Annotated in this window: 169 protein-coding genes, 10 tRNA genes, 1 other RNA gene and 1 pseudogene (1 of these 181 cut by a window edge); 32 read left to right on the top strand and 149 right to left on the bottom strand. The window is 42.2% G+C overall.

Annotated elements, in window-relative coordinates; all coding sequences use genetic code 11:
• Window positions 1–242 precede the first annotated feature (242 nt).
• From EUBREC_RS06905 to EUBREC_RS06870, 9 genes are all read right to left on the bottom strand, one after another.
• Window positions 243–314: transfer RNA gene (locus tag EUBREC_RS06905), tRNA-Gln, on the bottom strand.
• A gap of 8 nt (window positions 315–322) precedes the next feature.
• Window positions 323–408: transfer RNA gene (locus tag EUBREC_RS06900), tRNA-Ser, on the bottom strand.
• 5 nt (window positions 409–413) lie between these two features.
• Window positions 414–484: transfer RNA gene (locus EUBREC_RS06895), tRNA-Gly, on the bottom strand.
• 19 nt (window positions 485–503) lie between these two features.
• Window positions 504–578, bottom strand: a tRNA-Pro gene (locus tag EUBREC_RS06890).
• Between the two features lie 359 nt (window positions 579–937).
• Window positions 938–1,278, bottom strand: a transfer-messenger RNA (tmRNA) gene (gene ssrA, locus EUBREC_RS16965).
• Between the two features lie 14 nt (window positions 1,279–1,292).
• Complete coding sequence (gene smpB, locus EUBREC_RS06885; RefSeq protein ID WP_012742392.1) at window positions 1,293–1,760, bottom strand: SsrA-binding protein SmpB; 468 nt, start codon at window positions 1,758–1,760, stop codon at window positions 1,293–1,295.
• Between the two features lie 231 nt (window positions 1,761–1,991).
• The gene (rnr, locus tag EUBREC_RS06880; protein WP_041254006.1) at window positions 1,992–4,118 is read right to left on the bottom strand and encodes a ribonuclease R; all 2,127 of its coding nucleotides are present in this window, start codon (window positions 4,116–4,118) and stop codon (window positions 1,992–1,994) included.
• A gap of 188 nt (window positions 4,119–4,306) precedes the next feature.
• Window positions 4,307–4,546, bottom strand: a complete 240-nt coding sequence (gene secG, locus EUBREC_RS06875; protein WP_041254004.1) for a preprotein translocase subunit SecG — start codon at window positions 4,544–4,546, stop codon at window positions 4,307–4,309.
• Between the two features lie 101 nt (window positions 4,547–4,647).
• The gene (locus tag EUBREC_RS06870) at window positions 4,648–4,878 is read right to left on the bottom strand and encodes an MscL family protein (RefSeq protein WP_012742389.1); all 231 of its coding nucleotides are present in this window, start codon (window positions 4,876–4,878) and stop codon (window positions 4,648–4,650) included.
• 77 nt (window positions 4,879–4,955) lie between these two features.
• Between EUBREC_RS06870 and EUBREC_RS06865 the strand changes: the two genes are divergently transcribed.
• From EUBREC_RS06865 to EUBREC_RS06835, 7 genes are all read left to right on the top strand, one after another.
• Window positions 4,956–5,894, top strand: coding sequence for a transglutaminase-like domain-containing protein (locus EUBREC_RS06865; RefSeq protein WP_012742388.1), 939 nt, complete (start codon window positions 4,956–4,958; stop codon window positions 5,892–5,894).
• 10 nt (window positions 5,895–5,904) lie between these two features.
• On the top strand, window positions 5,905–6,930 hold the full coding sequence (locus EUBREC_RS06860; protein ID WP_012742387.1) for a type II secretion system F family protein: 1,026 nt from the start codon (window positions 5,905–5,907) through the stop codon (window positions 6,928–6,930).
• A 16-nt stretch (window positions 6,931–6,946) separates the two neighbouring features.
• The gene (locus tag EUBREC_RS06855; protein WP_012742386.1) at window positions 6,947–7,267 is read left to right on the top strand and encodes a hypothetical protein; all 321 of its coding nucleotides are present in this window, start codon (window positions 6,947–6,949) and stop codon (window positions 7,265–7,267) included.
• A gap of 3 nt (window positions 7,268–7,270) precedes the next feature.
• Window positions 7,271–7,753, top strand: a complete 483-nt coding sequence (locus EUBREC_RS06850; protein WP_012742385.1) for a DUF4860 domain-containing protein — start codon at window positions 7,271–7,273, stop codon at window positions 7,751–7,753.
• A gap of 95 nt (window positions 7,754–7,848) precedes the next feature.
• Window positions 7,849–8,316 carry a hypothetical protein gene (locus EUBREC_RS06845; protein ID WP_012742384.1) on the top strand — a complete coding sequence of 156 codons (468 nt, stop codon included), beginning with the start codon at window positions 7,849–7,851 and terminating at the stop codon, window positions 8,314–8,316.
• Complete coding sequence (locus EUBREC_RS06840; RefSeq protein WP_012742383.1) at window positions 8,313–8,825, top strand: hypothetical protein; 513 nt, start codon at window positions 8,313–8,315, stop codon at window positions 8,823–8,825. The genes EUBREC_RS06845 and EUBREC_RS06840 overlap by 4 nt, the downstream gene beginning before the upstream one ends.
• Window position 8,826: 1 nt before the next feature.
• The gene (locus EUBREC_RS06835; protein ID WP_015516115.1) at window positions 8,827–9,888 is read left to right on the top strand and encodes a type IV pilus twitching motility protein PilT; all 1,062 of its coding nucleotides are present in this window, start codon (window positions 8,827–8,829) and stop codon (window positions 9,886–9,888) included.
• A 123-nt stretch (window positions 9,889–10,011) separates the two neighbouring features.
• On the opposite strand, the gene purB is transcribed toward EUBREC_RS06835, so the two are convergent.
• The 7 genes from purB to gap all read right to left on the bottom strand — a co-directional run bounded on the left by purB (window position 10,012) and on the right by gap (window position 19,166).
• Complete coding sequence (gene purB / locus EUBREC_RS06830; RefSeq protein WP_012742381.1) at window positions 10,012–11,463, bottom strand: adenylosuccinate lyase; 1,452 nt, start codon at window positions 11,461–11,463, stop codon at window positions 10,012–10,014.
• Between the two features lie 13 nt (window positions 11,464–11,476).
• Complete coding sequence (gene purF / locus EUBREC_RS06825; RefSeq protein ID WP_408629362.1) at window positions 11,477–12,892, bottom strand: amidophosphoribosyltransferase; 1,416 nt, start codon at window positions 12,890–12,892, stop codon at window positions 11,477–11,479.
• 196 nt (window positions 12,893–13,088) lie between these two features.
• Window positions 13,089–13,964: a phosphoribosylaminoimidazolesuccinocarboxamide synthase gene (locus EUBREC_RS06820; RefSeq protein ID WP_012742379.1), complete on the bottom strand. Its 876-nt coding sequence runs from the start codon at window positions 13,962–13,964 to the stop codon at window positions 13,089–13,091.
• Between the two features lie 222 nt (window positions 13,965–14,186).
• A complete protein-coding gene (gpmI, locus tag EUBREC_RS06815) occupies window positions 14,187–15,728 on the bottom strand; it encodes a 2,3-bisphosphoglycerate-independent phosphoglycerate mutase (protein WP_012742378.1) in 1,542 nt (513 codons plus the stop codon).
• A gap of 177 nt (window positions 15,729–15,905) precedes the next feature.
• Window positions 15,906–16,655, bottom strand: a complete 750-nt coding sequence (gene tpiA / locus EUBREC_RS06810; RefSeq protein ID WP_012742377.1) for a triose-phosphate isomerase — start codon at window positions 16,653–16,655, stop codon at window positions 15,906–15,908.
• A 70-nt stretch (window positions 16,656–16,725) separates the two neighbouring features.
• Complete coding sequence (locus tag EUBREC_RS06805; RefSeq protein WP_012742376.1) at window positions 16,726–17,958, bottom strand: phosphoglycerate kinase; 1,233 nt, start codon at window positions 17,956–17,958, stop codon at window positions 16,726–16,728.
• Between the two features lie 191 nt (window positions 17,959–18,149).
• On the bottom strand, window positions 18,150–19,166 hold the full coding sequence (gene gap, locus EUBREC_RS06800) for a type I glyceraldehyde-3-phosphate dehydrogenase (RefSeq protein WP_015516118.1): 1,017 nt from the start codon (window positions 19,164–19,166) through the stop codon (window positions 18,150–18,152).
• A gap of 316 nt (window positions 19,167–19,482) precedes the next feature.
• On the opposite strand from gap, the gene EUBREC_RS06795 reads away from it, so the two are divergent.
• Window positions 19,483–20,289, top strand: a complete 807-nt coding sequence (locus EUBREC_RS06795) for a histidinol-phosphatase HisJ family protein (RefSeq protein WP_012742373.1) — start codon at window positions 19,483–19,485, stop codon at window positions 20,287–20,289.
• Window positions 20,290–20,993: 704 nt separating this feature from the next.
• Here EUBREC_RS06795 and pncB read toward each other — a convergent pair.
• Together pncB and EUBREC_RS06785 are read right to left on the bottom strand one after the other, a co-directional pair.
• Window positions 20,994–22,205: a nicotinate phosphoribosyltransferase gene (pncB, locus tag EUBREC_RS06790; RefSeq protein ID WP_015516120.1), complete on the bottom strand. Its 1,212-nt coding sequence runs from the start codon at window positions 22,203–22,205 to the stop codon at window positions 20,994–20,996.
• A gap of 264 nt (window positions 22,206–22,469) precedes the next feature.
• Window positions 22,470–26,273: a phosphoribosylformylglycinamidine synthase gene (locus EUBREC_RS06785; RefSeq protein ID WP_012742371.1), complete on the bottom strand. Its 3,804-nt coding sequence runs from the start codon at window positions 26,271–26,273 to the stop codon at window positions 22,470–22,472.
• A gap of 254 nt (window positions 26,274–26,527) precedes the next feature.
• On the opposite strand from EUBREC_RS06785, the gene EUBREC_RS06780 reads away from it, so the two are divergent.
• Window positions 26,528–27,418, top strand: a complete 891-nt coding sequence (locus EUBREC_RS06780) for a LysR family transcriptional regulator (RefSeq protein WP_012742370.1) — start codon at window positions 26,528–26,530, stop codon at window positions 27,416–27,418.
• Here the strand turns inward: EUBREC_RS06780 and EUBREC_RS06775 are convergent.
• The 23 genes and pseudogenes from EUBREC_RS06775 to EUBREC_RS06665 form a co-directional block, all read right to left on the bottom strand.
• On the bottom strand, window positions 27,389–29,857 hold the full coding sequence (locus EUBREC_RS06775; RefSeq protein ID WP_012742369.1) for an ATP-dependent DNA helicase: 2,469 nt from the start codon (window positions 29,855–29,857) through the stop codon (window positions 27,389–27,391). The genes EUBREC_RS06780 and EUBREC_RS06775 overlap by 30 nt on opposite strands.
• A 54-nt stretch (window positions 29,858–29,911) precedes the next feature.
• The gene (locus tag EUBREC_RS06770) at window positions 29,912–30,145 is read right to left on the bottom strand and encodes an HPr family phosphocarrier protein (RefSeq protein ID WP_012742368.1); all 234 of its coding nucleotides are present in this window, start codon (window positions 30,143–30,145) and stop codon (window positions 29,912–29,914) included.
• 276 nt (window positions 30,146–30,421) lie between these two features.
• The gene (locus EUBREC_RS06765) at window positions 30,422–31,327 is read right to left on the bottom strand and encodes a LysR family transcriptional regulator (RefSeq protein ID WP_012742367.1); all 906 of its coding nucleotides are present in this window, start codon (window positions 31,325–31,327) and stop codon (window positions 30,422–30,424) included.
• 92 nt (window positions 31,328–31,419) lie between these two features.
• Complete coding sequence (locus tag EUBREC_RS06760) at window positions 31,420–32,181, bottom strand: ribonuclease HII (protein ID WP_012742366.1); 762 nt, start codon at window positions 32,179–32,181, stop codon at window positions 31,420–31,422.
• Between the two features lie 37 nt (window positions 32,182–32,218).
• Window positions 32,219–33,064, bottom strand: coding sequence for a ribosome biogenesis GTPase YlqF (gene ylqF / locus EUBREC_RS06755; protein ID WP_012742365.1), 846 nt, complete (start codon window positions 33,062–33,064; stop codon window positions 32,219–32,221).
• Between the two features lie 39 nt (window positions 33,065–33,103).
• On the bottom strand, window positions 33,104–33,688 hold the full coding sequence (gene lepB / locus EUBREC_RS06750; protein WP_012742364.1) for a signal peptidase I: 585 nt from the start codon (window positions 33,686–33,688) through the stop codon (window positions 33,104–33,106).
• A 145-nt stretch (window positions 33,689–33,833) separates the two neighbouring features.
• On the bottom strand, window positions 33,834–34,187 hold the full coding sequence (gene rplS, locus EUBREC_RS06745; protein ID WP_012742363.1) for a 50S ribosomal protein L19: 354 nt from the start codon (window positions 34,185–34,187) through the stop codon (window positions 33,834–33,836).
• A gap of 977 nt (window positions 34,188–35,164) precedes the next feature.
• A pseudogene (gene trmD / locus EUBREC_RS18380) lies at window positions 35,165–35,945 on the bottom strand (tRNA (guanosine(37)-N1)-methyltransferase TrmD); the annotation flags it as partial.
• Window positions 35,946–36,051: 106 nt separating this feature from the next.
• Window positions 36,052–36,558, bottom strand: coding sequence for a ribosome maturation factor RimM (gene rimM / locus EUBREC_RS06735; protein WP_015516128.1), 507 nt, complete (start codon window positions 36,556–36,558; stop codon window positions 36,052–36,054).
• 132 nt (window positions 36,559–36,690) lie between these two features.
• Entirely contained in the window at window positions 36,691–36,921 is a 231-nt protein-coding gene (locus EUBREC_RS06730; RefSeq protein WP_012742360.1) for a KH domain-containing protein, read from the bottom strand.
• 17 nt (window positions 36,922–36,938) lie between these two features.
• A complete protein-coding gene (rpsP, locus tag EUBREC_RS06725) occupies window positions 36,939–37,184 on the bottom strand; it encodes a 30S ribosomal protein S16 (protein WP_012742359.1) in 246 nt (81 codons plus the stop codon).
• Window positions 37,185–37,294: 110 nt separating this feature from the next.
• On the bottom strand, window positions 37,295–38,671 hold the full coding sequence (ffh, locus tag EUBREC_RS06720; RefSeq protein ID WP_012742358.1) for a signal recognition particle protein: 1,377 nt from the start codon (window positions 38,669–38,671) through the stop codon (window positions 37,295–37,297).
• A gap of 1 nt (window position 38,672) precedes the next feature.
• A complete protein-coding gene (ylxM, locus tag EUBREC_RS06715) occupies window positions 38,673–39,017 on the bottom strand; it encodes a YlxM family DNA-binding protein (protein WP_012742357.1) in 345 nt (114 codons plus the stop codon).
• An 88-nt stretch (window positions 39,018–39,105) separates the two neighbouring features.
• Window positions 39,106–40,317, bottom strand: coding sequence for a threonine ammonia-lyase (gene ilvA, locus EUBREC_RS06710; protein ID WP_015568683.1), 1,212 nt, complete (start codon window positions 40,315–40,317; stop codon window positions 39,106–39,108).
• Between the two features lie 197 nt (window positions 40,318–40,514).
• Entirely contained in the window at window positions 40,515–41,456 is a 942-nt protein-coding gene (ftsY, locus tag EUBREC_RS06705) for a signal recognition particle-docking protein FtsY (RefSeq protein WP_012742355.1), read from the bottom strand.
• A 23-nt stretch (window positions 41,457–41,479) separates the two neighbouring features.
• Complete coding sequence (gene smc, locus EUBREC_RS06700; protein ID WP_012742354.1) at window positions 41,480–45,040, bottom strand: chromosome segregation protein SMC; 3,561 nt, start codon at window positions 45,038–45,040, stop codon at window positions 41,480–41,482.
• A 9-nt stretch (window positions 45,041–45,049) separates the two neighbouring features.
• A complete protein-coding gene (rnc, locus tag EUBREC_RS06695) occupies window positions 45,050–45,733 on the bottom strand; it encodes a ribonuclease III (protein WP_015516132.1) in 684 nt (227 codons plus the stop codon).
• 95 nt (window positions 45,734–45,828) lie between these two features.
• Window positions 45,829–46,065, bottom strand: a complete 237-nt coding sequence (gene acpP / locus EUBREC_RS06690) for an acyl carrier protein (RefSeq protein WP_012742352.1) — start codon at window positions 46,063–46,065, stop codon at window positions 45,829–45,831.
• Between the two features lie 55 nt (window positions 46,066–46,120).
• Window positions 46,121–47,137 (bottom strand): phosphate acyltransferase PlsX, encoded by a 1,017-nt coding sequence (plsX, locus tag EUBREC_RS06685; protein WP_012742351.1) that lies wholly within the window; start codon window positions 47,135–47,137, stop codon window positions 46,121–46,123.
• Between the two features lie 109 nt (window positions 47,138–47,246).
• Window positions 47,247–47,474 carry a Lar family restriction alleviation protein gene (locus EUBREC_RS06680; RefSeq protein ID WP_015516135.1) on the bottom strand — a complete coding sequence of 76 codons (228 nt, stop codon included), beginning with the start codon at window positions 47,472–47,474 and terminating at the stop codon, window positions 47,247–47,249.
• 179 nt (window positions 47,475–47,653) lie between these two features.
• Window positions 47,654–47,833 carry a 50S ribosomal protein L32 gene (gene rpmF, locus EUBREC_RS06675; protein WP_012742349.1) on the bottom strand — a complete coding sequence of 60 codons (180 nt, stop codon included), beginning with the start codon at window positions 47,831–47,833 and terminating at the stop codon, window positions 47,654–47,656.
• Between the two features lie 4 nt (window positions 47,834–47,837).
• Entirely contained in the window at window positions 47,838–48,359 is a 522-nt protein-coding gene (locus tag EUBREC_RS06670; RefSeq protein WP_012742348.1) for a YceD family protein, read from the bottom strand.
• A gap of 93 nt (window positions 48,360–48,452) precedes the next feature.
• Window positions 48,453–49,646 carry an acetate kinase gene (locus EUBREC_RS06665; RefSeq protein WP_012742347.1) on the bottom strand — a complete coding sequence of 398 codons (1,194 nt, stop codon included), beginning with the start codon at window positions 49,644–49,646 and terminating at the stop codon, window positions 48,453–48,455.
• A 136-nt stretch (window positions 49,647–49,782) separates the two neighbouring features.
• On the opposite strand from EUBREC_RS06665, the gene EUBREC_RS06660 reads away from it, so the two are divergent.
• Complete coding sequence (locus EUBREC_RS06660; RefSeq protein ID WP_012742346.1) at window positions 49,783–51,033, top strand: tRNA(Met) cytidine acetate ligase; 1,251 nt, start codon at window positions 49,783–49,785, stop codon at window positions 51,031–51,033.
• 1 nt (window position 51,034) lies between these two features.
• Here the strand turns inward: EUBREC_RS06660 and aroB are convergent, their stop codons facing one another.
• The 9 genes from aroB to rho all read right to left on the bottom strand — a co-directional run bounded on the left by aroB (window position 51,035) and on the right by rho (window position 59,862).
• A complete protein-coding gene (gene aroB / locus EUBREC_RS06655) occupies window positions 51,035–52,147 on the bottom strand; it encodes a 3-dehydroquinate synthase (RefSeq protein WP_012742345.1) in 1,113 nt (370 codons plus the stop codon).
• Window positions 52,148–52,195: 48 nt separating this feature from the next.
• The gene (locus EUBREC_RS06650; protein WP_012742344.1) at window positions 52,196–52,816 is read right to left on the bottom strand and encodes a ribonuclease H1 domain-containing protein; all 621 of its coding nucleotides are present in this window, start codon (window positions 52,814–52,816) and stop codon (window positions 52,196–52,198) included.
• A gap of 12 nt (window positions 52,817–52,828) precedes the next feature.
• Entirely contained in the window at window positions 52,829–53,569 is a 741-nt protein-coding gene (locus EUBREC_RS06645; RefSeq protein WP_012742343.1) for an amino acid ABC transporter ATP-binding protein, read from the bottom strand.
• Window positions 53,559–55,073, bottom strand: a complete 1,515-nt coding sequence (locus tag EUBREC_RS06640; protein WP_041253999.1) for an ABC transporter substrate-binding protein/permease — start codon at window positions 55,071–55,073, stop codon at window positions 53,559–53,561. The genes EUBREC_RS06645 and EUBREC_RS06640 overlap by 11 nt, the downstream gene beginning before the upstream one ends.
• Before the next feature lie 100 nt (window positions 55,074–55,173).
• Complete coding sequence (prfA, locus tag EUBREC_RS06635; RefSeq protein WP_012742341.1) at window positions 55,174–56,250, bottom strand: peptide chain release factor 1; 1,077 nt, start codon at window positions 56,248–56,250, stop codon at window positions 55,174–55,176.
• Window positions 56,243–57,094: a peptide chain release factor N(5)-glutamine methyltransferase gene (gene prmC / locus EUBREC_RS06630; protein WP_012742340.1), complete on the bottom strand. Its 852-nt coding sequence runs from the start codon at window positions 57,092–57,094 to the stop codon at window positions 56,243–56,245. Before prmC ends, prfA begins: the two co-directional genes overlap by 8 nt.
• Before the next feature lie 20 nt (window positions 57,095–57,114).
• Window positions 57,115–58,089: a DUF1385 domain-containing protein gene (locus EUBREC_RS06625; RefSeq protein ID WP_012742339.1), complete on the bottom strand. Its 975-nt coding sequence runs from the start codon at window positions 58,087–58,089 to the stop codon at window positions 57,115–57,117.
• A 70-nt stretch (window positions 58,090–58,159) separates the two neighbouring features.
• Entirely contained in the window at window positions 58,160–58,360 is a 201-nt protein-coding gene (rpmE, locus tag EUBREC_RS06620; protein ID WP_015516145.1) for a 50S ribosomal protein L31, read from the bottom strand.
• 170 nt (window positions 58,361–58,530) lie between these two features.
• Window positions 58,531–59,862, bottom strand: coding sequence for a transcription termination factor Rho (gene rho, locus EUBREC_RS06615; protein WP_041254554.1), 1,332 nt, complete (start codon window positions 59,860–59,862; stop codon window positions 58,531–58,533).
• Window positions 59,863–60,141: 279 nt separating this feature from the next.
• Here rho and EUBREC_RS06610 point away from each other — a divergent pair, with 279 nt between their 5' ends.
• Genes EUBREC_RS06610 through EUBREC_RS06600 form a run of 3 tightly spaced genes read left to right on the top strand, consistent with a single transcriptional unit; the run spans window position 60,142 to window position 62,727 of the window.
• A complete protein-coding gene (locus EUBREC_RS06610) occupies window positions 60,142–61,290 on the top strand; it encodes an NAD(P)-dependent malic enzyme (protein ID WP_012742336.1) in 1,149 nt (382 codons plus the stop codon).
• A 1-nt stretch (window position 61,291) separates the two neighbouring features.
• Complete coding sequence (gene mnmL, locus EUBREC_RS06605; protein ID WP_012742335.1) at window positions 61,292–62,200, top strand: tRNA modification radical SAM protein MnmL/YtqA; 909 nt, start codon at window positions 61,292–61,294, stop codon at window positions 62,198–62,200.
• Window positions 62,201–62,211: 11 nt separating this feature from the next.
• On the top strand, window positions 62,212–62,727 hold the full coding sequence (locus EUBREC_RS06600) for a DUF4364 family protein (protein ID WP_012742334.1): 516 nt from the start codon (window positions 62,212–62,214) through the stop codon (window positions 62,725–62,727).
• A 1-nt stretch (window position 62,728) separates the two neighbouring features.
• On the opposite strand, the gene EUBREC_RS06595 is transcribed toward EUBREC_RS06600, so the two are convergent.
• From EUBREC_RS06595 to dapF, 4 genes are all read right to left on the bottom strand, one after another.
• A complete protein-coding gene (locus tag EUBREC_RS06595; RefSeq protein ID WP_012742333.1) occupies window positions 62,729–63,298 on the bottom strand; it encodes a flavin reductase family protein in 570 nt (189 codons plus the stop codon).
• Window positions 63,299–63,344: 46 nt separating this feature from the next.
• Window positions 63,345–64,229 (bottom strand): 4-hydroxy-tetrahydrodipicolinate synthase, encoded by an 885-nt coding sequence (gene dapA, locus EUBREC_RS06590; protein WP_012742332.1) that lies wholly within the window; start codon window positions 64,227–64,229, stop codon window positions 63,345–63,347.
• Between the two features lie 68 nt (window positions 64,230–64,297).
• Complete coding sequence (locus tag EUBREC_RS06585) at window positions 64,298–65,770, bottom strand: UDP-N-acetylmuramoyl-L-alanyl-D-glutamate--2,6-diaminopimelate ligase (RefSeq protein WP_041253998.1); 1,473 nt, start codon at window positions 65,768–65,770, stop codon at window positions 64,298–64,300.
• 117 nt (window positions 65,771–65,887) lie between these two features.
• A complete protein-coding gene (dapF, locus tag EUBREC_RS06580; RefSeq protein WP_012742330.1) occupies window positions 65,888–66,745 on the bottom strand; it encodes a diaminopimelate epimerase in 858 nt (285 codons plus the stop codon).
• Window positions 66,746–66,895: 150 nt separating this feature from the next.
• On the opposite strand from dapF, the gene EUBREC_RS06575 reads away from it, so the two are divergent.
• On the top strand, window positions 66,896–67,732 hold the full coding sequence (locus EUBREC_RS06575) for an AraC family transcriptional regulator (protein ID WP_012742329.1): 837 nt from the start codon (window positions 66,896–66,898) through the stop codon (window positions 67,730–67,732).
• A gap of 49 nt (window positions 67,733–67,781) precedes the next feature.
• On the opposite strand, the gene EUBREC_RS06570 is transcribed toward EUBREC_RS06575, so the two are convergent.
• From EUBREC_RS06570 to nifJ, 3 genes are all read right to left on the bottom strand, one after another.
• Window positions 67,782–69,431, bottom strand: coding sequence for a putative manganese-dependent inorganic diphosphatase (locus EUBREC_RS06570; RefSeq protein WP_012742328.1), 1,650 nt, complete (start codon window positions 69,429–69,431; stop codon window positions 67,782–67,784).
• Window positions 69,432–69,522: 91 nt separating this feature from the next.
• A complete protein-coding gene (locus tag EUBREC_RS06565; RefSeq protein WP_012742327.1) occupies window positions 69,523–70,485 on the bottom strand; it encodes a hypothetical protein in 963 nt (320 codons plus the stop codon).
• Between the two features lie 170 nt (window positions 70,486–70,655).
• Complete coding sequence (gene nifJ / locus EUBREC_RS06560; protein ID WP_012742325.1) at window positions 70,656–74,213, bottom strand: pyruvate:ferredoxin (flavodoxin) oxidoreductase; 3,558 nt, start codon at window positions 74,211–74,213, stop codon at window positions 70,656–70,658.
• Window positions 74,214–74,497: 284 nt separating this feature from the next.
• Between nifJ and EUBREC_RS06555 the strand changes: the two genes are divergently transcribed.
• Window positions 74,498–76,138 (top strand): ABC-F family ATP-binding cassette domain-containing protein, encoded by a 1,641-nt coding sequence (locus EUBREC_RS06555; protein ID WP_012742324.1) that lies wholly within the window; start codon window positions 74,498–74,500, stop codon window positions 76,136–76,138.
• 91 nt (window positions 76,139–76,229) lie between these two features.
• Here EUBREC_RS06555 and fliD read toward each other — a convergent pair whose 3' ends face one another.
• The 12 genes from fliD to EUBREC_RS06495 form a co-directional block, all read right to left on the bottom strand.
• Window positions 76,230–76,949 carry a flagellar filament capping protein FliD gene (gene fliD / locus EUBREC_RS06550; protein WP_080515336.1) on the bottom strand — a complete coding sequence of 240 codons (720 nt, stop codon included), beginning with the start codon at window positions 76,947–76,949 and terminating at the stop codon, window positions 76,230–76,232.
• A gap of 142 nt (window positions 76,950–77,091) precedes the next feature.
• A complete protein-coding gene (locus EUBREC_RS06545; RefSeq protein ID WP_012742322.1) occupies window positions 77,092–77,769 on the bottom strand; it encodes a uracil-DNA glycosylase in 678 nt (225 codons plus the stop codon).
• Window positions 77,770–77,785: 16 nt separating this feature from the next.
• Window positions 77,786–78,547: an imidazole glycerol phosphate synthase subunit HisF gene (hisF, locus tag EUBREC_RS06540; RefSeq protein ID WP_012742321.1), complete on the bottom strand. Its 762-nt coding sequence runs from the start codon at window positions 78,545–78,547 to the stop codon at window positions 77,786–77,788.
• A gap of 1 nt (window position 78,548) precedes the next feature.
• Window positions 78,549–79,163 (bottom strand): imidazole glycerol phosphate synthase subunit HisH, encoded by a 615-nt coding sequence (hisH, locus tag EUBREC_RS06535; protein ID WP_012742320.1) that lies wholly within the window; start codon window positions 79,161–79,163, stop codon window positions 78,549–78,551.
• A gap of 1 nt (window position 79,164) precedes the next feature.
• A complete protein-coding gene (locus EUBREC_RS06530) occupies window positions 79,165–80,700 on the bottom strand; it encodes a hypothetical protein (protein WP_118332440.1) in 1,536 nt (511 codons plus the stop codon).
• 69 nt (window positions 80,701–80,769) lie between these two features.
• Window positions 80,770–81,669 (bottom strand): chemotaxis protein, encoded by a 900-nt coding sequence (locus EUBREC_RS06525; protein ID WP_015516160.1) that lies wholly within the window; start codon window positions 81,667–81,669, stop codon window positions 80,770–80,772.
• 43 nt (window positions 81,670–81,712) lie between these two features.
• Window positions 81,713–82,429 carry a DUF4352 domain-containing protein gene (locus EUBREC_RS06520; protein WP_306719135.1) on the bottom strand — a complete coding sequence of 239 codons (717 nt, stop codon included), beginning with the start codon at window positions 82,427–82,429 and terminating at the stop codon, window positions 81,713–81,715.
• 80 nt (window positions 82,430–82,509) lie between these two features.
• The gene (locus EUBREC_RS06515) at window positions 82,510–83,985 is read right to left on the bottom strand and encodes a sensor histidine kinase (RefSeq protein WP_012742316.1); all 1,476 of its coding nucleotides are present in this window, start codon (window positions 83,983–83,985) and stop codon (window positions 82,510–82,512) included.
• Between the two features lie 44 nt (window positions 83,986–84,029).
• Window positions 84,030–84,710 carry a response regulator transcription factor gene (locus EUBREC_RS06510; RefSeq protein ID WP_012742315.1) on the bottom strand — a complete coding sequence of 227 codons (681 nt, stop codon included), beginning with the start codon at window positions 84,708–84,710 and terminating at the stop codon, window positions 84,030–84,032.
• Window positions 84,698–85,240, bottom strand: coding sequence for a hypothetical protein (locus EUBREC_RS06505; RefSeq protein WP_012742314.1), 543 nt, complete (start codon window positions 85,238–85,240; stop codon window positions 84,698–84,700). The genes EUBREC_RS06510 and EUBREC_RS06505 overlap by 13 nt, the downstream gene beginning before the upstream one ends.
• 11 nt (window positions 85,241–85,251) lie before the next feature.
• Window positions 85,252–87,225: a fructose-bisphosphatase class III gene (locus EUBREC_RS06500; RefSeq protein ID WP_012742313.1), complete on the bottom strand. Its 1,974-nt coding sequence runs from the start codon at window positions 87,223–87,225 to the stop codon at window positions 85,252–85,254.
• A 6-nt stretch (window positions 87,226–87,231) separates the two neighbouring features.
• Window positions 87,232–87,507 carry a hypothetical protein gene (locus tag EUBREC_RS06495; protein WP_012742312.1) on the bottom strand — a complete coding sequence of 92 codons (276 nt, stop codon included), beginning with the start codon at window positions 87,505–87,507 and terminating at the stop codon, window positions 87,232–87,234.
• A 340-nt stretch (window positions 87,508–87,847) separates the two neighbouring features.
• On the opposite strand from EUBREC_RS06495, the gene EUBREC_RS06490 reads away from it, so the two are divergent.
• On the top strand, window positions 87,848–88,585 hold the full coding sequence (locus EUBREC_RS06490) for a helix-turn-helix domain-containing protein (protein WP_012742311.1): 738 nt from the start codon (window positions 87,848–87,850) through the stop codon (window positions 88,583–88,585).
• A gap of 4 nt (window positions 88,586–88,589) precedes the next feature.
• On the opposite strand, the gene EUBREC_RS06485 is transcribed toward EUBREC_RS06490, so the two are convergent.
• On the bottom strand, window positions 88,590–89,858 hold the full coding sequence (locus tag EUBREC_RS06485; RefSeq protein ID WP_012742310.1) for a diaminopimelate decarboxylase: 1,269 nt from the start codon (window positions 89,856–89,858) through the stop codon (window positions 88,590–88,592).
• A gap of 189 nt (window positions 89,859–90,047) precedes the next feature.
• On the opposite strand from EUBREC_RS06485, the gene EUBREC_RS06480 reads away from it, so the two are divergent.
• Both EUBREC_RS06480 and EUBREC_RS06475 read left to right on the top strand, forming a co-directional pair.
• Window positions 90,048–90,860, top strand: coding sequence for a lytic transglycosylase domain-containing protein (locus EUBREC_RS06480; protein ID WP_012742309.1), 813 nt, complete (start codon window positions 90,048–90,050; stop codon window positions 90,858–90,860).
• Between the two features lie 93 nt (window positions 90,861–90,953).
• A tRNA-Thr gene (locus EUBREC_RS06475) sits at window positions 90,954–91,025 on the top strand.
• A 277-nt stretch (window positions 91,026–91,302) separates the two neighbouring features.
• Here the strand turns inward: EUBREC_RS06475 and EUBREC_RS06470 are convergent.
• Together EUBREC_RS06470 and EUBREC_RS06465 are read right to left on the bottom strand one after the other, a co-directional pair.
• Window positions 91,303–91,893 (bottom strand): metallophosphoesterase family protein, encoded by a 591-nt coding sequence (locus EUBREC_RS06470; protein ID WP_012742308.1) that lies wholly within the window; start codon window positions 91,891–91,893, stop codon window positions 91,303–91,305.
• On the bottom strand, window positions 91,893–93,800 hold the full coding sequence (locus EUBREC_RS06465; RefSeq protein WP_012742307.1) for a BMP family ABC transporter substrate-binding protein: 1,908 nt from the start codon (window positions 93,798–93,800) through the stop codon (window positions 91,893–91,895). Before EUBREC_RS06465 ends, EUBREC_RS06470 begins: the two co-directional genes overlap by 1 nt.
• A 130-nt stretch (window positions 93,801–93,930) precedes the next feature.
• On the opposite strand from EUBREC_RS06465, the gene EUBREC_RS06460 reads away from it, so the two are divergent.
• Window positions 93,931–94,509, top strand: coding sequence for a chemotaxis protein CheC (locus tag EUBREC_RS06460; RefSeq protein ID WP_015568707.1), 579 nt, complete (start codon window positions 93,931–93,933; stop codon window positions 94,507–94,509).
• A 4-nt stretch (window positions 94,510–94,513) separates the two neighbouring features.
• Complete coding sequence (locus EUBREC_RS06455; RefSeq protein WP_012742305.1) at window positions 94,514–94,873, top strand: response regulator; 360 nt, start codon at window positions 94,514–94,516, stop codon at window positions 94,871–94,873.
• Window positions 94,874–94,951: 78 nt separating this feature from the next.
• On the opposite strand, the gene EUBREC_RS06450 is transcribed toward EUBREC_RS06455, so the two are convergent.
• From EUBREC_RS06450 to EUBREC_RS06385, 14 genes are all read right to left on the bottom strand, one after another.
• Complete coding sequence (locus tag EUBREC_RS06450; protein WP_015516168.1) at window positions 94,952–95,608, bottom strand: adaptor protein MecA; 657 nt, start codon at window positions 95,606–95,608, stop codon at window positions 94,952–94,954.
• 12 nt (window positions 95,609–95,620) lie between these two features.
• Entirely contained in the window at window positions 95,621–96,226 is a 606-nt protein-coding gene (locus EUBREC_RS06445; protein WP_012742303.1) for a sigma-70 family RNA polymerase sigma factor, read from the bottom strand.
• Between the two features lie 63 nt (window positions 96,227–96,289).
• Window positions 96,290–97,057 carry a 23S rRNA (guanosine(2251)-2'-O)-methyltransferase RlmB gene (rlmB, locus tag EUBREC_RS06440; RefSeq protein ID WP_012742302.1) on the bottom strand — a complete coding sequence of 256 codons (768 nt, stop codon included), beginning with the start codon at window positions 97,055–97,057 and terminating at the stop codon, window positions 96,290–96,292.
• Window positions 97,058–97,076: 19 nt separating this feature from the next.
• Window positions 97,077–97,505 (bottom strand): Mini-ribonuclease 3, encoded by a 429-nt coding sequence (locus tag EUBREC_RS06435; protein ID WP_012742301.1) that lies wholly within the window; start codon window positions 97,503–97,505, stop codon window positions 97,077–97,079.
• 1 nt (window position 97,506) lies between these two features.
• Window positions 97,507–98,934 (bottom strand): cysteine--tRNA ligase, encoded by a 1,428-nt coding sequence (gene cysS / locus EUBREC_RS06430; protein ID WP_012742300.1) that lies wholly within the window; start codon window positions 98,932–98,934, stop codon window positions 97,507–97,509.
• A gap of 70 nt (window positions 98,935–99,004) precedes the next feature.
• Complete coding sequence (gene ispF / locus EUBREC_RS06425) at window positions 99,005–99,538, bottom strand: 2-C-methyl-D-erythritol 2,4-cyclodiphosphate synthase (RefSeq protein WP_012742299.1); 534 nt, start codon at window positions 99,536–99,538, stop codon at window positions 99,005–99,007.
• 199 nt (window positions 99,539–99,737) lie between these two features.
• Window positions 99,738–100,721, bottom strand: a complete 984-nt coding sequence (gene pta, locus EUBREC_RS06420; protein ID WP_012742297.1) for a phosphate acetyltransferase — start codon at window positions 100,719–100,721, stop codon at window positions 99,738–99,740.
• Window positions 100,722–100,965: 244 nt separating this feature from the next.
• A complete protein-coding gene (locus EUBREC_RS06415) occupies window positions 100,966–102,276 on the bottom strand; it encodes an O-acetylhomoserine aminocarboxypropyltransferase/cysteine synthase family protein (protein WP_012742296.1) in 1,311 nt (436 codons plus the stop codon).
• A gap of 146 nt (window positions 102,277–102,422) precedes the next feature.
• Window positions 102,423–103,490: a 5' nucleotidase, NT5C type gene (locus EUBREC_RS06410; RefSeq protein ID WP_012742295.1), complete on the bottom strand. Its 1,068-nt coding sequence runs from the start codon at window positions 103,488–103,490 to the stop codon at window positions 102,423–102,425.
• A gap of 68 nt (window positions 103,491–103,558) precedes the next feature.
• Window positions 103,559–103,632 (bottom strand) — tRNA-Met (locus EUBREC_RS06405).
• Window positions 103,633–103,658: 26 nt separating this feature from the next.
• Window positions 103,659–103,731 (bottom strand) — tRNA-Val (locus EUBREC_RS06400).
• Between the two features lie 23 nt (window positions 103,732–103,754).
• Window positions 103,755–103,828, bottom strand: a tRNA-Met gene (locus EUBREC_RS06395).
• Between the two features lie 26 nt (window positions 103,829–103,854).
• Window positions 103,855–103,927: transfer RNA gene (locus tag EUBREC_RS06390), tRNA-Val, on the bottom strand.
• Between the two features lie 80 nt (window positions 103,928–104,007).
• The gene (locus EUBREC_RS06385; RefSeq protein WP_012742294.1) at window positions 104,008–106,458 is read right to left on the bottom strand and encodes a homocysteine S-methyltransferase family protein; all 2,451 of its coding nucleotides are present in this window, start codon (window positions 106,456–106,458) and stop codon (window positions 104,008–104,010) included.
• A gap of 199 nt (window positions 106,459–106,657) precedes the next feature.
• On the opposite strand from EUBREC_RS06385, the gene EUBREC_RS06380 reads away from it, so the two are divergent.
• Together EUBREC_RS06380 and EUBREC_RS06375 are read left to right on the top strand one after the other, a co-directional pair.
• Entirely contained in the window at window positions 106,658–107,488 is an 831-nt protein-coding gene (locus EUBREC_RS06380) for a Cof-type HAD-IIB family hydrolase (RefSeq protein ID WP_012742293.1), read from the top strand.
• 151 nt (window positions 107,489–107,639) lie between these two features.
• Window positions 107,640–108,947, top strand: coding sequence for an oligosaccharide flippase family protein (locus tag EUBREC_RS06375; protein ID WP_306719122.1), 1,308 nt, complete (start codon window positions 107,640–107,642; stop codon window positions 108,945–108,947).
• A 59-nt stretch (window positions 108,948–109,006) separates the two neighbouring features.
• On the opposite strand, the gene efp is transcribed toward EUBREC_RS06375, so the two are convergent.
• The 16 genes from efp to EUBREC_RS06295 form a co-directional block, all read right to left on the bottom strand.
• On the bottom strand, window positions 109,007–109,564 hold the full coding sequence (gene efp, locus EUBREC_RS06370) for an elongation factor P (RefSeq protein WP_012742291.1): 558 nt from the start codon (window positions 109,562–109,564) through the stop codon (window positions 109,007–109,009).
• A 118-nt stretch (window positions 109,565–109,682) separates the two neighbouring features.
• Window positions 109,683–110,126 carry a ribose 5-phosphate isomerase B gene (rpiB, locus tag EUBREC_RS06365; protein WP_012742290.1) on the bottom strand — a complete coding sequence of 148 codons (444 nt, stop codon included), beginning with the start codon at window positions 110,124–110,126 and terminating at the stop codon, window positions 109,683–109,685.
• 39 nt (window positions 110,127–110,165) lie between these two features.
• A complete protein-coding gene (locus EUBREC_RS06360) occupies window positions 110,166–110,672 on the bottom strand; it encodes a YqeG family HAD IIIA-type phosphatase (protein WP_012742289.1) in 507 nt (168 codons plus the stop codon).
• Entirely contained in the window at window positions 110,669–111,076 is a 408-nt protein-coding gene (locus EUBREC_RS06355) for a hypothetical protein (RefSeq protein ID WP_012742288.1), read from the bottom strand. The genes EUBREC_RS06360 and EUBREC_RS06355 overlap by 4 nt, the downstream gene beginning before the upstream one ends.
• Before the next feature lie 45 nt (window positions 111,077–111,121).
• Complete coding sequence (gene nrdR / locus EUBREC_RS06350) at window positions 111,122–111,577, bottom strand: transcriptional regulator NrdR (protein ID WP_012742287.1); 456 nt, start codon at window positions 111,575–111,577, stop codon at window positions 111,122–111,124.
• Between the two features lie 189 nt (window positions 111,578–111,766).
• Complete coding sequence (locus tag EUBREC_RS06345) at window positions 111,767–112,024, bottom strand: YlmC/YmxH family sporulation protein (protein ID WP_012742286.1); 258 nt, start codon at window positions 112,022–112,024, stop codon at window positions 111,767–111,769.
• A gap of 75 nt (window positions 112,025–112,099) precedes the next feature.
• On the bottom strand, window positions 112,100–113,200 hold the full coding sequence (ychF, locus tag EUBREC_RS06340; protein WP_012742285.1) for a redox-regulated ATPase YchF: 1,101 nt from the start codon (window positions 113,198–113,200) through the stop codon (window positions 112,100–112,102).
• 133 nt (window positions 113,201–113,333) lie between these two features.
• On the bottom strand, window positions 113,334–113,648 hold the full coding sequence (locus tag EUBREC_RS06335) for a PRD domain-containing protein (protein ID WP_306719115.1): 315 nt from the start codon (window positions 113,646–113,648) through the stop codon (window positions 113,334–113,336).
• Window positions 113,649–113,692: 44 nt separating this feature from the next.
• Window positions 113,693–115,945, bottom strand: a complete 2,253-nt coding sequence (locus EUBREC_RS06330) for a PTS sugar transporter subunit IIABC (RefSeq protein WP_012742283.1) — start codon at window positions 115,943–115,945, stop codon at window positions 113,693–113,695.
• A gap of 201 nt (window positions 115,946–116,146) precedes the next feature.
• Entirely contained in the window at window positions 116,147–118,774 is a 2,628-nt protein-coding gene (locus EUBREC_RS06325; protein WP_012742282.1) for a transglutaminase-like domain-containing protein, read from the bottom strand.
• Window positions 118,749–119,786, bottom strand: a complete 1,038-nt coding sequence (locus tag EUBREC_RS06320) for a DUF58 domain-containing protein (protein ID WP_012742281.1) — start codon at window positions 119,784–119,786, stop codon at window positions 118,749–118,751. Before EUBREC_RS06320 ends, EUBREC_RS06325 begins: the two co-directional genes overlap by 26 nt.
• Entirely contained in the window at window positions 119,779–120,732 is a 954-nt protein-coding gene (locus EUBREC_RS06315) for an AAA family ATPase (RefSeq protein ID WP_041253991.1), read from the bottom strand. The genes EUBREC_RS06320 and EUBREC_RS06315 overlap by 8 nt, the downstream gene beginning before the upstream one ends.
• Window positions 120,733–120,885: 153 nt before the next feature.
• Window positions 120,886–121,737, bottom strand: coding sequence for a COG1361 family protein (locus EUBREC_RS06310; RefSeq protein ID WP_012742279.1), 852 nt, complete (start codon window positions 121,735–121,737; stop codon window positions 120,886–120,888).
• 68 nt (window positions 121,738–121,805) lie between these two features.
• Window positions 121,806–122,711, bottom strand: coding sequence for an RNA polymerase sigma factor RpoD (locus EUBREC_RS06305; RefSeq protein WP_012742278.1), 906 nt, complete (start codon window positions 122,709–122,711; stop codon window positions 121,806–121,808).
• A gap of 39 nt (window positions 122,712–122,750) precedes the next feature.
• Window positions 122,751–124,106 (bottom strand): sodium-dependent transporter, encoded by a 1,356-nt coding sequence (locus EUBREC_RS06300; protein WP_012742277.1) that lies wholly within the window; start codon window positions 124,104–124,106, stop codon window positions 122,751–122,753.
• A gap of 19 nt (window positions 124,107–124,125) precedes the next feature.
• The gene (locus EUBREC_RS06295) at window positions 124,126–125,559 is read right to left on the bottom strand and encodes an alanine/glycine:cation symporter family protein (protein WP_022293077.1); all 1,434 of its coding nucleotides are present in this window, start codon (window positions 125,557–125,559) and stop codon (window positions 124,126–124,128) included.
• A 216-nt stretch (window positions 125,560–125,775) separates the two neighbouring features.
• Between EUBREC_RS06295 and EUBREC_RS06290 the strand changes: the two genes are divergently transcribed.
• On the top strand, window positions 125,776–126,570 hold the full coding sequence (locus EUBREC_RS06290) for a Cof-type HAD-IIB family hydrolase (RefSeq protein WP_012742275.1): 795 nt from the start codon (window positions 125,776–125,778) through the stop codon (window positions 126,568–126,570).
• Window positions 126,571–126,665: 95 nt separating this feature from the next.
• Window positions 126,666–126,738: transfer RNA gene (locus tag EUBREC_RS06285), tRNA-Lys, on the top strand.
• Between the two features lie 95 nt (window positions 126,739–126,833).
• On the opposite strand, the gene pap is transcribed toward EUBREC_RS06285, so the two are convergent.
• The 17 genes from pap to EUBREC_RS06205 all read right to left on the bottom strand — a co-directional run bounded on the left by pap (window position 126,834) and on the right by EUBREC_RS06205 (window position 146,829).
• A complete protein-coding gene (gene pap, locus EUBREC_RS06280; RefSeq protein ID WP_041253989.1) occupies window positions 126,834–128,321 on the bottom strand; it encodes a polyphosphate:AMP phosphotransferase in 1,488 nt (495 codons plus the stop codon).
• Window positions 128,322–128,435: 114 nt separating this feature from the next.
• The gene (locus tag EUBREC_RS06275; RefSeq protein ID WP_012742273.1) at window positions 128,436–129,305 is read right to left on the bottom strand and encodes a YitT family protein; all 870 of its coding nucleotides are present in this window, start codon (window positions 129,303–129,305) and stop codon (window positions 128,436–128,438) included.
• A gap of 255 nt (window positions 129,306–129,560) precedes the next feature.
• Entirely contained in the window at window positions 129,561–130,523 is a 963-nt protein-coding gene (locus EUBREC_RS06270; RefSeq protein WP_012742272.1) for a carbohydrate kinase family protein, read from the bottom strand.
• Window positions 130,507–131,871, bottom strand: a complete 1,365-nt coding sequence (locus EUBREC_RS06265) for an MFS transporter (RefSeq protein ID WP_012742271.1) — start codon at window positions 131,869–131,871, stop codon at window positions 130,507–130,509. The genes EUBREC_RS06270 and EUBREC_RS06265 overlap by 17 nt, the downstream gene beginning before the upstream one ends.
• An 18-nt stretch (window positions 131,872–131,889) precedes the next feature.
• The gene (locus EUBREC_RS06260) at window positions 131,890–132,282 is read right to left on the bottom strand and encodes a VOC family protein (RefSeq protein WP_012742270.1); all 393 of its coding nucleotides are present in this window, start codon (window positions 132,280–132,282) and stop codon (window positions 131,890–131,892) included.
• Window positions 132,283–132,291: 9 nt separating this feature from the next.
• Window positions 132,292–133,320 (bottom strand): zinc-dependent alcohol dehydrogenase, encoded by a 1,029-nt coding sequence (locus EUBREC_RS06255; protein ID WP_012742269.1) that lies wholly within the window; start codon window positions 133,318–133,320, stop codon window positions 132,292–132,294.
• 247 nt (window positions 133,321–133,567) lie between these two features.
• Window positions 133,568–134,620 (bottom strand): ROK family transcriptional regulator, encoded by a 1,053-nt coding sequence (locus EUBREC_RS06250; RefSeq protein WP_012742267.1) that lies wholly within the window; start codon window positions 134,618–134,620, stop codon window positions 133,568–133,570.
• A 210-nt stretch (window positions 134,621–134,830) separates the two neighbouring features.
• Entirely contained in the window at window positions 134,831–135,955 is a 1,125-nt protein-coding gene (locus EUBREC_RS06245; RefSeq protein ID WP_012742266.1) for an ABC transporter permease, read from the bottom strand.
• Between the two features lie 97 nt (window positions 135,956–136,052).
• A complete protein-coding gene (locus tag EUBREC_RS06240) occupies window positions 136,053–136,928 on the bottom strand; it encodes a GIY-YIG nuclease family protein (protein ID WP_012742265.1) in 876 nt (291 codons plus the stop codon).
• A 3-nt stretch (window positions 136,929–136,931) separates the two neighbouring features.
• Window positions 136,932–140,078 (bottom strand): type I restriction endonuclease subunit R, encoded by a 3,147-nt coding sequence (locus EUBREC_RS06235; RefSeq protein WP_012742264.1) that lies wholly within the window; start codon window positions 140,076–140,078, stop codon window positions 136,932–136,934.
• Window positions 140,079–140,217: 139 nt separating this feature from the next.
• Window positions 140,218–140,523: a hypothetical protein gene (locus tag EUBREC_RS06230; protein ID WP_012742263.1), complete on the bottom strand. Its 306-nt coding sequence runs from the start codon at window positions 140,521–140,523 to the stop codon at window positions 140,218–140,220.
• Window positions 140,520–141,065 carry a restriction endonuclease subunit S gene (locus tag EUBREC_RS06225; RefSeq protein WP_049757228.1) on the bottom strand — a complete coding sequence of 182 codons (546 nt, stop codon included), beginning with the start codon at window positions 141,063–141,065 and terminating at the stop codon, window positions 140,520–140,522. Before EUBREC_RS06225 ends, EUBREC_RS06230 begins: the two co-directional genes overlap by 4 nt.
• A gap of 2 nt (window positions 141,066–141,067) precedes the next feature.
• Window positions 141,068–142,336: a restriction endonuclease subunit S gene (locus tag EUBREC_RS06220; protein WP_049757227.1), complete on the bottom strand. Its 1,269-nt coding sequence runs from the start codon at window positions 142,334–142,336 to the stop codon at window positions 141,068–141,070.
• On the bottom strand, window positions 142,329–142,661 hold the full coding sequence (locus tag EUBREC_RS06215) for a DUF4357 domain-containing protein (RefSeq protein WP_012742260.1): 333 nt from the start codon (window positions 142,659–142,661) through the stop codon (window positions 142,329–142,331). Before EUBREC_RS06215 ends, EUBREC_RS06220 begins: the two co-directional genes overlap by 8 nt.
• A 2-nt stretch (window positions 142,662–142,663) precedes the next feature.
• Window positions 142,664–144,232, bottom strand: coding sequence for a type I restriction-modification system subunit M (locus EUBREC_RS06210; protein ID WP_041253984.1), 1,569 nt, complete (start codon window positions 144,230–144,232; stop codon window positions 142,664–142,666).
• Window positions 144,216–144,350 (bottom strand): MerR family transcriptional regulator, encoded by a 135-nt coding sequence (locus EUBREC_RS17955; RefSeq protein ID WP_306719332.1) that lies wholly within the window; start codon window positions 144,348–144,350, stop codon window positions 144,216–144,218. The genes EUBREC_RS06210 and EUBREC_RS17955 overlap by 17 nt, the downstream gene beginning before the upstream one ends.
• Before the next feature lie 124 nt (window positions 144,351–144,474).
• Window positions 144,475–146,829: an NACHT domain-containing protein gene (locus tag EUBREC_RS06205; protein ID WP_012742258.1), complete on the bottom strand. Its 2,355-nt coding sequence runs from the start codon at window positions 146,827–146,829 to the stop codon at window positions 144,475–144,477.
• A 370-nt stretch (window positions 146,830–147,199) separates the two neighbouring features.
• Here EUBREC_RS06205 and EUBREC_RS06200 point away from each other — a divergent pair, with 370 nt between their 5' ends.
• Window positions 147,200–147,910, top strand: a complete 711-nt coding sequence (locus tag EUBREC_RS06200; RefSeq protein WP_012742257.1) for a hypothetical protein — start codon at window positions 147,200–147,202, stop codon at window positions 147,908–147,910.
• Window positions 147,911–148,147: 237 nt separating this feature from the next.
• On the opposite strand, the gene rlmD is transcribed toward EUBREC_RS06200, so the two are convergent.
• The 3 genes from rlmD to pcrA form a co-directional block, all read right to left on the bottom strand.
• On the bottom strand, window positions 148,148–149,560 hold the full coding sequence (gene rlmD, locus EUBREC_RS06195) for a 23S rRNA (uracil(1939)-C(5))-methyltransferase RlmD (RefSeq protein WP_012742256.1): 1,413 nt from the start codon (window positions 149,558–149,560) through the stop codon (window positions 148,148–148,150).
• A gap of 118 nt (window positions 149,561–149,678) precedes the next feature.
• Entirely contained in the window at window positions 149,679–149,993 is a 315-nt protein-coding gene (locus EUBREC_RS06190; protein WP_012742255.1) for a hypothetical protein, read from the bottom strand.
• 100 nt (window positions 149,994–150,093) lie between these two features.
• On the bottom strand, window positions 150,094–152,385 hold the full coding sequence (gene pcrA, locus EUBREC_RS06185) for a DNA helicase PcrA (RefSeq protein WP_012742254.1): 2,292 nt from the start codon (window positions 152,383–152,385) through the stop codon (window positions 150,094–150,096).
• Window positions 152,386–152,559: 174 nt separating this feature from the next.
• On the opposite strand from pcrA, the gene EUBREC_RS06180 reads away from it, so the two are divergent.
• Complete coding sequence (locus EUBREC_RS06180) at window positions 152,560–153,213, top strand: DUF1836 domain-containing protein (protein ID WP_012742253.1); 654 nt, start codon at window positions 152,560–152,562, stop codon at window positions 153,211–153,213.
• 28 nt (window positions 153,214–153,241) lie between these two features.
• Here EUBREC_RS06180 and EUBREC_RS06175 read toward each other — a convergent pair whose 3' ends face one another.
• Complete coding sequence (locus EUBREC_RS06175) at window positions 153,242–153,547, bottom strand: YerC/YecD family TrpR-related protein (protein ID WP_015517093.1); 306 nt, start codon at window positions 153,545–153,547, stop codon at window positions 153,242–153,244.
• A gap of 144 nt (window positions 153,548–153,691) precedes the next feature.
• Between EUBREC_RS06175 and EUBREC_RS06170 the strand changes: the two genes are divergently transcribed.
• Window positions 153,692–154,546, top strand: a complete 855-nt coding sequence (locus EUBREC_RS06170) for a type II CAAX endopeptidase family protein (protein WP_041253982.1) — start codon at window positions 153,692–153,694, stop codon at window positions 154,544–154,546.
• Here the strand turns inward: EUBREC_RS06170 and EUBREC_RS06165 are convergent.
• Both EUBREC_RS06165 and hisC read right to left on the bottom strand, forming a co-directional pair.
• Window positions 154,533–155,000, bottom strand: a complete 468-nt coding sequence (locus tag EUBREC_RS06165; protein ID WP_012742250.1) for a COG2426 family protein — start codon at window positions 154,998–155,000, stop codon at window positions 154,533–154,535. The two genes, EUBREC_RS06170 and EUBREC_RS06165, sit on opposite strands and share 14 nt — an antisense overlap.
• Window positions 154,994–156,052, bottom strand: a complete 1,059-nt coding sequence (hisC, locus tag EUBREC_RS06160; protein WP_012742249.1) for a histidinol-phosphate transaminase — start codon at window positions 156,050–156,052, stop codon at window positions 154,994–154,996. The genes EUBREC_RS06165 and hisC overlap by 7 nt, the downstream gene beginning before the upstream one ends.
• A gap of 247 nt (window positions 156,053–156,299) precedes the next feature.
• Here hisC and EUBREC_RS06155 point away from each other — a divergent pair, with 247 nt between their 5' ends.
• The gene (locus EUBREC_RS06155; RefSeq protein ID WP_012742248.1) at window positions 156,300–157,667 is read left to right on the top strand and encodes an MATE family efflux transporter; all 1,368 of its coding nucleotides are present in this window, start codon (window positions 156,300–156,302) and stop codon (window positions 157,665–157,667) included.
• Between the two features lie 329 nt (window positions 157,668–157,996).
• Here EUBREC_RS06155 and galT read toward each other — a convergent pair whose 3' ends face one another.
• The 10 genes from galT to EUBREC_RS06105 form a co-directional block, all read right to left on the bottom strand.
• Window positions 157,997–159,532, bottom strand: coding sequence for a UDP-glucose--hexose-1-phosphate uridylyltransferase (gene galT / locus EUBREC_RS06150; protein WP_041253980.1), 1,536 nt, complete (start codon window positions 159,530–159,532; stop codon window positions 157,997–157,999).
• Between the two features lie 67 nt (window positions 159,533–159,599).
• The gene (locus tag EUBREC_RS06145) at window positions 159,600–160,769 is read right to left on the bottom strand and encodes a galactokinase (protein WP_012742246.1); all 1,170 of its coding nucleotides are present in this window, start codon (window positions 160,767–160,769) and stop codon (window positions 159,600–159,602) included.
• A gap of 167 nt (window positions 160,770–160,936) precedes the next feature.
• Entirely contained in the window at window positions 160,937–162,046 is a 1,110-nt protein-coding gene (locus EUBREC_RS06140) for a glycoside hydrolase family 53 protein (RefSeq protein ID WP_012742245.1), read from the bottom strand.
• A gap of 122 nt (window positions 162,047–162,168) precedes the next feature.
• Window positions 162,169–165,252 (bottom strand): beta-galactosidase, LacZ type, encoded by a 3,084-nt coding sequence (gene lacZ, locus EUBREC_RS06135; RefSeq protein ID WP_012742244.1) that lies wholly within the window; start codon window positions 165,250–165,252, stop codon window positions 162,169–162,171.
• A 131-nt stretch (window positions 165,253–165,383) separates the two neighbouring features.
• On the bottom strand, window positions 165,384–166,214 hold the full coding sequence (locus EUBREC_RS06130; protein ID WP_012742243.1) for a carbohydrate ABC transporter permease: 831 nt from the start codon (window positions 166,212–166,214) through the stop codon (window positions 165,384–165,386).
• Window positions 166,207–167,088 (bottom strand): carbohydrate ABC transporter permease, encoded by an 882-nt coding sequence (locus EUBREC_RS06125; RefSeq protein ID WP_408629361.1) that lies wholly within the window; start codon window positions 167,086–167,088, stop codon window positions 166,207–166,209. Before EUBREC_RS06125 ends, EUBREC_RS06130 begins: the two co-directional genes overlap by 8 nt.
• Before the next feature lie 107 nt (window positions 167,089–167,195).
• Window positions 167,196–168,545, bottom strand: a complete 1,350-nt coding sequence (locus tag EUBREC_RS06120; protein ID WP_012742241.1) for an ABC transporter substrate-binding protein — start codon at window positions 168,543–168,545, stop codon at window positions 167,196–167,198.
• A gap of 221 nt (window positions 168,546–168,766) precedes the next feature.
• Window positions 168,767–169,705 (bottom strand): AraC family transcriptional regulator, encoded by a 939-nt coding sequence (locus EUBREC_RS06115; RefSeq protein WP_012742240.1) that lies wholly within the window; start codon window positions 169,703–169,705, stop codon window positions 168,767–168,769.
• Window positions 169,706–169,776: 71 nt separating this feature from the next.
• On the bottom strand, window positions 169,777–169,995 hold the full coding sequence (locus EUBREC_RS06110; protein ID WP_041253978.1) for a hypothetical protein: 219 nt from the start codon (window positions 169,993–169,995) through the stop codon (window positions 169,777–169,779).
• On the bottom strand, window positions 169,968–171,827 hold the full coding sequence (locus EUBREC_RS06105; RefSeq protein ID WP_012742238.1) for a hypothetical protein: 1,860 nt from the start codon (window positions 171,825–171,827) through the stop codon (window positions 169,968–169,970). The genes EUBREC_RS06110 and EUBREC_RS06105 overlap by 28 nt, the downstream gene beginning before the upstream one ends.
• Before the next feature lie 587 nt (window positions 171,828–172,414).
• Between EUBREC_RS06105 and EUBREC_RS06100 the strand changes: the two genes are divergently transcribed.
• From EUBREC_RS06100 to EUBREC_RS06090, 3 genes are all read left to right on the top strand, one after another.
• Entirely contained in the window at window positions 172,415–172,669 is a 255-nt protein-coding gene (locus EUBREC_RS06100; RefSeq protein ID WP_012742236.1) for a UPF0175 family protein, read from the top strand.
• Between the two features lie 158 nt (window positions 172,670–172,827).
• Complete coding sequence (locus EUBREC_RS06095; protein WP_012742235.1) at window positions 172,828–173,601, top strand: Cof-type HAD-IIB family hydrolase; 774 nt, start codon at window positions 172,828–172,830, stop codon at window positions 173,599–173,601.
• A gap of 12 nt (window positions 173,602–173,613) precedes the next feature.
• The gene (locus EUBREC_RS06090; protein WP_012742234.1) at window positions 173,614–174,327 is read left to right on the top strand and encodes a hypothetical protein; all 714 of its coding nucleotides are present in this window, start codon (window positions 173,614–173,616) and stop codon (window positions 174,325–174,327) included.
• A 79-nt stretch (window positions 174,328–174,406) separates the two neighbouring features.
• Here the strand turns inward: EUBREC_RS06090 and EUBREC_RS06085 are convergent, their stop codons facing one another.
• The 14 genes from EUBREC_RS06085 to EUBREC_RS06020 all read right to left on the bottom strand — a co-directional run bounded on the left by EUBREC_RS06085 (window position 174,407) and on the right by EUBREC_RS06020 (window position 191,082).
• Entirely contained in the window at window positions 174,407–174,655 is a 249-nt protein-coding gene (locus EUBREC_RS06085; RefSeq protein ID WP_012742233.1) for a PadR family transcriptional regulator, read from the bottom strand.
• Window positions 174,656–175,462, bottom strand: a complete 807-nt coding sequence (locus EUBREC_RS06080) for a DUF1700 domain-containing protein (protein WP_012742232.1) — start codon at window positions 175,460–175,462, stop codon at window positions 174,656–174,658. It abuts the gene before it with no gap.
• A gap of 186 nt (window positions 175,463–175,648) precedes the next feature.
• Complete coding sequence (locus EUBREC_RS06075) at window positions 175,649–176,530, bottom strand: aldose 1-epimerase family protein (protein ID WP_012742231.1); 882 nt, start codon at window positions 176,528–176,530, stop codon at window positions 175,649–175,651.
• Between the two features lie 129 nt (window positions 176,531–176,659).
• Window positions 176,660–178,999 (bottom strand): ferrous iron transport protein B, encoded by a 2,340-nt coding sequence (gene feoB, locus EUBREC_RS06070; RefSeq protein ID WP_012742230.1) that lies wholly within the window; start codon window positions 178,997–178,999, stop codon window positions 176,660–176,662.
• A 44-nt stretch (window positions 179,000–179,043) separates the two neighbouring features.
• Window positions 179,044–180,318, bottom strand: a complete 1,275-nt coding sequence (locus EUBREC_RS06065; RefSeq protein ID WP_012742229.1) for a sensor histidine kinase — start codon at window positions 180,316–180,318, stop codon at window positions 179,044–179,046.
• Between the two features lie 38 nt (window positions 180,319–180,356).
• Window positions 180,357–181,028, bottom strand: coding sequence for a response regulator transcription factor (locus EUBREC_RS06060; RefSeq protein WP_012742228.1), 672 nt, complete (start codon window positions 181,026–181,028; stop codon window positions 180,357–180,359).
• A 17-nt stretch (window positions 181,029–181,045) separates the two neighbouring features.
• Window positions 181,046–183,844, bottom strand: coding sequence for an ABC transporter permease (locus EUBREC_RS06055; RefSeq protein ID WP_012742227.1), 2,799 nt, complete (start codon window positions 183,842–183,844; stop codon window positions 181,046–181,048).
• A complete protein-coding gene (locus tag EUBREC_RS06050; RefSeq protein ID WP_012742226.1) occupies window positions 183,841–184,503 on the bottom strand; it encodes an ABC transporter ATP-binding protein in 663 nt (220 codons plus the stop codon). Before EUBREC_RS06050 ends, EUBREC_RS06055 begins: the two co-directional genes overlap by 4 nt.
• A gap of 241 nt (window positions 184,504–184,744) precedes the next feature.
• Window positions 184,745–185,962 (bottom strand): aminotransferase class I/II-fold pyridoxal phosphate-dependent enzyme, encoded by a 1,218-nt coding sequence (locus EUBREC_RS06045; RefSeq protein ID WP_012742225.1) that lies wholly within the window; start codon window positions 185,960–185,962, stop codon window positions 184,745–184,747.
• A 55-nt stretch (window positions 185,963–186,017) separates the two neighbouring features.
• Entirely contained in the window at window positions 186,018–187,502 is a 1,485-nt protein-coding gene (locus EUBREC_RS06040) for an AAA family ATPase (RefSeq protein ID WP_041254538.1), read from the bottom strand.
• Between the two features lie 34 nt (window positions 187,503–187,536).
• On the bottom strand, window positions 187,537–188,298 hold the full coding sequence (locus EUBREC_RS06035) for a tRNA threonylcarbamoyladenosine dehydratase (RefSeq protein ID WP_012742223.1): 762 nt from the start codon (window positions 188,296–188,298) through the stop codon (window positions 187,537–187,539).
• Complete coding sequence (locus EUBREC_RS06030) at window positions 188,299–189,477, bottom strand: Mbeg1-like protein (RefSeq protein WP_012742222.1); 1,179 nt, start codon at window positions 189,475–189,477, stop codon at window positions 188,299–188,301.
• Between the two features lie 27 nt (window positions 189,478–189,504).
• Window positions 189,505–190,638 carry a PP-loop family protein gene (locus tag EUBREC_RS06025; protein ID WP_012742221.1) on the bottom strand — a complete coding sequence of 378 codons (1,134 nt, stop codon included), beginning with the start codon at window positions 190,636–190,638 and terminating at the stop codon, window positions 189,505–189,507.
• A gap of 15 nt (window positions 190,639–190,653) precedes the next feature.
• Complete coding sequence (locus EUBREC_RS06020; protein WP_012742220.1) at window positions 190,654–191,082, bottom strand: hypothetical protein; 429 nt, start codon at window positions 191,080–191,082, stop codon at window positions 190,654–190,656.
• 183 nt (window positions 191,083–191,265) lie between these two features.
• Between EUBREC_RS06020 and asnA the strand changes: the two genes are divergently transcribed.
• Window positions 191,266–192,254, top strand: partial view of an aspartate--ammonia ligase gene (asnA, locus tag EUBREC_RS06015; RefSeq protein WP_012742219.1) — the 5' portion only. 22 nt of this gene lie beyond the right edge of the window; the window shows 989 of its 1,011 coding nt (coding positions 1–989); the start codon lies at window positions 191,266–191,268; the stop codon falls past the right edge of the window.

Here is a 192,254-nt window from a genome sequence, read left to right as displayed (position 1 = left end):
TCCGTAGCTCCTCAAACAATTCTGCAAGCAGATTGTTTTCATCGCTTTCGCACAAATTCTGAATTTACTGTTTTAAAGGTCTTCAATTTTCATTGAAGCGTTCTGATTGATTCTCAAAATCTTTCAAGGTTTCTCACTGTTCAGTTATCAATGTTCTTTAGTTCATTGCCTCGCGACAACGATTGATATGATATCAAACTTTCAAGTGTTTGTCAACAACTTTTTTAAGTTTTTTTATCAAGCAGGGCTACAAGGATTCGAACCTTGAAATGACGGAGTCAGAGTCCGTTGCCTTACCATTTGGCGATAGCCCTATATGAAGCGCAGGGGGTGGGATTCGAACCCACGCGCCCTTGCGGACAAACGGTTTTCAAGACCGCCTCGTTATGACCACTTCGATACCCCTGCACGAGAGCGGGTGATGGGAATCGAACCCACGTATCCAGCTTGGAAGGCTGGTGTTCTACCATTGAACTACACCCGCATATTTAATTGTTCACAAGTCGGGGTGACAGGATTCGAACCTGCGACCTCCTGGTCCCAAACCAGGCGCTCTAGCCAAGCTGAGCCACACCCCGATATGCTGTTTTGCTGTTTCGTTTTTGTTGCCTCACCGAAGCGACTTCGATATAATATCACCCTATTCTATACTTGTCAACACTTTTTTACATTTTTTTGAAATTAATTTTTCAAATACGACACATCCCGCGTTTTTACAATGTTTTCGATAACCTGAAATAACAGTTTTACTGACTCCTTAAATGATTTATTAACCTCACTTTCTGCTGCATGAAATCGGAACAGACAGCTATGTCATGACCGCCGGCGGCCGGAAGACCGACCACGTGCTCAAGTCTGTATACAGGCATGCTCAAAAGGACAAGAAAGAGGTGCGGTTTTGCAAGAAAAAAAGGCGGTTTTATCACAAACCGCCTTTTAGTGGACTAGACGGGAGTCGAACCCGTGTCCGAAATACAATTCCCTGTCCTTCTACGAGTGTAGTTTATTATTTAACATTCCCTCTGCCACACGATAACAAACAACCTTGTGGTTTCAGTAGCTTCATGATACGCCCGATGGCTCAAAGCTTTGCCAACGTCGTTTCTCACATAGTCGAAGCCTGGGTCCTAAAGTGTGAGTGCTCTAGGTCAGACTGCTGCCATTAGGCAGCGTATGCTAAATTATCTTCAGCGTTTAATTTTAATTTGGCCATTTAACGCATCGCCATACGACTCGCTTCTCCAGCTGCATGTACCCCGTCGAAACCTTTACTAGCCCATATTCATTTTTTGCTAACCAAGATTTCTGATTTTGAAATCTCTCTGTGCCTCTCGCTTTTGGTCCTTCTTGGCTATGTCTGCTCTCTTATCATAAAGCTTCTTACCTTTGGCAAGTGCTATCTCTACTTTGACCAGACTCCCCTTAAAGTATACCTCCACCGGCACAATTGTGAAACCCTTTTCCTTCATCTTTGATGAAAGCTTCTCGATTTCCTTCTTGTGGAGCAAAAGCTTTTTAGGTCTGAGTGGATCCTTGTTGAAGATATTTCCCTTCTCATATGGTGTGATATGCATGCCATACAGGATAATCTCACCGTTCTCAATACGGATGAATGACTCCTTTATGCTGCCCTTTCCCATTCGAAGTGACTTCACCTCAGTTCCTGCAAGTGAAATACCGGCTTCGTATTTCTCAAGCAAAAAGTAATCGTGATAGACCTTTTTGTTGTTGGCTATTAATTTCTTTGGTTCCTTAGCCATGTCGGTATCTCCTTTCCTCAAACTGCTTTACAATACTAACACATTTTTTTACAATTGCCAATATCTAAAACGTAAATTATTGTAAACCGCTGGTTCACATTTCTTTTTATTTACACTATATAATATATTATGACATCTTTTTCAATAAATCTATCGCACAACGACCGACAAATAACAGATAATCAAATAAGTATTTTTAAATCATAAAAAAATTTCGTCATTATTGTCATATTATTCCGCCGGTTTAAAATCAATTGTACGCATAATTTTGTCAGCACTGTCCACAACAACCTTAATTTTTTGTCCAAGCTTGTATCTCTTATTGGTGGCTGTACCGGCTAGCTCATAGGTATCCTCGTAAAACTCATAGAAATCATCTGTCAGGTCTGTCACGCGCACAAGACCCTCAACTGTATTTGGAAGCTCCACGAAAAAGCCCCACTCCGTGACACCTGATATAACTCCTTCAAAGCATTCACCAATATGATTTGACATGTATTCACATTTTTTAAGCTTGACTGTTTCACGCTCTGCCTCTTCTGCACGTCGTTCGGTCTCACTTGCCTGCTTTGCAACAGCATCGAGTATAGACTCATAGTGCTCCCTACGGTTATCATTCATCCTGCCGCGGATATTTTCCTTGATGATACGGTGTATCTGCAAATCAGGATATCTGCGGATTGGTGATGTAAAGTGACAATAATAATTCGCTGCCAGTCCAAAATGTCCTGTACATGCTGTTGTATATCGTGCCTGTTTCATAGAGCGCAGTGTCAGTCTGCTTATCAGCGATTCCTCGTCTGTGCCGTCCACCTTCATCAAAAGCTTCTGAAGCTCCTTTGGGTGTACCTCATCAGCTCCAATATGAAGCGTATAGCCAAAATTATTGATAAATGTGGAAAGCTTTGCGATTTTTTCTGAGTCTGGCTTGTCATGTGTTCTGTATACAAAAGGTATTTCCTGCCAGAAATAATCCTCAGCCACAGTTTCATTTGCTATAAGCATAAAATCCTCAATGAGCTTTGTTGCCACATTTCTGTCATACGGCTTTATATCTATCGGATGACCATCTTCATCGAGCACGACTTTAGTCTCCGGAAAGTCAAAGTCTATAGAACCCCGTTTCATTCTCTTTTTGCGTAGAATTGCTGCAAGCTCTGCCATTTTTTCAAACATAGGCACAAGCTCCTTATATTCTTCAATCACAGCGGCATCCTTATCTGCAAGAATCTTTTTTACATTTGTGTACGTCATCCTGCGGTTTGTCTTTATGACTGTCTCTGCAATCTTATGATCGATAACTTCACCCTTTTTATTTATTGTCATAATGCATGAAAGAGCCAGCCTGTCACATCCCTCATTCAAGGAGCATATGCCATTTGAAAGCTCTCTTGGAAGCATAGGAATTACTCTGTCTACAAGATAAACCGATGTTCCTCTCTTAAGAGCCTCCACATCAAGGGCACTGTGCTCCTGCACATAATTCGACACATCTGCTATGTGTACTCCAAGTACATAATTATCGCCATCCATGTATAAAGACACGGCATCATCAAGATCCTTTGCATCCTCTCCGTCTATCGTGACCATCATCCAGTCGCGTAAATCCATCCTGCCGGCCATATCCGCAGGTGTCACATCCTTTGCCACATTCTGCACCTGATGCATGATTTTCTCCGAAAAATCCACCGGCAGATCATAAGCCTTTACTATAGAAAGAATATCTGTACCCGGGTCATCTATATGTCCGATTATTTCAACAACCTTGCCCTCCGGCTTTTTGCCCTTTTTACCATAGCTTGTGATTTCAACCACTACCTTATGGCCCGACATAGCACCCTTTGAGCGTTCCTTTGGTATGAAAATATCTGTGCCAAATCTGGTATTGTCAGGCACTGCAAAACCAAAATTATCACTTGCCTCATAGGTGCAGACTACCTGCTTCATGCCTCGCTCTATGACGGAAACAACCTTTCCCTCCTTGCGGCGTCCTGTTGTGACAGGTGAGATTGTAATCTCAACAGTATCCATGTGCATCGCACCATTTACATACTCTGCCGGGATAAAAATATCATCAGGCTCTCCCTCCACAGTGACAAAGCCAAATCCCCTTTGATGCGCTGTGAATACGCCGACTGTCTTTTTGATTTCCGACTTTGAATATTTCCCGCGCTTTGAGAGTGTTATCCTTCCCTCTGCCTGCAAATCCAAAAGAATCTGTTCAAGCTGAGGTCTGTCCTCTTTTTTTACTCCTAGTACTATGCAAAGTTCCTTGATTTTCATCGGAACATACATGTCATCACACATGAAGTCATAGACCATCTTTTTTCGTGTTTCATATTTATCTATATTACTCATTATCTCTCCTTTTCGTTGCCCCATCTGATTTCAAATGCACAGACTTTAAATAAAATTTCCTCCATTGACATTTTCATCCTATGAATGTTGATTTTATATCACATCAACCTGCAACGAAAACCTCGAATTTCATCATCTGGATGTTGATGCGATAAAAAAGACTGCCGATTTCTCGACAGTCTAAGTATTTACCATATTCCCATATTTAAAGCAATTGAAATAATAAAGAAAAGAACAACACATACAATGGTCGCCTTAACCAGACGTCCTTCCTTTGAACGTCCCTTGTTCTTGCCCCAATATGTATCAGCAACTCCGGCGATAGTGCCAAGTCCTGCTGACTTACCCTCCTGGAAAAGAATAACTATAGTAATTACTACACTGACGATTATAAATAATACCGATAAAACAATTTTTAAAGTTGCCACGATAAGACCTCCTAATTTCAATTCTAAATAACAGAACTAATATACTACGTTTTTATTGCACAGTCAAGAGTTTTATACTGTATGTAACAGATTTTCACACTTTATGCAATGGCTATCTTGCTCTTACAGTATGGACATTCCTTTGTGTCAGGCTCTTTTTCCTCTTTGTGTCCAAATCTCTCTCCTGCTGCATTCATAGCCTTTACTATGCAAAATACGATGAGTGCCATGATAAGGAAATTGACTACTGCGGTAAGAAACTTTTCATCACTAGTATCCTTTCTTTTTGCTCTCTTCTTTTGATAATCTAAACCATTTTTAATATTATACATTTTTCCATTTTATTTTACAAGAAAATACATTATAATATAATTAAAAAAAGAAACAACTTTATATTTAGGAGATTTTTATGAAGTGCATACTGTATAAAAAAGCACTTCCACTCATATTATTATCATGCCTTTTGCTTGGTGCATGCGGTAATTCCAAAAATGACAGTGTATCTAAGGAGCCTCTTTCCCATACTTCTACCGAAAAGGGCACCTGGGACTCTGCTCCAAAGGTGCTTACTCCAACTGCCGACGGCACACAAACCTATACATGTGATGTAGCCAGTATCGATGCTTCAAACAGCGGCAGCGGCTATATCATAGTGAATTATCACGGTTCTAATCAAAAGGTCAAGCTTCAGATAACCGGGCCTGACAGTGTCACGTACACCTTTGATCTGCATGGAGGAAATGAAGTGTTTCCTCTGGTTGCTTCAAGTGGTTCGTATACTGTAACCGTGTTTGAAAATGTTGAGGGGACACAATATGCCACCGTGCTGTCGCAGGTGATTTCTGTCTCCATCACCGATGAATTCGGACCGTATCTGTACCCTAACCAGTATGTAAATTTCACTGCCGATTCTCCGGCTGTGAAGGAAGGCAGCTCACTGGCGTACTACTGCAGCAGCGATACTGAGGTCGTGGAAAGTGTATACAATTATATCATTTCAAACTTCAAATACGACTATGACAAGGCTAAAAATGTCAAAAGCGGCTATCTGCCTGATGTGGACAAGGTCTTTACCGAAAATACCGGTATATGCTTTGACTATGCGGCAGTCATGGCCACTATGCTAAGGACTCAGGCTATTCCCACACGTTTAGAGGTAGGATATGCCGGTGAAGAATATCATGCCTGGATCAGTACTTATATAAAGGACAAGGGCTGGATAAACGGCATCATCGAGTTTGATGGTACCTCATGGAACATGCTGGATCCAACATTTGCATCTACCAGTGATTCGCCAAAGAAGTTCATAGCACAAAAAAGTGATTACATTACCAAATACGTCTATTAGGAGGACATAAATGTCTAGAAAATCCAAGATTTTAAGCAATGCAGAGCTTTCTGCCTTCTGTCAGCAGATTTCTCTTATCATAGCAGCCGGGCTTCCTACATACTATGGTGTTTCCATATTATGTGATGAAGCACCTGATAAGCAGACACGTGATCTACTTGAGCAGATATATAAGCCAATGGAGCTTGGTGCAACGCTTCACAGTGCACTTAAAGATACAGGATACTTTCCAAAATATATGATAAATATGATACAGCTGGGTGAAGAAACCGGCCGTCTTGAAGAGGTCTTAAACTCACTCTCAAAGTACTATGACCGCGAAGACGAAATAGCTTCAGGCATCAAAAGTGCCGTTGCCTATCCTCTCGTGCTTTCTGCCGTGATGATTGCCGTTATTGTCGTAATGATTGCCAAGGTTTTACCTGTATTTTCACAGATATATGCAGAGCTTGGAAGTGAGCTTACCGGCACTGCTGCCGTGCTCATGAAGCTCAGTGAATACATCAATAGATATTTGCTTGTCATTATAGCTTTCATGCTCTTTGCCGCACTGGTTCTTTTTATATTTTTTAAGACACTCTTCGGAAAAAAGTTTCTTATGAAAACTGCTCTTTCCATGTCAATCGCATCCAGCCGCTTTGCAAACTGCATGTTTTTAGCACTCTCAAGCGGACTCGACACAGACCGTGGTCTTGATCTGGCACAGGCTCTTGTAAACAATCCTGTCCTTGATTCTAAAATAAATGACTGCCGTAAAAATATATCTAACGGCGAGACATTTTCGGAGGCACTGCTGCACTCCAATATTTTTTCAAAGATGTACTCAAGCTGGATTGCAATCGGCAGCAAAACCGGGTCTATGGACGAGGTCATGCAGCATATATGTACATCCTGTGAGGATGACACAGATGCAAGGCTGTCACGATTCATATCAGTGATTGAACCTGCCATGGTTATCCTGCTTTGTATATTCATTGGCTTCATACTAGTATCATTTTTACTCCCACTGCTTGGAATTATATCAAGCATAGGATAGCTTACGGAGGCACAGTATGCTGTTTTTTGTTCAGAAAAAGAAATCAACCATATGGAAATTCATACCAATTGTGCTTTTAGCCGCATGTACTGTTTTGTTTGGTGCTTTCTCTTCAAAGCTGTCAGATGACAATACCAAAAGAAGCAAGAGCACGCTGGAACGCGCCCTCACACGAAGTATCACACAGTGCTATGCTCTTGAGGGAACATACCCTCCGGACATAAATTATCTAACAGACCACTATGGTCTCACCTACGACAGCGACTATTATTACATAGACTATCAATACATCGGCTCCAATCTGCGTCCCGATGTGACAATAATAGAGAGGAAATAACCCATGTTCAAGCTAAAATCAAGATCACATCAGGCTGACAGTTTTTTTGTGATGCTGCTGTTTTTTCTTTTTGCGCTGACTGCTTTTATCCTCGTGCTGATTGGCGTAAAGCAATACAAGTCCACTGCCAATGCCATGAATTACAACTACGAGGTACGCACTGTCACATCTTATCTGCGCGAAAAAGTCAGACAGAATGATTCTGACGCTGCAATCAGTGTAGAAACAATAAATGGCACGAAGGCTCTATGTCTGAAAAACACAATAAATGACATCGTGTATAATACCTTCATATACTATTATGGCGGTTCTCTAAGAGAGCTCTATGTACAGGATGGTTCCTCATACAGTCTGGACAGTGGACAAAGGATTGTCGAAATCGGGGGACTTGACATGGCAGAAACCACCGACAAAATGATTACCGTAACTATCACCGATACATCCGGTGGCACTACCGATACCTACTGCTCCGTCAATTCCGACTAATCATCGTCCGACAATAAATGCAGCAATATCACGTACACCGCTCCCCGATATGCCACTCGATGCCACACAAACTTACATACCACAAGGAATAAACCATGATTTCAACAAAGCTTAAACAATCGAAAAACAGAATATTCCTGCTTGAGATTACCATTAATCTGCTGCTTTTTTCAGCTCTTTTGATTGTGGGACTGCTTTTCTTCATAAAGACCCACAAGCTGACAGAAGAAACTCAGGTGCTGCATGAGGCTGTTAATGCATGCAGCAATGCAGCAAGCGCATACGAACAGGAGCATGGCGATTTAAACGCCGTATCATCGCTCTTTGACGGCTCCATCTGTGCAGATGAAAAGCTATTCATTTATCTTGACAAAAGCTATCATCCATGTGATAAGGATGATGCCGCATACAAGGTTATTGTAAGCAGGCTTGGGCAGGATGCCTACGGAGTACAAAAGGCTGACATAGAGTTTATAGCAGCAGACAGCCACTGTGTATACAGCATTACTGCATGCAGCTATACTGCACTTTCCTCTGATGGAAGGACGGTGAGCACCCCATGAAAAAAAGAAGAGAATTTTCAAATTTCGGTTTTTCGACCATCCTGCTTACTTTTTCCATGATATGCATTGTCACGTTCTCGGCACTCGCCTTTGTCACAGCAAACTCCGACTATAAGCTGAGCAAACGCGTTGCTGATAACAACAGCTCGTATTACCGTGCATGCGAAAAGGTATGGGATGAGATATCACAGATTGATGCCATTCTTGCATCCGCCTACGAGGGCAATCCTGATAAAGCAGCATACTATGAGGCCATAAAGACTGCTCTATCAGACAACGATACTGCAATAAATAAAAACCTCGCTGAAAATGAATCAAACGGCAAGGTTACCGGTCTGACCTATACTATCACCTGTACTGTAAGCGATACGCAGACTCTCACTGTAAAGCTTGATATCAACTATCCTGTCCACAGGCAGGATGCTTTTTATAAAATAAAACAATGGAAGCTCAATACCGACACAGCTTTCGAGGAAAATGATACACTAAACTTAATTGGAGGAAACTAAAATGGATGTTAAAAAGATATTAAAAGAAGCGACTGACAACGGAGCATCGGATATTTTCATAGTGGCCGGCCGCCCTCTCACATACAAATCAAAGGGAGTAATGGAGTGCCTCAATGAAATCAGAATGATTCCAAAAGAAACCTTTGAATTTGTCACATCAATCTATGCTCTTGCCGAGAGAGATATTTCAAAATTCGAGGAAACCGGAGATGATGACTTTTCCTTCGCTATACCGGGAGTATCGCGTTACAGAGTGAGCACTTTCAAACAGCGTGGCTCTTACTCTGCTGTCATCCGTGTTATCTCATTCACACTGCCAAAGCCAAGCGATTTACATATACCGGACTCTGTTATGGAGCTTGCGGAAACAAACAACGGCATGGTGCTGGTTACCGGCCCAGCCGGAAGCGGTAAATCTACCACACTAGCATGTATTATTGATCAGATCAACCATGAGAAGGAAGAGCATATTATCACTCTTGAGGATCCGCTTGAGTTTTTACATCGTCATGACAAATGTATTGTGTCACAGCGTGAAATCAACACAGATACAGAAAGCTATCTCACTGCACTTCGCGCCGCACTCCGCCAGAGTCCTGACGTCATATTGCTTGGAGAGATGCGAGACTATGAGACCATCAATACAGCTGTCACAGCAGCTGAAACCGGTCATCTCATATTTTCATCACTCCACACAATTGGTGCCGCAAATACCATTGACCGAATAATCGATGCTTTTCCTGCTTCCCAGCAGCACCAGATAGCCATCCAGCTTGCATCTGTACTGCAGGCTGTTGTCTGCCAGAAGCTTTTACCTGCCACAAACGGTGAGATGGTACCTGCTTTTGAAATCATGGTACTCACGCCTGCAATAAGGAACTTAATCCGTGAAGGCAAGGTCCATCAGATTGACGGTATCATCTACACCTCTGCAGCTGAGAATATGATTGCAATGGATACAAGCATCTTCAATCTGTACAAGGCCGGTGTAATCAGCAAGCATGTGGCAATCAGCGAGGCCACCAATCCTGAAATGATGTCAAAGAGAATTAATTTAAACTAACTTCATACTTGACGGATATATAAAACCCCGGCATATAAACCATGAAACAGGTTTATATGCCGGGGTTTTTCATTTAGATAAATATGTTAAAACAAGCAAATTACCGTTATCTATACTTCGATATTATACGTTAATCTCTGCTTTTACTCCACTCTCGTCCTTATGTGCTTCAAGCACCGGATTAACTACATCACGCAGATATACCTCTACCTGGCGTGGTGCACGTCCCACATAAAGCTCAGGCTTAAGGTTCTTTTCGATATCAGCCTTTGTCAGTCCGAATGCAGGATCTGCAGCGATTAAGTCTACGAGGTTATTTTCTTTTCCCTCTTCCTTGACTGTCTTTCCGGCCTGCATTGAGAGCTGTCTGATCTTCTCATGGAGCTCCTGACGATTTCCGCCGTTCTTTACAGCATCCATCATGATGTTCTCTGTTGCCATGAATGGTATCTCTGCCATAAAGTGCTTTTCAATAACCTTTGGATATACTACCAATCCATCCACCACATTGAGGCAGAGGTCAAGGATTCCGTCTATTGCAAGGAAGCCCTCAGGTATTGAAAGACGCTTGTTTGCTGAATCGTCAAGTGTTCTCTCAAACCATTGTGTAGCTGAAGTAATTGCAGGATTCATTACATCTGCAAGAACATATCTTGAAAGAGATGCAATTCTCTCACTTCTCATAGGATTTCTCTTGTATGCCATGGCTGATGAACCTATCTGATTCTTCTCAAACGGCTCCTCTACTTCCTTAAGATGCTGGAGCAGTCTGATATCGTTTGACATCTTTGTAGCCGATGCAGCAATGCCTGCGAGCACATTTACCACTCTTGTATCTACCTTACGGGAATATGTCTGGCCTGACACCGGATAACAATCCTTAAAGCCCATCTTCTTTGCGATCATCGGATCAATCTTGTCTATTGTCTCATCGTCTCCGTTGAAGAGCTCAAGGAAGCTGGCCTGTGTTCCTGTAGTGCCCTTTGAGCCAAGGAGCTTTAATGTGCCTTGCACATACTCTAAATCCTCGAGATCCAGCATAAACTCATTTAGCCACAGTGTGGCACGCTTTCCAACTGTTGTCGGCTGTGCCGGCTGGAAATGTGTAAATGCAAGAGTTGGCTGATTCTTATACTTATCAGCAAAGTTTGCAAGCTCTGCAATAACACTTATAAGCTTTTTGTGAACGAGCTTTAATGCTTCATTCATGATGATGATATCCGTATTGTCACCTACATAGCATGAGGTTGCTCCAAGATGTATAATTCCTGCTGCCTTAGGGCACTGCTGTCCATATGCATAGACATGGCTCATTACATCGTGACGCACAAGCTTCTCACGCTCCTTTGCCACATCATAATTGATGTCATCCACATGTGCCTTTAATTCATCAATCTGTTCCTGTGTGATAACCGGCTTGCCATCCTGTGAAAGCCCAAGCTCCATCTCAGTCTCTGCAAGAGCAATCCAGAGCTTTCTCCAAGTGGTAAATTTCATATCCTGCGAAAAAATATACTGCATCTCTTTGCTGGCATAGCGCTCAGAAAGAGGACTTGTGTATCTGTCTGTACTCATATTCTCTCCTTTATTAGCGATTAAGCATTTTTCTCTCGAGGTCTATTTCTTTATCAAAATACTCGCCTCTGATATCATCCTTCGGTGGCTCCATCGGATATTTTCCTGTGAAACAGCCCATGCAGATTGGCAATCCCTCTACCATCTCATGAAGTCTGTCAATTCCAAGGTAGCCTAAAGAATCTGCACCTATAATCTGTCTGATATCCTCAATAGTCCTGTTGTAAGCGATAAGCTGCTCTCTTGCAGGAATATCTGTACCGAAATAGCAAGGCCATAAGAATGGCGGTGAACTGATGCGCACATGCACCTCTGTGGCACCCGCCTCTCTTAACATACGCACTATTCTGTCTGAGGTTGTTCCTCGCACAATTGAATCATCAATCATAACAACTCTCTTGCCCTTAACAGCCTCCTTTAATACATTGAGCTTTATCTGCACGCTTGATTCACGGCTTGACTGCTTAGGCTTGATAAATGTCCTGCCGACATAACCGTTCTTGACAAATGCTGTGCCATATGGAATGCCCGACTCAAGTGAATAACCAAGAGCAGCGGCATTTCCTGACTCCGGTACTCCTGTCACGATATCAGCCTCAACCGGTGAATCCATTGCAAGGAATCTGCCAGCCTTGATACGGCTGCTATACACGCTTACTCCGTCAATATGGCTGTCAGGTCTTGCGAAATAAATGTATTCAAACACGCATCTGGCCTGTTTTTCAGGGGCAAGTGCCATAGTCATATCAGACTCAATGCCCTTTTCAGGAGTGATGGTGATAACCTCTCCCGGCTCTATATCCCTGACAAACTCTGCACCGATTGTATCAAGCGCACAGGTCTCAGATGTAACGATATATGCATTGTCTCTCTTTCCAATGCAAAGAGGCTTAAAACCAAATGGGTCTCTGGCTGCAATAAGCTTTCTCGGGCTCTCAACCACAAGTGCATAGGCTCCCTTAAGCTTCTGGCAGGCACGTCTGACCGCCTCCTCCGCTGTTTTTGAGTTAAGACGCTCTCTGGCGATATGATAAGCTATAACCTCAGAGTCGATTGTGGTCTGGAAAATTGCTCCTGTATACTCAAGCTCCTTGCGAAGCTCCTTTGCGTTAATGAGGTTTCCGTTGTGTGCCATGGCAAGTGTGCCCTTGACATAATTTAATACGAGAGGCTGTGCATTCTCACGTGTTGATGAGCCTGCTGTTGAATAGCGCACATGTCCCACTCCGATATCACCCTTCATAGGCTCTAAAATATCAGGAGTAAATACCTCATTTACAAGGCCCATACCCTTGTGTGTGGTCACCTTTCCCTTTGGTCCGTGTGTATCACTCACTGCAATACCACAGCTTTCCTGTCCTCTGTGCTGAAGCGCAAAAAGGCCATAATAGATAGTGGATGCGACATTTCCTCCATCAAAATCATACATGCCGAACACACCACACTCCTCATGAAGCTCATCAAATACATGGTTATGCTCGTCAATATCAGAACACCTTTTTAATTTTGTACCGGTATGACTTTTTGTATCTATACTAGTATTTATATACTGATTTATGTTATTGTCCTGGTTCATAATATCTCCGTTTATAATTGCGAAATAGTAACGCGGAATAAATAATATATTAGCGGCTGAATTTGCTTCCTGTAAGAAGCTCAAATGCCTCTTTATATTTCTCTACAGTCTTCACAACAACCTCATCAGGTAAAAGAAGGTCATTGTCAGGATTTGCCTTGAGCCAGTCTCTTACATACTGCTTGTCAAATGAAGGCTGTCCCTGTCCAGGCTTATATCCATCAAGTGGCCAGAAGCGTGAGCTGTCAGGTGTGAGCATCTCATCGGCAAGCACTACCTCACCCTGCTCATTTAAGCCAAACTCAAACTTGGTATCTGCGATGATGATACCCTTTGTAAGAGCATACTCTGCACATTTCTTGTAGAGAGCAATTGTATAATCGCGAATCTTCTCTGCGTACTCTCTGCCCTTCTCAGGATAAATCTTCTCTAATACTTCTACTGATTTTTCGAATGAGATATTCTCATCATGATCTCCAAGATCAGCCTTGGTAGATGGTGTATAAATAGGTTCAGGGAGCTTATCAGACTCAACAAGTCCCTCCGGAAGTCTGATTCCGCAGACTGTACCGTTCTCCTGGTAGCTTGCCCAGCCGCTTCCTGTGATATATCCACGAACTATACACTCGATTGGAAGCATCTCAAGCTTCTTACAGAGCATACTGTTTCCGTTGAACCTGTCCTGACCGAAGAACTCCGGCATATCCTTTGCGTCTACTGAAATCATATGGTTAGGAACAACATCCTTTGTGAATTCAAACCAGAACTTAGACATCTGTGTGAGGATGGCTCCCTTGTCTGTAATCTTATTCTTTAAAATATGGTCAAAAGCGGAAATACGATCTGTTGCGACCATAATAAGGCTGTCCCCGTTATCATATACTTCTCTTACTTTTCCTTCTTTGAATGGTTTAAATTCCTGCATGATTGTCCTCCATCTTATGTGTAATTTATTTTACAAATCAAATGCTACTTTTAAATTATATACCAGCTCAATTTGTAAAGTCAACGTATATTATAAGTTTTTTTAAATAATTTTACGTCATTTATAAGCAATTCTTATATTTATTATTATATCTTTAATATATCAAAACAAAAGCTCCGGTTCAAACCCTTTGTCTGCGCCGGAGCCTATATAATACAAATTTTATTTAACGATAAGTGACTTTCCTGTCATCTCTTTTGGCTGTGGAAGTCCCATAATCTCAAGCAGTGTTGGAGCGATATCTGCAAGACATCCGCCCTCACGAAGCTTGTAAGAAGGGTCAGCGTTTACAAGAATGAAAGGAACAGGATTGGTTGTATGAGCTGTATGAGGTTTTCCTGTCTCATAATCAATCATCTTCTCTGCGTTTCCGTGGTCAGCACAGATGAATAATACTCCATCCACATCCTTGATTGCCTGAACTGCATCACCTACGAGTGAATCAACTCTCTCAACAGCCTTTACAGCAGCCGGAATCACACCTGTATGTCCAACCATGTCAGGGTTAGCAAAGTTGATGATAATAACATCATACTTATCTGACTTGATAGCCTCAACAAGATCCATTCCAACCTCAGGAGCGCTCATCTCAGGCTTTAAGTCATATGTTGCAACATCCTTAGGACTGTTTACAAGAAGACGTGCCTCATCGATATTCGGCTCCTCTACTCCACCGTTGAAGAAGAAGGTTACGTGTGCATACTTCTCTGTCTCTGCGAGACGAAGCTGTTTCTTGCCATTTGCTGCAAGATACTCACCAAATGTATTCTTGATTTCTTCCTTCTCAAAAGCGATAAGCTTGTTAGGAATTGACTCGTCATAATCCTTGAAGCATACAAATGTTGTCTTAAGGAATGGGCGCTCAAAGCCAGTAAACTTATCATCGCAAAATGCTCTTGTCATCTCACGAGCACGGTCCGGACGGAAGTTGAAGAAGATAACAGAATCATTGTCCTTTACAACAGATACCGGTGTGCCATCCTCGTTTGTGATAACTGTAGGAAGCACGAACTCATCTGTAACGTCATTTGCGTATGACTCCTCCATAGCCTTTACAGGGCATGTAGCTTTTACGCCTTCACCCTTAGTGAGTGAATCATAAGCCTTCTGCACACGGTCCCAGTTGTTATCTCTGTCCATTGCATAGTAACGTCCTGAAAGAGATGCAATCTTTCCTACACCAATTTCCTTCATCTTGGCGAGAAGCTGCTCGATATAGTCCTTGCCTGATGCAGGAGGTGTATCACGACCATCAAGGAATGCGTGTACATATACTCTGTCAAAATTTTCTTTCTTGCAAAGCTCAAGAAGTCCGTAAAGATGCTCGATATGGCTGTGAACTCCACCATCTGAAAGAAGTCCCCAAAGATGCAGATCGGAGTCATTCTTCTTGCAGTTTTCGATTGCAGAAATTAATACCTTGTTCTTGAAGAAATCACCATCAGCAATTGCCTTTGTGATTCTTGTAAGATCCTGATATATGATACGGCCTGCGCCGATATTCATATGTCCTACCTCAGAGTTTCCCATCTGTCCGTCAGGAAGTCCAACTGCAAGACCTGAAGCTGCGCCCTTTACAAAAGGACACTCTGCCATCAATTTATCCATAACAGGGGTATTTGCCATAGCTATGGCATTTCCCTCTTTGTGGTCACTTAAGCCGTAACCATCAAGTACCATTAATACTACCGGTTTCTTACTCATTTATATTTCCTCTATTCTTCATATGAGGCTTGCAAAATGCTCTATTACAGCGACATATGCAAGCTCACAAAAAATTTCATTACATAATAAATGCCACTAAATGCAGCTAAGCTGGTGAATTTAGTGACATTTAGTTATTGTGATTGTCAAATCAAATATTAAATTATGATTTAATAATTACTTGTAGTTTACGATCTTTCCAAAATCAGCCTTGAGTGAAGCGCCACCAACTAATCCACCGTCGATGTCAGGCTTTGCAAAAAGCTCTGCTGCATTTCCTGCATTTACAGATCCGCCGTACTGGATACGAACTGAATCTGCTGTAGCCTGATCATAGATCTCTGCTACACACTCACGGATTGCACCGCAGACCTCCTGAGCCTGGTCAGAAGTAGCTGTCTTTCCTGTTCCGATTGCCCAGATTGGCTCGTAAGCGATAACCATGTTTGCAACATCTGATGCAGCAACACCTGCGAGATCTGACTTAATCTGAAGTCTGATCCAGTCAAGTGTAACACCGCTCTCTCTCTGCTCAAGTGTCTCACCACAGCAAAGGATTGGTGTAAGTCCAGCCTCGATAGCCTTCTTTACCTTCTTGTTGAGAAGTGCGTCATCCTCTTTGAAGTAATCTCTTCTCTCTGAATGTCCGATGATAACATACTTAACACCTGCATCAAGAAGCATCTCTGCTGAGATTTCTCCTGTGTAAGCACCCTTCTCCTCGAAGTACATATTCTCTGCTCCAACAGCAACATTTGTACCCTTTAATGCTTCTACAACAGGTACGATGTCGATTGCAGGTACACAGTAAACAACTTCAACATCATCTGAAACTACGAGTGGTTTTAACTCTTCTACTAATTTAACAGCCTGGCTTGGAGTCATGTTCATCTTCCAGTTGCCGGCTACAATTTTCTTTCTTGCCATTTTATATCTCCTTGTATTTATATACAAATATTTTTTGCCTGCGGCTTGATTTCATTAAGCTGCTTTCGGCTTATTTATCATCAGCACAAGCTACGCCAGGAAGCTCCTTGCCCTCAAGGAACTCAAGGGAAGCACCGCCACCTGTTGAGATGTGGCTCATCTTGTCGCCAAGTCCCATCTGGTTAACTGCTGCAGCTGAATCTCCACCACCGATGATTGTGATAGCATCTGATTTAGCAAGTGCCTCTGCTACTGCAAGTGTACCTGCTGCAAGTGTTGGGTTCTCAAATACACCCATTGGTCCGTTCCATACAACAGTTTTAGCTGATGCAACAGCGTCAGCGAAAAGCTCACGTGTCTTAGGTCCGATATCACAGCCCTCACGGTCTGCAGGCATCTTGTCATAATCATATGTCTCTGTCTCTACAGGAGCATCGATTGGATTTGGGAAATCCTTGATTGTAACTGCATCAACAGGAAGAAGAATCTTCTTTCCAAGTTTCTCTGCTTTTGCAAGCATCTCTTTACAGTAATCAATCTTTGTCTCATCAAGCATTGAGATACCAATCTCATAGCCCTGTGCTTTAAGGAATGTGTATGCCATTCCACCACCGATGATAAGTGTATCAGCCTTCTCGAGGAGATTGTCGATAACATTGAGCTTGTCAGCTACTTTAGCTCCACCAAGAATAGCTACGAAAGGACGTACAGGATTCTCTACTGCCTTGCCAAGGAAGTCAATTTCCTTCTGCATAAGGTATCCAACAACATTCTCTCCACCCTTAGCTGTGATGAACTTTGTAACACCTGCTACAGAAGCATGTGCTCTATGAGCAGAACCGAAAGCGTCACATACATATACATCAGCAAGGTCAGCAAGCTCTTTTGCGAATGCATCTCCGGCTTCCTGTGGCTTTGTCTCCTCTTTGCCTCTGAAACGTGTATTCTGAAGAAGAACTACATCTCCCTCTTTCATCTCTGAAACAGCCTTTGTTGCAGCCTCTCCTGTTACGTTGTAGTCAGCTACAAATGTAACCTTCTGTCCAAGCTTAGCCTCAAGAGCTGCAGCTACAGGAGCAAGTGACTCACCCTCGTTTGGTCCGTTTTTAACTTTTCCAAGGTGTGAGCAAAGGATAACCTTTCCACCGTCCTTGATTAATTTCTGGATTGTTGGAAGAGCTCCGTTGATACGGTTCTCATCTGTGATTTTTCCGTCCTTAAGTGGCACGTTGAAGTCACATCTAACGAGAACTCTCTTGCCTTTTACGTTGATATCATCAATTGATTTCTTGTTTAATGACATAATATGTCCTCCCTTATTTCAAGGCATAAGCCATGTGGCCACGCCATATTGTGCATATTAAAAAATATAATTAATTCTACAATTCACAGATATTCAAAAGAAATAGCCATGCTTTAAAAAAGAGGCGCGGTTCAATTAAGACCGCGCCCCTTGAGTAGTCTTGAGATATACTGTTCTTGTGGGTACAAGAATTAAGCTAACTCTGAGAAGTACTTGATTGTACGAACCATCTGAGATGTGTAGCTGTTCTCGTTATCATACCAAGAAACAACCTGTACCTCGTACAGATCGTCAGAAACCTGGTTAACCATTGTCTGTGTTGCATCGAATAATGAACCAAATCTCATTCCAACGATATCTGAAGATACGATCTCATCCTCGTTGTAACCGAATGACTCGTTAGCTGCTGCCTTCATAGCTGCGTTGATATCCTCTTTTGTAACGCCTGCTTTCTTAACAACTGCTGTAAGGATTGTTGTAGATCCTGTTGGTGTAGGAACACGCTGTGCAGATCCGATTAACTTTCCGTTTAACTCTGGGATAACAAGGCCGATTGCCTTAGCTGCTCCTGTTGAGTTAGGAACGATATTAACTGCTGCTGCACGTGAACGACGAAGGTCTCCCTTTCTCTGTGGTCCGTCAAGAGTCATCTGATCTCCTGTGTAAGCATGGATTGTTACCATGATACCAGACTGGATTGGAGCGTACTTGTTAAGTGCATCTGCCATTGGTGCTAAGCAGTTTGTTGTACAAGAAGCTGCTGAGATGATTGTATCAGAAGCCTTAAGTGTCTCATGGTTTGTATTGTAAACGATTGTAGGAAGGTCATTTCCTGCTGGTGCAGAGATAACTACCTTACGAGCTCCAGCATTGATATGAGCCTGAGCCTTCTCTTTTGATGTATAGAATCCAGAGCACTCAAGTACAACGTCAACCTTTAACTCTCCCCATGGGCAATTGTTTGCATCTGGGAATGCGTAAATTTTGATTTCCTTACCACAAACTGTGATAGAATCATCGCTTGCAGAAACCTCATCTGCATGCTCGTATTTACCCTGTGATGAATCATACTTTAATAAGTGTGCTAACATTTTTGGGCTTGTTAAGTCGTTGATAGCTACTACCTCGTATCCCTCAGCTCCAAACATCTGTCTGAAAGCAAGACGTCCGATACGACCAAATCCGTTGATTGCTACTCTTACTGCCATTTTAATTCCTCCTAGAATTGTAAAAAGTATTTTTAGGGACATGCCCTAAGATGCTTTTATTATAGCGAATAATTCTCAAAGGTTCAAGTACTTTATTTGCGTTTGTTAAAATTTTCACTAAATATTTTCATTTACACACATTTTTTATCATTCTTCACAATTTTTATTTTTAGATATTGCACTTTATTATAATCTCGGCTACACTTAATTAATTGCTGTAATTCGCACTTTCCGGCAGCCAGCAGCAGACAATTATAAATCATGTAACTTATAAAGTTTTTTAACAACAATACATCAGTTTTACGGAGGTATTTATATGTGGGATCAGCACATGCACTGCATGTTTTCGGGTGACAGCGATGCCGACCCGGTATTGATGATAAACTCAGCAATCAACAAAGGGCTGGACGGCATCTGCTTTACAGACCATCTGGACTATGACTATAAAGAGGAGCCTGGGCTTTTCGACCTTGATATAGCAGCATATGAAAAGCGCATCAAAAGACTTGCAATTGTTCTTAAAGAAAAGGGCTGCCCGATAAATATCCACTGGGGCATTGAAATCGGTTTACAGCCTCATATTACAGACAAAAATAATGAGGTCGCCAAAAAATATCCGTTTGACCTCGTGATCGGCTCAAGCCATGTAGTAAACGGCATTGACCCATACTATCCTGCATTTTACAAAGGTAAGACAGAGCACGAAGCCTACACCGAATACTTTGAATCGATACTTGACAATCTGCACTCCGGCGCGGATTTTGATGTGTACGGTCACATCGACTACGTGGTCAGATACGGTCCTGACAAAAATAAATACTATTCATATGAACGGTATGCCGACATAATTGATGCTATATTAAAGGAAATTATCTCACAGGGAAAAGGCATCGAGCTCAATACCGCCGGCTTTAAATACGGGCTTGGCCACTCAAATCCGACCGAAGATGTGCTAAAGCGCTATCATGAGCTTGGTGGAGAAATAATCACAGTCGGAGCAGATGCCCACAAGCCGGAGCATGTGGCATATGATTTTGACAAGGTTTCAAATATCCTCAAGGATGCCGGGTTTATGTACTATACAGTATTTGAAAACCGCGTTCCTGCTTTCATCAAATTATAGCCCAGCCTTAAAGGCTTACGTTGCCATTCTATCTAACTATTAAACCTCACATGCATTCGCAAATGTCAAAAAATAGGAGCCACCTGATCTACATTTTACATCAAGTGGCTCCTAAAGCATTGGTTCCGTAAGCTTCACTGTATAACCTCCAAGTTCCGCTTTCGCTATATGAATTTGTTTTGGCATTTCCATATTGCTTTGCTATAAATATGATTCTGTTTATGACAGGATTCTTATTCTTTTAGCTTAGCTATGGACCTCTACCCTTCTTCATAAAATCACTCCTTTTGGTTACATTATCTATGTAAACTCTTATGAGAGATTCTATCTTTCACTTTTAATCTACAAGAACTTTTTCAACGATATTATTTATTTGCTAATATATCTGTGCGATTACTGCTCTTCGGCTCGCCCTACAGATTTAAATATTCCGTTCAATCATCCTTATAGTACTTTGACTTAAATTATGTAATCCCCATTGGACTGTACCTCCTGTGTTTTATTTTTGTTCCTTTCGTATCTCTTTTTGTTGATTTAAGATTACACCAATTTCACCTATTTGTCAATATATTTTTTGATAATTTTCATTTTTATTTTAAATTGTCTGATATTTTATATATTTTTTGTTTTGTTTACACATTTCTTGCAATTCAATCACATAATTAAAGGGGCAAAATATCTTTGCCCCCTCATGCCATCATTTATCATTTATCATTCTTCATCCTGTAATCAATACACCTGTTCAGGTAATCGACATAATCCGGATTCTTGCACATACCCTTGCCTGCCACGTCGGAAATCTTTGCCACATCCATGCCATTACACTTGGTGGTCTTCATAACTATGTTGAGTGCTTCCTCATCAGTGTCGTTACTGATAAAGGTTCCTATACCGAATGCAACCTTTGCCTTATCCTTGAAATAATCATACAATGCAGTCGCACGCTCGAAATCCAGGCTGTCGCTGAACAAAAGTGTCTTTGTCCTTGGATTAATTCCCAGACTGTTGTAGTGGGCTATCATCTTGTCTCCCCACTCGTACGGATCTCCGCTATCATGACGCACTCCCGAAAAAAGTGTCGCATAGGTGAGCTGAAAATCACGCAGGAAGCAGTCTGTTGTTATGGTGTCAGTAAGCGCAATACCGTTTAATATACCATACTCCTTAACCCATGCATCGAGTGCGTACCAGTTTGAATATGCCGGATTATGCTTGTGATTGCCCTGTCCTGTACACATAATCCACTCATGAGCCATTGTTCCAACCGGCTTTAAATTGAATTTCTTCGCAAGATATACGTTTGATGTACCAATAAAGTGTGAATCTGCTGGCAGCTCAACCTCTGCGATTGCCTTTACAGCCATCTCCTGCGCCTCAGCAGACAGACGGCGTCTTAGTCCAAATTCACTGAAATCGCTAAGCCTGTAGGTATCCTCCTCGAGCAGACGCACCTTCTCATCAAGCCTGCGCTTAAACTGCTTAAGCAGCACATCATAATCATATGCCATACGGAAGTACACTTCATTTACAATAGCAAGCACCGGAATCTCATACATCGAAGTATTGAGCCACGTGCCGGCTGCATCGATTGCCAGCCCACACGGTGCATCTGTTGTGATGGTAAACTCCTCATATCTCGGCTGCCAGAGTCTTAAAAAATCAACATATGTACCTTTTATCCAGGTGATGTTATCAAGATATTCAAGCTCTTCCTCCGTAAAACGAAGCTGACAGAAGGCCTGCACCTGTTCCTTTATCTCCTCGACCATCTCATCTGTAAAATGCACGTCTTTATTTCGGCACTTGAAGGTCCATGTCGTTTTATAGCTTGTGAACTGATGGAAAATCGTCTGTCCCATGCTGAATTTATACATATCAGTCTCAAGAAGGCTGTTTATTATTTGTGGCAATCTCATCTGTTTTATGTCCTCTTTTCTTTCAAACCATTTGCTACCGGTAATTTTAGTCTTGATTTTACCACTGCGACTATCAAATATCAAGCAGACACACGTGTTTAATTACCTTCAATTTATTTTTTTTCCGTCAGCATATTCACTGGTTCCAAAATAAAAACTCCCATGAAAGCCACTAACCGTGACCTCCATGGAAGCTTAATTGTTTATATTGCAGAGATAATAACCCAATGAATATATAAGATATTGTAATTATTCAGTTATGAATTATTTAAAGTATTTCACACCGCTCTCGAATATCTTCATATCCTGCTCTCCGTAGATATTGATTGCTACAGACTCGCCGCGACGCTCTGAATGAGCCATCTTGCCAAGGATTCTTCCGTCAGGAGATGTGATACCCTCGATAGACATGTATGAGCCGTTTACGTTCCACTCCTCATCCATTGATACATTTCCGTCCAGATCAACATACTGTGTGGCAACCTGTCCGTTTTCAAAGAGCTTATCAAGCCACTCTTTCGGTGCTACGAAACGTCCCTCGCCATGTGATGCCGGATTGCAGTAGGTCTGACCAAGCTTAGCCTGTGCAAGCCATGGGCTCTTGTTTGAAACAACCTTTGTATATACCATCTTTGAGATGTGGCGGTTGATTGTATTGTATGTGAGTGTAGGTGACTGTGCATCCTGCTGTCTGATCTCTCCATATGGTACAAGTCCAAGCTTGATAAGTGCCTGGAAACCGTTACAGATACCAAGTGCAAGTCCGTCCCTCTCATTGATGAGCTTTTCAACAGCCTCTGTCATCTTTGCATTTCTAAATGCTGTTGCAAAGAATTTAGCTGATCCCTCAGGCTCATCTCCTGCTGAGAATCCACCAGGGAACATGATAATCTGTGATTTGTCGATTGCCTTTACAAACTCATCAACCGAATCACGGATATCCTCTGCTGTGAGGTTCTTGAATACCTTTACGATTGTGTCAGCGCCTGCTCTTTCAAATGCCTTAGCACTATCGTACTCACAGTTTGTTCCAGGGAATACCGGAATAAATACTGTAGGCTTAGCAACTTTATTCTTGCATACATAGATATTCTTTGCATCGTAAAGACCGCTATTTACCTTGCTTGTATCGTCTGTTGCCTTTGTATGGAAAACGCCCTCAAGCTTTGCTGTCCATACATTGACAGCCTCCTCAACAGGAAGCACCATATCGTCACACTCGATAGTCTGCTTATCGTTTACATAGCCGACTACAGAGGCTGCATCTGAAATACCTGCTGCATCAATTACTTCTCTGACCTTTGAAAGTGCATCAACAGGAACCTCAGCTACGATATTACCAAAGCCAGGTGCAAAGAGTGTATCGCTTGTCACCTCATCCTCGATTGTTACACCAAGCTTGTTACCAAATGCCATCTTTGATACTGCTGCTGCGAGTCCTTTTCCGTCAAGTGCATATGCTGAAACAATTGCGCCATCCTGGATAAGATTTCTGATTGCTGTATAAAGTGTCATAACCTGATCATATTTTGGAAGATCAAACTCATCCTTATCTATTGTAAATAGAACAAGCTGGTTGCCCTCTTTCTTGAGCTCAGGTGTGATGATATCCTTTTCCTTTGCCACATCCACTGCAAATGATACGAGTGTAGGCGGTACATCAATATCATTGAAGGTACCTGACATAGAATCCTTTCCACCGATTGAAGGAAGTCCGAAGCCAATCTGAGCATCATATGCTCCGAGGAGTGCTGCAAACGGCTGGCTCCAGCGCTTTGGATCCTCATTCATTCTGCGGAAGTACTCCTGATATGTCATACGGATTTTGCTGTAATCTCCGCCTGCTGCAACGATCCTTGAGATAGACTCAAGCACTGCATATATAGATCCGTGGTATGGGCTCCATGATGAAAGATATGGGTCAAAGCCGTAAGCCATCATTGTTACTGTATCGCATTTGCCCTTTAATACAGGAAGCTTTGCAACCATTGACTGTGTCTCTGTGAGCTGGTAACGTCCACCATATGGCATATATACACTGCCTGCTCCGATAGAGCTGTCGAACATCTCAACAAGTCCCTTCTGTGAGCATACGTTAAGATCTTCAAGCTCTGCCTCCCAGGCACCCTTCATATCTCCTGCCTCAACCATCCTGGCTACAGCAGGTGTGCTGATTTTGTCCAGATAATTGTCACTCTCGCAAGGCATCTCAACCTCAACATCTGTCTCCTGATGAGCTCCGTTTGTATCAAGGAATGCACGAGAGATATTTACTACCTCTTTGCCTTTCCACTCAAGCACAAGTCTTGGATCCTCTGTAACTACCGCAACCTCTGTTGCCTCGAGGTTTTCCTCCTTTGCGTATGCAAGGAACTGCTCAACATCAGAAGGCGCAACTACAACTGCCATACGCTCCTGTGACTCTGAGATAGCAATCTCTGTTCCGTCAAGACCTGCATATTTCTTTGGTACCTTGTCAAGCTCTATGCGAAGTCCGTCAGCAAGCTCTCCGATAGCAACCGAAACTCCGCCGGCACCGAAATCGTTACATTTCTTGATGATATGGCTGACCTCTTCTCTTCTGAAAAGTCTCTGAAGCTTTCTCTCTGTAGGTGCATTACCCTTTTGTACCTCAGCTCCGCATACTGATGTAGACTTTGTATTGTGTGCCTTTGATGAACCTGTAGCACCACCGATTCCGTCACGTCCTGTGCGTCCTCCGAGAAGAATGATTTTATCTCCCGGATCTGAGTTAAGTCTCTGGACAGCACGTCTTGGAGCCGCACCCATAACTGCACCGATCTCCATACGCTTTGCAACATAATTTGGATGGTAAACCTCCTTGACATAGCCTGTTGCAAGTCCGATCTGGTTTCCATATGAGCTGTATCCGTGAGCTGCTTCTCTGACAAGCTTCTTCTGTGGAAGTTTTCCTTCAATTGTCTGTGAAACCGGTACTGTAGGATCTGCTGCACCTGTTACACGCATTGCCTGATATACATATGTACGTCCTGAGAGAGGATCTCTGATTGCTCCGCCAAGGCATGTAGCAGCGCCACCAAAAGGCTCAATCTCTGTAGGATGGTTGTGTGTCTCGTTCTTGAAGTTTACAAGCCACTCCTCTGTCTTTCCGTCCACCTCAACAGGTACCACGATAGAGCATGCGTTGATCTCATCAGACTCTTCCTGATCATCAAGCTTGCCCTCTGCCTTTAATCTCTTCATGGCAAGAAGTGCAAGATCCATCAGGCAGACAAATTTGTCATTTCTGTCCTTGTAGATATTTGAAAATGTATTGAGATAATCCTTGTAGGTATTTTCAATCGGTGTGCGGTAGAAGCCATCGTCAAACTTGACATTCTTAAGCTCTGTAGAGAATGTTGTATGACGGCAGTGATCTGACCAGTATGTATCGAGCACACGGATTTCTGTCATTGAAGGATCACGCTTTTCCTCATTCTTAAAATAATTCTGGATATGAAGAAAATCCTTAAAGGTCATGGCAAGGTTCAATGATAAATAAAGCTCCTTCAGCTTGTCCTCTGCCATATCCTTGAAGCCGTCAAATATGATGACATCAGCAGGATCATCAAACTCCTGCACAAGTGTCTTAGGCTTTTCCATGCCAATAGCACGCGAATCAACAGGGTTGATGCAGTGCTTCTTAATAGCAGCAAACTGCTCATCTGTGATAGCACCCTCAATCACATATGTGATAGCACTTCTGATAATCGGCTCCTCATTCTCATTGAGAAGCTTCACACACTGCTCGGCTGAATCTGCTCTCTGGTCAAACTGTCCCGGTAAAAACTCTACTGTAAATACTTTTGCATCACCATAGTCAAATGTCTCCTCGTAGATATCATCTACAGGCGGCTCTGAGAAAACTGTATACAAGGCTTTCTTGTATGTCTCCTCTGATATATTTTCCACATCATATCTGATTAATACACGTACTGCCTCCACAGTTGTGATTCCCAGATAATGCTTAATCTCATGCTTTAATTCCTTTGCCTTCACCGCAAAGTCAGGTTTTTTCTCTACATATACACGACGTACGTTACTCATATGTTCTCCTTTCAATTCGAGAGTATGTAACCCATTATTCGTTACCGTCCGGCTTTTTGCACAATCGGACTTTAAAACTATGGTTGTAGTATAACACTTTAGTTATGATAAGTATAATTAATATATTTAATTTGTTTTATAAGTTGCGTTAATTATAGTTTTCTTATATAATGATATAAGGGTCAAAAGGTATTTTGCCCCTCATTGATAAAAACAGATGCAAATAACCATATATTTATACGGAGGATAACAAAATGGATATAAATTATGAGCTTTACAAGGTCTTTTACTACGTGGCAACGTCCCTAAGCTTCTCTGAAGCCAGCAAGAAGCTGTTTATTTCACAGTCCGCGGTAAGCCAGTCTATTAAGACTCTCGAAAAGAAGCTGGGACAGACTCTTTTCATCAGAAGCACAAAGAAGGTACAGCTCACCGCAGCCGGCGCCCTGCTTTTAAAGCACATTGAGCCTGCCATGAATCTTATTGCCCGCGGTGAAAGCCAGCTTTTAGACTCAGGCACACTTGGACTTGGCCAGCTTCACATCGGCGCAAGCGATACCATATGCCGTTATCTGCTGGTTCCTTACTTAAAGCAGTTCCATCAGAGGTTCCCGAATGTGCCTATCAAAGTCACAAATGCCACATCTATCCAGTGTGTGGAGCTTTTGGAGCAAAGGAAGGTTGACCTGATTGTCACGAATTTTCCAAACTCGCACCTCAATCACTCATACAGACAGAAAACCATATGCAACTTTTCCGATGTTTTTGTGGCAAATCCCAATTATTTCAAGCTTCGCAAGCAGGAGATAGCTTTTTCCGAGCTCAATAAATATCCTATCATGATGCTTGACCGAAACAGCACCACCAGTGAATTCCTGCATAATCTGTTTTTACAGCACCAGCTTGACCTGATCCCGGAAATTGAGCTAAGCAGTAACGATCTGCTCATAGACCTGGCCAAAATCGGACTGGGTATAGCATTCGTGCCTGACTACTGCATCAACCATGAGAATAAGGAGCTTTTCGTGCTGAAGACAAAAGAAAAGATGCCTCCACGCCAGATTGTTGTGTCTGTAAACACTACAATGCCCGTGTCAGCATCCACTGAGGAATTTTTAAATCTGCTCCCAGAAGTCGGCAACTAGTTTTCCGACATTTGCTATATTGCATGGCTTTCTGTCACTCCACTCGCGTGGATAGAGCAAATCATATTCTCTCTGCCAGAATCTCTCATCTAATAGCAAAATGACACCTGTGTCCTCCGTCGTCCTGATTACTCTTCCGGCCGCCTGGAGGACTTTATTTATGCCCGGATACCTGAAAGCATAGTCAAAGCCACAGCCGTTTTCGGCATCGTAATAATCCTTTAATATAGTTCTCTCATTGCTGATCTGCGGAAGCCCCGTTCCGACAACAATAGCACCTATCAGTCTGTCGTTTTTCAAATCAATGCCCTCACCGAATATGCCTCCCATGATACCAAATGCCACAAGTGTTCTGTCCGATTCCTCACTAAACCTGTCCAGAAATTCCTCCCTCTCAGCCTCTGACATATTATTTTTCTGCAGCATAAGCTCTGTTTCGTCTGCATATTTTTCACAGTAAATATCTGCCACATCATTCATCATCTTATATGACGGAAAGAAAACCATATAATTTCCAGTCTTTTGCGTGACAACAGCATTAATATATCCTGCAATCCGCTCATACTCACTCCTTGAGCGCCTCGTGTACCTCGTGCTCACATCGGTTGCCATCGCAAGCAGCCTCTTTTTGCTGTCAAACGTACTGTCAGCATATATGGCATAGTTGTCTTTTTTTGTGCTTAGCAGGCTCTTGTAATAGTTTACAGGCAAAAATGTCGCCGAAAAAAACACAGCTGACTTGCCCTTATCCAGCCTCTTTTGTATATTAAGCGACGGGTCCACGCAAAAAAGCTTTAGCATGAACCTGCCATCAGCCTCAAGCTCGGAATACATCACGTAGTGCTCATCCACCAGATCATAAATGTTCAGGAAATTGCGAAGCTCAAAATAAAAATCCATAACATCCTTTTTCCCCGGAAACTCATTAGCCTTCTGCAAAAACTCATCCAGAAGTGTCATAAGCCTCATAAAGGAAAATACCATATTGCCAAATGTATCATATACCGTGTAATTCTCACACTCCCGCTTCATCCCAAGCAGTATCTTATTGCACTTTTCAAGCGCTTTCTCAATAGAGCGGCTGTGCTCCTTCATAATGCGCTTCACAGTAAGGAAATCCTCCTTATAAATCTGAGCGCTATACATCTGCCTGCTTCTTTCGACCATATTGTGAGCCTCATCAATGAGAAAAATATAATCTCCCTTTATCCCCTCCTGAAAAAATCTCTTAAGATAAACATTCGGGTCAAACACATAGTTGTAATCGCAGATGACATTATCACACCAGCTAGCCGTATCAAGACAAAGCTCAAACGGACAAACGGTATACCTATCCGCCTGTGATAAAATATCATCCCTCTCAATCATTTCACATCTGTGAAGCAGGTCAAAAACCGCATCATTTACTCTGTCAAAATGCCCCTTTGCATACGGACAGGTTACCGGATTGCATTCCATCTCATCACACGGACATAGCTTTTCCTTGGCCGTTATCTGAATAGTTTTTGCCCTGTAACCATTTTTTTCAAGCAGCGCAAACGTTTCCTTTGCAACTGTTGCGGTGATGGTCTTCGCTGTCAGGTAAAAGATTCTGTCTGCCAGCTCCTCACCAACCGCCTTCACTGCCGGGAAAATAGTAGAGATAGTCTTTCCCACACCGGTCGGAGCCTGCATAAAAAGAAGCTTCTGACGCATAATTGTCCTGTAGACATCCGAAACAAGCTTTTTCTGCCCCGGTCTGTACTCATATGGAAAATCGAGTTCTTTGATTGAAGCCTGTCTTTGATTTTTCATTTCACACTGAAACGTTGCCCATTTGCCATACTCTTCCATCAGGTCATCAAACCATTTTTTTATCTCTTCAAATGAGAACTCCTCGCGAAAATACTTAGTCTGCTCCGTTTCCAGATTGCAGTAGGTCATCTGAATGCCTATCGTTTCCATATTATTTTGCAGAGCAAAAATATATGCATAGCACATAGCCTGCGCACGGTGCACAAAAACCGGCTTTTCAAACAGCTCAACCTTTCTGTACATTCCCTTAATCTCATCGACAAAACACTTGCCATCCTCCGTAAAGATGCCATCTGCCCTGCCCTCGACAGTCAGCTCATACAAATCACCTTCAACAACAAGTGAAAGCGGCACCTCCGCCTGATACTCCTTCCCCATGCTGCCCTGGATTTTCCTGTGAATGCGTGTTCCCTCCATCATGGCATCAGCACTCATAGCTCTGGATGACCGGTTGTCTATGTCACCCTCCCTGAAAATAAATTCCACAAGGTTTCTGACCGAAATATGTAATTGTGTTTTCTTTTCACTATAGTTATTTCCAGCTTCTGTCATGTACTCTCCCTGCATATTCCGGATTATGTTACCGGTTTTGTGTTCCGGCAATATTTTCAGTCTAACTCCAAACATTTTTAATACACTGAACATAAAAAAGGGAGAGCTCCAAGAAGAAACTCTCCCAAAGGACCTTATTCAATTGTATTACGCTACAGTGAATTTATCAACCACATTATCAAATGCCTGGTCATCGCCCATATAGCAGACCTTAAAGTCATTGTTTGTACCAATTCCAATCACTCCAAGAAGTGATTTCGCATCAATAAGAATCTGTCTATATTTGAGATCAATGTCAAAATCGCACTTAGAAGCAGCCCCAACAAATTCCTGAACATCATCCAATGTGTTAAGTCTGATTACTGTTTCCTTATTGTACATAGTTAACACCACCTTTATAATCTAAAACATAGTGCTTTCGCACATGCCAATCAATTGTTGCGCCTATTATAACATTTGATATTCATTTGTCAAAAAAATCATAATCCGTCATTTTCCGTCAATTCATGTCATTTATTTTAATAAATAACTTTTGCGTAACCGATTTTTCACTATATTTTCATGCATGTTTTTTCAAAAAAACAATATAACTGTGAAATTCTTACAAAAATGGTACGATATTTAATTAATTTAAATTCATTTTTTACAATTTTTCATTTATAAAACTTTATTCTCGTAATTCTTTAACGCATCTATATATATTTCACCGAGCTTGCTAAGCTTCGTGCCCTTGTGCTTGATATAGCCTATATGCATTTTTTCACTTTCCTTAAGTGGAATTGCCGCATAGTCATCACCGTTTAAATCCTCAGAAATAATACCTGAGCACAGTGTAAATCCGTTGAGCCCCACCATGAGATTGAGCATTGTGGCTCTGTCATCAGCCTTTATGACACGCTTGTACTCATATGTGCTCATCATCTCCTCAGCATAATAAAAGGAATTGTTCACACCCTGTTCAAAGGTCAGACATGGGTACTCCTGCAAATCATCAAGTGTAATCTCTTTTTGGCCGGCAAGCGGATGTTTTTTCCAGAGATACACATATGTATTGCATGTAAAGAGCTCTTTAAACTCGATGTCACATTCCTTAAAAAGCTTTCTTAAAACCTTTTCATTGAAATCACTTAAATAAAGAACTCCAATCTCACTCTTTAAGTTCTTTACGTTGTCTATTACCTCTTTCGTCTTTGTCTCGTGGACAGCAAACTCGTACTCATCCATGCCCACCTCTTTAGCAAGCTGTACAAAGGCCTTTACTGCAAATGAATAGTGCTGCATGGAAACCGAGAATTTCTTTTTGGACTCCACATTCAGATACCGGTTCTCAAGCAGATGATACTGCTCCACAACCTGTTTGGCGTATCCTAAAAACTCCTCGCCCTCCGCTGTGACTGTAATTCCACGGTTATTTCTCATGAATACCGTGATTCCAAGCTCCTCCTCCACCTCTCGTACTGTGGCGGACAGATTTGGCTGTGAAACAAAAAGCTTCTTTGCCGCCTCATTCATGGAATTGGATTCTGCAATTGTAAGTACCTGTCTGAGTTGTTGAAGTGTCATTTTCTCTCCTATTGTGAACTGACGGTTTTTAGCAGAATGTGTAACTATTCAGCGCCCAGGCACCTTCGTAAAAACCGCACAATTGTATTATATTAGATAAAATTGTGTATAAACGATGCCCTGTGTATCGGTGATGGTCCTATCTTCTTTAGTGCCTTGATATGCTCTGCCGAGCCATAGCCCTTGTTTGATGCAAATCCATAGCCGGGATATATGTTATCATACTCAACCATCATCCGATCCCTTGTGACCTTAGCCACAATGCTGGCTGCCCCTATTGATATGCTTTTGGCATCTCCCTTTATAATCGGGACCTGCTTTATATCCACCCCCGGGATGGTGACTGCATCGTTAAGTGTCAAATCCGGTGCCGGATCAAGCTTTCCGATTGCCTGTCTCATCGCCTCATATGTAGCCTGCAATATATTTATCTCATCTATCCGCTCGTGCGATGCCATACCTATTCCTACAGAAACCGCCTTTTCCATTATGACATCGTAAAGCTCATCGCGCTTTGCAGCCGTAAGCTTCTTTGAATCATTGATATATAAAATATCACAGTCCTTTGGCAGAATAACCGCACATGCCACAACCGGACCTGCAAGCGGTCCGCGTCCCACCTCATCTATGCCGCAAATATGAGCATATGATGCGTACTCACGCTCATATTTCTTGAGACCTTCTGTGCGGATAAGCTCCTTCTCATACTTGTCCAGACGCTTTTTTGCACTGTCTACAAGCTTAATCACTCCGCCCCTTTCATCTGAGCCGTATGCCTCAATGAACTGTGCAAGCTGTGAATCTGTGATACTTTTCAGTTGTTCCTTAATATCGCCTATTTTTTCTGCTGACATATCCTTGTCCTATCGTCTATTTTTCGTAACTATTCTTCTATATCTCCGGTCTCTCCAAAGTGATATGACCTAATTTACCACTTCTGAAATCATCTATGATGAGTGCAGCCGCCTTGCTGTAATCAGGCTCCCCTCCCTTTGAAAGGCATTTTCTGTTGACAGCGACAGCTCTTATAAGCTCTATGATATCATTTTCCTCGCTCACCTCGTATCTTTGTGCCAAAAGCCCCGGATACTCTGCTTTTAGGAACTTTACAAGTTCCACGGCAAGCTCATCAACATTTAAAATCTCATCCTTTATCGAACCGATGAGCGCAAGTCTAAGTCCCACTGTCTGATCCTCAAATTTCGGCCACAGTATGCCCGGGGTATCGAGCAGCTCAACACTTTTATTGAGCCTGATCCACTGCTTGCCCTTTGTCACGCCCGGCTTGTTTCCTGTCTTGGCACAGGCTTTTCCGGCGTATGAGTTGATAAATGTGGACTTTCCGACGTTTGGAATACCAACCACCATAGCTCTTACCGGTCTGTTTTTGATACCACGCTTTCGGTCTCTTTCAATCTTTTCCTTGCAGGCCTCCATCACGATATCTGTGATGCTCTTCATGCCTGACTTGCTTCTAGCATCAAGACTGACTACAAAAAAGCCCTTTTCCTTGAAAAATGCACTCCACTCCCTGGTACGCTCCTTGTCGGCCAGATCCGCCTTGTTCATCAGAATAAGCCTGTATTTGTTTTTTCCAAGCTCATCAATGTCCGGATTACGGCTGGATAGTGGAATTCTTGCATCCACAAGCTCTATAACCAGATCTATTAATTTAATGTCCTCCTGCATCTGACGCTTTGCCTTGGTCATATGCCCAGGGTACCACTGAAAATTCATAATTCACCTGTCCTTTATCTATATATGTTATAACTATTGCTACTTGATTGTTCCAAAGCTTCCAAGGCCTGAAAATCTAAACCATGCCTTGCCGATAATATAGTCTCTCTTTACATTGCCAATATTGGCATAGCGGCTGTCCTCACTGTTGTTTCGATTGTCTCCAAGTACAAAATACTCGTCCTTTTCAAGCTCTATAGGATCTGAGGCAAGCCCTGCATCCTCCATTGAGGCAACGTCTGTTGATTCCTTGTACAGCTCATCATTCACGTACAGTGCGCCGTCTTTTATCTGAACAGTATCTCCCGGCACCGCTACCACTCTCCTGACATAATAATGAGACTTATTATTTCCGTTTGGCAGAAATACTATCACGTCTCCTGCCTTTGGCTTTGACATGATATATGCAAACCTGTTCACAAGAATATTATCATCGTTCTCCAATGTCTGCTCCATAGCCTGGCCCACCACATTTGTACGTATACCGAAAAATGACACCAGCACATATGCCAGGCCTATCACTACAATCAGCTCCACTACCCACGAAACAATTTCCTTGAACAATGGCAGATTAAATTTTCTTCTTTGCCTTCTAAAGCTAAGTCCTGCTCGTCTTCTGGACATCTTACACCTCTTGCTAACTAATATTTTATTGCGTAATCCTAATTATATATTGTTTTCATGTTTGTTGCAAGCTGTAACCCTGAAAACTAAAAAGACCATTCTCATACGATTGCTCGCAGAAAATGGTCTCTTTCGCGTAAAAATATTATTTTACAAGCTCTTTAACCTTAGCAGCTTTTCCGATACGGTCTCTTAAGTAGTAAAGCTTAGCACGACGTACTTTACCTTTACGTACAATCTCAACCTTCTCTACGTTTGGTGAGTGGAGTGGCCATGTCTTCTCAACACCTACACCGTTAGAAAGCTTTCTAACTGTGAATGTTGTACGGTTTGATCCGTTCTGCTTTTTGATTACTGTTCCCTCGAATACCTGGATACGCTCACGGTTACCCTCTTTGATTTTTCCGTATACCTTTACAGTATCTCCTACAGAAAACTCAGGTACCTCGGCCTTTAACTGCTCGTTCTCGATGCTCTTAATAATTTCACTTGCGTTCATTTTGTGACCTCCTAATTATTTTGACGTTCTTAATGCTACTACTATTTTCACAACAGAGGACCATCTCTTTTATTCACAACATTGGTACTTTACCACAGATTCATGGGATTTGCAAGTATTTTTTACTATCTTTTGCCTACCTTATGCATTATTTTTAGTCATCCAGTATACGGATGATTTTGAAAAATGCAATCCCATACTCTCCTGCAACTTCATAGATGCCTCATTGCCCACGATTATCTGTCCATATGGTATCCATCCGTTCTCCAGTGCCCTGTTGAAAGCATATGTTTCAAGTGCTGTGGCAAGCTTTTGATGCCTGTACTGCAGCTTTACATAGAGCATGCCTATGCTGCCCTCCTCATGGATTCCGATAATTCCCGCGAGGGTATTAATGGTACCATCAGCAGTATTATCACTCAAAAAAGCTCCGTAGACAGCACCTGCCTCTATCCTGTCTACGATATAATCCGGATTATCAAAGCCCGGGTACATTGGCGCAGCCTCCTGTATATCAGCTGCATCCAGCTTTCTTATAGTTAAGCCATTTGGCATCGGCTTTCCATCCGGTCTGTACAGTCCGCTGACAGATAGCTTTTCTTTGTTTGTATACACAGCCTGCCTGCACTCTACAGTCTCATTAAAGCCATTTGCTGTAAAGAGCTCAACATATCTTTGCTGGTGAAGCACTATGCCATTTACAATCTGATCTGTAACGTTTTTTGAAATACGCTGACTGCTGTATTTATCAACAGACTTTGTGACATTTTCCTGCACCAAATCAATAAGCTTCGACTCGCCCTCATCCGGTCTTGTATGAAAGCATACCTTTGAGACCATGTCCCGAAGCAGATATTCGCCATCTGCCTCAAACAGTATCTCGGCGCAGCCCCTGTTTATGAGCTCTATCATATCAATATGAAGCAGTTTATTTTTCATCAGAAACTCTCTGCATTTATCAAGTCTTTTAAACCCGGCATACAAATCCGGCCTGCGCTCCTTTGTGCGCTCAATAGACTTTTCAAGGCGCCATGCATCTATCTTTTTCTGATTGCCTGACATGAGTACCTCAGGCACCTTTTTGTCATGCCACTCAACAGGACGTGAATACTGAGGGTATTCGAGCAGATTGCCATGAAACGACTCTGTCTCTGCCGAAATATCATTGTGCAGCACCCCAGGAACCAGACGTGAAATCGCATCTATCATTACCATCGACGGCAGTTCTCCGCCCGTTAGAACATAGTCACCGATAGAAACATAATCTGTTACCGTCTCCTCCAGCACGCGCTCGTCAATACCTTCATAGTGTCCACATAGAAAAATGAGGTCATCACACTTTGCAAATTCTGCTGCCATCTGCTGGTTGAACACGCGGCCCTGTGGAGTAACATAAATCATACGCGCATTGTGATTTTTTATTTCTTCTGCTGTATTTTTATATGATGTATTTTCATATAATATATTTTCATCGGCGATATTTTTCTCTGAATTATCACCTGAATGGACCTGATTACATTTATTGATCTGACTCACCACACTGCGCACAGCCTGATACACCGGCTCTGCCTGCATAAGCATCCCCGCACCGCCACCATATGTGTAATCATCAACCTTATTGTGCTTATTGTGCGCAAAATCCCTGATATTTACCGTATTGAGTGATATAATATTCTGTTTTAAAGCTCTGCCTGTGATACTCTCTGACAGTCCCTGTTCTATCATCTGTGGGAATAAGGTCAGCACATGAAATCTCATTTCCTATATCTCCTATATCATCCTGTTTTACAGTTTTACGATTTAAAATGTATGATTTTGTTCAATTTTATATCTCATTTTACGGTTTTTGCAGTTTGAGATGTAGCTATCTCAAACCTGCCAGCAGATGCACCTTCATCGTGCCATTTTCCACATCAACGTCCAGTATACAATCCTTTATTGCCGGAATCAGCAGATCATTTGCACCGGCTTTCTTAACAACATACACATCGTTGGCACCGGTCTGGAGCACATCATCTATAACTCCAAGCTCCTCTCCTTCGTCTGATGTGACGGAAAGCCCGATAAGATCAGCTATAAAGTACTCATTTTCCTCAAGTGGCACCGCATTTTCCCTTGTCACAAAAAGAGGTGCCTTTTTATATTTTTCTACATCATTTATGTCATCTATGCCCTTAAATTTCAAGATAACCTGGTTCTTGAAAAATTTGACAGAAGTTATTTCCAAATCCCTGCGCTCTTTGCCATTATCCAGAATGACATTTTTAAGCTTTTTAAAACGGGCAGCATCGTCAGTGGTTGGGAACACCTTTACCTCACCGCGAATGCCGTGTGTGCTCGTAATTACACCTACCTGTAGTAAATCTTCCATTCTCTGTCTCCTGATATTAATATAAATCATAACTATTCAGCCCACGCACATTCTCAAAACCATACAATACCGGTTCTGAATAGTTACTATAAATTATAAAAAAACAGGCATCTCATAAGAGATGCCTTTATGTTACTGTACTATCTCAACAATAACCTTTTTGTCTTCTTTAGAGGCTGCGGCCTTAACAACTGAACGAATAGCCTTAGCAATACGTCCCTGCTTGCCGATCACTTTGCCCATGTCAGACTGTGCAACACGTAATTCCAAAACAATTGCTTTCTCGTTTTCGGTCTCAGTTACATTAACCTCATCCGGATAATCAACTAAAGATTTTGCAATTACTTCAACTAATTCTTTCATTACGCCACCTCTTTATCCTATTTCTCGATACCAGCACTCTTGAAGATTCTAGCTACTGTCTCAGTTGGCTGTGCGCCGTTTGATAACCATTTCTTAGCTAATTCCTCATTTACATGATACTCGCTAGGATCCTTAGTTGGATCGTATGTTCCGATCTCCTCGATGCATCTTCCATCTCTTGGTGATCTAGAGTCTGCAACTACGATTCTATAGAAAGGAGCTTTCTTCTGTCCCATTCTTCTTAATCTGATCTTTACTGCCATTTTGTTTCACCTCCTCATAGGTTTATTGAATAATATATATCAAAAGTAAAATAAATACTTTTGTTAACAAAACATGAAATTCTTTAATGAAATTCCTTTAATGAAATCCATTAAAACGGAAGTCCTTTGAATAAGCCTCCAAGACCACCGCCTCCACGGCGTCCCTTCTTGCCGCCCATCATACCGGGCATCTGCTTCATGAACTTCTTTGTCTGCTCAAACTGCTTTACAAGTCTGTTGACCTCTGATACATCCACGCCTGCTCCTCTTGCAATACGAGCCTTGCGGCTTGGATTAAGAAGCTTTGGATTTCGTCTTTCCTCAGGTGTCATGGAATAGATGATTGCCTCTGTGCGGGCCATGCCCTTTTCAGCTTCATCTGTATCAATATCCGGCATCTTGCCTCCACCGATACCCATGCCCGGCATCATGCCCATCACGCTTGAAAGACCGCCCATCTTCTTCATCTGACTCATCGAATCAAGGTACATCTCAAAATCAAACTCATTTTTGCGCATCTTCTGCTCAAGCTTCTTGGCCTGTTCCTCATCAATGTTCTCCTGCGCCTTCTCAATCATGGAAAGCACATCGCCCATGCCGAGGATTCTTGAAGCCATACGCTCCGGATAGAACTGCTCAAGGTCTGAAAGCTTCTCGCCCATACCTGCGTATAGTATCGGCTTTCCTGTAACGGCTCTGATTGAAAGTGCCGCTCCACCTCTGGTGTCACCATCAAGCTTTGTGATGACAACTCCGTCAATTCCTATCTTTTCATCAAAGGTACCTGCTACATTTACCGCATCCTGACCTGTCATGGCATCTACCACGAGGATGGTCTGGAAAACATCAGTAGCTTCTTTTATCTCAATAAGCTCTGCCATCATATCCTCATCAATATGAAGACGTCCGGCAGTATCGATGATAACAACATTGAAATCGTTTTTCTTAGCGTGCTCCACAGCAGCCTTTGCGATGTCGGCAGGCTTGTTTTTGTCACCCATTGAGAAAACCTCAACGCCCTGCTTCTCACCATTTATCTTTAACTGCTCAATCGCAGCCGGACGATATACATCACAGGCTACAAGCAGTGATTTCTTGCCCTTGCTCTTAAGCTTTCCGGCAATTTTTGCTGTGGTGGTTGTCTTACCGGCTCCCTGAAGACCTACCATCATGATAACGGTAAGCTCCTTGCCCGGCCTGAAAGCAATCTCTGTTGTCTCAGAGCCCATAAGCTTAATCATCTCTTCGTTTACGATTTTGATGACCATCTGGCCGGGATTGAGACCATTCATGACATCCTGTCCGATTGCTCTCTCCTGAACACTCTTTGTGAACTGCTTAACAACCTTGAAGTTAACATCGGCCTCAAGGAGTGCCATCTTAACCTCTTTAAGAGCAGCCTTTACATCATCCTCAGTAAGCTTTCCCTTGCTGCGGAGATTCTTAAAAACGTTCTGCAGTTTTTCTGATAAACTGTCAAATGCCATATTACAGCTCCTCTAGTATCTGATTCGAAATAGCTTCGATTTCATTCATTAATAGCTCATTATGTGATTTCTTAAAATCATTTGTCAGCTCATGAATCCTTCGTATGTCACTCTTTATGGACATGAACTTTTCAACAAGATGCAACTTTGCCTCATAGTCAAGCAGCTTCTTATTGCATCTCTTAATCAGATCGGCAACACCCTGACGGGAAATCCCCTCCTCGGATGCAATCTCACCGAGTGACAAATCATTGAAGACAAAATCCTCATATACCTGACGCTGATGCTCATTCAAAAGCTCACCGTAGAAATCATATAAATATGCCTGTTCAAGTTTTTCTTCCATATCAAGTATCCTCTTTTTCCCTCGAACCTATGGTAGAATAACACATAGTTTGCCCGGTGTCAAGTAAAAATACTTGATACTTTTATTTTTATATCATAGTGCGTACAATTCTTGGCTTATAGCCCTTCTTCTCGAGCGCAGCAATAATCTGCTCCTTGTGCTCTGTACCAAAACACTCAAGCGTGATGCGAAGCTCGACAGCCGCACTTCTGTTTGTAGTGACAAACTGGTTATGCTCCAGCTTGATTACATTGCCCTGTACATCGGCAAGAGTCTGTGAAACCTTGGCAAGCTCGCCCGGCTTATCCGGCAGAAGCACTGAAACAGTAAAGATTCTGTCTCTGAAAATAAGCCCCTGCTGTACAACTGATGACATGGTAATAACATCCATGTTGCCGCCACTTAGGATAGAAACCACTCTCTTGTCCTTTACTCCGAGATGCTTAAGCGCAGCTACAGTCAGAAGACCTGAGTTTTCGACTATCATCTTGTGATTCTCAACCATGTCAAGGAAGGCCACGATAAGCTCGTCATCCTCCACTGTGATAATATCATCAAGATTTTTCTTTATGTATGGGAAAATATTTGAGCCCGGTGTCTTTACCGCTGTTCCGTCTGCAATAGTATTTACACTTGGTAAAGTGGTCACCTTGCCGTTCTTAAATGACTCCTGCATACAATTGGCACCGGCCGGCTCCACTCCGATAACCTTAATCTTTGGGTTTAAGAGCTTTGCAAGTGTGGATACACCTGTTGCCAGCCCGCCGCCGCCGATTGGAACGAGGATGTACTCAACAAGAGGAAGCTCCTTAAATATCTCCATAGCAATAGTTCCCTGTCCTGTTGCGACAGCTAAATCATCAAACGGATGGATAAATGTGTAGCCCTCTTTCTCTGCAAGCTCATATGCCTTGGCACATGCCTCATCATACACATCTCCATAAAGCACTACCTCAGCGCCGTAGCTCTTTGTACGGTTTACCTTGATAAGAGGTGTGGTGGTAGGCATTACGATGACAGCCTTGCAGCCATAGCACTTTGCAGCATACGCAACACCCTGCGCATGGTTTCCTGCAGATGCTGTGATGAGTCCCTTTGCCCTCTCCTCATCGGTGAGTGTGCTTATCTTGTAGTACGCACCTCTGACCTTGTAAGCTCCGGTAAACTGCATATTTTCAGGCTTCAGATATACCTTATTGCCTGTCTGGTCACTTAAAAAGTCACTGTAAATGAGCTTTGTCTCAAGGGTGACCTCCTTGACCTTCTCACTTGCTTCTTCAAATTTATCTAATGTCAGCATATTTGTTCTCCCTTTCATTTCTTCGGTATAACTATTCATACCCACCCACACATTATTCGCAAAAATGCATTGTTCTCAGTGGTTCTGAATAGTTATTTTTCATTATATTATACCAAAAATTCCATACAGATATATATAAACTGATATATCAGATTATTATAAACAATATAACTTATACGCTCAAAGATATTCTCAAATTATTCCGTTTTAGTATCAAACAATGCATTCACGAACTCGTCCGAATCAAATTTCTGCAAATCATCGATAGTCTCACCGACTCCGATATACTTGACCGGCACTGAAAGCTCCGACTGTATCGCTACAGCGATACCGCCCTTTGCCGTACCATCCATCTTAGTAAGCACGATGCCCGAAATCTTTGCCACATCAGAAAACTCTCTCGCCTGAACCAGTGCATTCTGGCCTGTGGTCGCATCAAGCACGACGAGCGTCTCTCTGTACGCATCCGGATACTCACTCTCCAGGATTTTATTAATCTTTCCGAGCTCATTCATCAGATTCTTTTTGTTGTGGAGTCTTCCGGCTGTATCCACGAGAAGCACATCTGCGTTTCTGGCCTTAGAAGCTGCAACTGCATCATATACAACAGCTCCCGGGTCAGCACCCTCGGCACCGCCAATCATATCAACTCCGGCGCGGTTTGCCCATTCCTTCAGCTGGTCGCCTGCTGCCGCCCTGAAGGTATCAGCACCTGCAATAACTACCTTCTTGCCCTGTTCCTTAAGCTTTCCTGCAAGCTTTCCGACAGTGGTAGTCTTTCCTACTCCGTTGACACCGATTACAAGCACAACAGATTTTTCATTTTCAAATCTGTAGGCTGTCTCCTCCACCTTCATCTGCTCCTTGATGCTCTCAATCAAGAGTTCCTTACACTCTGCCGGCTCCTTGATGTGCTGCTCCTTCACCTTCCTCTGCAGATCCTCGATGATACTCTCTGTAGCTCTCACCCCGAGATCTCCCATGATGAGAATTTCCTCAAGCTCCTCATAAAAATCATCATCTATATGTGAAAATCCACTGAAAAGTGAATCTATGCCTGAAACAATATTGTCTCTGGTCTTTGTCAGTCCTGAAACGAGCCTCTTAAAAAAGCCCGGCTTCTTTTCTTTTTCTTCCATTTCAACTCTCCATAAATAAAATTTTACTGTGTCAGATCATTCTCTATTAGATTCACTGAAACGAGTGTGGAAACACCCTTTTCCTGCATCGTGATACCATATAGTCTGTCCGCAGCCGCCATTGTACCACGTCTGTGTGTGATAACGATAAACTGTGTGTTCTTTGTAAGCTTGTTCAGATAATTTGCATAGCGCGAAACGTTTGAATCATCAAGCGCCGCCTCAATCTCATCAAGCAGACAAAACGGTGATGGCTTAAGTGCCTGAATGGCAAACAAAAGTGCAATAGCGGTGAGCGCCTTTTCTCCACCGGACATCTGCATCATATTCTGAAGCTTCTTTCCGGGCGGCTGTGCGACGATTCTTATGCCGCACTCAAGTATATCCTCATCCTCCACAAGCTCCAGGGAACCATGTCCACCACCAAAAAGCTGCTTAAAGGACTTGTCAAACTCTCTCTGAATCTCGGCAAACTTCTCTGTAAACTGCTTTCTCATACCACTGTCAAGCTCATCAATGATGCCAACCAGAGTCTTTTCAGCCTCGATAAGGTCATCATGCTGTCCCTTTAAGAACTCATAACGCGTTGAAATCTCCCTGTATTCCTCGATAGCATTGACATTTACATCGCCGAGACGTCTGATTTCGTCCTTTATGCCTGCAATCAGCTTCTTTAATGAAGGCAGATCATCGTATGCATCATTTCTAAGCTCTGCTGCCGCATGCGGAGTAAGCTCATACTCATCCCACATGTAGTTAGTCTGCGTCTCTGAAGCCTCCTTAAGCTTCTCTCTCTGGCTGTTCAGTCTGAAAAGCTCCTTATCCAGATCAGCCTGTTTCTTTGAAACTTCCTCCTGCTTTGCAAAAAAGCCTCTGTAATCCTCAGACATCTTTTCCTTTTTTGTAAGGCTCTCCCTAAGCTCCTCGTCAAGCTTAGAATTGTTGTCCTTTGATGCCAGAATGGTCTGTGTGATTGCATCAATATCAGCCTGCTTCTTTTTAATATCATCCTTTGCAGCAGCTGCCCCTTCCACAAGACTTTCCTTCTGCTCATCAAATTTCTCTATCTCTGAATTGATACGATTGATATTTTCTATAGCAAACTCTGCCGTCTTTGTAATATTTGCAAGCTCAAGTGAAATGGCAGCGGCCTTGTGTGAAGCCTCCTGCTCAAGTACTCCCTGCTTTTCAAGTATCTCACTGTATGAGCTGTTTTCCTTCTCAAGCTGCTCCTCACGCTGCTTTGATGCCTCAAGCTGCGCTGCAATATCCTTCTTGCCCTGATCTATCTCTTCGAGCTGTTTTTCAATCTCGGCATTTTCTGTGCGCAGATCCTCGTAGACATTCGCACTCTCCTTCTTTTGCTGGTCTGCCCTGTCAACAGAAATCTGTGCTGTGTTCTGCTCAATATACTTCTCCTGCAGCAAGGTCTTTGTGGCTGCTATATCCTCCTCGCCAAGCGCAATAGCAGTCGCAATATCATCCTTTCTGGCTCTAAGCTCTTTAAGCTTTGTCTTAGTCTGATCAACTCTCTTTTCAAGCTCCTCAATCTCACGATTTCTCGCAAGCAGATTGGATGAATTTTTAAACGCACCACCGGACATAGAGCCTCCCGGTGCCAGATACTCGCCCTCGACAGTCACGATATGGAGTGAATAGTGATTTTTCTTTGCAAGCGCAATGGCATTGTCAATTGTGTCCACCACAATCACTCTGCCAAGCAGGTATGCAACAACCTCATCAAACTTCGGATCACACTTCACCAGCTTATTTGCAATGCCAAGCACACCCTTTTCGCCGAGTGCCGCCTCATTTTTAGTATTTCTGTTTGCACGCACACTTGTAAGAGGTAAAAACGTAGCCCGACCAAAATGATTGGCCTTCAAAAAGCCAATCATCTTTTTGGCTGTAGCCTCATCCTCAGTGACGATATTCTGGATATTGCCGCTTAAGGCTGTCTCTATCGCTATCTCATAGCGCTTATCCACCTGGATAAGATCTGAAACTACTCCGAGAAGGCCCGGATTTTTAGCCTTCTGCTCCATAACACGCTTGATGCTGTTACCATAGCCATCATAGCGCTCGGCAATGTTTTTAAGTGACTCAAGCCTGGAAACAGACTTATGATACTCTGTGGAAGCATCCTCCATCAGGCGGGCATTCTCTCTAGACTTATCTCTCCACTCCCTGGCCTTTGCCAAAAGAGCCGACTCCTTTTCCTTTAAACCGGCTATCTCTTCATTGACAGCATTAAGCTTCTTATTAGCCTCATCCAATATATCATCAAGCCCTGCTTCCCTTGTCTTTCTATCTAAAAGACGCTTGGTAAGCTCTGCCTTTCTGATATTAATCTGCTCAAGCATAGTGGCAAAACGCTGCTGCCTTGACTGGATACTGCCTCGCTCCTGAAGCAGGGCGATAAGCTCATTCTTGCCCTTTTCCAGTCCGTCATTGCAACGGTTGACCTCTGCAAGTACAGCCTCATGCTCGTTTACCGCAAGAAGCTCGTTCTGCTTCATCTGCTCTATATCAGCTTCCAGTGCAGCCTTTTTGTCATCATACTCTTTCCTGCTTTTAAGACGCTGCGCCTTTTCCTTTTCGATAGCTAAAAGCCGCGACTGCAAATGCTCATCCGTCATTTCGGCCGTGTGAATCTGCTCCTTTAAAAGCTCTATCTGATTCTCAAGCTTCTGTCTGGTGGATGAAGTGCTTGTGATGCTCTCACGAAGAGACTCGATACGCTCATCCATCTGCTGCATATCGTTCCCAAGCCTCTCATACTCTGCCTTGATGCTCTCGTATGTGGCGTTGGTCTCCTTTAGCTCGTCATCAGCAATAGTGTATTTCTCATCAGCTGACTTAAGCTCGGTCTCAATGCGCGCTGATTCAAGCAAAAACATGTTGACATCGTAGTTCTTCAGTTCTTCTCTCTTTTTAAGATATGTATGAGCCTTCTCGGACTGTCTCTGTAACGGACCTACCTGTCTCTCAAGCTCTGTCAGGATATCATTGACACGCACAAGGTTCTCTCGCTCATTATCGAGCTTCTTTTGTGCTGTAAGCTTTCTCTTTTTAAACTTCACAATGCCGGCAGCCTCATCAAACAGCTCTCGCCTCTCCTCCGGCTTTCCACTTAAAATCCTGTCAATCTGGCCCTGTCCAATGATGGAATAGCCCTCTTTACCGATACCGGTATCATAGAAAAGCTCCGAAACCTCCTTGAGTCTGCACGGATTGCCATTGATTAGATACTCACTCTCCCCTGAGCGGTAAACACGTCTGGCAACCGTAACCTCATTGAAATCAATCGCAAGCGAATGATCTGAATTGTCAAGTGTGATTGCAACATACGCGTATCCAAGCGGCTTCCTGTTCTCTGTACCTGCAAAAATAACATCCTGCATGCTGGCACCACGAAGCTGCTTTGCGCTCTGCTCACCGAGCACCCATCTGACCGCATCGGCGACATTACTCTTTCCACTGCCGTTTGGCCCTACAATACCTGTGATGCCGTTGTGGAACTCAAAAACAATTTTGTTGGCAAAGGACTTAAAGCCCTGTACTTCCAAACTCTTTAAATACATTAAAAACTCCTATTCCCTGTTTCTGTACAAAAGAAGTGCCTGATATGCAGCCTGCTGCTCCGCCGCCTTCTTTGTGTGGCCTTCTCCCTCGCTGACACGCTCGCCGTCCACAAGCACCGCAACTGTAAACTGCTTGTCATGGTCCGGACCGCTCTCATCAATAAGTTCATAAGAAAGCTGCTCGTGTCTGCCCTGTATAAGCTCCTGAAGGATAGTCTTGCTATCATAAAAGAGCTGCTTATTCTCAATATCAGTCATGATAAACCTAAGCACAAACTCCTTTGCATTAGTAAAACCACCATCTAAATAAATTGCTCCAATCACTGCCTCAAGTGCATCAGAAAGAATCGATTTTCTCTTTCTTCCTCCTGTATGATCCTCGCCCCTGCCAAGACGTAAGTACTTTCCAAGGTCAAGTGGCTTTGTACAAAGTGCAAGAGTCGGCTCACAAACAATGCTTGCGCGCAGCTTGGTAAGCTCACCCTCAGGCTTTTGCGGATAATTGATAAACAAAAACTCACTTGAAACTATTTCCAAAACAGCATCGCCCAAAAACTCCAGACGTTCGTTATCAGAATGCTTTTTCATGTGCTTTTCATTGGCATACGAGCTGTGTGTCAGCGCCTGCTCAAGCAGATGTCGGTTCTTGAACGTATAGCCTATTTTGCTTTGAAATTCATTTAAATCTGCCATAATTTTTCCTCTATTTCTATATCTATCCATTTTACATGTTCTGTGAGTATAACGAAAAGCCCTCATAATAAAGGGCTTTTCATTAGTTAAACATACTACTGCTCGCTTACAGCTTTTTTAATCTGCTCAACAGCATCGCCTACAGTGACGATTTTCTCTGCTTCCTCATTAGGAATCTCGATATCGAACTCTTCCTCGATACCCATGATAATCTGGAATACATCCAGAGAGTCAGCGCCAAGATCATCAATGAAGGTTGACTCCATAGTAACCTCGGTCTCGTCCACATTAAGTACCTCGACAATAATGTCTCTAAGCTTCTCAAATTCCATTTTTAATACCTCTCATTTCTGTTTATAGTGACCAATCATACAGCAGTACTGCTATCTAATCAGCCGGCTTATTAATAATATATTCTTTAATTTTATCATTAATCTCTTTTTCCTTAAATGTAACACATTGGAAAACAGAGTTAGTGATTTCCTTTGCCTTGGAGCTGCCGTGGGTCTTTACCACAAGACCATTCAATCCTAAAAGCGGTGCTCCGCCGTACTCGGTCGCATCAAATGACTTTAGCGTATTCTTAAGAGCCGGAAGTGCAAGTGCAGCTCCTATCTTGCTCTTTAGTGTGCTCATGAGACCCTTCTTTATGACTCCGATAAGTGTGGAGCTAAGGCCCTCGTAGAGCTTTAATATGACATTGCCTGTGAAAGCCTCGCAGACTATAACATCGGCATCTCCCTTTGGAATATCCCTTGCCTCAATGCTTCCGACAAAATTGATATCTGTGCACTCTCGAAGAAGCGGCATGGTCTCCTTTACCAGGGCATTACCTTTCTCCTCCTCTGCACCGATATTGACCAGTGCAACCTTTGGATTCTTCACGCCGACAACATGCTCCATATAGATAGAGCCCATCTTGGCAAACTGTACCAGATGCTCAGCTCTGGCATCCACATTGGCTCCACAGTCTATGAGCAGAGATACGCCCCTCTCAGTCGGAATAAGCGGTGCCAAAGGCGGCCTTTGTATGCCCTTTATCCTGCCAACTATGACCTGTCCTCCGACAAGTACAGCACCTGAGCTTCCTGCCGAAACAAATGCATCAGCCTCTTTATTCTTGACCATATTCATGCCAACAACGATTGATGACTGCTTCTTTCGTCTGATTGCCATAACCGGTGGCTCTGCCATCTCTATAACCTCAGGCGCATCTACTATCTCTATCTGCTCCTTAGGATATGTATACAAAGAAAGCTCCCTCTCTACCGGTACCTTCTGTCCTACAAGAAATATCTTTATATCATTTCTTTTGTTAACCGCATCTACCGCACCCTTTACTACCTCTGCGGGTGCATTGTCGCCACCCATTGCATCGAGTGCGACCCTTGTTGTACTTTGCATTGTGACCTCCCTGTGCCTGCTAAAAATCAAACTACTAATTGATTAAATAAAATATACTATAATCATAGGTATAAATCAATAACCAATTCACTACTCTATATGGCTTCCATCATTCTCCCGGACTCATTGAAATAACCTTGCCACAGTTCCATAAATCAGCAGTGCGCTTTGCTGCATCAAGTCTGTCATCGTCTGACTTGAAATCAATATTTACTGAGTGGCATCCGCACTCAAGGCATGTCACATAATATGAGCTGCCGCAGTCCTCCTCGAGAATCCCGGCACCGCCACAGAGCGGGCACTCATAGATTTCAACTAAATCGTCTATATTATTCATGATAGTTTGCTTCCTTCTTTCTTTAATATCTAAATATCCTCTCAGTATAATAACATCCCTGCAAGCTATATACAAGCAAAAAGTACCTTCATTTTATTATGGGATAAAAAAGGGATAAAATCAATCAAAAAAGGATTGAACGATATCGTTCAATCCTTAATTTTACTGGTTTTCTACTATTAGTCCTGAGGAATGATTTCTTTTTTGTTGTATGATCCGCAGTTCTTGCAAACTCTGTGTGGCATCATAAGCTCTCCACATTTGCTGCATTTTACTAAAGTAGGAGCAGACATTTTCCAGTTTGCTCTTCTCTTATCTCTTCTTCCCTTAGAAGATTTATTCTTTGGACAAATTGACATTTGTTTACACCTCCTTAAACTTGTTAAATATATCCTGGAACGCTGCCATTCTTGGATCCGGTACAAAACTATCGCAACTGCAGGTGCCTTTATTCAAGTTCATCCCGCAGACTTTACAAATACCTTTGCAATCGTCTTTGCACAGAACTCTCATTGGCCAGTTCACCAGAATTTCGGCGTAGACAAGTTTATCTACATCGAGTTCAAACCCAATCAGGTAGTCAGTTTCCTCCATCTCTTCATCGACTAATGCTCCGTCTGTGATTTTCAGAGTCTTGTCAATGTCAAAATGCATGTTTGTTGGAACTTCTTCCAAGCATCGGCTGCACGGTATCGCTATGTCTATATCTACTGTTCCCGTGATGTGCACTGCTGCATTCTCCACGTTTGAGATATGAAGTGATATCGGCTGCTTTTTCAGAATAGGATAATCTCCTAAACGCGACTCAAATGATGTGAGCGTAAGCTCTGTCTCAATTGTTGTCTCTTTATTGATAGATTTTACAATGGTTGATATATCAATCATAGTTCTCTCCTATTCACACCTAACCAATTATACATATTGGAGTGGTGTTTGTCAACAAAATTTTATAATTTATCCACAACTTTTTGCTTTTTATTAGCCAACAAGCTTTACTGTCTCGCGGCAGATTGCAAGCTCCTCGTTTGTAGGGATGACGCATACCTTTACGCTTGAGTCTGCTGTTGAGATAAGTGCCTCCACGCCGCGTGTCTTGTCGTTTGTTACACGGTCGATCTTTATGCCCAGGTAACCTAAATATGCCATGATTTTTTCTCTTACAAAGCTTGTGTTCTCACCGATTCCTGCTGTGAATGCGATAGCATCTACTCCGTTCATTGCTGCTGCATATGCTCCGATGTATTTTGCTACCCTGTAGCTGAATACTTCTACTGCTGCAATAGCACGCTCGTTGCCCTCATTGTAGGCTGCCTCAAGATCTCTGAAGTCGCTTGATACTCCTGACATGCCGGCTACTCCTGACTTCTTGTTGAGCACATTCATCACACCATCGATGTCAAGGTTTTCTTTCTTTGCAATGAACTCCATGATTGATGGGTCGATATCACCTGAACGTGTTCCCATTACGAGTCCCTCAAGTGGTGTAAGTCCCATTGATGTATCTACGCATTTACCGTTTAATACTGCGCTGACTGAAGCTCCGTTTCCAAGGTGTGCTACGATAATCTTTGAGTTGTTTAAGTCCATTCCAAGGTAGCTTGCTGCCTCCTTTGATACGAAGCTGTGGCTTGTGCCGTGGAAGCCGTATCTTCTTACCTTGTACTTCTCATAGTACTCATATGGAAGGCCGTAGAGATATGCTTTCTCAGGCATTGTCTGATGGAAGGCTGTATCAAATACTCCTACCATTGGTACATTTGGCATAAGTGCCTGGCATGCTCTGATTCCGATAATATTTGCAGGGTTGTGAAGAGGTGCAAGGTCGTTGCACTCCTCTACCTGTGCGATTACTTCCTCTGTGATGACTACTGAGTCTGAGAATTTTTCTCCGCCGTGCACTACACGATGTCCTACTGCATCGATCTCTGCAAGTGATTTTACTGCGCCTGTCTTTGGATTTACAAGTGCATCGAGTACCATCTGGATGGCCTCTTTATGTGTTGGCATAGGTGCCTCTGTGATTTCCTTATCAAGACCCTCTTTCTGATATACGAGTCTGCCATCGATTCCGATTCTCTCGCAGAGTCCTTTTGCAAGTACCTCCTCTGAATCTGAATTGATGAGCTGGTATTTCAGTGATGAACTACCGCAATTAATTACTAATACATTCATTGTTTTGTCTCCTTTGGTTTAAAATTACAATACTATTGTTAGTATAAACTTATTTTTCAAATGCGACAAGGGTGTTTTTGTGGTATTATGGTTTTGAACTCTAAAAAAAACATTATTGATTAAAGGAGCAGCAAACATGAAGGTTGCAGGTGTGATTACCGAATACAATCCATTCCACAATGGGCACAAATATCAGCTGGAGCAGATTAAAAGGCAGACATCTGCTGATTATATCGTCGTAGTAATGAGCGGTGATTTCGTGCAAAGAGGTGAGCCTGCCATCATTGACAAATACGAGCGCACACGCATGGCTCTTTTGAGCGGTGCCGACCTGGTGCTTGAACTTCCATCGGTCTTTGCCACTGCTTCTGCCGAGTTTTTTGCCGGTGGCGGAGTCAGTGTACTCAAAAACACAGGTGTGGTGGACATGCTGTGCTATGGTGTGGAGTCTGTGGACCATGAGCTTACAAAGCTTGTTGCTGGCGTGCTTAAGAATCCGCCTTCTGAGTATTCCGCCTCTCTTGCCAGGCTGATTCAGGGCGGGATGAGCTTTCCTGCGGCCAGGAGCAGAGCGCTATGTGAATATTTTCGAGATACCTATGACAGCGCTTCCGAGAAATTAGATGCTTTCATAGCTTCACCCAATAATATTCTGGCCATTGAGTATGAGAAGGCTTTGATGGACTGTGATATTACAGGATTTCCTATTCAGCGCGTCGGTGAAGGATATCACAGCACTGATTCGACAAGTGAGTTTTCTTCCGCTACAGCTGTGCGCGGGGTGATTTCGACCTTAATTGATATAGACAAACACAACACTATTACTAATATGCAGCTTGATAATTCATGGATTTCCACAAAGTTCAGTCAGCTAATACCATCAGCCTGCGCCGATATTCTTGTCAATTGTATTTTAGGCGGTCATATTGTATTTCCGGATGATATTTCTGAAATGCTTTACTATCGCCTGCTGACCGGGAAGGATAAAGGCTTTGCGCAGTATGCAGACTGTACAAAGGAGCTTTCTGCAAAGATAGTTAAAAATATTTATAAATATGAAGGTTTTACGCAGTTTTGTAACTTACTGAAGAGTAAAAATCTGACTTATACGCGTATTTCGAGGGTCCTCACGCATATTTTACTTGGTATTGAGAATAATGATTTTAACATATGTATGAATAATCCTTATCTGCGCATACTCGGTTTCAAAAAATCATCAGGAGAGCTTATGCATCTCCTCAAAAAAAGAGCATCAGTGCCTATTATTACAAAAGTCGCTGATGCTCCGTACGAGCTTATTTCCAAGGATATTTTTGCTGCTGATTTGTATGGCAGGCTGTGTCATTCACAGCAAAATGAGTTTACACATGGGGTTGTAATTATTTAATCTACAGCTCCATTATAATTTCTCGTGCCAGACTTTCCTCTATAGGCTTTGCATACACTCCCGGTGCAAACTCAACAGTGGCTCCTATGCCCTTTTGGAGCACGAAGCGCAGCTTGCCGTCTCTCACCTTTTTATCGGTGTAGAGTTTCTTTACAAGCTCTTCCCTGTCTATATAGTCAGGTATACGTGTCGGAAGACCGGCTCTCTCATAGAGCTTTATCACGCGCTCTGCCTGCTCCTCCGACATATAGCCAAGCCGTGCTGACATAAGTGCCTGTGCTGCCATTCCAATCGACAGTGCCTCTCCATGCAACAGCTTGTAGTCGCTGACTGTCTCGATTGCCCGGCCTACTGTATGGCCCAGATTTAAGGTTTCGCGAAGTCCCGCCTCTCGCTCATCCTTCATAACCACATTGTACTTGATACGACAGTTATTTTCTGCGATATACTCACATGCAAATTTCTTGAATGAATATATATCATCCAGATTTTCCTCTATAAATTCAAACATATCCTCGCTGCCTAAGCATGCATGCTTGATAGTCTCTGCCATGCCGCTTGCCATCTGGCGCTGTGGCAGTGTTTTCCAGGCAGCTATGTCTATATATACCTTTTGGGGCTGATTGAACAGACCTATGGTGTTGGTAGCAAGAGGTGTATCAATTGCTGTTTTTCCACCTACCGATGCATCTGCCGCCGCTAGAAGGGTGGTTGCATAGTTGATAAACGGTACTCCTCTGCCGTAGGTTCCTGCAATAAAGCCCGATAAGTCGGTTACCACACCTCCACCGACTGCAATAATACAGCAGTCTCTTCTGTACCCCTTTTTAAGCATGGCATCCTCTATCTTTGCCTTTGTCTCACGTGACTTGCTCTTTTCCCCAGCCGGGAAAACAAACAAATCCACTGAGTATCCCGCATGCTTTATCTTCTCACAGATTGGAAGAGCATAAGGATCACGCACATTTGTATCTGTAATCACTGCAAATTTCTTTATCTTGCCCGCAAGACCATTTTCCAGGTCAGATACAAGGGTGTCTGAGAGGTTGTAGCCTATCTCAATATCATATGTGTCATCTACTACTTTTTTGAGTTCTACATTGAATATGCTCATTTTTTCTCCTGTTATGCTATATTTTTGTTTCTTTTATGTGGGAAACTGCTACAGTATCCCCACAGCCTGCTTGGCGAGCTTATCTGCCTCTTCGTTGCCCTCTACTCCTGAGTGTCCTTTTACCTTCACAAAGGTAAGCTTTATTTTATCCTTAACTGACATGATGTATTCGTGATAAGCTATAGTGCCTGCCTTGTTTCGCTTCCAGGCCCCTGTTGCCCACATCTCTATGCCCATGTAGTCATAGTATATGACCAGTTCCTTAATTCCAAGCTCTATAGCCTTTTTTACGGCAGCCTCCGCGCCCTTTATCTCTCCTGCTACGTTGCGCATTGTGACCATCTCGGCATCATTATCTGCCCCCTGCAGCACGTATTTTTCATGGTCAGTCACAAGAAAGCCTCCATAGCCATAGGTTTGTGTAACCTTGTTAAAGGAGCCGTCTACAAACGCATACGTACTATTTTCGCCGGATGATTTCATTCCCGTAATGGTTTTCTCTCCGGCAATAATTTTCTCTCCGTTAATAAATTTTTCTGCCTCTTCTATCGTCTTAAAGCTTTTATACACTGCTCCCTGATATCCGTCAACCATTGCTTTGCAATCATTCCAGTTGAAATATATCCCGGGAACCTTTCCCTTTTTTACCGCATAGTATTTTGATGCCATGCTTTATTTCTCCTATAACACTCTTGACAAAAATTCCTGTAATCTCTCACTCTTTGGTGCGCCAAATACTTCCTCAGGTGTGCCCTCCTCAGCTATGGTACCCTCATTGATGAACATCACTCTGTTGGCCACTTCTCTGGCAAAGCCCATCTCGTGTGTCACGACTACCATTGTCATGCCTGCCTCTGCAAGCTCCTTCATTACTGAAAGCACCTCACCTACCATCTCAGGGTCAAGTGCCGATGTAGGCTCATCAAACAGTATGACATCAGGATTCATAGCAAGTGAACGGATAATTGCCACTCTCTGCTTCTGTCCTCCGGAAAGCTGCGCCGGATATGCATCTGCCTTATCGAGGAGACCTATTCTGGTTAGAAGCTCATCTGCCTTCTTTGATGCCTCATCCTTCGTCATCACACCAAGCTTCACCGGTGCGAGCATGATATTTGCTTTTATTGTCATGTTGGCAAACAGATTGAACTGCTGGAAAACCATGCCGATTTTCTGTCTGGTCACATTGATGTCTGTCGACTTATCTGTCAGGTCTGTTCCTTCAAAAAGGATTTGTCCTGATGTAGGTGTCTCGAGCAGATTGAGGGAGCGTAAAAATGTAGACTTTCCACAGCCTGACGGTCCGATGATGGCAATTACATCACCTCTGTTCACCTCTGTGCTTATGCCCTTTAATACCTCCTGCTCTCCAAAACTCTTGTGCAGGTCTTTTACCTCTAGTATCACGTTATTATCTTTCATTGCTTCTCAGTCTCCTCTCAAGTTTGCTTACTCCGTGGCTTAAAAGCATCACTATAACCAGATAAATAAGGGCTACAGCAATAAGCGGTATAAATGCCTCGTATGTGTTGCTTCGTATGATATCTCCACCCTTTGTCAGATCCATCATACCAATATAACCACTGATTGATGTCTCCTTTAGGAGGCTGATAAACTCGTTAAGCAGCGCCGGAAGTATATTTTTGACAGCCTGCGGTATGATAACAAGCTTCATGGTCTGTCTGTAGTTGAGTCCTAAGCTTCGTCCTGCCTCAAACTGTCCTATATCTACAGACATGATTCCTGAACGCACAATCTCTGCCACATATGCAGCTGAGTTGAGGCCGAAAGCAATGACTGCTACAAGTATCTTGTTGGTCACAGATGCAAGCACTACATAGTATATAATAAGAAGCTGTATCATGACAGGTGTTCCCCTGATGATAGTCAGGTATGCCTTGCAAATTCCGTTTAATATGGCAAGACCGCCGTTTCTGTCATGGCTGGTTCTGACTATCGCAATTAAAAATCCCAGCACAATACCAAGCATTACGGCAAATATTGTGATAACTATTGTATTGCCAAGACCCTTTACGATATACATGTAACGATTGTCCTTGACAAAGTTGTCATAGAGCTTTTCCTTTATACCGATAGAAGAACCCGACTGGCTGTCTTTTACGATAATCTCCTGCTTTGTGGTAATATATGTATCGGTAAAATCAACATTTTTCTGTCTGTCCTCTGTCACTGTAAAGCCTGCTGCCCCGACATCCACCTTGCCTGATGATACAGCGGCAATGATTGCGTCAAACTGCATATCCTCTACCTGCATATCCATGCCAAGCTCATCGGCTATGGCCTGCATGATATCCATATCAATTCCTGTGACCTTGTTGTCCTCATAGTACTCATATGGAGGGAACTCTGCATTGGTTCCTACCTTAAGTGTTCCGTTTGACCTGTCAATGTCCTTCTTCACGTAGGGAGTCTTTCCCACCTGATCCTCAGAGCCGATATAGTTGTCGATGATGCTCTGAACTGTTCCATCCTGCTGCAGCTTTTCAAGCGCAGTGTTTACCTTGTCGCGAAGCTCTGTATTGCCCTTTTTCAGGCAGAATGCATAGTCCTCGTTGGTAAACTCCTCGTCCAGTATCTTAAGTCCTTTGTTTTCTTTTACAAAGGCAAGTGCCGGCTGCTCATCAATAACTACGCAGTCAATCTTGCCGACCTTTAATGCCTGGACTGCATCAGCACCCTTATTGTATCTCTCTACCTTGGTGCCTGAACCGTCGTTCTCATAATCAGATACATAGATATCTCCTGTGGTACCGAGCTGGACACCTATTTTTGCGCCCTCCAGATCGTCCACACAAGCGACCTTTTTGCTGTCGCTTTTGCCGCATGCGCATAAGCTAACGATGAACGTAGCCATTAATGCTGCCATAAGCAAAATCATAATCGGTTTTTTCTTAATGGATTTCATATTATTCCTCATTTCTGTATAAATATTTATTCACAATTATATCATATTAGTTTATAAAATAAAAGAGCCTGATTTTCTCAGACTCTTTTATACCAAATATTTATGCATCATGCTCCATGTTACTTAACTTCTTCGCCTGGTCGGCTGCGATACAGGCATCAATTATTTCCTGGATATCTCCGTTAAGAATCTTGTCAAGCTTATAGAGTGTCAGATTGATTCTGTGATCTGTCACACGTCCCTGTGGGAAGTTGTAGGTACGAATCTTCTCAGCACGGTCTCCTGTACCGATCTGGCTTCGTCTCTCCTCTGCCTCTGCATCCTGCTTCTTCTGAAGCTCCATGTCATAGAGCTTTGTACGAAGAAGTGCAAAAGCCTTTTCCTTGTTCTGTATCTGCGACTTCTCAGTCTGGCTGTAGATGACAATACCTGTTGGATAATGTGTCAGTCGGACTGCTGAATCTGTTGTGTTGACACACTGTCCACCGTTTCCGGAAGCACGCATTACGTCAATTCGGATATCCTTGTCATCAATCTTGACATCCACATCCTCTGCCTCAGGCATTACAGCAACTGAGCATGTAGAGGTCTGGATACGTCCCTGCGACTCTGTCTCAGGCACTCGCTGCACACGGTGTACTCCCGACTCATACTTTAGGATAGAGTATGCACCTGAGCCCTTTACCATGAACTCGACAGACTTCATACCGCCGATTCCTGTCTCATCGGCATCAAGTGTCTCCACCTTCCAGCCTCTGTTCTCTGCGTAGTGCACATACATACGGTAGATTTCCGCTGCAAAAAGTGCTGCTTCCTCTCCGCCTGCACCGGCACGGATTTCGACTATTACGTTCTTGTCATCGTTAGGGTCCTTTGGCAGAAGAAGTATTTTAAGCTTCTTCTCAAGCTCCTCCACCTGCTCCTTTGAATCCTTAAGCTCTTCCTTTGCGAGCTCTCTCATCTCTTCATCTGATTCCTCATCCAAAATAGCCAGTGAATCCTCGATATTCTGCTTGCACTCTTTATATTTCTTATATGTCTCAACTATAGGAGCAAGGTCACTCTGCTCCTTCATAAGCTTTTTAAATCTGTTTGCATCATTTGCCACATCCGGCTCGCTGAGCAGATTCATCAGCTCTTCATAATGGTGTATAAGATCTTCTAACTTATCAAACATGTTTTTCCTCCTTGCTGTCAAACACTCCCGATACTACCCTGTCATTTCCCGCCAGGTCCTTTATCACATGTACATCGCTAAATCCGGCAAACTGCATCATCTCTGACACCTGTCTGCCCTGGTCACAGCCTATCTCAAAAAGCAGCCTGCCCTGTGGCTTTAGATTTGCTCTGCAATCCTTTATGATGCGCCTGTAAAATAAAAGTCCATCCTCAGAGCCGTCAAGAGCCTCATGCGGCTCAAACACAGACACCTCAGGCATCAGATGCGGTATCTCGTCGCTTCTTATATATGGTGGATTGGATACTATCACATCATACATCTCATCGACATGCTCAAACAGATCGCTTCTCTCAAAATCAACAAACACGCCGTTAATCCTTGCGTTTTCCTTTGCCACATTGAGCGCCTGCTTTGAGATATCACAGGCTGCACCGTCCACATTAGTCGTATTCTTTAAGATGCTTATAATTATGCAGCCGCTTCCTGTACACATATCAAGCACTCTCATACCCGGCTCTATCACCTTGAGTGCCTCCTCTACAAGAGTCTCTGTATCCTGACGCGGTATGAGCACATTGCTGTTCACACGGAATTTGAGTCCCATAAACTCCTGCTCTCCGACTATGTACTGGAGCGGAATACGCTCAGCGCGCTTACTCAGCAATGCTTGATATTCCCCTATCTGCTCCTGCGACATTTCCTCATCCATATGCACATAGTAATATGTGTGATTTATCCTGCATGCCATGGCTAAAAGCAGCCATGCATCGTTTTTTGCATCAACTATCTTTGCTTTTTGTAATATGCTTTCCCCAAGTAAAATTGCTTCTCTATATGTCATATATACCTTCTATCCGGCGGTCAATGTGCACACACATTGTTTTCCTCCTGCCATTTCTTCCAGTCAAACACGGCCTCAACCGATGCGATGCCAACCTCTATCATTTCATCATCCGGCTCCTTTGTGGTCATTCGCTGCATTAAAAGCCCCGGGACACTAAGCATGTTGACAACCGGATTGTCATATCTGCCCGCAAGTCTGATAAACTCATACGATACCCCTGCGATTACAGGAATAAGCACAAGTCGTAACAATAACTGCAGCGGCTTTGAATCCACACGGATAAACATGAAAAACAATATGCTTATAAGCATTACTATAAGCAGAAAGCTTGTACCGCAGCGCTTGTGATGCTTTGAGCTTTTTCTCACATTTTCCACTGTAAGAGGCAGTCCGTGCTCTATGCAGTTGATGCACTTATGCTCAGAGCCATGATACATAAATGTGCGCTTAATATCAGGGGTCAGCGATATAATTGCTATATACCCCAGAAATATTGCCAGTCTGATAACGCCCTCTATGAACGCTATGAGCATCTGTGAGCTTATCACCTTTTTAAAAAACCCTGAAAGGAAATACGGCAATGCAAAAAACAGCGCGAGTGCTATGACAATTGACAGTACCACTGTACCTCCAAGCATGGCATTTTCCTGTTTCTTTTCTTTGGCAGCCCTTTTTTTCTTTTCTTCCGCTGTGAGTTCTTCTTCCTTTTCCTTTTTCTTTGAAGCCAAGGTACCTTCATCATCCTCGTCCTCGAAAAATGACGCTGAATACATCAGTGTGCTCATGCCCAGATAAAGCGAATCGACAAAGCTCACCACACCTCTTAAAATAGGAATCTTTCTAACTGCATCAAGCGCCTTTGAATTCTTACGCTTTGACACCTTGACATCTATTTCATGGTCAGGCTTCCTTACGGCTACAGCGTATGTGTCCTTGTTCTGCATCATTACGCCCTCCATGACAGCCTGACCGCCAATACCTGAATACTTCATAAAACCTCTCTATATTCCAAAAAAGGTTGAGGTATATTGCAACCTCAACCTTTCAAGTAACTATATGATTCTATTTCATACCATATTTCTTATTGAACTGCTCAATACGTCCACGAGCCTGGTTAGCTTTCTGCTGACCTGTGTAGAATGGATGGCACTTTGAGCAAATCTCTACGTGGATCTCCGGCTTTGTAGATCCTGTAACGAATGTGTTACCACAGTTACATGTAACAGTTGCCTGATAATAATCTGGATGGATTCCTTCTCTCATGATTTTCACCTCTTTTATATTCTTATCGTATTTCTTTAGCTTCACTCTTTATACCCGTATGCCCGATCCGCATATGATACTTGCTGCAAGAGCGACACGTTGCGTCCGTTTACATCCCGATAAACAGCTTAATTATTGTAGCACATGAATCTGTCAATTGCAAGACATTTTTATAAAATTCTGTTTTTCTTTACAAGATTAACAAATTCCTTGTTGCTCTTTGTGTGTGCAAACATGTTGAGTACGTTCTCAACAGCCTCATCAGAGCGCATGCCGTTGAAGGCTTTACGCATATTATCGACTGCTGCCTGCTCATCCTCATCAAGGAGCAGATCCTCACGCCTTGTTCCTGATTTTACTATATCTATAGCAGGGAAGATCCTCTTCTCGGAAAGCTTTCTGTCGAGCACAAGCTCCATGTTTCCTGTTCCCTTGAACTCCTCAAATACTACATCATCCATCTTGCTTCCGGTATCAACAAGAGCTGTTGCAAGTATTGTCAGACTGCCGCCGTTTCTCATATTACGTGCTGCTCCGAAAAATCTCTTTGGCATATGAAGCGCTACAGGATCAAGTCCTCCTGAAAGTGTACGGCCTGATGGTGGAACTGTCACATTGTAAGCTCTTGCAAGCCTTGTTATGCTGTCAAGGAGTATCATGACATCATTACCATGCTCTACAAGGCGCTTTGCTCTCTCTATTACCATCTCTGACACTCTCTTGTGATGCTCAGGAAGTTCATCAAATGTAGAGTAGATTACCTCGACATTGTTCCCCTCTATAGCCTCCTTGATATCTGTAACCTCCTCCGGTCTCTCATCAATAAGGAGAATAATAAGATGCATCTCAGGATTGTTTACAGTGACAGACTTTGCAACCTCTTTAAGTAATGTGGTCTTTCCGGCCTTAGGCTGTGAAACGATCATGCCTCGCTGTCCCTTTCCTATTGGAGAGATGAGATCTACAACCCTCATCGCAACACTTGCTCCAGGTCTCTCGAGACGCAGTCTCTCATTCGGGAATATAGGCACAAGATCCTCAAAGCTTGTACGCTTCTGTGCTACATCCGGTGTATATCCGTTGACAGTTGTCAGGTATAAAAGAGCCTGGAATTTCTCACGCTCAGACTTCACCTTCATATTACCCTTTACGATATCACCTGTCTTTAAATTGAAGCGGCGTATCTGCGCAGGTGCCACATAGATATCATGATCTCCCGGCATATAATTATCACAGCGGATAAATCCAAAGCCCTCCGGCATTACCTCAAGTATGCCTTCTGCCTCTTCTCCACTGTCGAGTGCTGCATAATCATCTTTAAAAGAGTTGGCGCGCTCCTCGGCTGTACCGTTTTTCTCAGCCTCCTCAGCCTCTTTTGCATCCTCCTCGAGCATTCTTTCAATAATCTGTCCCTTTTTCAGTGATGAAACGCCCTTAATTCCTCTTGCCTTCGCCAGATCCTTAAGCACAAATGCCGACAAACTTTCATATTTTTCTCTCATCTGTTCCATTTCGTCTTCTCCTTAAATTTGATAACAGTATTTATTCAATTCGTCTAAACAATATTATTTAACAAATATATCTGTGTAGCTATTGGGAAATAACGCCTGAATTGACTTTTGAATTATTAATTATTGATTATACATCATTTCTTTAAAAATATAAAGCGATTTCTTATTTTTTATCATATTTTTATATAATCGGTTATCTGCATAGTTACTTGATTTAAATCACCTGCAATGTTATGATTATTCAAAAGAATTTTTAGAGGGAGAATTACCATGGATAATAAAGAAAAAGCACTGAAATGCCACGAAGAGTGGAACGGAAAACTCGAAACCATCGCCAAATCAAAGGTTAATTCGAGAGAGGACCTTGCAATTGCATACACCCCAGGTGTTGCTGAGCCATGTAAGGTCATAGCCGAGGATAAGGAGGCTGCATACAAATACACCTGGAAGGCAAATACCGTTGCCGTAGTGTCAGACGGAAGTGCTGTGCTTGGTCTTGGAAACATCGGTCCTTACGCTGCCATGCCTGTCATGGAGGGTAAATGCGTACTTTTCAAGGAGTTTGGAAACGTAAACGCTGTTCCTATCTGTCTCGACACTCAGGACACTGAGGAGATTATTGCTGCAGTCAAAAATATCGCACCGGGCTTTGGCGGAATAAACTTAGAGGATATTTCTGCTCCGCGCTGCTTTGAGATTGAGGAAAGACTTAAAGAGATGCTCGATATTCCTGTATTCCACGATGACCAGCACGGAACTGCAATCGTCGTACTCGCCGGTATCATCAACTCTCTGCGCCTGACCGGCAAAAAGAAAGAGGACTGCAAGGTTGTTGTAAACGGTGCAGGCTCAGCAGGTGTTGCCATCACTAAACTTCTTCTGACATACGGCTTTACACATGTGACCATGTGTGACCGTCTAGGCATCATAGGAAAGGACTATCCAAACCTCAACTGGATGCAGCAGAAAATGACAGAGGTTACAAACCTTGAAAATGCAAAGGGTACTCTCGCAGATGCTTTAAAGGGTGCTGACATATTCGTAGGTGTTTCCGCTCCAAATATCGTCACAGCCGAGATGGTTTCTTCTATGAACAAGGACTCTATCCTTTTTGCCATGGCAAATCCTGTTCCTGAGATTATGCCTGATGTGGCAAAGGCTGCAGGTGCCAGAGTGGTCGGTACCGGAAGAAGTGATTTTCCTAACCAGATAAACAACGTGGTTGCATTCCCCGGAATCTTCAAGGGTGCCTTAGAGGGACGCGCCACGCAGATCACTGAGGAAATGAAGCTTGCTGCCGCAGAGGCACTGGCCGGTCTTGTTTCAGACGAAGAATTAAATGATGATTTTATTATGCCTGAGGCATTTGACCCGCGTGTTGCCGCTGTTGTCAGCGAAGCTGTAAAGTCACATATTTAATATGAGATACTATTCCCTCAACAGATACTGCCGCGATACATTCGGTGAAAAGCTTTACAAGCTCTCTCTAGATGGAGGCATGACCTGTCCAAACCGTGATGGCACACTCTCATCGCTTGGATGCCTGTACTGCAGCGCCGGTGGCTCCGGTGATTTTGCGGCGGACCGCAGCCTTTCCATAAAGGAGCAGCTGTCTGCCGCTAAGGAAAAGGTTGCTTCAAAGAGCAGCTGTGAGCACTTTATCGCATATTTTCAGGCTTTTACCAACACATATGCGCCGGTAGATTATCTGCGGCGCATATTTTATGAGGCTATAGAAGATCCATCTGTCGCTGTGCTCTCCATCGGCACAAGAACAGATTGTTTTTCTGCTGAAATTTATGATCTGCTCTCAGAATTAAACGAAATAAAGCCCGTTTGGGTTGAGTTGGGCCTTCAGACCATTCACCGGTCTACTCTTGATGCCATGAATACACATACATGTGTTGATGATTTCATCATTGTAACAGATGAGCTTAGACGCCGTGGCATAAAGGTTATTGCACATCTCATACTCGGGCTTCCTCATGAAACACGCGGCATGATGCTTGAATCAGTTGATTTTGTTGCTAAAAGCGGTATTTTCGGAGTTAAGCTTCAGCTGCTGCATGTGCTAAAGGGCACACCACTGGCTGATATGTATATTAAACAGCCATTTGAGCTTTTTACGCTGGATGATTACTGCGATTTTGTGGTAGACTGTATAGAAAGACTTCCAAAGGATATGGTTATCCACCGCATGACCGGTGACGGACCACGTTCTTTACTTGTTGCACCTCTTTGGAGCACAGATAAAAAACGGGTTCTGAACACAATCAATAAAAGATTTAAAGTGCGAGACACATATCAGGGACGATTAAACTTGTTTTAAAGGAGAAAATCATGGCTGAGCCATTTACCATATATAAGCTGACAATTTTATACATGCTCGACAAAGCGGGCTTTCCGCTGTCAAACACACAGATTTCCAATTTCTTTTTGGAAAAAGAATACACCGACTACTTCCGTGTACAGGAGGTCATCGGTGATTTAGTAAATGCTGATTTAATTAATTTCGAGTCTACTCATTCCAATACACAGTACACTCTGACTGCTGCCGGAAAAGAGACTCTCGGTTTCTTCAAAGACAAGATTACCGACGGTATTGAGTCCGATGTAAAGAGCTTCTTTACGGACAACAAGCTCGAGTTCAGACAGGAAAACTCCATTCTTGCCGACTATTACAGGACAACTGACCGCAAATATGCAGTACGTTGTCAGGTACGCTCAGAGAGCACCACCATCATCGACCTGACTCTCTCAGTCGGCACAAAGGAGCAGGCCGAGGCCATCTGCAGCAACTGGAAGAATCAGAACGAGGATGTGTACGCATACCTCATGGATATGCTGCTTCGATAGATTATTTTTTAGTTTTTCTTACAGAGTAGCCGAAGCTTCCGAGCTTATCTCCAAAACCAAAATACTCTCCGTGCGAGTACATCACGAGGCCGGTATCATTGATATGAAATTTCCCGGTCCCGTCCATGTATTTATCATCCACTGTCACGCCGACGACGTCTGCTATAAACATTGTATGGCTGCCGAGCTCCTCGATTTTTCTTACCCTGCACTCAATATTTACCGGGCTTTGTGATATTCCCACTGCTGACACATGCTGCATCGCAAGCGGTGTCAGATGCAGTTCTTTAAATTTATCCACATCCCTGCCGCTTTTCACTCCGCAGTAGTCGCAGGCTCTAAGCAGCTCCTCGGTGGTCAGATTAACCACAAACTCTCCCGTTTCTTTAATCATGTTATAAGAAAAGCGCTCCGGCCTTACAGATATTGAAAGCATAGGCGGATTGGTGCACACCGTCCCCGCCCATGCCACTGTTATTATATTGTTATTTCCGGCCTTGTCAGTGACACTCACCATCACAGCCGGCACCGGGTTTAGCATATTGCCCGGCTTCCAGTTTTGTTTTCCCATATGTTAATTTATCCTTTAATTTTTCTTTAATATCCTTTTATATCCACTAATTTTCCTTTAGTTTTTCCATGCTTTCTTTAAGCCTTGCCCGGTTTGCATCCTCAAGCTCCGTGAGTGGCAGACGAAGTCCTCCCACATTATATCCCAAAAGCTTCATAGCTGCCTTTACAGGAATCGGATTCACCTCACAAAACAGTGCCTCTATTAAATCCAGGTATTTAAGCTGGATATCAAGTGCTGATTTAATATTTCCATTCAGGTATTCCATTACCATATCGTGCACTGCAGCGGGCATTACATTAGACAGCACTGATATCACACCGATTCCACCGAGTGAGAGTATTGGGATGACCTGGTCATCGTTTCCCGAATAAATATCGAGGTCATTTCCTGCCAGCTTCTTTAGCTTTGCAACCTGCGATATATTGCCACTCGCTTCCTTGATTCCTACTATATTTTCAAAATTCCTGCCAAGCCTTGCCGCAGTCTGTGGAAGTATATTGCAGCCTGTGCGCGACGGTACGTTGTACATAATGATTGGAAGCCTAACCGCCCCTGCTATCGCTGCATAGTGCGCATAAAGACCATTCTGTGTGGCTTTATTGTAGTAAGGTGTGACAACAAGCAGACCGTCTACACCAAGCTTTTCAGCCTTCTGTGAGAAATCTATCACATTTTGTGTGCAGTTGGCACCGGTTCCCGCTATTATAGGAATCTGCCCGGCTGTCTCGTCTACCACACATTTTATTACCGAAAGCTTTTCTTCCTCTGTCATTGTGGCAGGCTCACCTGTCGTGCCACACACGATAATTGCATCAGTGCCACCGTCTATCTGCCTTCTCACCAGCGTCCTAAGCATTTCATAGTTTACACTGTTATCCTCATTGAAAGGAGTAATTAGCGCTACTCCGGCGCCCTTAAACAGAGACATATATACCTCCCAAATACACTATTTTACTGAACTAGTTTATACTAAACTATTTAACCTATACTAAAATATTAAAGTCTGATGTCAGGATTTTCTTTTATTATATCAGCAATTAATTCTCTCTCATCCATGTGATGCTTCACACCCTTTATCTCCTGATAATCCTCATGGCCCTTTCCTGCAAGTACTATGATATCACCATCCTTGGCATTCTCCATGCAGTATCTGATAGCCTCCTTACGGTCAGGAATTGTCACATACTCTCCATCTGCCTTGTGTACACCCTGTAAAATATCATTGATTATGTCCATAGGCTCCTCATCTCTTGGATTATCGGATGTGACAACAGTAAGGTCTGCAAGTCTCGATGACACCTCTCCCATCTCATAACGGCGTGACTTTGCCCTGTTTCCGCCACAGCCAAACAGGCATACAAGTCTTCCCGGCTCATACTCCTTAAGAGTGGTGAGAAGGCTTTCAAGTGCCATCGCATTGTGTGCATAATCAATCATAAGGGTATATCTCTTTGTAACAGGAACAATCTCTATTCTGCCCTTTACACTCACATGATGAAGAGCCTCCCCGATTGCCTTTTTATCCACATTGAAATGATGGCAGATAGCAATGGCTGTTAGTGAATTGTATACTGAGAATTTGCCCGGCACATTGACCTCCACATCAAAATCCAGAAGCCCTGATACATGATATTTAACGCCGAGTGCTCCATGCTCCTTTTTAAGCTCAACATTTTCTGCTATCAGGTTGTTTGTGGACTTGTAGCCGTAAGTCTCCACCTGGCATGTGTGTCCCTTCATAACACCCTCTAAGTGCTCATCATCTCCGTTAAAGATACCAAGCCTGCACTGTCTGAATAAAAGACTCTTGCAATGCATGTAGTCTGCAAAATCCTTGTGCTCATGCTCTCCGATGTGGTCAGGCTCAAGATTTGTAAATACACCGATATCAAAGGTAAAGCCCGATACTCTGTGAAGCATTAGAGCCTGTGATGACACTTCCATAACAACTGCATCAAGGCCTTCATCCACCATCTCCTTAAACAGCTCCTGAACTCTGTATGACTCAGGTGTGGTATTTGCTGACGGAATTCTCTTGTCACCACATATAGACTCTATTGTACCGATAAGTCCTGTCTTTATGCCGGCTGACTCAAGAATTGACTTTACCATATATGTGGTAGTGGTCTTACCCTTTGTACCTGTAATACCGATAGTCTTTATCTTCTCGGCCGGATAATCAAAATAAGCTGCTGACATACACGCAAGTGCAAGCCTTGTATTATCTACCTTAATATATGTCACCCCTTCGATAGGAGTCACATCTTTTTCGACAACCACTGCCGCTGCACCTTTCTTTACCACATCAGGGATGAAATCATGTGCATCTGACACAGCTCCCGATATGCACACAAATACCGATGCCTTCTCCACCTTGCGCGAGTCATACACGAGTGTGGAAATCTCTATATCCGTGCTTCCTGCTAATACTTTATAATCCATTCTTTCAAGTAATTTTTCAAGCTTCATTTTATTTTCTCCCATATTTTATTATATTTTTGATATATATTTTCTGTTAATTTTGTTTCTTAAAGATTTGTAACTATTCAACCACAGACATTCGCCAAACCGCACAATACTTGTGCTTTATATGATATCAATTTCTCCTGAGAAAACCTCAGTAGCAGGGCCAGTCATAAACACATGATTGGTTTCAGGTATATACTCGATAGTCAGATCTCCGCCCCTTAGATGCACAAGCACCTTGTTGTCAGTCTTTTTGTTGAGTATACATGCCATGACGGTCGCACAGGTTCCTGTACCGCAGGCCCATGTCTCAGCGCTGCCCCTCTCCCATACTCTCATTTTCGCCTCATTCCTTGAAAGTATCTCTACAAACTCCGTGTTGGTTCGCTTTGGAAACATCTTATGATTCTCAAAAAGCGGACCGTATTTCTCAAGCTCAAAACCTGCCACATCATCGACAAACACTACCGCATGAGGATTTCCCATTGAAACACAGGTCATGTGCCACTCTCTATTGCCTGCTGAAATCGGTTCATCTATTACCCTGTAGTCATCACTATAAGCACTTCCGTCTGCTTTAACAACCGGAATGTCCCCAGGCGTCAGAATAGGCTCACCCATATCCACGCGCACCTGTGATACCTTATTTTCCTCAACATATAGTGTAAGGTACTTGATGCCTGCTCCTGTCTCAACCGATATTTCAGTCTTGTCAGTAAGTTTATGGTCATACACGTATTTCGCCACGCAGCGTATGCCGTTTCCGCACATCTCGGCTTCCGAACCGTCTGCATTATATATCCTCATTCTAAAATCTGCCTTATCAGACGGACCTATTGTGATTAGTCCGTCTGAGCCTATTCCAAAATGCCTGTCACTGACATATATTGACACCCTTGCCGGGTCATCCAACTTCTCTTCAAAAAGGTTTACATATACATAATCATTTCCACAGCCGTGCATTTTCGTAAATTTCATAGTGATCACCTCGTTATTGGTTTTATATTGGTAACTATATTATACAGCGCACTTTCTTGTTTTTCTATAGCATTTTGTGCGTTTTATATTGCGTTTTGTGCTGTTATAGATTATGCTTATAGTAACATCTTATTATCAAAGGAGCATATCATGGATTCAAATTATACAAAAGCAGGCTACCTGACGGAGCCTTTTAAAATATTTCATCTAAGAGATGAACACAAGCTAAATATAGATTTCCATTACCATGATTTCCACAAAATTCTGATTCATCTGCACGGCAATGTATCCTACTGCATTGAGGGCCGCAGCTATGAGCTCAAAGAACATGATATCGTGCTTGTCAATGCCGGCGAGGTTCATAAGCCAATATTAAATGACGATTCAATTTATGAAAGAATCATTATATATGTATCACAGCAGCTTATTGACGATTATGTGAGCAAAGGCTATGATCTGGCATGCTGTTTCAAGCAGGCCTATGCTAACCAGTCACATGTACTAAGACTCGCTGCGACCAAAGGCAGCCGCCTGGCTGATACAATCAAGGGACTAGACTCTACACTTAGAGAAACCAATGAATATGCAAATGAGCTGTACCAGAAGCTCCTGTTTTTAGAGTTTCTGATACAGCTCAATCGTATCACCCTGCATGGCGGTATCGAATATATTAACACATTTTCCTCAAACAAAAAAATTGTAGAGATTTTGGATTTCTTAAATAAGAATTTAACAAACCGTATAAGTATTGATGAACTGGCAGATAAATTCTATATGAGCAGGTATCACCTGATGCACACCTTCAAGGAAGAAACCGGCTGCACCATAGGTTCATACATCACAACAAAGCGTCTGCTGCTCGCCCGCGATATGATTCGCGACGGAAGCAGTGTGTCTGCCGCCTGCGATGCCTGTGGATTTGGAAGCTATTCCTCATTTATCCGTGCATACCGCAAGCAATTCCATTCTACCCCTACAAATACATAAAAGCTTCACGATATATCACAGGAAGCTTTTAATTATTTTTAATGCTGCATTATCTCTCATTAATCACATTTATAAGCTCAGGTATGAGCTGCTTCTTACGCGACACTACTCCCTTAAGCATAATTCCATCCTTGCTCTGTGGCAGATTGTATGCTGAAGCTGCTATTGACGCTGCCTCTGCACCACTGTAGATGAGATATGTAGACTCATTAAGTATATCCGTGAGCATAACAAAGAGCATATCAAGCTGTTTTTCCACCTGCATCTTGTCAAGCAGAGGCACCACTCTCGCCTGTACCTTATCGAGCTCTGTTCTCGAAAGAGCAGAAATCTGTGATACTCCAAATGTATAATCCCCTGAATGAAAGATTTTAAAATCCTGATTTAATATTTCCTCTTCTGTCTTGTTAGCAAAGTTACTGCCTGCCTCGAACATTTTCTGGGCAAACTCTTCTACATCTATCTGCGCAATCTCCGCTAGGATAAGTGCTGTAGATTTATCAACCTGGGTACATGTAGGCGAACGGAACACTAGTGTGTCAGAGAGTATTGCAGCGCACATAAGCCCCGCCATCTGAGGAGTAACCTCCACACCCTTTTCCATATACATCTGATAGATGATGGTTCCGGTACATCCAAGCGGCTGATTTCTGAAATACACAGGTCCTATTGTCTCAAGAGAACCAATTCGATGATGATCAATTATCTCAAGAATCTCAGCCTCATCAATGTTGGCCACTGCCTGTGAGGTCTCATTATGATCCACAAGTATCACCTGTTTTTTCCTTGCATTCATTAAATTTCTGCGTGAAAACATACCCACATAATTTTGGTTTTCGTCAAGTATTGGGAAATCCCTGTGTCGGATTTTTGAAACAGTATCACGCACATCATCCACATAATCATCCAAATCAAAATGAATAAGATTTTCCCTTGTCATAAATGATTTTATCGGCATACTCTGGTTTATCAGACGCGATGTGGTAAACGTGTCATATGGTGTACTTATCACTACCACATCCTTAGCGTTTGCAGCATTTATGACATCCTTCGATATATCGAAGCCGCTTGTCACAATGATACAGCTGCAGTTTGCCTCAATACATATAAGCTGTGACTCTTCACGGTCTGATATGATGACCAGATCATCCTCAGCCACATTGCCCTTTATAGTATCAGGTGTACCTGCTGCAACTATAACCTTTCCTTTCACAAAATAGCCATGCTCATTGCCTGCAACTATCTTGCCATCCAGCGTCTCTATAATATTTCTGTACTGGGTCCTCGCTTTTGCCAGGATAGAATTGTCATACACATCCATATATGACTTTGCTATATCACCTGTCACAATAAGTCCTTCAAGCTTGTCCTTCTTATTGACAACCGGAAGAGTGACTACGTTGAGTATCTTCATCATCTCCCATGCCTTTTTCATGGATAGATTACTGCTGACACCCTCAGTCCTTCTGATATGTATATCCTTTATCTGTGTGCCAACATCCTTTAAAAGGGCAGGCGTATCTGCCTTAAAATAATCCAGCACAAATGCTGTCTCTGCACTGATGCTGCCTGCTCTCATTGGTATGTATTCCATCGTATCGTCTGTATGTGATTTAAGGTTTGCATACGCTATTGCTGCACAGATAGAATCTGTGTCAGGATTTTTATGTCCAACAACTCTTACAATCTTTTTTGCCATTTAGTCTTCCTCTCTGTCTGCCTTATAAAATGTCAAAATATGGTGCAACTCCCTGACTGGGAACTGCACCACCCTATTACAATAATATTTATTAAAAAATCGAACCAAAGAACCCCAATATATACAATGCGATTGCAACAAAACCAAATGTATTGATAATAGCCAGCACAGTAGAGATGACTGCAAAAGTCTTTGTTGTTCCTACCTGCTTCTCAAGCTCTGACACTGTGTCCACCTTGTCTCCCATTACCTTAAAGAGATCCTGAATATTCCTGAAGCACTTAACATTCTCTGTATGTACCTTGTCAGACAGCTCCGCCTTTAACGAAACAAGCTGATCATTAAGCTCTGTAAGCGACTGAAGCATATGGGCATTCGCCTCATTTACCGCTGATGTAACTGCTGCTGTGCCCTCCTCTGTGATACGCCTTGTCTGCTCTAATGTGTCACCAAAATCAAGACTCTGGCCTATATTCTGGCTGATGCCTGATATCTCAGTGCCAAGTGACTGTCCGAGATTTCCAATCTGTCCGGACACCGAACTACCAAGATTGTCCATATTGGCATTTACCGAGCGTCCAAGATTATCCATATCTGAGCTTACCTGACGGCCTAAGCTGTCCATGCCTGCATTCATAGATTGCTCTATCTCAGCCATCTTTTCATGAACACTTTCTATAAGCACATCTATCTGCTTAGCAACCTGTGCAGTGATTCCATCGGCTTTTTCCTGTCTCTCGTCAAGTATCTGCTGCAGCTCCTCTGCCTTAGCTTCCCTCTCCTCAACTATGGTTGAAAGCTCCTCTGCTTTTGATTCTTTCGTATTGAGCATCTCCTGAAGACGTTTTGCCTTTTCACGAAACTCATCAATTTGTGTTAACAAAAAATCATCTTTATCCATTTGTATATTATCCTCTTTTTTCTGCACTCTTTCACTACGGTTAACATCGTCTCTTGCTACACGGGATGCCATTACTGTTCTTGAAGGTACTGCCCGCTCCGCTTGTTCTGTAGATATAAATCTTTTTGCACGTCTATCAAATATGCCTGACATTCGTATTCCTCCGATGGTTCAATTAAATACCATTAACATATATATTGTACCATTACATATTGTATTTGTAAACAAAAAAACCACGAAATATAGTGTAATCACAGGAGAAAAAGCAAAAATCCCACAGGGCAAATGCCCTGTGGGATAAAATATATACCGTGACTAATGAATTAGTCCTCTCCGTATAATTTAACGAGTTTCTCAAGGTGTGTATAACGTGCCTTAGCTGTCTCCTCAGACTTAGCAAAGAGTTTCTCTGCTCTCTCTGGGAATGGCTTGATAAGACGAGTATAACGTGCCTCGTTGTTAAGGAACTCCTGGTAAGATCCGTCGCCGGCCTTTGATGTAAGTGTGAATGGATTCTTTCCTTCAGCCTTGAGTGCAGGGTTGAATGAGAAGAGATTCCAGTATCCAGCCTTAACAGCCTTCTTCATCTCATCCTGGCAGTGGTTCATACCACCCTTAGCGATACCGTGAAGCTCGCAAGGTGCGTATCCGATGATGAGTGATGGTCCCGGATAAGCCTCAGCCTCTGTGATAGCCTTAACAGCCTGTGCTGGGTTTGCTCCAAGAGCGATCTGTGCAACGTATACATATCCGTAGCTCATAGCGATCTCTGAAAGTGACTTCTTGCTTGTCTCTTTACCGGCTGCTGCGAACTGACATACCTCACCGATGTTAGAAGCCTTAGAAGCCTGTCCACCTGTGTTAGAGTACATCTCTGTATCGAATACCATTACGTTTACGTTCTCACCAGAAGCAAGTACATGGTCTAATCCACCGAAACCGATATCATATGCCCATCCGTCACCACCGAAGATCCATACAGATTTCTTTCCTAGGTAATCCTTCTTAGCAAGTACTTCTTTAGATTTCTCACATCCGGCTGCTGCTGCCTTCTCTAACTCTGCAATAAGAGCTGTTGTTGGCTCAACATTTGCCTTTGTGTCATCCTTTGTCTCAAGGAACTTATCTGCTGCTGCCTTGAACTCAGCTGTAGCCTTGTCTGATGCAGCGATCTCTTTAACAAGCTCGATAGCCTGGTCACGGAGATATCTCTGTCCAACTTCCATACCTAAACCATGCTCAGCATTATCCTCGAAGAGTGAGTTAGACCAAGCTGGTCCCTTCTTAGAGTTGATATTTACTGTGTATGGTGATGTAGCTGCCGGGTTACCCCAGATAGAAGAACATCCTGTTGCGTTAGAGATGTACATCTGCTCACCGAAGAGCTGTGTAATAAGTCTAGCATAAGATGTCTCAGCACATCCTGCACATGAGCCTGAGAACTCAAGGAGTGGCTGGTTGAACTGTGATCCCTTAGGTGTTGTATCAACCATTCCGGCATCTGTCTTCTTAGAAACGTTAGCTACTAAGTAATCAAATACTGGCTGCTCTGCTGCCTGAGACTCCTGTGGCTGCATTGAGATAGCTGCTGTAGGACAAACTGTGATACACTCACCACATCCCATACAGTCAAGTGGAGATACGCTCATTGTATACTTGTAAGCGCCTGCCTTTGGCTTCATATCAGCAACCTTCATGTTGTCAGGAGCTGCCTTTACTTCGTCATCTGTAAGTAAGAATGGACGAATTGTAGCGTGAGAACATACAAATGCACAGTTGTTACACTGGATACACTTCTCTGGATCCCACTGTGGAACTGTAACGGCTGTTCCTCTCTTCTCGTATGCAGAAGCACCTGTTACATACTGTCCGTCTGCCTTGTCAGCGAATGCTGAAACTGGAAGGCTGTCTCCATCCATCTTAGCGATTGGATCAAGAAGCTCGTTAACAAGCTTAACAACCTCTGGACGTCCTGTGCGCTCTGCCTTAGGAGCATCTGCCTCTGGATTCTTCCAAGACTCAGGAACCTCTACCTTATGTACAGCGTCAACACCGGCATCGATAGCCTTGTAGTTCATCTCTACTACTGCATCACCCTTCTTTGAGTATGACTTCTTAGCAGCAGCCTTCATGTACTCTACAGCCTTATCGATAGGCATTACGTCAGCAAGCTTGAAGAATGCAGACTGGAGAATTGTGTTAGTTCTCTTACCCATTCCGATCTCGATAGCCTTGTCGATAGCGTTGATTGTGTAAAGCTGAATGTTGTTGTCAGCGATATATTTCTTAGCGTCAGCGTTGAGGTGATGAGCAAGCTCTTCATCTGACCACTGGCAGTTGATCATGAATACTCCGCCTGGCTTAACATCCTGAACCATCTTCATGCCCTGGATAACATATGCAGGGTTGTGGCATGCTACGAAGTCTGCCTGGTTGATGTAGTATGGGCTTCTGATTGGGTTGTCACCAAATCTCAAGTGAGAAATTGTAACACCACCAGTCTTCTTTGAATCATACTGGAAGTATGCCTGGATGTATTTGTCTGTGTGGTCACCGATGATCTTTGTAGAGTTCTTGTTAGCACCTACAGTACCATCTCCGCCGAGACCCCAGAACTTGCACTCTTTTGTACCAGGTGCAGATGTGATAGGAGCTGGCTTAACCTCTGGAAGTGAAAGATTTGTAACATCATCCACGATTCCAATTGTAAATCTGTGCTTAGGAGCATCCTTCTCAAGCTCTGTATATACAGCAAATACTGAAGAAGGTGGTGTATCCTTAGATCCTAATCCGTAACGTCCGCCTACTAATACAACATCGTTCATTCCTGCTTCACGAAGTGTTGTAGCAACGTCTAAGTATAATGGCTCACCAAGTGATCCTGGCTCTTTTGTACGGTCTAATACAGCGATCTTCTTTGCTGTCTTTGGAATAGCATTAAGAAGAGCCTCTGAAGACCATGGACGGTAAAGACGTACCTTAATAAGTCCGACTTTCTCTCCCTTTGCTGTTAAGTAATCAATTACTTCCTCAGCTACATCATTGATAGAACCCATAGCGATGATTACACGATCTGCGTCAGGTGCTCCGTAGTAGTTGAATAATTTGTAATCTGTACCAAGCTTAGCATTAACCTTGTCCATGTACTTCTCAACAACTGCTGGAAGCTCATCATAGAACTTGTTACATGCCTCTCTATGCTGGAAGAAGATATCTCCGTTCTCGTGTGATCCACGAGCTGCTGGATGCTCTGGGTTAAGAGCGTGTGCTCTGAATTCTGCAACTGCATCCATTGGACACATCTCTTTGAGATCTTCATAATCCCACTTCTCGATCTTCTGAATCTCATGAGAAGTACGGAATCCATCGAAGAAGTTGATGAATGGAACCTTTCCCTCAAGTGCTGCACAGTGTGCAACCGGTGAAAGATCCATAACCTCCTGTGGATTTGTCTCACAAAGCATTGCGAAACCAGTCTGACGACAAGCATATACATCACTGTGATCACCGAAAATATTCAGTGCATGTGAAGATACTGTACGAGCTGATACGTCAAATACGCAAGGAAGATTCTCACCTGCGATTTTGTACATATTAGGGATCATAAGTAAAAGTCCCTGTGAAGCTGTAAATGTTGTAGTAAGTGCACCAGCTGCAAGAGATCCGTGAACTGTACCAGCGGCACCTGCCTCAGACTCCATCTCAACTACCTTTACAGTGCTTCCGAAAATGTTCTTCTGTCCTGCTGCTGACCACTGATCAACTGTATCAGCCATTGGGCTAGAAGGTGTGATAGGATAGATTCCGGCAACCTCTGTGTAGGCATATGCTACATGAGCGGCAGCGGTATTTCCATCCATCGACTGTTTTGCTCTAGACATGATATTTCCTCCTGTAAAATAAATGTTCAATTATAGACATGAATCAGAATGTCTCTACATAATAGTTTAGTTTGTGCGCTGTAAAAAATCAAGTTTTTTTAGCAATACATTGTACAAAAACCCTAAAATATTTATTAACAAGGTAAAATTTATGTACAAAAGGGCACAATGGCTATAAATCGCCTGTAAAACACTTGCAAAATACTGGTTTTACGTTAAAATAGAAACGATGTGTTACAGAAACGAACAGGTTATTAAATAGGAAAGGATTGAATAAAGACAAAATGATTAGTGCAAACAATATTACATTAAGAATTGGTAAAAAAGCTTTATTTGAGGATGTCAACATAAAATTCACAGAGGGAAACTGCTACGGACTTATTGGTGCAAACGGTGCCGGCAAGTCTACATTTTTAAAGATTCTCTCAGGACAGCTTGAGCCTACAAGCGGTGATATCGCAATCACTCCGGGACAGAGACTGTCATTCTTACAGCAGGATCACTTCAAGTACGATGAGTTTACAGTACTTGATACGGTTATCATGGGTAATAAGCGTCTCTATGATATCATGAAGGAGAAGGAAGCCATCTATATGAAGGAGGATTTCTCAGACGAGGACGGAATCCGTGCCAGCGAGCTTGAGGCTGAGTTTGCCGATATGGACGGCTGGAATGCTGAGTCGGATGCAGCTACTCTCTTAAACGGTCTCGGTGTATCTACTGATGATCACTACACTCTGATGGCAGATCTGCCGGGTGCAATAAAGGTCAAGGTGCTTCTCGCTCAGGCACTGTTTGGAAATCCTGACATACTGCTTCTCGATGAGCCTACCAACCACTTAGACCTCGATGCCATCTCATGGCTTGAGGAATTCCTCATCAATTTCGAGAATACGGTCATCGTTGTATCCCATGACAGATACTTTCTCAACAAGGTCTGCACAAACATCGCCGACATGGATTACGGTAAGATCCAGCTCTACGCAGGAAACTATGATTTCTGGTATGAATCAAGCCAGCTTATTGTCCGTCAGATGAAGGAAGCAAACAAAAAGAAAGAGGAAAAAATCAAGGAGCTGCAGGAATTTATCCAGCGTTTCTCTGCCAATGCCTCTAAATCAAAGCAGGCTACATCAAGAAAGCGTGCCCTCGAAAAAATCCAGCTTGATGAAATACGTCCATCAAGCCGTAAATACCCATACATTGATTTCCGTCCTGAGCGTGAAATCGGAAACGACGTGCTCTTTGTCGAGGGCATTTCAAAAACCATCGACGGCGTAAAGGTACTTGACAATATCTCATTCACTGTCAACCATGATGACAAAATTGCATTTGTCGGTGGAAACGAGCTTGCAAAAACAACTATGTTTAAAATCCTTGCCGGAGAGCTTGAGCCTGACGAGGGCTCATATAAATGGGGTGTCACAACCAGCCAGTCATACTTTCCAAAGGACAATACCACAATCTTTGATACTGATGAGCTAATCGTCGACTGGCTCACACAGTACTCAGAAATCAAGGACGCCACATATGTGCGAGGTTTCCTTGGCCGTATGCTCTTTGCCGGTGAGGATGGAGTAAAGAAAATGCGTGTACTCTCCGGAGGAGAAAAGGTTCGTGTACTGCTCTCCCGCATGATGATCATGGGAAGCAATGTACTCATGTTCGATGAGCCTACAGACCACCTCGACATGGAGTCAATAACAGCATTAAACAACGGAATGATAAAATTCCCGGGAGTAATCCTCTTTGCCTGCCGTGACCACCAGGTAGTCCAGACAACCGCCAACCGAATCATAGAATTCCTGCCAAACGGTTCAATGATCGACAAGATCACAACCTACGACGAATATCTTGATAGCGATGAGATGGCACGTAAGCGTCAGGTCTACTCAATGAGCGAGGACGATGAAAAAGACAACTAAACGCTAATTAATTAAAAAGAAGCATCCCAATCCGGGATGCTTCTTTTATTAAGCCGTAAAGTAAGGTGGGTGATTCCCTGCCTGTCTTTGACTATAAAAACATATTATAATTATATCCACTGTTATAGGCCTGTGTATACCTTCCATTGGCGCCATATGTGTTAGTCTTTTCTGCCTCATTCTTTGCAGCATACTCAAGCATTGAAGCCTTGCTTGCAACTGCATAAGCATAAGAGCCATTCCCCTTAAAAAGTGCATCAACCCTGGTCGAATCAGCCTTTTTAAAGGTATCCTCGTCGACAGACAGCTTGCCGGACTTGGAATCAACTGTGATTCCCACCTTCGCAAGCGACTTTGAATTGATATCTGTAAGTGACTTCATAGACTCAAGATTTCTCGAAATCTGCTTTGTCTCGGAATCATCCGCAGCATTAATGAGGCTGTTGTAATCAGACACAAAAGCTGCCACTTTCTTGTACGTAGCATCTGTATCGTCCTTGCGGCTGTTTTTGTAAAGAGCCTGCGCCGACTTTACCATGTCCTCTGACTCCGACTCGATGGACGCAAGTGTCTTCGCTGAATCCTTAGATGTAGAAACAGATGATGAGACAAGAGACTGGGCCTTTGAATTAAGGTTATTTCCATAATATGACTTGAGAAGCTTAAAATAGCTGCCACTTCTAATGCCGCTATATGTAGTCATATCCATATTGGCAATAAAAGACGACGCTGCATTGCTGCTTCTACTGCTGCTAAAGCCGGAAAACAGTGTGGATATGGATGATGAATCCCACATTCCTATTCCTCTCATAGTATCACTCCTTTGATAATCATGTAATCCGTTACCTTCTATATATTTTTAATATAGACGCTTTTCCAATTTATGTCAAGATAATATCTGCCGATATTACCCAGCCAGGTATTACTAACATATGAGCCGGTATTGTCGTCCTTTATATATCCTCTATCTGCCAGTCAACAGGCTCCACTCCATGCTCCTTAAGAAACTCATTGGCTTTACTAAAATGCTTGCAACCAAAAAAGCCTCTGTAAGCCGACAGCGGGCTTGGATGCGGTGCTTTCAATATCAGATGCTTTGGATTTGTAAGCATAGGAATCTTTGACTGCGCCGGACGTCCCCAGAGCATATACACTATAGGTCTATCCTGCTCATTTACAGCCTCTATGATTGCATCCGTGAACTTCTCCCAGCCGTGCCCCTGATGCGAGTTTGCCTGATGAGCTCTGACAGTGAGCACCGTATTCAATAGTAAAACACCCTGGTCAGCCCATTTCTTCAGGTATCCGTTATTGGGGATATCACACCCTAAATCGTCGTGCAGTTCCTTGTAGATATTCTGCAGTGATGGTGGAATATCCTTCTGAGACGGAAGCACAGAAAACGACAATCCATGCGCCTGATTGACATTGTGGTACGGATCCTGTCCGAGGATGAGTACCTTCACCTTGTCAAGTGGCGTAAAATGCATGGCATTAAATATGTCATCTGCCGGAGGATATACCACATGTGTGGCATATTCATCTCTTACAAAATTGTACAAATCCCTATAATACGGTTTTTTAAACTCGGCTCCCACAGCCTTTGCCCACTCGCCATCAAGCATACTCATAATCTTTATCTCCCGCCTATCTTCTGACCGACACACCTTTATCTGCCAGATAATTCTTTAAATCCATAATTTCAAGCTCCTTGTAGTGGAAAAGTGAAGCTGCAAGCGCTGCGTCCGCCTTTCCCTCGGTCAGAGCCTCGTAAAAATGCTCCTTTGTGCCTGCACCGCCCGATGCGATAACCGGAACAGAAACGTTATCGGCAATAAACCTTGTAAGCTCGATATCGTAGCCATCCTTTGTGCCGTCACAGTCCATGCTTGTAAGAAGTATCTCTCCCGCTCCAAGCTCATTTGCCTTAACAGCCCATTCAATGGCATCAAGGCCTGTATCTATGCGGCCTCCGTTCTTGTATACATTCCAGCCGCTTCCGTCAACACGACGCCTTGCATCGATTGCCACAACCACACACTGGCTGCCAAACTTATCCGCAGCGTCGCTGATAAGCCGCGGTGTGTTTATGGCACTTGAATTTATTGAAATCTTGTCCGCACCCTCTCTAAGAAGTGCCTTAAAATCATCGACTGTTCTGATGCCGCCGCCCACAGTGAACGGTATAAACACCTTTTCAGCAACCTTTCTGACCATATCCACAACAGTATTTCTGTTGTCGCTTGACGCCGTAATATCCAGAAAAACCACCTCATCTGCACCTGCCTTATCATAAGCAGCCGCAATCTCAACCGGGTCACCTGCATCTCTTAAATTGACAAAGTTTATGCCCTTAACAACACGTCCGTTATTCACATCCAGACATGGGATTATTCTCTTCGTAAACATATTATGCCTCCCCTATCCCTGCAAAATTTTTAAGTATCGAAAGTCCGACTGTGCTGCTCTTTTCCGGATGGAACTGGCAGGCGAACACATTGTTTTTCTCTACAGACGCATGAATGTGTGTGCTGTACTCTGTCGTTGCTGTGACAATTGCTTCATCAGCGGCTTTCAGATAGTACGAATGCACAAAATATACATACGGATGCTCTGAAAGACCTTTAAACAGCCTTCCATTGTTCTGTAAATCAAGTGAATTCCAGCCTATGTGAGGTATTTTAAGTCCTTCCTTATCTGGTATGCGAAGTATCTGTCCGTCAAGCACATGAAGCCCCTCAACGCCCTGACTCTCATCGCTTCCCTCAAATAATAGCTGAAGTCCCAGGCATATGCCAAGAAATGGCTTGTCCATGTCACAAACCTCGTGAATCACCTTGTCCAGCTCGTATTTTTTAAGCGAATTCATTGCATCTCCAAAAGCTCCTACTCCGGGAAGTATTACCTTATCGGCATTTAAAATCTCATGCCTGTCTCTGGTCACAATACTCTCCTCGCCTATAGCTGTAAGAGCCTTTTCCACACTTCGCAGGTTGCCTGCTCCATAATCGATGATTGCAATCATATCATTTTGTCTCCTCTTTAATGCCTAATTCATTTAATTTCTGTGTCAGTGCCAGTGTATAGTCATCTCTATCATCTATATTATATAGAGCAATGGCATCATCATATGATAAGCCATACTGACTGCTCAGGGTATCAGAAATAATGTTTTTAAGCTGCTCAAGCTGCAGCTCACATCCGTATTCCTTTGCATTGTCTGCATTTACAGCACATCGTCCTGCCGCACATACTAAGGAATCCGCTGCCATGGTTACATAGCCTGAATCGCTAAAGCTCTTATAGGCATCATACTTACCTGACACTGATGCAAGCACCGACAGCTTATTGTACAACTGCTTATCGTCACCCGAAAGCTTCAAGCCGCTCAGCCTGCTGTAGGCCTTTGTATACAGTTCTATTGAATCAGCTTTATTCTGTCCCAGATCAGCTATTGCCTGATTGTACGTATTCTGAGCATCAGTCACTTTGGAGTTGTTTCCGAGCAAAAAGGTGCATATGAGAACAAACACAACTATCGACATAACAAATACCCAGATTACTATAACAGGTCCCTTAGGAAGCTTAGGTCCCTTCTCCCATCCAATGCGTTCCTTCTTTTCCTTTGGAGCCTTTGGCTTTTTTTCTTTTTTAGGTTTTTTTGGCTTCTTTTCTTTTTTAGGCTTTTTGCCCTTCTTTGGCTTATCTGTGGCTTCGTTTAGCTCTCCGTCAGCATCCAGCGCTTCAAGTATCTGCTTATTCTCATCTGAGAGTGTCTTTGCGTCAGTTTCTGCACCTTCTGCTGTGCTCTGTATATCTGTGACATCATCTGACTGCGGCTCTTTTGTAAAAAATGATATTATTCTTTTTAAAAGGCTCTTTTTTTCAGTATCTTGTGCATCAACTGCTGCATCAGCCGTCTCGTGCACTTTCATCTGGCTGCTTGCATAATCATCTATATCAGCCCCTGTCTCACCGGTTTTTCCTTCAAGCAGATCACCGATATTATCCAGACCATCACTACCCAGTATGTCAAGTATATCCTTTGATGCATTTCCTGCCAAATCCGGCTCTCCTATTTCTTCAACCATCTGAGGTTCATTTGTTATTATACTCTCCGGAGTCTCCTCCTGTTTGGGATTCTCAGCCATTTCCGGCATGTTTGCATCCATCATCTCTATCCCAGAATCTGCCGGTGTAAAATTAAATACCGCATCGCTTAGATTATTGTCTGCTTTGTTTTCCTGTTTATCTCCCTGAGTCTCCTGTTCCTTCATCCTGCGGTCAAACTCAGTGAGCATATCATCAAGTGAAGCATCCTTGTCATCAGGAGCCGGAGTCTGTACATTAAGAGCCTGACCCTTGGCCTGCTCATTTTCCCTCTCAAGTTCCTTTTCAAAGTTCGACAGATACTCATCATATGTCTCATTTTCAAGCTCGTCCTCAAACTTTTTGAGGAATTCATCCTGATCAGCCCCAGACATCTTCGTATCTGTATCCTGCAGCTTATTCATTGAATCCAGCAAATTGTCCAGATAGTTTTCTGTCGATTTATCGCTCATTAGTATTCTCCATCTATAATCCATTAAAGGGTGCAGCTAAACAAGCCACACCCCTTGTATCTAAATATATTATGCTTTATCAATCAGCTTGTCAATCGCCTCTACAAGCTTTCCGATTTCAGGCTTTGTAAGCTGTGCGTCTGCTCCAAGCTGTTCACCCTTTTTCCTCATCTCTTCATTTACCAGTGAAGAGAATATGATAACCGGTATATCTCTAAGCTCTGCATCTGATTTTACAAGCTTTGTGAGTCTGTGTCCATCCATGAGTGGCATCTCAATATCAGTTATAATGCAGTCAAGATGCTTTGTAATATCGCCCTTTGCCTGCATAGCCTCTATCACATCCCAGGCCTCCTGACCATTCTCTTCCACTATGAGATTGGTATATCCCGACTTCTTAAGGCACTCGGTGATGAGCTTTGACAATAAAGCCGAATCCTCTGCGATAAGAATTGTAGCATCACTCCTATCTCTTGCCTCCATCTCATCGATATCATTAACCCTAAGTCCTGTCTGTGGACTAATAGAAGCAACTATAGCCTCAAAATCAAGGATAACTATAAGCCTGTCATCCATTTTGATAACACCTGTAGCAGTGCTGCCATGCTCGCCCGTCAGTGTCTCGTCAGGCTTTATGATATTCTCCCACGATACGCGGTGTATACCGATAACCTGATCTACATGAAATGCCACATTGAGTTTGTTAAAATTCGTAATGATAAATAAGCCCTTTTCATCCGTCTGTGGCAGATTAAGACAATTCTTTAAATTGATAACCGTAATCATTGTGTCACGTGGCATAAATATTCCCTCAACACTCGGATGAGTATTCGGAACAGGAGTGACCGGCATATATTGCAAAATCTCTCTGATCTTTGCGACATTGATTCCGTAGTGATTGTCTCCCAACGTGAATTCAAGCACTTCAAGCTCGTTTGTTCCTGACTCCAATAATATGTTCGTATCCATAATACAACCTCCACCTCTTAGTAATCTAAGTATATCATATGTTTTATAATTCAATCAAACTTTTTTCGTTATCTTTTATAACCGACATCTTAATATTGTCACATGCCGTACCCTGAGGTATCTTGAAAAGCAGCACCACATCAACCGCATCGTGCGCCTTTACGGTTCCCTGAAAAGTATTAAGGGAATATGTAAGGAATGTGCCCTCAGCCGTGTATTCCTTTCCATCGGGGAAAGTGGCTTTATATGTCCTGGCATTGCCAAACATATCAACATTTATATCCTCGTCTGTCGGATTTTTAAGAGTGAATTTCATAACCGCAAAAGTATTACCGCTTCCTGCCGTTATAGAATAGTATGAGCCCTCATTGTACACATCTGACTCGTTTACTCCATCATATGTAATTTCAAGGCTGCCGTAGCCTGTTGCCTCGGCAAGTGACACCTTCTTTTCCTGCGTGGCAGAAGGCTCTTTCTGCGAATTGCTGCTCTTATCATTTCCAGCTTCAGATGTCTTATTATCCTGCGAAAGTGAATTATCAGGTGACGCCTCGTCCACTTTCTCAGTGTCGTCAGCATCCTCCATATCCCCACGTTTCTCCGTAGCGTTAGTCATGCCATCCTGCTGGTATATATTGTGTTTTGCAACAACATATGCTGAATAATTAGCGATAAGGCCTTGTTCCTCATCAGTCATATCATATAATTTTGTTCCGCAGCCTGTCAACGTTATAATTGCTGTAAATGCCACAGCTGCCATTTTTATATTTCTTCCCATCATTGCAATAAACCCATTCTTATTCTATGACTTTTATCCTAATAATACATATAGTAACACATTTATTGATTGTTTGCAATAAATAACTCAAGTTCAAACCAGAATTCTACACCATCCTTGTGATTTATGACACCATACCCTCTGTGATGCAGTTCCATAATTGCCTTTACTATAGACAGTCCTATGCCGCTTCCGCCATATTCCCTTGTTCTAGCCTTATCCACCTTATAGAACTTATTCCATATATTTTCTATATCCTTATCAGGTATCGGCTCTCCCGTGTTAAACACACTGACCCTCACACGGTCGCTGTACATGCTGTATGATACAGTGATAGTACCACCTCTTGTGCAGTGATTTATCGCATTGCTGATATAGTTTGTCACAACCTCTTCAATCTTGTATATATCACCGCTCACATATACGGAATCGGTGCGGTCAAACTCAATTGCAGCCTCATTTTTCTGTGCCAGAAGCTTAGATGAGTCTATAACCCCTCTGACAAGCGGTGTCAGATCAAACCTCGTCATCTCAAGCACATCACTGCCATCCTCCAGATGATTGAGAGATAAAAGCTTCATAACCATGCGGTTCATCTTGTCAGTCTCGTCCATGATGACATCACAGTAGAAGTTACGGCTCTCCTCATCGTCATTTACGACCTCTTTGAGCCCCTCAGCATAGCCTGAGATCAGAGCAAGCGGAGTTTTTAACTCATGTGACACATTTGACAAAAACTCCTTTCTCATCTCATCAATCTCTTCTTTTTTCTTTATATCACGCTGTAATTCATTGTTTGCCACCTTTAGTCTTGTGATGGTCTGCTCAAGTGTCTGCGACAGCTCATTCATATGCTCACCAAGCACATAAAGCTCCTTTGCACTGTTTTCCGTATCAATGTACTTCGCATCAAAATCAAGCTTCGCCATCCTTGTCGACAGCTCAGTCATATTTCTTATCGGCCTGGTCATGTTGCGAGCAACAATATATGCCATAAACACTCCCACAACAATAGCAGCCACTGTGCCTATTGCAAAAAAGCGGTTCGATATAGACACGCTCTCCTTAATGCTCTCAAGCGGTGTCTTCATGTATACAAAGTTACCGTCAATCAGTCTGTTATTTATGATGATATACTCTGTCCCCAGCCTTTTATCCTTCTGCCTTGTCATATTCAGGTTGTTGTAGTCTGCCGAATACGACGACATGCTTGCCTCCAAAAGCAGCTGGAATATTTCCTGATTGTCAGTGGTTCCCTCAATGATGACCTTACCGTATTTGTTGAACACAACCGCATCTATATTGGCGCCAACGCATTTCTTTTCAAATGCTACAGCAAACGTATCATCTGAAAGTTTATCATTTTTTGCAGCCAGGTCCACCATTTTGTATACCGCAAGCATCTCTTTTTCCTTGTTATATACATAATACTTTTCCAGCAGTGTGTTATTAGCCATCCAGAACACGCCTACTATCAGAAGTACAATGAATGAAATCACAAACGTAAGCTGCGTGGATAGCGTTTTTTTCTTTTTCATGGTGACACCTCTTATCCCGAATCCATTAGTCCTAAGCTTAACACTTACTGTATCTCGAACTTATATCCCACACCCCAGACAGTCTTTATATAGTCGCCTTTAGCGCCCATCTTGCTTCTTAATTTCTTCACATGTGTATCAATAGTCCTCGCATCGCCAAAATAATCATAGCTCCACACACTATCAAGTATGCGCTCCCTGGTAAGAGCAATCCCCTGATTGCTCATAAAGTAATCCAAAAGCTCAAATTCCTTTACCGAAAGTTCAATATTCCTGCCATCAATAGCTACAGTGTGCGCCGTCTTGTCCATAACAATACCACCGGCCTCGCTTATTACTGCCTCCTTGCCCAGTTTATTCGCCCTGCGAAGGAGAGCATTTACCCTGGCCACCAGTATCTTTGGAGAAAATGGCTTTGAAATGTACTCATCAGCACCAATGTCAAAGCCGTTTAATTCATCACGCTCATCGCCCTTAGCTGTAAGCATAATAATCGGCACCTTTGAAGTCTGTCTGATTTCACGGCATACCTCAAAGCCATTTATCCTTGGCATCATTATATCGAGCACCAGCAGTGCTATGTCCTTCTGCTGATAAAATATATCAAGTGCCTCCTCGCCGTCTCCGGCCTCAAGTACCTCGTACCCTTCCCTTGCAAGGAAATCATGCACGAGCTTTCTCATCCTGCTCTCGTCATCTACCACCAGTATCTTTATTTTGTCCACTCTGTTGCATCCTGCCTTTCATCCAGTGCTTTTTCCCTCTCTTCTACTGCTTTTTCCCTTTTTTCAAGCTCCTTCTGCCAGTTTTCATATTTGTCTATCAGCTCATTCTCGTAGTCCACCACATACGGACTGTGTCCACTCACATATGTGATGCCAAACATAGTTACTATGGCAGCCGATAATACAATAGTAAAAAACAATGCCACATGGAACTTTTTCTTATAGCCTTCCGTCTGTTTTTTTACCTCGACAACCGCTTTTTTATCCTCAGGAATATAAATCGGACGGATATCCTCATTCTTGATATATGGGATTGTATGCAGATATTCCTGCAGTTCAACAAGAAACGATAGCCCTACAGGAGTAAAAAAATACCCCGGCTTGTTAAGCCTTAAATACAGCTTGTATACCGTATCCGGGTCAGACATATCAGTCTGATCCTTTATATATCGTATTCCGTCACTTTCTTTTTTAGCCTGCCTTGCCTCTTCCTTTGTCTGAAACTCAAACCCATCAACTACATACATCATATTCCCTCTTTCTAATCATCGCGCTCTGCAATCTCACCCGAACGATATGCCGCAATGAGATGCTTTAGATCAGCTATCTTTTCCTTCATCTTTATTCCGGCATCCGTATCTCCGACAAGTATTCTCTTATCAAGTACCTCTACAGCCTCACGCCTTGATACGATATCCCTCTCATCCCTTACTGCCGTCTCCGGTGATTCAAACGGCTCATGCGCTGTCAATGTCAGCCCATATGAATTGTAAATCAAGGTATATCCCGCGATGCCTGTCCGCCTGCGGTACGCCTTTGAAAAACCACCATCTATGACTATCACTCTGCCGTCGCACTTCACAGGGCTTTCACCTCTTAATCTGTGTACAGGAACATGTCCGTTTATGATATGGTCTCTTTTATCATGCAAACCAAACTCCTCGAGTATACGCTGCGCACACTCAGGCTTGTTTATATACTCATAATAAAAGTTTTTCTTTTCTATTTTCATATCATCGTCATCTATAAAATATCTCTCAAACGTAGCCATCTTATTTCTGCCATAAAGCGGAGAATATGGTGCTGTCCATATGTACCACATGATATCGCTGCCCTTTTGTCTTTCCAGCCTGTCGTCCGAGAAAAAAGCCTTTCTGACGTAAGTCTCCAGTATATCAAACAAAGCCTTGCCACTATACTCTTTACCGTAGATATTTACCTTTGCGAAGCTTCCATCCTCCTCCATGGGGATGCATCCGTGGAAAAGCAGATTGCCATTATATACCTTGTACATGCTGCCTCTTTTAAGCAGCAGCCCAACGTGGTTTTTAAGCTTCTCGCAATGAATAAACGAGCTCCTGAGCCTCTGTATGACTTCCTCTTCCCCCTCTGTCAGCCTGTAAGGATCAGCCGGGTCAATTGTTGGAAAGCTTGTATCAAGCAGCTTATAAGTTCTGCCCTCAAGATCTATAGTGCCCTGTTCATAATCAATATGTTCCAAAAGCAATCGTTCCTTCATGCCATACTCAGGCCACTTCTTAATGAGCTGTCCCTCCAGCTTGAAACGTATGATGGCAATGGCCTTGTGCATCTTCTTTATCAGATCACTCTCCATATTATCTGCGCCACTTGGAGCCACCTTAAACACAAATCTGGTGCATGGGTCATCCTTGTAAGCCTTCAGTGCAAACGTAGCAAGCGGAAGCATATTTATGCCATAGCCCTCCTCGACCACGTCCAGATTACCATATCTGATACTGTTTCTGACAACAGTTGCAATACATGCAGGATTTCCTGCGGCTGCCCCCATCCAGATAATATCGTGATTGCCCCACTGTATATCCAGCGAGTGATATCTGCACAGCCTGTCCATTATCAGATGCGGCCCCGCTCCCCTGTCGTATATATCACCAAGCACATGCAGATGGTCAACAGCAAGTCTCTGAATAAGCTCTGAAAGCACCACTATAAACTCCTCCGCAGTACCCAGCTCCACTGTTGTATTGATGATTGACTCGTAGTAAGCCTCCTTGTTTAACACCTCCGGCTTTTCTGTGATGAGCTCCTCTATAACATATGCATACTCCTCCGGCAAAGCTTTTCTCACCTTGGAGCGCGTATACTTTGACGAAACGGTCTTGCACACCTCTATCAGCTTATAAAGAGTCGTCTTATACCACGAGTCCATATCCGGCTCGTCCTGCTTAATAAGCTCCATCTTTTCCCTTGGGTAGTAGATGAGTGTGGCAAGCGCAGCCTTGTCAGCCTTGTCCATCGCCAGACCAAATACATCATCTATCTTCTTTCTTACAGCCCCAGAACCATTTTTCAGCACATGGGAAAAGGCTTCATACTCACCATGCACATCAGATACAAAGTGCTCTGTGCCCTTTGGCAGGTTTAAAATAGCCTGCAGATTGATAATCTCAGATGATGCCTTGCCTATTGTCGGATACATCTCCGACAGCTGTTCCAAATAATGTAAGTGTTCTTTATCAATTGCTATATCATTCATTTATATCTAGACCTCGTAATACTGATTCATCACCTTATTTATTTCCTTTTCAAGCTTACAGCCCGTGTATACACACTTCATAATGCACTTTCTGATTGGCTCCTCAAAATTAGTACCCTCGCACTTATCCAAAACTCCCTGCAATGTAAGCTGTACAAGTATACTCTCCCCTGTCTGCGGATCTGTGGCTATGTTTTCGTACACCTTCTTGTAGTATTTATCACTCACTACCGGGTAGTCAGTAAGCGCCATTTCCCGCCACTTTCTAAAACTTAGCGACATATATTCACCTGCTCTTTTGTATATAATAAAACATTGTACCAATTAGCGGTGCTCTAATCAATGCCTCAGACACATTTATTTCAAAAAAGTTTTTTGATATTTATTATAAATAAAGCTGCATTTGTTTAAATAAAAAAAGTGTAAGCTGCATTCAGCTTACACTAATTAAGTTTCAGGACACCTCCCTTTTTATATAACAAACATTCTAATTTGACAGTAATTGACGTTTCTTATATATTTATTTATGTTTCAACAATAACCATTATAGTGTATTGCGCATGTCAATACTTGACCAAATTTGGAGTTTATTTTTTTAAAAAGAAGGGAGATTAGCTCATAAATGAACCGACTTGAAATAGTAAATAACATATCGACAAATATTGAGCGCGAACGCATAAAGCTTGGTATGTCCCAGGCACAGTTTGCAAAAGCACTTGATATGTCACTCTCCACCTACAAGCGGATAGCAAACGGAGAATCCTCTCGTATAGACGTCTACACCGCTTACCTGATATACAAGCTGACAGGACGGTTTTCCTGCGAACTAACAGGCTTCAATGATGATGTAATAAACCTTGTAAAGCGCATCAAAAAGCTTTCCAAAAGCCAGCGCATACTTATAGACTCGATTATAGACACTGAGCTTGCGCTATCTGCCTACAAGGATGAAAGCTGTCATACGGAGGATCTGATTTCCGTCCTCATCCCGACAGGCAATATGACCGACGGCATGATTTTGGACTCCTACAATGTCGAAAAGCTTGATGTTTCAAATTACAGAAAAGCCTTCGGTGATGCCCTTCACATCGGAATCCGCATCACAAGCAATCATCTACATCCTGTATATAATAAAGGCGATATACTTCTAATCAGTCGAAACCCAATCCGCGACGGCGATACCGGTATCTTTATCAACGCACAGAACAAGCGTGCATACATCAGAAAACTGCATCAGAAAAACCCATGTGAGCTCACACCAATCAACAATTACGGTGAGACCTTTTATGTCGACAGCGATAATGTTGATGATATGAGCAAATGGATAAAATTCGGACACGTGCTCTGCAAGGTGCGCTAGCAGATTACTCTGTTATTTTAATATCATCAAAGCAGTCAAAGGTTGCAAAGTAGTCTGCCGGAGTTTCTGCTCTTCTGATGAGTTTTGCCTCTCCATTGCTTTCGAGCAATATCTCTGCTGAGCGAAGTCGTCCGTTGTAATTGTAGCCCATTGAAAAGCCGTGTGCTCCTGTATCATGGATTACCAGATAGTCTCCCATATCAATCTTCGGAAGCTGTCTGTCAATTGCAAACTTGTCACAGTTCTCACAGAGTGAGCCTACCACATCATATGTATGGTCACAAGGTGCATCCTCCTTGCCGAGCACTGTGATATGATGGTATGAGCCGTAAATAGCCGGTCTCATAAGGTTTGCCGCACACGCATCTACTCCTATATACTCCTTGTAGATATGCTTCTCATGGATAGCCTTTGTCACAAGACAGCCATACGGAGCCATCATAAAACGTCCCATCTCTGTGTAAATAGCCACATCGCCCATTCCTGCCGGTACCAAAACCTCATCGTACACCTTATGTACACCGGCGCCGATAACTGATATATCGTTTGGTGTCTGATCCGGCTTATAAGCCACGCCAACTCCACCTGAAAGATTTACAAATCTAATATCGCAGCCGGTCTCATTTTTAAGCTCAACAACCAGCTCAAAAAGCTCCTTTGCAAGCTGTGGATAATACTCGTTGGTTACTGTATTGCTTGCCAGGAATGCATGCACGCCAAAGTATTTAGCGCCTTTTGACTTAAGAATTTTGAATGCCTCAAAAAGCTGTTCCTTTGTCATTCCATACTTGGAGTCTCCCGGATTGTCCATAATACCGTTTGACAGTGTGAACACTCCACCCGGATTATATCTGCAGCTTATTGTCTCCGGAATATGTCCGATTGTTTCCTCCAAAAAATCAATATGTGTGAAATCATCGAGATTGATGATAGCACCAAGCTTGTCTGCATATGCAAATTCCTCTGCCGGTGTATCATTTGATGAAAACATGATATGCTCTCCGTCGAAGCCGCATGACTTTGCAAGCATAAGCTCTGTGTATGATGAGCAGTCACAGCCCATGTCATAATCCTTTAAAATCTTGAGCAGATATGGGTTTGGGGTAGCCTTTACAGCAAAATACTCTCTAAAACCCGGATTCCATGCAAATGCATCCTTTACAGCCTGCGCGTTGGCACGGATGCCAGCCTCGTCATATAAATGAAATGGTGTAGGAAATTGTTTAACAATCTCCTCTACCTGTTGTTTTGTCACAAATGGTGTCTTTTTCATGTTTATCTCCTAACTTTTACATAGTAAAGTGTACTAAAACATATGCTACAACAAAATGGGTATATTTTCAAGAATTTTTATGGTATAATTTCTCATTAGGTAAATGTCTTTACTTTTTTAAGTATAGTTGATATAACTATTCAAAACTGATATAACTATTTAAATTAAGATATAAAGGGAAACAGGAAAATGAACATTAAAGTACTTCAGTATATTGATAATACACCAAAAAATAATATAACTACCGGTCAGGCTGCTGTAACCGGTGATAACATTCCTTCCAATAGCAGCTCCGCTGTCAATAGCACCGGTGCTGATTTTGATCAGGTGCTTGACGATGCAAAAATGGCTGAAGCTGCTGTTGCCATTGACAGACTGATTGCCCAAAGTAACGGTGGCTCAGTTGATATGTCGCTTGTACAGAGGTTCTTTGATCAAAATGGTATAAATATCGAGCTTTGCCGTAATACAGTTTCTCCTTCTGCCGCAGTTAATAATACAGCTGCTTATTCCGGTTCTCCAGCCGGCATCAGCTCAGATACAAATACATATAATGCAGCAGCTTCCGGAGCCTCAGGAATTAGCAGCAGCTCCGTAAAACTCGAAGCTTCCGGTTTGTCATGCTCTGCCGATCTTGATGCAATTTTTAATGAGGCTGCCTCAAAATACGGTGTGGATGCCAAATTCCTTAAGGCTATCGCCAAGTGCGAGTCTGACTTCTCCACAGAGTGCACCAGCCGTTCAGGTGCCATGGGTATCATGCAGCTCATGCCACAGACCGCTGCCTCACTTGGTGTCACAAACGCCTACGACCCATACCAGAATATCATGGGTGGCGCCAGGTACATAAGTGAAAAGCTCACCCAGTATAATGGTGACAAATCACTGGCCTTAGCTGCCTACAATGCAGGCTCCGGCAACGTAGCCAAATATGGCGGCATTCCGCCATTTAAAGAAACTCAGAACTATGTAGCAAAGGTTATGGCATACTATAATTCATAATAAATTGTATTCTGACTCACATAAAATTATATTTTAATTCAAAGTGGCTTGACAAATGCTGATGTATATAGTAAACTTAGCAAGTTGATAGTTGCTGATGTGGCTCAGAGGTAGAGCACTTCCTTGGTAAGGAAGGGGTCACGGGTTCAATTCCCGTCATCAGCTTATTTAAAGAAATAGTTATTTTATATATTGAATGCCACAGACATAAAGCCTGTGGCATTCAATGTATATGAGGAAAAGCATATGCGACGTCAATTCTGTGCACATGAATAATTTTTAGTCGGAACTGAGTGTACCCCAACACATAGTTGAAATACAACAGCTCCTTTTGATGATATTATAGTAACACTTAATTGTGTCCTAAATATAGCCATGTGATAAATATTTTCTTAAATTTGGTAAATATCTACAAACAAACTCTTAATCCGGCAGAAATATTCTATATTTCAACAATATATTTCTCGTATGCATTGATAACAGTAGTTTCTCCCACCTTGTCAAGCCTGACAAACTGCCTGCCGTAACTCATATGAACATGTCCATGCACAAAATACCTTGGCTTATACTGCTCAATAAGCCTGTTAAACACATCAAAGCCTGTATGACATGTATCCTCACCATCATGCAGTCCCTTTGCCGGCGAATGGGTGACAAGCACATCAAAGCCGTTTTTACGTTTAAGCTTCCACCACAGCTTCTTAACACGCTTTGTCATCTCCTTCTGAGTATACTGATTTTCTCCCGGTTTATAACGGTTTGAGCCTCCCAGGCCAAGAAACCGTACACCCTCATATTCGTAAATCTCATCCTCAATGCATATGCAGCCTTCCGGCGGCTTTACATTGTATTTGTCATCGTGATTGCCATGCACATACAAAAGAGGGACTCCAACCATCGTTGTCAGAAAGGACAGATAGCTCGGGTTTAAGTCTCCACATGATACAATAATATCAATTCCTTTAAAATCCTCTTTCTTAAAGTATTCCCAGTACATTTTCGACTCTTCATCAGCTAAGAATAGTATCTTCATTACAGTTTATTTTCCTCTACACCCTTTAGTTCAACCACCATCTTTGCATTGTCAACAAACTCACTCATAGGCGGAATACTACCTACAACATTATCTACAAGCCAGTCCATTTTCATGATATCAGACGGTTTCATCTCGTGCTCACCTTTGTTTTTAAGCTCTCCCTTCTGATTATATATCTGTCCAAAGAACGGCACAACCTCACCCTTTGTGATATCGCTCTTTAAATGATCCGCAAGCCTTTTCACTCCATAAGGTACATGCTTTGAACAAATCAGGTCAATAACACCTGCAGACATGCCCCACCAGTAATTAAGTGCCTTAACCTGTTCCTGCCCTTCAGCCTTGTAGGAGCCTGCAAGTACGCTCTGCAAAAGCTTCTCATAAAACACTCCCCAGTTCCATATAGGCATGGCAAGGTTTAATGCCTGTCCATCCTGCAGCTTATACAGGCCAAAATATCTGGACGCGTCATTCGGAGTGATAATATCCTGATCCGACACATAATGCAGGTCATTTTCTGTAAGGAATTTATTCCTGTCATAATCCTTTGTCTTTGACCATGCCAGATATACCTTTGCCCTTGGATTCACACTTGCAACTCCCAGAGCAAACGCGTTGATATTGGCAATCATGCCATATATCGGGTAGTCTGCAATATATGCAACCCTTTCATTGTCTGTGACAGCTCCTGCTATCATTCCTGCGAGAAACTTTGCCTCATACATACGTCCATAGTATGTTCTGATATAAGGATGAGGCGCATTCAGCGAACAGTTGAGTATATAAACCTCCGGATGCTCAACAGCCACCTTTAAGCTGTTTGGCATCATCTGCGGTCCCACACAAAAAACTATATCGGCACCGGACTTTATGATATCTTCAAGCACCTGCTCCACATTGTTCTCATCTACACCTGCCACATATTCTGTCTCCAGTTTGTCTGAAAAGGTTTCATCAAGATACATACGCCCAAGCTCATGCGAATACAGCCATGCAGATGTCTTTGGCTCTCTCGGATACAAAAATACCACCTTAAGCTTCTTCGGTGTCTGAGGAATCAGATAATTGAGCAGACTCTTTTTGGTCTGCACCTTTTTCGGATCCAGCACCAGATTTATCTTGTGCTTTTCCCCTTCTGCTGCAAACTCCTTCCATGTATTGATGACGTTTTTGTTGTAATCATTCTCAGACATCTCAAGCATGGCATCCATGCCAAAGACCTCCATAAATACTGTAATAGCATCACCCAGCTTAATGTCCAGCCTGTCACCACCGCGGAAATTATAGACCTTTGAAAAATCAAACATTACCTTGGCAAATTTTTCCTTGGTCTCATCATCCCATCTGCCCTCTTTTCCAACAAGCGAAAGAAGCTTATCAGCATTGCCCAGCTTCGTAAACTCCACCGAGCAAAGCCCCGTGATTTCATTGAACTTCATATACTCATAATAAAGCCTCACATCATAATCATCCGACAGCTTTGGAATCTTTCTGGTCACAATTGCAGGAATCGAAACGGCGTTGAAGTACTTGAGTACACTGACCCTCTTATTGCCCTCAAGCACATAATACCTGTTCATGTACTCAAATGCCTTGATTGGATCTCTGATTCCCTCATTCATCTGTGCATCTGACAGATTAGACCACTTCACTGCAAATTCGGTTTCCCAGTCCAATATCGGCATAAAATTTGCCGCAAATGAATATGTCCTTCCCATGGTGCTTGTTCCTACAACGAAATCCAAAGGCACATGAACCAGCCCCATATTCTGCTCTGTCTGAATATCTGCCTCTGATAAGATTTCATCAAGCACTGGCAGATAAGGAAACTGTCCTTTAGCTATCCTTGCCCTGTATTCTTTTTTTCCCAGCTTTAATGCTTCTGAATATTCTGTTTCACCCATATTGTAATCTCCTTTTGAAACTATTTTAACATAAATTCAAAAAAATTAAACATTTCCTTTGATATTTTTAAAAACTCTGATATAATATATGTTAGGAAATAGGTACCACAGTCATATGGAGGATAAAATAATGCAAAATATATCTCGGGAAAATGCCGATATCATAGGCGAAGTAGCCAATATCTGCATAGGCAATGCAGCCACAACACTGAGCATGATTCTACAAAAACCGACAAATATTACGACTCCGATTGTAGAGGTTTTGAAAAAAGAGGATGCTCTCGATCATGATGATCGAATTTTAATTAAGGTTCCTTACACAAAAGGACTTGACGGAACCAACCTACTTATTATAAAATTAAATGATGCATTGGTTATTGCCAATCTCATGATGGGAGGCAACGGAAGTAATGTTTCTGATATGACACTTGATGAAATCACACTTTCCGCCATATCGGAGGCTATGAACCAGATGTGTGGTACAATAGCTACATCAATGTCTTCGCTCTTAAACGAGCCAACCGACATAGGTTTTCCGCTTATCAATTCAAGTTATCAGAAGACCTTTGATATACCGGACGAGTTGTGTAACGGAACAGATATTGTCAAGGTGACATTCAGGCTGACTGTTGGAGATTTAATAGACAGTGATCTCTTACAGTTGTATCCAATAAGCATAGTAAAACAGATTATCAAACAGGAGGTTTAACAAAATGGCTAGAATTTTAATAGTTGATGATGCAGCATTTATGAGAATGATGCTGAAGGATATCCTTACAAAGGGTGGATTCGAGATTGCAGGCGAGGCTGCTGACGGAAATGAGGCAGTTGCAAAGTACAATGAGCTCAAGCCTGATCTTGTAACACTTGACATCACTATGCCAAATAAGGATGGCATCCAGGCTTTAAAGGAAATTAAAGCAGCTGACCCAAATGCTACATGCGTTATGTGCTCTGCTATGGGACAGCAGTCTATGGTTATTGACGCTATCCAGTCAGGTGCCAAGGATTTCATCGTTAAGCCATTTCAGGCTGACCGTGTTATCGAGTCAATCAGAAAAGTACTTGGATAATATTTACATATAAAACAAGGTCTGTCAGTATAGCTGACAGACCTTGTTTTATTATATTTTTGTAACTGTTCAGTACCTTCACAGCTGCGCAAGACTCTCAATAGCCTTGTCATCAAGAATAACCTTTGCATGCTCCATAAGAAAAGCCCTTTTGTCAGCCCCTGCAATGATATCATCTGCATACTCATCTGCTATGACAGACATCTTTTCAAGCTCATGCTCATCATAGCCCGATAAATCCATGCTCATAAAGTACTCTCCCTCAAACTTAAAAAGCTGTGAGAATGGCATTGGCAGTCCTTTAATCATCTTTGCAAATCTGACAGCCACATCAAATTTTTCAAAAATGAACATTACAACAGACACCATATCCTGCTTTTTTGCAGTTGTCCTGCCTTTTTTATTTTTCTCATTCTCTGCAGCCTCAGCCGGCAGCGAATTAAGCAATCCATTAACGATATCCTTAAGATGCTCCATCATGCCCTCAGTAGCAGGATGTTCAGAAAATGTCAGAGAAAGTGTGTGATCCGCCAAAAAATCTGCTCTCACAGTCTTGATTCCCGAATTAAAATCAGTTCCAAACTCTTCTGAAGCCATGTCAAATATCTGGTTCATGAATTCCTGGGTGCGCTCGCCATTGCTCATAATTTCATCCATTGTATATCCCAGATCATATATTTCTTCTTCTGAAATAACACATTTTATAGTGTGTTCACCTATTCTTGAAAACTCCATAACAAGCTTCACCTACTTTCTTTTTAGCTTTTGTCTGATACGGGATAGTGCATTGTCAATTGATTTGTCTGATTTTCCAAGCATATGCGCTATCGATGTATAATTATTTCCTTCCAGATACAATTGTAGCACTTTTTTCTCCATATTACTCAGTTTATTCCACAATTGTTCCTTAAATTCCTTAAATTTTTCCTTCTCTATGAGAAGCTGCTCAGGACTTGCAATATCATCTTGCAACATTTCCTCAAACTCTGTACCATCACTGTCACTCTGCGAAAAGGATATATATGTGTTAAGCGGCATATGTTTCTTTCGGTTTGAAGCCTCAAGCGCCGAGCTAAGCTGCCTTGTGATGCATAGCTGTGCAAAACTGTAGAAAGATGCTTCCTTGTCGCTCTTATAGTCTCTGACCGCTTTAAACAGGCCAATCATGCCCTCCTGAATAAGGTCATCATTCTCACCGCCTATCAGGTAGAGTGCATTCGTCTTTTTACGCACAAGCGGCTTATACTTTTCCAATATATAGTCCATGATTTCATTGTTGTCACCATGGTCATTTTTGTCATTATGAATCCTCATAATAAGCTCTTCATCCGTATATGCGCTGTAATCTTCCACTATATGCTTCCTATTCTATAAATATACAATTCATAATACACCACTCATCCAGCGACATGCAATCTACTTTCCACTCTTAAGTCTCTGTCTGACTATCTCATATGCAAGCACGCCTGTCGCAACCGATGCGTTCAGTGAGTCAATATCGCCCACCATAGGAATAGAAGCTGTCATATCACAGTTTTCCTTTACAAGCTTGCTGACTCCGTCACCCTCATTGCCTATGACAAGACCTATAGGACCTGTGAGGTTTAAGTCATACATTGTAGTGCCACCCATATCAGCACATACAAACCACATACCCTTTTCCTTAAGCTCCTTTATGGTATTTGAGATATTGGTAACCTTGGCAACAGGTGTATAGTTTATCGCACCTGCAGACGTCTTTGCCACTGTAGGGGTAAGTCCCACTGCACGCCTTTTTGGTATGATGATGCCATGTGCACCCGCCTGATTTGCGGTACGGATTATTGCGCCAAGATTGTGTGGATCCTCTATACCGTCAAGTATGATGATAAAAGGCGGCTCGCCCTTCCTTTCGGCATTTTCCAGTATGTCCGAAACCTCGGCATACTCATATGCTGCTGAAACTGCAATGACACCCTGATGCTTGCCTGTCTCAGACATCTGATCAAGTCTTTCCTTTGCAACATAGTTTATGATTGCATCATGCTTTCTGGCCTCTCTTGTGATTGACTTTATTGGTCCGTCCTGACAGCCGTCAAGCACAAAAAGCTTGTCTATTGTCTTTCCCGAACGGAAAGCCTCCAGCACAGCATTTCTGCCCTCTATATAATTCTCATGAAATTTTTCTTTATTGTTGTTATCCATATTTTCCTCTTATTTTGTGCTATATTTCAATTCCTAAAAGCTCCACTCCAAGCTTAGTGAGTGAAACAACCCTCTCAAAATCATCCTTCAGATAAAGATAGCCCATGACCGCCTCAAGCCCTGTAGCCTTCCTGTAATCAGCCATTGTAGCGTTTTTTGCCATGGAAGGCGACTTGGCATTGCGCCCCCTGTGATACACATCACTCTCCTCCTCTGTCAGATGAGGTAAAAGTGCCTCTATCATGAGAGCCTGCGTATGTGCCTTTACTATATTACTTGTGTGCTTATGAAGCAGATTTGCCTTTGTATTGCCTTTTCCCACCACAACTGAGCGGATGACAATATCAAATATGCCATCACCGATATATGCAAGTGTAAGCGGCGAGTATGTCCTTATATCAACGTCCTTTATTCCAAACTGTTCCTTAATATATGAGTCTATCTTCATACTATACAAGCTCCCATTTTACTCCCTCTCTGGTATCCTTTATGGCAACCCCCCTTGCCAGAAGCTCATCTCTTATGGCATCGGCTGTCGCAAAATCCTTTGCCTTTTTAGCGGCTGCACGCTCTGCAATTTTATCATTGATAAATGCCTCAAGCTCACTGTCTACAGATGACGATGCCTCAAGTAAGGCCTTTCCTGATTCCCTAAGTCCCAGATCAAGTACCTGCTCAAAGTCATCGATAAGTGCAAGCTTTGTCCTGTCTGAGATATCAGCCTTAAGCACATCATACACTATGGTTATAGCCATTGATGTATTCAGATCATTTGAAACTGCATCAGTAAATTTCTTCTTAAAGTCAGCAAAAGCTGTCTCATCTATATCACCCTCATCCTTAAGCTCTGCCACACGCTTTGCAATCTTATTGTATGCCGCAACTGCATTGTCGAGCGCATCAAACGAAAACTCAAGAGGCTTTCTGTAGTGTGACTGTAAGCAGAAGAATCTGTAGGCAAGCGGATTGTAGCCCTTCTCCTGAAGCACCGAAACTGTGAGGATTGCCCCCTTCGACTTGCTCATCTTGCCGGCTCTGTCATTTAAGTGATTGACATGGAACCAGTACTTGCACCAGTCGTGTCCCAGATAGCTCTCTGACTGTGCAATCTCATTGGTGTGATGTGGGAAAATATTGTCCACACCGCCACAGTGGATATCCACGTACTCTCCGAGATGCTTCATGCTGATGCATGAGCACTCTATATGCCAGCCCGGATATCCGACGCCCCATGGGCTGTCCCATTTAAGAGCCTGGTCCTCAAACTTAGACTGTGTAAACCAGAGTACGAAATCATTTTTATTCTTCTTGTTTACATCCTCCTCGACATCATCTCGCACTCCAACCTGAAGCTGTTCCTTCTCTACTGCTGAAGAGAACACAAAATAATCATCAAGCTTTGATGTATCGAAATATACATTGCCTCCGGCAAAATAGGCATAGCCCTTCTCGATAAGCACCTCCACCATATGGATGAATTCCGGAATACAGTTGGTTGCAGGCTCTACGACATCAGGCATCCTGTTGTGTACAGCCGTGAAATCCTTGAAAAAGGCGTCCGTGTACTCCTTTGCCACCTCCATGACGCTCTTATGCTCACGCTTTGCGCCCTTTAGCATCTTGTCCTCTCCGGTATCTCCGTCGCTTGAGAGATGTCCCACATCAGTGATATTCATGACACGCTTTACATCATAGCCCACATAGCGAAGTGCCTTCTCAAGCACATCCTCCATGATGTATGAGCGGATATTTCCGATATGTGCAAAATGGTAAACTGTAGGTCCACATGTATACATGCCGATTTTGCCGTCAACACGCGGAACAACAGTATCAATCTGTCTTGTGAGTGTATTGTAAAACTTGAAATTGTTCTCCATTATTTATATCTCCTTTTGGATGATTTATAACTATCTTTTTATTTTAGCATGTTTTCCCTATATATTCAAATCAATCGGCCTGACAGCCTCCGCAGCCGCTGCATCCGCCTCCGACCTGCATACTTGCTTCATAGAGACCTGTAAGTGAGCAGATTGCCTGTGATGCAATCCCCTCCTCGCGGCCTGTAAAACCAAGCCACTCCTCGGTCGTCGCCTTTATATTTACCTGCTCCTTTGCGATTTGCAGCGTATCAGCCACATTCTGCTCCATCTGCTCAATATACGGACGAAGCTTCGGCTTTTGTGCAATTACTGTCGCATCTATGTTTTCTATCACATAGCCTTTTTTTGCAATGAGGTCTCTCACATGCTCCAAAAGCTTAAGACTCGAAATACCCTCATATGCCGGGTCTGTATCCGGGAAATGCTTTCCGATATCTCCAAGTGCCGCTGCACCCAAGAGTGCATCCATTATCGCATGCAACAGTACATCGGCATCCGAATGACCTAAAAGCCCGAGTGTATGCGGAACCTTCACTCCTCCTAAAATCAAATCTCTGCCCTCAACAAGCTTGTGCACATCATAGCCCATTCCTACTCTCATATATCGTCTCTCTTTCTATCAGATACAATACCTCATGTTATTGCCAACTGTCATTGCTCTGTATTTTGGTTTTTTAAATATAGTATACCTTATTTCTCCTGTTGCGCCAAGATATTATTTTAAGCTATTTTCAAATAAAAGACCGCCCCGGACAAACCGGAGCGGTCTTTATTAAAATGGGAATAGTCCATTAAATGTCTTATGCAAGTGCTGCAGTGATGATAGCCATTGAGTAAACCTCTCCTGCATTACATCCACGAGAAAGGTCATTGATTGGAGCATTGAGTCCAAGAAGGATTGGGCCGTATGCTTCGAAATTACCAAGTCTCTGTGCAATCTTGTATCCGATATTTCCTGCGTTGATGTCAGGGAAGATAAATGTATTTGCATGACCCGCAACCTCAGACTGTGGGCACTTTGTGCGGGCTACACGTGGTGCAACTGCTGCGTCAAACTGGATTTCTCCCTCGATTGGAAGATTTGGATATTTCTCTCTTGCCTTGTGAGCTGCGTTTCTCATCTTGTCAACATCCTCGCCCTTTCCTGAGCCAAGTGTTGAGTAGCTTAAGAATGCAACCTTTGGATCGATACCGAAGATCTTAGCACACTCTGCTGATTCTCCTGCGATTTCAACAAGCTCGTCCTCTGTTGGATGGATATTGATAGCACAGTCGCTCATTGCAAGCACCTCATTCTCACCTGTTGCAGATGGACGAACAAGGATAAAGCATGAAGATACGATTGTGTTGCCAGGCTTTGTCTTGATAAGCTGTAATGCCGGACGAACTGTATCTGCTGTTGAGTATGTAGCTCCTCCGAGAAGTGAGTCTGCGATACCCATCTTTACAAGCATTGTTCCAAAGTAGTTAGCTGATGAAAGAATTCCCTTAGCCTGCTCCGGTGTAACACCCTTGCTCTTACGAAGCTCGCAGAATAATTCAACCATCTCATCCATACGGTCAAAGTTCATAGGATCTATAATCTCTGCTCCACGGATATTGAAACCGCTCTTCTCAGCGCTTGCACTAATCTTCTCAGGATCTCCGACAAGGATAGGATGTAAAAAGTTGCTTGCAAGTAAACGCGAAGCTGCCTCAAGGATACGTGGATCCTCTCCCTCTGTGAATACGATTTTCTTTGGGTCTTTCTTTAATATTTCGATTAACTGACCAAATCCAAACATGATAATGTCTCCTTTATGTATATTATTTATTATTTAAAACTATATCTGGTTTCACACCACTGACTATAATATACTTATTTTTCTCGAATATCAATAATTGTTAAAAGGTTGTCAAGATGTTCGCGAAAAAATCCAATCCATGATATTTCATGGCACAATAAAAGGAACCGGATTAATATTTTCCGATTCCTTTTATAATGATCACTATTTATTCGTTTAAGGAGTATTTATCATACAAAACCGTTTACTCTGCAAGTGCCTTAAATGCCTCATCAAGATCCTCAATTATATCATCCACATTCTCAGTTCCGATTGAAAGACGGATTGTGTTTGGCTTGATGCCCTGATCTAAGAGTTCTGCCTCATTGCACTCTGAGTGTGTGGTAGAAGCCGGATGTATAGCAAGTGACTTAACATCAGCTACGTTTGCAAGCAGTGAGAAAAGCTCAAGGTTGTCAATAAATTTCTGCGCTTCCTTTGCTCCACCCTTAATCTCGAATGTAAATATAGAACCGCCTCCGTTATGGAAGTATTTCTTGTAAAGCTCCTGCTGCTCTTTATCCTCTGAAATAGATGGATGATTAACCTTCTCTACGAGTGGCTGATCCTTTAAGTACTGAACTACCTTGAGTGCATTCTCAACATGACGCTCCACACGAAGCGAAAGTGTCTCAAGTCCCTGAAGGAAGATAAATGAATGAACAGGTGAAATTGTTGCTCCTGTATCACGAAGTAAAATTGCCCTGATATATGTCGCAAATGCTGCCGGTGCGCAATCCTTTGCAAAGCTTACTCCGTGGTATGATACGTTTGGCTCTACAAGCCATGGCCATTTATCATTCTGTGTCCAGTCGAATTTACCGCTGTCAATTATAACTCCACCAATTGTTGTTCCGTGTCCACCGATGAACTTTGTTGCTGAGTGAACCACGATATCAGCACCGTACTCAATCGGACGGACAAGATATGGTGTAGCAAAGGTATTATCTACGATAAGTGGGATTCCTGCCTCATGAGCGATATTTGCAATTTTTTCGATATCTACCACCTCTGAGTTTGGATTTCCGAGTGTCTCTATTTCAATAGCTTTTGTATTCTCTTTTATGGCAGCCTTGATTCCATCATAATCGAATGGATCTACGAATGTAGCCTCAATTCCGTAATCAGGAAGTGTGTGTGCCAAGAGATTGTATGTACCGCCGTAGATATTCTTTGCTGCAACGATATGGTCACCTGCGTGTGCTACTGCCTGGAAAGCATATGTGAGTGCCGCTGCTCCGGAACCAACAGCAAGTGCTGCCACGCCACCCTCGAGTGCTGCAATTCTTCTCTCAAATACATCCTCTGTAGGGTTTGTCAGTCTGCCGTAGATATTTCCTGCATCTCTGAGTCCGAATCTGTCTGCCGCATGCTCACTGTTATGGAACACATATGATGAAGTAAGGTAGATTGGAACTGCTCTCGCATCTGTAACCGGATCAGGTGTTTCCTGTCCTACATGTAACTGTAATGTCTCAAATTTTAAATTTCTGTCTGCATAATGTTTCTTGCTCATATTAATATCCTCCTATTAATGATATGTTAATGTTATTTGTTTTTAATTTTAATTCCGGGATGCTGTTCCCTTGAACTAATCATATCATATCATCTTTCTAGGAAAAGTGTTAATACTTATAACTAAGAGCTTGCTATAAACATATTTTATAACTGCATATTCTTTAAAACATCTGCAAGTTCTCTCGTAGCTGCACCAACGTCCATGTTATTTACTGCATAGTCACATATCTGGCGGTTGCGTTTCTCGGCATCTATGGACAGAATACGAAGTGTCTTTTCTTCTATTGAGTAATCCTGCTCTATGATATCCCGGATTAAAAGCTCCTTGTCACGCGCCACATACACTATAACAGTAGGAAAATGGCGCTTCATGGCAATGGCGCCGCACATGTCAAGCGGCATCACGACAAAGTGTCCCTTTTCAAGCACTGCCTCTATATCCTCCATTTTGGTGCCATATTGTATTCCGGCGTACCTTGTCTTTTCAAAGAAATCCTGTGCATTGAACTCATCCTCCGTCAGGTACCTATGCTTATCTCCGGGCTTGGTACAGTATGTTTTCGGATTCTCAAACTGCTCCATGGCGCACAGGCTGTCTGAGAGCGCTGTTTTTCCTGAGCCTGATGGTCCGACAAGCGCCACAACTGACGGATTTTTTATATTTTTATTTCTATATAATGACGCATTTATTATCTGCTCCACGAGATATACAAACTCTGTGATATTATTAACAGATAAAAGTCCTGTCATTTTTGAATTCCACGGTTTTCTCATGAGCACGGGATACGTGGCCGGTGTCTCAAGCACATTGTGTATGGCATCATCTAAAATTATATCAAACTGCACAAGATTTTTTGCATTGCCAAGTATGATATTTTCTGTTGGGAAATCAGGAAATGCCTCCATTATCTGACTCGCTCTCACTCCCATGAAGCCCGGTGCCACCGCAGTGATAAAATAGACCTCTCCGATATCCATGAGCTTTCTTATCATCCGCTTTGTCTCTTCTGTAGGCTTCTGCCTCTCGTAAAGCGTATTATCCCGGTAAAATTCCTTTATGACAGAGGCTCTGCCGGTATTCTCCCAGGAATCTATATCATCCAGCGCAAGAGGTGGGGTGATATTATATTTTTTGTTTGCCATATCTATGGCTATGCTGTTGAATGGGGCTGTCACATCATCCCAGTCAAGTCCTATTTTAGGTCTTATCATGCTTATCCCTTTCTGTTTCGTAACTATTTATAACAAAAAGACCTGCAACAACTGCAAGTCTTAACAAGTAGCGAGGGAGAGACTCGAACTCTCAACCTCCCGGGTATGAACCGGACGCTCTAGCCAGTTGAGCCACCTCGCCATATTTGATTGATACCTTTAAAAGGATGGGACCTACAGGGCTCGAACCTGTGACCCTCTGCTTGTAAGGCAGATGCTCTCCCAGCTGAGCTAAGATCCCGTGTCACTTCTGTTGAAGTAAAGTAGCGAGGGAGAGACTCGAACTCTCAACCTCCCGGGTATGAACCGGACGCTCTAGCCAGTTGAGCCACCTCGCCATATTGATTGATATCCTTTAAAAGGATGGGACCTACAGGGCTCGAACCTGTGACCCTCTGCTTGTAAGGCAGATGCTCTCCCAGCTGAGCTAAGATCCCATGTCGTCAACCGACTTGATTATTATATACAGTCGGCACCTTATTGTCAACAACTTTTTTTTATTTTATTAAAAAAATTTTTAACTATTCAGAAGTCTCTCCACAAGCTTCACGCACTCTGCCGCATCCTTTGAATATCCGTCGGCTCCTATCTCGTCTGCAAAGCTTTGTGTAATGCAGGCTCCACCGATTACAACCTTGCTCTTACAGCCCTTTTCCTTACATATTTCCACTACATCCTTCATGCGCATCATGGTGGTGGTCATAAGAGCTGACAGTCCGATAACAGCCGCGTTCGTCTCAATCGCCTTGTTGACGATATCCTCACAAGGCACATCCTTTCCCATATCAATCACGTTGTAGCCATAGTTTTTAAGCATAAGCACGACAAGGTTCTTTCCTATATCATGAATATCGCCCTCCACCGTTGCAATGACAAGAGTCGGCATATCATCACCCGAGTCCTTTTTTTCAAGTAACGGCTCCAGATGCTCTATAGCAAGCTTCATGGTATTTGCACTGCCGATAAGCTGTGGCAGGAAATATTTCTTCTGGTTGAAAAGCTCTCCCACCTCATTAATAGCCGGAATCAGGCTGTTATTAATAATCTCGTCAGGCTTTGCCCCATCAGAAAGCATTTTCTTTACTTCATCAATTATACTGCCCTTGTTTCCCTTTAAGACAGCCTGAAATACCGCATCCTTACTGCCCGCTGCGCATGTGCCGTTTGAAGCAGACGCATCATTGTCCGACTTTTTCACAACAACAGTCTCATATTGGGCCTTTTCCTCCGCAAGCCTGCTCATGCGCTCGATGTATGCTATATCGCTGTCAGGTCTGTCGAGCAGCATATCCGATGCAAATGCAGCATTCATCAAAAGCTCCTGTGATGGATTGGCAATAGCCATGGTGAGTCCCTTGCATATGGCCATTGTAAGAAACGCTGTGTTCACGTACATACGCTCAGGCAGTCCGAAGGATATATTTGAAAGGCCGCATATTGTAGGAAGCTTTTTCTCATCCTTACAGTACGCAATGGTCTCATAGCACTCGATTGCGGCCTTTGGATTTGCACCTATTGTCGCAACAAGTCCATCCACCACTATATCCTCATGTGCCATTCCAAGCGAAAGTGCCTTGTCATAAATAGTATTTATAATCTGCTTTTTCTCCTCGACATCCTTTGGCAATCCTGCATCCGAAAGTGGTAAGAGTATGAACATCGCCCCATATTTTGCTGCAAGAGGCAGAAGCTTTTCCATCTTTTCTGTCTCAAGGGAAATAGAATTGATGAGAGCTCTTCCCGGATAAATCTTAAGAGCCTCCTCTATTACCTCCACATAGCTTGAATCAATACAAAGAGGGCAGTCCACTGTTGATGAAACCTCATATATAACCGATTTCATCATCTCCTTCTCATCGATACCATTCATGCCCATATTGATATCAAGTATTCCCGCACCATTTGTCTCCTGCTCCATAGCCATCTGGCGCACCAGGTCAAGCTTTCCCTCACGAAGCTGTGCCTGCAGCTTTTTCTTGCCTGTAGGATTGATTCTCTCTCCGACAACGGTAAAGTTGCCATCTAAGTCAATCTCTACATTCTTTCGTTCAGACGCAAGCACTCTTCTATGATGCTCAAGCGGCTTATGAACAGGCATTGTCTTTACAGCCTCTGTCAGTGCACGGATATGCTCCGGCGTGGTGCCACAGCAGCCTCCTACAATGGATGCACCTGCCTTCACAAGCCCTCTCATCGCATCGGCAAACATATCCGGAGTCATCTTGTATACAGTTTTACCATCCTCAAGCTCCGGAAGCCCGGCATTTGGCTTTGCAATAAGAGGCACTGTAGAGTACTCTGCCATTTTCTCAACCAGAGCTATCATCTCAGCAGGTCCCGTCGAGCAGTTCACACCGATTGCATCCACTCCAAGTGACTGCAGCACAACAACTGCTGTCTCAGGCGGTGTACCAAAAAGAGTCCTGCCATCCTCGTTGTAGGTGAGTGTCACCATAATAGGCAGGTCGCTTACCTCTTTTATCGCAAGCACTGCCGCTCTGCACTCCTGAAGACTCATCATTGTCTCAACCACAAATACATCTGCGCCCGCCTCATCAAGAATCCTCGCCTGCTCCTTGTACACCTCCAAAAGCTCCTCAAACATCAGATCCCCGAGTGGAAAAAGCTGTCTGCCGGTCATCGTCATATCTGCTGCTACAAGTGCCCTATCCCCGACAGCCTGCTTTGACAGGCCAACCAGTGTGGTATTTATCTCGTTAATTTTCTCCTGTAAACCATATTCTAAAAGCTTAATCCTGTTTCCTGTAAATGTAGGTGCATAAACAATATTCGTGCCGTTATCGACATAAGCCTTCTGCAAATCAAGAATCACCTGCGGATGCTCCATCACCCATTCCTCCGGACACACTCCTACCGGCATGCCTGCTGCCATCAGGTTTGTGCCGGTCGCTCCATCCAGGATAACTATGTTTTCTCTGATATATTTTCTGAATTCTTCTCTTGTCATTTCGTTTCCTTTTCTGTTTCAGCTGTTATTCACTCCACAGTGTAAAATATTTCAAAGCAAAAGCTATGTGCTCTTCATCCTTGAAATTTGTGATAATTTATATTATCATTGTAACCGATTTTAAAACACAAAAATCAATAGTCTATTCACCATAATATACTAAAACACTATATTTTTCAAACAAAAGAAAGGATTTCTTATGAAACTTATTGCTTTAGATCTTGACGGAACACTTTTCAACAACAAAAGTCAGATATCCAGGGAAAATATAAAAGCTATAAAAGAGGCAACTGCTGCCGGGATAAATGTGGTCATCTCCACCGGCCGTCCATTCGGAGGGCTGCCGTTTGAGGCAATTAAGGACACCGGCATCCGCTACGCTATTACTGCAAACGGAAGTGCAATCTACGAGATTGACACCAAAAAATGTCTTTACGAAAACTGCCTTTCTGATGAGACAGCGTTTTCAATAATTGATTACCTGATGACAAAGCGCGTTCATATGGATGCCTTCATAAACGGCTGTGGCTATTCTCCGTACAAGTGTCTCGAGGATGCAAAGGATCTCAAAATGCCTCCTTCTATAAAGGAATACATCATGACAACCAGGAAACGTGTGAACGATATCACTGAAATGATGCGCGAAAACAATTACCATATGCAGAAAATGACCATCAATTTCCCAAAGGATGCAGATGATAACTACTACTGCCGCGACGAAGTATTTGAGCACCTGAAAAAAATCCCTGAAATCACGCTTGTAAGCGGTGGCTACGGTAATCTGGAATTCACAAAAGCAGGCGTTGACAAAGGTGTGGCACTTCACAAGCTGACTCAACTCCTGAATATAGCAGCTGATGAGACAATGGCTGTCGGTGACACCGAAAACGACATGGCTATCGTAAAAGCCGCACACATCGGCGTGGCCATGGGAAATGCAACCGATGAGCTTAAGGCACAGGCTGATTACGTCACCGACACAAACGAAAATGACGGCGTAGCCAAGGCTATCCGCCACTTTATGGGTTAATCTCACAAATTTAATATAACGATACCGGTCATATAAGAGTATAATAGTTGTTTAGCGCAAAATAGCTGTTTAACACACAATAAATAATCACCTGTCATATATATCCCCGGAAGCACATATACTTCTAAGACAACATATGACAGGTGATTTTTTGATTGTAAAAAAATATTTATCCAATCCACTTGTGACCGGAACTATTTTTCTGACACTTGCCGGTACAACCAGTCGGTTTATGGGTTTTTTCTTTCGCATATTTCTTAATAACGTCATGGGCTCAACAGGTCTGGGACTCTATCAGCTTGTGATTCCACTCATGTCTGTATGCATGTCACTCTGCTGCAACGGCTTTCAGACTGCTACATCAAAGCTTGTTGCCGAAAAGCCTCAAAACAGGCAGATTATACTCATTTGCGCAATAATTATGTCAGCCACCATTGCTCTTTTACTCACAATTATTATGTATTCCAATGCCAACTACATAAGCCTTTGTATTTTAAGTGAGCCACGCTGCACAGAGCTTGTCAAGGCACTGTCCTTTTCCATTCTGCCCGCCGCTATCCATTCCTGCATAAACGGATACTATTATGGATTGAAAAAGGCAACCATCCCCGCTGCCACACAATTAATTGAGCAGACCGCGCGCATTGGCACCTGCTATCTGATATACGCAATACTATCTGACGGTGGCAGCTGCTTTAAGCCTGTATACTCTATATACGGCATCGTGGCAGGCGAAGCGAGCGCAACCGTCTTTTCTGTTATCACAATAAAAAAAGATTTCTCATACTTTAAAATATCCGTCAAAAGCCTGAAAACAACAGCCTATGGCATGGCTGCGCTTTTCATTCCTTTATCACTAAACTACATATTGGCAAGCTTTTCATCCTCAGTCGAAAATGTGCTTATCCCGAGAACTCTTAAGCTCTACGGACTATCACCGGCATTGGCCCTTGACATATTTGGAACCATTTCCGGTCTCACCCTTCCTGTGCTTTTATTCCCCGGTGTGCTTTGCAGCTGTGCCTGCGTGATGCTTCTGCCATCTGTTTCTGAAGCGAATGCCGCCGGAAAGGATACAAAAATCACAAAAACCATAAACTCCTGTGCCTTATTCGGACTATGCTTTGGTCTTATCTTTACATGCATATTCTATCTGCTGTCGGATTTTATAGGGGATTTTCTTTTTTCATCGAAGCTTTGTGGATATTTCCTTAGAAGACTGTGTTTTCTGTGCCCACTGATGCACATAAGCGGAATGCTCTGCAGCATACTGCACGGTCTGGGTAAAGCAAAGCAGGTGCTCTTTGTCAATCTGCTCACCTGTGCAATAAGAATTCTGATGATTATGCTTCTCGTACCCCACTATGGGATAGATGCATATCTGTGGGCTATGCTTGTGTCGCATGTGTTTGTGACACTTGCTGTCGGGATTCTCACCTGCCACACAGCACACAAATAAAAAAAGCCTGCACATACTCCAGGCATACCGGAATATGTGCAGACTCATAAAACTACAGATTATACACGTGAAAGGTACTCACCTGTTCTTGTATCAATCTTGATAACATCATCTGTCTCAACAAAAAGTGGTACATAAACTGTAGCACCTGTCTCAACTGTAGCAGGCTTTGTAGCACCTGTTGCTGTATCACCCTTGAAGCCAGGCTCTGTCTCTGTAACAGTAAGCTCAACGAAAAGTGGTGGCTCAACTGCAAATACATTGCCCTTGTGTGAACAAACCTTACACATCTCATTCTCTTTTACAAACTTGAGAGCATCGCCAACCTCATCCTTTGGTAAGTCAATCTGGTCATATGTCTCAACATCCATGAAATGATAGAAATCATCATCTGCATAAAGATACTGCATATCCTTACGGTCAATGTGTGCTGTAGGGCATTTCTCTGTTGGACGGAATGTCTTCTCAACAACACCACCACTGATGATATTCTTTAACTTTGTACGTACAAATGCTGCACCTTTTCCTGGTTTAACATGCTGAAATTCGATAATCTGATAGATGTTTCCCTCGAACTCGATAGTAACACCGTTTCTGAAATCTCCTGCTGAAATCATTAGTTACTTCCTCCTTAAATCGTGCGAGCCTAAGCTCTCTCATTCGTCCATTTTACAATAAAAAGCAATACATTTCAAGTATTTATTTTCTATTGCATGAATTTGTATTGGTTTTATATTAGTTTCTAGCCTCGATATCCGATATCATAGCTATTCTCTTTGCGTGTCTGCCGCCCTCAAACTCGGCTGTCAGATAAGCCTTTACGATATCCTTTGCAAGCTCAACACCTACAATCCTCTCACCAAAGGCTATGATATTGGCATTGTTGTGCTGTTTTACAAGGCGTGCTGTGGCTGTGTCTGAGCAAACTGCCGCACGGATTCCGTTGACCTTATTGGCTGCTATTGAGATACCCACACCGGTACCGCATATCAGTATTCCGCAGTCAAACTCGCCCGATGCCACTGCATTAGCCACCTTCTCACCATACTCCGGGTAATTGCAGCTCTCACTTGAATCTGTGCCGAAGTTGGTAACCTCGTGACCCATGCTCTCAACGTACTCCATTATTGTCTTTTTAAGCTCAACTGCTGCGTGATCGTTTCCGATTGCAATCTTCATAATATATATGCCTCCAAATTTTAAATTATTAGTTAAAAATTATTTATTTACTTTCTTTAAATGCTTCTTGTAGCATGCAATTACAGGCTTTTCAATAAAGCGCTTAAGCACAATCTGTATCTCCTCATGTGGGTCAATAGGTGCTACAAGTATTGATCTGATGCCCGTAAGATTAGCTCCGATGATATCTGTAAATATCTGATCTCCCACAAAAAGAGTGTTTTTCGTATCTGTGCCAAGCCTCTCCATTGCTGTACGATAGCCTGATGGCTTGGGCTTTCCTGCCTTGTAGATATACTTTATCCCAACCTGCTTAGCAAAGCTCTTCACACGCGGCTCTTTGTTGTTTGAGAGCACAAGGCACGAAAAACCAAGCTCCTTAAGGTGCTTAAACAAAGCAATCGCCCGCTCATCAGCAGGCGAACCATGAGTCACAAGGGTGTTGTCGATATCAAAAATAATGCCCCTGTAGCCCTCCTTATATAATTTATCAAAATCTATGCTGTATGTCGAGTCAATGTACTCTCCCGGGTATAAAAAACTCATAGTATAAAATTCTCTGTCTCCCTGTTAATCTGTTCATTCAAGGCTGCCTGCTGCATAACCATACCATCCGCACTGCCGACAAAATGCTGATACTGCTGCAATACCTTATCCTTGTCTAAATCGGATACAGCCTTTGCGACATCAAGTGTGCTGATATCACTGTCAGCACCCTTAAGCTCATAGCTCGCATTGGAATCATATGTCTTTGCATAATCAAGCGAGGTAAAGCTCTGCCTTGCCCTTGCAGCCTCATAATCAGCCGTATCATCAGCAATGGATTGCTGTGAAGCTGTGTCATCCACTGCCTGCTTCGAACTCATAATCTGGCTGTTTCTAAGCTCGTTTACCCTTATGGAATTGTATGAATAAAAGCCTTCGCTCGGGCGAATACCGGAAATGTTCATACGCACCTTCCCATCCTGTTTTAAATAAATCCTGCTGCCTAAACACTATTTGGTGTCAAGCATCTTTTTAAGCTCTGTCATAAATGTATTGACATCCTTAAACTCTCTGTAAACTGACGCAAACCTCACATATGCTACCGCATCAAGGTCCTTTAATCTGTCCATAATCAACTCTCCGATGAGTGATGTAGAGATTTCCTTTTCCTCTCTGGCAAAGATTTCTATCTCGACCTCATCTACAAGCTTTGAGATTGTATCTGCTGAAATCGGTCTCTTGTGACATGCAAGAAGCACGCCCTTTTCAATCTTGGAGCGGTCATACTGCTCTCTGTTGTTGTCCTTTTTTATAACGATGAGCGGGATTGTCTCCACCTTCTCATATGTAGTGAAACGCTTGCCGCAATCATCGCACAGCCTTCTGCGCCTGATAGAGCTGTTGTCATCAGCCGGTCTTGAGTCTATTACCCTTGTGTTGTCACTACTGCAAAATGGACACTTCATGCTGTACCCTCCGTAGGTATCATATAGTATGAAGAAGCAAAATATCTTTGTTTCTCATTATAATACTTCAAATCATCATCTGTATTTAAAAAGACCTATACATATTTTAGTATATATATACTAATTTTCGTTGTCAATATGTTTTGTACTGATTTCGACTTTTTTTATATTTTTTTTGTATTTATAAAATCATAACAGCTTGCGCCGCATATCAGACTCACATATATTTACCAATATTATATCGGGTCCAATCTTCACAATCTTAACCCATGGAATACAATATTCATAATCCCTGCAAAATATTCCCATATATTTTCCCGGTCCCGGCACGATAATCGCACAGATTTTGCCACAGACCGGGTCAAACTCCAAATCCCGTACGTGCCCTATGAACCTGCCCTCCTCCACGCTCACAACCTCTTTTTCGCATAAATCCAGAAAACGCATAAAACAGACCTCCCTTGGTCTATCTTATGCGTTTCTTTTTGATTTTGTGCTTATAAAAGCGTTTTATTCATAAAATTATACATTAAATCTGAAAAGAATTACATCTCCGTCCTTAACAACGTACTCTTTTCCTTCCATGCCTACGATGCCCTTTTCTCTTGCGGCTGCAAGGCTTCCGTTGTCAAGAAGATCCTGATAGTTGACTACCTCCGCCTTGATGAAGCCACGCTCGAAATCAGTATGTATCTTGCCGGCTGCCTGTGGTGCCTTTGTACCTTTCTTTATAGTCCATGCACGGCACTCATCCTCTCCTGCTGTGAGGAAGGAAATAAGTCCGAGAAGTGAATAGCTGGCTGCTACAAGCTTATCGAGACCGCTTGACTCAACACCTAAATCCTCAAGGTACTCCTTCTTTTCGTCCTCATCGAGATCTGCAAGCTCCTGCTCAATCTGTGCACAGATAACAAATACCTCTGCGCCCTCTTCCTTTGCCATTTCTCTTACCTTTGCAACATGCGGATTGCTTGCGCCGTCATCTGCGAGGTCGTCCTCTGATACGTTTGCTGCGTAGATGGTAGGCTTTGCTGTAAGGAGATTATATCCCTTGAACCAAAGCTGTGCATCCTCATCATCAGGCACTTCAAAGGTTCTGGCCATCTTTCCGTCCTCAAGATGAGCCTTTACTGCCTCAACAAGCTCAAGCTCCTTTGCAAGTGTCTTGTCCATTCTTGCCTGCTTTGCAATCTTTGCAATTCGCCTGTCAAGAATCTCAACATCCGAGAAAATAAGCTCAAGATTGATTGTCTCGATATCTCTTGCAGGATCTACAGAGCCATCTACATGGATAATGTTTGTATCCTCAAAGCAGCGCACTACGTGTACGATTGCATCTACCTCACGGATATTTGCAAGGAACTGGTTTCCAAGTCCCTCACCCTTACTGGCTCCCTTCACAAGACCTGCGATATCAACAAATTCGATTGTTGCAGGTGTAACCTTCTTTGTGTGATAGAGCTCTCCGAGCTTTACGATTCTCTCGTCAGGCACTGAAACAATACCTACGTTTGGGTCGATTGTGGCAAAAGGATAGTTTGCTGAAAGCGCTCCTGCCTTTGTGAGTGAGTTGAATAATGTAGACTTTCCGACGTTCGGAAGTCCGACGATTCCGAGTTTCATGGTATATATATCTCCTTTAAATTGATTTCATATGTATTTTGTGTATCGGATGTTTGTTGATACAACTATGTAGTGTACCACATTGCAAGAGATTTGTACATAACCTAATATGCAGGAAGGTTTTCACATTTTATTATTCACTTACCATCTCATCACACTTAATCTGCTCGATATGTATGGCAAGGTAGCCTGTCTCATTGTCCAAAAACTCATGATTTAAGTCCTTTCCAAGCTCTTTACATATATCACCTGCCAGTGCGAATGACTCCGGATAATTTTTCTCGATAAACTGATTGAGATCAACCTTTAATTTTTCTCCGGTCGCGGCTCTTGATACCATGTGGCGGATATGGTTCATGAGGCGGTTGTAGGCCATAGTAGTGACATCTATGTGCTTTCCAATCTTTTCCTCTATAAATGTGGCGCATTTTCGAACTGCTGCCGCCATCTCCATGGCATCCGATACCTTTGAATTGTTTAAGGATGTATGAATTACTTCTCGTAGGTGTCAACTGCGTAGAGAGGCTCCCCCGCCTTAATCGGTCCGTCTGTGATGAGGCGGATTTTCTGATTATCTTTTAGCTCTGTGCAGATGACAGGAGTTGTAACTGATGGTGCGTTCGCCTTTAAGTAGTCAAGGTCAAGCTTCATGAGCACATCGCCCTTATTAACATGGCATCCTGCCTCAACCTGTACGTCAAAGCCTTTACCCTCGAGCTTTACTGTATCAATTCCTACATGGATTATCATACCAATTCCTGAGTCGGTTGTAAATCCCAAAGCATGCTTTGTATCAAAAACGAATAAAACAGTTCCATCCTCAGGTGCTACAACCACGCCCTCCTCAGGTGTGACTACTGCTCCGTCACCCATCATTTTGCCGGCAAAAGCCTCATCCGGTGCTGTTGAGAGGTCTGCTGCTATTCCTGTCATAGGGCTTGAGATGATAACTGTGCTTGTCGGCTCTTTGGTGTCAGCAGCGTCCTGTGCTTTATCTGAAACGGTGCTTGAATCTTCTGTTTTTGAATCAGTGGCCGAAGCTGCATTTTCATTCTTCACTTCATCTGCGTCTGCTGTATTATTTTCTGCTGCATCATCCTCGAAATGCTCCTCTGTCACACTCGCAAGATAATCCTCCAGATCTGATTTTATCACTGTTACTCTTGGTCCATAGATAATCTGTACGCCCTGTCCCTTGTGCACGACTCCTGATGCTCCTGTTGATTTAAGAAGCGCATCGTTTACCTTGTCGGGATCAATTACTGTGATACGAAGCCTTGTCGCACAGCAGTCCACATCTGAGATATTGGCTTTGCCGCCGAGACCTCGTGATATAGTCTGCGAGAGCTCGTCTACAGTCGCTTTGTCGTCAGAAGCTTTTGTATCCTTAGCAGCTTTTCTTGCATTTACATCTGCCTTGGTGTAGAGCTTTGTCTCTGTATCGTCATCCTCACGGCCCGGAGTCTTGAAATCAAACTTCTTTATAAGGAAGCTGAAAATAAAGTAATACAGTAAGAAATATACTATTCCCACCGGAATCACGAGCAGCCAGCTTGTCTTTTCATTTCCCTGCAATATACCAAACAGGAAGAAATCAAGTAATCCTCCTGAGAAAGTAAGTCCTACAGCGATGTTTAAAATATGTGCTATCATGTATGCGCTTCCTGCGAGCACTACCTGTACTGCAAAGAGAGCCGGTGCTACGAAAAGGAATGAGAACTCAAGAGGCTCTGTGATTCCTGTAAACATACATGCAAGTGTTGCAGAAAGTAAAAGGCTTCCTGCCTGTTTTTTCTTTTCCGGCTTTGCACATTTATACATTGCAAGTGCTGCTCCCGGAAGTCCAAAAATCATGAAAATGAACTCTCCCGAGAAATATCTTGTGGCATCGGCACTGAAATGTGCGATATTTGCAGAGTCAGCAAGCTGTGCGAAGAAGATGTTCTGTCCACCCTCAACCATATGTCCTGCAACCTCCATTGTTCCACCGACTGCTGTCTGCCAGAACGGCATGTAAAATACATGGTGCAGTCCGAATGGAATAAGAGCTCTCTTTATAATACCAAAGAGAAGTGTTCCGAAATATCCTGTTCCTGTCACCACTCCGCCGAGTGCATAGATTCCGTTCTGCACTGTCGGCCAGATAAAATACATTAGGATTCCTACAAACAGATATGCCACGGTTGAGATGATAGGCACAAATCTTGTTCCACCGAAAAATGACAATGCATTCGGCAGCTCAATCTTGTAGAAACGGTTGTGCAGTGCTGCCACTCCCAGTCCTACAATAATTCCGCCAAACACACCCATCTGCAATGACTGGATACCACATACTGATGTGATGGTTCCATCAAGCACATCCTTTGCAATGCTTCCGTCTGCAAGGATTTTTCCGGAAATCTTGAGCATCGCATTGATTGATACATTCATAACAAAGTATGCTATGACTGCTGAAAGTGCTGACACCTCTTTTTCCTTCTTTGCCATTCCGATTGCTACTCCGACCGCAAAAATGAGCGGAAGGTTATCGAATATGGCACTTCCGACCGCATTCATGATTACAAGAAGTGCATGGAGTATAGTCTTATCCCCGAGCAGCCACTGTAAACCATAGGTCTCAATTGTTGTGGTGTTGGTGAATGAGCTTCCTAGTCCTAAAAGCAAGCCTGCTACCGGAAGGATTGCGATTGGAAGCATGAAGCTTCGTCCTACTCTCTGCAGGACACCAAAAATTTTGTCTTTCATGAGCTTTTCCTCCTATAAATGCAGGGTATGTACCGATTTGCACCTATCATTCTTTTTTGCTCCAGCGACAAAAAGGAGGCACTTATCATACACTAACCCTGTTAAAAGTTATGTACGACAAATGCCTCCCTAAAAGTAACACGTCTGTTAAAGTTTATATCACAGAAGCTTTATCATTTCAACACAATTTTCCCAACGAATTTATTTTTTGTTAATCATGCTGTTTTTATACATGTTTTTTTGTGAATTATGTCTAATGTCTTTTTTCTCCAGACGCCTCCATGTTTCCATCACCATAAAGCATTCTTCCCCCGTGATGCCCTCTGATGAATACACAGCCTTTTGTATGATGCGCATGTACTCGTCCCAGTGGATTCCGCAATAATCCGGTCCGCAGTATTTTTCCTTAAGGTTAGCCAGATAAAGCTCATCTGTCCTGTTTTTTGAAGGATGTCCCAGTCCTTTGTAGATGCGGTTGTTTATCATTATTGCAGCCCTGCTGTAACGGCATTTTTTCACCCTTTTTTCAAGTCTTGCTTCCCACAAAATATTTCTTCGCCTTTTGATATAAACTATGATGGCTGTAAGTGCAGTCAGAAAAATCACACAGAGTGAGGTTTTTAAAATCACCGGTGGTATATGAAGTCTCGTTTTTGAGTTCTGAGCATCTGTACGTTTATCCGCACCTGACTGTGAACCATAAGCCTTCTCACTGCCATCACCTGATGTACTGTTTGCTGCAGCTTTTGATGTATCATCTTTTGCTGTGTCATCATTTTCTGCATCTGTATTTTTTGTATCTTCATTTGCAGCATCTTCATCTGCCGCAGTATCATTCATATGCTCACTATCATTATAAGCAGCACCGGTGTTTGTTTTCTTTCCGTTGACACCAATATAGTCAAACGGATTCTCACCTGTCACATACTCAAAATATCCCGGTGTCATCTCCACCGGAATCCATCCGAAATCATCCAGATATATTTCAACCCAAGCATGCGACTGCGAATCCTTCACCTCACATATATCCTCATCATTTTCACCGGATTTGAAGCTGTCCTCCTTTGCACAGTATCCGCTTACATAACGGCATGGAACGCCCATCTGTCTGAGTATCATCGTGCCAGCCGATGCAAAATGCACACAAAAGCCCTGTCTGCTATTTGAGAGGAAATTTTCAACTACATCCTTACCACCTGTGGAAGGAGGATTTTTGCTGTACTTAAAAGCCTTCGATGTCAGAAACTGCTGCACCAGCTGTGCTGCCGCAATCCTGTTGGCATCATTTTCTCTTATATAGCCTGTATACATCATATTGCTTGTGAGCTGTCCTGTCCTAAGAAGCCACTTTGCATCTTCCGCAACAATCCCGTCACCACCCTGCTTTGCAGTATAGTTTTCCATTACATAATTATTGTATGCCGCATAGAAATCATTATTGACCTCAAGAGGCTGCTCCGGCTCAAGGATAGACATTTCCAGACTACCATCGAAAAAGCCGGGGCACGCCGACACCTCGATAGTCTTTGTCCCTTTATCCTTTGTGATAAAAAAGTCTTCGTCAAAATCTATATCACCCTTGGCATCTATACTGTATGGGTCTATACAGTACGGTAAATAGGCGTATTTGGTGGAAAGCTTCTCCATCGTGATTGTATACTTTTCGGTGGCCGGATTGGTCTCATCATCATAATAACCATCAAGCAGCGTTGCTAATCCGATTGTAGTCTGCCAGGCTGTCATCCTTGAAGCATCATGATACTCTTTTTCCATCCCGGAAAAATCAGACTTTTTAATCCATCTGCCATTCTCATAGGTATCACCGTAGAAGCTTCTCAGATAAATATTAGAAGGTGCGCCTGATGATGCTTCTACCGTCATCACTGTTTTTTCACTGTAGCTTGGATAGTGATTACTAACCGTGCCATCCTGTAAATCAATCCCCACGCTGAAGAATGATTTTACGCTGCCCTCCAAATCCTTTTGAAAGGCAAGCATCTGTGGCTTTTTATCGGCAAGTGTATCAGCAAGAGGTTTAAATGAAAATACACATATGAAAAGTACTGCAGACACCGCCGCCATGTATAAAAACGCCGCCGCTATCCTTAAAGCCTCATTGCCCTGTGCACTGCCATTTGCATCATATCCTGCCACTGTGCGTGCGTTGCCATCTGCGATAAGACACCAGAGTGTACACAGCGTGAGCATAACAACCTCGCTGACACTTGGGCTTTTGCCTATGCACAGCTGTACCGCAAGCATAAGCGTTGGAAATAATGTGAGCATGCGTTTTCTTTTAATTTGAACCGCCAGTGTCACCAGCAAAAGCATAACTATAAACGATACAAAGCCAACAAACGCCCCCGCAAAGGCTTTATCGCCCTTTGGACAGACAAATGAAGTGCCATAGTACACATTTATTATCTCAAGATACCTGCCCTTTACATACAAAAAGCCGTCTTTTATATGCTCTGCAGCCTGCCAGTTTGCAATAAACACTCCAAGCACAAATACAAGCAGCAGCCCCGTATTTATCGCATGGCGCACCCATTTTCTTGTGTCAAGCGATGTAAGCCTGTTTATAAAGCCGCTTATCACCGAAAAAATAAACAGCCACACATACACATAATATGGGCATCTCACATGTGAAACGGTCGTATTCACAACAGACACTGCACACACCGTAAGAAGTACTGCTGCAGCTGCATTGGCAAGTTCAGTAAGCAGGACACCAAGCACTGTAAATACATTATTATAATCAGGCTTTATCTCATTTGTATCAGATCTCTGCCATCTGCTTTTCCTAAATGACAATCTCGTTTTTTTCATCCGCTCTGCCAACTATCTCCTCTCCCCTTTTTATCTGAAGTCTTCCGTCCACACTAAGCAGACACACAAGCTTTTCTGCCCGGTACTTTTCCTCATACAAAAAAAGTGCATCATTTTTTGTATCCGGCTTTATTTTAAGAAAACTGTTCAAAAATATGTAAAAGCCCTCCTCGTCATCCACTCTGGCTCTCACAATATCGTTTATGGCGGTATCATACCACGCCACATAATGAGAGCATTTTTGATCCATAAGCGAAAAGGAAAGTGAGACAAGAAGCTTCATAAATGCATCCGTCTGTCTGCCCTTCTTTATCCCCTTTAAGTCTGCGACTATGGCCACGGCACATGCCTTTGGCAGGCTGTTTTCCTTTACCATCAGCTCATCAGTCCTTGCAGAAAGCTTCCAATGCACACTCTGCAGCCTGTCACCGTTTTGAAACTCTCTGACATCAAACAGCTCCGACGGATCATATCCGGGTCTTAAATCATCATAGATATCAGAATCCCCAAAGAAATTTCTCACTCTGTCCGTTATCCTGACAGGAATCTCATCAATCTGCGGCATCACCTCAACATTTGCATATTTTTTAACTCTTTTCGTGACATAAAAAAGCCTTGAAAAGTCATATAGCTTTATCCTTACAAGCTCAAATTCATAATTGCCGCACAGGTTCACGCTGTACAAAAAATCACTGCCTCCTGACAGCCATTTTGTACTTTTTTCGCCGGATAAATTATTTTTCACCGTTACACGGTATTTTACACCATAAAAGCCTGCCTCCTTCAGCCGGCAGGAAAGACTCACCCTGATACTCTCGCCCTGTGTGGCGATAGCTATCGGAATGTTTATAGCTGCCACCGCCCGGTGCGCCTTTACAAGCAATGCTATAAATGTCAGCACCATAAACACACACATAAAGCAGCCAAGCAGTGCCAGCGCAGCATTACCGTATATCATCGACATATAAAAAACTATTGCCGCAGTAATTATTCCTATCAAAAAACTAATCACGATTACCTGCCTTTTTCACATAAGTTGTCGGCTGTTTTACAGCCTTTAGTATCTCATCTATCACTGAAAGCTCTGATACGTGTGATACTCTCGCCTTGGTATTTAGCACGATTCTGTGCTTTGTCACATCCGCAAATACAGAAACCACATCAGATGGTATGACATAGCTTCGCCCACTCAGATACGCATATGCCTTTGCCATCCTAACACACGCAATCGTACCTCTCGGACTCACTCCAAGCTCAATGTACGGACTTGTCCTTGTCGCATCAACCAGATCCACAATGTACGAATAAATACTGTCATGTATAAACACCTGTTCAACCTCTCCCTGCATCTCAACAAGTCCCTGTGCATTCATAACAGGCTTTATCGTATACTCATCAGCCTTCACACTTTTGCCCTTTGCGATATCCACCTCTGCCTCATGTGAAGGATATCCCATGCTCATACATATCATAAACCTGTCAAGCTGTGACTCCGGCAACAACTGTGTACCGGCGCTGCCCTTTGGATTTTGAGTGGCCATCACTATAAACGGCTCCGGGACCTTCCTGCTTATTCCATCCACAGTGACATTTCCCTCCTCCATAACCTCCAGGAGCGCAGACTGTGTTTTGGGACTTGTTCTGTTAATCTCATCTGCCAGAAACAGATTACACATCACGGCACCCTCGCGGTACACAAACTCTCCGGTCTGCTTCTGATACATCGAAAAGCCAAGTATATCAGCAGGCAGCACATCCGGAGTGAACTGTACTCTGTGATTCACAAGCGCCATCGCCCTTGAAAAAGCTACTGCAAGCGTAGTCTTTCCCACTCCCGGCACATCCTCAAGCAGTATATGTCCACCTGCCAAAAAGGCAGCAAATGCCTTGATGATACAATCATCCTTGCCCTTTACTGCCTTTTTTACTTCGTCTATCACTAACTGTGCATTATTCATTTGTCTTATCCCCCGGTTAATCATTTTAAACTGCCGATGATCATCTTCATCATCTTATTCATAAACAGCTATATATATTTTACATATTTAGTATCAATATTTCAACTTTTATCCCTTAAATTAAACAATTCTTAAAATTAATCACCTCTGCCGCTACACTGTTCCGGTGATGACAAGTGTGCTCTCACCCGGTGTGACAATCCACGCACCGGTTGTGCTATCCTGTGTGTAGGTTGCAGCCGGAACAGTGATTGCACCTGCCGTGCTCGAAAATGTGCCTGTCGCCTCATTGTAAGTGTAATCTGTAGCTGCGGTCCAGGCTGTGCCGTTTAATGCGGCTGTAAGATTGTTCAAAACCGGAGCAAATGTGTCTGTTATAACCACGCCTGTGGTATTGGTTGCCGCAACGCTTCCGTAGTTTTGAATCCTGAAGGTATAGGTCAGTGTACCGTTTTCCGTCACAGGAACAGGGCTTACTGACTTAGTAATTGCAAGATTTGGTGCAGCCTCGGCATTTACTGTCTCTGCTGCTGTGACCGGAGTGATTCCTGTGCCGCTTACTGTAGCGGTGTTTGTGACAGATGCCTCTGTGCCAAGAGGAGCATACTCATTTAACGCTGCCTCATAGATGACAGTTGCATTGCCACCTGCCGGGACATTTATGCCTGTTATGCTAAGAGGCGGTCCCTGGGTTACTGCAGGCGCTGCCTGGAGTGTGCCGTTTGTATAGTATTTTGTGGTATTATTCACATAGGTTAATGGTACAAGAGTGTTGGTGTTAAAGGTATAAGCACCTAGATTGTCAGAAAGTGTCAGACCGTTTATCGCGGTATTTCCGGAGTTTACGATGCTCACCACATAGGTTATTGTATCGTTTTGATTGTAGGTGTTTTTGACTGCTGTTTTCGTAGCAGAAAGCACCTCCAGTATTTCTCCGACTGCTATATTTGAATTGGCTACATTGTTGCCATAACGAAGCTGTGCCTGATTAGTAAATCGTGCCATATATTTTCCATCCTTTCATATATTCAGGTATGGTTTAATATATGACACAAATCTACAAATGCCACAGATTATTTACTGTCCTGTTTATTTTTCTCCACATCAGCCTTTTTGATAAGCTCCAGAAGCTTTTCAAGCTCCTCCTCATCCACGCCGGTGTAGCCTGAAAGCTCACTAAGACTCGGCTCGAAACCCTTATCGGATTTTAGTTTCTCCACTGCACGGTTTACTAATGAAACCTTTCCTACCACAGTATTCTCGCTCTCATCCTCACCGGTCTGCTCCCTGATACACTCTTTCATAGACTCCTCTATGGCATCCAAAAGCTCTTTTTCCACATCTATCTCATCCCCGCAGCCACAGAGCTCAGTAAGGCACATGAAAAGTCCCATGTTTCCCTCCTGTACTACGTCCTCAAAGCCCTCTGATGTAACGGCAAGCTTCTTTGCCATGGCAAGCACACTTTTGAGCCAGAAATTTGATATAGTGTGTATCACACTCTCATCACCTGCAAGCAGCTTTTTGTACATATCGTCCTGCTCGGCCTTTGTGTAATCAGGTATCTCTTCAAGCTCCTCAAGATACATCCTAAACATAGGTGAATCCGGGATAAGGCTGTCCTCGTCTATATCAGGCTCAGCTTCATTATCCTGCTTGGCCTTATTATTCTTTCCACCTGCTATGGCAGCCATCGAATCTCCTTCTGAGTAAATTATATTGTTCAATGCAGCATTTTCAGACGATTCATCCCCATGTAATTCGTCCTCATGTGATTCATCCTCATAATCGCCTGCACTCTCATTCTCCTGCTCATGCGGTGTGATGAGAAATTCAAATACCATATCCTCCTGCGCCTTATTAAGCTCCATATCCTTAAAATAAGACATGATTTCATCTCTGCCTATCGGCTCCGCTGATGTCCTGATAATCTCGGCCACGCTCTGCACTGTCTCTATAAAGGTATTCTGGTCTAACATATTTTACACTCTCCTGTCTGATTTTCAAAAACTACATAACTATATCAATCCCTGGATAAAAATAAACAAAATTAAAAGCGGCAGTATGAACTGAAAATACGGTTTAAGCTTCCTTGAAATCTTAAGTCCTGATCCTGTATTTGCCTCATCTATATACTTATCAAAGCCCCAGCCCCACTTTGTCACACAAAAAAGCAGATAAACCAGTGAGCCAATTGGGAGAAGCAGATTGCTTACCATAAAGTCCTCGCTGTCAAGCACATCCCTGCCTCCTATGAGGTGCAGATTGCTCCACACATTGTATCCAAGTACACATGGCATACTTGCAATAAGTATTATCACACCATTTATTAGCGCAGCCTTGTTTCTGGACCAGCCAAACATATCAATGGCAAACGACATAATATTCTCAAATACCGCAATAACGGTTGAAAAGCTGGCAAAGGTCATAAACATGAAGAAAAGACAGCCCCATATGCGGCCTCCCTGCATATTTACAAACACATTTGGCAAAGTGATAAAGATAAGGCTTGGTCCTGCGTCTACCTCCACCCCATAGCTGAAGCAAGCCGGGAAAATGATAAGGCCTGACATTATAGCCACAAATGTATCAAGAGCACATATTTTGGCACCCTCACCTGCAAGAGTGCAGTCCTTTCCCATATAGCTGCCGAATATCTCCATTGCGGCCACACCCAGACTCAGCGTAAAAAACGCCTGATTCATGGCCGCTGTTATTACATTCTTTATTCCAATTTCAGAGACCGCATCCAGATTTGGAACAAGATAGAATTTCACTCCTTCCAAAGCCCCTGAAAGTGTGATACTGTGCACCGCAAGGACAATGATAAGCAAGAGCAGAGCACTCATCATAAATTTACTGATTTTCTCGAGCCCATTCTGCAGACCACGGCTGCACACCAAAAAGCCAAGCACAACCGTAACTATCATCCAGAAAGCCATCTGCTTGGGGTCTGCAAGCATGTTTCCAAATGCAGCTGCCGTGTCATCAGTATTCATGCCTGATGTAAAATCTCCCTTTAGGAATTTAAAGAAATACGCAACCATCCAGCCTGAGACTGTTGTGTAATACATCATGAGCATGTAGCAGCCAAGCATGGCTATCCATCCGTGAATATGCCATTTACTGCCCTCTTTCTCAAGAGCCTTGTAGCTCATCACAGCACTTTTTCTGCTGGCCCGGCCTACAGCAAGCTCCATCGTAAGCACCGGAAGTCCCATGCATACCAGAAATATAAGGTAAAACAGTACAAAAATACCGCCACCGTTTTGACCTGTCACATACGGAAAACGCCATACATTGCCTATGCCTATAGCGCATCCTGCACTTACCAGTATAAATCCCAGACGTGATTTAAATGATTCTCTTTTCATATTTATATATCTCCTATTGTTATTGCGTTACGTTATCACCCTGCTGTGAGCATTGACTATTGCTTTGTGCTTTATTACTCTCCTCAAAGACTCGCAGCTCCTTTATTGCCTGTCCACCCATCAGATAGAGAATACCTGTATTGAATATAGTCATAAGGCCGATTCCTACATCTCCGAGATCCCAGACAAATGTGTATGCCGCGATACCGCCTACAAACAGCATAACAAGAGCCAGCACCTTGTACATGGTCTGTGAAATCCAGTTATCCCCAAACAGGTACGCAACATTACTCCTTGCATAAAAAAGTATACCAAGGAAGGTGGAAAAGCTGAATAAAAACAATGTGACTGCTATAAAAATAACTCCAAAATCTCCAAGATGATACCTCATAGCTGACTGTAATAAATCCATGCCCTCTTTCCCTGCCACTATATTCTCCGGTGCAGTGAGCATGATCATTGCCGTACAGCTGCAAATCACTATCGTATCTATAAATACACCGAGCGCCTGCGTCAGTCCTGCCTTTACAGGAGTATCGCACTCTGCCGCCGCTGCAGCGCATGGAGCTGAGCCTGAGCCTGCCTCATTTGAAAAAAGACCTCTCTTTACACCGTTCATGAGCACCGCTCCAAAGCCTCCCGCAGCCACCTGCCTGATACCGAAGGCTTCCTCAAATATCCTTGAAAAAACCGATGGCATCATGCCTATATTTTTAATTATGATAAAAATGGTTATGGCAAAATAGCACACCGCCATGATAGGAACAACTATGTCAAGCACCTTTACCGTAGCATTTTTCCTAAGCACTATTACAGCAGCCACTGCCACCAGAATTATTGTAGTATAAATAGGTGGTACGCCAAATGCATTTTCAAAGGATGATGTGACAGAATTGCTGATCACCTGACTTATGCCACACCAGCAGATTAGTCCGGATATAGCAAACAAAACAGCTATAATAACATGTTTTTTCTTTTTGCCTGATTTATCCTCAAAGTAATGGTGTATGTAATACGCCGGACCTCCACGATAGCCTGAGTACAATGGATCCGGCTCCTTGTGAAGCTGTGCCAGTGTAGCCTCCACAAAAGCCGTGGATGAACCTATAATGGCTGTTATCCACATCCAGAAAACCGCACCTGCGCCTCCCACTGATATGGCAGCCACAACGCCAACCAGATTACCCATGCCCACTCTCGTCGCCGTAGAGACAATGAGTGTCTGGAACGTGGACAGGCTGTCCTTATTTTCCTTTTTACCTGTCAGCGCCTTTATCATGTCCGGAAACATTCTGATTGGTAAAAGTCTTGTCCTTACAGTGAAATAAATTCCTGTCGGAATCAAAAGAATTATGAGCAGTGAGATTCCCACGCTCCCACCGCCGGGCAGTGGAATGTGTATCAGATCTCCCCACAAGAAAGAATAAACTTTTTCAATAAGTGCTACTATCATAGTAAATATCGTCCCCTTAGTTTTCATTGCTTCAACGCATTGAAGATGAAGCCAGTATTACTATGATACAATATGAGCAGGAAACTTTCAATATATTCTGGTTTTTTCTTTCACAAACAGTAATAAATACACTATAAGTCCCTTGCATATGAGATTATAATTTCTTATAATGATATAGTTGAATATTCAAAAGATATACGCCCCGGGAGATAAATAATGATAAAACTAATAGCAACAGATATAGACGGAACACTTGTAAAGGACGGCTCACTGCTCATAGATCCTGAGTACATGTCTGTCATCGACAGGCTCATAGACAAAGGAATAATATTTGTAGTCTGTTCCGGCAGACAGTTTTCAAGCGAATTTAAGCTGTTTGCTCCGATAAAGCACAAGCTTTTGTATATAACAGACGGAGGAACAGTCGTGCGCACTCCAAAGGAAATCCTAAAAACCTATCCTATGGACGAGGATATATGGAAGGGCATGTGCCGGATGGTCCGCGATGAGCTGCCTGCATGCGATTACTTTGCTGCTACTCCTGATTTCTGCTTTGCAGAGGATGGTGGCAGCCCAATCTTTCATCTGCTTCGTGATTCATACGGCTTTGAGATGCGTGAGGTTGATGACATCACAAGGCTTGACAGAAATGACATCATCAAATTCACTGTCTTTCATCCCGACAAGTGCGAAGAGCTGTGTACACCGGTTTTCATTCCGGCATGGAATAAAAAAGCTCACCTGGCAGCCGCCGGAAAGGAATGGGTAGACTGCAACGCAAAGGGTGTCAGCAAATGGACTGCACTCTCATACCTAATAGACAGATTCGACCTGCTTCCTGACGAAGTATGCTGTTTTGGTGACAATCTGAATGATATTGAGATGCTTCAAAATGCCGGTATAAGCTACGCCGTGTCAAATGCCCGCCAGGAAGTTATCGCAGCCGCAAAACACACCTGTGCGCCTTACTGGGAAAACGGAGTACTTAGTGTTTTAAAGTCCTTTTTATAATTTTTTAAATTTTTCAAAAAAAGTACTTGCATTTTTGTAAAACCCTGTGTATAATATCATTTGTCCGTGTGACACAGATATTCACACAGATGTTTGCGCTTCTAGCTCATTTGGTAGAGCACCTGACTCTTAATCAGGGTGTGCAGGGTTCGAGCCCCTGGAGGCGCATTTTTTGTACCCAAATTAATTTACCAACACTTTAAAAGAGGCCGGATTTTATTCCGGCTTCTTTTTTACATATCTCTATTTATATACATCTGTTTTTACTTTTTATCTGTTTTATTCTCCAAAGCAGCTTCAATCGCATCAATCACAATCTTAAGAGCCTTGATTCTCGCATATTTCTTGTCGTTTGACTCAAGCACATGCCATGGTGCGTAAGTGGTATTGGTTTTCTTTAGCATCTCATTTACGGCAGTCTCATACAGATCCCATTTTTCTCTGTTTCTCCAGTCCTCATCGGTAATCTTCCATTGCTTTTCCGGAGTATTCTGGCGTTCCTCAAATCGAGCCAGCTGTGTATCCTTATCAATCTGCACCCAGAACTTTATGATGACAGCACCCCAGTCTGACAGCTCCTTTTCAAATTCATTAATCTCATTGTAAGCACGCTGCCATTCATTCTCGCTGCAAAAGCCCTCTAGTCTTTCTACCATAACCCTGCCATACCATGTCCTGTCAAAAATAGCTATATGCCCGGTCTTAGGAAGACGATTCCAAAATCTCCACAGATAGTGTCTGGCTTTCTCGTTTGGCAGCGGACTTGCAATCGGATGCACCTCAAAGCCTCTCGGATCCAGCGCCCCTGTGATTCTCTTTATATTTCCACCCTTTCCTGCTGCATCCCAGCCCTCATATGCTATGACAACAGGAATCTTTCGCCTGTATAGCCTGTTATGCAGCTCGCTAAGCTTAGACTGCAGATTTTTGAGCTCCTTTTTGTATTCTTCCTCAGATAGTTCCTTATCAAGTGATATCTCAGAAAGCTTTGGAATCTTCTCAAGAGGGAACACATTCTGTAACAGTGGCACAGCAAGATTACTGTTTTTAAGTGCTGTCTCTATTCCGCTAACCAGCGTCTCCAGCACCTGAAGCTCAGCCCATTTTCTATTCTTTGCATCAACTATATACCAAGGATCTGCAGGCGAATTTGTATCATTCAGATATCTGTCAAACACATGCATACACTTGTCATAATGCTTATTCTGCCAGTCTTCATCTCCACTGACACGCCATCTGGTATCCTTATTCTCCTTTAATACCTCAATACGCTTTTTTTGTTCCTTCCGGCTGATTTGGAAGAAAAATTTCATAACAAGATAACCATTGTCAGTCAGCTGTCGCTCGAAGCGCTTCACGCTTTCAATTTTCTTCTTGTATTCCTTCTCTCCTATCTTGTCGTGCAGTACATCCTTTACTACCTCATCCATCCAGCCCGAATCAAGAAACTCAAGCTTCCCGTTTGCCGGAATCTTTACAAAATACCGATATAAAAAAGGCTTGCGTCTTTCCTCCTCTGTCGGCTCGTCCATGGTTGCGACCTTGAAAAATCGCGGATCAATATTCTTGATTACCTTACCGAGCACACTGCCCTTTCCTGCAGTACCCCAGCCCTCAAACAGCACAAGTACAGGCAGTCCATGCTCCTTAATCTGCATCTGAAGCACAGACAGCTTAGAGCGCGCTGCATGCAGGCGCTCATCCAGCTCTTCCTCCTCCGGAATTTGTGGTTTAATCCAGTTTTCTAACATGTAATTACCTCCCAAATATATAATTTCAGCCATAAAACCGCTACATCATTATATTAGTATAGCTTTTTTCAAGCTAATATACAATCTTCACACTATATTTGTTTCAGGTATGTTTCAGTTCTCCGCTTCTCCAATATTTGTCATTTTAAAGCCCTCTCCGTGCACCTCATGAGACTCAACAACCACAATAAAAGAATCCGGGTCTGTATCTTTTACGGATTTACGCACCTGGTACATTTCCTTACTGTTGCATGCACACATTACCACCTGAATATCGTCCTGCTTATATCCTCCCTGCGCCTTAAGAATAGTACTTCCGCGCTGACTGCATTCATCAATTACATCGCATATCCTCTTTCCATTTTTTGTGACGATAAAGGCTACTTTGCCTGAATTCATGCCATATATCATTTTATCAATAACAACCGCAGACAGTATATTCACTATCATGCCGTAAATCATTCCGTCAATATCCCGAAACAAAAGTCCTCCAACCAGAATAATTCCGACATCAGTAAGAAAAGAGATGTTGCCCATCGATAAATGAGGCCGCAATGCTTTTACAGCCATGATGATAAAATCAGCTCCTCCTGTTGAAGAATTTCTTGTATAAATCATGGCATAGCCTATTCCGCAAAATACACCTGTGCACAATGCCGCAAGCAGTCTGTCGCCCTGATACACCGGAAACAACGGCGCAACATAGTCAACAATAAAAGAAGACAAAAGCATGCATCGTATTGAGCTGACAAAAAATTTCCTGCCCAATAATTTGCAGCATAGTATCGCAACCGGAATATTAAGCAGGACCGTTGATAAACCAATGGAAATATTAAACAGCCGGTATAAAATAATCGAAATACCCGAAAAACCTGTCATAGGAAACTCTGCCTGCAGGGCGAAGTTATATATACCTATTGCATAAAAGATGCTTCCCGCAAGCTCCCACATAATCTGTACCAATAATTCTTTTTTCTTATTCATATTGCATCTATCCTCCAAAATAAATAAGCGCCCGGAAACAAATCTTACAGTGTAAATTACTGCACCTACGATTTGCTCCCAGACGCTTTAACCACTCATCCGGTGAAGAGTGAACGTTTTCTGATGTATGCAATTATTATATTTGAGATGTTAAATTAAGTCAAGCCGGAATCATCAATTTTCCAGATACTACTTCACAAGGTATGACAGCACATCACAAACTGCTGTAGAAACCAGTATTGCAACATACACTCATTATTTCTGCATAAATTCAAACACTGCCTCTTTCATCGGAATCGCAGGTATTCCACCTCGCTTTTGCACACACAATCCTGCAACTGCATTTCCCAAAACAGCACACTTTCTGATTTCTTCCCATTCCATCTTTTCTACGGGCTTATTTATAGAAAGAATACTGCATAATACGCCTCCCCAGAAAGAATCCCCTGCTCCGGTCGTATCGACCGCATGTGTCTGAAATGCTTTGATGATTTCTTTTCTGCTTTTTGTTGCCATAAGAACGCCATGTTCTCCCAATGTAATGGCAACCAGCTTTGGTCCCATAGCAAGAATTTCTTCTGCAGCCTGCTCATAACTTTTAGCCCCTGTCAGTAGAATACTCTCTTCATCCGATACTTTCATGACATCTACCAGTTCTACAACAGACTTCATTTTTTTCACTGCATACTCTTTGCTCTTCCAAAGAGACGGGCGGTAATTTGGATCATATGAAATAAGTACACCCGCTGCTTTTGCCATTTTTACTGCTTCGATCGTTGCGCTTTCTGCCGGCTCGTCTGTCAGCGATAATGATCCAAAATGAAAAATTCTGCATCCGGAAATTAACGTCTGATCCAATTCTTCTTTTTTTAACTGTGTATCTGCACCCGGTTTTCTTGCAAAAGAAAAATTTCTTTCTCCATTTTCACCGATTTCCACAAATGCCAGTGTTGTAAAATAATCCGGATCTTCGACGATAGCATCTGTATTGATTCCTTCCGTTTGAAGTGTCCTCTTTAAAAATCTACCATGCATATCGTTTCCAACTTTTCCAATAAAAGAGGTGCGATACCCAAAATGACTTGCAACTGTCAGAAGATTTGCCGGAGCACCACCGGGATTCTGTTCAAACAGTTTTCTCCCACCCTGACTGTGTCCTGCTTCCGTAAAATCAATCAGTAATTCCCCCAATGCCACAATATCAACTTTTTCTTCCATTTTTCAGTTCCTCCACAATCTCGTTATAACGTTTTTTATTTAACCGGTAGAAAAATAATACAACCGCAGTCACAATCCAAAGTGCACCTGGAATCGTCGTAAATGCATGTTTCATAATTGAAAGTACAGTTGCATTTTGTGTCTGATTTGCAATATAACCACATTTTCCAAGTAATCCTGCTAAAAGTGCTGTTCCAACTGCCATTCCGATTTTATTTCCAAGTGAAATAAATGCATACTGAAAACCGTCATTTCTAAGTCCGGTTTTCCACTCCCCATATTCCACACAGTCTGGAATAATTGCATAGATTGCAGTATTAAATCCTGAGAAAAAAAACTGTGTGAGACCTGATAATGCATAAAAAACAGCCGGTGATTCTTTGGCATTAAAGAAAAACATAGACAACATGGAAATTCCTGTAAATAAAGCAAAGAGAGATGCTGTTCTTCCTTTGTTATTCAACTTGCGGAATAATGGTTGAAAACAGGCTGCCCCTATGATAGAAGGAATAATGATGCACATCGAATAAGTTGTGTAGTAGGAGGCATTTCCTTCCACATATGTAAAATAATACAGAATATCTGCGTTTCTACCATATAATGTAAATCCAAATAATATCTGTCCTGCCAATGCAAGAAGATATGGTCTGTTCTGCATGACTGCTTTCAACTGTACCTTCACAGAAATTTTTTCTTTTTCCGGAATAATCACTGCCTCTTTCGTCTTCGCAAAGCAGAAGAAATGACAGGCTGTAAAAATACATCCATATATGACCGCAACCGTCAGATATCCTACCTTTGCACTGTGACTGCCGAATTTGCTGAGCAGTGGAACTGTGATAATATTTAACACACCAATTGCAATCATAGCTGCAACCGAACGGGATGTATTTATTTTTGCACGTTCATCAATATCCTGTGTCATAGCACCACACAAGGTTCCATATGGAATATTCACACAGGTATACCCCAAAACCAGCAGACAATATGTAATTACCATATAAATGATTTTTCCATTCTGTGGCCAGTCTGGTCTTGCCCAGAATGTCATAACAAGAAGGATTGCTGTAATTGGTGCCGCTACTAACAGCCATGGACGGTACCGTCCCCATCTCGATTTTGTTTTATCCGTAAGTCCCCCGACAATTGGATCATTGATTGCATCCCAGAATCTTGAAAAAAGCATAAGTGCTGACACAGCCGCCATACTGATTCCGAACACGTCTGTATAAAATATCATCAGAAAATTGCTGACGAACATCCAGCTGAAATTACATCCAACATCACCAAACCCATATGCAATCTTACTGATCAGCGGTACTTTTCCATTTTTGTTTTCGCTACTCATATGTCCCTCCTATTTTTATCAGAGTTTCTGACAAAACTCTATTCTTTCCTCATTTGGTCCCTTAATCATAAAAAACTTCACACCCTTTTCCCAAAATGGAAGTTCTTCGATTCCGTCTGTAATAACTGTGTATTTTTCATTGCAGATTTTCTGATACATACTTTCAATGTCTTCCACATCAAGTGCTACATGTTGGTATGCACCGTCTGACATTGCCGCCTGCCCATTTTCAAAAGTCTCTATACAGTAATTTTTTATCTGTAAAAATGCCACTTTTTCCCCTGCTTTTTCATTATATGTCTGCATAATTACTTCGAATCCAAGACTCTTATAAAACTCAACTGTTTTCTGTAAATCGTTTGTCGGGAGCCCGACATGGGCTACTCCGACAATTCCATATTTATTTTCCATACGAACTCCTTACTTTTCACTGACGTTGATAATCACTTTCATCGTTGTCTCGCGGTTATCATCAATATACTGGTATGCCTTCAGATAATCTTTAAAAGCAAATGTCTTTGAGATGAGCGGTTTCAAATGAACTTTTCCCTCATTTACCAGTCTGATTCCATCTATGTAATCATCATGGCGGTACATCATCGTGCTCTTAATGTCAAGTTCGTGATCATTTGCCACTGCAAGATCTACTTCTGCCATTCCTGCAAAAACAGCCACCAATACAATCGTGCTTCCTTTTCTTGCATATTTAATTGCCTGTCCCATTGTGATATTGTTTCCGGCACAGTCGTAGATCACATCTGCCTTATCCGGTCCAAATGCTTCGATCATTGCCTCACCGAAGTCTTTATTTTTGGTATTCACACACACATCAATTCCACATTCTTTTGCCTTTGCCAGTCTAAGATCACTAATATCTGTGATCATTACTTTCGCTGCACCCATTCCAATTGCTGTTTGTGCCACGAGATTTCCAATCGGTCCTGCTCCAAGGACTGCAATATTCATGCCAGCCACATCGCCCATCTGTTTTACACCATGAACTGCCACAGCAAGAGGTTCGATCATAGCTCCTTCTTCATAGGACATTTCTTTTGGAATAGGTGTTACTTTAGATGCATCCACTGCAAAATACTCAGATGCTGTTCCTGTTGTCTGAAATCCCATTACTTTTAATTCCTCACAGAGATTATACTTTCCATGACGACATGGATAGCAATGTCCACAATATACCTGAGGCTCTATCGTCACCTTTTGTCCCACATGAAACTCTGTGACGTTTTTTCCAAGTTCTGTAATCTCACCTGAAACCTCATGTCCTTGTGTTACCGGATATTTTGTAAACGGATGTTTTCCATGATAAACATGAATATCTGATCCACAAACACCAATATTCATAATCTTTACCAAAACCTGGTTTTCCTTTACCTCCGGAACCGGAACCTCTCTGAAAATAATTTCTCCTGGATTTGTCATTACCTGCTGTAACATAATTGTTTCCTCCTTTTTTATGCTGTTTTATTTTATGTTTTATAAATTGTTTTATTAAAGTAATTACATTATTACCTTGTAAACACAATTTGTCAATATGTTTTTTCATATTTCTATATATTTCATAATTTCAAAATCTATTTTTTGTGTATTTTTCACAATTAACACGCAAAAAAAACGGAAAGGAAACCGTAGTTACTGTTTTCTTTCCGTTTTTTACTATAATATGATATGAGGATCAAAAAATTTACAATTCACCCATATGTTTTGTAAAAAAGTATTTCGCTGCTCCAACAGCTGACGCTTCTTTCTTATACGAACAATTTTTTAAGTATGAAACATCATGCTCAAAGCCATTATATGCCATCACTTTTTCTCCCAGTGGTATCATATAATCTGACAATACACCTCCCACGTCACCTCCTAGTATGATATCCATATCATATGCCATCCGCAGATTTGATATCAAAACAGCAAGATGATCCAGATACTCATTCCATGTCTGCAAAGTTTTTTCATCACCACTTTCAATTTTTTCCATAAATGCATCCAGTGACTGCCTGTTATCTTGTGTCAGTACACTTGCAGCACAATATGCATCTGCACATCCTGATTTGCCACAATAACACTTTCTTCCACCGGGAACGAGTATCATGTGACCGAACTCCCCTGCTTTCTGGTTTTGCCCTCGAAACAGCTTTCCATCTATACAGAATGCACCTCCTAAGGTGTGGTTCAAAGACAGATATATCGCATTTGGATACTTTTGTTTTTTTTCTGCAAGCATTGCAGCATTAGCATCGTTTTCAAAATATACCGGAATTTCCAGCGCCTGTTCTAAAAAGCGCAGACTATAATTCTCTATACCTAAAGCATGGGATTTTAAAACGATCCGTTCTTTCTGATCAATAATTCCCGGAATCGCCACTCCAATCCCAAGCAGCGTATCCTTCGCTAATTCGCCTTCAAGAAAAGTTTTGACCTTTTGTGCCACCTCTGTACAATAGGATAATTCTGCCGTAAATTTTAAGCGGATGCGATCTTTTTTTATAATCTCATCTCCAAGATTTACTAATACCATTTCTATATGATTCGCTGTAATCAAAATTCCCATTGCATGACAGTATGACTTATTAATCCCTATACTTTTTGCCTTCCTTCCACCGGTTGAAGCATATTCCCCAGTTTCTTCCAACACCCCTTTTTCTAACAAGTCATTCACATTTGCTAATACAGTCGGCATACTCAGGTTTAACTCTTTTGCGATTTCTGCCTTGGATGTAACATGATTGTTCAGCACATAATTAATTATCTTTTTTCTTGTTATATTTCTTTTATCTTTATTTTCCGTTTTCTTATCCTCTTTTATTAAATATTTTACAAAAGAATTATATACTCTTTTATTCTTCTTGTAAAGTAATGTTTTATAATTAATCTCCGACAGAATAAAGGAATATCTGAAAAAGGGATTTGCATTAGATTATGACCGCTTGAAAAGACTTGGTGGCGGCTATCCCTGATACCTTATTCTTTCAACCAGCGTTTCCTTTTTCAGATTACTGCTTAAAACGCAGGAAAGTACAATCTGCAACAGACCGACCAAAAAAATCATAATAAAAATTGGTACGATTGGAACATGATAGATATTCATTCCAAATATTCCATTATGTTTTGCATAGGAAAAAAGTGCATAGCCGAGCGGCAGACCAATGATCAAAGCTACGCATATGGTACCAACCGTAAACATCAGTCCCTGTAACTGCAGGCATAAATTTAATTGTTTATTTGTCATACCCACAGCCTGTAATATACCATATTCCTGCTTTTTTGTCGTAATATTCATGATCATGGTATTCGCCATATTCATAAACCCGATGAGTCCTACAATAGCCATAAACAGATAACAGCCAAGCTTCATCATGCTGCTTGCAAATTCGGCAGCTTGTAACTGCGCATGATAAGTATCCATTTTTATATGCGAAGTATTAGAAATCAAAGTATTCAGACTTTGTTCTACAGATGCCACATCTTTTTTATCACAGTCCACCCACAGATAGCCATAGGCTGTTCCTCTCGGATTCATGGAACGATATACACCTTCCGGAATGACAAGACAAGTGTCCGCACTTACAAAAGATCCTGCAATCTTTCCCTGATAGGTATAGGTTCCACTTCCATTCTCAAAGTCAAATGCAATGGATTCACCCGGAGCATATCCATCTTGTTCCATCCACGTTGACCAGCCAAAGAAAATATCACCATTCTTTACCGCCTGATCATAGTCCATAGAGCCAATATCCCCGTCCTGGCGCATAAAATCAAAATCCTTTTTACTCACAATATCAGCCGGAAATCTTGTTCCATTCAGATTTACAGAGACAATCTCTCTCGTCATGACATCTGTTACTCCCGGAACGCTTTTGATTTCTTCAATCAGCAAATCATTCAATGGATCATCCGTCAGAATCGTATCCAGATTATTCTCCGGATATCTTTCATCATACTCAGCAGAATAGTCAAGCTGCTTTATCTGCGGCCATGTCCACGATGAACTGATTATCGAATGTTCCGAGAAAGTATCCCTAGAAGTGCTCTGCCAGCAGATGGCGAGAACACCAGACTGGATGCCAGACATCCTGCTCCGTGCTGATGGCTATGTTACAGAATTTTATAAAAAAGACTAACGAAAATGACAGTACTGATCATAGAGACCAGTGCTGCCATCTTAATTATTATTCTTCTTGTTGTTCATCAAGTTCCTTAATTGTTACCCCTGCAGAATTTTTCCATTCTACATTACCATTTGCACTGCTTCCACATACAAAGCTTGCTGCCCCTGATGGGGTATTGAACAGAATGTCATCAATTAAAGTATTTTTATCATCAAGGATTTTTTTATATTGATCTCTTTTCTTTAGTACATATTCTGGGCAGCTTTTTGTAACTTTGGAAGAGATAACACTGCCCTTTTTCACAACAAATCCGTCGCTGGTTCTTACGCCTATTGAATTTATACCTCCACGTGTACAGTAAAACGTCTCGCTTTCCGAAGAAGTATTTTCTCCATTGTCATTATTAGCAATCAATGGAACAAAAACTTTATGTCCTAGTGTACCAACAATTACCTCTGCATAATCAATAAACTCGTCCAATTCGCTTTGTTTTTCTTCAGAAATATTTCCAGGCGTAGGATCATTATCATTTTTCACATCATATCGCTTTGCCTTAAGAGCAAGCTGATAAAATTGATGCTCAAGATAGCTAATTTCTGTTGGTCCAAGGGAATCATTTGACGTTGTAAGCGCAATTGCTTCTGTCCAATAATCCTTCTTGGGATTACGGTTATGCTCAAATAATCTGTTAAGAATTCCTTCTCCATTTTTCCGAACACCCGCCTGGCCGATATAGACCACATTTCTGTCATTCTCATCTTTTCCAAAAAGGAAATATACCCCTGTCTGCTTAAGTTCCGACCTATCTTTGCATATATCAAGTGAAGTTCTTGGAATTTTAAATGCCAAACCTGTCCAATTAGCAAGGGTGCATTTTATTCGACCATTGACGTCTCCGTCCATCAGATAGAGCTGTATATTTTTTCCTCTTGCCATATGCTACTCCTCTTCAGTTTTATCAATGAAACCGCCATTTCCACCAATACCATAAAACTTCTCAAAGTATGCCATTAAGCGATCGATAACTGTCTTTTTCTTAACAGCTCTGTTTCCGCCACCAAAACGGCTTACTGGAGGGAGGATTTTATCAATATCCGTACCTACAGTTTTTACCTCTCCTTCCTGGAAGGCATTTTCTAGGAATTTTCTTGTTTCAACAGGTTTAAGGCGCTCTTCTTCTATAATAATTTGCAAATCATGCTCTCGCATCTCAACCACATAATCGTGCCACTCATTCATAACATCATCGATTTCGTTAACACCATTAATAAAGTTTTCGATAAGCGCTTTTTTGCTTCTGAGTTCTGGGCTTGAATCAACTGCTTTACGAATTGTTATCAAGATTTCCTTATCTTCACAATGCGTATCATGATACTTGTTAACAAGCATCATGATATAATCAATATTGATTTCAATCTGCTTAATAAGTTCCACTTCAAATACAATATCATCAACGATATCTGTACTCTCACCGTTTTCACGCTTACGCTTCCATTCATCGCGTAAATCCTGATACTTTCCAAGATAATCCTGAAGATCTCGCTCACTAATAAGTTCCTTATCCTTGAATTCATCAAATGCAACGAGAAGATTTCTCATTCTAAGAATAGCTCCAAAGAGCGAGATAAACTCTTTTTGTTTTTCCTCTCCCATTATCTGCGAGTCCATAACCGGGAACTTATTAGTTAGATCCTCTATCATGTCAATATAACCTGGCATTGGTTTTCCATCTACAGATTCATAGCCGTAGTAGTAGTCTTTGAAGCTTTGCATCAAGACTATACCACCAGCATTCTCATCACCAAATTGAGAAATAGCCGCATCTACTCGCTTCTGCAAATTTCTAAAGCAAACAATATTTCCAAATGTTTTTATACTATTCAGAATACGATTTGTTCTACTAAATGCCTGAATCAATCCATGCATTTTTAAGTTTTTATCCACCCATAAGGTATTAAGAGTAGTCGCATCAAATCCTGTTAAGAACATATTTACAACAATGAGCATATCCAGCTCTTTATTCTTCATTCTTAAAGAGACATCTTTATAGTAATTCTGGAACTTATCACTGTCTGTACTGTAATTCGTATGGAACATCAAATTATAATCTTGGATTGCTGCCTCCAAGAAATCTCTTGAATTCTGATCCAATGCAGATGTATCTTCAGGATTTTCTTCATCGAGGATTCCATCTACTTCTTCTTCATTTGCGCCATAGCTATAAATTACAGCAATCTTCAAATTCTTAGTAGGATCGTTCTTTATAATATTTCGGAACTCATCATAATACGCCTTAGCCATCGGAACAGATGATACTGCAAAAATAGAATTAAATCCGCTCAGTCTCTGTTTCTGTTTTATTTCCTCAACTTTTCCTCTATCTGCAGATGCAACTTCCTCAATATTAGTCAGCGAATTGAAAATATATGTTTTATCTCCTCGATATGTCTTCTGATCAAAATGATCCAAGATATACTGAGCAACTAAGTGTATTCTCTTAGGGTCCTCGAATGCTTTTTTACGGTCTATATCAAGAACTTGCTCATCATCGATATCTGGTTCCATTTCCATCGTCTTATGATATTCAACCTTGAATGGAAGTACATTCTTGTCATTAATAGCATTGACAATTGTATATGTATGTAACTTATCTCCGAAGGTCTGCTCCGTTGTTGTAAACTTTGGATTACAGATTGATCCAGTATTTGATGGGAATATTGGTGTTCCAGTAAAACCAAACATATAGTATTTTTTGAAGCTATTAACAATGGCTGCATGCATGTCACCAAATTGGCTTCTATGGCACTCGTCAAAAATGATTACAACTTGTTTGTTATACACCGGATGTTCCTTAAACTTTTTAATAAAGGATGACATCTTTTGAATTGTCGTAATTATAATCTTTGACTTGGAATCTCTTAACTGCTTCTCCAAAATTTTTGTAGATGAGTTACTATTGGCAGCACCTTTTTCAAAGCGATCATATTCCTTCATTGTTTGATAATCCAAGTCCTTACGGTCAACAACGAAAAGGACCTTATCAATATAAGGAAGATCTGATGCTAATCTTGCAGTTTTAAACGATGTAAGAGTCTTTCCAGATCCTGTGGTATGCCAAATATATCCACCGGCTGCAATATCTCCATATTTTTTATAATTGTGCGCAATTTCAATCCGGTTGATAATTCTCTCAGTCGCAGTGATCTGGTATGGTCTCATAACCATCAGCATATTCTCAGATGTGAAAATGCAATATTTTGTAAGGATGTTTAGAATAGAATGCTTAGCAAAAAACGTCTTTGTGAAATCCACTAAATCCACAATAATCCTATTGCTTGCATCCGACCAATATGATGTAAATTCAAAACTGTTACTGGTCTTTCCTTTCTTCGTATTCGTAGCATTTGCGTCTTTAATTGCGTTAAATCTAGTACTGTTAGAGTAATACTTTGTATTTGTACCATTTGAGATAACAAATATTTGAACATACTCAAACAGACCACTTCCAGCCCAGAAGGAATCTCTCTGATATCTATTAATCTGATTGAAAGCTTCTTTTATTGCTACTCCACGTCTTTTTAATTCAACATGAACCAAAGGTAATCCATTGACAAGAATCGTAACATCATATCGATTATCGTATTTTGCTCCATCAGCCTTTCCGATTACATATTGATTGATAACCTGCAAACGATTGTTATGAATATTCTTCTTATCGATCAAAGAAATATTCTTTGACATGTTATCGTCACGCTTTAATACCTGGACATAATTCTCCTGGATCTTTGCAGTCTTTTCAACGATTCCTTCATTTTTATTTGCAACACAATCATTGAAAAAACGCTCCCACTCTGTATCAGAAAACTTATATGCATTCAATTCTTCTAATTTTTGACGAAGATTTGTAATCAAATCTTCCTCTGTATGAATAGGTAAGTACTCATATCCCTGTTCACATAACATCCGTATAAACTCTTTTTCCAAATCAGCTTCACTCTGATATTGATCAGAACGATGCTTCAAAGGCTCATATTCTGTGACAACTGTATTTTCATTTGTCTCTGCCACCACATTAAAATATGGCATCCGTAACCACCTCTCCTTTATTCAACTTCGATAATAAAATATGGGCTCATGCTATGCCTAGATACCTCACCTAACACAGCTCCCGATGACATCACCCGGCATTTTGACATAACATCTTTAGATACTTCTTCAAAATCAGTTATCTTAAACCAGGTTTTAAAGTTAGAAGCTTTACCACGATAATATTCTGGAATATATTTTCACCCGGTGCATCTTTAGATATTTCGACTACATGCGCCCAATATCTATCAGCCTTGCCACTATTGATTAAAAGAATCTTAGGGTTTTCATTATCACAAATTTCACTTATAACTTCGGAAGAAACTGGTGCATCTAATTTTCCATACCAGACATACCCATATTGTTCTATAACAGCTCTATGGGCTTCTATAGTACCGCATTCTGGTGCAAAATGTTCTCCAAAGCGTAATGCTATGGTTTTCACTTTAATTTCTCCTTAAATGTCATTAATTTGTCTCTATAAAATTCATACTGTTTATTCCTTACATTAATCTCAGCAGGAATTCCAGCATTAAGATCTGTACAAATCATTTCAAATTCATCAAGAATTTTTACAACTTTATCTTGTGTGATTTGATCTGGAATTTTAATTTCAATTTGCTTTATTTTTCCTGCTGTTATTAAGGGCTGGCCACCACCTTTAGCAAATCTGTTCAATGCTATATTTTGCAATATATAAAATATATATTTTAAATTATTTTCCGGTTTGATATCCGCAATCAAGGTGTTATCTGAAACATCATAACTCCCACTTGCAAGGTGCACATAACCTGCGTTAGCACCAACACGAGCTATTAATATATTTGTTTTGTCATATGAAGCTCTATTGGTTCTTGCGATAATTCCAGTTGAACCATACACAGGATATGGTCCTGTTTTTGACCTTTCCTTTGATTTACCTGAAGAAATCGAACTACATACTTCTCCAAGTTCTAATTTTGCATATCCGAACACATTATTGAACAAGTCTAATTATGTTCTGTCTGTCTAGCAATTATCTTTCCAGTAGAAGCATATGTCAATAAAGCATCCCTGTAGTATTCATATTGTTTTTTTCTTGCCTCTATTTCTGCTGGTAATCCAATACTTAAATCGGATGTTATCGATTCAAAATTATCGAGTACATTCACTAGGTGGTTCTGCACATCAATTGGTGGTACAGATATTTTTAAACCTCTAACAAATGTCAAATTTGCCATTGCAAGTTTTGACCCTTGCGTTAAATTTAAAAAATGTGGATATAACGTTGTACAAGCATAATATATATATGACGGATTAATTTTACTTGTATCTTTAGGATATACCCCAGCAATGTTTTGATTGATAGCTACGTCAAATGTTGTAAATGCAACTTTTCCTATAGTTGCGCCAACCAATGCGATAAGCGTTGTGTCTTTTTTCATCATCTTGGCTGATGATTTTTCTAGACCTAATTCCGTTATAAATTCTGTAGGCTCATCAACATTTTTTTTATTTTTACAGACAGTCGATCCTAGCCACGGGATACATCCATCTTCCCAATAGTCACTCACTTTTCTTGAAGGTGTTCCACCTGCTACCACATCACAAACATCACCCAAATTACATATATCATAGTCGCTGTTTCCATTTAATAGGTAATCACGATAGAACTCATATTGCTGTTTACGAGCTGTAAGCTCGGCTGTAAGCTCGGCTGTAAGTAACGTGAAAGAGTCCAACACGCGGACTATTTCACGTTGTACCTCCAAAGGAGGTACAGGGAAGCTCACTTTTCCCATTAGTTTTTTTGATACATTATATCTGGTCACTCCGCTTGCCGTCTTTCCTATTTGATACCTCAACTCTGAAGATCTAAATAGGTGTTTTGCGAAATCTGGCAACAATATAGAAGGATCATCAAATCTAAAAATGAAACAGAAACTATTCAGATATAAATTTTCTTCTGGGATTTCTGCTACAACTGATGATATTCCGCATTCATCTGGAGTTTCAGATGATCCCGTAAAGACAATATCTCCATATTCTAGTGTTCGTTGTCTTTCGCCTGGTTCAATTCTCACCTTATCTTCTACATCTAAGCACAGCGCAGGATTAGAATATACATTCTTATATGTAATAAACTTTGAATTACCATCTTCAAAATCTTTTTTTGATTTTCCCGTTAATCCACCGTAAAATTTTCCACACTCTCCTAGAGTCTTATATTCAACACCTTCTGGACAATACTGGGTTATTAAGTTTGATAATTTACTCATCTTCCCCATCCTCCTTTCCAGAAATGAGAGTCTTCAATATTACTCCATCTTTATTTTTCCATGCTATTAAACCGTTTGTACTATTTCCTGTCACAAAATTTGCTGCAGTTGAAGCACTCTTAAATATCATATCCGTCTGTAATACATTATTAACCACTACATTCATTCGAGCTTTTTCAATTGATTTTGCACCTCGAAATTTTTCTGAGTAGGCAATATTGGATGATAAAACAGAACCTTTTAATACAGTATATGAACTATTACTTGAATCAAAATTCATGATTGCATCAATCCCTGATTTTTCTCTTTTCAAATAAAGTATCATTATTAATCCACCTCGATTTCTGCGATGATTTTATCAATCTCATCCCTCAAAACCTGTTCACGAGCCACGATTTCTTTGATTTCCGCATTCAGCTTTACAATGTCAATTTTCTCTCTGATATCCTCTGCCTCTACATAAGTGGAAACCGAAAGATTATATTCTTTCTCCTTAATTTCTTCATATGATGCCAAATATGAAAGATGCTCTTCTTCGGTTCTATTAGAAAATACATCTACAATACGATCAATATTCTCTTTAGTTAATTTATTATTGTTTGTTACTTTTACACATTCATTAGAGGCATCGATAAATAACGTATTATTATCTGTTTTATTTTTCTTCATTACCATAATGCACGTTGCAATTGATGTACCAAAAAACAGATTACTTGGCAGCTGAATTACACAATCAATAAAGTTATTATCAATTAGATATTGTCGAATCTTCTTTTCTGCCCCACCTCGGTACATAATTCCTGGGAAACACACAATTGCAGCTGTTCCATTTGCCGCTAACCAAGAAAGGCTGTGCATGATAAATGCTAAATCGGCTTTACTTTTAGGTGCTAAAACACCAGCCGGTGAAAATCTTGGATCATTTATAAGTAATGGATTATCATCTCCTTCCCATTTAATGGAATAAGGGGGATTGGAAACAATTAGTTCGAAAGGCTCATCATCCCAATGCTGTGGATTTGTCAGGGTGTCCTCGCACTCAATATCGAATTTATCAAAACCAATATCGTGAAGGAACATATTAATACGGCAAAGATTATATGTTGTGATATTTATCTCTTGCCCAAAGAATCCTATTTTGACAGAATCTTTTCCTAACACCTTTTCAGCTTTTAATAATAAGGAACCCGAACCACACGCAGGGTCATATACCTTATTTACTGTTTTTTTACCAACCGTGCCTAATCTAGTTAAGAGCTCTGAAACATCCGCAGGTGTAAAAAATTCTCCACCTGATTTTCCAGCATTTGAAGCATACATTGTCATCAAATATTCATATGCATCACCAAATGCATCTATATCATGATCTTTTACTGATCCAAGATTCATAGATGCAATTCCATCAAGGAGCTTTACCAGTCTTTCGTTTCTCTTTGCAACTGTTGATCCCAGCTTATTACTGTTTACATCGTAATCATCAAACAGTCCAGCAAAGCTGTTTTCTGACTGACTTCCCTTTGCAGACTCCTCTATATGTCTAAATACTTTTTCAAGTGTCTCATTTAAATTATTATCTTCCGCTGCACGAACCCTAACATTGCAGAAGAGTTCACTTGGTAAAATAAAAAATCCTTTTTCCTGTACAAGCCCTTCACGAGCTTCTTCTGCATCGGCATCTTTCATTTTTGCATAATCAAAATCTGTATTTCCAGCTTCAATCTCTCCTACATTAACATACGCGGTTAAATTTTCAGATATATATCTGTAAAACATTGTTCCAAGCACATAGTTCTTGAAATCCCATCCATCTACCGCACCACGTAATTCATCAGCGATTGCCCATATCGCACGATGAAGTTCATCTCTTTCTTGTTCTTTCTTATTTTCCACTGCCATCTTGCTTTTCCTCCACTGTATTATTTTTGTCAGCCTCTGCGCTTTGTCCGCTTTCAACCCAAGCATCTACTTCTGATACCTTGAATTTATACTGACGCCCAACTTTATAAAAAGGAATAGTTTCTTTTCTTATCCATGCACGGATTGTATCTTTGCTGACTCCTAGATGGTTTGATATTCTTCCAAACTATACCATCTTTCAATATCATTCATTTCTTAAGTCTCCTAATCTTTAAAACATATTATTTAAACTTATTAGATTTTTGCTTATCTTTTATCTGCAAATAATAGTTCTTCACTACCTCATAAAGTCTGTACAGACTGTTATCTGGATTTGAAAGTTCCTTAATCAAATCTTGATATTCATCTGAATTAGTTTGTATCTGCTCTGTACTTATTAGGTATTCGTTTCCAAAGCAAATACAATTTCCACTTTGATCTTTTATGCATCGTGAAATATCATGTGTTTCAGAAAATGTTGGCATACAGAACTCTGAATATAAATACTGCCGCAATAATAACTTATTACCGCTTTCATCTCCGAAGTGAGCTCCAACATATTCCCCAAGCAGTACCTTCTGCACCAACTTTTCATACTTAAGTTTCGGTGAATACATTACAATTTGAACAAAATTGAACTGCTTCATTACTCTCAAAATCACAGATAGAATTACCGTTTTGGGCTCATTCAATTCACCGGTATTCATCTGATTCATCACTCCGGCTTCGCCTTTATAGTTCTCTATCAAATTTTGATCGAGAACCGTGTATCTTAGCTCCTTATAACCAATCTTTATGAACTGCAAGAACGAATCCCTATCATCTCTATCTTTAAATATTCTATCTAAAAAAGGAATGAATAAGCAGACCTCCACTTTATCACTTGAATACTCATATAACATCCGGAATGCCGACCATCTTCTAAAGGTTGTAGTCGACTGATCAATAAGTGTATCGCATAACTCTCTCATCTCATTCGATGGAGCAAATGCATAGTATCTAGCAAATAAGTATTCCTGAAATCCTGGATCAATGTACAAAATCTCTGTATCTTCTTCATACATCATGCAGGCTGTGGCACAAACATCATGAAGGAAGCTTTGAGCCCTAAGCTTCTTAGGATTTTCGACAGTCTTCTTCGATTCTAATTCTTCAAAGAAAATTTTGAACGTATCCGAATCAAAGGAAAATATCCCTTGTCGGAAGGTTACTGCACAAAACTCCTGGAATACTGTGGTAAACTCCTCAGAGTCACTCACACTCCGGAAAATTCTTTCATATGCTGTCTTGTCTTTATCATGATCAAGGACAATTGCTTCATAAGCCTCTTTATAAAACAGATACCGCTTTGCTCGTAAACTTTGTAACGTACTATGCCTCTCAACCACAAATGTTAACATCATTGGATTTGAGACAAACGCACCGTCCTTTTTTATAAAATTATCATCAATACATTCTCTGACTGTTTTCTTTGCTTCAGGATCATCCTCAATTAGTAATCTCCCCACCAAATCCTCAGACTGCGATTTATCAAAAGGAAGCAAGTACAAATGAACAAATCCCTTTATTCCAGAATACGCATCACAGTCACGCGAAGTCATAACAACTTGATTGTCTGGATATCGCTTTAAGAAGTTACTTAATTTTCTTTGAAAAGAGTTAATGTCCTGCGGATCTATTTCATCCACTCCATCTAGTAGCAATTGGCATCGACCAGCTGTTAGCATTTGATGAGCATGTTCCGGTGTGAAAGATTCATCCATATTCTTTACTGTCTCAACGATAATGTCGAAAAGTTCTACCTGATCAAAGCTAAACTCTCTCAGCTCTATGAATATTGGTAATAAACCTGTTTCAGAATACTTTTCTGCAGCATCCACAAATAAATGCTGTAGCATTAGTGATTTTCCCATACCACCATTAGCTATAAGCAATGTATTTTTTGTTTCAGCACGACGATCAAATGTTTTTAATTTTTCTAAAGTTGCATCTATAATTAAGCCATTTTTATTTCTAAGAAACACTCCTCGCTTTGTGCCAATATAATTGCATACATAACAATCATCCAATAAGCACTCTTTCCCGCCTAACACGGTCATTCGGCTATAAGTTTCTTTTGCCTTCCGGATGTACTCGCCGAATACAGCAGGTTTTTCTTTACTGTAGTAAGTCTGCTTGACAATTTCATCCGCCGAGCCTTTCCCATTTGCAATGGCCTTGAACTGATACGTTAATGCTTCCGCAAAATACATCTTATTCGCCTTTTTCCCTGAGGCAAGTTTTATGTCAAACGCCAGAAGTAAATCAATTAATTTTTCATCATCAATCTTAGATGCAAGCTCCTTTGAGTACTCCTCAAATCTCTTATCATCAAAGGCCTTTTCTATTTCTTTCCATAAAGTGGATTTCGGATTGCTTCTTCCTGTATACCACCTTCTATATGTATCAGGCTGACTAATATACTTTTCTGGAATTTCATGTGCAAAAGCTAGAGCAACGAAATATTCCGCCGTCTCTCCTTGCGATTGAATGCCGCGTAAGCCACTTGTTTTCGTCTCGGAGTTGTAAAAAGGCTGTATGAATTCTTGATAATTCACTTTTTCACTCCTTCTTTATCCCGTCTTAACGAAAAATCCCGTATAAATCCCGTCATCTTCACAAACTGCGTCACCGACAGAAAGTCACAAAAGCCGGATAATATTTACATCAAAAGACACATAGAAGTCATGCGAAATTATGGTGATTTCCATTAAATCATAGTTATTCACAATTAATTATACACTACAAACCCGATTTACGCATTACTTTTTTATTCTTGCTTGATCGTCCGGGAGGCCGACGTTAAAGGTGCCCATCATCAGACGATGCGTTCCCTGATCAAGAACGGTCCTATCTGACTCTGATGAACAACTAAATAACTAAACCAGCTGAATAGGACAAGCTGGCCAACCCAAGGAGGAAAGCCACATGGCAGAGAAAAATTATGATTACTGTAACAAGAAGAGCTACAATGGCGTAGCACCAAAAGAGAATGAAGCTTTGGTTCCATTCTTAGCACATGAAGTTTTAAAGAATTACCATCAGGATATTAGAGACGGTATTCGCAAGCGTAATGAAGGAATTATCGAAGATAACTTCGAAACCTGGAATATCCGCGGCAAAAAGATTCTGGTAGGATTCACTACAATCCCAAAGGATAAAGTTGAATCTTACATGAAGCAATTCTGGAAAGAAAAGGATGACTATCTTGAATCCACTCGTAAAAAGAGATGCTTAGTTCTTAATTCCAAGGGCGAATACATCCGCTGCCCTAAGTGCAATAAATGTGAAAGATGTGAACGTCCAGAAAAGGGTCAGTACCTCTCTCGCTATATTTCATTAGACAAGTTTACGGATGATAACAGCGACGATGATACTAATCGCAGCGGCTGGGAACCAACAGATAACACTTCAACTGAAAACTCAGTTCTCAGTCTTATGATGATCGACGATCTCATCAACGAGGTGTCCCTGAAGTACCCAGAAGCTAAAGCAATCTTCTCTCTTCTGATGGACGACCCACAAATCAGTAATGCTCTGAAGCAGATCGACTTGAATAAGGGAAAGAGCCAGGCATATGAGTACGTAAAGAAAATGCAGGCATACGCCAAAGAACTCTACAACAAGAATTATCGTTAATTTACAAGCAGCGGCCGGACACCAACTCTCCTGTCGCTGTTTTTCTTATTTCTACTATCTTTATAAGGTAACCCCTAGGGTTCATTTTTCCTTGTTATCTATCCCCCAGTGTCAACCCCGCATTATGAACCAGTTTCCACAAAGTCATTACTTCACATAAAAAGAAAGGCTTTCCAGCAGCTAATCATACTCATTAACGATAGCTCTCTTAAAAGCCTTTTATTTACAGTGTTTTTTCTACTTGCCTGGGTTCACCTTTGACATCAATACTACTGTCTCGACGTGATAAGTATTCGGAAACATATCCACGCAGCATATCTTCTCCACTCTATACCCTCTGTCCATAAATATCTGCAAATCCCTTGCCAGGCTTGTAGGTTTACATGAAATATAAACCATATTCTCAACACCATACTCTATGATTTTCCCAATAGCCTTCGGATGGATACCGTCTCGTGGTGGATCAAGAATTATATAATCCGGTTTTTCCTCTATCTCATCAAGCACCTTGAGGACATCACCTGCGATAAATTTACAGTTATCAAGACCATTAAGAGCTGCATTTTCCTTTGCTGCGCAAACTGCCTCCTCAACTATTTCGACACCTACTACTTCCTTACACACCGGTGCCATAAGCTGCGCGATGGTGCCAGTTCCACTGTAGAGGTCGTAGACTGTTTTACCGTTTAGCGAATCCTTGTTATCTCCCAGGATAAACTCTCTCGCTGTCTCATAGAGCACCTCCGCTCCGAGTGAGTTGGTCTGGAAAAATGAGAATGGTGTGATTTTGAATTTCAGACCTAAGAGCTTCTCGTAGAAATATGAATCTCCGTAGAGCACCTCTGTGCCCTCGTTTTTGACCACATCTGCCACGCTGTCATTTTTTGTGTGTAAAACGCCCTTGAATCTGCCGTCATAGTGCCTGGTCAAAAGTGCATATCTAAAGCCTGCGAGCAGTTCCTCCTCGTTGAAGCCCTCTGTCTGTGTGGTGGTGACAAGGTCGACTATGATTTCACCGGTTTTTGTTGCCTTTCTGACAAGCAGATGCCGCAGATAGCCCTTGTGTGTTGCTCTGTGGAAATATGGGATATTGTTTTTTGAAAAATAATCAAGTGTTGCCTTTAATATTGTCCTGAAATCCTCATCCACAATCTGACAGTCTGATACTGTCACAAGGTCATAAAAGCTTCCTCTTTTGTGCATGCCAAGCGCAAGAGGGCCATCCTTGTACTCATCACCGAAGGAAAATTCCATCTTGTTTCTGTATTCACTCTTTTTCGGACTTCCATGTATCCCTATAAACTCATATCCTGACTCTTTTTCAGTGCCGATAGCATCCGAAATGAGCTTTTTCACCTGGGTAAGCTTCATATCAAGCTGCTTTTCGTAAGGCACTGTCTGATATGTACAGCCCCCGCACATTCCAAAGTGAGGACATGGCTCTTCTGTCTCCAGAGGCGATTTCTCAATTACCTCCATGAGTCTGCCCTCTGCTCTTTGATGCTTTACTTTATTTACAACAAATTCCACCTTCTGTCCCGGAATTGTATTTTTCACAATTACTCTGTCGCCATCATCTGTAACGGCTATTCCCTTGTTTGGGAAGTCTACTCTTTCTACGGTTCCTGTTCCTCTAAATCCTTTTTTCATGTAATTCTTATCTCTCTTTATACTTTATTATTCCTTTGTATGCCTGACTGCAAATGCCTTGCTTCACACATAAAGAAAAATGAGGACTACATATGTAGCCCCCATTATCTAAAAACGATTATTTCTCTTCTTTAGTCTTTGGTGCCTCTTTTTCCTCTTCAGCATCATCATCGTCTTCATCCTCGAAGAAATCATCATCGAATTCATCATCATACTCATCATCGAAATCATCTAAATAATCCGGTGTGAAAAACCTGTAGATACCATATGCCGCTGCTGCAACAGCAACTAATACACCAATGATGGCAAATATGATAACAGCCTTGGAAGGCTTCTTGTCTTCCTCTTCTTTTTTGAGAAGGTCATTAAGCTTTGCCATGCTGAGCTTCTCTGCAAGCTTGTTGTCCTTTAATAATTCTTCAACTTTACTCATAATTCAATCCGCTCCTTTTCCAAAAGTAATTGTCAAATGCTATTTGTTAAATCCATTATAGCATATTATATCCAATTTTCCTATAAAAATTACAATAATTTTAGTCAATTTTTTTCAATTTGGCAAATGAAGCAAACATCTTTTTGGTACCGGCCTTGTCAAAGTCCACAGTGACCTCATAATCCCTGCCGCCTTCTACAATTGCCATGACCTCTCCCGCGCCAAACTTGATGTGTGATACTCTGTCTCCTACCTTATATGAAAGGCCGCCGGTGGTATTGGCACTGGCAAATGACTTCTGATTGCTCACAGGCGTGTAGACAGGTGTCCTTGTACGCTGTGTATTAAAGGTGGTCGCATACTCTGTGCCGTATGTAGGTGTCTTTTTGAAGGCCTCCTTAGCCTTTCTGTAGGTGCTCTGTGAATTTCTTTCAATGTCATCATCACGGCGCTTTGGCTCATAGACCTCACCTGACATAAGCTCACGCGGAATCTCCTTCACAAATCGCGATACCTTGTTGAACTGTGTCTCTCCACGCACCATACGCATGCGTGCAGATGTGATGGTCAGATGCTCCTTGGCTCTCGTGATGCCAACATAAGCAAGACGCCTTTCCTCCTCTATCTCGCTTGTCGCATCATCACTCGTGATTGACATATAGCTTGGGAAAAGACCATCCTCCATGCCCGCCAGATACACATTCGGAAACTCAAGTCCCTTAGCACTGTGCAGAGTCATAAGAACCACATAGTCGCTGTTTTCGTCAAGACCGTCTATATCGGCTACAAGCGCTACCTCCTCCAAAAAGCCACTGAGAGTAGGATTCTCCTCCCCCTGCTCGTAATCAACAGCCTTGTTTATAAGCTCATCAATATTCTCAATACGCTGCTCTGCTTCATCCGTGCCCTCTGCCTTCAGCTCATCGACATAGCCGGTCTCATCGATTATTGCCTGTATGAGCTGCGAAACCGAATCCATCTCGGCTCTCGCACGAAGTGACTGTATAAACATCACAAAAGGCTTTATCTTGCCTGCTGACCTCGCCATGCCCGGCACCTCATCGACATAGCGCAGTGCCGTATAGAAATCTATTCCCTTCTCAATGGCATAGTCTGTCACCTTATTGATGCTTGTAGCTCCGATGCCGCGCTTTGGCACATTTATTATTCGCTTTACCGCAAGGTCATCATGGCCATTGTCAATAGTCTTTAAATATGCAAGGATATCCTTTATCTCTTTTCTGGCATAGAAATTCACGCCGCCGACAATCTTGTATGGTATGTTGGCTGCAATAAATTTCTCCTCGAAGAGACGCGACTGTGCGTTGGTTCGGTAAAGCACAGCACAGTCCTTATAGCGCGCCTCACCCTTTCTCACGAGTCTCGCTATCGAACGCGCCACATAATCCGCTTCCTCGAAGCCACTCTCAAGCTGTTCAAAGGTAATCCTGTCTCCGGCTCCGTTGTCAGTCCAAAGGCGCTTGTCCTTTCTACCCACGTTGTTGGAAATGACGCTGTTGGCGGCATCTAGGATATTCTGGGTAGACCTGTAATTCTGCTCAAGCTTTATGACCTTTGCATCTTCAAAATGCTTCTCAAAGTTTAAGATATTGTAGATATTGGCACCTCTGAACTTGTAAATGGACTGATCATCATCACCAACCACACACAGATTCTTATACTTCATGGCAAGAAGCCTGATAAGCTCAAACTGCACGGTGTTTGTGTCCTGATACTCATCCACCATGATATATCTGAAGCGCTCCTGATAGTAATCCAGCACCTCTTTATCCAGCTTAAAAAGCTCTACTGTCTTCACAAGCAAATCATCAAAATCGAGTGCGTTATTCTGCTTTAGGGCATTCTGATACTCCTTGTATACAAGTGCCTGCTTGCGCTTCACGAAGTCACCTGTGAAGCGGTTTTCAAACTCTATCGGATCAATCATCTCATCCTTTGCAGATGAAATGACATTTAAAAACATCTTTTCCTTATACATCTTGGTATCTATTTCAAGACGCTTGCAGATGTCCTTCATCAGAGCCTTCTGGTCGTCAGCATCATATATGGTAAAATTTGTGTCATATCCCAGCCTGTCAATATACCTTCGCAGTATACGCACACATGTCGAATGGAATGTAGAAACCCATATGCTTTCCGAACCATAGCCCACCATATCATCAATTCGCTCACGCATCTCTCCCGCAGCCTTGTTTGTAAAGGTGATTGCCATGATATTGTAAGGATTGACGCCACACTCATCTATCAGGTAGGCAGTCCTGTATGTAAGAACCCTGGTCTTGCCACTGCCTGCCCCCGCTAAAATAAGAAGCGGTCCCTCTGTGGTCAAAACGGCCTCCCTCTGCTGTTCATTCAACATATCTAAGTTCATCTGTTTTCCTCTCAATTCTCCAGTCTTATTACAGGCACACAAACCATAAATACAAAAATAATTTATCTACAGCATACCACAAACATATGTTTTGCACAACCCAATATGAGAAAAATCAAAAAAAACTTGTCATATAGTTTTCAATACTATATAATAAAAGTCTGAGGTGATGATATGGAGAATGACGTTAAAGAATTTTTATCAGAATTATTAAAACAGCTTAAATCAATAGATTACATAAAGCCGGAGGATATACCAAATATTGATTTGTACATGGATCAGGTCACAACCTTCATGGACGAGCAGCTCGCTGCATCAAAGCGCTATGAAAGCGACAAAATCCTTACCAAGACAATGATAAACAACTATGCCAAAAACAATCTGCTCCCTTCTCCGGACAAGAAAAAGTATTCTAAGGAACATGTGCTCACACTGCTTTTTATATATTATTTCAAAAATATATTGAGCATCAACGATATCCGCTCGATTCTTAATCCGCTTACCGAGAAGTATTTCGGCAATGATGACGGATTTACGATGCAGGATGTCTATACTGAGGTTTTCAGCTTAGAGGCGGAGGAATCGCAGAAGCTCCTAAAGGACCTCGGCAAGAAATACAAGATTGCCGGTGAGACATTTGAGGATTTTCCTGATGAGGATCAGAAATTTCTTCACACATTCAGCTTTATCTGCATGCTGAGCTTTGATGTCTACATCAAGAAAATGCTGATTGAGCGCATGATTGACAATCTAAATGAAGAAAAAGAGGCTTCTTCCCATGAAAATACACATTCAGGAAAAGAAAGTAAAAAAACAGGCTCAAATTAATGAGCCTGTTTTTTTCCCCTATGATAAACTAATCCTCTTTGTCAGAGCCATCCTCCATGCGTGAAAAAACCATATCATATCCATCGTTGCCGTAGTTTAATGATCTGTTCACACGGCTGATTGTGGCTGTGGAAGCCCCGGTCTTTTCTGCTATATCAAGATATGTCTTCTGCTCTCTAAGCATCTTTGCCACTTCAAATCTCTGTGATAGAGAAAAAAGCTCATTTACAGTACAAACATCCTCAAAAAATGTATAACACTCTGCTCTATCCTTGAGACACAAAATAGCATCAAACAAATGGTCTACTGCTTCTGTTTTAAGATTCTTGCTCATCGTGTTCTCCTTTTTCATGCGATTTATTTATTTTTAATTTTAACATATTAAAGTTTTAAAGTAAACAGCTTTCTTGCAATTAAATTATGATATGTTATACTAATGTTACTATCGCCTAATAAATCAGAATGGAGTAAATTGAAAATGAAAAAAGTAGGATATTTCTTTTACACATTTGTCCCACTGCTTGCAGTTGAGGCAATTCAGACTATCGCCTTATTCTTTATGATGGGCATGGGGGTGTTTGGACAGGGTTTTGTCGGAAAACTTGCTTTTCCGTCTGCAAACGTATCGGACCGCCTTGAAAAGACATTTACCTCTGTAAATTTTAACATGATGATTATGGTCATCTATGCACTCATTACCATTGCGATTTTTGGCATGTGGTACTATGCCAGATACGAAGGTAATTTTCTTCCATCCCCTAAGAAAACCTTCAATCCCATGATGATTGTGGCAATCGTCATACTCGTGCCGGGTACACAGTTTGCTGCCAATTTCATCGCTAACTTAACCGGCTACATCCGTCCCGACTGGCTGCAGCAGTACAACGAGCTTTTTGAGACATCAGGCATCACAGATACCACCTTTGTGACAGTACTTTATTCTGTAATACTGGCGCCAATCTGTGAGGAGCTTATATTCCGCGGTGTAACCATGCGCTGTGCCAGAAAGGCTTTGCCATTTGCTCTTGCCAATCTGATGCAGGCTGCACTTTTCGGACTGTTCCATCTCAACTGGATTCAGGGCATATATGCCTTTGCACTTGGCATAGTGCTCGGATATGTGTGCGAACGCGGTGGCTCTATTTACTACTCTATGGGGCTTCATCTGCTTTTCAACCTTTGGGGCACACTTTCAGGATTTTTCCCTGATCCCGGTAATAGTGTAGTGGTCTTTGTGGTTGTGATTGTGGTTACAATTGTTTCACTGGTGGCCGGATTTGTACTGTTCAACAAAGGACGAAGAAAGCTCCCCATAAATTCTACAGGAATATAGACACGCCCGCCAGACTTACTATCATCATAATCATGCCGGCAAGCAGTACTCCAAGCATGACAGCGGCAACTGTTGACTTGAAATCCATATCAAGGATACTTGCCGCAAGTGTTCCTGTCCATGCACCTGTTCCCGGAAGTGGGATACCTACGAAAAGTAAAAGTGCAACAAACAGACCTCTTCCGGCCTTTGCCTGAAGCTTCTTACCACCCTTCTCTCCTTTTTCAAGGCAGAAGCTGAAGAACCTTCCAATAATTGGTTTGTCTGCTCCCCAGATGAGAACCTTTCTTGCAAAAAGATAAATAATTGGTACCGGAAGCATATTTGCAATGATACAAACGATAAATGATGGCACTATCGGCAGCCCCATCACCTGTGAAACCGGAACCGCTCCTCTGAGTTCAATAAGTGGTACCATTGAAATTAAAAAGATGTAAATATATTTTTTTAACATGAATAATTCTCCAAAAATTTAATTAGTGTATGCATCTGCTCATCCGTTCCTATGGATATTCGCAGATAGTCGTTGATTCGCTCAGGTGAGCTGAAATGTCTGACAAATATATTGTCTGCCTTAAGGTCCTCAAAAAGCTTTGTTGCAGAAACATTTGCGGGCTTTGCAAATATAAAGTTGCTCTTTGAGTCACAGAATGTAAAGCCAAGTCTCTTAAGCTCTTTCTTTGTCCATTCACGTGTCTTTATAACCTTTGCTGTGGTCTCTTCAAAGTATGCTCTGTCTTTTACCGCTGCTGTAGCTGCTTCGATTGTGATTCTGTCCATTGTATATGAATTGAACGAATATTTCACATCATTCAGATACTTGATAAGCACAGGACTTGCCATGGCAAAACCAACTCTTGAGCCTGCCAGCGCGCGTGATTTCGAGAATGTCTGTACCACGATGACATTATCATATTTGTCAATGAGTGGAAGCGCACTCTCCCCGCCAAAATCCACATATGCCTCATCTACTACGACAATTACATCCTGATTATGCTTTATTATATCCTCTATCTCATCAAGAGGCATGAGCTTTCCTGTCGGGGCATTAGGGTTTGGAAATACGACTCCGCCGTTTGCCTTATAGTAATCTGACGGTACTATTGAAAAATCATCAGACAATGGAAGTTGCTCATAAGGGATTCGAAGCATATCTGCCCACACATCATAAAATGAATATGTAATATCAGGAAACAGTATCGGCTTTTTCGAATTGAAAAATGTCATAAAAATCATGGCAAGTACATCATCAGAGCCAACTCCGACAAACACCTTTGAGCTGTCTATCTTATAGAAATCCGCAATTGCATTTACCAGCTTATCAACCCTTGGATCAGGATACAGTCTTAAATCATCTGTATTGAAATTACTTAAAACTTCCTTCACTCCCGGTGCTGGCGGATAGGGATTCTCATTTGTATTTAACTTAATAACACAGGTATTCTTTGGCTGTTCTCCCGGTGTATAAGGTACAACCTTTCGAATGTTATTTTCCCAGTCTCTCATTCTTTTCCTCCAAATTTAATTATATGTCAGCCCATACATATTTACTAATCATTCAATTTTCTTCTCAAAAAAACATGATATCAAACATAAAATCAGCGTTTTTATTCACTTTAAAATATGCACCCAAAAAAATGCTAACAATTTTACTTTACCTCATTTACTTATGTTTGTAAAGGTTGTATATTACACTTAATCACTATTTTTATATATATTTTTATCTATTTTTAATCAAGGGGGATTATAAATAATGACTAAAAATAATTCAAAGGATCTCACCGTAGGTTCTCCTACCGGGCTCATTCTGGGCTTTTCCCTTCCGCTGCTTCTCGGAATGCTTTTTCAACAGGTTTACAGCCTTATGGATACAATAATCGTCGGTCGTTTTCTAAGTGTTTCGGCCTTAGCCGCAGTCGGCTCTACCGGAAGCATCTGCTTTCTCATCATCGGCTTCTGCCAGGGTGTGTGTGCCGGCTTTTCACTTCCTATAGCACAGCGCTTTGGTGCCAAGGATGAAAAAGGACTTAAAAAATATGTAGGAAATGCAGGAATTGTCTCTGTAATTATCGCAATAATCATGACGGCACTCACTGTGCTTCTCTGTGGTCACATTCTGACCTGGATGAATACGCCAGGCGACATTTACGACCTCGCCTACCAGTATCTGATTGTCATATTTGCAGGCATTCCTGCCACAATACTGTACAATCTGCTGTCAGGATATCTGAGATCTCTCGGCAACTCGGTCATACCTGTTATTTTCCTTATAATCGCGGCAGTTCTAAATATCGGTCTTGATTTACTTTTCATTCTGGTATTTAACATGGGCGTGTTTGGAGCGGCTTTTGCAACCGTACTGTCACAGGGTGTATCAGGAGTGCTGTGCATCATTTACATAGCAAAAAATGTACCTCTGCTGCATGTAAGCAGAAATGATTTGGAGCTTGACTCTTCATATGTCAGAAATCTGATGGTCATGGGACTTCCTATGGGCTTTCAGTATTCGATAACCGCTATAGGCAGCGTCATACTGCAGACTGCCGTAAACGGCTTAGGCTCCATCGCAGTTGCCTCAATGACCGCTGCAAGCCGTATTTCAATGTTTATGGTGTGTCCATTTGACGCACTCGGCTCCACAATGGCCACCTACAGTGGACAAAATGTCGGCGCAGCCAAATTTGAACGTGTAAAGAAGGGGCTTATTTCAGCCTCAGTTATAGGATCGGTCTATTCGGTTTTGATTTTTGTGGCACTGCTGTTTATAGCCAACTATCTGATTTACCTGTTTGTATCACCAAGCGAAACAGAGGTTGTCGCACAAGCTCATCAGTTTCTGCTGATAAATGCATTTTTCTACATCCCGCTCGTTCTGGTAAACACAATCCGTTTCACCATACAGGGTATGGGTTTTTCCGGCTTTGCGATGTTTGCAGGAGTAGCAGAAATGATTGCGCGTTCGCTCATCGGACTTGTATTTGTACCGATATTCGGCTTTTCTGCCGCCTGCTTTGCAAGCCCACTCGCATGGATTCTCGCAGATGCCTTCCTGGTGCCTGCATTCATCCACTGCCTGCATAAATTGCAGAAAGCAAAATCTAGTCAAGTTACAAGTCTTTAGTAAAAAGTCATTACCAATGATGTATTTAATAGTGTATTTAAAAATTAATTTATTTCACAACCTAAGGAAAGCACCGGCGAACATACTATATATTGAGCTTTACGAAGCAGCTTAGAAGCAGTTAGAATTATGTCCACCTACAACAATGCCCCAGCATGGACGCTGGGGCAAGGCGTTATGCGCCATGGACGGCGCATAAAAGCCGGTTGTGTCATGGTCTAAACACCCTAAATCATAATTCTTACTGCTTCTTAGCTGCCGTAGTACTTGCGAAATATATAGTATGGTTCGCCGGTGCTTTCCGCATTATAAAAAGATAATTGAAAATCTTATGCATTTACCGCATCTATAAATTTTTGGAATGCTGCACGTCCCTCATCAGTGCACTTGTACACTCCTGCACACTCAAGCACTTCTTTAAATACAAGTCCAATCTCCTCATTGATGATAACATCAATATTAGACTCATCAATCTTATCATACTTAGACATAAACTTAAGAGCCCAGTCAGCATGTGATGCAAGAGTCTCAGTCGAATGCAGATCCTTTCCTGTAAGGATTGCATCCCTAAGCTCTGCCATCTCACCCTTTAATCTGGCCGGAAGCACTGCAAGTCCCATTACCTCGATAAGTCCGATATTCTCCTTCTTTATGTGATGAAGGTGGGCATGCGGATGATATACGCCAAGCGGATGCTCCTCTGTGGTGATGTTGTTTCTGAGCACAAGGTCAAGCTCATAGTCTCCGTCACGACGTCTTGCTATAGGTGTGATAGTGTTGTGTGGCTCTCCATCTGTCTCTGCAAAAATAAATGCTTCTTCATCTGTGTAGCCTCTCCATGCAAGAAGAATCTTATCTGCAAGGTCAATAAGCTTATCTTTGTCTGCTGACTTGATTCTGATAACAGACATAGGCCATTTTACGATACCTGCCTCGACATCCTCGTAGCCCTTGAATGTGATTTCTTTCTCTATCGGAGCCTTTGCCATAGCGAAGGTATAGTGTCCGCCCTGGAAATGGTCGTGACTTAAGATAGAGCCTCCAACGATTGGCAGATCTGCATTTGAGCCTACAAAATAGTGTGGAAACTGTGTCACAAAATCAAGCAACTTTCCAAATGTGGCACGCTCGATTTTCATCGGTGTATGCTTTGAATTGAACACGATACAGTGCTCATTGTAGTATACATATGGTGAGTACTGGAAAAACCACTGGCTGTTGTTTATTGTAACAGGGATAATTCTGTGGTTTTCTCTTGCAGGATGGTTTACGCGGCCTGCATAGCCCTCATTTTCCTTACAAAGCTGGCACTTTGGATATGCACTCTGCTTTGCATTTTTAGCGGCAGCAATTGCCTTTGGATCCTTCTCAGGCTTTGAGAGATTGATTGTCACATCAAGTGTGCCATACTCTGTGTCTGTGGTCCATTTCATATCCTTCTTTATGCGCTGTCTTCTGATATAATTGCTGTCACAGCTTAATTTGTAAAAATAATCGGTTGCCGCAAGTGAAGACTCATTGTCGTATAAATCCTTAAAGCGAGCTCTGATCACGCTTGGTGCATTTACAAGGCAGCCCATCAGCTTTGTATCAAAAAGATCCTTGTATACAATGCTGTTTTCTTTCATGATGCCATTGTCATATGCGTATGTCATCATATCCTCGAGTATAGCCTCAAGCTTCTCCTCTGCCTCTTCCTGTGTCCATGCAGGCTGAGCCTCTACCTTTTCAAATGTCTCATCCTCAATATCGTCCACTCCGAGTACCTCGAGAAGTCTGTTTACTGTGTATACCTCATCAGCAGGGTCAACAAGTCCTGTTGTAAGACCATATTTTACTAATTCTAATATTCTCTCCTGAATCATGTCATGCTCCTTAATCATTGTCGGGAAAAACCTGTTTATCCGTTACTGTTATTTCATATTGCTAATTTTATGCCAGACGGCTAGGTCCGTCTCCGATTGAAACAACATAAAACTCAGGTGTCTTTCCAACCTTCTCTTCATAGGCCTTTGTCAGGTTTGCCTTAAACTGATCAATAGCCTCGTCCTTTACTATGCTGACTGTGCAGCCTCCAAAGCCGCCGCCTGTGATTCGTGATCCGATAACACCCGGAATCTTCCATGCCTCATCAACAAGTACGTCAACCTCAGGACATGATGTCTCATAATCATCACGAAGTGATACATGTGAAGCATTCATAAGCTTTCCAAATGTCTCGATATCATTTTCCTTCAGTGCCTTAACAGCCTTGATGGTACGCTGGTTCTCATAAACCGCATGCTTGCCTCTCTTACGTGCAACCTCATCCTTAATCGCATCCTTATGAGCCTCGAACTCTTCATCTGTCAGGTCACCGAGAGTCTTGATGTCACATACTGTCTGTAAATCCTTAAGAGCCTGTGCACTCTCATTTCTTCTGTCATTGTAAGCACTTGTTACAAGGCTGTGCTTAACCATGCTGTTTGTAACCACGATCTTTGCACCGTCCAAAACGATTGGTGCATACTCAAAATCAAGAGTATTGCAGTCAAGGAAAATTGCATTGTCCTTTTTGCCCATTGCAGATGCAAACTGATCCATGATACCGCAGTTACAGCCGTTGTAGTTGTTCTCTGAATACTGACCGATAAGTGCAATATCCTGATTTGTCACGTCAAAGCCGTAAATATCCTTTAACATATATCCTGTAACCACCTCAAGAGATGCTGATGAAGAAAGTCCTGAGCCGTTTGGAATATTTCCGAATAAAACAATATCAAGACCGCTTTCAAGCTTCATTCCGCGTCCCTCGAAAGCCCACATAACGCCCATTGGATAGTTTATCCAAAGTCCGTCCGGATCAGGTGTAAACTCATCAAGTGATGACTCAACCACCCCCAGATTGTCAAAATTCATAGAGTAGAAACGAAGCTTCCTGTCGTCGCGCTTTCTTGCTGCCATATATGTACCGATGGTCAGTGCACAAGGGAACACATGTCCTCCATTGTAGTCAGTATGCTCACCGATCAGATTTACACGTCCCGGAGCAAAATATACTCTGATATCCCCATCTGCTCCAAAAAGCTCCTTGAATTTGTCTAATACGTTCTGCTGTATCATTTTTTCTTCTCCTTTGCTGATTGTATTTGCGTTAAATTGATAGTTAAAATAATTCGTTTTTTCTTTATAACTCTATTATAACTGCACATTTTTACATTGCAATACATCCGACTGAAAATGCAACATAACAAATCAAATCATGCAACAAAATTACATATGTTATTATTTTATTTTTTAAAATTTTTAATAACATCAAGTGCCGGCAGCACATTTCCATCATAGTCAAAGAGTGCCTGGTTTGCCCACTCATTGCCGCATGGTCCCGGATCATTCATGTACTTAAGTGAAGCAGGTGTAGCCCAGCCTGAGCCCGGTACAGGAATCCACGCAGGCTCCCACCAGAAAAATCCTTTTCCGTGGTCATCCACAACATTTGCCACTCTGTTTAAGAAATCCTTTGTAAAGTCAGCCTGTCCCTCAATAGTCATAGGATAATCTATCTTCTCAACAAGCTCCGGTTTTGTCGCATAACCCTTGCGCTCAGAATCAGCAAGCTTCTCGTACTCCTGGTAGCTGTCCATTGTAAAGCCCATGGATACCTCAGCGATGATAAGGTCCTTATTGAAACGCTTTGCAATATCGTTCATATTGAACTCAAGCTGATCGAGCGAGCCGTGCCAGAAAGGATAGTATGACAATCCGATATACTCAAACTCCTCTCCTCTTTCGATGAAGTTTGTAAACCATCTGACATAAAGCTCATTGTTTCCACCATTATCAAGGTGAATCATAATCGGAATATCAGCATTTACCTTGCGGCAGGCACGTATTCCGGCATTCACAAATTTTGCTATATTATCGTAGTCAGGTACCTTTCCCTCAGGCCACAAAAGTCCGTTTGAAAGCTCATTACCTACCTGAATCATTGTGACATTTACACCTGCCTCAATAATCTTTGTCAGATTTTCAAGTGTAAAATCATATACAGCCTGCTCCAGCTCGTCCACACCGAAATCTTTCCATGCCTTTGGCTTAATCTGCTTTCCCGGGTCTGCCCAGAAATCACTGTAGTGGAAATTCAAAAGCACTCCAAAGCCTGCATCTGTAACCTTTTTTCCGATAGCGATAGTCTCAGCCAGGTCATTGTTACCCGCACCGTAAGGCTCACCCTCCTCTGATTTTGGGTCGTTCCACAGACGAAGACGGATTGTATCAACATCATGCTCCTTCATGATGTCAAGAATATCCTTCTCCTTTCCATCCTCGTAGTATTTTGCTCCGCAGCGTTCCAGCTCGAGCAAGGTTGATAAATCCATACCCTTAATAAATTTTGACATTTTAATTCTCCTTAATTCTTATATCATTTATCCTTATATCATTTATTTACACCATGAGAGCAGTCCCAGTAATAGTCCCTGCTCTCAAAATGCGTAATAATATTCCTTACAACCTTAAAATGCTAGATTCCACGGAAACAGAATGTGAATTCCATTTTCTCTGAGGCATCAAGCAGATACTCCGGATGAGTATGTGCGCCCCAGCTGTCGTCTCCGCCTACACCCATCTGCTTCTTTGCCACACGGACAACAGTATAGTGTACAGGTGGAAGCTCAAAGTGATGTGCAGCATTTTCCAGCTCATGTGGTGTATATGGCAGTGCCGAGAACGAAAGCTCATCACCAAAGAACAGCATGCCTCTGCCCTTCTTATCCATTACCTTTGCATATCTTACTCTGCACTTGTTGCCGCTCTCCTGCGGAACGAGGTACTCGGCAATGTTGTCTGCCACTTTATTCTCGTATACACCATACTTTCCGCCATGCTGTCTGTCCTCGTATGTCTCCTGTGGTCCGAGTCCGTACCATTTCACTGTATCATAATCGGCATCCAGCTTGAACATCATGCCAAACTCCGGCATATCGCCAAGTTCCTTTACAGGGTCATATGACAGAGTTGTCTCTATTGTTCCATCACCAAACACTCTGTATGTCACCTCGCATGAACTCTGCGGTGTGGTAGGCATGAAATAAGTGTATGTGATGGCGATATTGTTATCATTTTTTTCTACCCTTGGTGATGTATCTGCAAAGCGCTGATCCTGTCTGGTGGTCACATACATGCTGGCAATCTTCCACTGTGCATAGCGCTGTGGCATCATGTTGCCGGAATCATTGTTGGTAGGTGTTCTCCAGAAATTCGGCAGTGGAATAGTATTTGGAAGCATCTCGACGCCACCATATACATATGAAACCATTCCCAGATTCATTCTTGAGAAAAGTGCCTTGAAGTTCTCACCTCTTACAAGGATATTTCCGTTTCCAACAACAAGCTCAACTGATTTGTCGCATGAATACTCACTTACAGGCTTCTTTATCATATGCTGTCCGAATGCAATCTCATATCCTGCCTTTTCCCAGATGGTGTTTTCCTTCAATACAAATGATACGACAATACAGTACTCTTTTTCCACATCTATCATGGAATTTTTAAGATTCACCGGAATCTCATAGCTTGCCCTATCCATCGGTGGAACAGATATCTGAAGCTTTGTCCTGTAAACCTCCTCACCGTCTGCAAGAAGAATGGCAAAAGCATCAAAAACCGATGTATTTACAAAGAGATTTTTGTTTGTGACTGTAAAGATGTAGTCGCTGTCAAAATCAACCGATATATTCTGATAATTAAACTTCACCTCCTGCATCTTTGGAGAAGCCTCTCTCTCTCCGCCATAACAGATGCCGTTTCCGCTGAAATCTCCATCTGTAGGCCTGTCGCCGAAATCTCCGCCATATGTGAGGAACCACTTGCCGTATCTGTCCTTTTTGTAGATTGACTGGTCAATATAATCCCAGATAAATCCGCCCTGATATCTAGGCTCGCGGTCTGTAAGCTCTGTATATTTGTGCATAGCACCGCAGGAATTTCCCATTGCATGTGTATATTCACAGCAGATAAACGGTTTCTCAGGATGCTCTGCCAGGAATTTTTCAATGCCTGCAGCCGGAGTATACATCTGGCTTTCCATGTCGCTTGTGTCATTATAGCTTCTATCGCTAAATACTCCCTCATAATGAACCAGACGATGCTTATCAAGCTGTCTGAAAAGCTGTGACATCTCATATATGGTCTTGCCGCCAAACGACTCATTGCCGCATGACCAGATAAGGATTGCCGGATGATTTTTATCCCTCTGATAGCATGAGTTGGCACGGTCCAGCATCATTTCTCTCCACTGTGGCTTGTCCTTTGGCACAACAAAGTCAAGGTCAACATAGCCCTTATTATATGCCTCCCATGTGCCATGACTCTCAAGATTGTTCTCAGCTATCATATAGATTCCATAAATATCGCAAAGCTTATAGAGCATGGAATCATCAGGATAATGGCTTGTTCTTATAGCATTGATATTGTTCTTTTTCATTGTGACAATATCCTTTATCACCTCATCACGGTTTGGCACACGGCCTGTTATTGAGCTGAACTCATGGCGGTTTACACCCTTAAATACAATACGCTTACCGTTTAGCTTCATGAGTCCGTCTACCATCTCAAATCTTCTGAAGCCTGCCAGCTGGCTGATAAACTCAGTCTCATTTCTATGCGTATCTTTAACTATAATTTTAACCTCATACAGATTCGGCTTTTCAGCACTCCATAACAGAGGATTTTTCACATTACATGAGCCCTCGCAAATTTCCTTATTCCTAAGCTCTATATCAAACTCTTCCAATAAAAGTTTTGCCCTGTCATATTTTTCCACAGACAAATCGCCCAGCTCATAAAGCTTTACACTTGCAATACCATCACCATCTGCCTTTATTGACACACTAAGTGTGCCCTCGTCAAAGGTATCATTAAGTGTAGGAACAACTGACAGATCCTCCACATGTGCACAAGGAACAGCATACAAAAATACATCTCTGAAAATGCCTGAAAATCTGTAAAAATCCTGATCCTCACACCAGCTGCTTGATGTCCATTTCCATACCCTGACCGCAAGCTTGTTCTCACCCTCAATAATATAATCAGTCAGCTCGAAATCAGACGGATCAAATGTGTCCTCACTGTAGCCGACATAGTGTCCATTCAGCCAGAGTGCAAAACCGCTCTCCACTCCCTGGAACGAAATACACACCCTCTTGTTCTTCATATTCTCAGGGATTGTGAAATACTTCACATAGCTTGCAACCGGATTAAAAATCTCAGGTACCTCGCCCGGCTTTATAGACTCATCAGCCTCCCACGGATATGTGGTATTCGTATAGATTGGCACGTCATAGCCTTCCATCTGGATATGTGCCGGAACCCTGATTTCATCCCAGCCTTTGCAATCATAGTCAGCTGCCTCAAAGCCACAAGGAGCCAGGGACTGATTCTTTGCATATGCAAACTTCCATAAGCCGTTCATATCATATCTCAGGCTTGATTTTCCTTTAATTTTCTCCAGTTCATTTTTATAGCACACATGATCCGAATGAGCCGCAAGTCTGTTCTGCTCAAATATTTCCGGATTCTTAATGATATTTGAATCAAAATTACTCATATTTTATACACTCCTATCTACTGTATTTATTATTTGATACATGTCTGTTTTAAACACAAAGCCTCTTATAAGACGAAGGCAAATAATAAATATTATTTGCCTTCTTGATTTTTAACAATATTATTTTACTTTTATTTAACAGATCCTGTAATTCCCTCTGCAAACTGCTTCTGGAGCACAAAGAATACGAGCATTGTAGGGATGGAGCAGAAAAGAACGCCCATCATCAGTACACCGTAATCTACTGTATATCCTGCTGCGAGGTTTGCAATAAGCATTGGCATTGTGATAGCATCAGGCTTATTGAGGATTACCTTTGGCCACAGGTATGAGTTCCATGCATTCATGAATGTGATAACTGCAGCTGCTGCATATGTTGATTTCTGTACAGGCATATACATCTTGAAGAAAATACCAATCTCACTGAGTCCGTCAATTCGTGCCGCCTCCATTATATCGACTGGGAAGTTTCTCGAATTCTGTCTGAACATCATGATGAGGAACGGCGTTGAAATAGCCGGGAGCATGAAGCCCCATACCGTATTTATAAAGCCGAGCTTTGACATCATCTTGAACAGAGGAATAAGTGTAGCTACCTGCGGAATCATCATGGCAAGAAGTAAAACTGAGAACAGCTTATCCTTTGCCTTGTCATGATAGAGCTCAAAGCCGTAACCGGCAAGTGAGCAGACAAGCAGTGCTATAATTGTCTGAACTGTTGCATTGATAAGTGAGTTTTTCATTCCAAGTGCAACGTTCTGTGATGCAAACAGTTTCTTTAAGTTCTCAAGGGCATAGCCACCAAATGCAATTCTACCTCTTGCAATGTCAATAGACTTGTTGGTCGCTGCCGATATCATCCAGAAAAACGGAAATACTGAGATGAACGAAACTATTACAAGAAAAATGTATGAAGGTATAAGCCTTTTTTGTATTGATGATCCATGTTTTTTCTTAGTCACGCTTGTCACCTACTTTCAGATTGATAAATGCCAGTATAGCAACCATGATGAATACGATAACAGACATTGCTGATGCATATCCAAAGTTTGCAACGCCTTCACCAAACGAGCCGTTATAGATATAATGTGACATGGTGATTGTCGCATTTGCAGGTCCACCCTTTGTCAGGTTTACAGACTCGTCGAAGAGCTGTAATGTACCGTTTATTGACATGATGGTTGTCATAACAATTGTAGGTCTAAGAAGAGGAACCGTGATAGACCAGAAGGTTCTCCAGCCGCTTGCTCCATCTATCTTTGCCGCCTCGTAAACAGAATACTCAATATTCTGGAGACCTGCTAAAAAGAACACCATATTATATCCTGTCCATCTCCAGATAAGAGCTACTATGATAATAATCTTAGCACTCCAGCCTGTACCAAGGAAGTTAAAGTTATTCTCTAATATTCCAAGTTTAACAAGGATTGTATTGATAAGTCCCTGTGTTGCAAAAAGCGATTTAAAAATCAATGCATATGATACGAGTGATGTTGCACATGGTAAAAATACACATGTACGGAAAAGTCCTTTAAATTTAAGATGCTTGTTGTTAAGTAACTGTGCCAGTAAAATTGCCAGTACAAGCATGATTGGAACTTCGATAATTAAATATAGGAATGTGTTTCCGATAGATCTCTTGAAAACCGCATCCTGAAACATTCTTGTGTAATTGTAGGCAAATGGATTAGCCCACTGCATATTTGCACTTGAACCGGTTTTAAATGATGTAATAACAGCCTGGATTATAGGCCAGAAGCTCATTATGAAAATGAGTATTGTTGCCGGAGCCAGATACATCCAGCCGGCTGCCCTTTGTTTACCGGTTATGCTCATTCCTTTTTTCTTATTTTTCACTGTAAAGGCCTCCTAACTATAAGTCTTTGAGAAAAAACAGGGAGCCATTTAATGGCTCCCTGTACATTTGCCATCAAGCTAACAGATTAAAGTCCCATTGTGAATTTAAGGTCATCCTCTGCTGTCTTTATCTCTGAATCGATATCTGCACCATTCTGAGTAATATTGATAAGTGCTGTAGCAAGCTTCTTACGTGCATCGTAGTGGAAATCGCTCTGCTCGATTATCTTAACATTTGCACCCATCTCAACGATCTTAGCGTAAATTGGCTGGTTGTTGAAATACTCAACACCCTCGTTGTAAACCTCTGACTTGCCTGCAGGTGTATATGTAGTGATAACACCACCATTCTTAAGAGCATTGTCATATGTCTCAGATACACCCTTGTCTGTATAAGATCCGCCACCGAATGTATATGCTAAGAATTTCTTAGCAAGGTCTGCCTGCTTGCAGTTGCTTGTGATGTAAAGTGAAGAACCACCGTTTGATGCATAGCCTTCACCACCCTCAAGTGTTGGAAGAGATGTAATCTCCCACTTTCCACTGTTGTCTGTAACCTTCTCGATTGTAGGAATGATCCAGTTTCCGTTCATAACGCCTGCAACCATGTCTCCCTGAATAACCTGATCTGTGTAATCTGACCAGTTATTTGCAAGGTAAAGAACATTGTTGTCGATCATATCCTTAAGTACCTGCATGATTTCTTTTAATTTAGCATTGTCTACAAATTTTGGCTTGCCATCCTTGAACTGTGACTCACCCTCTGCCTGAAGCATCATGTAGAATAAATCGTTTCCGTCTCCATCCATGCAAAGTAAGTATTTTCCTGTCTTCTCGTATACTTTCTTACCTACCTCGATGAAATCCTTCCAAGAGATACCTGTCATATCATCGATTGTGTATCCTGCCTGCTCAAGAAGATCTGTTCTGTAAGCAAAGATTACTGTTCCGTTATCAACAGGGAATCCAAAGTGCTCTCCGTCGATTGTAGAGAATGATAACTTCTCCTGACTGAAATCATCCCACTTAACATCTGCATCATTTGCTGATACCCATGCATCAGGATAATTTGTATGGTACTGCCGGAAGTAGTGATCCTGGAATAATACGATGTCAGGAAGTGTACTGTAATCCCCAGCTGAGCCTGCTGTTGTAATTGCTGTCTCAATGTCAGATGACCCTGACTGCTCCTCGATATTGAGTACAAAATCAGGATCTACATTTTTCTTGTAATCCTCTGCTGCTGCTTTGAGTGCCGGGATATTGAAGTTTGGATCCCAAGCCCAGGCTGTAAGTGTATGGCCGTCATCTACTGTCTCTACCTTCTTACCTGTCTTTTCTGTGCCATCTCCTGATGAAGATGAGTCTCCACATCCGGCTGCAAGTGAGGCAACCATTGTTGTTACGAGTAATAATGAAACTACTTTCTTTTTCATTTTTCTTCCTCCCTAATAAAAATGATGTTTCTGCAATACTACGTTTACAATTCATTCATAATCATATTATTTTAATTGGGCATTTTGACTACGAATATTTGTCCGTTTCTTGATTACATAGTCATTATAACCATATACGTTGTTTCTGTGTTAACAAATTCCACACAATTATATGCATATTCAAACATAAATGTACAAAAATATGCGAAAAGACATGTTTTCTACCATCCCTTTAGTGCAGATATCCTAAAATTGAGTAGTTTATGCTCATAATTTTCAGGATTTATCTTCCACTGATATGGCGAAGTGTTCAAAAATTTGCGGAAATTACGGTTAAAAGTTGACTGAGTTGTAAATCCACATTTTTGTGCAATAAGCTCCATCGGCTCATTTGTCTTTTTCATAAGCTCGCACGCCTTCTGCACTCTTATCAGATTCAGATACTCCATAGGCGGCATATTGATATATGATTCAAACAGTCTCCTGAAATGAGTCTCACTCATATTGCACAGTGACGAAAGCTCCCCTGCCTTTATTGTTTCACTGTAATGCTTATTCATATAGTCAAGCGCCGTGGCTATCTGTGACATATTAGTGCCCTTTACGACATCATTATCTTCCTCCGGCAGCTCATCATACTTGCGCAGCAATTCAATTACAATTCCCTGCACAAGAAGCTTTATTGTTCTCTGGGAATATTCCTTGTGCTCATTAGTTTCCCTAATGATGGAATTTATATATCCGGCCACAACCGGGCTTTGGTATACATTGGTCATAAATGCTTTTTTTGAGATGGTCGAAACTGCATCATTCTGGAATGCCGCATTGTTTGGAAACATTTCTTCTATCACAGAGCGCAGGTCAATGAAAATATACTCCCAGAAATTTACCACCTCACCATAGCTGACTGTAACATGCGGAAAATTCTCAGGTATAAATGTGATATCGCCGTCATGATACTGGTAAATATCCTCATCCAGATACATATTTCCATCTCCCTCGCGGCAGATGCCGATTTCAAGCAGATTATGGAAATGCAGGTGTAATTCATCATGACCATACACTCTCTTCCATGATTCTCCACACAGCACAAGTGCAGATTCTCCCTGTGGCAACTCATAAAATCTGAATTCCATCGTGTCTTTTTTTCTTTTCGCCATATATACTCTCCTTTGTAGCGAAATGCAAAATACGCTGCTGCTATTATAGCAGCAGCGTACTAATCACTACTTTAATCAAAATCGAACTTGTCGAATCTCTTGTACATAGCCTTGTACTTCTTGCGGACATCCTCGTTGCCCTGAAGTACCTCTTCCTCTGTACCTCTGAACTGACAGCGGATGCAGCTATAAATACCTGTTTCCTTATTATAGAACATATCAATATCAAGATCCCTCATAAAACATAAAGGACATCTGTAATTTAATTTGCCTTTTCCAAGTTGAGCCATGTTGCAAATACCTCCTTGTCTTTAATCTGTTTCTTGTAACCAAGCTTGAACATTGGAGAGAATGCATATCCTTCCTCAATGTATCCCTCTGCCTTTGCAGATGGTGTGAGTGAAACCTTTGTCTGAATTGCAGGAATTACTGCGCTTACTGCAGTTGCTCCGTCAAGCTTTGCATCACGACACTTGTACTCATAATTGATGCTCTGTGGGTTTTCTCCCTCACATGTAAGTGTGATGCCTGTCATATCCTCAGGATACTCTGTTGTTCCGTAGCATGCTGTGATGTACTCATCGAGATAAACCTCTGCATCTGGATCACTCATGCTAAGGATATTACGCTCAATCTTGATGTTTGATGAACCCTCCTCAAAGTATTCCTTTGTCTGAAGAGTAAGCTTAACATCATAAAACTCAATATCTACAGGATCAAGTGTAAGGATTCTTGTCTTCTTGCCATCAATAACTTCCTCTGAAAAATGGCTGTGTGTAGGACAGAGACACAGGTCAACCTCCTCACCGTTGTGTGAAAGCTTGGCACTTCTTACTGTTCCAGCTCCTGCATAGTGTGTAAAGTATCCTGCTCTGTATTTCTCCTGAATAAGGAATGGATAAGATGCATCCTGTACATGCTTTGTTCCGATTCCTACAGGCCACTCAAGCTTTGCAACGTATGGACGAAGGTCTACGATTGCTCCACCCTGATCCATGTTTACGCATGCTCTCATGTATGGGTCACAGTACCAGAAAAGCTGCTTGTCTGAGCCGTAAAGGATATCTCTCCATGGTGCACACTCAGGCTCATTGTAGTTACCTGCGTTGACACCCTTCTTCTCTCTGAAGTAATCAGCGAACTCTGACATTGTCATGTCGATGAGTTTACCCTCTTTCTTTAACTTGCCATAGTAATTACAGCCGTCTGTGTATGACTTTAAGAGAAGCTCATATGGCTGCTCCCAGCGTCCCATCTTGTTCATCCAGCCAGGTCCTACGAACATCATGTTGTATGAATATCCGTTATTGTATTTTGCAAGGTCTCTGTACTGGTCGATGAGGTTGTAAAGATATGGATACTCCCATGTCTTTGTATCATAAATCATTCCACGAAGCACGTTCTGTGGATGTGTTCCGAAGTTTGAGCCGTTTCCGTCATAGCATGCAATAAGGTCACGTGAGAGATGTGGAATTGCTACGATTCCGCTATCCTCTTCCTTATTTGCTGCTGGCGCATGTGTGTTCTGCTTTGATGGAATCCATGGTGCCCATGGGCCTCCGTCGAAGAGTGTGTACCATGAGTTGTTACATGTGTGGTATGCCTTTGGGCCTTCCTCCCAGCATGTTGCAACTGCACATTTTACCATTGGGTATTTTTCTTTTATGTAGTTTGTAAGGTCTGCATCCATATAGTATGAGCCTGTTGACTCAGGATAGAAACCGAATCTGTCGTGGAATTTCTCGAAAACATCATTTACGATAGCTTTCTTGTCCTCCATTGAGAACATCCAGATACAGAAATCCTTTGTCTTATACTTCTCTCTAAACTCCTCACATGGAAGTCCAAGGAGTGAAAGTGCTATCTCATCACCGTATTTCTCGTGATCCTGCTTTGCAAGTTCTACTGCCTCATCATTAAAAAGTGAAGCATATGTCATCTGGATTGTGGTTTTGAGTCCCGCCTCATGTGCAAGTCTCTGCTGTGTCTTGAAGATGTCGAGTGACTCTGTGATAAGCTTCTTATCTCCAATATCCTCTTCTTTTCCCTGTCCTGTCACTGTTGCTGAGTACTCAGGCACCATCTCAGGGCGGTGAATGATGTTAACAATAAATTTGTCCATCCGTTGTTTCCTCCATTTGCTTGTAATTTAATTTATTTCTTAGGTGCGTTTTTCGCGCAACCGCTTGTTCTAGACTTAGTATATTACAGTATTATGATTATGTCAATGTGCAATTTCGACATTTTTTAACTTTTGTTTTCAAGCATTTTTCACAAACAAGGGATTGGGTGCGCGTTTTTATGCGCAACTTTTGCGCATTGGTCGTAGGTCGGTACGTAAGCTTGGAACTGTTGAGGACACGCACTTTCGCCCTCGCTACGCTTCGCGACTAAGATTCTGTACGAAATTATGCTCTTAGGTTTTCTATGCACGACGAAACCGTCGAAACGCGCCCTCCATGGCGCGGTTCTCCTCGCACCTGCGTCCATGCAGGTGCGTTTCTGTACTTCATTGGCATAATTTCTACAGTATCTAAGTCTCTTCGCTATGTGCTCCTGCTAAAGCGCGTATCTCCCCGACAGTCCCCGGCTTACGTACCTTACGTTGTGACAGAAATTTAAATAAATGTTTTTAATCTTGCGCTTATTATGTTATCATGTAACTGAGATATAATTAATGATTCATTATAAATAGAAAGAGGTGTTTATATGTGTAGTATTGCAATAAAAATACCAGATGAAGTATTATACGATACCAAAATGACCAAAGATGAAGCTAATGCTTTTGCCAAGAAAGCTACTGCTCTAATGCTTTATTTAAAAAACCATATTTCTATTGGATATTGTGCACAGATAGCCGGAATGAGTGAGGAAGATTTCATCAAATATCTAGGCAATAATAATATATCTATCTTCAGTTTTGATGATGAAGCAGAATTTATAGAGGAGATGAATAATGCGTAGGGTAATTGTCAATTCAACACCATTAATTGCATTGTGCAATGCAGACTTACTTAACATTTTATTTCTTCTGTAAAAAATGCAATAACCAAAATTCAATCAAACGGATTCTATATAAATGAAAATATCATTAAACTAGCATTAAAACAGGCAGGTGAATTATGATTAAAATAGCATTCTTTGATGTGGATGGCACCCTGCTTCGGCTGGGACATAAAGAATTATCAGCAAACACTGCTGCTGCACTTAGGCAGCTCCACCAAAATGGCATCATCCTTTGTATGGCTACCGGAAGAAGCTACACAGGTGTGCCTCATTTTGATGGAATTGATTTTGATGTCCTGCTCACCTTTAACGGCTCATTCGTCACCAAAGGCAATGATATCATCTTCAAAAATCCTATTAATGAGCACGACAAATATCAGATAATTTCCAATCTAAAGCATATGAACCGCGCCATTGCAATCAGCAACGAGCATATGATTGTCACAAACGGTACCGACCCTGATTTAGAGCAGTACTTTGCCTTCGGCAGCGAAAAGCTTAAAATCGCTGACAATTTTGACGAGATAAGCAGGACTGATATATATCAGATTATGTGCTCCTGCCAAAAAGATGAGCACTCACAGATTCTATCCGGTGCGCCACACTCACAGATAACTGCATGGTGGGATAAAGCCGCTGATATTATTCCGCTTAACAGCGGCAAAGGCAATGCTGTTGCTGCAGTGCTTAAGCATTATGGCTTCTCAAAGGATGAAGCAATTGCTTTCGGTGACGGACATAACGATATTGAAATGCTTGAGGCCGTAGGCATTGGTGTTGCCATGGGCAATGCAAAGGACGAAGTCAAGGCTAAGGCTGATTTTGTGTGCCAATCAGTTGAGAATGACGGAATATATCATTACTGTGTTGAAAACAAACTGATTTTTTAGAGAAATATACTTATGAACATAGACAACAATTTACGACAACTACTCGAAAACGAAACAAAAATACATCTCGCGGAAATCCGCTTTCTCTACCAGAAGCTCGACAGACAGCTTGGGCTTAACGGTGCAAGGGTTCCTATCACATTTGGCTTTGATACGGACAGGCTCGGTGCATACACTCCGGGCTTTGGGCAGGATGAAGAAGAATTTCATTTTTCGCTGCTTTTCATCGGCTACTGTGTGACAAAGCCCTTGTCAAAGGATGACAGGATGGATTTATATAAGCACGAATATGCCCACTATATGCAATATAATATGGATATACCGGACAAGTACAACTGGCAGCCCGGCATCCACGGAAGTGCGTGGAAATATTGCTGCTCACTTATCGGAGCAGCTCCCACTCCTTACTACAAAGCCGGTGAAGGACTTATTAAGCACGATTATGATAAGGTTCTCAAAAAGAAAATTACTGACAAGAGTATTCCTATCCGCGACACATATTCACGCGAGCAGGAATACCGCAAAAAGAAAAACAGTACTGTAAAATTTAATATCAATGACGATGTCAATCATCCAAAGTTCGGCAAGGGCACCATTGAACATATCGAGCAGCTCGAAGGCTCAGTTCGGCTGCATGTCAGATTCGGTGAAGGTCTTAAGAAAATTGATCAGAAATGGCTGCTTCAGGCAGGCATGAAAAAGGCAGGTGCACCAAGGCACATATAGCGTTATGCTATCATACATTACATTATTTCAAGTTCGTGAAAAATCCTTACTATCTCATTCCAGGAAGCTATGTTTTCTTTTAAATATAATTCCCCTTTTCTACTATTTTATAATATTTTCTCTGTGGTCCCAATGATTTTTCACTGTAATATACTTCCGTCAACCCTCCTTTATTCAGTCTTCTTAGAATGGCATAAATAGTGCTTTCATCTGTATCCGGGAAAAGTCCCTGCAATATTTTAATTATATCGTATCCATATCTGTCTTCTTGTTTTAAAAGCTGTAAAATACATATATTTAAGATTCCTCTTTTTAGCTGTGAATCCATTTATGATTTCCTCTCAAATTTTAATTTTAACAATAAAATTGTCCCCAAAATCAGTGTCTGAATATATAATAAACTACTATATGCTATTATTTTTTCAAGCCCAAGCGTTCTTTCTATATAAAACATATGTAACTGATTTATAAAATACATTAAACAGGTAATAATACCAAGTATATGAAATATCGTTATAAAACCCAATTCCCTGTTTATTATATATTTCTTTAAGATGATGTAAATAATAATACAACTCAGAATAATTATAGCTGTTGTAACTAATACCACATAATAACTCCCTAAGCCAGCCTCATTCTTTTTCATTACCAGAAATACCTCTGTTAATAAAATAAAAAAGAATAATCCGATTAATAACAGATGGTTTTTAAATTGCATATCACATGTTAATTTTGATTTTTTAAGAATAAACAAACCTGCAACAAATACTAGAACATTAGCTATCAGAGCAACCGGATAAAAATTCCAGCCGTTTTTATCAAAGTATCTTAACAAACTGACGCATAGCACATAATATATAACCAGCGTGGCAATTGTCTGTAATAAAACACTACTCTTCAATGGAAACGTATGCTCTTTTCCTTCTTTTGAATCTTTGTATAAATTTCTCGCGATATCAAACGGTTTTCCTAAGCCGGAACATATTTCGTACTCGCTTTTTTCAGCCATTTCTTCATTTTCGAACCATTCTTCATAGTCTTTAATTAAACTATCACAGTCATCATCCCCAAAATAAAATGATAAGCTAATATAAAGTTTCTCCAAAAATTTCTTTTTTGAATTTTGCTTTTGCATTATAACACCCTCTCTACTGATTAACACTCTACTGTTTATTAGTCACTAGTTAAGTATAATATATTTCATATCTTGCATTTTGTCAATACAAAAATCATGGGACTACAATATATCGCAGTCCCATGATTCTAACTATATCTTATATTTTTGTTTGTAACTATTTAAGCCACCCTAGAACAAGAAAATCTACAGCTCAATTGCAATCGTATATGACTTCTCAAATTTCTCACCCTGTGCCAGCGAATTACCATACTCCCTGTCCTTTAATTCTCCGGCAAAGCCTGCTCTGTCGCATCGGCCGTACCACGGTTCAATACAGATAAACGGTGCTCCCATTCCTGCGGGTGACCACAGACCAAATAAAGGCGCATCAAAGGACACCGTAAGGTATGGCTTCTTATCCGGTGTACACAGGCTCACCTTTGAAGCCTGTCTGTTTTCTATTATGAGCGCATCCTTATCAAACATATGCTCATCTATCTGACAGTATCCATCCGCATCCACCTTAAGCAGATTGTCCTCCTTGTCTAAAAGTCCTCCGTCGCAGATAAGTCCGTAGGTGATTGCTTTGTCTGTGTCAAGCTTCAGATAATAGTCTGACTGCTTTCCCTGCTCTGCGACCGGACACATAAATGCCGGATGACCACCTATTGAGAAAAGTAAATCCTTTTTCACAGGATTAGTCACCCTCCAGGTCACTTTTATCTCACTGCCTGAGAGCTTATAGCCGATTTCGAGCACAAACTCAAACGGATATTTTGCAAGAGTCTCATCATTTGATTTAAGTGAAAACCATGCCTCATCCTTTGTCTGTGACACAAGCTCAAACTCCATATCCCTTGCAAAGCCGTGCTGTCCCATCGGATAATCTGTCCCATCAACGGTAAACTTCTTGTCCTTTAAGCTGCCGACAAACGGGAAAAGCACCGGTGCGCTTCTCTTCCAGTATTTCTCATCGGCATCCCACAGATACTGTGTACCAGTTTCCTTGCCGGTGATGCTTTTAAGCTCTGCTCCGAAGCTGTTTATCGTGAGCTCAAGTGATTCATTTTCCAGTTTAATCTCCATCACATATCTCCTTTTATATTTTTTGTAACTATTCAGAACCACCTTGAGAACAAGAAAACCTGTTGCTTACATGCAAGCATGACACATCATCTTTTTGGTTCTCAGTGGTTCTGAATAGTCTGTTTTTAATTACATCACAAGCAGTCCAATTACTCTTACAATAAATGCTGCCACCCATGCAATCGCACACTGCAAAAGCACCACGCTGACTGCCCACTTTGCACCCAGCTCTCTCTTTATGGATGCTATAGCAGCCACGCAAGGGCTGTAGAGCAGCGAGAACACCAGAAGAGATGCAGCTGAAAGTGTTGTGAGTGCTGTCGTAACAGTTCCGCCAAACAGTATCTCAAGTGTTGATACCACGCTCTCCTTTGCCATGAGTCCGCTGATAAGTGATGTGCATATACGCCAGTCTCCGAGTCCCAGAGGCTTAAAGATTGGCACGATAACACTTGAAATAGCGGCAAGCATGCTGTCCTTTGAGTCTGTTACCATGTTAAAGTGTATGTCAAAGCTCTGTAAGAACCATATAAGCATTGTGGCAATAAGTATTACTGTAAATGCCTTCTGCAAAAAGTCCTTTGCCTTCTCCCAGAGCAGCTGGCACACATTCTTGGCGCCCGGCATCCTGTAGTTTGGCAGCTCCATGACAAACGGCACTGCGTCACCTCTGAACAAAGTCTTTCTGTAGATAAATGCGAAAAGTATTCCGACAATTATTCCAAGGAAGTACAGTCCTCCCATGACAAGTCCGCCATGCTTCGGGAAAAATGCACTAACAAAGAATGCATAAATTGGCAATTTTGCCGAACAGCTCATAAACGGTGTGAGGAGTATAGTCATTCTACGGTCTCTCTCACTTGGCAGTGTACGTGTCGCCATGACAGCTGGCACCGTACAGCCGAAGCCTATGAGCATTGGTACTATGCTTCGTCCGGAAAGTCCTATCTTACGAAGGAGCTTGTCCATGAAGAATGCAACCCTCGCTATGTATCCGCTGTCCTCCATAAGTGATAAGAAAAAGAACAGTGTCACGATAATCGGCAAGAAGCTTAATACACTTCCGACACCCTGAAAGATGCCGTCTATTACCAGTCCGTGCAGCACCTCATTCACACCTGCCGCTGTGAGTGCCTTATCCGTAAGCGCGGTCAGTGCTCCTATGCCCTGCTCCAAAAGCCACTGAAGGCCTGCTCCGATTACGTTAAAGGTGAGATAAAATACCGCAAGCATTATCACTATAAAGCACGGTATTGCCGTGTATTTGCCTGTAAGAACACGGTCGATGCGCTCACTTCTGATACGCTCCCTGCTCTCCTTCGGCTTTACCACGGTGCTCTCGCATATTTTCTCAATAAATGTAAAGCGCATATCCGCAATTGCAGCGCTTCTGTCAAGGCCTCGCTCCTTTTCCATCTGGACAATCAGATGCTCTATTGCCTCTTTCTCATTCTCATCAAGATGAAGCTGCTCTAATATAAGTGCATCTCCCTCGATAATTTTGGTAGCAGCAAAGCGAATCGGAACTCCGGCGAGCTTTGCATGATCCTCAATCAGGTGGCTGACCGCGTGTATACATCTGTGCACAGCACCGCCAAAATCATTCTCATCACAGAAATCCTGTCTGCCCGGGCGCTCCTGATACTTTGCGATGTGTATTGCATGGCGCACCAGCTCATCAACACCCTGATTCTTTGCGGCAGAAATCGGTACAACAGGCACTCCTAACAGTCCCTCGATTTTATTTACATCGATTGAGCCTGAGTTTGCCGTCACCTCATCCATCATATTTAGAGCAATAACCATCGGTATATCCATCTCAAGAAGCTGCATGGTCAGATACAGGTTTCTCTCGATATTTGTCGCATCTACGATATTTATTATGGCCTTTGGCTTGTTATCGAGCACAAAGTTTCTCGACACAATCTCCTCATTTGTATATGGGCTCATTGAGTAAATACCCGGTAAATCTGTGATTGATGTGTCCGGATGTTCTTTAATAGAGCCATCCTTTCTGTCCACCGTCACTCCCGGGAAATTGCCCACATGCTGGTTTGAGCCTGTAAGCTGGTTGAAAAGTGTTGTCTTGCCGCAATTTTGGTTTCCCACAAGTGCGTATGTGAGCTTCTCACCATCCGGAAGGGGATTGCCGCTGCCTTTCACATGGTATTTACCCTCCTCACCAAGTCCGGGATGGGCTGTGTTGCTTATCTTTTTAGGGCCCTCATGCTTTCTTGAACGGCTGTCAATTAATTCTACCTCAATCTGTGCCGCATCATCAAGCCTCAATGTGAGCTCATAGCCGTGCACCTGAAGCTCCATCGGGTCTCCCATCGGTGCAAATTTGATAACTGTCACTTCGGCCTTTGGGATTACTCCCATATCCAGGAAATGCTGGCGCAGTGCGCCCTCACCGCCTACTGTAAGTATTCTGGCACTCTGTCCTATGCCAAGTTCTTTTAGTGTCATTTTATCGCTTCCTAGTGTATTTATTGATAATTTTTCTCAACTTATCACAAATATCTTACCACAAAGCGTGTGCCACTGCATTCATTTTTTTCATTTAATACATCTTTTTTACAATCCTCCACAATGATATATCCATTGTCATGACGCACAATTGCTTCCGCGAGCGAAAGTCCTATGCCGATGCTGTCTGCCGGCTGTCCGCTGCCGCTGTAAAAACGCGTAAAAATATGCTTTTTGTCCTCATCACTTATGGCTTCTCCATCGTTTTGCACTGTTATCTCTGCATACATCTCATACCTGTAAAAGCCTATCTTTACCTCACTCTCTGCGTGCTCTACTGCATTTTTTACTATGTTTGTAATGGCCTCACACTGCCAGTATGCATCAGCATGTATACAGGCATCCTTATCAGAGCCTTCATCTATGGACAGCCTTATGTCTCTCAAATCGCAAAGTGCCATAACATTGTCAGCTGCCTCAGACACAATTTCAGACAGCAGCGTATCCTTCTCATCAAACTCCACAACATCCGCTTCAAGCCTTGAAAGCTTTAAGATAGCCTGCACCATATGCGATATATTATCCACATCACGCTTTGCCCTGCGCATTATCCTGCTTCTGTTTTCAGGTGCCATATCAGGATTTCCTTCCAGATTTTCCAGATTTATCGAAAGTGATGTGAGCGGTGTCTTAAGCTGATGCGATATGTCAGAAAGCGCATCCTTTAGCAAAAGCTTGTCTGCCTTTGCATTTTCCGCAGACTCCCTCAAATAGATTGCTGTCTTGTAAAGCTCTCCCTTTAGTATAGAAATCTCTCCCTCTGTGCTATCTGCCATAAAAAGTCTGTAGTCTCCCTGATTTATGCGGCGCAGATAATCCGCAGCCTGTCTGACCTGTCTTTTAAAGCTAAATCTTATAAGCACAATGTAAAGGCAAAAGCCCCCTGCAAAAAGCACAACAAGAAATATGTCTAGCCAAAGCGCTCCTTTAAGCGCTTTTTCATTTGACAAAACCGCGGAATCCTTTTCCATATCAATGCCGTATTTTTTTAAGAGCGTCTCTGCGCTTTTTAAATTTGTATAATCACTATCGAAGCTGCTGTCATTTAGAATCGCGGCTATGCTGCCATCTGATACATCGGGATATTTTTCATGAATAAGCGCACATAGCTTAGCCACTGTGACGTTATAGTTTTTTGTATACGCCCTGTACTGAAAAAAGACGGTAAAAGCCATAACCGTCACACATATACATGTATATATTATTGCAAAATACACAAAATGTTTTCTGTTCTCTGAATTATATTTCTTCTTTCTCATGCTTTCCCCCGGGAACTGTCTCTGTCGACCGATACTGTTTAAAGAGCTTCATCTGAATCAACACGATACCCGATTCCCTTCACAGTCTTTATCACATTCTCACCAAGCTTTGCCCTGATGCGCTTCATATAGACAGTCACTGTATGGTCGTAGACATCGTTGCCTGTCGCCTCCCAGATACAGTCAAGCACGGCATTTCTGGACACAGCCTTGTCGTGATTTGTAAAAAGCAGATCAAGTATGCGGTTTTCAAGACTTGAAAGAGCAATCAACTGTCCATCCCTTCTTGCTTCCTTTTTGTCCAAATCATAGCTTATGCTTCCTGCATGTATGACAGATGAACTGTCATCACTTTTCCTACGTAAAAATACGCGGTTTACCCTCGCCACAAGCTCCCTTACGGAAAAAGGCTTTGTGATGTAATCCTCCGCTCCAAGCTCAAGTCCCTTTACTATATCATTTTCCTCATCCCTTGCGGTAAGAAAAATCACCGGTGTTTTTTCTTTTTCCAGCCTTTCGCTGTAAAAATCAAAGCCGTTCCCATCCGGAAGCGACACATCAAGCAGCACAAGGCCGGGGTGCTCACTCAAAAGCGCCCCAGCCTCCTTTAAATTGCCTGCTGTCAAAAGCTCATATTCAGGTTCTGTAAAGGTATCACACAGTCCCTCTGTTATTCCTTTATTGTCCTCTATGAGAAGTATTTTTTTCATATCAGCTCCCGCATTTCCTACAGATTTTCATTTTTGATTGTCTCAATAATGTTATTGTGTCTAAGCTTCATCATTGATAGTTTCATGATAGCATAAATCAGCATTATTACAACCACTATACACAATATAATTGCTTTATACGGCGGCTTATAAATGATTGCGCCACCCATCCTGTTCATCATAACACATAAGAGATAGCTTATTAAAATACCAAGCGGTACACCTATTACAAGAGCCTTTACAGATATAAACACACTCTCAAGTCTGACCATCCCTGCAAACTGCTTATCTGTCATTCCAATGCTTCTTAGTGTGGCAAACTCGCGGCTTCTAAGCTCCATTCCGGTGCTTAAGGTATTGATGATATTTGTGATTCCTATTAAGGCAATGACCACAATAAGTCCGTATGCAAATACTCCAAGCAGTGTAAAGAGTGATTTTTCATCGCGCATCTGCTTATCCATATTGCTGACATAAAAACTAATCTGAGAATACTCAGGATTTTCTGCCGTCTCCTTTTCTAATGTATCCTGATATTCATCTGCATTTTCTGCAACCACATATGCCGAATATATCGCATTCCCCGGTTTGAACTCATTACCGCTCTTGCCGTCAGCCCATAAGCTTTCAAAGCCTTTTTGGTTCATAAACAAAAGCGAGGTATTGCCGTAGCCATTATAACATGTTGGTACCTTGTCTGTGACACCTGCAATAGTTACATCTACAGTTTTTCTGACTCCTTTATTTATTGTTTCCTCGTCAACGTATCCACTGTTATCCTCCGTGCTGCTTTCAGTATCACCTTCCACAGCATTGTCATCATCAACAGCATCCTCATACACATTGTAGCCGCACCTGATTGTATCTCCTGCTTTATATTTGTACAGCTCCATCTCTTCTTTGACGTATTTCGAGCTTTTCTCATTATACACATCAAATGTGCCTTTATTTACAAGAATTGCTCCTGTATCTGCATTTTTTATGCCTGCGTCAGACGCATACTTATCATATGATTTGTCATTTAAAACCGTGATTAAAAACTCTTGTGAGACATCCTCACTGTCATCATAAAGCTGCCCGCAATACTCTCCATATTCCTTTGTATACTCCGGCTTATCTACATCAAAATAATAACCTGCTCCAACCAGATAATCCTCAGCTCCTTCAATGCCACTCAAAAGCTCAGAGAGCTTTTCAATATCAAGGTCCTTTTTACATGACATATTTATTCCAATATTGTAATCTACTGATGCATATGACATCCCAACAACGCTAAAGGCCATAGACATAAAGTATGATATCACAATAAAGGTTACTGAGCAGATGACAATGGATGTCACTGTGGTTCTGTACTTTTTTTTGTTTCTCTTTATATTCTTATATGAGATAACGCCTCCAATGCCCCAGATTCTGCCTATAATAGCCGGTGTCTTTAGCTTTGCTGACTTTATTTTAATCTCCTTTGTGTTTCTTATTGCTTCAAGCGGTGTGACCTTTGCGGCCCTTCTTGCACTGCCTGTTGCAGAAAAATAAATGGTCGCTATACTAAGTATCACAGCAAGAATAAGTGCAGGCAGGGAGGTATGAAAGCTCAAAGCAAAGTTAAGCCAGCCTGCTGACAGCGCATTTACCACCTTGACAAGTATGAGCGATGCCAAAATACCGCTCATGGTACCCACCGGAATACCAACCACTCCAAGCATTGCTGCCTCTGTCTTAACACTGCTTTTTATCTGGCGTCTCGTAGCACCCACGCTTGCAAGCATGCCATACTGCCTGATTTTTTCAGTGATTGATATGTTGAAGCTGTTTTTGATACAGTACACTGATGTCAGTATGATTATCAAAGCCACAACAGTAGCCACTGTAAACAGTGCTTTAAATGTACCGTCAATCGGGAAAACGCACTCATAGCTTATAAGGAAGCCATTCATATATATATCATATTTTGCATTTTCCATCTCTTTAAGAAACCTGTCACTCTCCTCAGCAGTCATTTCAACAGATGAATTATTCGCTTTCGCAAACAGCTTTTCATCCACGCCAATTATATCTGCTGTCACAGCATCCTTGTTTCTTAATGCCTTTTGAGTGTATCTGCTGTACACTGTGAGTGTAGTGTCAGCCTCGCTCTTTGTGCCGTTATCAATTGCTGCCAGTTCATCAGAGTATGTGACAAATGTATATCCGGCGGCACTATAGTCCTCCATTCCATAGCCCGGTCTTTCCATGATGCCTACCACCTTGTAGTGCTTTGTCACAATATCGGTAAGTGTCTCTGCCTCATGCTCATATGCGCTGTTTTCCCATATGACACCTTCGGTGTTTGAATCATATCGCTTTCCGACATCCAGTGTTATCTCATCCCCCACCTTTATGTCGATTCGTCCGTTTGTCTTTAAGTGCCTTGGAATGACTATCTCATCCTCATTTTTTGCCATGCGGCCCTCTATCAGTTTAAAGCAGCCCCTCTCAAAGCCGGCCTCATCTGTTGCCATGACATATGCATATGGCTTATCCTCATTCTTGCAGCCATCCAGCTTTGCAAAGCCCATTCCCATTGTCTCAAATGTGCTTTCAATATTTCTGTTGTTTTTAAACTCCGAAAGCTCAGACATTTTCACATTCGAAAATTTCACATGAAAGTCGCCGCCCTTTTGCTTCTGGTATTCAATCATACTGTACTGAAAGCTTGACACAAGTGTGACAAGCGCCGACAAAAGTGCTGTTGCCAGAATTATTCCGACTATCGTGACAATAGTTCTTTTCCTGTTGAGCTTTAAGTTTTTTAATGTGAGTGTCTTCATCAAATTCATCTGATTTTACCATCCTCTATCATTATTGTGCGGTCAGCCGCCTTTGCAAGCTCCATATTATGTGTAATCATAATGATTGTCTGGTTGAGCTCACGGTTTGAGGTCTTTAAGAGATGCATAATCTCGTTGCTTGCCTTGGTATCCAGGTTTCCGGTCGGCTCATCCGCGAGCACTATAGATGGTCTCGTAATCAGGGCTCTTCCTATAGATGTGCGCTGCTGCTGTCCTCCTGAAAGCTCATTTGGCAGATGAGTACGTCTCTCTGTAAGTCCAAGGCGCAAAAGCATGTCATCCATCTGCGCTTTTTCCACCTTTCTCCCATCAAGCTCCATCGGAATTGCCATGTTTTCTTCCACATTTAATATAGGTATCAGATTATAAAACTGATAAATGATGCCTACCTGTCTTCTTCTGAATATGGCAAGCTCATCATCATTCATTGCAAAAATATCAGTGCCGTTTATATACACCTTTCCGCTTGTTGGCCTGTCAACACCTCCGAGCAGATGAAGCAGTGTGGATTTTCCGGAGCCGCTCGCCCCTACAATTGCCACAAACTCTCCCTTTTCCACGCTCAATGACACATCGTCCAAAGCCTTGACCTGATTTTCTCCGGCTCCGTATATTTTTGATAAGTGTTCTACTCTAAGCAGTTCCATTTAATTCTCCTTTTCTTCTCTATGCATTTTTGAGTTCTGTGCGGTCTGTCCTTTAAAGTGCAGCCGCCCCGCGATACAAGTGTATAATACATTATGTAAAGTTACAGGTAGGTTACTTTTAAAAAATATTACAGCATAATATAAAAACTCCGGTCAGAACAAAAAGTTTTCTGTGCCGGAGCTTATATGTTATATGTTATATGTTTTATATCATATGTTTTATAATTATCTATGCCAATAATTATTTCTGCTTATATGAAGACAAAAAGTCTGCAAGCTTACCTGTGGCATCCTTTAATATCTCTGTTCGAGGCAGATATACCACTCTGAAATGATCAGGCTTATCCCAGTTGAAGCCGCCGCCGTGGATGATGAGTATCTTCTTCTCACGAAGCAGATCGAGTGCAAACTGTTCATCGTTTGTGATGTTGAACCTTGCAGTATCAATCTTTGGGAATATGTAAAATGCTGCCTTTGGCTTTACTGCCGAAATTCCCGGTATATCGTTTAATGCCTTGTAGACGTACTCTCTCTGCTCATAGATTCGTCCGCCCGGCACAATATACTCGCCTACACTCTGATATCCGCCTAAAGCTGTCTGCACTATCGACTGCGCCGGAACATTCGAGCAAAGACGCATGTTTGAGAGCATGTTGAGTCCCTCGATATAGTCCTTTCCGAGCGCCTTGTTGCCGCTTAAAACCATCCATCCGATACGATAACCTGCTATCATATGTGACTTCGAAAGTCCGCTGAAGGTCACACAGAAGAGGTCAGGTGCAAGCGATGCAATAGACACATGCTCATAGTCATCCATCACAAGCCTGTCATATATCTCGTCCGAAAAAATCATGAGCTCGTGCTCTCTTGCCACATCAACTATCTGCTGCAGCACCTCCCTCGGATAGAGCGCTCCCGTAGGGTTGTTAGGGTTTATTATTACGATGGCCTTGGTCTTGTCTGTAATCTTCTTTTTGATATCCTCTATGTCCGGATACCACTCTGACTGCTCATCACAGATATAGTGCACTGCCGTGCCTCCTGCAAGTGTAACGCAGGCTGTCCAAAGCGGATAGTCCGGTGCCGGCACAAGCACCTCATCACCATTGTCAAGAAGCGCCGACATGCTTAGGTTTATAAGCTCGCTGACTCCGTTTCCGGTATAGATATCCTCAACCGTCACATTAGGAAGCTTTTTGAGCTGTGCATATTGCATGATTGCCTTTCTTGCAGAAAAAAGTCCCTTGGAGTTGGAATACCCCTCACAGTCCGTGAGCTGGCGAGACATATCATATATCACCTCATCAGGTGTCCTGAAGCCAAACGGCGCAGGATTTCCTATATTGAGCTTCAACACATTTGTGCCGTTTTCCTCCATGCGGGCCGCCTCATCCACCACCGGTCCTCTAACATCATAAAGCACATTATCTAATTTTCTGGATTTTCCAAATTCTCTCATCCTGACAATCTCCTTTTATTTTCGTAACAATTCCTGTATCCGTAATCATATCCTGCTAGCCTAAAAGCTCAAAAACAGCCTCAGCGTCAAATACCACCTGCTTCACCTTATCAACCTCTATCTGATAAAGTGCATTTGCTGCCAGATGCTCTGCAGCCTGCTCGAGATCTCTTATGCCCGATGTGTTCTCGTGAAGCTTAATCACTGCATCAAGTCCGTCCTCTGTGAGAACGCACTCCTCCTCCTTCATTCCCATTCGCTCAAATACCTTGCGCAGGGCAAATCGCTGGAAGATGACCTTCTTCTCTTCATCGGTATAGTCCGGAATATCAATCACCGCAAAACGTGACATAAGCGGTGCAGAAATCTGGGATTTATCATTGGCTGTTGCAATCGGATATACTCCGACGGTCGGCACCATACACTCCATATAGTTGTCTGTAAAGCCCAGATTGTCAAGCAGTGTCAAAAGCACATCTGCCGGATTTCCGTTACCGTTTTTGCTTGAGGCCTTGTCGAGCTCATTGATGATAAATACAAGATTTGACTCTCCCGCCTGTGAAAATGCCTCCATAATGATTCCCGGCTTTGCATTTGAATAGATTCTTGAGCTTCCTGTGAGCTGCTCTGCATCATTTATGGAGCTCATATCGAGTGTGGTCCATGGAAGCTTGAGTATACGTGCAACAGCATATGCAATCTGTGACTTTCCGGTTCCTGCCGGTCCACAGAGAAGCAGTCCGTAGGCAGGAAGTGTATGAGTCCTGTTTATCTGGATAATGGTCTCAATGATTCTCTGCTTCACGCTCTCCATTCCATAGAGCTCCTCATCGAGTATGCGCCTTGCCTCCACAGGGTCAATTGCCTCAAAGTAATTTCCCTTCCACTGGATATTCATCATGATGGAAAGTGCTCTCTGCGCATGGCGTCTCTCCTCAGGTGATACCTCGCTTGAACGCGCAACTGCCAGATTTCTTCTGGCCCACAGCAGTATATTGTCAGGCAGTGTACGGCCTGCACAGGTCATGAAATCTGTGATGCTCTGTATACTGGTGAGCTTCATGCTGTCGCCCTCTTCCTCGTAATCATCGAGGTCGGGTTCATCCTCAGGCATGGTGCTGGCAAAGAGCCTTTCCATCATATACTGCAGGAATCCGTCCTCTGCAGACAGCTTTGTGCCTCTGCCGAGAGCCACCTCCCTCACCCTGTATACTGCGTATCCGTCAGGTGTATTGGCTCCTGAAAGCTGTACCTTTATGTGATTTTCGCCAAGCCACTTAAAAAGGCTAACGAAGCGGGAATCAATGCGCAGGATATCTGCACTGGTCACCCCATCACCATCCTCAAATTCAAAGGATGTACGCTTTATCGGATTTGTAAACATACCGAGCGCATGGTGCGCCCACTCCTTTTGCTTATTGTCTATCACAACAATCGGTTTATCGGCCGATGCCCTGGTCTCTGTCGAATGAAATGTCTCATATGTACACTCCGGATGCTCGTTTGCTACCGGTGTATCGCTAAAATCAAATACTGGCATTTTTATTCCTCTCTTTTCGTAATTGTATTCTTCATCATACCCTGTCAAAGGCTATGTCCTGTACCACCTCGCCCGCGATGATAAGTCCTGCCACTGATGGTACAAATGCAAGGCTTCCGGGAATATCCCTGCGCTGCGTGCACTTGTGTTCGGCACCCGGCGGGCAGATGCAGTTGCTTCTGCAGCTTATAGACATATCCTCTATCGGTCTTGTAGGCTTCTCCTCAGAGTATACCACCTTGAGCTTTTTCACGCCACGTTTTTTAAGCTCACGGCGCATGACCTTTGCAAGAGGACACATGCTGGTCTTATATATATCAGCCACCTTAAATGCACTTGCATCCAGCTTATTTCCCGCTCCCATGCTGCTTATGATAGGGACATTTTTCTCCTGTGCCTTCATGACAAGCGCAATCTTTGCCGTGACCGTATCAACCGCGTCAACTATATAATCATACTCTTCAAACGGAAATTCATCAGCATTTTCCGGCAAAAAGAAGCACCTGTGCGTCACGACACTGACATCAGGATTAATATCTTGAATCCTCTCCTCCATCACATCTGTCTTGTATTTTCCTATGGTCTTTCGGGTTGCGATTATCTGCCTGTTTAGGTTTGTAAGACACACCTTGTCATCATCGATAAGGTCAATCGCTCCCACGCCGCTTCTGACTAGTGCCTCGCAGACATATCCGCCCACTCCTCCTATTCCAAATACTGCGACTCTTGCGCCCTTTAGCCTATCCATCGCCTCTTTTCCAAGCAAAAGCTGTGTTCTTGAAAACTGATTTAACATTTATTTCTCCTTTTCATCCCTGACCACGCCGACACCGGCAGAAATCAGGAGTCTTACTGTATCCTTAAGCATGCTCCAGTCAGCCTTTGACAGATCATCGGCAGCCTTTATCATCTCAATGAGCTGCTTAAATGACATCTGGTCAAGGTTCTCAAAATTGGAGTCCGATGCTATTGAAAAAAGCACATTTACAAACTGCTTTCGCTGCGCCTCATCCATGCTGCCTATCCAGTTTCTGAGTGTCTTGTCAAGGCGCACACTGTTTTTGTCCAGCCCATCCGCCTTTATGATACTTCCGCCCATTATCTCCCAGGAAAAAGCATCATGTTGCAGCGGCCCCGAATTATGGCTTCTTACCACCTCATAATCGTCCACATGCTCAAGCAATAAGCCAACAATAGACGACTGCGGCAGAAATGTCTCTATTCTGTCAAAAATTCTTTTGTAGCCTGCCGTATATATCATCTTGTGATTGAAGCCCGGCCCATCAAAATTATAAACCTTTATAATGACATCCTGCACCTCTTTATCCACATGCATGGCGGCAAACACTGCCAGATTTCCACCCTTTGAGTGCCCGCCTATCCACAGCTTTCTTGTATTGATGCTTTTATTGTTGATATTTTCATCATCTAAAGCTTTATCATTTACGGCTTTTTCATTTATGCCCCTATCATCATTGCATATATATGCTGCCATCTGCTTTAAATATTTTTTCGCCTTGTTCTGTCCCGGTGTCTCATCGAGATAGCTTAGATTAAAGTTTTCCTTCCAGCCGACCACGGAATGGTCTGTACCACTGTAGGAAATGAAATATGTGCCGTCAGGCAGTTCTATCGTAACCGCAGAAAACTGCGACTCCTCTTTTTCACTAATATCGTATATATAATATCTCAAAATGCAGTCAGCATAGCGCCTTGAGTGCGCCAGCTTTTGAAGCAGCCTCGCGGAGTGGCGGAAAAGATTAGGCATCTGCTCAATCTCATCATCACTGTGGTCCGCGCAGTAAAGGCTTGAAAGCTGTTTTATCGTAAGGTATGACTTCTTTGCATCCGGCATATATGGCTTCATCTGCACATAAATAAGCTGTGAAAAAATCAGTCCGTCCACCTCATTTACATGCACCTCATCAAAGCCTATATCTCCACGCCAGTCAATATAATCCATGATATCTGCCATACAATGCCCTCCTGAAATATATCTGTCTTATTCATCATAGTGATCTAGGAAGCTGTGCTTTATGCCATCCTTTTTATATGCTACAACCGTAGCCAGATTTACATTCTCCACGCTCTTAAATATATTTGCCTCGACAAAAGGATTCACCTTTTTAAGATTAGCGATGAGCTGCTTTATCTCAACACGCTTTGAGCGGTTTTCCTCATTATTGCAGGTGGTACAGGTATCTGTAAACTTGCAGGCACACTGTATGAAATGCAGACCGTTGTAATCACGCCATGCCTTGATATCGTCCTCCCTGACCAGGTAAAGAGGCCTGATAAGCTCCATGCCCTCAAAGTTTGTGCTGTGAAGCTTAGGCATCATGGTCTGTACCTGTGCACCGTAGAGCATACCCATGAGTATCGTCTCAATAACATCATCATAGTGATGTCCGAGCGCAATTTTGTTGCAGCCCAGCTCCTTTGCAAATGCATACAGATGTCCTCTTCTCATCCTCGCACATAAATAGCATGGCGATTTTTCGATATCATATACAGCATCAAATATATCTGACTCAAAAATAGTGGCAGGGATGCCAAGGTTCCTGCAGTTTTCCTCTATGACATGCCTGTTTGCCTCATTGTAGCCCGGGTCCATGACGAGAAACTTCACATCAAAATCAAACTTATTGTGATGCTTAAGCTCCTGAAACAGCTTTGCCATGAGCATGGAATCCTTACCTCCCGAGATACACACTGCAATCTTATCCCCCGGTTTTACAAGCTCATAGGTATTTATCGCCTTTGTAAACTTGCGCCAGATGGATTTCTTAAATTTCTTTCTGATGCTTTGCTCCACATCTGCCTTTATATCGCGCTCTGCCACCTCATCCTCTTTCATGGCATCAAGCAGCCAGCTTATATAGCCTCCCTTTAAGCTTGCCGCATCAAAACCTTTTTCTGTGAGATACTCTGCCACATCCACACTCGTCTTACCACGGCTGCAGACTATGACAAGCTTCTTATCATGTGGCACCCTCTCATCTGACTCTATTTCCTCTGCCTGAATATTGAGTGCTCCCTTTATGGCACCGTGCGCCACCTCTTCCTCACTTCTTATATCTATTATCTGATAGCTGTTACTATCCAGCTTTTTAACTTCTTCTATACTAAGCTGCATTTTATTTCTCCTATATTATTTCCGCAATGACTTTATTTCCTGAAATATCCTGTACTCATAATATGCCGTCACCACAAGGATGAGCCCTATCATAATAAGGCTGTATACATCGCGTATTGCTATTCCAAACGCATCACACACGCATGGCACCAAAAGCCCCGCAGTAAAAACAAGCTTTACAAACGTCAAAAGCCTGAGTGAATACTTTCTGATATTGCCCACACACAGCTCCGCTGCTATGTGATTGAGCTTTTCCGGATAATGCTGCAGCCATGTGATTGCAATGTATACAAGCAAAAGCACAAGTATATTGGCCACAAACTTAAATACCTGTATGTGATAGCACACTCCATAATAAATCTGTAAGCCTATATACGCAAGAGCTAAAATAGCATCTATTGCCTCAAGCACCGCCGAAGCAAAGGTCATATCTCTTTTTCTCATATAAATCTACTACCTTTCATTAACACCTTAAACACGTAAAAATAAGGTAAAACGATATTGTTTCTCTTTAAACTATCTAATTTTATCATATTATGGACTATCTTTCTAGAAAAATTGTGATATAATAATCAGGTTAAAGGAATTTTATTTAAAAATTAATAATACAACGAGGTTTAATCGAAAATGAGCAAATTAACAATACCAAAGAACTATTCTTCGGCACTGAATCTTCACGATACACAGCTTGCCATCAAGACTGTTAAGGATTTCTTCCAGGGCATGCTCGCACAGCGTCTTTCCCTGACACGTGTTTCAGCACCGCTTTTCGTTGATCCTACCACAGGCTTAAACGATAACTTAAACGGATATGAAAGACCTGTTACCTTCGGCATCCTTGAGCAGGGTGACAAGGAGGCAGAGGTCGTTCACTCTCTTGCCAAGTGGAAGAGATATGCATTAAAGAAATACGGCTTCTCTCTCGGCGAGGGCATCTACACAGATATGAATGCCATAAGACGTGATGAGGAGACTGACAATATCCACTCTATATTTGTTGACCAGTGGGACTGGGAAAAGATCATCCGCAAGGAGGACAGAAACTTAGACTTCCTTAAGGAAACAGTAAAGACAGTATACAAATGCCTGCGCAAGACCGAGCAGTACATGGCTATACAGTACGACTACATAGATTTAATTCTGCCAAAGGATATCACCTTTATCACCACATCAGAGCTTGAGGAAATGTTCCCGGACAATACTCCAAAGGAGCGCGAGTATTATTTTGCAAAGGCAAAGGGTGCAATCTGTGTAATGCAGATTGGTGACAAGCTTGCAAACGGAGAGCCTCACGACGGACGTGCCCCTGACTATGACGACTGGGCTTTAAACGCTGATATCATCGTGTACTATCCTGTTCTTGATATCGCACTTGAGCTTTCATCAATGGGTATCCGTGTAGATGAAAAAGCCCTAAAGGAACAGCTTGACAAGGCCGGATGTCCTGAGCGTGCTAAGCTTCCATTCCAGAAGGCTATCCTCAACAAGGAGCTTCCGTACACTATCGGAGGCGGAATCGGACAGTCACGAATCTGTATGTTCTTCCTCAGAAAGGCTCATATCGGTGAGGTACAGAGCTCACTGTGGCCTGAGGAGACAATTAAGGCATGTGAGGA

This window comes from Agathobacter rectalis ATCC 33656 (genome assembly GCF_000020605.1).
Lineage (GTDB): Bacteria > Bacillota > Clostridia > Lachnospirales > Lachnospiraceae > Roseburia > Roseburia rectalis.
Note: the sequence above shows the minus strand (reverse complement) of the source record. Positions and strands in the feature narration are given on the sequence as shown.

Coding starts and splice junctions, on each gene's coding strand:
- ilvA (WP_015568683.1), bottom strand. CDS start 40,317: ATGCTGACATTAGATAAATTTGAAGAAGCAAGTGAGAAGGTCAAGGAG.
- dapF (WP_012742330.1), bottom strand. CDS start 66,745: ATGAAATTTACGAAAATGCACGGCTGTGGAAATGATTATGTATATGTA.
- EUBREC_RS06040 (WP_041254538.1), bottom strand. CDS start 187,502: ATGCCAGTATTTGATTTTAGCGATACACCGGTAGCAAACGAGCATCCG.
- EUBREC_RS06515 (WP_012742316.1), bottom strand. CDS start 83,985: ATGAAAAAGAAAAAAACGCTATCCACGCAGCTTACGTTTGTGATTTCA.
- EUBREC_RS06485 (WP_012742310.1), bottom strand. CDS start 89,858: ATGAAAAAGACACCATTTGTGACAAAACAACAGGTAGAGGAGATTGTT.
- EUBREC_RS06835 (WP_015516115.1), top strand. CDS start 8,827: ATGGATGTTAAAAAGATATTAAAAGAAGCGACTGACAACGGAGCATCG.
- EUBREC_RS06020 (WP_012742220.1), bottom strand. CDS start 191,082: ATGAGAAAAAGAGATATGACCTTTGCTTCGGCGGTGCTTGAGGCAATA.
- aroB (WP_012742345.1), bottom strand. CDS start 52,147: ATGAGCATATTCAATGTAGAACTCAAAAAAGTAGTAGATGACACATAT.
- EUBREC_RS06315 (WP_041253991.1), bottom strand. CDS start 120,732: ATGAATAATGCACAGTTAGTGATAGACGAAGTAAAAAAGGCAGTAAAG.
- EUBREC_RS06090 (WP_012742234.1), top strand. CDS start 173,614: ATGAACATAGACAACAATTTACGACAACTACTCGAAAACGAAACAAAA.
- EUBREC_RS06495 (WP_012742312.1), bottom strand. CDS start 87,507: ATGTCGCTAAGTTTTAGAAAGTGGCGGGAAATGGCGCTTACTGACTAC.
- rho (WP_041254554.1), bottom strand. CDS start 59,862: ATGAGAGAAAAATATGAAAGTTTGTCGGCATTTGTGCTTAAGGATCTG.
- EUBREC_RS06555 (WP_012742324.1), top strand. CDS start 74,498: ATGATTAGTGCAAACAATATTACATTAAGAATTGGTAAAAAAGCTTTA.
- EUBREC_RS06080 (WP_012742232.1), bottom strand. CDS start 175,462: ATGCAAAAGCAAAATTCAAAAAAGAAATTTTTGGAGAAACTTTATATT.
- EUBREC_RS06860 (WP_012742387.1), top strand. CDS start 5,905: ATGTCTAGAAAATCCAAGATTTTAAGCAATGCAGAGCTTTCTGCCTTC.
- lacZ (WP_012742244.1), bottom strand. CDS start 165,252: ATGAGTAATTTTGATTCAAATATCATTAAGAATCCGGAAATATTTGAG.
- EUBREC_RS06100 (WP_012742236.1), top strand. CDS start 172,415: ATGTGTAGTATTGCAATAAAAATACCAGATGAAGTATTATACGATACC.
- EUBREC_RS06410 (WP_012742295.1), bottom strand. CDS start 103,490: ATGATAAGACCTAAAATAGGACTTGACTGGGATGATGTGACAGCCCCA.
- EUBREC_RS06730 (WP_012742360.1), bottom strand. CDS start 36,921: ATGAAAGAATTAGTTGAAGTAATTGCAAAATCTTTAGTTGATTATCCG.
- EUBREC_RS06520 (WP_306719135.1), bottom strand. CDS start 82,429: ATGGCAGCTGTGGCATTTACAGCAATTATAACGTTGACAGGCTGCGGA.
- EUBREC_RS06245 (WP_012742266.1), bottom strand. CDS start 135,955: ATGTCTGGCATCCAGTCTGGTGTTCTCGCCATCTGCTGGCAGAGCACT.
- EUBREC_RS06255 (WP_012742269.1), bottom strand. CDS start 133,320: ATGTTACAGCAGGTAATGACAAATCCAGGAGAAATTATTTTCAGAGAG.
- EUBREC_RS06380 (WP_012742293.1), top strand. CDS start 106,658: ATGAAACTTATTGCTTTAGATCTTGACGGAACACTTTTCAACAACAAA.
- EUBREC_RS06330 (WP_012742283.1), bottom strand. CDS start 115,945: ATGAAAGACAAAATTTTTGGTGTCCTGCAGAGAGTAGGACGAAGCTTC.
- hisF (WP_012742321.1), bottom strand. CDS start 78,547: ATGTTTACGAAGAGAATAATCCCATGTCTGGATGTGAATAACGGACGT.
- EUBREC_RS06275 (WP_012742273.1), bottom strand. CDS start 129,305: ATGAATAAGAAAAAAGAATTATTGGTACAGATTATGTGGGAGCTTGCG.
- EUBREC_RS06600 (WP_012742334.1), top strand. CDS start 62,212: ATGGCTGAGCCATTTACCATATATAAGCTGACAATTTTATACATGCTC.
- ychF (WP_012742285.1), bottom strand. CDS start 113,200: ATGAAACTCGGAATCGTCGGACTTCCGAACGTCGGAAAGTCTACATTA.
- EUBREC_RS06775 (WP_012742369.1), bottom strand. CDS start 29,857: ATGTTCAGTGTATTAAAAATGTTTGGAGTTAGACTGAAAATATTGCCG.
- ylxM (WP_012742357.1), bottom strand. CDS start 39,017: ATGGAAGAAAAACTTGAACAGGCATATTTATATGATTTCTACGGTGAG.
- EUBREC_RS06060 (WP_012742228.1), bottom strand. CDS start 181,028: ATGAAAAAAATACTTCTCATAGAGGACAATAAAGGAATAACAGAGGGA.
- EUBREC_RS06625 (WP_012742339.1), bottom strand. CDS start 58,089: ATGAAGTATTCAGGTATTGGCGGTCAGGCTGTCATGGAGGGCGTAATG.
- EUBREC_RS06665 (WP_012742347.1), bottom strand. CDS start 49,646: ATGAATGTATTAGTAATTAATTGCGGTAGTTCATCACTGAAATACCAG.
- EUBREC_RS06530 (WP_118332440.1), bottom strand. CDS start 80,700: ATGAGCGATAAATCGACAGAAAACTATCTGGACAATTTGCTGGATTCA.
- EUBREC_RS06265 (WP_012742271.1), bottom strand. CDS start 131,871: ATGAGTAGCGAAAACAAAAATGGAAAAGTACCGCTGATCAGTAAGATT.
- EUBREC_RS06065 (WP_012742229.1), bottom strand. CDS start 180,318: ATGAGAAAGAAGAAATATAATTCAGAGAACAGAAAACATTTTGTGTAT.
- EUBREC_RS06670 (WP_012742348.1), bottom strand. CDS start 48,359: ATGATTGATATATCAACCATTGTAAAATCTATCAATAAAGAGACAACA.
- EUBREC_RS06220 (WP_049757227.1), bottom strand. CDS start 142,336: ATGAGTAAATTATCAAACTTAATAACCCAGTATTGTCCAGAAGGTGTT.
- EUBREC_RS06855 (WP_012742386.1), top strand. CDS start 6,947: ATGCTGTTTTTTGTTCAGAAAAAGAAATCAACCATATGGAAATTCATA.
- gpmI (WP_012742378.1), bottom strand. CDS start 15,728: ATGAGTAAGAAACCGGTAGTATTAATGGTACTTGATGGTTACGGCTTA.
- EUBREC_RS06870 (WP_012742389.1), bottom strand. CDS start 4,878: ATGTATAATATTAAAAATGGTTTAGATTATCAAAAGAAGAGAGCAAAA.
- EUBREC_RS06565 (WP_012742327.1), bottom strand. CDS start 70,485: ATGTCAGGCATATTTGATAGACGTGCAAAAAGATTTATATCTACAGAA.
- EUBREC_RS06235 (WP_012742264.1), bottom strand. CDS start 140,078: ATGCCATATTTTAATGTGGTGGCAGAGACAAATGAAAATACAGTTGTC.
- EUBREC_RS06325 (WP_012742282.1), bottom strand. CDS start 118,774: ATGAAAAAAACGAGATTGTCATTTAGGAAAAGCAGATGGCAGAGATCT.
- EUBREC_RS06470 (WP_012742308.1), bottom strand. CDS start 91,893: ATGAAGATACTATTCTTAGCTGATGAAGAGTCGAAAATGTACTGGGAA.
- EUBREC_RS06190 (WP_012742255.1), bottom strand. CDS start 149,993: ATGAGTAAAGTTGAAGAATTATTAAAGGACAACAAGCTTGCAGAGAAG.
- EUBREC_RS06240 (WP_012742265.1), bottom strand. CDS start 136,928: ATGGCAAGAGGAAAAAATATACAGCTCTATCTGATGGACGGAGACGTC.
- EUBREC_RS06415 (WP_012742296.1), bottom strand. CDS start 102,276: ATGAGCAAGAAACATTATGCAGACAGAAATTTAAAATTTGAGACATTA.
- feoB (WP_012742230.1), bottom strand. CDS start 178,999: ATGACACTAAAAGAACTTGGCATAGGACAGAGTGCCAGAATACTTACA.
- EUBREC_RS06175 (WP_015517093.1), bottom strand. CDS start 153,547: ATGAGCAAGAATCTTAAAACAGAAGCAGTAGACCATTTGTTTGATGCT.
- rnr (WP_041254006.1), bottom strand. CDS start 4,118: ATGAGTAATATAGATAAATATGAAACACGAAAAAAGATGGTCTATGAC.
- EUBREC_RS06075 (WP_012742231.1), bottom strand. CDS start 176,530: ATGGAGATTAAACTGGAAAATGAATCACTTGAGCTCACGATAAACAGC.
- hisH (WP_012742320.1), bottom strand. CDS start 79,163: ATGATTGCAATCATCGATTATGGAGCAGGCAACCTGCGAAGTGTGGAA.
- EUBREC_RS06120 (WP_012742241.1), bottom strand. CDS start 168,545: ATGAAAAAGAAAGTAGTTTCATTATTACTCGTAACAACAATGGTTGCC.
- pcrA (WP_012742254.1), bottom strand. CDS start 152,385: ATGAACTTAGATATGTTGAATGAACAGCAGAGGGAGGCCGTTTTGACC.
- EUBREC_RS06110 (WP_041253978.1), bottom strand. CDS start 169,995: ATGGCTCAACTTGGAAAAGGCAAATTAAATTACAGATGTCCTTTATGT.
- EUBREC_RS06105 (WP_012742238.1), bottom strand. CDS start 171,827: ATGGACAAATTTATTGTTAACATCATTCACCGCCCTGAGATGGTGCCT.
- EUBREC_RS06780 (WP_012742370.1), top strand. CDS start 26,528: ATGGATATAAATTATGAGCTTTACAAGGTCTTTTACTACGTGGCAACG.
- EUBREC_RS06045 (WP_012742225.1), bottom strand. CDS start 185,962: ATGAGAGAATTTGGAAAATCCAGAAAATTAGATAATGTGCTTTATGAT.
- mnmL (WP_012742335.1), top strand. CDS start 61,292: ATGAGATACTATTCCCTCAACAGATACTGCCGCGATACATTCGGTGAA.
- EUBREC_RS06035 (WP_012742223.1), bottom strand. CDS start 188,298: ATGTTAAATCAGTTTTCAAGAACACAGCTTTTGCTTGGAAAAGAGGCG.
- EUBREC_RS06025 (WP_012742221.1), bottom strand. CDS start 190,638: ATGCAGCTTAGTATAGAAGAAGTTAAAAAGCTGGATAGTAACAGCTAT.
- nifJ (WP_012742325.1), bottom strand. CDS start 74,213: ATGTCTAGAGCAAAACAGTCGATGGATGGAAATACCGCTGCCGCTCAT.
- pta (WP_012742297.1), bottom strand. CDS start 100,721: ATGTTTGGATTTGGTCAGTTAATCGAAATATTAAAGAAAGACCCAAAG.
- efp (WP_012742291.1), bottom strand. CDS start 109,564: ATGATTTCAGCAGGAGATTTCAGAAACGGTGTTACTATCGAGTTCGAG.
- EUBREC_RS06355 (WP_012742288.1), bottom strand. CDS start 111,076: ATGAACATTTCCGGTATTCGCCCGAGCGAAGGCTTTTATTCATACAAT.
- EUBREC_RS06290 (WP_012742275.1), top strand. CDS start 125,776: ATGATAAAACTAATAGCAACAGATATAGACGGAACACTTGTAAAGGAC.
- ftsY (WP_012742355.1), bottom strand. CDS start 41,456: ATGGAAGAAAAAGAAAAGAAGCCGGGCTTTTTTAAGAGGCTCGTTTCA.
- EUBREC_RS06770 (WP_012742368.1), bottom strand. CDS start 30,145: ATGTACAATAAGGAAACAGTAATCAGACTTAACACATTGGATGATGTT.
- EUBREC_RS06570 (WP_012742328.1), bottom strand. CDS start 69,431: ATGGCAAAAAAGATTGTAAGAGTTGTTGGACATAAAAATCCTGACACA.
- purB (WP_012742381.1), bottom strand. CDS start 11,463: ATGAGTACAGACAGATACACAAGTCCTCTTTCTGAGCGCTATGCCAGC.
- smc (WP_012742354.1), bottom strand. CDS start 45,040: ATGTATTTAAAGAGTTTGGAAGTACAGGGCTTTAAGTCCTTTGCCAAC.
- rpmF (WP_012742349.1), bottom strand. CDS start 47,833: ATGTCAATTTGTCCAAAGAATAAATCTTCTAAGGGAAGAAGAGATAAG.
- EUBREC_RS06845 (WP_012742384.1), top strand. CDS start 7,849: ATGATTTCAACAAAGCTTAAACAATCGAAAAACAGAATATTCCTGCTT.
- ispF (WP_012742299.1), bottom strand. CDS start 99,538: ATGAGAGTAGGAATGGGCTATGATGTGCACAAGCTTGTTGAGGGCAGA.
- EUBREC_RS06385 (WP_012742294.1), bottom strand. CDS start 106,458: ATGACAAGAGAAGAATTCAGAAAATATATCAGAGAAAACATAGTTATC.
- fliD (WP_080515336.1), bottom strand. CDS start 76,949: ATGAGAGGAATAGGAATGTGGGATTCATCATCCATATCCACACTGTTT.
- EUBREC_RS06095 (WP_012742235.1), top strand. CDS start 172,828: ATGATTAAAATAGCATTCTTTGATGTGGATGGCACCCTGCTTCGGCTG.
- EUBREC_RS06155 (WP_012742248.1), top strand. CDS start 156,300: ATGACTAAAAATAATTCAAAGGATCTCACCGTAGGTTCTCCTACCGGG.
- EUBREC_RS06660 (WP_012742346.1), top strand. CDS start 49,783: ATGAAGGTTGCAGGTGTGATTACCGAATACAATCCATTCCACAATGGG.
- gap (WP_015516118.1), bottom strand. CDS start 19,166: ATGGCAGTAAGAGTAGCAATCAACGGATTTGGTCGTATCGGACGTCTT.
- EUBREC_RS06680 (WP_015516135.1), bottom strand. CDS start 47,474: ATGAATAATATAGACGATTTAGTTGAAATCTATGAGTGCCCGCTCTGT.
- EUBREC_RS06640 (WP_041253999.1), bottom strand. CDS start 55,073: ATGAAATCCATTAAGAAAAAACCGATTATGATTTTGCTTATGGCAGCA.
- prmC (WP_012742340.1), bottom strand. CDS start 57,094: ATGACATATAGAGAAGCAATTTTACTTGGGGAAAGCATATTACAAAAA.
- EUBREC_RS06300 (WP_012742277.1), bottom strand. CDS start 124,106: ATGAAAAGAGAATCATTTAAATCACGTCTGGGATTTATACTGGTAAGT.
- EUBREC_RS06360 (WP_012742289.1), bottom strand. CDS start 110,672: ATGAGTTTTTTATACCCGGGAGAGTACATTGACTCGACATACAGCATA.
- EUBREC_RS06200 (WP_012742257.1), top strand. CDS start 147,200: ATGGCAGAGAAAAATTATGATTACTGTAACAAGAAGAGCTACAATGGC.
- EUBREC_RS06500 (WP_012742313.1), bottom strand. CDS start 87,225: ATGAATGATATAGCAATTGATAAAGAACACTTACATTATTTGGAACAG.
- EUBREC_RS06585 (WP_041253998.1), bottom strand. CDS start 65,770: ATGAAGCTTGAAAAATTACTTGAAAGAATGGATTATAAAGTATTAGCA.
- dapA (WP_012742332.1), bottom strand. CDS start 64,229: ATGTCTCTGTTTAAGGGCGCCGGAGTAGCGCTAATTACTCCTTTCAAT.
- rlmB (WP_012742302.1), bottom strand. CDS start 97,057: ATGGATAACAACAATAAAGAAAAATTTCATGAGAATTATATAGAGGGC.
- EUBREC_RS06490 (WP_012742311.1), top strand. CDS start 87,848: ATGAACCGACTTGAAATAGTAAATAACATATCGACAAATATTGAGCGC.
- EUBREC_RS06460 (WP_015568707.1), top strand. CDS start 93,931: ATGCAAAATATATCTCGGGAAAATGCCGATATCATAGGCGAAGTAGCC.
- EUBREC_RS06805 (WP_012742376.1), bottom strand. CDS start 17,958: ATGTCATTAAACAAGAAATCAATTGATGATATCAACGTAAAAGGCAAG.
- plsX (WP_012742351.1), bottom strand. CDS start 47,137: ATGCAAAGTACAACAAGGGTCGCACTCGATGCAATGGGTGGCGACAAT.
- EUBREC_RS06820 (WP_012742379.1), bottom strand. CDS start 13,964: ATGCAGGAATTTAAACCATTCAAAGAAGGAAAAGTAAGAGAAGTATAT.
- EUBREC_RS06305 (WP_012742278.1), bottom strand. CDS start 122,711: ATGTTAGACCAGAATACCTTTATAGAGACAGTGCAGAGCGTGGCCGAG.
- galT (WP_041253980.1), bottom strand. CDS start 159,532: ATGATTCAGGAGAGAATATTAGAATTAGTAAAATATGGTCTTACAACA.
- EUBREC_RS06480 (WP_012742309.1), top strand. CDS start 90,048: ATGAACATTAAAGTACTTCAGTATATTGATAATACACCAAAAAATAAT.
- EUBREC_RS06085 (WP_012742233.1), bottom strand. CDS start 174,655: ATGGATTCACAGCTAAAAAGAGGAATCTTAAATATATGTATTTTACAG.
- EUBREC_RS06295 (WP_022293077.1), bottom strand. CDS start 125,559: ATGATAGTAGCACTTATTGAAAAAGTTTATTCTTTCTTGTGGGGAGAT.
- EUBREC_RS06310 (WP_012742279.1), bottom strand. CDS start 121,737: ATGGCACGATTTACTAATCAGGCACAGCTTCGTTATGGCAACAATGTA.
- EUBREC_RS06610 (WP_012742336.1), top strand. CDS start 60,142: ATGGATAATAAAGAAAAAGCACTGAAATGCCACGAAGAGTGGAACGGA.
- rnc (WP_015516132.1), bottom strand. CDS start 45,733: ATGGCAGATTTAAATGAATTTCAAAGCAAAATAGGCTATACGTTCAAG.
- EUBREC_RS06765 (WP_012742367.1), bottom strand. CDS start 31,327: ATGACACTTCAACAACTCAGACAGGTACTTACAATTGCAGAATCCAAT.
- EUBREC_RS06785 (WP_012742371.1), bottom strand. CDS start 26,273: ATGAGTAACGTACGTCGTGTATATGTAGAGAAAAAACCTGACTTTGCG.
- EUBREC_RS06575 (WP_012742329.1), top strand. CDS start 66,896: ATGGATTCAAATTATACAAAAGCAGGCTACCTGACGGAGCCTTTTAAA.
- EUBREC_RS06525 (WP_015516160.1), bottom strand. CDS start 81,669: ATGGATACGAACATATTATTGGAGTCAGGAACAAACGAGCTTGAAGTG.
- hisC (WP_012742249.1), bottom strand. CDS start 156,052: ATGAGAGACTGGGAAAATAACATTCGAAAGGTTGTACCTTATACACCG.
- EUBREC_RS06760 (WP_012742366.1), bottom strand. CDS start 32,181: ATGTCAGCAGAAAAAATAGGCGATATTAAGGAACAACTGAAAAGTATC.
- EUBREC_RS06795 (WP_012742373.1), top strand. CDS start 19,483: ATGTGGGATCAGCACATGCACTGCATGTTTTCGGGTGACAGCGATGCC.
- EUBREC_RS06435 (WP_012742301.1), bottom strand. CDS start 97,505: ATGAAGATAGACTCATATATTAAGGAACAGTTTGGAATAAAGGACGTT.
- rlmD (WP_012742256.1), bottom strand. CDS start 149,560: ATGAAAAAAGGATTTAGAGGAACAGGAACCGTAGAAAGAGTAGACTTC.
- EUBREC_RS06650 (WP_012742344.1), bottom strand. CDS start 52,816: ATGGCATCAAAATACTATGCGGTAAAAAAGGGAAAGGTTCCCGGGATA.
- nrdR (WP_012742287.1), bottom strand. CDS start 111,577: ATGAAGTGTCCATTTTGCAGTAGTGACAACACAAGGGTAATAGACTCA.
- rplS (WP_012742363.1), bottom strand. CDS start 34,187: ATGAACGCAAGTGAAATTATTAAGAGCATCGAGAACGAGCAGTTAAAG.
- EUBREC_RS06850 (WP_012742385.1), top strand. CDS start 7,271: ATGTTCAAGCTAAAATCAAGATCACATCAGGCTGACAGTTTTTTTGTG.
- rpmE (WP_015516145.1), bottom strand. CDS start 58,360: ATGAGAGAAGGAATCCATCCAGATTATTATCAGGCAACTGTTACATGT.
- EUBREC_RS06030 (WP_012742222.1), bottom strand. CDS start 189,477: ATGGCAGATATCATGGATTATATTGACTGGCGTGGAGATATAGGCTTT.
- pap (WP_041253989.1), bottom strand. CDS start 128,321: ATGTTAGAAAACTGGATTAAACCACAAATTCCGGAGGAGGAAGAGCTG.
- EUBREC_RS06545 (WP_012742322.1), bottom strand. CDS start 77,769: ATGAGTATGCTTGATGGCGAGTGGGCAAAGGCTGTGGGAGCCGAGTTT.
- EUBREC_RS06210 (WP_041253984.1), bottom strand. CDS start 144,232: ATGGCAGTGGAAAATAAGAAAGAACAAGAAAGAGATGAACTTCATCGT.
- EUBREC_RS06865 (WP_012742388.1), top strand. CDS start 4,956: ATGAAGTGCATACTGTATAAAAAAGCACTTCCACTCATATTATTATCA.
- ylqF (WP_012742365.1), bottom strand. CDS start 33,064: ATGAATTTTCAGTGGTACCCTGGGCATATGACCAAGGCAAAGCGTCAG.
- EUBREC_RS06455 (WP_012742305.1), top strand. CDS start 94,514: ATGGCTAGAATTTTAATAGTTGATGATGCAGCATTTATGAGAATGATG.
- EUBREC_RS06335 (WP_306719115.1), bottom strand. CDS start 113,648: ATGGCGGCAGCAGTTCGAAAATGCGCCACATTTATAGAGGAAAAGATT.
- EUBREC_RS06115 (WP_012742240.1), bottom strand. CDS start 169,705: ATGGCGAAAAGAAAAAAAGACACGATGGAATTCAGATTTTATGAGTTG.
- smpB (WP_012742392.1), bottom strand. CDS start 1,760: ATGGCTAAGGAACCAAAGAAATTAATAGCCAACAACAAAAAGGTCTAT.
- rpiB (WP_012742290.1), bottom strand. CDS start 110,126: ATGAAGATTGCAATCGGAAACGATCACGCAGCAGTTGAGCTTAAAAAG.
- rpsP (WP_012742359.1), bottom strand. CDS start 37,184: ATGGCAGTAAAGATCAGATTAAGAAGAATGGGACAGAAGAAAGCTCCT.
- EUBREC_RS06170 (WP_041253982.1), top strand. CDS start 153,692: ATGAAAAAAGTAGGATATTTCTTTTACACATTTGTCCCACTGCTTGCA.
- EUBREC_RS06595 (WP_012742333.1), bottom strand. CDS start 63,298: ATGGGAAAACAAAACTGGAAGCCGGGCAATATGCTAAACCCGGTGCCG.
- EUBREC_RS06450 (WP_015516168.1), bottom strand. CDS start 95,608: ATGGAGTTTTCAAGAATAGGTGAACACACTATAAAATGTGTTATTTCA.
- EUBREC_RS06465 (WP_012742307.1), bottom strand. CDS start 93,800: ATGGGTGAAACAGAATATTCAGAAGCATTAAAGCTGGGAAAAAAAGAA.
- cysS (WP_012742300.1), bottom strand. CDS start 98,934: ATGGAGAACAATTTCAAGTTTTACAATACACTCACAAGACAGATTGAT.
- EUBREC_RS06505 (WP_012742314.1), bottom strand. CDS start 85,240: ATGATGTATGTAGTTGATGGGTTTGAGTTTCAGACAAAGGAAGAGGCA.
- prfA (WP_012742341.1), bottom strand. CDS start 56,250: ATGTTTGATAAGTTAGAAGATCTTATACACCATTATGAAGAGCTGATG.
- lepB (WP_012742364.1), bottom strand. CDS start 33,688: ATGTCCAGAAGACGAGCAGGACTTAGCTTTAGAAGGCAAAGAAGAAAA.
- EUBREC_RS06215 (WP_012742260.1), bottom strand. CDS start 142,661: ATGATACTTTATTTGAAAAGAGAAAAATCAGGGATTGATGCAATCATG.
- EUBREC_RS06145 (WP_012742246.1), bottom strand. CDS start 160,769: ATGATACAGCAGAACGTATTAGACAAATTCAAGGAGCTTTTTGGAGCA.
- rimM (WP_015516128.1), bottom strand. CDS start 36,558: ATGGAAGATTTACTACAGGTAGGTGTAATTACGAGCACACACGGCATT.
- EUBREC_RS06345 (WP_012742286.1), bottom strand. CDS start 112,024: ATGCGTTTTCTGGATTTATGCGAAAAAGAGGTTGTGAGCGTGGAGGAG.
- EUBREC_RS06125 (WP_408629361.1), bottom strand. CDS start 167,088: ATGAGCATAACCGGTAAACAAAGGGCAGCCGGCTGGATGTATCTGGCT.
- EUBREC_RS06050 (WP_012742226.1), bottom strand. CDS start 184,503: ATGGAACTGCTTAGAGTAGAACACTTATCAAAAATATACGGAGCCGGA.
- EUBREC_RS06645 (WP_012742343.1), bottom strand. CDS start 53,569: ATGAAAGATAATAACGTGATACTAGAGGTAAAAGACCTGCACAAGAGT.
- EUBREC_RS06140 (WP_012742245.1), bottom strand. CDS start 162,046: ATGTCAAAATTTATTAAGGGTATGGATTTATCAACCTTGCTCGAGCTG.
- pncB (WP_015516120.1), bottom strand. CDS start 22,205: ATGAGATTGCCACAAATAATAAACAGCCTTCTTGAGACTGATATGTAT.
- EUBREC_RS06260 (WP_012742270.1), bottom strand. CDS start 132,282: ATGGAAAATAAATATGGAATTGTCGGAGTAGCCCATGTCGGGCTCCCG.
- EUBREC_RS06180 (WP_012742253.1), top strand. CDS start 152,560: ATGGAGAATGACGTTAAAGAATTTTTATCAGAATTATTAAAACAGCTT.
- purF (WP_408629362.1), bottom strand. CDS start 12,892: ATGTATGATTTTGATGGAGGAAATGTCGCATCCACTATCTATTATGGC.
- ffh (WP_012742358.1), bottom strand. CDS start 38,671: ATGGCATTTGACAGTTTATCAGAAAAACTGCAGAACGTTTTTAAGAAT.
- tpiA (WP_012742377.1), bottom strand. CDS start 16,655: ATGGCAAGAAAGAAAATTGTAGCCGGCAACTGGAAGATGAACATGACT.
- acpP (WP_012742352.1), bottom strand. CDS start 46,065: ATGGAATTTGAGAAGCTTAGAGACATTATTGTCGAGGTACTTAATGTG.
- EUBREC_RS06270 (WP_012742272.1), bottom strand. CDS start 130,523: ATGGAAGAAAAAGTTGATATTGTGGCATTGGGGGAATTACTGATTGAT.
- EUBREC_RS06840 (WP_012742383.1), top strand. CDS start 8,313: ATGAAAAAAAGAAGAGAATTTTCAAATTTCGGTTTTTCGACCATCCTG.
- EUBREC_RS06165 (WP_012742250.1), bottom strand. CDS start 155,000: ATGTTAAAAAAATATATTTACATCTTTTTAATTTCAATGGTACCACTT.
- EUBREC_RS06055 (WP_012742227.1), bottom strand. CDS start 183,844: ATGAATTTGATGAAGACACTCACATTAAAAAACTTAAAGCTCAACAGG.